A 230,686-nucleotide genomic window follows, 5' to 3' on the forward strand; every position below is an offset into this window, starting at 1 on the left:
CCCCTGCCCCTGCCCCTGCCCCTGCCCCCGCCCCTGTCCCGCCGCGGGACCGCCCCTCACGCCCCACGGCGCGAGGCCCCCTCCGCGGACCACTCCGCCTCGGGCGGCGCCACCAGCTTGTACCCCACCCCGAAGACCGTCACGAGGCGGCGCGGTGTGCGCGGATTGGCCTCGATCTTCTTGCGCAGATTCAGGACGTGCACGTCGACGGTGCGGGCGGATATGTACCCCGACGAGCCGTGGATGCGGTCCAGGAGCTGCGGCCGGGTGAACACCCGCTCCGGCTCCGCGGCCATCGCCGCGAGGAGTTCGAACTCGCCGGGCGTGCACTCCACCCGGCGCCCGTCCACCGTCACCTCGTGCCGCCGCTCGTCCACGAGGAGGCCACCGGCCCGCAGCACCCGGGCGTCCGGGTCCGGCGGCGGCTGCTGCGGCTGGTGGACGCCGCCGCTGGCCCGCCGCAGCAGGGTGCGTACGCGGGCCATGAGTTCCCGGGGGCTGTAGGGCTTGGTGAGGTAGTCGTCGGCGCCCAGGTCGAGCCCGAGGAGGAGGTCGTCCTCGGTGGAGCGGGCGGTGAGCATGAGGATGGGCAGCGTGCTCGTCCCGGGAGGGCACCCGGGGGCCCCGGCGGCCGGGAACTCCCCTGGCCGGGGGCCCGCGCGCAGCACGCGGGTCACCCCCAGGCCGTCGACCTCCGGCATCATCACGTCGAGGATCAGCAGGTCGGGCTCGTGCCGCCGCACCTGCTCCAGGGCGGCACGGCCGTCGTGGACGACGCCGACCGTGTGCCCCTCGCGCTCCAGATAGCGGCGGATGAGGTCGGCCTGTTTCTCGTCGTCCTCCGCGACCAGGACAAAAGCGCACATGCGCCCGAGCATAAGTGGACCGCCGTGGTCCACGGCCGCCGCGGAGACGCCCTGACAGGAATCACACAACTGGCCAGGTGCCGGTTCACGGCGTGCGTGGGGCGCGTGCGTGCCCTACGGCTTCCGGTCGTGCGGTACGACGACGATCTGTACGTCGTCCTCGTAGACGACGCGGCCCGGGTCGGCGGAGTGGACCGTGCGGCACGGGACGCCGTGGGCGGCCAGGATGTCGAGGTAGCCGGGGACGCGCTCCAGAAGATGGGTGGCGGAGGACTTGAACCAGGCCACCGCGCCCGGGTTCACTTCGGCGTCGTAGACGGTGGGGTCCACGTGCGAGGGCGTGGTGTACGCGGTGTCGTACCAGTCGTTGTTGGCGCGCCGGAACCGTTCCTGCTCCGGGGTGAGCCTGCCGTCCCGGGCGAGCTGGTTCACCAGGAAGAACACACCGGGGCGGAGCCCGCGTTCGTGCAGCTCGGGGGACTCGAACCGGATGTACGTCACAGGGGTCACCGGCGCATCCTCGCATCCGGGTCCCGCCAGTGGGGCGCGCGGGCCCGGTCGGCGAGGGCGTCGGCCTGCCGGTGGTGCGCGGCCGCGGCGGTGGGGCGGCCGAGGGCTTCCGCGAGCCGTCCCGCGTACCGGGCCACCGGCTCAAGGGTGAGCACCCCGCTGCCCGCGCCGCCCAACTCGCCGCATGCGGGCAGCAGTTCCTGGTAGAGGGCCTCCAGGTCGTCGGAGGTGGCCGCTGCGGACCGCAGGGCTGCGTGTGCGCGCAGACACAGTTGGGCTTCGAGCAACTGGTCCCCGGGCAGGGGCCCGCTCCCCACCTGGGCGCCGCCTCCTTCGGCCGCCGCGTCCCCGCTCTGCACCCGCAGGCACAGCAACGCCAGCTCCAGGAGCCCACCCTCGGCGCTCACACCTGCTCCGCCGGTCACACCGGGCATCCCTGTCGCGCCTGGTACCCCGGTCATGCCGGTCATGCCGGTCATGCCGGTCATGCCCGAGCCCCGCATCCGCCGTGCCGCCGCCCGGTACCCGGCCTCCGCCTCCGCCGCCCGCCCGGCGACGGCGGCACGCAGCGCCGCGTACCAGTCGGTGAACACGCCCACCAGGGGCAACGCGTGCCGTTCGGCGAGGCGGTCGGCGGTGGCGGCGGCCTTGTCGGCGCTGTCGAAGTCCGCGAGCGCCGCGTGCGCCTGGAGCAGCATCAGATGGCCGAGCACCTCGAAGGCGACGAGGCCGTGGCGGGCGGCGAGGGAGGTCAGTTCCTCGCCGATGCGGGCGCGTTCGGGGGCGAGGCCTGGGCGGTGGAAGGTGTGCAGGAAACGTCCGTTGAGGGCGAAGGCGAGCAGCGCGGCGCCCTCGCCCCGGCCCGCGTCGCCCTCGCCCTCTCCGCCGTCCGCCGAGAACCCACCGTCCGCGGGGAACCCGGCCTCCGCGGGGAACCCGCCGTCCGCCGAGAACCCGGCCTCCGCAGGGAGACCACCGTCCGCCGAGAACCCGGCCTCCCCCAAGGCCCGGGCGAGCACCTCGGCCTCCCGTGCCGCGGCGGCGCCGATGCCGGTGCGGGTGCCCCGGGTCTCCATGGCGACGGTGCTCAGCAACCGGCACCGGGTGGCGCGGCGCGCGCGGGTCCCGTCGTCCGGGAGTGCGTCCAGGGCGCGCAGCGCGGCGGTGACGATGCGGCGGGAGAGGGCCTCGTCGTCGTTGCGGGCCCAGATGCCGGGTACGTCGAAGGCGCCGATGACGCGGGCGGTCAGTTCGGGGTCGCCGGTGGCCTCGGCGGCGACGAGCGCGTCGGCGCGGTACCGGCGGGCCTCGGTGAGGCCGCCGGTGACGGCGAGGTTGCGGACGAGCCCCATGACGAGCCCCAGCCGCTCCCGGCCCTCGGGACACCCAGGGCTCCCGGGGCTCCCCGAACTCCCAGGGCTCCCCGGTCTCCCAGGGCTCCCTAGGCTCCCGGGCCTCCCTAGGCTCCCGGGGCCCCCGGGGCCCCCTAGGGTCCCCGGTCTCCCAGGGCTCCCCAGGCTCCCGGGCCTCCCGGCACTCCCCGGCCTCCCGGCACTCCCCGGGCCCCCGGCACTCCCCGGGCCCCCGGCACTCCCGGGGCTCCCGGGGCTCCCGGCAGGCACCCCTCCCGGCGGACCCGCCCGGTCGTACGCGTCCAGGGCCGCCCGCCAGAGCCGTGCCGCCCGGTGCGGTGCGAACGCGGCCTCGGCGCGCCGTGCCGCCCGGGCGGCGAAGTCGACCGCGCGGGCGGCGACTTCGCGGGTGCCCGCGGCGACGTAGTGGTGGGCGACGGCTTCGACGGCACCGGGCCGCAGCCGTTCGACGACCTCACCGGCGGCGGTGTGCAGTTGGGCGCGGCGGGGTCCTGTCAGGTCGCGGTACAGCGCCTCACGCACGAGCGCGTGCGCGAACTCGACCCGGCCGACACCCGTGTCCGCACCCGTACCCGCCCCCGCACCCATACCCGCGCCGACACCCATGCCCGCAGCGGCACGCACACCCGGGCCCGCTCCCGCTCCCGCCCCCGAGTCCGCTCCCGCCCCCGCACCCGGGCCCCAGTCCGCAGCGGCACCCACACCCGCACCCGGGGCCGCACCCGAGCCCGCCCCCAAACCCGAGCCCACACCCGCCCCCCCCTCCACAAGAAACCCAGCCCCCACCCCCGCGTCGACCCCCTCAAGCACGGCGTCCTCGTCCCCGACGAGGTGGTACAGGACCTCCAGGTCGACCTCGGGCCCGAGCACCGCGGCCTGCCGCAGCACGGCGCGGGCCCGTGGTGGCAGCGCCCCGGCCCGGCGCCGGACGACGTCCCGTACGCCGTCGGGTACGCGGTCGAGCGCGGCGGGGCCCTCGGTGGCGTACAGGCGGGCGATCTCGCGTACGAAGAAGGGGTTGCCGCCGCTGCGGCGGTGCACGGTGCGGACGGCGGCGGGCTCGATCGGGCGCCCGGCGACGGCCCGGACCAGGTCGCCCACCGCGTCCTCGGGCAGCGGCCCGACCCGTACGCGCAAGGGTTCGGCGCGTGCGAGACGCCCGAGCACCTCCCGTACCCCGGCACCGGCTTCGGTGTCCCGGTACGTCGCCACGACGAGCACGGCGCGCTCGACCGGTGACTCCGCGAGGGCGGCGAGCAGTTCCAGAGTCTCCGTGTCGGCCCAGTGCAGATCGTCGAGTACGAGGAGCAGTGGCCGTCCGCGGTCGGCGACGCGCACGATCTCCTCCCCCACCCACCGGTACCACCGGAACCGGCTCCCGCCCCCGCTCAGGCCGGTACGGTCCAGGCCCCCCACCAGGTCCAGTTCTCCCGACGCCTCCCCCCAAGGCCACCCGGCAGGCGCCCCGCCCTGCTCCGACGCCCGCCCCCACGCCGTGGTCCACCCCGCGTCGGCGAGCCGTTCCGCGAGGTCCCGCACGAGGGCCGTCTTGCCCGCCCCCGCGTCCCCGGCGACCAGCGCGAGGGCGAACCGCCGGTCCCGTACGGCGGCGCGGGCGGCGGCGTCCAGGTCGGCGGACTCCCGCTCACGACCGAGGAGTTCGCGTCCCCGGCCCACGGCGACGTCCCCGCGGGGTGACGCCTCCGCTCCGGCACCCCTTGCGGGAGCGGACGCGAAACCGGTGGCGGACACGAAACCGGGCACGGACGCGAAACCGGTGGCGGACACGAAACCGGGCACGGACGCGAAACCAGGCGCGGACGCGAAACCGGGCGCGGACGCAAAACCAGGCTCAGGCGCACCCCCGGACGCCAGAATCTCCCCCTCCGCCCGCCGCAACCCACCCCCCGGCTCCATCCCCAGCTCCCGTACCAGCCGTTCGCGGGCCCTGCGCAGTACGGCGAGGGCGTCACCCCGTCGCCCCGCGCGGTGCAGGGCGGTGGCGAGGAGGCCCCAGGCGTCCTCACGCGAGGGGTGCCGCTCGACGTGCGGCTCCAGGTCGAGGACGGCTTCCTCGGGGCGGTGGAGGGTGAGGGCCGCGGTGGCGCGGCGTTCCACGGCGAGCAGCCGCAGCCCGTCGAGGCGTGCGGCCTCGGCGCGGGCCCAGTCCTGCTCCGCCCACTCGGCGTAGGCGGGCCCCCGCCACAGCGCGAGCGCGCCGTCGAGCAGCACGAGGGCCGCGCCGGCGGCGGTACCGGCCGGGGCCCCGGCCCCACCGGAAAGGAGCCGCCCCGCCTCCCCCACCGCTCCCTCGAACCGCCACGCGTCCACCGCCGCATCCGCCGCGAGCAGCGCGTAGCCGGGCCCGGACGTCACCAGGAGCCGGGCGGGGGCGCGCCGGGGGCGGTCGGGTTCCAGGGCCTTGCGGAGGTCGCCGACGAAGGTGCGGATCGAGCCGATGGCGGTGGGCGGCGGGTCCGCCCAGAAGTCGTCGACGAGGCGGGCGACCGGAACGGTGCGGCGGCGGGCCAGCAGGAGCCGGGCGAGGACGGCCCGGTGCCGCGGGCCCTTCAGGTCGAGGGGCCGCCCCGCGGCGTCGCGCGCGGCGAGCGGCCCGAGCACCTCGAACGTCAGGGGTCCGGCACCCCGCGGGCCCTCGTCCACCTCCGGCACCCCCTCAACGTACCCCCGGCGGCAGCCGTACTGATCCGTTGCTGATTCGCGCCGCGCAGGCTGAGCCCATGACACCCCACGAACACCACGAACACCACAAACACCACAAACACCCCGAACATCGTGAACACCACAAACACCCCGAACCCCGTATCGAAGGCTTCTCCTACCGCCGCGTGACCGTCGGCGCCGCCGACGACGCGGGCGAAGGCGTCCAGCTCAACGCGGCTGTCGGAGGCGACCCGGAAGCCACCCCCGTGGTCCTCCTGCACGGCTTCCCGCAGACGCACCTCATGTGGCGGCACGTCGCCGTGGACCTCGCGGCCGACCATCATGTGATCTGCCCGGACCTGCGCGGTTACGGGGCGAGCGACAAGCCGGAGGAGGAGGCGGACGGGCTGACGTACGCCAAGCGGACGATGGCCGCGGACGTGGTGGCGCTGGCGCGGGCGCTCGGTCACGAGCGGTTCGCGCTCGCGGGGCACGACCGGGGCGCGCTCGTCGCGGTCCGGGCGGGCCTGGACCACCCGGACAATGTGACACACCTGATGTCACTGGACGTCCTGCCGACCCTGGACATGTGGGACGTCATGCGGGGCACGACCGCGGCGGTCGGCTTCCACCTGTTCCTGATGGCGCAGCCGCCGGGCCTGCCGGAGCGGATGATCTCCGCGGACCCGGACGCGTTCTTCGGCCACTTCCTGGACCTGTGGGCCACCGCCCCGGACGCGGTCCCGGCGGAGGTGCGGGCCGCGTATCTGCGGGCCTGCCGCGAGGCGGTGCCGTCGATCGTCGCGGACTACCGCGCGTCGGCGTTCGCGGACGTGGAGCACGACACGGCGGACCGCAGCGCGGGGAACATCCTGCGGATGCCGGTCACGGTCCTCCAGCAGGACTGGGGCGCCGCGCTCGGCTTCGACGCGGAGGCGCTGTGGCGCCGGTGGGCTCCGGACCTGACGCACCGGACGGTGCCGTACGGCCACTTCATGGCGGAGGAGGCGCCGAAGCAGGTCACGGCGGCCCTGCGGGAACTCCTCGCCCGCGGGCCCGGCGAGGCGCCCGCCTAATCTGGGCGGATGCCAACCATGCAGCTCAGTAACGGAGTCCAGCTCGCGTACGACGACCACACCGGGCCCGAGGAGAGCACCCCCGCCCCACCGGTCCCCCTGGTTCTCGTGCACGGCCACCCCTTCAACCGGTCGTCCTGGGACGCGCAGGTCGCCGAGTTCGCCGCCGAACGCCGCGTGATCACGTTCGATCTGCGCGGCTACGGCGAGTCGGCGGTACGGGACGCGCCGCCCGTCTCCGACTTCGGGGACTTCGCGCGGGACCTGGAGGCGCTCCTGGACCACCTGGGCGTGGCGCGGTGCGCGCTGGGCGGCATCTCGATGGGCGGCCAGATCGTCCTCGACGCGTACGCGCGCTTCCCGCACCGGATGGCGGGTCTGCTGCTCGCCGACACCTCGCCGGGGGCCGAGACACCGGAGGGCAAGGCGTTCCGCAACGAACTCGCGGACCGGCTCCTGGCCGAGGGCATGCGGGGGTACACCGACGAGGTGCTGCACAAGATGGTGGCTCCGTACAACGAGGAGGCCGCCGGGCGGGTGCGGCGGATGATGCTGGCGTCGTCGCCGCGGGGCGCGGCGGCGGCTCTGCGGGCGCGTGCCGAACGCCCGGACTACGAGGCAGGGTTGGCGGAGGTCGGGGTGCCGGTCCTGGTGGTTGTGGGCAGGGACGACACGTACACGCCGGTGGCGGGCGCGCGGGCGCTGCACGCGGCGCTGCCCGACGCGCGCCTCTGCGTCGTCGAGCGGGCGGCGCACCTGCCGAACCTGGAGCGGCCCGAGGAGTTCAACGCGGCGGTGCGCGACTGGCTCGCCGGGCTCAACTGAGGTGGCGGCCACCGCCGGGGGCGTGGGGCGGCTGGTACCGGCGGTGGCCGTGGGACGCGCCGACGCCGCGTGGTGCACCCGCACGCCGGCGCGAGCCTGCCCGTGCGGCACAGGGGCGTGCGGGAGACGGCCCCGGTTGACGAACCGCTGGGCACGGGTCGGAACTGCGCGGGTGCTGCGGTTCCGGCCCGCTCACGGGCCGAATCGGGCGGCCCGCAAGTTCGGTGCTGGGTGGGCGTCCGGGGTCTTGGGACCGAGCGCGGTGCCGCCGCTGCCTTCGGCCGCCGTGCGGGCGCGCGCGCTCTTCTTCGGAGGCTAGAGCGCGGCGGAGCGCGACGGAAGACGAGACGCGGCACCAGCGTCGCTGCGTCAAATCCGGTAGGGCGGTCCCGCGAGGTCACCGGCGGCCACTCCCAGGGGGCGCGGCGCCAAGAGGGGAGTTTTCTCCACTGCCCTCGGGACGTGCGGCTTTCGATAATGACGACATGAAGAGCACACGACAGGCTGACCCTGACCCGCCCGCTGGGGCAGTACCCGCGGGAGCCGCCGCCACGAGCGGCTTCGCCACCCTCCCGAGCGACCTCGCCACCCTCCCGAGCGACCTCGCCACCCTCCCGAGCGGCTTCGCCGCGTTCCGCCGCACCCTGGCCCTGTGGGGCCTCGCCCACCGCGCGTTCTGCCTGTCGCTGTGGTGCGTCATGGTGTCCTCGGTGCTGCGCGGCCCGCTCGGCGCGAGGCTCCTTCCGGGTACGGAACGCCGGGTGCGGGCCCTGGCGGACCGGCAGCGCGCGCTGGCCGCACGGTGGTCGGGCGTCGACATCCCCGCGGTGTACGCGGAGCTGCCCGCCGCGGGCACCGCCCGGGGCAAGGCCCTGCGCGCCCAGCTCCTCGACAAGGGCAACCAGGTGCACCGGGACTGGCGCTGGGTGCACGTGGACGGGTTCGCGGGCGGCGCCATCGCTGCGGGGCCCGCGCTGCTCGCCCTCACCGGCCTATGGGGTCTGTGGACGGCCGCCGTGGGCACGGAGCTCTCCGACCGGTGGGGCAGCCTGTGGTTCCTCTTCGTCCCGGTCGGCGACCCGGCCACCGCGGCCCTCGCGGGCGTGCTCGGCGCCCTGTGCCTGCCCCTGGCCCTCTTCTGGGCCCCGCGCCGCACCCTGCGGCTGCACGCCCGCTACCTCCGTCTCCTCCTCGCCCCCGCCGAATCCGAGCTTCTCGCGGCCCGCGTCGAGCACCTGAAAACGACCCGCTCCGACGCCGTCGACACCCAGATGTCGGAGATCCGCCGTATCGAGCGCGACCTCCACGACGGCGCGCAGGCCCGCCTGGTGGCGATGGGCATGACCCTGAACGCGGCGGAGCACCTGCTCGCCACCGACCCGGAGGCCGTCCGTGACCTCCTCGTCGAGGCCCGGCAGTCCTCCACCGCCGCCCTCAAGGAGCTACGCGACCTGGTCAAGGGCATCCACCCGCCGATCCTCGCGGACCGCGGACTCGTCGATGCCGTACGCTCCCTGGCGATGATCAGCCCGCTGCGCACCGAGGTCGTCGTCGACCTCCCGGACCGCCCCGAACCGCCCGTCGAGTCCGCCGTGTACTTCGCCGTCGCCGAGCTTCTCACCAACGCCACGAAGCACTCCGGCGCCGAGCGGTGCTGGATCGACCTGCGGTACGAGGCCGGTTCGCTGCGGGTGTCCGTCGCGGACGACGGGCAGGGCGGCGCCGACGTGTCCGCCGGGACCGGTCTGCGGGGCGTCGAGCGGCGCCTCGCCCACTTCGACGGCGTCCTCGCCGTGAGCAGCCCGCCGGGCGGCCCGACCCTGATGACCCTGGAGCTGCCGTGCGCGTTGTCCTCGCCGAAGACCACTTCCTCCTGAGGGACGGAGTCACGCGGCTCCTGGAAGCCTTCGGCCACGAGGTCCTGGCAGCAGTCGACACCGGCCCCCTCCTCCTCGAAGCCCTCCTCACCCTGCGCCCCGACGTCGCCGTGGTCGACGTCCGCCTGCCGCCCTCGTTCAGCGACGAGGGGCTGCGCGCCGCGGTCTCCGCCCGTACGCGGGTTCCTGGGCTGCCTGTGCTGCTCCTGTCCCAGTACGTGGAGCCTCTGTACGCCCACGAGTTGCTGGCCACCGGCTCCGAGGGCATCGGCTACGTCCTGAAGGAACGCGTGTCCGACGGGGCGGAGTTCATCGCCACCATTGAGCGCGTGGCGGGCGGCGGTACGGCGATGGACCCCGAGGTGGTGTCCAAGCTCGTCACCGGCAAGTCCCGCGACGAGCCCCTCGCCTCGCTCACTCCGCGTGAGCGCGAGGTCCTGGAGTGCCTGGCCCAGGGCGGTTCCAATGCGGGCATCGCGGAGGCCCTGTTCGTCACCGAGAAGGCGGTGGCCAAGCACGTCGGCAACATCTTCATGAAACTGGGGCTGCCGCCTTCGGAGTCCGCGAACCGGAGGGTGCTTGCTGTTCTGGCCTACCTGGACAGGTAGGCCAGGAATGCGTGCCAGGCGGGGGCGCCGAAAAGTACGGCGGGGCCGTGGGGGTTCTTGCTGTCCCGCACGGGGACGGTCACCTGGCGGTGGGCGGAGCCGACTTCGACGCACTGGCCACTGTCGTTGCCGCTGTAGCTGGATTTGCGCCACTCCGTGGAAGCCACGGCCTCAGCCCTGCCGACCCGTTGCTCACGATTGCTCTGCATGCTCGTAATCGTCCGCCACGGAACTGATCAACGCAAGCGAGTCGTGGTGCGACAACGCGTCACCCAAGGCATGGTCATAGAGCGCTTGGCAGGAACGCACGACGCCCGGATTCTCCAGCACCCTGCCGGTGTTCAGCCCTTCTACGTAGGCAACAGGCGGCAAGTCCCCGAACCACAGGAGCGTCACGAAGCCATCAACGAGCGCGTGCGGTCCCACAGCAAACGGGAGGACGTGGACGCGGATGCGGCCGCTGGCACCCAGCTCGACGATGTGACGCAGTTGCTCGCACATCACCTCTGGTCCCCCAACGGGCCGACGGAGCACCGCCTCGTCCAGCAGGAACCAGACCACGGGTGACTTGAAGTCATCGAAAACCTTGGCTCGCGCAAGTCGCGTGACGAGCAGCGCGTCACGCTCGTCCTCGCTCGCGGGAGGAAAACCTGATCGGAAGATCTCGTGCGCGTACGCCTTCGTCTGAAGCAGTCCTGGAACAAGCTTGGGAGCGTACGTACGGATGACCGTGGCGTGCCGCTCCAACTCCAGCGCCTCCGCGAAGCTCTCAGCGACGCGCCCCTCTCCCCGCAGGGGGAGGAACCGAACCAACACACCCCCCGCCTCCAGAACATCATCCAACCGCTGCGCATCCTCGACCGTAGGTCGCCGCCTGCCCGCCTCGATGTGGGCGATGTGCGTACGGGACATGATCGCCCGCGCACTCAGCTCCTCCTGGGTGAGCCCCGCCCCCTCCCGCCGCGAACGCAGTTCCTCCCCGTACCGAAGTCGGGACTCGGGATTGTCCTCAATGGCCACCGGCAAGCTCCTCACGTGCGAGAACAGTTGTCACCCCGCGCCTACTGGCGAGCGTAGCGACGCCGACCGCACAGTGTGACCGGAACGGCACACACAGCGAAAGGCGGCACCATGGAGACGGCTGGGCAGCAGTTCACGCGGGGTGCGTACGTGGGGCACGCGCGGACGGACATCTACGGACCGGGCAAGGTGCTGTCGGAGGACGGCGACCTCAGGAGGGTCCGCTTCACGCACTTCGTGGCGACGATCAAGGTGGAGGACCTGCGTCCGGCGACGCCGCTGGAGGAGAGCGAGATGAACACGTGGCTGTGCCGCAAGGCGGAACGGTACGGAAGCGACTGGCAACTGTCCTAGGTACGGCACGGCACCGTAGTTGAGAGGGCAATAACGGCCGAAATAGGGCCGTATCGGGATCACGTCACGCGTCCTAGGCTGAGCCGCGGCGCACCGCAGGTGCGTGCCCGACCCGACGTTCCGGGAGGTCGACCGTGGCGGCACTGTCTGAGGGCATCTACCTCATCAAGAACGAGGCGAGCGGACTGTACGCGGGGGTGCAGCCGGGAGGAGGGGCGAAGCAGGGGGCGAAGGTACTGCTGGAGGAGCTGCACGCCGAAGGGGCGGAGCGGCACCGGCAGTTCTGGCACGTGAAGCCGCACAGCGCGAGGGAGGGTGCGTGGACGCTGCAGAACGTCCACAGCACCCTGCGCATGGACATCATGGTGAACAGGGGCAGGGCGGGCGCGGCGGTGCAGCAGTGCCCGCCGGAGTCCCGGGAGGACCTGCTGCTCACGCAGTTGTGGCGGCCCGAGCACATACTTGAGGACCGCTTCGTGTGGGTGAACGTGAACAGCGGCAAGCATCTGGCGGTGCGGGGTGACCGCCTGGAGGCGAACGCCGAGCTGGAGCAGGCGGAGCCGAAGGTGGAGGACGACCGGGGCACGCAGGTGTGGGCACTGGAGCGGGCGGAGCCCCGGGGCGAGTCGAAGGCGTTCGACGCGCTTACGGCACGGGTGGTGTCGCCAGGCACCCTGGCGACGCCGGGGAACGTGATCACGTCGGCGCTCAAGAGCATCCTGGACGCGGGCGGCGGCGTCTTCGAGACGATGGCGAAGACGGTGCCCGACCCCAGGGCGCCATATCTGCGCTTCGACGGCTTCCGCGGGGACGAGTTCATCCGCTTCTCGCCGCGGCTCGGCATCGAGTCGGGCCCGAAGAAGATCAGCGAGCAGTTCCCGCAGTTGCCTACGGGGTTCTCCCGTAAGGAGGACGTCCTGAACGCCCGCAAGGGCAGCAGCAATACGCATGCCGCGGTGATCCACGACGGGTTGGTGGAGTTCTCGGAGCGCTCGGCGAGCCGGACGTCGCTCTCGCTGGTGACGGACGAGACGGAGCACCGGCCGATCAGGGCGGCGACCACGGCCGACACCAAGGGCGAGAAGATCGCGCTGTTCTACGACGAGGGCGCGAAGCTGCTCGATCCGCGGGGCAACTACGTCGGGGAGTTCCGCCTGGAGCACGCGCCCGCCGACTTCCTGACCGGCGTCGACACCGTCACCTCGGCGCCCTTCGACGACGACATGCACTTCTTCCTCGTGAAGGGCGACGAGTTCGTGATCGTCAGCGCGGGCAAGCTGGTCCAGGGCGCGACCAAGCTCACCGACGCCTATCCCTTCCTCGGCGGGGTGTGGATGTAGCGGCCGGGCACGGCGGGGTCAGCCCACCTGCCGCAGCCAGTCCACCAGGATCTCGTTGACCTCCTCGGCCCGCTCCTGCTGCACCCAGTGCCCACAGCCCTTGAGGATCTGGGAGGAGATTAGGCCGGGGAGGGTCACGGGGTAGGCGTCGAGGGCGCCGGCGAGCCACGTGAGGGACGGGTCGAGTGCGCCCGCCACGAACAGGGAGGGGCGGGTGAGGGGGGTGCCGTCCCAGGCGGCGAGGTCGGCCCAGTCGCGGTCCATGTTGCGGTACCTGGCGAGCGGGCCGCTCATGCCGCCGCGCTCGAACTCGGCGGCGTACACGTCCAGGTCCGCCTCCGACAGCCACTCCGGGAGGCGTCCGTCCCGGGGCGTGCGGTCGGACATCCGGCCGCCCCGGGGCACGAAGTGCAGGGCGGGCGCGTCCGGGGGGGACTTGCCCGCTTCCCCCGGCTTGTTGCCGTTCCGGCAAACCCGCGGACGCGACTGCGTGCCTGCTCGGCAGAGTCGTCTGCGGCTTGTCGCCCGCTGAGCGCGCAGTTCCCCGCGCCCCTAACGGGGCGCACACCCGCCGGGAGCTTTCAGGGGCGCGGGGAACGGCGCGACCAGCCACAACAAACCCGCAGACGCATCTGCGGGGCCGCTCAGCAGACGCGACTGCCGCTTGTCGTGCGCTGAGCGCGCAGTTCCCCGCGCCCCTGACGGGGCGCACACCTGCCGGGAGTTTTTAGGGGCGCGGGGAACTGCGCGACCAGCCACAACAAATCCGCAGACGCATCTGCGAGGCCACCCGGCAGACGCGACCGCCGCTCGTCGTGCGCTGAGCGCGCAGTTCCCCGCGCCCCTAACGGGACGCACACCTGCCGGGAGTTTTTAGGGGCGCGGGGAACTGCGCGACCAGCCACAGCAAAGCCGCAGACGCATCTGCGAAGCCGCCCGGCAGACGGGTGGGGCGCGCCCCGGGTAACTGCCGGGTCGCGCCCCACCACTTGACGGTCGACCGGCCCCGCCGGGGGTGGAGGCCGGTCGGACCGGGATCAGGTCTGCTGAGGCCGCGCCGGCGGCAGCAGGAGGGCGAACACCGCGCCGAGCAGCGGAAGGATCGCGAGCCAGGCCAGCGCACTGGTGATCTGCATGTGCTCGGAGAGCGTTCCGGCGGCAGCGGAGCCAATACCGCCGCCCACGAAGAACAGCAGGTTCAGGACCCCCATGGCCCCCCCGCGCTGAAGGGGTTCGAGGCGACTGGAGAGCACCGCGGTGGCCACGACCTGCGTGACCGCGAACGTCGCCATCCCCATCGACGTACCGATCAGCATGACGACGATGCCCCCCTCGACGAACCCCACGATCGCGAGGAACACCGCGGAGCTGAGAGCGACCCCCGCCAACAGGAAGCTGCCCCCCTTGGTGAACGTGAGCTTGCTCGCGAGGCGAGAGCACACCGCGCCGACAACCGCCCCGGGCAACAGCCAGGCCCCGATCTTGAACACGCCCCAGCCGTACTGCACGGCGAGGATCTGCGGCACCGCGTACATCGCGGCGAAAAGCCCCGCGTACCCCCCGAGCCCCACCACGGCGGCGATCAGGAACGTGCGGTCGGTCGCCAGGGGCTTGGGCACGAACCCGTCGGGCCGCCGGTTGATGTGGAGGAAGAGGCCCACCACGGACACCAGCAACAGCACCGCCAGGACGACCACCAGCGGCGTCGCGAGGTCGAGCGTAGAGGCCTGGATGAGCAGCAGCAGCGAGGTCGCACCCGTACCGAGGAGGGTGCCGCCGACGAGGTCGACGGCCCTGCCGAAGCCGGGCCTCGTGGCCGCGAGCTTCAGGCAGAAGGGCACCACGAGCAGGGACAGCGCGGGCAGCACGAGGGTGACCCGCCAGTGCCACCAGTCGGTCACCATGCCGCCCGCGAGGGTGGCGCTGGAGGAGAACAGGGCCATGGTCGCGCCGAAGATCGCGAGGATCTTGGGCCGGACGGCGGGCGCGGACGCGGACGCGAGGGTCAGGGCGCTGGACGTGATGGCGCCGGAACCCGCGGCCTGCACGAACCGCCCCGCGATCAGCAGCCCGAACTCGGACGCGACCAGGATCAGGACCGCCCCCAGGGCAAGGAGCGCCGAACCGGCGAGAACCGTGTTGCGCACCCCCCATTTCTCCGAGAGCCGCCCGAAGACCGCGGTGCCCACGCCGAGCGCGAGGGCGTGCGAGGTGAGGACCCAGGCGGCGACGGCCGGCCGGACCTCCATCGCCATGGCGACATCGGGCAGCGCCACACCCGCGGCGGTGACACCGAAGATCACCGGGCCGAACAGGGCGCCGAGGCGGAGCCCGATCAGCCCCGCACCCGGTGAGGCCCCCGGCTGCGCCCGCACCGCGTCGTCCGTCGTCATCGACACTGTCGTTCTCCCCATCCTCCGGACCCCGAGGGTCCACGTGGTCCTCTGGTCTGTGGCCCCGCCGGGCGTCAGACGCCCGTGCGCGGCGGGATGTTGTGGTTGAACCGGAAGAGGTTGTCCGGGTCGTACCGGGTCTTGATGTCGCGCAGCCGCGCGTACGTCCCGGCGCCGTAGCCCTCCTCGGCGAGGCCGCCCGTCTCCGCGCCCGCGAGGAAGTTGAGGTAGCGGCGGCCCGTGGTCCAGGACGCCATGCCGTCCACGACCTGCGCGGGGCGCGCGCCGGGACCGGGCAGGGCGAGCGTGGACAGACAGAACGCGGCGTCCCTGTGGTCGACGGCGCTCGGCACGGCGGGCGGTCGCGCCATGGCGCCGCCCAGGTGCCGCAGCTCGACCACGAGGTCCACGCAGCCGCTCTCGGGCCCGGCGAGGGCGAGCAGTTCGGCCACCGCGTCGTCGCCGAGCCCGCGCAGCATGACCGAGCGCTCGTGGTACGGGATCGGGAACGCCGGGTCGTTGTGGATGTCCGCGCAGCGCGTGTACGGCATCTCCGCGAGCGTGTCCACCATCGCGGGGGCGATCTCCCGCAGCGGTTTGACCAGGCGCTCCCCCTCGTCACCGGGTCCCAGGTGCACCACGCGTACGTGGGCGACGAGCTTGCCCCGCAGGAACGGGGGGATCGGCTCCATGTCCGGCATCCGCATCAGCGCCAGCGAGGACGACATCTCCTCCGGCACCGTCTCGACCCACGACCGCCAGTTGTGCAGCACGTCCGCACTCGCCTCGCCGGGGAAGAAGAGGCCGCCGCCGTAGATCCGCGTGACCGGTACGAGCCCGAACTCGATCGCGGTCACCACCCCGAAGTTGCCCTTGCCGCCGCGCAGCGCCCAGAACAGGTCCTCGTTCCGCTCCGCCGTCGCGATCCGCAACCTGGCGTCGGCGGTGACCACTTCGAGCGCGGTGACGTGGTCGGCGGCGAAGCCGTACTTGCGCGACATCAGGGCGAGGCCGCCACCGAGCGTGTAGCCGACCACACCCACGAGCGGCGACGAGCCGTTGAGGGGCGCGAGGCCGTGCGCGGCGGCCGTCTCGATCACGTGCTGCCACTGCGCCCCGGCCCCGGCACGGGCGATCCGGGCGCCGGGGTCGATGGACACATCGGTCATCCGGCGGGTGTTCAGGAGCAGTCCGGTGTCCTCGGCAGCGGCCGACGGACCGTGGCCGGTGGCCTGCACCGCCATCGGTATGACAGCCCCGGCCGCGAAGTCGACGACTTCCCGTACCTCAAGGGCGTCCCGCACGCCTACGGCGATCGCGGGCCGGTGCTCCACGATCCGGTTGAACCCCGCGACCTCGGCCGCGTAGCCCTCGTCGTCCGGTCCGAGTACCGGTCCGGTGACGCGCTCCACAAGGCGTCGTGCCACTGCGGATTCGTCCATGTATCAGCCCTCCAAGCCCACCCCAACTCGGGTCGCTGATCACACTCCCAGCGGGCACCGCCCCGACCTATCCCCCCTTTGAGGGGAGTCGGGATACCCCCTCTTTGCGGGGGGGGTACCCCGGGGGTTCTGCGGGAGGGGCGTCCCGGGGGCGTCTCGGCGCGGGGGGCCTCGGAGGCGGTCAGGAGGTCGGCCGCCCCGGCATGTCGCCCACCGTCCGCAGCATCCCGACCAAGTCCTTCAACTGCCGTTCCCCCAACAGCTCCTCCACCTGGATGAACAGCGCGCGGGCCTCCGCACCCGCCGTGGCGAGGCGCTCCCTGCCCGCCTCGGTGAGCGTGACGATGCGACGCCTGCGGTTGGCCGGATCGATCTCCTTGGTGACCAGGCCGAGGGCTTCGAGGCGGTCCAGGAGCGGGGTGAGCGTGGACCGGTCGATCGCGGTCAGCGCGCCGAGCGCGGACTGGTCGAGGCTGCCGTTGTCGTCCAGGACGAGCAGCACCGCGAACTGCGGATTGGTCAGATCCGGTATGCGCTGCTGCCACATGACCGTCCACGCCTGGGCGGCCCGGCGGAGCTGATGCGGTAGCGCCTCGTCCAGATGTGGTCGGCGGCGGGGGCTTGTGCTCGTCATGACGGCAGTGTATTCAGTACAAGGATATTCCGTACACGGAAGATTGGGGGCCCCGATGCGGCTGATCGTGGGGATGACCGGCGCCACCGGCGCGATCCTCGGCGTCCGACTGCTCACCGAGCTGCGCAGGCACCCCGACGTGGAGACGCACCTGGTGCTCACCCGCTGGGCCCGCGCCACGGTGGAGCTTGAGACGGGACTGAACGCGCGCCAGGTGACCGCGCTCGCGGACGTCGCCCACTCCCCCGGCGACCAGGGGGCGTCGATCTCCTCGGGCTCCTTCCGCGCCGACGGCATGGTGATCGTCCCGTGCAGCATGAAGACGCTCGCCGGTATCCGCACCGGGTACGCGGAGGGGCTCGTGGCCCGCGCGGCGGACGTCACGCTCAAGGAGCGGCGCCGCCTCGTCCTCGTACCGCGTGAGACGCCGCTCAGCGAGATCCACCTGGAGAACATGCTCGCCCTCGCGCGCATGGGCGCGGCGATCGTGCCGCCCATGCCCGCCTTCTACAACCACCCCGCCTCGGTGGACGACATCGTCGACCACATCGTGACCCGGGTCCTCGACCAGTTCGGGATCGAGGTCGCGGGGGCGCGCCGCTGGGAGGGCCTGCCCCGGGGCGCGGCCGCGACCCCGGTGCCCCCTGCCGCCCCCCTTGCCCCCGTAGCCCCGGGCATGGACCGAAGGAGCGTACGTTCATGACCTCTCCGACGATCATCGCTGAACCGCGCGGCCCCAGCGGCCCGTACAGCTACAAGGACCTGCGGAGCTACCTGCACGCCCTGGAGGCCCTGGGCGACCTCCGCCGTGTCCACCGGACCGTGAGCGCCGACCTGGAGGCGGCGGCCTTCACGCGCCTCTCCTACGAACGGCAGTCGCCCGCGCCGCTGTTCGAGAACGTGCGAGGGGTCGCGCCCGGCTTCCGGCTGCTCGGCGCGCCCGCGGGGCTGAGCGCGGCCCCGGGCAAGCCGCTGGCCCGGGTCGCCCTCTCCGTGGGCCTGCCCGCGGAGACCACCGCCGCGGAGCTCGTCGAGCATCTGGCGCGGGCCCGTGACGCCGTGCCCGTACCGCCGAGGACCGTCGGCCGCGCCGATGCCGCCTGCAAGCAGAACGTGCTGCTCGGCGACGACGCCACCCTGGACCGCTTCCCGGTGCCGCGGGTGCACGAGTTCGACGGCGGGCGCTACCCCAACACCTGGGGGATCATCGTCGCGAGGACCCCGGACGGCCGGTGGACCAACTGGTCGATCGCCCGGATCATGATGGTCGACGGCAAGCACATGACCGGCCTGGTGATACCGGCGCAGCACATCGGGATGATCTGGCAGGAGTGGGTCGAGCGCGGCGAGCCCATGCCGTACGCCCTGGTGCAGGGCGGCGACCCGGCGGTCCCGTTCGTCGGGGGCATCCCGCTGCCGCCGGGCACGGACGAGGCCGGGTACATCGGGGCGCTGTACGGGGAGCCCGTCGAGGTCGTGCCGTGCGAGACGGTCGACCTGGAGGTGCCCGCGAGCGCGGAGATCGTCATCGAGGGGCATCTGTCGATCGGCCGCGACGCCGAGGAGGGGCCGTTCGGCGAGTTCGCGGGCTATGCCTCCACGCGCACCTCGATGCAGCCGGTGTACTCCGTGGAGGCCATCACCCACCGGGACGACCCGATCTGGCCGATCGTGGCCGAGGGCCGCCCCGTGGACGAGTTCCACACCGTCACCGGGGTCGGGCAGGCCGCCGAGGTGCTCGCGGAACTGCGCGCCGCCGGGCTGCCCGTCACCACGGCCTGGTCACCGCTGCGCGCGGCGGCGCACTGGATGGTGGTCACCGTCCCGCAGGACTGGCGGGAGCGACTGCCCGGCGTCGACTCGGCCGAGTTCACGCACCGGATCGGCGAGGTGCTCTCGGAGTCCCACTCGGGGCGGGCCACGGCGGCCACCTTCGTCCTGGACGACGACATCGACCCGGCCGACGACACCGACCTGCTGTGGGCGCTCGCCACCCGCATCCACCCGCTGGAGAAGGCCGAGGCCTGGCCGGGCTTCGTCCATCCCCTGCTGAACTGCTACACCCCGCAGGAACGCGCCGCGCAGTACGGCCCCATCGTCTTCCACGACGGCCTCCAGCCCGTCCCGGACGGCAGCCGCCTTCCGCACTGCTCCTTCGCCCAGGCCTACCCGGAACACGTCCGGCGCCTGGTCCTCGACCACTGGGACGACTGACCGGGAGGAACGGGGGACAGGCCGGCGCGACGGGTTCGTCGCGCCGGCCCGCCCCGGGAAAGGCCTCGGAGACCTCGGCAACTTTGGCGGCCCTGGCAACCTTCAGGCCCCGGGGCTCTCCTCCTCGGAGTTCAGCCATAACAGCATCACCTGGCGGAGCGTGTCGCGCTCGATGCGCAACAGGTCGTTCTCCAGGCGCAGTTGCTCCACCGAGTCGGCCTTGACGGCCCCGGGCCGCGCCGGTTCGACCAGGGCGAGCCTGGCCGGACGGCCCCGCAGGCCGGACGGGCGGGCGGGGCGCCGCGGCGCCGGGACGTCACGGGACAGGGGGGTCGGCGAGGTGAGTTCACCGACCAGTATCGACTGGTGCAGGGCGTGCAGGTCCTGCGCGGGCTCTATGCCGAGGTCCTCGGAGAACCGCCGCCTGAGGTGGCGGAAGGTCTCCAGGGCGTCGGCCTGGCGGCCCGAGTGGCACAGCGCCAGCATCAACTGGGCGCAGGCGCGTTCCCGGAAGGGGTTCTCGGCGACGAAGCCCGTCAGGTCACCGATGATCTGCCGGTGCCTGCCCAGCTTCAGCGCCACTTCGAAGTACTCCTCACTCACCGTGAGGCGGTCCTCGTTGTGCTTCACGGCCAGCGAGTCGAGCGCCCTGCTGTCGAGGCCGGCCGCGACCGGGCCCCGCCACAGTTCCAGGGCCTCCTTGAGCAGCACCTCGGCGGCTTCCAGATGGTCGTCCCTGAGCATGACCCGCGCCCGTGCGACCAGCTTGTCGAACTTGAAGAGGTCGAGCGCGTCGTCGTCGAGCACCCGGATCCGGTAGCCGGAAGGCCGGGTCTCTATGACACTTTCGCGTTCGTGGGTCCGGAGCAGTCGGCGTAGCCCGGACACACAGATCCGCACCTGCCCGCGGGCGGACGCGGGCGGTTCGTCGTCCCAGATCGCGTCGACGAGACGGTCGAGACTGACGACTTGTTGCACTTGTAGGAGCAGCGTTGCCAGTAGTTTCTGCCTGCGGATCCCGCTGATCTCGATCCGCTCGTCGCCGTTCATGACGACGAGCGGACCCAGGATCCGAAAGGCATAGTCATTACGCATTTCTGATTAACCCCCGTTGAACCACTCAAGGAAAGGCGCAAGACGAGCACGTCGGTAATGCCGATACGGCTTCCCACCGGTCCTGAAGTCGCCGGGAAACCATATCGGCGTCACGGAACGGCTGCCGAGAGACAAACCGCCGTCGCCTTTTTACTGCGCTACGGGTTGTTCATGCGTAGCGGTAGTACTTCTGGTGATCCAGGAGGTCGGCGGGCGACATGGTGTACCAGGGGGCGAGCTTGGTGTGCAGTGACGGCACCTCCGGATGCTTGTCCACTGGCAGGTACTGCGGGACGTCCGGGTGCGTCTGCTGCCAGATCGTCCAGAGCTTGTCGATGAAACAGTGGTGCATGAAGAAGATGGGGTCGTTGGGGGAACCGATGTACAGCATGTGGCCGCCCACCCAGGTGTGTCCCGCGCCGTGCAGCTTGCCGAGTTCCGCCTCGTGCGGGAATTTCGCGTAGCCCTCCAAATGGTTGCGCAGGGACTGCGTCTCGCTGCCGTAGCCGGAGGTGTAGTTGTAGGGCGGGGTGTCGTAGGTGGTGAGCGCGAGGGTGTCCGCCATCTCCTTGGCCGTCGGCAGGTGGGGGTTGACGGTGCCCATGTCGCGTACGAGGTAGTCCCGGTCGTCCGCGGTGTAGTGGCCGTTGAACGCGGGGTGCTCGTCACCGACCGGGATCACGCTGATGTTGAGCTTCCAGCCGTTGCAGCGGGCGAAGGGCCCGGTCATGACCTGGCGGTCGCCGGGGCGCCCGTTGCCGCCCATGAAGTCGTCGCCCCACAGCGGCGAGTCCTGGCTCTGGTCCTTGGTCCAGTCCCAGTACGGCAGCGTGACGGTGGGATCGAAGCGCTGCATCGCCCGTTCCAGGAGCAGCAGGTACTGCCGGTGCCACGGGAAGAGGCCGGGGCTCATGTGGCCCCAGCGCTTGCCCTTGTCCTTGTCCAGGTAGTCGCCCGAGTTGATCCGGATGTGTAGCCCGACGAGTTCGTCGTAGATTCCGACTTCCTTGACCTTGCGCAGCGCGCGGACGAAGCGTCTTTTCTCGTTGGCGGACATGTCGAGATGGTTCTTCCGCACATGGACCATGGGGTCTCCCCTCCTGCGGTTCTCACGGATCTCTCGGTCTTGCGGGTTTTTCGGTCTCCCGGATCTCTCGGTGGGTGGCCTGTGGGCGTGCCGGGCCCGGTCAGGCGTGGTCAGGCGTGGTGGCTGCCGCCGCCCGGCAGCAGGTTCGCGCCGCGCAGCTCGTCGACCGCCTGCCGTCCCGTGGCCAGCGGGGTGGGTGCCATGCGGTAGTGGCACATCGCGCTCAGATAGGCGCCGTCACCCATCTTCATGAGGTGCAGTTGCTTGCCGTCTATGTGCACGGTGTCGTCGGCGTCGGACACGGTGATCGTGCGGCCTTTGTACGTCTCGGAGTACGGGCCCTGCCGCGCCGCGCCCGCCTGGGCGTCCGCGGTGTCGTCGGCGCCGTCCCGCGCGCCGATCCGGTCTCTGCCCGCCTCGATGATGCCGAAGGGGACCGCCGCGGCGGCAACTCCGCCGGCCATGCCCTTCACCACGTTGCGTCGGTTCACTGTCGTCCTCCTGTACTCATCGACCAAGGGGTCGCCGAAGGCTCCCGCTTAGCTTGCGAGCGGGGCGTATCGACGGGATATCGCGGGTACCGCCCGGCCCCGCGTGCGTGCCGCCCGGCTGGTGGAAAAGTGCCGAGATCATGACCGTCACTCCTGGTCGGAGCCCTGTGCGCGGTCGTGTGCGATCGGCTCGGAAAGTGCCGTTCACACCGAATTCACCGTTGTCGGCCCTGCTGCGGACGTGGCGGAATATTGTGGTTGAAGCGGAACAGGTTCTTCGGGTCGACCCTTGCCTTGACGTCGGCGAGCCGGTCGTAGGTGGCGGGCTCGTACCCGGTACGGGCCAGATGCGCGGTGTCGGGGCCGGCGAGGAAGTTGAGCAGGCGCCGGCCCGTGCCCCAGGGCGCCATGCCGTCGACCACCAGCGGCGGGCGGCCGTCCGGCAGCGACACCGTGGACAGGGCGAACGCCGCGTCCCGGTGGTCGACGGCGTTGGGCACCGCCGCGGGGCGGCCGAGCGCGCCGCCCAACTGCCGTAGCTCCACCATCAGATCGATGCAGTCGGCGCCGGGACCCGCGAGCGCGAGCAGCCCGTCGGCCACCGTCTCGTCGAGACCGCGGAGCATCAACGACCGTGCGTGGTAGGGCATCGGCTCGATCGGGTCGGTGTGGATCTCGCCGGACCGGGTGTACGGGATCACGGCGAGGGTGTCGACGACGAGCGGCGCCGCCGCGCGCAACGGCGCGACGAGCTCCTCCCCGGCCGCGGCGGAGCCCAGATGGGCGATCCGGATGTGCGCGGTGAGCCTGCCGCGCAGGAAGTCGGGGACCGCCTCGATGTCCGGCAGCCGCAACAGGGCGAAGGACGACGTCAGTTCGTCCGGCACCGACGCGGTCCACGCCCGCCAGGCGTGCAGCACGTCCGCGGCCGCGTCGCCCGGGAAGAAGAGGCCCCCTCCGTAGAGCCGCGCCACCGGCACGAGGTCGAACTCCAGGGCCGTCACCACGCCGAAGTTGCCGGTGCCGCCGCGCAGCGCCCAGAACAGGTCGGGGTCGCGGTCCGCGGTGGCCCGGTGCGCCTGGCCGTCGGCGGTGACGACCTCGACGGCGGTGACGAGGTCCGCCGCGTAGCCGTATCTGCGGGCCATGAGCCCCAGGCCGCCGCCGAGGGTGTACCCCGTCACGCCGGTGAGCGTCGACGATCCGCTGAGCGGGGCGAGGCCGTACTCCGCGGCCGCCTGGACGACCTCGTACCACTGGACGCCGCCCTCGGTCCGCGCCGACCGGGCGAGCGGGTCGATCGTCACGCCCCGCAGCCTGCGGGTGCTGATCAGGAGACCGCGGTCGGCGGCGTTGGACGGGCCGTGGCCGGTGGCCTGGACGGCGATCGGAAGTTGCCGGGCGGCGGCGTACGACACGGCCTCGCGTACGTCGGCGGCGTCGGCCACCACCGCGATCAGGTCCGGGTCGTGCTCGGTGATCAGGTTGAACCCGTCGAGTTCCAGAGCGAAGTCGTCCTGCCCGCGCCGCAGCCCCCGCCCTCCTCCGAGCCGCCCGGCCGGCTCGTCGGCGTACGCGCCCTCCGGCTCCTCCCCCGGTGACCCGGAGAAGCCCGCCACCACCGGGCGCACGGTGCCCTCGCTCCTCGCCATCGCCAGCCCTCCCAGGACCCGAACCTCTGTGCCGAGACGCTCCGGACTCTGCCAAGGGCGGGCCTACCGGCGACATCCCTCGTTTGAGGCATTAACCGGAGCCCCGGCGACCACCGGGGCTGCGCCCCGCCAGGGGCGCGGGGAACTGCGCGCTCAGCGCACGACAAGCCGCAGACGCGTCTGCCACGTCACCTCGCAGACGCGACTGCGCGTGCGTAGTGGCTGGCCGCGCAGTTCCCCGCGCCCCTAAAAAACACCCCCCGCAGGGTGCACGCCCCGCCAGGGGCGCGGGGAACTGCGCGCTCAGCGCACAACAAGCCGCAGACGCATCTGCCACGTCACCTCGCAGACGCGACTGCGGGTGCTTTTGGGCTGGCCGCGCAGTTCCCCGCGCCCCCAAAAAGCACCCCCCGGAGGGTGTGCGCCCCGCCAGGGGGGTCAGCCCCTGACAACGGCGTTGTCCCAGTCCTCCTCGGGCCCGAACAGCCGCCGCGGCTTCATCGCGTCAAGGCGCTGCGCCAGGAGACCGCGCGGCACGAGCGTCCCCTCGGGCACGACGCCCACCTCGCACCGCACCCCCAACTCCCCCGAGACCATCTCGGCGAGAAGCGCGGCAGCCCGCCCGCCACCCCCGGCACCGGGCACCTCGATCTGCACGACGAGCCGGTCGACCTCCGCCCTGGCCCGCCAGAACAGCACGCCGTACGCCGCCGGAAGGCGGTAGACGAGCTCCTCCACCTGGACCTGCCCGAGCCGCTTCGCGTCGACGGTGTACCCCTGGCCGAGCCGCCCGAGCACCCGTACCGTCGGCAGTTTCCAACCGCACGGGCAGTCCCCGTACCGCAACTCCACCAGGTCTTCCAGGTTGTAGCGAAGGAGCGGCATCGCCTCGCGGTACAGCGGGGTGATGACGAGCTGCCCGGTGCCCTCGGCGGTGATGTCCCCGCTCTGCGGGTCGTACACCTCCGGCAGCACCCGGTCCGCCCAGAAGTGCATCCGGCCGTGCACACAGTCGCTGGCCAGCGGCCCGACCTCGGTGCAGCCGTACTCCTCGATGACCGGGGCCTTGAGGATCTCCTCGATCCGGCGGCGGCGCGCCCCGCTGAGCGGCTCGCCCGCCACGTACAGCGCCCGCAGCGCGGGGAAGGGATCCACGCCGTGGCCCGCGGCCCGCGCGGCGGCGACCCAGAGCAGGCTCTCGCTCGGCGTCGACCAGGTCAGCGTCACCTCCAGGTCACGAAGGACCCGTACCACCCGCGGATAGGGGACCGCGAGCGAACGGCAGTCGCCGGGAACGACGGTCGCGCCGCTGCGCATGGCGGCCCAGTGGGCCATGTGCCCGGCGAGGACGAGCCCGTACGGGATGCGGACGAGCAGGGTGTCCGCAGGACCGATCCCCACGGTCTTGCGGACGAACCGGTCGGCGAGGTCCGTCCACTCCGCCTCCGTGAAGTAGGCGGGGGTCGGATTGCCCGTACTGCCACTGGACTCGTGGTAGGTGGCGAGGCGTTCCTTGGGCACCCCGAGCATCCCGAACGGATAACTGGCCCGCAGGTCGGCCTTGCTGGTGAGCCCGACGTCGGACAGGGTCCGCGCGCCGTCGAGGCGCGCCGCGTAGAAGGGGGAGTTCGCGGCCCCGCGGAGCATGGGCCCGACCCGCTCCTCCTGGAGCGCGCGCAGCCCGTCGAAGGTGGTCCAGTCGCCGAGGGCGGGCAGGGTGCTCCCGGTCCTCGGGGTGTGCGCGGGGGCGTGCGCGGCGCCGGTCCCGCTGCCGTTCGTTCCGGTGCTGACGGAGACGGTCACACCAGGGCCTCCGTCCGTGCGGCCGCGGCGACCGCGCCCGAGGTGATCAGCGAGACGACGGCGGCGATGTCCCCGTCCATCTGGCGGTCCTTGGCGGCGAAGGGCACCTTCTCCCGGACGAGGTCGTGCACAGCCCGGGTACGCGGGCTCATCTCCTCAAGACCGCGCAGCTCGACGGCCTGGCAGGCGGCGATGAGGTGGATGGCCGCGACCTCACGGGTCAGCTCGATAATGGTGCGGGCGTCCCGCGCCGCGATCGGGGCCATGCTGACCTTGTCCTGGTTGTGCGCCTCCGTCGAGCGCGAGAACGTGCTGACGGGCCCGGCGCTCTTCAGCGCCTCCGCGGTGAGCGCCGAGCACGCGATCTGCATGCCCTTGAACCCGTGCTGGAGCCCGGCCTCGGTGTCGTCGTCGGCGACCGGGGCGATCAGGTTCGGGGTGAGCCCGTTGTTGAACTTCTCGTCCACGAGCAGCGCGAGCTGCCGGTCGAGCAGGTCGGCGATGCCGGCGACGGCCGTCTTCAGGGCGTCCATGGCGGTGACGACATGGCCGCCGTAGAAGTTGCCGCCGCTGTACACCCGGCCCGTGGACGGGTCGAACAGCGGGTTGTCGCTGGAGGAGTTGATCTCCACCGTCAGCCACTTGCGGGTCCAGTCGAGCAGGTCCCGCAGGACGCCCGTGACATGCGGGGCGCAGCGCAGCGAGTAGCGGTCCTGGATGGAGCGGGTGAGCTTCTGGAAGTGGCGCCCGTCAAGCGGGTCGTTGAGGTCGACGACCTGGTCGTGGGTCATGGAAAGGGCGGACCCGTCGAGCAGGTCGTGGATGAACCCGGCGCTCGCGCGCTGCCCGTCGTGCGGCTTCTCGTCGTGGATGAACGGCGCGTAGTGGCCGCGGTTGCCGAGCATGCCCTCGCTGGCGAGAGCGGTGCAGATGTCGGCCACCGCGGCGAGCTCCGCGGCCTCCTCGGTGTTCAGGGAGGCGAGCGCGGCGCTGAACGACGTACCGTTGATCAGCGCGAGCCCGTCCTTGGACTCCAGTTGCACGGGTTCGAGCCCCAGCTCGGCGAGCACGTCCGCGGCGTCCCGCACCTCCCCGCGGTGGCGCACCTTGCCCTCGCCCGTCAGCGCGTACGCGAGATAGCACAGCGGTACGAGGTCCCCGCTGGCGCCGACCGAGCCGCGCTCGGGAATGGTCGGCAGGACGTCGTGCTGAAGGAAGTCCAGGAGCCGCTCCACGACCGGGGTGCTGACACCGGAGTTGCCCCGGGCGAGGCAGTTGGCGCGGATCAGCAGGGTGGCGCGCACGACCTCGTCGGAGGCCAGCGGCCCGGTCCCGTTCAGGTGGTAGCGGATCAGTTCGCTCTGCAGCCGTGCGGTCTTCTCCGGTGAGATCTGCCGGATGACGCTGTCGCCGAATCCCGTCGTCACGCCGTAGATGGGTTTGCCGGTCAGCAGGATCTCCAGCTTGAGGTTCCGGGACGCGTGCATCGCCTTCAACGCGTCCTCGGAGATCGAGAATTCGGACCCCGCGCGGGACGCAGTGGCCTTGACCTGGCCGATGGTCAGTTCATGGCCGTCAATGGTGGTGATCGTCACTGGTGGACACCTTTCTCGCCGGTTTCCCAAGAGTCTTGGGAGCCGGTGTTTCCCACCGATATCCCTGCCCGTCCGCGCCCGATATCCGTACGAGACAGCAAGAATGCGCGCCCCGCCGAGAGTTGGCCCCAGAAAAGGCACGGAGGGAGCGGAAACCCCATGATCTCCAACGGTGCGTTCGGCAGGCGACTCCGCCTGCGACGCCTCTACCGAAACGATTCCGAACGGCTGCTGATCGTGCCGCTCGACCATTCGGTGACCCAGGGCCCTGTCACCGGCGGCGCGGGCATCGACGCGCTGGTGGGGCGGCTCGCCACCAACAGGGTGGACGCGATCGTGCTGCACAAGGGCGCCCTGAGGCACATCGACCCGCAGTGGTTCGGCTCCACCTCACTCATCGTCCACCTGAGCGCGAGCACCGTGCTCGCCCCCGACCCCGACGCCAAGTACCTGGTCGGCGGCGTGGAGGAGAGCCTGCGCCTGGGCGCGGACGCGGTGAGCGTGCACGTCAATCTGGGCTCGGACGGCGAGCAGCGGCAGATCTCCGACCTGGCCGCCGTCGCCGACGCCTGCGACCGGTGGAACGTCCCGCTGCTCGCGATGATGTACCCCCGCGGCCCGAAGATCAGCAACCCGCGCGACCCGGCCCTCGTCCAGCACGCGGTGACGGTCGCCGCCGACCTCGGGGCCGACCTGGTGAAGACACCCTACGTCGGTTCCGTCGACCGGATGAAGGAGATCGTGGCCTGCGCGCCCGTGCCCGTCGTCACGGTCGGCGGCCCCCGCAACGACGACGAGGGCCAGGTACTCGCCCATGTCACGGAGGCCCTGAACTCGGGCGTGGCGGGCGTGGCGATGGGCCGGAACGTCTTCGAGGCGCCGGATCCGGGGGCGATGGCGGGGAAGCTGGCCGACCTCATTCACGGTGCCTGACCTCCTCGCCGTCTCACCCCTCTCCCCCGCGCCGCGCCGCGCGGCACTCACCCCAAGTGAACTTAGGAGCCCAACCCCATGAAGCTCAGTTGGCTGGACATCCGGGACCTCGGCGAGGCCAAGAACGCCATCGTCCAGGAGGCCCTGCACCACCGGCTCGACGGCATCGTCGCCGCGGATCCCGCCGACCTCGCGGGCCTGCCCCCGACGGTCAAGAAAGTGCTGTTCCCGCGCGGGCGTGCGCTGCCCGAGGACTTCGGCGAGGCGACCGTGGTCATCGTGGACCCGGCGTTCCACGCCGTGACCCCCGCCGAGCTGGCGCTCGCCCACCCCGAGGTGGAGTTCGGCCGGTTCGTGGAGATCATCGACGCGCCGACCCTGGAGGACGCCTGCCAGTCGGCCCGTACGGAGCGGTGGAGCCTGCTGCTCTTCCGCGACCCCACCAAGATCCCGCTGGAGATCGTGATCGCGGCGTCCACGGGTTCGCCGGGCAGCCTGATCACGGTGGCCGCGGACGTCGAGGAGGCCGACATCATCTTCGGTGTGCTCGAACTCGGCTCCGACGGCGTCATGATGGCGCCGCGCAAAGTCGGCGACGCGGCCGCCCTGAAGGCCGTGGTGGAGGCCGAGACCCCGGACCTGAGCCTGGTGGAACTGGAGGTCGTCTCCACCGAGCACGTCGGCATGGGCGAGCGCGCCTGCGTCGACACCTGCACCTACTTCCGCAAGGACGAGGGCATCCTGGTCGGTTCGCACTCCAAGGGCATGGTGCTGTGCGTCAGCGAGACGCACCCGCTGCCGTACATGCCGACCCGCCCGTTCCGCGTGAACGCGGGCGCCATTCACTCGTACACGATGTCCCAGAACGGCCGCACCAACTACCTCAGCGAGCTGAAGGCCGGCAGCAAGATCGTCGCCGTCGACACCGAGGGCCGCACCCGGCTCGTCACCGTCGGCCGCGTCAAGATCGAGACCCGCCCGCTGATCTCGGTGAACGCCGTCGCCCCCGACGGCCGGGAGGCCAACCTGATCCTCCAGGACGACTGGCACGTACGGGTACTCGGCCCGGGCGCCAAGGTCCTCAACAGCACCGAACTCAAGCCCGGCGACAAGGTGCTCGGACACCTCCCGACCGAGGACCGGCACGTCGGCTACCCGCTGACCGAGTTCTGCCTCGAGACGTAGTGGGTGAGGCCGGTGAGGCGGACGCGGGGAGGCGCGGCGTGAGTGGGGGAGGCGGGAGCGAGGGGGGCGTGAGTGAGGGGAGCGTGAGTGAGGGGGGCGTGAGTGGGGGAAGCCCGGCGGGCGGGCTCCTCTACGTCCCCGTGCGGCCGAACCCGGCCGGGGCGTTCGCCGTGCGGACGGCCCGGCCGGGCGCGGGGCAGCGGCGGGTCGGCCTCGCCTTCACCGCGGAGGGCCTGCTGTACGCGGCGCTCGGCGAGACCCAGCGCTGGACCAGGCTGTCCGCTCCGGCCCTGCGGGCACTCCTGCGCCCGCTGGGGATCGACGACGTCCGGCTCGATCCGGTGTACGTGGGTCCGCAGATGCCGACGGCGGATGTGCTCGACTACGCGCCCGTCCTTGCCGAAGCGGAACGCCAGACGCAGTGGCTGCCGGACGAAGTGTGGTGAGACAAGGGGGTGTTGGCGGGCGTCGGCGCGGGCGGCCGGGGTGACGGACCCGGCCGGGAATGACCGAATGGCGTACGGTGGACGCATCCGCAGGCGACCCCGGAACGGAGCTCCGGAGCATGTCCACTGTGATCGGTCGCGAGGAACTCATCTCACGTGTGGGCCGCGCCGAGTCCGCGCAGACCCTGTTCAGCACCCTGGCGGCGCAGTTGCGCACGGCGGTCCCGTACGACGCTGCGGTCTGGCGTGCGACGGACCCGGAGACGGGCATGATGACGTCGCCGATCGTCGCGGAGAACATCGACGACCGCAGTTGCGCCGTGTACTGGCAGTACGAACTGTTCGGCGAGAAGATCAACCTGTTCCGCGACCTCGTGCGGGCGCCGGTGCCGGTGGCCGGCCTGTGGGAGAGCACGGGCGGCGAGCTGAACCGCTCGACTCTCTACAAGGGCTTCCTGGCGCCGCGCGGGGTGCACGACGAGTTGCGTGCGGTGCTGCGCGTCGACGGGCGGCCGCACGGGTACGTGAGCTTGTTCCGGCTGGCGGGCAGGCCACCGTTCAGCGCGGTGGAGCGCCGTTTCATCGAGGGCCTCGCGACTCCGATCGCGCGCAGGCTCCGCTCGTACGCCAAACAGCGCCCCGATCGCGCCACCGAGGGCCTGTCCGGCACGGGCCTGCTCCTCTTCGGCACGGACGGCGCCCTGATCTCGGCGAACGACGAGGCGAGGCGGCACTTGGAGGAGATGCCCGAGGGTCCCACCGCGGTCACGGGCCTGGGCATCCGCATCCCCTTGTGGGTGCACAACACGGCGATGCGGGCGCGGGCGATAGCCGAGGAGCGCGAGCACGGCACGGCCCGCATCCGGATGCGCAGCCGCACCGGCCACTGGCTGATCTGCCACGCCTCCTGCCTGCGCGAGGGCGAGGGCAGACTCGGCGTCTCCGCGGTGGTCATCGAACGCGCCCCGGTCTCCGAGGTCACCCCTCTGATCGTCCAGGCGTACGAGCTCTCCGACCGCGAACTGGAAGTGACCCGGCGCGTGGCCCGCGGTCTGCCCACCGGCCGCATAGCGGAGGAACTCCACCTGTCCCCGCACACGGTCCGCGACCACATCAAGGCGATCTTCGCCAAGCTGAATGTGTCGAGCCGTGGGGAGTTGGTGGGCAAGCTGTTCACGGAGTACTACGAACCGGAGCAGCGGGTGTGAGCGGGCCGGGCCCTTGGGGCCCTACTGGCTGGGCCTCCCCCGCCTCCCGGCCCCGGTCGGATGAGTCCCCGTGACCCCCATGACCACCGAATAAAGACTGCTCTGCGCGGCGATGAAGAGCCGATTGCGCTTGCCGCCGCCCCAGGCGATATTGGCGACGGTCTCAGGGATGACGAGCCGCCCGATCAGGGTGCCGTCGGGGTCGTAACAGTGCACGCCGTCATCCATGGCGGCGACCCAGAGCCGCCCTTCGTCGTCGAACCGAAGATTGTCGAACCGGGCCCGCGGCCGGCCTGCGGCCTCGGCGAAAACCCGCCCGTCCGACAAGGACCCGTCCTCCCGCACATCGAATACCCGGATGACGCCGTCCCGGGTATCGGAAACGAACAACTGCCGTTCGTCGTCCGAGAAGACAAGACCGTTGGGCGCCCCGAGACTGTCGGCGACGACGCGAACGTCCCCACCGCCGCCCGCGCCCCCGGGATCAACCCGGTACACACAATTCCGCCCGATCTCACTCTCCGCCCGGTACCCCTCGTAGTCACTGGTGATACCGAAGTCAGGATCGGAGAACCACACGGACCCGTCGGACTTCACGGCGGCGTCGTTGGGGCTGTTGAGCCGCTTGCCCTGCCATCGATCGGCGAGCACGGTGATCGACCCGTCGTGTTCGGTCCTGGTGACCCGCCGATTTCCTTGCTCGCAACTCACCAACCGGCCTTGCCGGTCGAGGGTGTTGCCGTTGGAGTGCCCGGCGCCCGCCGGAAGACGCTGACGTCCCCGCTCTCCTCGTCCCACCGCAACATCCGGTCATTGGGAATGTCGCTCCACACCACCTGCCGCCACGCAGGCACATAGACGGGCCCTTCGGCCCACCGGCACCCGCTGTACAGCACCTCGACCCGATCGTCGCCGTTCATGCACCTCCCCGTACGGAACCGCTCGTCGAACGCCTCGTACAACCCACCAGGCTCACTGCTCACGCCACACCCACTCCTCACCAACCGGACCGAACAGGATTCTGCATATCGAGCACTTTGCAGGATGAACTATGCTCAGAACAAGAACACCCCGAACGGAGAGTCGTGGATCACATAGATCGCGCCCTACTGGCGCAGCTCCAGGAGGACGCCACGCAGTCCTACGCCGCACTGGGCCGGACCGTCGGCCTCTCGCCGGGCGCGGCCCACGAGCGCGTACGGAAGCTCCGCGAGAGCGGCGTGATCCGCCGCACCACGGCCGAGGTCGACCCCACGGCCATCGGCGGCGCCTTCCTCGCCTACGTGATGGTCGACTCCACGTCCTGGATGGGCGACTCCGCGAACGCCTTCGCCGCCATCCCCGAAGTCCTGGAGGCCCACATCATCGCGGGCGCCGCCTCACTCCTCCTGAAGGTCAGAACCCCGACGACCGAGCAACTCCAGGACGTCCTGCGCCGGATCTACGCCATCGACGGCGTGAGCGGCACCCAGGCGACGGTCTCCCTGGAAACCTTCTTCGAACGCCAGCTCTCCCCTACCACGGCGGAGCCGACTGCGGGGCGGCCGTGAGCTCTGGCCTCTGAACCCTGAGCACGTCGCCCGGACGCTTCCCGCCATGCCACCTGGCGGCTAACCCTGGATGCGGCTCGGCATGCAGCCTCAGGTGGCTACGTCAGACTGCGTCCCTGGAACTCAAAAGCCTATGGAGACTCAGGGGGACGCATGTGGGGGACCGTCATTGCCGTCCTTGGCACACTGGGCGGCGTGGCGCTGGCCGGCGCTACGCAGGTTCTTACCGAGCGCCGAGCACGCAGAGAACAGCAGCGCCAACTGATCGCCGATGCCGTTCAACAGTTGCTCGGCGCGGTGATGACGTACCGGGAGGCGCATTGGCTTCTGATCGCCGACATTCGGGAGGGCGAGCAGGACAACCGAGAGACACGCACCGCTCGCTATCGAGCCCGATCCGAGATCACCAGGGCCTTCGACAGACTCAGCCTCGTCACGGCCGATCCACAGCTTGTCCAAGCTGCTTCGGCAGCGCTCTGGGCAGCGGTCGAGCTGAGTCACATCGACGTCGGCCAGGCCGCTGAAGGCCGCTTCGCCGAGCACGTCGAAACCGCCCTGGCAGCCGGGCGGGAGCGCACACGGGAGGCCCATAACGCGCTACGGGCCGCCGCGACCGCCCATGTGCACCGCCGCCCCCCCCCGGCCGCCCCCCCCCCCCCCCCGCCAGGGGCCCCAAAAAACCCCCCGAAATTTGGGGGGCCCCCCCCCCCCCCCCCCCCCCCCGCCGACGCCTCCACCGAACGGAAAAACCCCAGGCCGGAACGGATCCGACCCGGGGTTCAAGTGAGCCGCCTTCTGGATTCGAACTCACGCATCGCTCACGCAGCCGGCGGCCCTGCTTCTCCGGCGACCTGGGTCGACGAAAGACTGCGTTTCACGCTTCCCCGGCAGGCCTCAACTGAAGTCCGAGGTAGCGCTACTCGAACGAGAGCAACACCTCTCGACCGTTTCCGCCAGCGTGACTAAACCGACAAGAAAGGCGTACGCAACCCCAAGGAGGAATCAGTCTCCATGAGCCTCTCGGACCCGAATGCCACAACCGACGACAGGTGCCTCGCTCCTCTCGCCTCGCAACCCGTCACCAGCACCGCCAAGGACACACCGCGCAGCGAAAAGTCGGATGCAGACGCCGCTCGCATAACCCTCCAACTGGAACAGAACCACGCCGAGGCCAATGCCGTCGGACTCTGCAGCCCCGAACTTGACGCCTTCCACAACCTGATGGTGGCTGGGCTACGGCCTCCACTTGGGCGAGTTGAGTCCGGCCGAGGCACGGAGCGCGCTGGAGGAGATGCGAGGCTTCGTCAACCGGTTGGAGCATGTGGTCAAGCATGCAGAGGACATCATGCAAGACGACTTCGAGGGCGACCCCGAGATCGCGCGTCTCGACCGCGAGGCGGACGACAATCGGTGGAAGGCAGTCCGGAGCTCACCGAAAAATGTCGCTTAGGGTGCCTAGACGTTCATCCTGCTGAAGGACAGGACGGTGTGGCTATCCATCTTGCCGATGACGTGTCCCTTCGGTAGTTCGCTGTCTGGGGCGCCAGCCGGATGGAAGTCATGTGCGATACAGCGGCGCGGGCGACACTCCATTCAGTGATGCGGGCGCCAGATTCTGTGCCAGGGCGACCGCGTCGGGGCCGTAGCCGGCGGCACCAAGTCGTGACGGTCGTTCGGGATCTGCATTGTCGCGTTCGGCGATCAGATAGGCAGTCCTCCGCTCACTCATAGCTCACAAAAGCCCCTCCACGGCACCTCAGCCGTGCGCTCCCACACGCCGCAGACATGAAAAAACCCCAGGTCACGGCGAGTGAGTCCTGGGGTTAATCCGAGCCGCCTTCGGGATTCGAACCCGAGACCTACGCATTACGAGGGCCTGCAAGATCACCCCGGCTACTACCGGGCGGTGACGCCGAATCCCATCTTACCAGGTCAGAGACGTGCAGCCCCGATCGGTATGATGCCTAATCCAGACGGTGCCGCCCCATCCGCTCACGCATCGCTCACGCAGGCTGGCCACTCTTGACCGCTTCGAGCCCGCCAAAGCCGCGCGTGGCAACCGTCAACCCAGCGGCGCAATCAAGGCAGCTCGCGCAGTTGGTGATCTACGGGGACAGTGGATGGCGGAAGGGTCGTGATGAGGAGTTCATCGGCATTGCGCTTGCCCGTCTTACCACTAGCGCTGTAGCGCGTCTTCACCAACCGTTTAGTCAAGGGCCACGAGCGTACGCCGAGCATCTCTCGGTCCACGCGGCTAGGTGCCATGCGAGTGTGCGCATAGAGCCAAGTGCTCTCGGTCAGCATTGGGTTGTTGTCGTAGCTGAGCAGCCAGCGGAACTGCGCCTTGGTACGCAGATATCCGGCGAGCTGCATGTGGAGCATGTGGTCATCCGACCCCGCCTTGCCAGCCCTGTTGCCACCGTATCCACCTCTAGGGTCGAAAGAGGTTCGGTACAAGTGCGAGGCTTTTTCGATGTAGGGCGGGTCGAGGTAAGCAACAACGCGAGACGGGATCAACTGCGGATAATAGCTGGGCACGTCATCGAGTGTCTGTTGCCAGTCCTTGTGCCAGACATCGACGATTCGGCCGACTTCGTAAAGGTGACCGACATATCGAAGTCGTTCCTCTATAGCTTCCGGATTCCACCGGCATCCGATGCCGTACGGGCTTGCTTGCTTGCGCCCGCCGATCGGGCCTGCCTTACCGTGAAGGATTCCAGAAAACGTTGTGCGGTTTAGGAATAGGCACTGTGTCGCGAGGTCCAGTCGGACCGTGGCAGGCTTTGCTTTGCGAGTGGGCACCCAGGAACGCCAATAGTCCCACCGATCGACAGCGGTTACTCCACCCGGCTTGACGTATCGGGTCCACTCGTCATGCATACGGTCGATCAGCGCCTCAGTATCGGCGGCCGCGGTCTGCCAGAAGGCAGTCACCAAGGGATCCACGTCAGCGAGCAGCACTCGGTCGACGAGCCCTTGGCCAACTAGTCGCAAGGACGCTGACGCTCCGCCGGCGAAAGGCTCGACCAGGAGGTTGATTTCCGGAACGGCCCTCGACCCCTTGGCGGCATCCAGGATTCGGGCGATCACCGGCGCGAGGGATGACTTTGCTCCTGGATAGCGCAGGGGTGACTGGTACCTGCTCATCATGAGCGCGTGGTCAACGATACCGAGGGGTGAAACGAGTGGGCGGGGGTTGTCGAGAATGTGCGTCGGGATTGCGGGCGCAGCAACATGTGCAGCGTGAGCATCACAGAGGGGGGCGGCCGGCGGCACAGCCACATTCTCGATCATGGGGTAAACCGTACCGGAGCCGCTTGTCCAGCAGACGAGTCGAGACCGAGACGTTTGGTGGCTACGAGGCGGAGCACATCGGTGCCCACGCCGATCGGGAACGCGGCCTTCCCGTGCGCGGCCGCCACTGGGATGATGCCGTCGATGTACATCGAGGAACCAGTCCGGTCGATCACGTCGAGGATTGCAGGCAACGTCGGGTAGGCCGCCGGGTCGGCTTGGCCGCCGTTGGCATCATACGGTGCACCCATCGGTGGTGGCACGGTCGGGACGACAACTCGCCCGTCAAGCGCGCGATACACGAACTTGCGGCCCCAGTATGTCTCCTTACCGTAGGCGCGGGCGTTGTTGGCGTTTACGACTCGCGCAATGATCTGTTCGTCGCATACCAACAGGTCACCCGGTTCGAGAATGTCGTGCCGGGCCAGTTGGCGCGCGTAGTCGACCAGAACTCCGGACTTCTCAATCCCACAGACGTATGGCGCGTTGCCCGGAGTAGCCCTGCCCATCGCTTGGAAGTATTCAAGGGCTCGCCCGCGCAGCTTTGCTGGTGTGCCGAACACGGCCAGCGGGCCATCGACGATGAACAGCGTCGTGGGAAGAGCCTTCTGGCGAGACTGCTCCCACAGCAGCGTCGCCAGCCCGACCAGCACCAACAGCTCGATCACCGACATGAGCCGCCCGAGAGCGGACTGGTTCGTCCCCTCCTCGCCAACCTCCTCATGTATACGGAGCACGTCGGTGGGGAAAAGGTGCACGCCGCACGCGTCGCAGTCGGCACCAGCGGGCGGCACAGGAATGTCCTTCTTGCAGTCCTGCGTCGGACAGTTAACCGGCACTGTAGCCGCTGGCGCACCGGGAGCGCCGTGGAGAAGGAAGAGCAGGTCCAGTAGCGGCTGGTCGAGGCGATTGACGTCGATCTTCTTCTGCCGAAATAGCTCATTGATGACCTCTCGCCACGAGGTCACGATGTCGGCGTCGGCACGCGTGTACGCGCCGGAGACAGGCAGATCAAGCGTCACGATGGCGGTGTTGACCGCACGCTCGATCTTGTACGGGTCGACAAACCGCTCGGCCCGCTGCGATTCCAAAACTCCGAGGTCCACGTACGCTGCGGCGGCCTGTGCAAACCCGTACAGGACCGATGGCAGGCCGTCACGAACCTGCTCAACGACGTGTGAACCATCGATCGCCAGCGCAGCAGTGAGTCGGTCTGGCACAGGCGGGGCCGCGAAGTCGCTCCGCGGACGGATTCGCTCGCGGATCGAATCCAGGTCCTGGATCGCCTCAGCCGGGACATGGAAGGTGCGTTGGTCCGCGATCGCCCGGATGGCAGCCGCCGAATGCCCCAGCCGCGAGGCGATCTCGTGAGCCCCGCCGACGGTCTCGTACGGCATCAGAGTGCCGTACCGTTCAGCGTCAACGGCGGGTCACCAGCCGCTGCTCGTGCTTCGTTGACGAGCGCGATGTCGTACCGATCGATCTGGACAGGAACAATGTACGGCGAGGACAGTGTCTTGAGCCGCACGTACCCACGATCCTCGGAGGCGATGATCGCATCCGAGAACGCCCCGAAGTCGTAGAACTTGGCCAGCTCCCGCACCTCTGTCGTGTTATTCAAATGGGCGACAACCCAGTTGGCAGTATTCGCCTTGACCTGATGCGCCACCCCCGAGACCTCTTGCGTGGCGTAGGTCATGCCGAGATTCAGCTTGCTCGCTTCCTTGGCGAGCTTGACCCAGACGTCAAGGTCATCCTTATAGCGATCCGACGAGAACAGGTTGTGAGCCTCCTCAAGCATCACCTGAATGTGCGGCGGTTCCTGCCCAGAGGTAAACACCTCGGTCTGCTTAGAAAGCAGTCGACGCGTAATCGACTCGCTCAGCGCCTTGGTCACAGCTTCGGCCCCGACATGCAAATCGACGATCACAATGCGCCCCCGGAGAAGCTCCTCGTAGATCTCGATCGCAGGGTCGTTCTGTGTCGCTGGGCTGTGAAACGAGCGCAGTGGGTTCAGATTTCGCCAGCCTCGGACGCTGCGGTTCCCGCTGCGAGTCGTGAAAATTGGCTCAACGCTCTTCCAGCGGACATCCTTGGCGAAGTTGCTCGCGTCGGCGTCTCCGGCGTCGCGCAGCTCCACAATCTTGTCGACGACATTCTCTACGTCTGCTGCAGCGACGGCCACGAAATTGGCACTGTTCCCGACTTGCACAAACGGGTTACGGCCGAGTTCGGCGACAATCTTCTGCTGAAAAGCGGCGCTGATATTGATTCGCGCGCGAAAATTTGTCGGCACTGCGAAGCCCGCACGCATCAGCGCGCCATAGAGAACAAGCCGGGCACGTTGGGCATGCGTGGTGGCGGAGCGATCTCCTGGAACATCCGCGTAGGACATACCCGCGAAGTCCTTGACGTAACCAGACTCATCGCCGCTAAGAGTGTCGGAAATCAACCCTTGGACTGCGTCAATCTGATTCTCAGAAAAGAAGTTGATGTTGAGAGGCTTAACGTGCGGCTGCGTGCCGTCCGCACCGAACTTGAAGATCCGGACATGGTCCGCACCGATCGCCGCAATCTCGGTATCATCCTGCACATTTGGGTTGGCGTACTCCCCCTGCGGGTCGAAAATCAGATGACCAATGGGGTGACCGCCAGCGGCGCGCTGTCGTTCGGAGACCACGAACGTGCGCGCGATGATGATCTTCGCGGTATTCGACTTGCCCATCCGAGTCATGCCGAGCAGGGCGGTCTTGTTGCCAATGAAGTCCCGGATGTTGACTTCGACTGCGGCGTCGGCCTGCTTGGCGGCTTTAGCTCGCCGCCGCGTAGCGGAGTACCGCACCGCGCCGATGCGTACGCGTTCCACCGGGCGTCCGGTCGGTTTGAGGTAGGACGCGATCGTCGCGAGGCCGTCACCGATAGGCTTCAGGACTCGGTACGTGGACGTGGCGTAGAAGTTGTCCACGTCGGCACCGAACTCCAGCACCTTCTGCCCATCCACGTCGTCTTCGTAGAAGGTGCCGAGGATCTTGCATCGCACACCAGTGAACGACACGCGGTTCTTGGTGAACGGGTCGAGCTCCGCATCGAGCACGGCGGATGGCGATGGGTCCTGGTTGTTAGACAGAGCCGTTCGCAGGGACTCCTCGCGCACTGCGTGCAGGTCGCGCTCAAGCGACAGCGGCGACGTGCCCTCCACGCGCAGAAGCAGCACCTCGTCATCGTCGACGTGTGGCTCGTTGACGTCCTGCGCGGTCGCGAGGAGGAACGAGAACTGCGGAATACCACCGGCGTCGAACTTCCAGCGATCGTGAGTCAGCACGACGGCCTGGCCGTAGTCGATCTGGTGAATCGCACCTATCCGGGTCGACCGACCATCGGCAAGCAGCTCAGACCGCAGCAAAGACCCGGCGCCAACGCCGGGAATGAATTCCGTCACTGTCCACCCGCTTCGAACGCACCCACCAGAAACCCCCGCTCATCTGACCGAGATCAATAATCCCGTAGCGCGCTGAGTGTCACAAGACGCACGCAGCGCTGCTGACTGATGGATCAGCCTAGTGCCAAGTGAGGTCGCCATGTGCCGAGTTGGTCCGAACCCTGGCAGACAGCAAGGCCGCCTTCGGGGTATTGCTCGCGTAGGCCGACCAGCAGCGGCGGGTCGGAGAGCAGACTCGTAGCTTCACTTGGCTGCCCATGCTCCTGGCCTAACTCGTGCAGCCTGGGCAGAGCACCTGCAATCACGCGAGCAGGCTAGCGCGTCCCACTGACACCTGGCGGCCTGATCGTTAGCAGGAACGTGCCAAGCCTGCGTCAGACCCTCCTGTCGTGGAGAAAACCCAGCGTGGCGAGCCCTTCGCTACGACAGAGGTGATCCGAGGCTCCCCGGACTTCGGTCTGGAGGAGCTGGTACACCGCGCCGTAAGTCTGGCCCCAGTGCATGGCCGCCCGCCACAGGTGCCGGCCGAGTCCGTGCCCGCGAGCCTCTGGGTGCACGGCGAAGTATTGCGGCATGAGCTGGTCAGCACCCGTGGGGTCGGGACAGATCTCCATGGGGCCGATGGCACCGACAACACGGTCCTCCACCACGGCCACGAGGATTGGGCCGCATCCCTTGGTCTTCATCTGACGGTCGAGGAAGGCGAAGCCGTCGGCCGCCATCGTCTGGGCGAAGGCGGTAAAGGTGCCGCGGATGGGGAGGGGCCAGTCTTCGAGCCGACGGACGGGGCCGGCGGAGGGGGGACAGTACCGCGCCGTAAAGTCCTTGAGCTGGATGCGGACGCCATGTGTATGGGTCGTCTCCGGGCCCAGTGGCCGGATAACACGAGCAGAGGCTGCTCCGTGAAGGGCCGCGAGCTTCGCTGCGAGTTCGGCGGCCTGGTACAGGACGTCGCTCCGGTGACCGTAGGCGAAGACCTTCACCGCTCGTCGGCCGCGCGTCAGCAGAGTCGGGATGAGTGTGTGGTCAGGGTGGTGGACCACGTCGCCAGGAAGGACGACCTCCTGCTTCTCGTTGCCCCAGCGACGGTCCTTGTCGTACGGCAGGAAGCGCCGGTCGGCGGCCACGAGGAGGGTGGCTTCGAAGAGGTCCGCCGTCAGGGCGTGCGGGTGGACGGGGCCGAGGGTGGGCACGACCGGTGCGGTGAGCACGGGGCGGAGCCAGTCCCAGCGGAAGAACATGCGGGCACCTTAGCGCTGTACGTGAGCGTGCTCCGGCCCGTCGGTGGGACGGGCCGGAGCACATCGGTCGGGCCGGAATTAGTGGGGGTTATCGTCGCCGGCGTCGCAGGAGCACTCGGCGCTCTCGACGACGTCGTCCAAGTCCGCGACGAGCGTCACGGCGGCCGAGGCCACCGGGGGCGCTGCGCGGCGCGCACTGGGTGGCGAGCCTGTCAGGATCTGCACCGGTACGGGTCCGGTCATGAGGTCACCTTCTCCTTGTCTCCGTGCTGGCAGTAGCTGTGCAGCGGCGCCTTCGCCTCCTGGTAATGCTTGGCCAGGGGACGGCAGACCCGGCAGGTACCGGACAGGGCGCAGCCCTCGCACCCTCCGGTGCGAAGCATCAGGTGGTCGGCGATCGTGCCGAGCCGTCGCAGTCCTTCGACGCCTTCGGCCATGAGGTCGATCTGGTCGTCGCGGCCGACCTTGCAGATCGAGACCCTGGCGTGCGGGTCGGCGTGGAAGAACGTGTGGCCGGCGTTGCATCCAGCGAACGGCTTGCGCTGGCGCAGGTGGTCTGCGGACTGGGCGAGGAGGGGTTCGCCACCGCCGTAGATCGTCGGGGTCATGTTGGTGTACGCGTGGTGTTCCACGCCCCACTCCTTGGCGAGCGCGGCCATCGCGTCTGCCTCGCTCGCGTTGTCCTCGGTGACGACGATGTTGATGCGCAGTGGCAGCCCTGCGGCGCGGGCGGCGTCCATGCCCCGCCGGAACGCCTTCCAGGCTCCGCGCCGCTGAGTGAGCGCGTCGAAGGACTCCTCGCTCGCGCCGTACATGCTGACGACGAGGCGGTACGGCGGGCACTCCCTGAAGAGCTGGAGCAGGTCGGGGCGGAACAGCAGGGAGCCGTTGGTGGAGATCGTGAGCATCATTCCGGCCAGCCAGGCGTACCGGTAGGCGTTCTGGAAGTGCGGGTCCATGGTCGGTTCACCGCCAGTGATCTGGAGCCAGATGACGCCGGCCTTGCGCATGATGTCCAGAAGCTTGACCTTGTTCTCCCAGGTGAGGCCGGAGAAGGGCCGTTCGCCGAGATAGCAGTGCTTGCAGGCGAAATTACATCCGAGGTTGATCTCCCAGGAGGCCCGACAGTATCCGTAAGCAGACGGCTCGCGGATCAGGACCGTGTCCGTCGTCGGGGCGCTGGCGACATCGAGGCCCCAGGCTTCGGCTGCCAGGTCGACCGTCCAGCCAGGCAGGGTCTGCGCACCGTCGGCGGCTCGCAGTTGCTCGTAGTGGGTGGCCGGGATGCGGGCTCCGGATCGCGCTCCGGGACGCAGCAGAAGGTGGCCGTCAAGGAAAGGGGCAGCGATGAGCTGGTGCATGGCGTGCCTTTCACGGTTCGAGTCGGCAGTGCAGGGAACAGTCCGGGCATGCGCGGCCCGAGATCGGGTCCGTGCCGCTGCCGCCGCAGGTCGAGCAGACATCAGCGCGCGGGCCTGGCGGCGGGAACTGGACGCGCCCGAACAGCAGTCGGTCGGCTGCGAGGGCGGAGTCCAGGTAGGCATCGAGGCGAAGAGCGTCTGCAGACTGTGGCAGCGGATCAAGACCGAGGAGGAGAATCGCCTCGCCGGTGCGGGTGACCAGTTCGGTCCAGGAACGGCGAGTGGGTAGCTGCAGTCGCCGGGAAGCCTCGGGAATATGCAGCAGCACGCGGTCGCCGACGAGCTGTAGGCGGCGCTCCGGATCCGGGATGACTTCACGGGCTCCGGTCAGGCCACCGAGACACACGGACAGTCGCCGCATTCGGTCCTCGGTCGGCACGACGGTGCCGCCGTCAGTCAGGGCCGGGGTGTGCGTGATCAGGATGTGCGCGATCTCGCGGCCGTCCGGTCCGGCGCCCTGCCAGGTCCAAGCGGCGAGCGACACCAGTAGGCGCAGATCAGGGCCGGGCGGGGTGAGAGCGACACTCATGTTGTCGTCCCACTCGGGGCTTTGAAGCACGACCAGACGATCTTCCCGAACGGGGTGCGGTCCTTCACGCCCCAGCCGTCGGCAAGTGCGGTCACCAGGAGCAGCCCGCGGCCGGCGGTGTCCGTGTCGCCGGGACGACGGGGGTGGGGGTGCTGGCGGCGGCTGTCGTGTACTTCCAGGCGTACGACCTCGTCATCGGCGTCGAGTCTGACGAGAAAGCCGCGGCCGGGATCAGTCCCGTGGAGCACGGCGTTGGTGGCGAGTTCGGAGACGCAGAGTCGGACGTCGTCGCCTCGGTCCAGCACACCCCAGATGGTCAGGGCCTCGGTGGTGAAGGCCCGCGCCTCGCTGACCGATTCGGGCAACTTCTGGATCGTCTTGGTCATCGCGATAGTCCTCACGACTCGGCGTCCACGACACGGGTGGTGCCGGAGCGTGTGCGGTGGACGGGGGCGCGTCGAGAGACGGTTGAGGGTTTGGGGCGCGGGCACCGGACCAGCAGCAGCCGGCCACCGGCCGATTCGATCTGTCGCCCGCGTTCGGCCGCTATGGCCTTCGGGCCCAGGTGGGACATGGCGGGGGCGACGACGCCGTAGACGTCCGGCAGCGCGAGCACGTCAAGGAGACCGGTGAATGCCGCCGAGGAGGACCCGGCAGCGACACGGTCGGTGAAGAGGCCGGACAGTTGCAGCTCGTGGCTGCGGCAGTACTCGGCCAGCGAGGCGACCAGCGCGTCCTGCCGTGCTCGGGGCACGCGTACCAGCCGCAGGAAACCGTAGACGACCGGGCCGCTGACCAGGCGATGTTCCGTGAGGGGTTCCATGCTCAGGACCGTCCAATGGCTCGACACGTGGTGACGCTTCGAGCATGTCGGCGGACCAACTCGCTGCAAATCACCGCCTGTTCCACTTCCGTTCCACTTCCGTCCCCCCGCGTCGTCGCGTCTGCTTCGATGGCTGGTGGAAGGGAGTGACGCGTGGCGACCGTGCACCACTGGACCGGGCTTGAGGCCAAGGCATTGCGGCTCGCCCTGCGGCTGAGCGTGCGGGCCTACGCCGAGCGTCTGGGCCTGGCGGTCGCGACCGTGTCCAAGTGGGAGAGCAAGCTCGCCGCCACCGAGCCGAGACCCGATACCCAGGCCATCCTCGACACCGCCCTCGGACGAGCGGACGCCGCAGTCCACCTGCGCTTCGAGACGCTCCTGTCGGAAATGGCCGGCAACGTCGCGACCATCGGCAGACGTGTCGCCTCGTCCGGCCCCAGAGCGTGGGAGTACGAGTCATGGGCCGATGACCTCGACCGGGTCGTGGTCTCCCTGTCCCGGCAGAACTTCGCCTTCGCCGACAGCCTTCTCACTCGGTGGCTGGGCCGGTTCAAGGCCCATGAACTGGACGAGAAGGGCCTGTACCTCTTTGCCCGCTCCACGGCCTTACTTGGTGACCTCAAACGCGACCAAGGCGTTGTCCTGGGCCCGCTCTCGGCCCAGCATTCCTACGCCGGTGCCCGGACGGTCTTCACCCAGCTCGACATCCCTCGCCGCGTCGCCCAGCTCGATCTGTCGCTCGCAGTCGTCACCGAGATGTCCGGCAAGCTGGAAGTCGCCGCCCGCAACTACGAGAGCCTCGCCGTCGACGACCGGCTCTCTCGCCGCGACCGGGCTCGCGCAAGGCTGTGGGTGGGGACGGCGCTGAGCAAAGACGGCGAGCACGACTACGCGACCCGCGTCATGCAGGCAGCGACCCGTGAGTTCGAAGACCTCACCGAGCCGGACGACTGGTCGGTGGCCCACCAGAAGCTCGCTCTGGCCCGCCGCGGCGCTGGCGATCTCTCTCAAGCCCTGCACTTCATCGACATCGCCCGAAGCAGTGGAACGACCGACTCACCAATGCAACGCGTACGTCTGGACACCGCTCATGGCCACATCCTGCTCTCCGATACGGCGACCCAGGATGATGGAATCCTCGTCCTCGACCAGGCCACCAAGGTGGCCGCGCAGTACGGACTCGTGCACCAACTGCGCAGCATCGAGGGCGTCAAGGCCATGAGCGAGGGGCTGACCGGGCCCCGGCAACGGTGACCAGGGAGAACGCGTGCGCAACGACCGTCAGGGCATCACCGAGAACCAGTGGCACCAGGCCAAGCTGATCTGGGACTACCACCAGATGCGGCACGAGCTGCGCCCCGTCGACGTGGCGATCGGACTGGGCAGCCACGACCTCGGCGTCGCGACCCGCTCCGCCGAGCTGTACCGCGCCGGGCTGTTCCAGACCCTGGTGTTCACCGGCGGCAACAGCCCCACCACCACCAAGGTCTTCCCTCGCGGGGAGGCAGTCCACTTCCGTCAGCACGCCATCGACCTCGGTGTCCCCGCCGACGCCATTCTGCTGGAGCCCCACGCGGCAAACACCGGACAGAACATCACGCTTTCCCGTGAGGTCCTCGCCGCCTCCGGCATCCATCCGACGACGGTGCTGCTGGTCTCCAAGCCATACATGGAACGACGATCGTTCGCGACCGCCCGCAAGCTGTGGCCCGACATCGAGTTTCTCTGCGCGTCGGAGCCGCTGGAGTTCGACGACTATCTGAAGAGCATCGGGGACGAGAAGCTCGTTCTGGACATGCTCGCCGGCGACCTCCAGCGGGTCATCGAGTATCCGAAGCTCGGATTCGCCATCGAGCAGGAAGTCCCCAAGGACGTACATGCAGCGTACGAATCTCTCATTCGCTCCGGCTTCACCAGCCGCCTCATCTCCTCGTGAGCAGCCTGCTCCCGGCGGGCTGTGCGCGATCCACCAGCCCAATCTGTTCCCGAGGCCGACGACGCTGGCCAAGCTGTTCAGGGCGGACTACTGGATCGTCCTGGACGATGTGCAGTTCGCCCGCCGCGACTACCAGCACCGAGCGCGCCTTGCCGGCATCGACGCACCAAGCCGCCAGCAATGGCTCACCATCCCCACCCATCTCCCGAGCGGACGATCCACCCTCATCCGAGACGCGCTGATCGACGACGCCGATCTCGCCCGCCGCAGGACCGCCGGAATGCTGCGGCAGAACTTCGGAGCCAGCCCACACTGGCCCTCTCGCCCAGGTCCTGGACCCGGTGTTGGATGCCTTCGCCACCGGGCGAACCGCAGTGATCGCGGAGACCTCCACCCGCGTGCTGATCGACCTGCTCGGCTGGCGTGGCCGGATCCTCAGTAGCAGCCTCCTGTCCGCCAGACCGGGCCGCTCCTCCGACTCGCCGACCTGGCCGCCGCGATGGAGGGACTGCCCCCTGCAACCGCTACCGCCGAGGGCGGCTCCCTCGCTCCGGAGCGGTAACTGTGCCGGGGGACGCTGCTGGGCCGATGCTGTACTGCTGGCTGCTGGTATCGACTGTGTCGAGCGGAGGCGGGTGGCTTCGGCTCGGCTGTTACGTACGGGGTTGCGGCCAACGTGCTGGATGCGCGTGATCAAGACCGGGGCCGGGCGGCGGGCCGTATCGAGTTCGCGTTGCTCGGCGGCCTCCGTGAGGAGCTGGTGCGGTTTATGGCCCCCGGCCTCCGCATCGGCGAGAACTTCGCAAGGCCGCGAAGAAGGAGAAGGCCAAGCGCCGGAAGCCCAAGAGGTAGGTCCCCGAGCGGCTCCGCGCACGCATTGCTCACGTAAGCACTTCCACGGCATCCCCGTCCTACGGCTCGGCATGCCCCGCGCATGAAAAAACCCCAGGTCACGGCGAGTGAGTCCTGGGGTTAATCCGAGCCGCCTTCGGGATTCGAACCCGAGACCTACGCATTACGAGTGCGTTGCTCTGGCCATCTGAGCTAAGGCGGCACGCCGTCCGCACCTATGGTGCGATCAGCAACGTCGCCAAGTCTACACAGTTTCCGAGAGTGCTCCGTACCAGCCCCCGGGTGGCCCCGGCGGCGGGTGGCATAGGGGGTGGGTGGGGGTGTGAGCTGGGGTTATTTGCAGCGCTTGTCGGTTTTGGGGGCGCGGCCCTTCAGGAGGTACGTGTTGATCGTCGCGTCGACGCAGTCGCTGCCGCGGCCGTAGGCGGTGTGGCCGTCGCCCTCGTAGGTCAGGAGGCGGCCCGAGGAGAGCTGGGACGCGAGGGCCTGGGCCCAGCGGTAGGGGGTGGCGGGGTCGCGGGTCGTGCCGGTGACGATGATCGGGGCGGCGCCCTTCGCCTCGATGCGCTGCGGCTTGCCGGTGGCCTTCACGGGCCAGTACGTGCAGTTCAGGGCCGACCACGCCAGGCCCTCGCCGAAGACCGGGGACGCCTTCTCGAAGTCGGGCAGCGACTTGCGCACGTCGTCGGGCGAGGAGAAGGACGGCGGCAGGTCGAGGCAGTTCACGGCGGCGTTGGCGAACATCAGGTTCGAGTACGTCCCGTCGCCGTCGCGCTCGTAGTAGCTGTCGGAGAGGGCGAGCAGGGCCGAGCCGTCCTTGGCCTTCATGGCGGAGGTGAGCGCGTCGCGCAGCTCCGGCCAGGCCGCCTCGTCGTACATGGCCGCGATCACACCCGTCGTGGCCAGCGCCTCGCCGAGCTTGCGGCCGCCGCCGCCCGGGCCGTCGCCCGCCGGGACCGGCGCGCGGTCCAGGGTCGCGAAGAACTTCTTCAGGCGCTTGCCCGCATCCGCCGCGCTCTTCGTCCCGAGCGGGCAGTCCCTCTCCCGTACGCAGTCCCGCGCGAACGACTGGAACGCCGTCTCGAAGCCCTCCGTCTGGTCGCGGTTCATCTCGCGCGAGGTGAGGGAGGGGTCCATGGCGCCGTCGAGGACAAGGCGGCCCACGCGGTCGGGGAACAGACCCGCGTACGTCGCCCCGAGGAACGTGCCGTACGACGCCCCGACATACGTCAGCTTCTCGTCGCCGAGCGCCGCCCGCAGAATGTCCATGTCCCGCGCGGTCTCCACCGTGGAAACGTGCCCGAGCACCTTCCCCGACCGCTGCGCGCAGCCCTTCGCGAACTTCTTGTACGAGGCGGCCAACTGATCCGTCTCGCGCCGGTCGTCCGGCGTGATGTCCGTCTGTGTGTACGTGTCCATCTGCCGATCGTTCATGCACGTGACCGGCTCGCTGCGGGCGACTCCGCGCGGGTCGATCGCCACCATGTCGTACCGGGCCCGGACCGCTTCGGGGTAGCCGAGCGCCGCGTACGCCTGGAGGTAGCCGATCGCCGAGCCGCCCGGGCCACCGGGGTTCACCAGGAGTGAGCCGAGCCTTTGGTTGCCTGCCTTCCTGTCGCGGGCACCTGCCTTCGGGGCGCCCCCGCCCTTCGCACCGGCCCCCACCGCGTCGCCGCCGCGCGGCTTTCCCGTCGCCCGCTTCCGCGACACCGCCAGCTTCACGTCGCCCGCGTCCGGCTTGTCGTAGTTCAGGGGCGCCTTCATCGTCGCGCACTGGAAGCCGGATACGCCGCACTCGCGCCACCGCAGCTTCTGGTCGTAGTACGACGTGAGTTCCTTCGGAGTGGATCGGGGCAGCTCCGCCATCGCGACGTCCGACGACGAACTCGCCGACGAGCAGCCGGAGATGAGCAGCCCCGCCGTCAGCAGGAACAGACAGCCCCGTCGAAGCCGTCGAGCGGGAGCGCAGGCTCTGAGGTGGGCTCGGGGGAAGGAGGTTTCCATCTCGCGAGACTAACTCTATGGAGTTGTCGGATCGCTTTGTGTACTCGTATGGGTGACTTGGTCAACCCCGTCAACCCCGTCAACCCCGCTGGCTCCATTGACCCCGTTGACTCCATTGACCCCGTTGACTCCATTGACCCCGTTGACTCCATTGACCCCGTTGACTTGGTCGACCCGGGCACCTGGGTTGCCCGGCTACGCTTCAGCCCGCGCGCAGCGCCACCGTCATCGCCTCCACCGCGAGCAGCGGCGCCACATTGCGGTCCAGTGCCGTGCGGCACGCACCGATCGCCTCTATGCGGCGCAGTGTGGACTCCGGTGACGTACCCCGCGCCAGGCGCTCCAGCATGTCCTGCACCTCCGTGTTCGCGAGCGGGACGCGGGAGCCCAACTGCAGGGCCAGGACGTCGCGGTAGACGCCGGTCAGGTCGATGAGGGCGAGGTCCAGGCTGTCGCGCTGCGTACGCGTTCTGCGGCGCTTCTGCTTGTCCTCCAGATCCTTCATCGCGCCCGCCGTGCCACGGGGCATCCGGCCGCCCTGGGCCGCGCCGAGGGCCGCCTTCAGGTCCTCGGTCTCCTTGACGTCCACGTCCTCGGCGGCCTGCTTGGACTCCTCCGCCGCCGTGTCGATCAGCTCCTGCGCCGCCTTCAGACAGCCGCCGATGTCCCCCACGCGCAGCGGCAACTTGAGCACGGCGGCTCTGCGCTCCCGCGCGCGCTCGTCGGTCGCGAGCCGGCGGGCGCGGCCGATGTGCCCCTGGGTGGCGCGGGCGGCGGCCGCGGCGGCGGGCGGCTCGATGCCGTCACGCCGGACGAGCATGTCGGCGACGGCGTCCACCGACGGGGTGCGCAGCGTCAGATGGCGGCAGCGCGAGCGGATCGTGGGCAGCACGTCCTCCAGCGAGGGCGCGCAGAGCAGCCAGACGGTGCGGGGAGCCGGCTCCTCCACCGCCTTCAGGAGTACGTTCCCCGCGCCTTCCGTGAGGCGGTCCGCGTCCTCCAGGACGATGACCTGCCAGCGGCCGACCGCCGGGGAGAGCTGGGCGCGGCGGACCAGCTCCCTGGTCTCCTTGACACCGATCGACAACAAGTCCGTACGGATGATCTCCACGTCCGCGTGGGTGCCGATCAGGCTCGTGTGGCAGCCGTCGCAGAAGCCGCAGCCGGGCTCGCCGCCGAGCGCACGGTCCGGGCTCACGCACTGCAGCGCCGCCGCGAAGGCACGGGCCGCGTCGGCACGGCCGGAGCCGGGCGGGCCCGTGAACAGCCAGGCGTGCGTCATCTTCGACGATTCGGGCAGCGGGCCCGCCGCCGCGACGGCGGTGACCAGGGCGTCGGCGTCTCGGGCGGCGGCGCCGAGCTGCGCGCTCACCTTCTCCTGGCCCACCAGGTCGTCCCACACCGGCATGGGTCACCGCCTTTGCCCTACCGACGCACGCCACCCCTCGGCGCACGTCCCGCTCTGTTCGCACTGTCGGAATTCATTGTGGGGCACCCCACTGACAACGCCGCCCACACCAGCCCTGAGCAGGCCTCATCGGCTGCGTCGACCTCAGGCGCCGCGACCCGCCGTGGCGTCCCGGCGATGCCGTGGCGTCCCAGCGATGCCGTGGCGTCTCAGCGACCCCGGCTCCGGCGGCCTCGTCCCCCGCCCTCATCCGGCTCGTCGGCCTCGGGCGAGCCAAGGAGTTCGTCCGCGAGGGACGGCAGGTCGTCGAGCGGGGTCTCCTCCGCCCAGTCGGGGCGCGGCCGCCGCGGCCTGCCCTCCTCGTCGACCTGCGGCAGTTCCCGCGTACGGTCGTCGGGTCCCGGCCGCTCGGGTCCCGGCCGCTCGGGTCCCGGCCGCTCGGGTCCCGGCCGCTCGTCGCGGAAGTAGCCCGGCGGCACCTTGTCCGCCACGTTCTCGGCGCGTTCTCCCGGAGCCTCACGCGGCGCATCACGCGGCGTGTCACTCGGCGCACGCGGCGCATCGTGCTCACCGGTTCGGCGGTCGGCGGGCTCGTGCCCCACGGCCCGCAGGACCGTCGTCTCGTCGGCGGCACCGGCCACCGTCGCCTGCGGCAGCTCCGCGGTCACGTCCGCCGCGCCGTCCTCGGTGACCTGCGGCAGCACGGCCGTCTCATCGGCGGCACCCGGAACCTGCGGCAGCACGGCCGTCTCGTCCGCGGCACCCGGAACCTGTGGCAGCTTCACCATCGGCGTATTCAGGGTCGTCTCGTTGTCGGGCGAGGTCGGCCCGCCCACGGCCTCAGCGACACCGCCCGATGCGGGTGCGTCGGAGACGGGTGCGTCGGAGACGGGCGCCTCAGAGGTGGTCCCGCCTGAGGCAGCGCCACCTGCGGCAGACGCACCCGAACCGAAGGTCCCCCCACCGGAGGTCCCCCCACCCCCTGAACCGGATGTCGCCACACTCGCAGCCCCCGCCGCAGCCGACTCCGCAAGCAGCCGAGCCTCCTCGGCACGCCGCAGCGCCTCCTCCGCCCTGCGCTGCTTCTCCAGGCGCCGGGCCTCGGCCTCGGCGCGCAGCCGGGCCTCCTCCTCGGCCGCGAGGCGGCGCCGCTCCTCCTCGGCGGCGCGGGCCTGCTCCTCGGCGAGGACCCGGGCGCGCTCCTCCTCGGCCTTGCGGCGCGCCTCCTCGGCGCGCAGCCGGGCCTCCTCGGCCTGGCGTTCGGCCTCGCGGCGCTGAGCCTCCTTCAGCTCGCGCCGCTTGCGCTCTTCCTCCTCCGCGCGGAGCTTGGCGAGCTGCTCCTGACGCTCGCGCTCCAGGCGCTCCTCCTCGGCCTTGCGCGCCGCCTCTTCCTCCGCCCGCCGGCGCGCTTCCTCCTCGGCCGCCTTACGTGCCTCCTCCTGGGCCTTCACCTCGGCTTCGGAGAGGGGCAGTACGACATCGAGACGGTGCCGGATGACCGTCGTGACGGCTTCCGGCTCCTGGGTGCCGTCGACGACGAGGTAGCGGCCGGGGTCGGCGGCGGCCAGAGTGAGGAAACCGGAGCGCACGCGCGCGTGGAACTCGGCGGGCTCGGACTCCAGGCGGTCGGGCGCCTCGGTGAAGCGCTCGCGGGCCGCTTCGGGGGCCACGTCGAGCAGGACGGTGAGGTGCGGGACCAGGCCGCCGGTGGCCCACCGGTTGATGCGGGCGACCTCGGTCGGCGACAGATCGCGGCCCGCGCCCTGGTAGGCGACGGACGAGTCGATGTACCGGTCGGAGACCACCACAGCGCCGCGCGCGAGGGCGGGCCGTACGACGGTGTCGACGTGCTCCGCGCGGTCGGCGGCGTAAAGGAGCGCCTCCGCGCGGTGCGAGAGACCGGCCGACGAGACGTCGAGCAGGATCGACCGCAGCCGCTTGCCGACGGGCGTGGCGCCCGGCTCGCGCGTGACGACGACTTCGTGGCCCTTGGCGCGGATCCACTCCGCGAGCGCCTCCGCCTGCGTGGACTTGCCCGCGCCGTCGCCACCCTCCAGGGCGATGAAGAAACCGGCGGTGGCGGGCGTCTGCACCGGGTCGTCGCCGCCGCGCAGGGCGTCGCGCAGGTCGTGCCGGAGCGGCACTCCCTGCCGGTCGTCGGCCTTGGCCAGGACCAGCGCGGCCACGGGCAGGAGCAGCGCGCCGACCAGCATCAGCGTGAAGGAGGCGCCGCCGTGGTCGAAGACGAACTTGCCGTTGACCATCCGGTGCGGCCCGATGACGGCGGCGAGCAGCGGCGCGACGAGCGCGGTGAGCGCCACGCACAGCCGTACGACCGCCTGGAGGTGCTCGGTGGTGCGGGCCCGCCGGTAGTCCTCGACCTCCTGGTCGAGCAGGGCGTGCCCGACGTTGGCGGCGACACCTGCGGCCACACCGGCGACGCCCAGTATCAGCAGGACCGTCGTGACGTCGGGCACGAGCCCGGCGGCGAGCAGCGCGACACCGGTGACGGTGATGGCGAGCGCGAGCAGCCGGCGGCGCGACAGCGACGTCAGGAGGGCGGGCGCCGTACGGATCCCGGCGAGGGTGCCACCGGTCAGCGCGAACACGAACAGGCCGTACGTGACGGGGCCGCCCTGGAGGTCCTTGGCGTGCAGCACGGCGACCGCGACGGCGGCGGCGATCGCCGCGGCGACGGCGGCGCAGGCGGCCACGAGCAGCGGGATGGCGCCGGTGCGGCCCTTGTCGGTACCGCTGCCGGTACGCGGCCTGCGCAGGCCCTCCAGGGGGCTGCGCGCGCGGGGGGTGTTCCTGCCGGGAAGCTCGATGGCGTACACGATCGACAGGGACGCGGCGAAGAGTCCGGCCGCGAGGAACGACGCGAGTCCGGCCTGGTGCTGTTCGAACCAGTCGATTCCGGAGCCGAGCAGGATCCCTACGAGGCTGACCGCGACGAGCACGACGGCGGCGAGCGGCAGCGCCATGAACCCGGTGCGCAGCGAGAGGCGCCGCAGCGCGTCCATGTGGTCGGGCAGTGGGCGGACCGTGGCGCCCTCAAGGGGCGGGGCGGGCAGCAGCGCGGGGGCCGCGCTCTCCCGGGCGACCGTCCAGAAGCGCTCGGCGACGCCGGTCACGAAGGAGGTGACGAGCAGCACGGCGAGTGCGTTGTCCGGCGTCCAGTCGATCCACAGGGGCGCGCAGATCAGCAGCGCGGCGCGCACACCGTCCGCGCCCACCATGGTCCAGCGGCGGTCCAGGGGGCCGTCGGGCGATGTGAGGGAGGTCAACGGGCCGAGGAGTACCGCTCCGAAGAGGAGGGTGGCGAGAACGCGCGCTCCGAAGACCGCGGTCACGGCGATGGCGACCCCGCGGTAGCCGTTGCCGAATCCGCCCTCGGCGATGGCCGCTTGCAGCGCGAGCATCACCAGGACGAGCAGCGCGAGGGCGTCACCGACGCTGCCCACGAGATGCGCGCTCCACAACTTCTTGAGCTGCGGTACGCGCAGCAGGGAGCGCACGGCACGCTCGCGGGAGTCTGCGAGCAAGGCGTTGTCGTGGCCCAGGGACGTGGCGGTTGGCTGCTCTGCACGCGTCATCCGTCCAGCCTATCTGGACGCTTCACCTCCGCCCGCCCGGATCCCCATGGCGCCGCCTGCATCCCGGCAGGCCCGCCCGGATCCCCATGGCGCCGCCTGCATCCCGGCAGGCCCTCCCGGATTCCCAGAGCGCCGCCTGCATCCCGGCAGGCCTACCCGGATCCCCATGGCGCCACCTGGACCCCTGCGGGCCCGCCCGGACATACGCCGCCGCGCCGGAACCCGTTCCCGGCCCGACGCGGCGGATCACACTCTCGGCCCCCGGCCGCAGCCGGAAACTCGATTCTCGGTTCTCAGTCCTCAGTCCTCAGCCGCTGCCTTAGAAGCCGCCGCCTTCTTGGCGGTGGTCTTCTTGGCGGTGGACTTCTTGGCCGCGGTCGAAGCCGTCGTCTTCTTGGCCGTCGTTTTCTTGGCCGCGGTCTTCGTGGCGGCCGTCTTCTTAGCCGGCGCCTTCTTGGCGGGCGCCTTCTTGGCGGTCTTCTTCGCGGGGGCCTTGGCCCGCTTCTCGGCGAGCAGCTCGAAGCCGCGCTCCGGAGTGATCTCCTCGACGCTGTCGCCGGACCGCAGCGTCGCGTTCGTCTCGCCGTCCGTCACGTACGGGCCGAAGCGGCCGTCCTTGACGACGACGGGCTTCGCGCTGACCGGGTCCTCGCCGAGCTCCTTCAGCGGCGGCTTCGCGGCGGCACGGCCGCGCTGCTTCGGCTTGGAGTAGATCTCCAGGGCCTCGTCGAGCGTGATGTTGAAGAGCTGCTCCTCGGTCTCCAGGGAGCGCGAGTCGGTGCCCTTCTTCAGATACGGGCCGTAGCGGCCGTTCTGCGCGGTGATCTCCACGCCTTCGGCGTCCGTGCCGACGACACGCGGCAGCGACATCAGCTTCAGGGCGTCCGCGAGGGTCACTGTGTCCAGGGACATGGACTTGAAGAGCGAGGCCGTGCGCGGCTTGATCGCGTTCTTGCCGGTCTTCGGGGTGCCCTCGGGCAGCACCTCGGTGACGTACGGGCCGTACCGCCCGTCCTTGGCGATGATCTCGCGGCCGGTCTCGGGGTCCGTGCCGAGCGCGAAGTCGCCGCTGGGCTTGGCGAGCAGTTCCTCCGCGTACTCGACGGTGAGCTCGTCCGGCGCCAGGTCGTCGGGGATGTCGGCGCGCTGGTGGCCGTCCATGTCGCGCTCGCCGCGCTCGATGTAGGGGCCGTAGCGCCCGACGCGGAGCACGATGCCGTCGTCCACGGGGAACGACGACACCTCGCGGGCGTCGATGGCGCCCAGGTCGGTGACGAGTTCCTTCAGGCCGCCCAGGTGGTCGCCGTCGCCGTTCCCGGCGTCGGCGGCGCCTCCGGAGGGCTCGCCCTCGCCGAAGTAGAACCGCCGCAGCCACGGCACGGCCTGCGCCTCGCCGCGCGCGATGCGGTCGAGGTCGTCCTCCATCCTGGCGGTGAAGTCGTAGTCGACGAGCCGCCCGAAGTGCTTCTCCAGGAGGTTGACCACGGCGAAGGAGAGGAAGGACGGTACGAGGGCCGTGCCCTTCTTGAAGACGTAGCCGCGGTCGAGGATGGTGCCGATGATCGACGCGTACGTCGACGGGCGGCCGATCTCCCGCTCTTCCAGCTCCTTGACCAGCGAGGCCTCGGTGTAGCGGGCCGGCGGCTTGGTCGCGTGGCCGTCGACCGACATCTCCTCGGCGGACAGCGCGTCGCCCTCGCCGACCTGCGGCAGCCTGCGCTCGCGGTCGTCGAGCTCCGCGTTCGGGTCGTCGGCGCCCTCTACGTAGGCCTTGAGGAAGCCGTGGAAGGTGATGGTCTTGCCGGAAGCGCTGAACTCGGCGTCACGGCCGTCGGCGGCCCGGCCGCCGATCTTGACCGTGACCGAGTTGCCGGTCGCGTCCTTCATCTGGGAGGCGACGGTCCGCTTCCAGATCAGCTCGTAGAGCCGGAACTGATCACCGGTCAGACCGGTCTCGGCGGGCGTACGGAAGCGGTCGCCGGAGGGCCGGATCGCTTCGTGCGCCTCCTGCGCGTTCTTGACCTTCCCGGCGTACGTACGGGGCTTCTCGGGCAGGTAGTCGCTGCCGTAGAGCTGGGTGACCTGCGCGCGGGCCGCGGCCACCGCCGTGTCCGACAGGGTCGTGGAGTCCGTACGCATATAGGTGATGAAGCCGTTCTCATACAGCTTCTGGGCCACCTGCATGGTCGCCTTCGCGCCGAAGCCCAGCTTGCGCGAGGCCTCCTGCTGCAGCGTCGTCGTACGGAAGGGCGCGTACGGCGAGCGGCGGTAGGGCTTGGACTCGACGGAACGTACGGAGAAGTCGGTGTTCTCCAGGGCGGCGGCGAGCGCGCGGGCGTTCGCCTCGTCCAGGTGCAGGGTGTTCTGGCTCTTGATCTGCCCGACGGAGTCGAAGTCGCGGCCCTGTGCGACGCGCTTGCCGTCGACCGTGGTGAGACGGGCGACGAGCTGCGAGGGGTCGCTGGAATCACCGGGGCGGCCGGTGCCGAAGGTGCCGGTGAGGTCCCAGTACTCGGCGGAGCGGAAGGCGATGCGCTCGCGCTCCCGCTCGACGACGAGCCGGGTCGCCACGGACTGCACCCGGCCCGCCGAGAGCCGCGGCATGACCTTCTTCCACAGCACCGGCGAGACTTCGTAGCCGTACAGGCGGTCCAGGATGCGGCGGGTCTCCTGGGCGTCGACCATGCGCTTGTTGAGCTCGCGCGGGTTGGCGACGGCACCCTGGATGGCGTCCTTGGTGATCTCGTGGAACACCATGCGCTTGACCGGGACCTTGGGCTTCAGGACCTCGAGGAGGTGCCACGCGATGGCTTCGCCCTCGCGGTCCTCATCGGTGGCGAGGAAGAGTTCGTCGGAATCCTTCAGGAGGTCCTTGAGCTTCTTGACCTGGGCCTTCTTGTCGGCGTTGACGACATAGATCGGCTGGAAGTCGTTCTCGACGTCCACGCCGAGGCGGCGGACCTCACCCGTGTACTTCTCGGGAACCTCCGCGGCGCCGTTGGGAAGGTCACGGATGTGCCCGACGCTCGCCTCGACTACGTATCCGGGGCCGAGATAGCCCTTGATCGTCTTCGCCTTGGCGGGCGACTCGACAATGACGAGTCGGCGGCCGCCAGGTGCGGTCTCGCTGGTCGGGGACAACTTCGCTCTTCTCTCCGGTCGACGCTCGGTGGCAGCGCTGCGGTGCTTCGGCAGTGCCGTAATCGACGCCCGGTGGGGCGCCGTGACTGCGCTTGCGGTTGCGCTGACGCTGCGGAGTGTGACGGTACATCCCGCCCCCGTGTCAAACGGGAAAAGCCCGCAACGGCCACTCGAACGGTAACCCGACTACCGCCATTCCTGCCGCACGGGCTGACCCCTGGGCCTTCAGCAGCGTAGGTGCGGGACTTTTTTTCCGTACCGCGTCAGTCCAGCGTGCCGCATATCGCGCCGCGCGCTCGTCCTCCATCGCCGGACGGGCTTTGACGTGCCCGGGACGGATTCTGACGTGCCAGGGGCGGGCTCTGACATGCTCGGGACGACCCTGGCGCGGTCCGCTGCACCTTTTGTACTGCTACACCTTTTGTACTGCCCGCTGGTCACTTCTCACAGTCGTGTGAAGCACCACACCGCGAGGGCGAGGGCACCGGATCCCGCCACGGTCGCGAGGGTCGCCGCCGCCGCGGAGTGCACACCGTGGGCGACGGGGGCGCGATGGGCGACCCGGGTGCCCGTCCAGAGCAGCAGCCCGGCTCCGAACAGCGCGAACACCGTTCCGGCGAAGATCGCTGGTCCGCTCTCCATGCCCTGGCCTCCCGTGCCGTCCGTACGCGGCCCCTGTCGGGCGCCCCGGCTGCGGAGGCTGGCACACCCGGACGGCGGAATCACGAAATCCGGGTGAACGGGGGGCGGCGAGGAAGACCCATATTGGCTGGTTTCCCTCCAGGAGCGGCCGATTTCTCCCCCCTGGGAGCCGATTCCTCCCCCCTGGGAGGGGAGGCTCTCCTGGCGAGGGAAGGCTCCGCCGACAAGGGAGGGCGCACCTGCGGGAGCGCGCTCGCCCGCCGACCCCGCCGACCCCGTCAGCCCCTCCGACCCTGTCAGCCCTGTCAGCCCCTCCGACCCCGTCAGCCCCTACCGCCCCACCGGCTCCAGGAATCCCTGCTCCACCAGGAGCCGGATCTGGGCCGGGGTGCGATCGCGCAGCAGGACCGGGTCCTCGCCCATGAGCTGGGCGATGGCGTCCAGGATCCGGCCGGCGCTCAGCGAGCCGTCGCACACGCCCGCGAAGCCCGCGCCCACGGTGTCCACCTGGGTGGCCCGCCGCATGCCGCGGTGCTGGCGCAGCACGACGTGCTCCGGGTCCTCGGCGCCCGGCAGGCCGACCTGCTCCTGCACCACTTCGGCGGCGAGCTTGAAGTGCGCGGCGAGCAGCGCGGCGTCGTCGTTCGCGCGAAGATAGTCCTGCCGCTCGAAGAACGCCTGCACCGTCTCGCCGAGCGGCTGCTCGACGGGGTGCGGCCACTCCTCGACGGTCACGGACGGCTCGGCGGCGCCGGTCTTGCGCAGGGTGATCCAGCCGAAGCCGACGCCCCGGGTCTTGCGGGCCTCGAACTCGTCGAGCCACGCGTCGTACCGCGCCGCGTACTCGGCCGGGTCGGTGCGGTGGTCCCCGGCGTCCCTGAGCCACAACTCGGCGTACTGCGTGACGTCCTGCACCTCGCGCTGCACGATCCACGCGTCACAGTCGCGCGGCACCCAGGAGCGGAGCCGCTCGGTCCACTCCTCTCCTTCCACGTGCTGCCAGTTGGCGAGGAACTGCGCGTACCCCCCTTCGTTCAGCCGTGCCCCCGCCTCCTGAACGATCGAGCGGCACAGATCGTCCCCGCCCATCCCGCCGTCCCGGTACGTCAGCCGGGCCCCGGGGGAGATGACGAACGGCGGGTTGGACACGATCAGGTCGTACGTGGCCTCCCCCACCGGCTCGTACAGGGAGCCCAGCCGCAGGTCCGCGTTCGGCACGCCGGACAGCGCGAGGGTGAGCCGGGTGCAGTGCAGGGCGCGGGGGTTGAGGTCGGTGGCGGTGACGCGGGTCGCGTGCCGGGAGGCGTGCAGCGCCTGGATACCGGATCCGGTGCCGATGTCGAGGGCGCTCGCTACGGGCGTACGTACCGTGATCCCGGAAAGCGTCGTGGACGCGCCGCCGACGCCAAGGACGACCCCCTCGTCCCGGCTGCCGATGCCACCGGCACCGCCGACCGCGCACCCGAGGTCGGACACGATGAACCAGTCCTCGCCCTCCGGCCCGCCGTAGGGCCGTACGTCGGTGGTCGCCCTGAGCCCGCCACCGCCACGGGTGCCATCGCCACCGCCGCGGGTGCCATCGCCGCGGGGGCCACCACCGGTACCTCCCGCACCGGCCGCCCCGGTGGCCCCATCGACCCCGTCCGCCACGAGCCAGCCGCTCTCCAGGAGGGCGTCGACCGGCAGAACGTCGGCCACGCGCGCGTGCGGGACGGTCTCCTGCAGCAGGAACAGCCGTACGAGCGACGCCAGCGCGCCGTCGCCCCGGGTGGCCCGGAGGGCGGGCACCGTCTCACTGCGGGCCAGCGCGGCGTAGGCGGGCGCCCCGAGCAGGTCGAGCAGCCCGTCGGCGGTGAAGTCGGCGGCGAGGAAGGCCTCCCGCAGCCGTGCGGTCACATCGGCGCGGTCGGGCGAGGGCAGGGGCGGGGGCATGCTGGCGTTACTCACCCCCCAATTGTGACCCCGGCACCCACGACGGCGCCCCCGGCGCCACAGGGCACCGGGGGCGGCTCCGCCTGACGGCGGCGTCAGCTCTTGGGTCCGGCTGCCGTGAAACGGCTGCCGGAGGGATTCAGCTCTTGGCCCCTGCTGACGGCGTGGAGCTCTTGCAGCTCTCCTGCTCGCGCATGGCCTTGCCGACGTCGCCCGCCTCCAGCTTCTTCTGCGCGGTGTTCTCGCTCTTGCTGAGCTTGCCCAGTTCCTCGGCGATCTTCGCGAGGTCGTCCGCGAAGGCCGACTGGTCCTTGGTGTCGAGCTTGTCGGTCTGCGACTTCAGGTCGGCGTACGACTTGGAGAGGCCGTCGAGCTCCTTCACGGCGTCGTTCAGCTTCTTCTCGCCGTCGTCGGTGGGCGGGGCGCCCGCCTTGTTGAGGGCGGCGCTGCGCTGGGCGTACGCACTGGAGATGTCCCCGAACGCCTTGGAGTCGGTCTTCTTGACCTCGTCCGGCGAACTGTTGTCGGCGGTCTGCCTCTTGATGGCCGCGTTGGCCTCGGCGATCTTCTTCGACTGCGGCCCCACGGCCGTGTCACAGACCTTCTTGGCCCAGTCGTCGAGCTTCTTGTCACCGTCGTCGTCACTGCTGCATCCCGACAGCGCCAGTACCAGTACCGCACCGCCGGACAGTGCGGCCGCGAGCTTCTTGTTCACCGGATTGGTCCCTTCCATGGCTCTCGGCCCCGGAACTTACACGCCAACTGGGGGACAACCGCATGCCAGGGGTGGGTTACCTCCACTATTGAAGCCATTTGCATCAAGGAGTGGAGGGCGAGAGAAGGCTCACGGAGGCAGCCGGGGCTTGGCGGGGGCAGCCGGGAGCTGAAGGGGGCAGGCGGGGCCTGACGGGGGCTCAGGGTAGCTTCACGAGGGCTTCACGGGCGAGGCCGGTCCGGGCGGGCGCCCGAACCGGCCTCCAGAGGCCGTAGCGGCCTCCACCCCTGTCCAAGATCTACGTCACGAAACCACCGCCGGATCGGCCGACTTGGCGACCGCCCCCGAGTTGCCCTCGTCACCGACGGCGATCCCGCGCCGCTTGGACACGTACACCGCGCCGACGATGACCGCGATGGACAGCACGGCGATCAGGACCCGCATGCCCACGCTCTTGTCCTCGCCGTAGCTGAACTTCACGACCGCGGGCGCGATGAGCAGCGCCACCAGGTTCATGACCTTCAGGAGCGGGTTGATGGCCGGGCCCGCGGTGTCCTTGAACGGGTCGCCGATCGTGTCGCCGATCACCGTCGCGGCATGGGCTTCGCTGCCCTTGCCGCCGTGGTGGCCGTCCTCGACGAGCTTCTTGGCGTTGTCCCACGCACCACCGGAGTTGGCGAGGAACACCGCCATCAGCGTGCCGGTGCCGATCGCGCCCGCCAGGAACGAGCCGAGCGCGCCGACGCCGAGCGAGAAGCCGACCGCGATCGGCGTGAGCACGGCGAGCAGACCCGGCGTGGTCAGCTCGCGCAACGCGTCCTTCGTACAGATGTCGACGACACGCCCGTACTCCGGCTTCTCCGTGTAGTCCATGATTCCGGGGCGCTCGCGGAACTGCCGCCGCACTTCGTAGACCACGGCTCCCGCCGACCGCGACACCGCGTTGATCGCGAGCCCCGAGAAGAGGAAGACGACCGCGGCGCCGAGGATCAGGCCCACCAGGTTGTTGGGCTGCGAGATGTCCATGACCAGGTTCATCGGTGCGCCGTCGCCGAGTTTCTGGCCGACGTCGTCCGCCGCCTCGGCGATCGCGTCGCGGTACGACCCGAAGAGCGCCGACGCCGCGAGCACAGCCGTGGCGATGGCGATGCCCTTGGTGATGGCCTTGGTGGTGTTGCCGACGGCGTCCAGGTCGGTGAGGACCTGCGCGCCCGCGCCCTGGACATCGCCGGACATCTCGGCGATGCCCTGGGCGTTGTCGGAGACCGGGCCGAAGGTGTCCATGGCGACGATGACACCCACGGTGGTGAGGAGCCCGGTGCCCGCGAGGGCGACCGCGAACAGCGCGAGCATGATCGACGTACCGCCGAGCAGGAACGCCCCGTACACGCCGAGTCCGATCAACAGCGCGGTGTAGACCGCCGATTCCAGACCGAGCGAGATGCCCGCGAGCACCACCGTGGCCGGTCCCGTCAGCGAGGTCTTGCCGATGTCCCTGACGGGACGCCGGTTGGTCTCGGTGAAGTAGCCGGTCAATTGCTGGATCAGGGCCGCCATGACGATGCCGATGGCGACGGCCACGACCGCGAGGACCCGCGGGTCACCGCCCTTGGCCTCGATCGCCGCGTCCGTGACGCCGTTCAGGTCGGCGTACGAGGACGGAAGGTAGATCAGCACGGCCGTGGCGACGAGCACGAGCGAGATCGCCGCGGAGATGAAGAAGCCACGGTTGATGGCCGTCATGCCGCTGCGGTCGGAGCGCCGGGGCGCGACTGCGAAGATCCCGATCATGGCGGTGATCACACCGATGGCCGGGACGATCAGCGGGAAGGCGAGACCGGCGTCGCCGAACGCCGCCTTGCCGAGGATCAGCGCCGCGACGAGCGTGACGGCGTACGACTCGAAGAGGTCGGCGGCCATCCCCGCGCAGTCGCCGACGTTGTCGCCCACGTTGTCGGCGATGGTCGCGGCATTACGCGGATCATCCTCCGGAATGCCCTGTTCGACCTTGCCGACCAGGTCGGCGCCGACGTCGGCGGCCTTGGTGAAGATGCCGCCTCCGACACGCATGAACATGGCGATCAAAGCGGCCCCGAGGCCGAAGCCCTCCAGGACCTTCGGCGCGTCGGCCGCGTACACGAGCACCACACAGGAGGCGCCGAGCAGACCGAGCCCCACCGTGAACATGCCGACGACGCCGCCCGTACGGAAAGCGATCTTCATGGCTTTGTGCGAGACCGCGGTGAGATCCTTTTCCGGCTCACCTTCCGCCGGTGTCGCTTCCCGCGCGGCGGCCGCCACGCGCACATTGCTGCGTACGGCGAGCCACATGCCGATATAGCCGGTGGTCGCCGAGAACAGCGCGCCGATCAAGAAGAAGATCGAGCGCCCTGCCCGTTGATTCCAGTCGTCCGCGGGCAGCAGCAGGAGCAGGAAGAACACCACGGTGGCGAATACGCCAAGGGTGCGCAACTGTCGTCCCAGATAGGCATTCGCGCCTTCCTGGATCGCCGCCGCGATCTTCTTCATGCTGTCGGTGCCCTCGTCGGCCGCGAGGACCTGGCGGACCAGGACCCAGGCGAGTACGAGTGCGGCGACCGCGACGGCCGCGATGACCATCACGATCAGCCGATTGCCGTCCGTCAGTACCGCGGCCGCGAGGGTTGAGGGGTGGTCAAGCTGATGAGGGGTAGAAAGCCCCGCCATTCGTCCTCCTTGACGCTTGGGCTGAGCTCAAGATGTGGACGGATTGTAGGGAGCCGGACCTGATCAAAACAGTGCGCCGCAAACGGAATTGGCTCGGGAGTGCGTGTCCGCAAATGATCGCGCCCAAACTTTGCCCCCGAAAGCGGTAACGCCCCAAAACCATTGACGCCACCTCTCACCCCGTCCCCGGCGTGATCAGAATTGCCCCCGGCATGAACCGCGCTGATACGACAAGATTAAAAAGCACCCTGCAGACCGTGCTGAACGGGGGCAAGTGCTCGGGCCCCGCTGAACGGGGGCGAGTGGGGGCCGCCCTTGGCACGGGGGGTGCGGTTCCGCCCCTGCGCGGCGGGGTATCTCAGGGGCCGGGGGCTCTCCCGGGGCCGGGGGCTCTCCCGGGGGGCCGGGGTCTCTCAGGGGCCGGGGTGTCTCCCGGGGCCGGGGTATCTCAGCCCGTCCGGCGTTTGAGGACGAGGCCGAAGGCCGACAGGGGGCAAGGGGCGAAGCCCCATGAGAAGAGCCCACCCAGGGGGCCTGGACGGGCAGGGAACCAGGCAGGGAACCAGGCAGGGAACCGCCCGCCCTGGCGGGCCCAAGGGCGGGCAGGGGTGCTCTAGGAAGCGCTGCGGCCTAGGACGCGGTGGGCCAAGTCATCCGAATGGACCCACCGTTCTCCCCGGCGGTCACTTCCACGTCGTCCACGAGCCCGCTGATGACCGCCAGACCCATCTCGTCCTCACCCTCGGCCTCGGGTTCCTCACCCCGGCCGGGTCCCGCCCCCGGAGCCCGCTCACCGGGCGCCGTACGCGGAGCCTCGTCACCGACCTCGATGGAGAACTGCTTCTCCTCCTCGACGAGGGCGACCCGCACCGGCGCGGGGACATCGGCGGCTTGATGCAGACCGACAGCTCGGGAGCAGGCCTCGCCGACGGCGAGCCTGACCTCGTCGAGGACGGCCTCGTCCACCCCAGCCCTGCGCGCCACCGCGGCCGCCACCAGGCGGGCGGTCCGGACGTGCTCGGGCAGCGCGCTGAAGCGGAGTTCAACGGTGGCCATGCATCCCCCTCGGACATACGCGCGTGCTGTCAGGGGGCCCGGCCGGAATCCGGCCCGGCCCCCTGCCGTACTGCTACTCCGGGCCACGGCCCGGGACCCCGGGACCAGGCCCGGGACCGTCCGGCCGCAGCCGGGCTCCGACTCAGTCGGTGGCCGCGACGGCTTCCTCGACCGAGGTGTGGATCGGGAACACCTTGGTCAGGCCGGTGATACGGAAGATCTTGAGAATGCGCTCCTGGTTGCACACCAGGCGCAGCGAGCCCTCATGGGCCCGCACCCGCTTCAGGCCACCGACCAGCACGCCGAGTCCGGTGGAGTCGAGGAAGTCCACGCGCTCCATGTCGACGACCAGATGGAAACTGCCGTCGTTCACCAACTCGACCAACTGCTCGCGCAGCTTGGGCGCGGTATATACATCGATTTCGCCACCGACCTCGACGACCGTACGATCGCCGACGGTACGGGTCGACAGAGACAGATCCACGGATCCTCCAGCACCTTGCTATCGAGCGGTCGCCCCTTGGGACACCTCGGCCCACGCCCCCGGGACGGATCGCCAGCCGCGATGGCATTCAATCACTTACCGGCAGGCGTGCACGACGCCTTCCGACCATTGTCCATCCCGCCAGTGACACACTCGGTGCCGATGGCCGACTTTTCCCCTGCCGGAGGGCCCCCTGTGGACACCCCGGCCCGCGTCTCCCCGCAGACGGTCCTTGACCGGCTGACCACGGGGCCGAGCCGGGCTGCACGCATCACTCATACGGAGCACCTGCCCCCACGTGCGGCTCGTTATGCGGTCTGGCCCGATCGCATCCGAACGGAAGTGGTCGCCGCCGTGCAGACGGCCGGAATCGAGCATCCGTGGGCCCACCAGGCACGCGCCGCCGAACACGCGCTGGACGGCGAGTCCGTCGTCGTCGCCACCGGCACCGCGTCGGGCAAGTCGCTCGCTTATCTCACCCCCGTCCTCTCGGCCCTGCTCGACGGCTCCGAGGCCGCCAACGGCCGTGGCGCCACCGCCCTGTACCTGGCCCCCACCAAGGCTCTGGCGGCAGACCAGCGCCGCGCCGTGCGCGCCCTCGCCGCACCGCTCGGGAAGGCCGTACGGCCCGCGGTGTACGACGGCGACACCCCCGTCGAGGAACGCGAGTGGGTGCGGCAGTACGCCAATTACGTCCTGACCAATCCGGACATGCTGCACCGCGGGATCCTCCCGTCCCACCCCCGCTGGTCCTCCTTCCTGCGCGCGCTGCGCTATGTCGTCATCGACGAGTGCCACACCTACCGCGGTGTCTTCGGCTCCCACGTCGCCCAAGTCCTCAGGCGCCTGCGCCGCTTGTGCGCCCGCTACGGCTCCGACCCCGTCTTCCTGCTCGCCTCCGCCACGGCCGCCGACCCGGCCGTCGCCGCCGAGCGCCTCACCGGGCTGCCCGTCACCGAGGTCGCCGACGACGCCTCACCGCGCGGCGAGGTCGTCTTCGCCCTCTGGGAACCCCCGCTCACCGAGCTGCACGGCGAGAAGGGCGCCCCGGTCCGCCGCACCGCCACCGCCGAGACCGCCGACCTGCTGACCGACCTCACCGTCCAGGGCGTACGCTCCGTCGCCTTCGTACGCTCCCGGCGCGGCGCCGAACTGATCTCCGTCATCGCCCAGGAACGCCTCGCCGAGGTCGACCGCTCCCTGGCCCGGCGTGTCGCCGCCTACCGGGGCGGATATCTCCCCGAGGAGCGCCGCGCCCTGGAACGCGCCCTGCACTCCGGCGAACTCCTCGGCCTCGCCGCCACCACCGCCCTCGAACTCGGCGTCGACGTGTCGGGCCTGGACGCCGTCCTCATCGCCGGCTACCCCGGCACCCGCGCCTCCCTCTGGCAGCAGGCAGGGCGCGCCGGGCGCTCCGGCCAGGGCGCGCTCGCGATTCTCGTCGCCCGGGACGACCCGCTCGACACCTATCTCGTCCACCACCCCGAGGCCCTCTTCGACCAGCCCGTCGAGTCGACCGTCCTCGACCCCGACAACCCGTACGTCCTGGCGCCCCACCTCTGCGCCGCCGCCGCGGAACTCCCCCTCACCGACGACGACGTGAAACTCTTCGGCCCTGCCACCACGGAACTGCTTCCGCAACTGGAGGCCGCGAAGCTGCTGCGGCGCCGCACGAAGGCCTGGCACTGGACCCGCCGCGAGCGGGCCGCCGACCTCACGGACATCCGCGGCGAGGGCGGACGCCCCGTACAGGTCGTCGAGGAGGGCACCGGCAGGCTCCTCGGCACCGTAGATGCCTCCGCCGCCCACACGACCGTCCACGAGGGCGCGGTCCACCTCCACCAGGGCCGGACGTACCTCGTACGCAAGCTGGACCTGGACGACTCCGCCGCCCTCGTCGAGGAGGCCGTCCCGCCCTACTCGACCACCGCCCGCGACACCACCGCCATCTCCGTCCTCGACACCGACATCGAAGTCCCGTGGGGCCCCGGCCGCCTCTGCTACGGCTCCGTCGAAGTCACCAACCAGGTCGTCTCCTTCCTTCGCCGCAAGCTCATCACCGGCGAGGTACTCGGCGAGACCAAGCTCGACCTGCCGCCCCGGACCCTGCGCACCCGCGCCGTGTGGTGGACGGTCACCGAGGACCAGCTCGACGCCGCCCGCGTCAACCCGGAGATCCTCGGTGGCGCCCTGCACGCCGCCGAACACGCCTCCATCGGCATGCTGCCCCTCTTCGCCACCTGCGATCGCTGGGACATCGGCGGCGTGTCGGTACCGCTCCACCCGGACACCCTGCTGCCGACGGTCTTCGTGTACGACGGCCATCCGGGCGGTGCCGGATTCGCCGAGCGCGCCTTCCACACCGCCCGCACCTGGCTCACCGCCACGCTCCAGGCGATCGCCTCCTGCGAGTGCGAGGCCGGCTGTCCCTCTTGCATCCAGTCCCCCAAGTGCGGCAACGGCAACGATCCCCTGCACAAGCGTGGCGCCGTACGCCTCCTCACCACCCTCCTCGCGGACGCCCCCGCCGACTGAGTGCCCGGCAGCTCCCCCTTCCGGACTGTCCTGCCCGGCCTAGCGGCCACTGCCCGGCCACAGCCCGGACGCCGCCCGTCCCTGGTACGCCGTCTCGCCCCGCCTGCCGGGGTCCGGCCCCTACGGCGCTCCGCGGTGCTCCCCGGCCTGCCGGGGGTCGTGCTGCCGCTCTCATGGGGCTTCGCCCCTTGCCCCCTGTCGGCCTTCGGCCTCGTCCTCGAACGCCGGACGGGCTGGAACGGACGGGCTCCAACCGGACGGGCTGAAAGTGGGCGGGCCTACCGCGAGCGGGGCGAAGACCGCACGGGTCGGAAACCTGGCGGGTCCGAAGCCGGACGGGCTGGAGACCGGACGGGTGGGGACCGGACGGTGTGGAGACCGGACGGGTGGGGACCGGACGGGGTGGAGACCGGACGGGGTGGATATTGGCCCCGCAGGGCCCGCCCGTGACCTCACCTCCACCTCGAACGGGCCGAACTCCGCCGCCGCTGTGACGTCCGACACCTCCCCCACCACCACGCACCGCACGACCCTTGTGTCCTGCGCCCGCGCGACCCTCTCCGCCCGTGTGCACGCGTCCGCCTGCCCGCCTGCCCAGTGGTCCGCCGCCGCCAGCGCCGCCAAGTCGGCCGCGCCTCCCGCCCGATGGCGGGCCACCGTCGCCTGCCCCATCGCCAGCACGGCCCCGGCGACCACGCACAACACCGCCATGCCCACCACGGCCCACACCGTCGCAGAACCCCGGTCCGCCGCCCGCACCCGGTTTCTGCCCGGGACAGCCACGCGCCCCCGGGCCACGCCCGCCCCCAAGCCCCCCGCTCGCCCCCTGCTCACACCCCCACCCCCACGGTCTCCTCCGCCATGGCCACCGCCTCCGCCCGCAGCCGCAGGGCGAGCCCCAGTGCCCTTGGGCCCGGCATGCGTGCCGTGACCTCCACCCGGACCAGGTCGCCCTCCCTGCGCACCGTCACGCTCGCGCCGCGCGGAGCCGCCTGCCGGGCCGCCGCGGCCGCTGTGCCCTGCGGGTCCTGGCGGGCCATCGCGCGGGCCCCGGCCCTGGCCGCGTCCACACACTGGATCTGCGCGGACGCGGCCAGGAGCACCCACACGAGCGCCATCGTGAAGAGCACCAGCGTCGGCAGCACCACCGCCGCCTCCGCCGTCACGTACCCGCCGTCACGCCGGGCGCGGCGCCCCTCAGAACTCGGCATCGAGGGCCCCCGCCACCACCGCCTGCAGGGCGCCCTTCACCGGTCCGCTCGTCACGACCTTGAAGAGCAGCCCGGCGAACGCGACGGTCGCGATGATCCCCATGGCGTACTCGGACGTCACCATCCCCGAATCCCCCGCGAGGCCATGCCGCCGTCGCGTCGTCCATGGCGCCCGCCCTGCCCCCGACGCCCGTACCGGTCGCTCCCAGCGCAACCACCGCGCCACCCGCGCCACATACCGCCGGGCCAGCTCCCGCGCATACCGCTGCTTCCACATGTCATCAACCCCCATGAGTTTTCCGCCGGTTGTCCACATCTGCTTCTTGGCCCGGTGGGGCCACACCAGGTGCTTCGGTGCTCCGGCCCTCCGGGTGCGCCAAGTACTCCGGAGGACCCGGCCGCCCCGCCTTGTCCTGCCGCCCGTACGACATTTCGCCCGCCAAAATGCCTCACTGCCCGCCCATCAGGCCCCCTGCCAGTCCGATCACCACCGGCACCACACCGACCGCGATGAACGCGGGCAGGAAACACAGCCCCACCGGCGCCGTCATCAGCACCGCGGCCCGGCGGGCCCTGGCGGTCGCGGCTCGCCCCTGTTCGGCTCTGCAGTCCGCCGCGAGCCGGGCCACGGGGGCAGCCGTGGGCGCCCCCGACTCGGCGGTTCGCTCGAGGAGTCGGGCCAGCGCTTCGGCTCCCGGGATCTCACCCACCTGGCGCCAGGCCTCCGCGGGAGTACCGCCGAGCCGCACCTGTGCCGCACCCGACGCGAGCCGTTCCCCCACCGGCCCCCCGAGGGACTCACCGACGGCCTGAGCCGCCGTGACGGGCCCCGCCCCCGCCGTCACGCAGGACGCCAGCAGATCTGCCGCGAGGGGAAGTTGACGCGCCGCCTGCGCCGTGTCGAAGTCCTCCTTCCGGTCGCCGCCCGTACGCAGCCGCCACACGCAGCACCCGGCGATCACCCCGATCCCGCACCCCGTCACTCCGCCGACGAGCGCCCATCCGGCACTCACCACCCCGGCGACCGCCAGCCATCTGCGCACCAGCTCCCGCCGCCCTGGGACCGCGCTCCCGCCGCGCGCATGCCACGGCCCTTTCCGGGACCCGGCGTGCCTCCACCGGAGCCCGGACCGCCACGGCCGCTCCGGTCGCCCGCGTCGTCGCCCGCGTCGTCGCCCGCCTCGCCCGCCTCGCCCGCCTCGCCGCCCAGCAGTACCCAGGAGCGCCGACGCCCGCCGCCCCACAGCCCGCTCCCGCCGAGCCGCCGCCACCGTCAGCCCCAGCCACACCACCGCCGCCACCGACCACACGACCACCCCCAGCCTGTGGACAACTTTTCCGCCCCCGGCCAGCCCGGCCAGCCCGGCCATCTCGAACGACCCGGGCCAGCCGCTCCAACCCAGTGAACCGATCGAAACGATCACCTCTTGCCTCATCGCCCCTCCGCCCTCCGCACGATCCGCAACGCCCACCACGCCCCTGCGCCTTCAAGCAGTCCGCCCACGAGCAGGCAGGTGAGTCCCGGTCCCGTGTGCAGCAGCACCAGCAGTGGTTCGGCCCCGAGGGCGGCGCCCATGAGCAGGCCGAGGGCGGGTAGGCCCGCGAGCATCAGCGCCGTCGAGCGGGCGCCCGCCAACTGGGCGCGCAGGTCGGCCTCCTGGTCCCGCTCCGCGCGCAGCGCCCCTTCGAGCCGTTCCAGGCCCGCCGCGAGCCCGGCGCCCCGGTCGACGGCGACCCGCCAACACGCCGCGAGTCCGACCAGGCCTTCGGCACCCGGCTCCCGGGCGGCCTCCCGCAAGGCGCCCGGCACGTCACCGCCGAACCGCGCCGCCGCGACTACGCCGTTCCGTGCGCCGCCGAGTCCCCGCTCGACCGCCACGCCGGTTTCCGCGGCCGCCTGAAGTGCCTGCGCGGGCTGCCGACCCGCCCGCACCTCGCCGGCGAGCACCCCGCACAAGGCGATCACCGCACCGGACCTCCGCTCCCGCTCACGGCGCGCCTGCCGTTGCCTGCGCACCCGGCCGGCGAGCGGCGTGCCGACCGCCGCCGCGACCAGGGGCAGCAACGACTCGCCGAGGAGACCGATCAGCCCTCCGCCCGGAAGGAGCCACACCTCATGGCCCAGCCGCCCGCGCACCCTGGCGCTCCGCCCGTGCCACCAGGGCACCTGCGCCGCGCCGCCCGCCGAGAGCACCGACCGTGCCCGCCGCGTCCCGCGCGCCGCCCGCATCCGCCCGCCAAGGAGCCATACCGATCCGCCCGCGCACAGGGCCGCCCCGCACGCCGCCGCCGCGCTCATGCCTCCTCCCTCGGCTCGCCCCACGTCTCGTGCTCCTGGCGGCCGGCACCGTCCCGGGCCAGGTCGCTTCGGCCACCGCAGCCGCCGCGCCGCGCGAGCAGTGCGCCGAGCCGTGGCCAACCGCGTTCGCGGACGAAGCCACGCGCACCCCAGCGCAGCGCGGGCACGGTCGTCACCAGGCCCGACGGGCCGCGCTCCAGGACCTGCACCTCCGCCAGGCGGCGTCGGCCCGCCGGGTCACGGGCGAGATGGAGGACCACGGACAGGGCGGCCGCCACTTGGCTGTGCAGCGCGGCGCGGTCGAGTCCGGCAGCCGTGCCCAGCGCCTCCAGACGGGCCGGTACGTCGGCGGCGGCGTTCGCGTGCACCGTGCCGCAACCGTCGTGGCCCGTGTTCAGAGCGGCCAGCAGATGTACCACCTCGGGGCCCCGCACCTCGCCCACCACGAGCCGGTCCGGGCGCATCCGCAGGGCCTGGCGCACCAGGTCGTCGAGGCCCACCGTGCCCACGCCTTCCTGGTTGGGCGGCCGGGCCTCCAGGCGCACCACGTGCGGGTGTTCGGGGCGCAGCTCGGCGGAGTCCTCGGCCAGGACGATGCGCTCCCGCTGCCCGACGAGGCCGAGCAGGGTGGACAGCAGCGTCGTCTTGCCGCTGCCCGTGCCGCCGCTGATGAGGTAGGAGAGGCGGGCGTCGAGCAGTCGGTGGAGCATCCGGTCGCCGCCGGGTGGCACCGTGCCCGCGGCGACCAGCTCGGCGAGCGTGAAGGCGCGGGGCCGCACGACCCGCAGGGACAGATACGCCGAGCCGACGGCGACCGGTGGCAGCACCGCGTGCAGGCGGGTGCCGTCCGGCAGACGGGCGTCGACCCAGGGCCGGGCGTCGTCGAGGCGCCGTCCCGCCACGGTCGCGAGCCGCTGGGCGAGGCGCCGGACCGCCGGGGCGTCCCGGAAGGCGACGTCGGTGAGCTCGAGGCCGCGGCCGCGGTCCACCCAGACGCGGTCCGGAGCGGACACCAGCACGTCGGTCACGGCCGGGTCTTCGAGCAGCGGCTCCAGGGGACCTGCACCCACCAACTCCGAACGCAACTGCTCGGCCGCGCCGAGGATTTCGGCGTCTCCCAGGACCCGCCCTTGTGCCCGCAGGGCCTCGGCGACCCGGGCCGGCGTCGGCTCGGTGCCGTTGGCCGCGAGCCACTGCCGTACGCCGTCCAGCATCCGGGCGCCCACCACCGTGCTCATACGCCCTCACCGACCCCGGTCGGCAGCCGCTCCCAGAAGGCCGTGCAGAAGCGGGCGAGCGGCCCGCGCGCCGCGCCTCCCGGGGGCCGTCCGCCGCTCTGCGCGGCCCGCAGACCGTGCTCCCAGGGCAGGACACCGGCGAGCGGGAGGCAGAGCAGTCGGGCCGTCTCGTCCGCGTCCAGCTTGTCGCCCGCGAACGGGTCGGGGCCCGGGGTGGCGACGACCCGCAGATCCCGCAGGACCATGCCCGCCGCCGACGCGACCCGGCGCGCCCCTGCCACCGCGCGCAGTTCCGCGGGCACCAGAAGCAGACCGAGGTCCAGTTGTGCCAAAGACTCGGCGACCACCTCGTCCACCCGGCGGGGCAGGTCGACGACCACCACCCCGCCGCGCCTGCGGGCGGCCGCCAGGACGGCCCGCACGGCCTCCGGCGCGATGGTCACGGTGTCGCCGCGGTCCCAACTGAGGACCCGCAGGTCGTGCAGCGCGGGCAGCGACTCCTCCAGGGCGCCGCCGCCGACCCGGCCCCGGGACCGCGCGAACGCGGGCCAGCGCAAGCCCTCGGTGGTCTCCCCGCCGAGCAGCACATCGAGTCCGCCGCCCAGCGGGTCGGCGTCGACCAGCATGGTGCGCCGCCCGGTCCGCGCCGCCGTGACGGCCAGGGCGCACGCCAGCGTGGAGGCCCCGGCGCCGCCGCGGCCGCCGATGACACCGATGGTCAGGGCGGGCCTCCCGGCGCCTTCGGCGACGTCGGCGATGCGGTCCACCAGCCACTGTTCACCGTCGGGAAGAACGAGCACGTCGTCCGCGCCGATCTCCACAGCGCGCCGCCACACCCCCGGATCGTCCTGGTCCCGCCCCACGAGCACGACCCCGCGCCGTCGGGCGGCGCCACGCACCCGGTCCGCCGCGTCGTCCCCGACGAGGACGAGCGGCGCGGATTCCCAGCCGCCCCTGCGCTCGGGCACGCCGTGGTGCACCTCCGGCCGTGCTCCCGCCGCTGCGCACAGCCGCAGCAGGTCGTCCAGCAGGTCCACGTCCTCCGTGACGATCAGCGGTCCGCCCGCCTGTTCCCCGGACGACGGCGGTGTGTCGCACGCAATGACTTCACTCACGATCTTCCGGCCCCCTCTCGCTGCAAGTCCCTTCGAATGCGCGGTTGTGCGCATCCGGATCTGCGTACGCGAAGACCGGCCAATGGAATCCGGCCATGAACTTCACGAACGGAATCCAGCGTGCGGCGATCCCGGAAATCGTGTGGATCTTGGTCAATAACTGTGGAGAACGGGCCGGTTGTGGATATCTCCTTCACCCACACCGGTGACGGCCCGAACGTCTTCCAGAGCGCAGCCTCACGAACACGCACAGTGACGAATCTTGGGCGCGCGACATCGGCGCCACCGAGGCGCGACAAGGGCGCAGACGATCAGAAAAGATCAGGAAAGGAGGGTGAAAACCCATCCGGACATGCGACGACCCCCGCCGGGGGGGAGAGCGGGGGTCGTCCCCTCGGTCCGACTCGGGGGGGGAGGAGCCAGACCGGGTTAGCACGGTCGCGAACGATCCGTGACTTCCATGGTGTACCCGAGAGCCTTCTCAGGCAAACCCACGCGCCTCAGCTTACGCCGAATGGTGGGCGCCTATGCTCGACCTCGTGGAAAACCACCCCCTGCCCCGCACAGCCGCCTTCTTCGACCTGGACAAGACGGTCATTGCGAAGTCGAGCACGCTCACCTTCAGCAAGTCGTTCTACCAAGGCGGCCTGATCAACCGCAGGGCGGTACTGCGAACCGCATATGCCCAGTTCGTGTTCCTGGCCGGCGGCGCCGACCACGACCAGATGGAGCGAATGCGCTCGTACCTGTCCTCGCTGTGCCGGGGGTGGAACGTCCAGCAGGTCAAGGAGATCGTCGCGGAGACACTGCACGACCTGATCGACCCCATCATCTACGACGAGGCCGCCTCGCTGATCGAGGAGCACCACACCGCGGGGCGCGACGTCGTCATCGTCTCCACATCGGGGGCCGAGGTGGTCGAGCCGATCGGCGAACTCCTGGGCGCCGACCGGGTGGTGGCCACCCGCATGGTCGTCGGCGACGACGGCTGCTTCACGGGCGAAGTGGAGTACTACGCATACGGGCCGACCAAGGCGGAGGCCGTCCGGGAGCTCGCCGAGTCGGAGGGGTACGACCTGGAGCGCTGCTTCGCCTACAGCGACTCGGCCACGGACGTTCCCATGCTCGAATCCGTGGGCCGTCCGCACGCCGTCAACCCCGACCGGGCGCTGCGCCGCGAGGCCCTCGCGCGCGAGTGGCCGATTCTCGACTTCCACCGCCCCGTGCGGCTCAAGCAGCGGCTGCCCGCACCGCCCCGCCCCGCACTGGTCGCGGCGGCCGCGGTCGGCGCCGCGGCGGCCACCGCGGGCATCGTGTGGTTCGCAAGCCGCCGCCGCGCCGCCATCGACTGAGGGGCTGACCAGGGCCGGAGCGTCCAGCAGCGAGGTCCGACGAGGCGTGCGCGAGCCTCCGTCCGGCCCGCCCTCGACCCGCCGTCCGATTCACCCTTGTTTGAACCTAAAAGTAAAGAAGTGCTGTCAGGGCTTCCACTTGCTCCAGGACAGGAGTACAAAGGAGTCAACGGCCCGCGAGACCAAGGAAATCCGAGAGGATCACCTTTATCCGCAATGATTGGCCCCACGGACCGAAGCATGGTCATCGAGCACCCACGCGACGTCGACCCGTCGATTACGGGCCAGCCGCACCAGGTGACGGGCAAAGTTCCCGACCTGATGGGCAACCATTCGAGGACGCTTGGTAACCCGGTGAACATGCCAGCGGCGGTACGAATTCTCGTACCGCCGCAACCCTGTCCGGGGTGATCGCCTCAGGCCGCCCCACGTTGCAGTGCCTCGCACACCGCGGTCGACTCCCTGGCTCCCAGCTCGACCGCCTTCCCGCAGTGCGTGATCCAGGCGGCCATGCCCTCCGGAGTCCCGGACACATATCCCTCAAGGGCGCCGACATAGGCCGCGCGCCCCAGCTCCGCGTGGCCCGCCTCGGCCGGACAGATGGACTTCGGGTCCAGGCCGCTGCCCACCAGGACGATGCGCTCGGCGGCACGCGCGACCAGACCGTTGCACGACCCGAAGGGCCGCAGGGCCGCCAGCTCGCCGTGCACCACGGCCGCCGTCACCAGGGCCGGCGCCGCACTGCCCGCGATCACCAGTTGCGCGAGCCCTTCGAGGCGCCCCGCCACCTCCTCGGCGTCCGGCAGGTCCAGCTCGATCAACGGCTCCCGCACCGGCTCACCGGCGAGCCGCGGACGGCCCGCGGCCTCGTCGGAGTCGGCCGCGGCGACCAGATGCAGCCGGGCGAGCACGCGCAGCGGTGACTGCCGCCAGATGGAGAGGAGCTGCCCCGCCTCCGCACTCAGCCGCAGCGCGGCGCCCATCACGCGCACATCGCCCTCGCCGCCGAAGTCACTGCGCCTGCGGACCTCCTCCAAGGCCCACTCGGCGCCGGACAGCGCCGCGGACCCGCGAGCACCGCGCAGCGCCGCCTCGGCGGTGACCTCGGTGCTGCGCCGCCGCATGACCCGGTGGCCGTAGACCCGGTCGACGGCCTTGCGCACGGAGTCCACGGAGTCGGCCACGCCGGGCAGCGCGCCGAGAGCAACCAACGGATCGGCATTCGTACTCATGAGTACGACCCTACGCACCACAGGAGCGCCCGCCACGAAGGAGTGGTCTTCTTCACGCGAACCGGGCCTCTACCAGCGAACGCGGGCCCTCGCGCAAGATCACATGGCTACGCTACATGAACATGAAGATCGCTTTCGTGGGGAAGGGCGGCAGCGGCAAGACCACGCTGTCCTCGCTCTTCATCCGACACCTCGCCGCCACCGGCGCACCCGTCGTCGCGGTGGACGCCGACATCAACCAGCACCTGGGCGCCGCCCTCGGCTTCGACGACGAGCAGTCCGCCCAACTGCCCGCCATGGGTGGCAGGCTGCCGTTGATCAAGGACTATCTGCGCGGGACCAACCCGCGCATCACCGGCGCCGACACGATGATCAAGACGACCCCGCCCGGCGCGGGCTCGCGGCTGCTGCGGATCCGCGAGGACAACCCGGTGTACGAAACGTGTGCGCGGGCGGTGGAACTCGACGGCGGCGCCGTGCGTTTGATGGTCACCGGGCCGTTCACCGAAGCCGACCTCGGTGTCGCCTGCTACCACTCCAAGACCGGAGCGGTCGAACTGCTCCTGAACCACCTGGTCGACGGCCGCGACGAGTACGCGGTGGTCGACATGACCGCGGGCTCGGACTCCTTCGCCTCCGGGATGTTCACCCGCTTCGACATGACGTTCCTCGTCGCCGAGCCGACCCGGAAGGGAGTCTCCGTCTATCGCCAGTACAAGGACTACGCACACGACTTCGGCGTCGACCTCAAGGTCGTCGGCAACAAGGTGCAGGGCCAGGACGACCTCGACTTCCTGCGCGAGCAGGTCGGCGACGACCTCCTGGTGACCATCGGGCACTCCGACTGGGTGCGCTCCATGGAGAAGGGCCGTCCGCCCCGGTTCGAACTCCTGGAGGAGGCCAACCGCCTCGCCCTGAACACACTCCACGAAGCGGCCGACGCCACGTACGAGCGCCGCGACTGGGAGCGCTACACCCGCCAGATGGTCCACTTCCACCTGAAGAACGCACAGAGCTGGGGCAACGAGCGGACCGGAGCCGACCTGGCCGCCCAGGTCGACCCCGACTTCGTCCTGCGCGAGCACGCACCGGCGACGGCCTGACCACCACGGGCGGCACCCGACCGGACCCGCTCAGCTCACCGCTTGGCCGGTGCTCAGCTCACCGCTTGGCCGGCTCCGCGCCCGGGACTCCCTTGGGTGCGGGGGCGGGCCGGGCGGACAGGTAGGCGCGCCAGCCCTCCTTGGGGGCCTTGCCGACGCCGAGCTTGGTCAGCCTGGCGAGGACCTGCGGGTCCTGTGCGTCCAGCCAGTCGGCGAGCTGCCGGAAGGAGACACAGCGCACTTCGCGCTTGGTGCAGACGCGCTCGATGGTCTCCTCGATGGCACGCATGTACGTGCCGCCGTTCCACGACTCGAAGTGGTTGCCGATGATGAGGGGAGCACGGTTGCCGTTGTAGGCGCGCTTGAAGCCCTTGATCAGACCGTCGCGCATCTGGTCGCCCCAGTACTCGTGCTTGTCCGGGTCGCCCTGTGAGGTCGAACCGGACTGGTTGACCATGAAGTTGTAGTCCATGGTGAGCGTCTCGAAGCCGCGCCCCGGGACCGGGACGAGCTGCATGGACAGGTCCCAGAGGCCGCGCTTCTTCTTGGGCCAGACCTGGTTGTTCACTCCGCTGGTGTCGTAGCGGAAGCCGAGTTCACGGGCCGCGCGCATGAAGTTGGTGCGTCCTTCGAGGCAGGGGGTGCGGGCACCGATGAGCTCCCTGTCGTAGTCGAAGGGAAGCGGCTTCGCGCCGCGTCGGCCCGTGTTGGTCTTCCATGCCTTCACAAAGGACTTGGCCTGGCGGATCTCGCTCTTCCAGTCCGCGACCGACCACTCGCCGACGCCGCGCCCCGCCCCGCAGAAGTGGCCGTTGAAGTGGGTGCCGATCTCGTTGCCCTCGAGCCAGGCGCCGCGGAGCTGCTCCACGGTGTCCTTGATTCCCCGGCGGTCGTTGAAGCCGATGTCCGAGGCGCCGGCCAGGTGCTGAGGCGGCTTGTAGAGCTTGCGCTTGTTTTCGGGGAGCAGGTACACGCCGCTGAGGAAGTACGTCATCGTCGTGTTGTTCCGCTTGGCGACCTTGCGGAAGTGGGAGAACAGCTTCTGACTGTCCTCACCGGCGCCGTCCCAGGAGAAGACCACGAACTGGGGTGGCTTCTGGCCCGGTCTCAGCCGCTCGGGACGGGGCAGCTTCGGCTGTTGCCCGGTGAACGCGGTCGAACCGTCCCCGATCAGCCGCACCGCGGTCTTGGGCGCCGGAGCGCCCGCAGGCTTCTTCGCGCCGTGTGCGCCTGACTCCGCGCCGGACTTGTCGTCCGCGCATCCGGCCAGCGCCGCCGCGCCGACCGCGAGCGCGACCAGACCCGCGCCCGCCCGCCGCGCCCGCGCGCCAGTACGGCCCTGGGCGGCTGAGGTCCTTGGGGTGGCGGCCATCTTCCGCCCACCTTCTTCCGTACAAGTCGGGACAGAACGTCAGCAACTTCGCACGGGGCCCTCAGGGATTTATACCGACAAGCCGATCAGTATTTTTATTCACTCGTTGGGGTGATCACCTGCCCCATTTGCGCCTAAAATCCATGTACGACCTTTACTCTGCATTACGATTCGTTTACTGAGAGTTGAGGCATCCCGCCGCTGCAACGCCGTGACCCACGGCCGCGACCCGCCCCCCGGCAACCACCGGAGGACCCCTTGTTCCGCGACCGCGCCGCCCCGGAGGAGACGGGAAACATGTCTGCCTGCGTCCCCACCAGCGCCACCGACCCGGCTCATGGCCCCGACGCCCAGCAGCCGCACGCGCCACCACCGCGCAGGAAGTTCCGCATCGCCGGCGCCGACGTCTCCGCGTCCCTGGCCGTCTTCCTGATCGCACTGCCGCTGTCCCTGGGCATCGCCCTCGCGACCGGCGCCCCGCTCCAGGCGGGCCTGGTCGCCGCCGCCGTCGGCGGCCTCGTCGCCGGTCGTCTCGGCGGGTCCCCGCTCCAGGTCAGCGGCCCCGCCGCGGGGCTCACGGTCGTCACGGCCGACCTCATCCAGCGATTCGGATGGCGGACCACCTGCGCCATCACCGTCCTCGCGGGCCTCGCCCAGATCGGCCTCGGCTGTCTGCGCGTGGCACGCTCGGCGCTCGCCGTGAGCCCGGCCGTCGTCCACGGAATGCTCGCAGGCATCGGCGTCACCATCGCCGTCGCCCAGTTGCACATCGTCCTCGGCGGGACACCACAGAGCTCAGTGATCGCCAACCTCGGCGCGCTCCCCGCCCAGTTGGCCGACCTGCATCCGGCGGCCGTGTCGATCAGCGCCCTGACCCTGGTGGTCCTGTTCCTGTGGCCCCGGATCCCCGGCCGCGTCGGCCGGATGGCACGCGTCGTCCCCGCACCGCTCGTCGCCGTCACCGCCGCCACCGGCCTCACCGGCCTGACCGCGCTCGCCGTGGAGAGGGTGGATCTGCCGTCCTGGCGCAGCCACGCGCTGGCCGGACTGCCCGAGGGCCCCGCTCTCGGACTGGTGGCGGCGGTGCTCGCCACGACGCTGGTGTGCAGCGTCCAGTCGCTGCTCGGCGCGGTCGCCATCGACAAGCTCACCGCCCAGCGCACCAGTGCGCAGGGCCGCCCCGGCTGTGCCGACCTGGACCGCGAGCTGCTCGGCCAGGGCGCGGCGAACATGGCGTCCGGAGCGCTCGGCGGGCTGCCGATCGCCGGGGTGGCGGTGCGCAGCGTGGCGAATGTCCGGGCCGGTGCCGTCAGCAGGAACTCCACGATGCTGCACGGCGTTTGGGTGGTAGTGGCCTCCCTGCTCCTCGTGCCCGTCCTGGAGCTGATCCCGCTCGCCGCGCTCGCCGCCCTCGTCATGGCCATCGGCATCCAGATGGTCAGCCTGAATCACATCCGTACGGTCAGCAGGCACCGCGAGTTCCTCGTCTACGCCGCCACCATCCTCGGCGTGGTCGTGTTCGGGGTCCTGGAGGGCGTGACCATCGGCATCGCCGTCGCCGTGTCCGTCGCCCTGCACCGCCTCGCCCGCACCCGCATCACCTGCGAGGAGGACTCCGAGGGCGTGCACCACGTACACGTACGCGGGCAGTTGACGTTCCTCGCGGTGCCCCGGCTCAGCCGCTGTCTGCACCACGTGCCGCCGCGGGCGCACGCCGTCGTGGAGCTCGACGGTTCCTTCATGGACCACGCGGCGTACGAGTCGCTGCACAGTTGGCTGGACGCACATGCCGCGCAGGGCGGCACCGCCGAGGTCACCGGCCGCGGTGGGCAGCGCATCGCCGAGCCCGCCGCGACGTCCCACTGCGGCTGCCGCCCCTGGACGCCCTGGCGCAACCACCAGTGCGACAGCGAGAGCGAAAGCCCCCGGGAGAGCCCGGGCCCCGAGCGCCCCGAACAGCATCAACTGGCCAAGGGCATCAGCGCGTTCCAGCGGCACACCGCGCCGCGGGTGCGCGGGGAACTGGCCCGGCTCGCGCGCGAGGGCCAGCGACCCGTGCAGCTCTTCCTCACCTGCGCCGACTCCCGTGTGGTTACGTCGATGATCACGTCGAGCGGTCCCGGCGACCTGTTCGTCGTGCGCAACGTCGGCAACCTCGTGCCGCTGCCCGGCGCCGAGAGCGGCGACGACTCGGTGGCGGCCGCGATCGAGTACGCGGTGGACCTGCTGCAGGTCAAGTCCATCACCGTATGCGGGCATTCGGGCTGCGGCGCGATGCAGGCCCTGCTCACCACGCCGCCGACCGGCGCGCAGACGCCCCTCAAGAGGTGGCTCCGGCACGGGTTGCCGAGCCTGGCACGGATGGCCGAGCAAGGTCTCGCGAACGCGAGCTCCACCACGGCCGCGAGCCCCATCAGGGCTGGGAGCCCCACCACGGCTGGAAACCCCACCACTGCCGGAGGCACCACCACCGCCGCAAGCCCCACGACGGCTGAGAGCCCCACCGCGTCCGCGAACCCCACCACTGCCGGAGGCACCACCACCGCCGCAAGCGCCACCACGGCCGGAGGCACCACCACCGCCGCAAGCCCCACCACGGCCGGAGGCACCACCACCGCCGCAAGCCCCACCACGGCCGGAGGCACCACCACCGCCGCGAGCCCCACCACGGCCGGAGGCACCACCACGGCCGCGAACCCCACCACGGCCGGAGGCCCCACCACGGCCGCGGCACCACCCACCGCGTCCGCCGAGCCTGCCACCTGCACCTCATCCAGCGAGCCCGGCTCCCACACGGCACCCGGCACGCCCGCCTCGTACGCGGCACCGGCACCGGCACCGGCACCGGCATCGCCATCGCCATCGCCATCGCCATCGCCATCGGCATCGGCATCGGCATCGGCATCCGCACCGTCCACCAAGCCCGCCCCCGTGCGTGGAACCACCCCCTCCCCAGGGCCGGAAGCCACCCCCGCCTTCGGCCTGGAGGGGGCACCCCCCGGCCCGGAGGCCACGCCCCCCAGGCCGGAGGCCACGCCCCCCAGGCCCTGGCCGCGCCTCGCGGGCAGGGCCCCCGCCGACGCCGTCGAACAGCTCTGCCTCACCAACGTCGTCCAGCAGCTCGAGCATCTGCGGGCGTACGAGGTCGTGGCGAAGCGGCTTGCCGAAGGGACGCTGGAGCTGCACGGGATGTACTTCGACGTGGGCGAGGCGCAGGCGTATCTGCTGACCGACGGCTCGGACGGCGGACGAGGGGGTGGGACGGCGCCCGCTGGGCAGGCACCTGACGAGGTGTTCAGCCAGGTCACCCCCGCCCGGCCGGTAGAGGTCTAAACCAATTTCCGGCAAGCCCTTGTCACCGGGGCCGGGTGTCTGATGAGCTGTGGCCTGGGACACAACGGACACCCTGGGAAAGGGAGATGTCGTGAGCAACGAAAGCCTGGCCAACCTGCTCAAGGAGGACCGCAGGTTCGCGCCACCGGCCGACCTGGCGGCGCACGCCAATGTCACGGCGGAGGCGTATGAACAGGCCAAGGCTGACAGGCTCGGCTTCTGGGCCACGCAGGCCCGTCGGCTGACCTGGGCCACCGAACCGACAGAGACGCTCGACTGGTCGAACCCGCCGTTCGCGAAGTGGTTCAAGGACGGCCGTCTCAACGTCGCGTACAACTGTGTGGACCGCCATGTCGAGGCGGGCCACGGCGACCGGGTGGCCATCCACTTCGAGGGCGAGCCGGGGGACAGCAGGGCCATCACCTACGCCGAGCTGAAGGACGAGGTCAGCCGCGCGGCCAACGCGCTCACCGACCTCGGCGTGAGCGCGGGCGACCGGGTCGCGGTCTATCTGCCGATGATCCCCGAGGCGGTCGTGGCCATGCTGGCGTGCGCGCGCATCGGCGCCGCGCACTCGGTGGTCTTCGGCGGCTTCTCCGCCGACGCCATCGCCACGCGCATCAAGGACGCCGACGCCAAGCTCGTCATCACCGCCGACGGGGGCTATCGCCGGGGCAAGCCGTCCGCGCTCAAGCCCGCGGTCGACGAGGCCCTGAGCCGCGAGGGCACGCAGGGCGTCGGCAAGGTCCTGGTCGTCCGGCGCACCGAGCAGGACGTGGCCTGGACCGAGGGCCGCGACCTGTGGTGGCACGACGTGGTCGGCAAGCAGTCCGCGGAGCACACGCCCGAGGCGTTCGAGGCCGAGCAGCCGCTGTTCGTCCTCTACACCTCCGGGACGACGGGCAAGCCGAAGGGCATCCTGCACACGTCCGGTGGCTATCTGACGCAGGCTTCGTACACCCACCACGCCGTCTTCGACCTCAAGCCGGAGACCGACGTCTACTGGTGCACGGCCGACATCGGCTGGGTGACAGGACACTCGTACATCACCTACGGACCGCTCTCGAACGGCGCGACCCAGGTGATCTACGAGGGCACCCCGGACACCCCGCACCAGGGCCGGTTCTGGGAGATCGTGCAGAAGTACGGGGTCACGATCCTGTACACGGCGCCCACGGCGATCCGTACGTTCATGAAGTGGGGCGACGACATCCCCGCCAAGTTCGACCTCAGCAGCCTGCGGGTGCTCGGGTCGGTGGGCGAGCCGATCAACCCCGAGGCGTGGGTCTGGTACCGCAAGCACATCGGCGGCGACACATGCCCGATCGTGGACACCTGGTGGCAGACCGAGACCGGCGCGATGATGATCTCGCCGCTGCCCGGTGTGACCGAGACCAAGCCGGGCTCCGCGCAGCGCGCGCTGCCCGGGATCGCGGCCACCGTCGTGGACGACGAGGCGCGCGAGGTGCCGGACGGCGGCGGCGGCTATCTGGTGCTCACCGAGCCGTGGCCGTCCATGCTGCGCACCATCTGGGGCGACGACCAGCGGTTCATCGACACGTACTGGTCGCGTTTCGAGGGCAAGTACTTCGCCGGGGACGGCGCGAAGAAGGACGACGACGGGGACATCTGGCTGCTCGGCCGGGTCGACGACGTCATGCTCGTCTCCGGGCACAACATCTCCACCACCGAGGTCGAATCGGCACTCGTGTCCCACCCGTCCGTCGCCGAGGCCGCGGTCGTCGGTGCCGCGGACGAGACCACCGGGCAGGCCATCGTCGCCTTCGTGATCCTGCGGGGGACGGCCGACGCGGACGACGTGGAGCTGATGGGCCAACTGCGCAACCATGTGGGGACGACGCTCGGGCCCATCGCCAAGCCCAAGCGGATCCTGCCCGTGGCCGAACTGCCGAAGACACGGTCCGGGAAGATCATGCGGCGGCTGCTGCGGGACGTCGCGGAGAACCGCCAGCTCGGTGACGTGACCACGCTGACGGACTCGTCCGTGATGGACCTGATCCAGTCCAAGCTCCCGGCCGCGCCCAGCGAGGACTAGCTCCCCGACGCGACCGGCGCCCAGCGGCACCCAGCGGCACCCAGCGGCACCCAGAAGAACCCGGCAGTACCCCGCAGCACCCAGGGGCACCCCGCGCACCCGCGCCGGGTGCCCCTTTTGTGTTTAGGGTGGCATTCGCCGGATACATTCCGACGCACGTTTAGGTACGCTAAGAATCAACGTCAACAACGCGACAAGAAACACCTAGGTGCGCCGGGAAGTCTGGTCGGCATGTGCTCTGCCCTGCCTACCCGACGGAGGTCGTCTCTCGTGGCCGCGCCCACCCCCACCACCCGCAAGTTCCTCGGCCGTCTCTCCCTGCCCGAGCGCAATTTCGTCGCCGAGGCGCTGCGTACCGAGACCGTGGGCGGCGTACTCCTCCTGCTGGCCGCGATCGCCGCGCTGATCTGGGCGAACACTCCGATCAAGGAGAGCTACGAGAGCGTCAGGGACTTCCACGTCGGGCCCGGCTCGCTCGGCCTCGACCTGTCCGTGCAGCACTGGGCCGCCGACGGGCTGCTCGCGGTGTTCTTCTTCGTCGCCGGCATCGAGCTCAAGCGCGAACTGGTCGCCGGTGACCTGCGCGACCCCAAGGCCGCTGCGCTGCCGGTGATCGCCGCGCTCTGCGGCATGGCCGCGCCCGCGCTCGTCTACACCCTGGTCAACACCGTCGGCGGCGGTTCCGCCGACGGCTGGGCGGTGCCGACGGCGACCGACATCGCCTTCGCCCTCGCGGTCCTCGCGGTCATCGGCACCTCGCTGCCGTCGTCGCTGCGCGCCTTCCTGCTGACGCTCGCCGTCGTCGACGACCTCTTCGCCATCCTGATCATCGCGATCTTCTTCACCAGCGACCTGAACTTCGCGGCACTCGGCGGCGCGGTCATCGGCCTCGCGGTCTTCTGGCTGCTGCTGCGCAAGGGCGTACGCGGCTGGTACGTGTACGTGCCGCTGGCCCTGGCCGTCTGGGGCCTGATGTACAACAGCGGCGTACACGCCACCATCGCCGGTGTGGCCATGGGCCTGATGCTGCGCTGCCACAAGGAGGAGGGCGAGCCGCACTCCCCCGGCGAGCACATCGAGCATCTGGTGCGCCCCCTCTCGGCGGGGCTCGCCGTGCCGCTGTTCGCGCTGTTCAGCGCCGGTGTCGCCGTCTCCGGCGGGGTGCTCGGGGACGTTTTCGCCAAGCCGGAGACGCTCGGCGTGGTCCTCGGCCTCGTCGTCGGCAAGGTCGTCGGCATCTTCGGCGGCACCTGGCTCGCCGCCCGCTTCACCCGGGCCGAGCTGAACGAGGATCTGGCCTGGCCCGACGTCTTCGCGGTCGCCTCGCTCGCCGGGATCGGGTTCACGGTGTCCCTGCTCATCGGGGAACTCGCCTTCAGCGACGACCCGGTGCTCACCGACGAAATCAAGGCCGCCGTGCTGATCGGGTCCCTGACAGCGGCCGTGCTGTCCGCGATCCTGCTGAAGGTACGCGACGTGAAGTACCGCAAGCTGTGGGAGGACGAGGAGCGCGACGACGACCTCAGCGGCATCCCCGACATCTACGAACAGGACGACCCGGCCTACCACCTGCGCATGGCGGACATCTACCAGAAGAAGGCGGACGAGCACCGGCGACGTGCGCGACAGGCGGCCGGATCGAGCGACGCGGGCGACGGTCCGGCATGATCTGACCAGGAACACGACCCGAAGCAGAGGAATGAGGAGCAAGCGATGAGCTCACCCGACGGTCCCGTCGGCACCGAACGCAGCCTCGGCCAGCTCGTCTCAGCGGCGAGCAAAGAGATGTCGGAGCTGGTGCACGACGAGATCGCGCTGGTCAAGGCCCAGCTCACGCAGGACGTCAAGCGCGGTGCGATCGGCAGCGCCGCGTTCATCGCGGCGACCGCCGTCCTCATCTTCTCGCTGCCGATGCTGAGCTTCGCCCTGGCGTACGGCATCCGCACCTGGAGCGGCTGGAACCTGGCGATCTGCTTCGTGCTGTCCTTCGCCGCGAACGTCCTGGTGGCCGGAGTCCTCGCACTGATCGGTGTGATCTTCGCCAAGAAGGCCGCCAGGGGCAAGGGCCCGCAGAAGGCCGCGGCCGCCGCCAAGGAGACCGCCGCCGTCCTCGCGCACGCCAAGCCGCACCCGCGCGCCGTCCCCCCGGCGGTGACCGTGGAGCTTGAGGCGGGTGAGCGGGGCAGCGCTGTGGCACGCTCGACTTCATGACGGAGCAAGCCACGCCCTCGGGCAAGACCACGGCAGTGTCCCCCTCGACCGCCCGCACCCCGTCGGCGTTCTCCCCGGGAACCTCCCCGGCCCCTTCGACGGTACGGATCGAGGGCCCATGGACGCACCGGGACGTCGCCGCCAACGGTGCGCGCTTCCACATCGCCGAGCTCGGCGATGGCCCGCTTGTGCTGCTCCTGCACGGCTTCCCGCAGTTCTGGTGGACATGGCGGCACCAGCTCGTGGCGCTCGCCGACGCGGGCTTCCGCGCGGTGGCGATGGACCTGCGGGGAGTGGGCGGCAGCGACCGGACTCCGCGTGGCTACGACCCGGCCAACCTCGCCCTGGACATCACCGGCGTCGTCCGCTCCCTGGGGGAGCCCGACGCCGCGCTCGTCGGCCACGACCTGGGCGGCTATCTCGCCTGGACGGCGGCCGTGATGCGGCCCAAGCTGGTGCGCCGCCTCGCCGTCTCCTCGATGCCGCATCCGCGGCGCTGGCGCTCGGCGATGCTGCGGGACCGCAAGCAGACGACGGCCGGGGCGTACGTGTGGGGCTTCCAGCGGCCGTGGCTGCCCGAGCGGCAGCTCGTCGCGGACGACGCCGCCCTGGTGGGCAGGCTCGTACGGGACTGGTCCGGACCGAGCCTGCCGGACGACGAGGCCGTGGAGACGTACCGCCGTGCCATGTGCATCCCCTCGACGGCGCACTGCGCGATCGAGCCGTACCGCTGGATGGTGCGGTCCCTGGCGCGGCCCGACGGCATCCAGTTCAATCGGCGCATGAAGCGTCCTGTGCGGGTGCCGACGCTGCATCTGCACGGCTCCCTCGACCCGGTGATGCGTACGCGCAGCGCGGCCGGATCCGGCGAGTACGTCGAAGCGCCCTACCGCTGGCGGCTGTTCGACGGGCTCGGGCACTTCCCGCACGAGGAGGACCCGGTGGCGTTCTCGTCCGAACTGGTCTCCTGGCTGAAGGACCCCGAGCCGGACCGGTAGAGCCGTTCTCACGGTTTTGCGTGCGAAGACCCGGGTAACCCGCGGGAAGACCCGGGTAACTTCGGGGCACCGCGGGGGAACTACTGTCCGACGAACGCCAATTGCCTGCCGCATAGGCCGATTGGGGCCCTTGGGCGCGGTTACCGACCTTGAGGCACGGGCACACGTCCGGGTATGGGCTGGACGCACGACTACAGTGACGTAGCACGCAAGCGCCGCACCGCCACCGTGGTGAACCACGACAGGAGCGGTCCGCGGGATCCGGGACACCCCGAGATGGCGGCTTCCGTTCAAGCCATCGGCATTCCGCGCATCCTGCGCCGCAGGGCCCGCTGGATGTCCGCCCGGCTGCGCCACACGCGCGACTGACCCGACGCCCGGCGTCCCGGGTCCTCCCCGGCAGACGTCGCGACGCCGCGCCGACCCATCGGACACGCCCTAGAGGGCGCACCCCTGGCTGTCGACCTCCTGGTTTGCGGTGCGGCCGCGCTCGATGTCCTCGCGCACCTCGTCCACCGTCAGCGCGTACCCGGTGTCCGGGTCGTCGAGGGACTTGGCGAACACCACGCCGTAGACCTTGCCCTGCGGAGTGAGCAGGGGGCCGCCTGAGTTGCCCTGACGGACCGTGGCGTACAGCGAGTACACATCGCGGCGGACCGTGCCCCGGTGGTAGATGTCCGGGCCCTTCGCCGTGATGCGGCCGCGTACGCGCGCGGAACGCACGTCGTAGGGGCCGTCCTCGGGGAAGCCCGCCACGATCGCGCTGTTGCCGCTCTCCGCGTCCGTGGAGGTGAACCGCAGTGCCGGGGCGCGCAGCGTGGGTACGTCGAGGACGGCGATGTCGCGCTTCCAGTCGTAGAGCACGACCTTGGCGTCGTACTTCTCGGCCTCGCCGCCTATCTGCACCTTGGGCTCGTCGACGCCGCCGACCACATGCGCGTTCGTCATCACGCGGCGCGGGGCGAACACGAAGCCGGTGCCTTCGAGGGCCTTGCCGCAACTGTGCGCGTCACCGCTGACCTTCACGATGGAGCGTTTGGCGGTGGCGGCGACCTTGCTGCCCACGAGCTTGGGGTCCGGCGGCTCGACGTCCTTGATGGGCTCGTTCGAGAACGGGCTGAAGACCTGCGGGAAGCCGTTGCGCGCGAGGACCGAGGAGAAGTCCGTGAACCAGGTGTCGGCCTGGCCAGGCAGGGCGCGGTCGACGCCGAGGAGCACCTTGGAGTTGCGGACCTCCTTGCCGAGCGTGGGCAGCGTCGTGCCCGCGAGGAGGGAGCCGATCAGCCAGGCGACGAGGAGCATGGCGACGACGTTGACCATCGCGCCGCCCGTGGCGTCCAGGGCTCTGGCGGGCTGCCAGGTGATGTGCCGACGCAGTTTGTTGCCCAGATGGGTGGTGAAGGCCTGGCCGACGGAGGCACAGACGATGACGACGACCACGGCGGCGACGGCCGCGCCGGTGCTGACCTCGGCGCCCTCGTCGGTGAAGGCGTCCCAGACCACCGGGAGGAGATACACCGCGATGAGGCCGCCGCCGAGGAAGCCGGTCACCGAGAGGATGCCGACGACGAAACCCTGGCGGTAGCCGACGATCGCGAACCACACGGCGGCGAGCAGCAGCAGGATGTCCAGCAGGTTCACGGAATTCAGTCCTCGCCTCGCATCATTGCCCGCCTCGCCTCGCCTCGCGATTGCCGTGGGGAGCGGGACGGCTCCCCCGCCCCGCGGGACGGGGGAGCCGTCCCGGGCCCCGGTCCCCGCAACCTTGTCATGAGCCCCAGTCGAGCGGGACCTGGCGGTCCCGGTCCCAGGGGCGTTCCCAGCCCGCGTAGTGCAGCAGCCTGTCAATGATTCCGGCCGTGAAACCCCAGACCAGGGCGGATTCGACGAGGAACGCCGCGCCTCTGTGACCGCTCGGGTGCACCGTCGTCGCGCGGTTGGCGGGGTCCGTGAGATCGGCCACGGGCACCGTGAAGACACGGGCCGTCTCGGCCGGGTCGACGACGCCGACGGGGCTCGGCGCACGCCACCAGCCGAGGACCGGCGTCACCACGAAGTCACTCACCGGGATGAACAGGCTCGGCAGCATCCCGAAGAGCTGGACGCCGTCCGGGTCGAGCCCGGTCTCCTCCTCGGCCTCGCGCAGCGCGGCCCGCAGCGGGCCCTCCACACGCGGGTCGCCGTCCTCCGGGTCGAGGGCACCGCCGGGGAACGACGGCTGGCCCGCGTGCGAGCGCAGCGAGCTCGCCCGCTCCATGAGGAGCAGTTCGGGCCCCCGTTCGCCCTCTCCGAAGAGGACGAGGACCGCGGACTGGCGGCCCGCGCCGTTCTCCGGCGGCAGGAAACGGCTGAGCTGGTGCGGCCGCACGGTCTCCACGGCGCGCACCACGGGGGTCAGCCAGTCGGGCAGCCCCTCGGCGGTGAGGAGGCCCTGGGCGGTGAGGGCGTGGTGGTCGTCGCGGCGGGTGTGGTCACGGGCGCGCTCACTCCCCGGCCCGGCCCCACCGGGCCCGCCGCCCTGGCCCTGCGGTCCGCCGTGATCGCCCTGCGGGACCGCGTGGCTGCCGTGGCCGCCCTGCGGGGACGCGTGGCCGCCGTGATCGCGCTGCGGGGCCGCGTGGCTGCCGTGGCCGTGCGGTGCGCCACCAAGGCTTTCCGGCGAGCCCCCGTGGCCGTGCGGTGCGCCACCGTCACCCTCCCGCGGGCCGCCCGGGCCTTCCGGTGCGCCACCGTCACCCTCCCGCGGGCCGCCGGGGCCTTCCGGTGCGCCACCGTGACCGTCCGGCGCGCCGCCGTCATTCCCCCGCGGGCCGCCGGGGCCGTCGCTCGTTTCCGTGTCGCTGTCGTCTGTGTGCATGCCGCTCGCTCGCGTCATCGGCACCCCCGTCCATCTCTCCACAACGCCCCTGGGACCGCGGATGGTTCCTCTGGTTCCTCGTCGCGGCGGGCGCCCGACCGCTGGCTCACCCGGCGGCGCCCAGCGGGGGCGCCGGCTTGCCGGGGTAGTCCGGCGGGGGCTTGAGCCGCTGGCCGGGCATGCCGCCCATCTCGTACTTCAGGAGCTTCTTGGCCTTCTCGGGGTCCGTCTCGCCCTCTCCGTACGACGGGCAGAGGGGGGCGATGGGGCAGGCGCCGCAGGCGGGCTTGCGGGAGTGGCAGATGCGGCGGCCGTGGAAGATCACGCGGTGCGAGAGCATCGTCCACTCACTCTTCGGGAAGAGCGCGCCGACCTCGGCCTCGACCTTGTCCGGGTCGGTCTGCTCGGTCCACTTCCAGCGGCGTACGAGACGGCCGAAGTGGGTGTCCACGGTGATGCCGGGGACGCCGAAGGCGTTGCCGAGGACGACGAAGGCGGTCTTGCGGCCCACGCCGGGCAGCTTGACCAGGTCCTCAAGACGGCCCGGGACCTCACCGCCGAACTCGTCGCGCAACGCGACCGAAAGTCCCATGATCGACTTCGTCTTGGCGCGGAAGAAGCCGGTCGGTCGGATCAGTTCCTCGACCTCCTCGGGGTTGGCGGCGGCCAGGTCCTCGGGGGTCGGATACGCGGCGAAGAGGGCGGGGGTGGTCTGGTTCACCCGCAGGTCCGTGGTCTGCGCCGAAAGGACCGTGGCGACCAGGAGCTGGAAGGGGTTCTCGAAGTCCAGCTCGGGATGGGCGTACGAATACACCTCGGCGAGCTCGCGGTTGATCCGCCGGGCCTGCCGCACGAGGGCCGTACGCGACTGCGGGGGTTTGGGCTTCTTGACGGGCGTGGCGGCGGCCTTCCCGGCGGCGGCGGCACCCTTCGCGGCGCCCTTCGCGGCGCCCTTCGCAGGACTCGCCTCGCCGCCCTTGCCCGCCGCCCCGGACGTCCTCTTCGGCACCGTCACGCCTCCGTCCCCGGAACCCTCTGACACGCCTCGTTTCGCCATGCCGCCAGCGTACGGTCCTCCACCGACACGGACGGCGGAGATACCCGCTCGTGACCACGTCGAAGCCCCTCCGCAAGCGCGCCCGGAAGCCCGCCACCGGCGCCGCGGACGGCTGGGCGGCGGAGCGTGCGCGGGCACACACCTCCGCTGCACGCCCCGCACACCGCCCGCTTTGTCCGGTTCCCTGGGGTAACGTCGACGTGTTCGCCCACAGCGGAATCCGCGTGCGCAACCATGGCCCCAGCCGCCGTAGCCTGTGCTCTCACGGGGCAGGGAGCAGGTGTCCGACGTACGCGCGGACGTCCGTATCCGTCGCCGGTCCCCCGGATCGGCCCCCAATTGGCCCCCTTCCGCATTGCCCCCGTCACAAGTGCGGCAGACTTGAGTGACTGATCACACTGTTTGAACCGTCCGGCAAACTGGGGGCACGGTCCCCTGATGCAGGTCGACAAGGAGAGAACTCGTGGACGACGTTCTGCGGCGCGCCCCGCTCTTCGCGGCGCTCGATGACGAGCAGGCCGCGGAGCTCCGCGCCTCCATGAGTGAGGTGACCCTCGCCCGCGGAGACGCGCTTTTCCATGAGGGCGACCCCGGAGACCGCCTGTACGTGGTCACCGAGGGCAAGGTGAAGCTCCACCGGACCTCCCCGGACGGCCGCGAGAACATGCTCGCGGTGCTCGGCCCCGGCGAGCTGATCGGCGAGCTCTCGCTCTTCGACCCGGGCCCGCGTACGGCCACGGCCTCCGCCCTCACCGAGGTCAAGCTGCTCGGCCTCGGCCACGGCGACCTCCAGCCCTGGCTCAACGCCCGCCCGGAGGTGGCCGCCGCCCTGCTGCGCGCCGTGGCCCGGCGCCTGCGCAAGACCAACGACCAGATGTCGGACCTCGTGTTCTCCGACGTCCCCGGCCGCGTGGCCCGCGCCCTGCTCGACCTGTCCCGCCGCTTCGGCGTGCAGTCCGAAGAGGGCATCCACGTGGTGCACGACCTCACCCAGGAGGAGCTGGCCCAGTTGGTCGGCGCCTCCCGCGAGACGGTCAACAAGGCACTGGCGGACTTCGCGGGCCGCGGGTGGCTGCGCCTGGAGGCGCGCGCGGTGATCCTGCTCGACGTGGAGCGCCTCGCCAAGCGCTCACGCTGACCTCGTAGGCCTGGCCTGTGGCGCGGAACCCCCTTCACGGCGGGCTCCGCGCCACAAGCCGTTCACGGCAGGAGTGCGTCAGATCAGGCCGTGCTCGCCCAGATAGTCCAACTGCGCCCGCACCGACAGTTCCGCGGCCGGCCACAGGGTCCTGTCCACGTCCGCGTACACGTGCGCCACGACCTCGCCCGACGTCACGTACCCGTTCTCGACCGCCGTCTCCACCTGCGCGAGGCGGTGCGCGCGGTGCGCCAGATAGAACTCCACGGCGCCCTGGGCGTCCTCCAGGACCGGACCGTGACCCGGCAGCACCGTGTGCACGCCGTCGTCGACCGTCAGGGAGCGCAGCCGCCGCAGCGAGTCCAGGTAGTCGCCGAGACGGCCGTCGGGGTGGGCGACCATCGTCGTGCCGCGGCCGAGGATCGTGTCGCCCGTCAGCACCGCGCGGTCGGCGGGCAGATGGAAGCAGAGGGAGTCCGAGGTGTGTCCGGGCGTGGGTACGACACGCAGCTCAAGGCCGCCCGTGGTGATCACGTCGCCCGCTCCCAGGCCCTCGTCGCCGAGGCGCAGCGCCGGGTCGAGGGCACGCACCTTGCTGCCCGTCAGCTCCGCGAACCTGGCGGCGCCCTCGGCGTGGTCGGGGTGGCCGTGGGTGAGCAGGGTGAGGCCGACCCGCCGCCCCGCCTCCGCCGCCGTGGCGACGACCCGCGCGAGGTGGCCCTCGTCGAGGGGGCCCGGGTCGACGACGACCGCGAGGTCGGAGTCCGGTTCCGCGAGGATCCAGGTGTTGGTGCCGTCGAGGGTCATCGCGGAGGGGTTGGGGGCGAGGACGTTGACGGCACGGTCGGTGGCGGGACCGCTGAGGACGCCGCCGCGCGGCTGGCCGGGGAGTGCGGCTGCTTCGGTCATACGGGGGTGACTCCCGTCGAGTGCGAGTGCGAGTGCGAGTGCGGAGGCTGGGGCTGGTGGCGAGGTGGGCGGTGGGGCGCGCGAGCCCGGGGGCGGGGCGCGCGAGCCCGGGGGCGGGGGCTCACGCGGTGTCGCCCGTCGGGATGTGTTTCGTGAACTCCTCGTGGCCGGGCCAGGACAGGACCAGTTCGCCGTCCGCGATCCGGGCCCGGGCGAGGACCGGGGCCAGGTCGCGGGCCGGGGCGGCGGCGAGGGCGGCCGTGGCCGTGGCGCAGCCGGAGAGCTGGCGGAGCGTGGCGATGGTCGGCGGCATCATCAGGAGTTCGCCGCGGTCGTAGCGCTCGGCGGCCTGCCGGGGGCTGATCCAGACGGTGCTCTCGGCTTCCGTGGAGGCGTTGCGGGTGCGCTGGCCCGCCGGGAGGGCCGCGACGAAGAAGAAGGTGTCGTAGCGGCGCGGCTCGAACTCCGGGGTGATCCAGCGGGCCCACGCGCCCAGGAGGTCGCTGCGCAGGACCAGGCCGCGGCGGTCGAGGAACTCGGCGAAGGAGAGGTCGCGGGCGACCAGGGCCGTGCGGTCCGCCTCCCAGTCGTCGCCGGTGGTGTCGGCGATGACGGTGTCCGGGGTCGGTCCCGCGAGCAGCACGCCCGCCTCTTCGTACGTCTCCCGTACGGCAGCGCACACGACGGCCTGGGCGGCGGCCTCGTCGAGGCCGAGGCGGGTCGCCCAGGCGGCGCGCGGCGGGCCCGCCCAGCGGACGTGGTGGTCGTCGTCACGGGGGTCCACGCCGCCGCCGGGGTAGGCGTACGCCCCTCCGGCGAAGGGCATCGACGTACGTCGGCGCAGCATGTGGACTTGTGGGCCGGGGGTTCCCGTGGTCCCGGAGGCTCCAGTGGTCCCGGGGGCTCCGGTGTCCCGGAGGAGCATGACCGTGGCCGCCCGGCGAGGCCTGGCGGGCGTCAGCTCGCCTGCCGCGAGGGCGCGGATGCGGTCGGGCCACTCCGGGGGGTACCACTGCCCATTTGCCATGGGCGGAGGCTATCCGGTGAGGTGCGGATGTTCGAGGGGCCTCTTGTGGTGTACGTCGGACGCGAGGTGACCCGGCACCGGGGCTGTGCCCACCCGTTCCGCCCCTGGCGGACCAGTTGCCCACAGGGGGAGCGGCCAGCCGCCCACGGGGAGACGGGACGGAACGACGGGCTGGAAGTTTGGGAAGGCTACTCGGGCAGCAGTTCCACCTGGATCTCGACCTCCACCGGGGCGTCCAGGGGAAGGACCGCCACGCCGACCGCGCTGCGGGCGTGCACGCCCTTGTCGCCGAGGACCTCGCCGAGGAGCTCGCTGGCGCCGTTGATGACGGTGGGCTGGGCCGTGAAGTCGGGGGCCGAGGCGACGAAGCCGACGACCTTCACCACGCGCGCGATGCGGTCGAGTTCCCCGGCGACGGACTTGACCGCGGCGAGCGCGTTCAGGGCGCACGTGCGGGCCAGGTCCTTGGCCTCCTCGGGGGTGACCTCCGCGCCGACCTTGCCGGTGACCGGCAGCTTGCCGTCCACCATGGGCAACTGCCCGGCCGTGTACACGTACACGCCGGTCTGGACGGCGGGCCGGTACGCCGCGAGCGGCGGGACGACCGCGGGCAGGGTCAGACCGAGCTCGGCGATGCGGGCCTCGACCACGCCGCTCACGCCTGCTTCTCCCGCTTCAGGTAGGCCACGAGCTGCTCGGGGTTGTTCGGCCCGGGGACGACCTGGACGAGCTCCCAGCCGTCCTCGCCCCAGGTGTCCAGGATCTGCTTCGTGGCATGGACGAGCAGCGGCACGGTTGCGTATTCCCACTTGGTCATACGGCGAGGGTAATGCCTGCCGGGCAGGGCCTCGCGCGGGGCTCGGAACCGGCCCCGTGGGGCATCCGCATGCGTAGCCCGCCGGGCGACTGGTTAGGCTCGAATACGTGAGCAGGCTCCAGGTCGTCAGCGGCAAGGGCGGTACCGGCAAGACCACGGTCGCCGCGGCCCTCGCGCTCGCCCTCGCGACTGAGGGAAAGCGCACCCTCCTCGTCGAGGTGGAGGGCAGACAGGGCATCGCGCAGCTCTTCGAGACGGAGGCGCTGCCCTACGAGGAGCGGAAGATCGCCGTCGCTCCGGGGGGCGGGGAGGTGTACGCCCTGGCCATCGACCCCGAACTGGCCCTGCTCGACTACCTCCAGATGTTCTACAAACTGGGCGGCGCGGGCCGCGCCCTGAAGAAGCTCGGTGCCGTCGACTTCGCGACCACGATCGCGCCGGGCCTGCGTGACGTCCTGCTGACCGGCAAGGCCTGCGAGGCGGTGCGCCGCAAGGACAAGCAGGGGCGCTTCGCGTACGACTGCGTGGTGATGGACGCCCCGCCGACCGGCCGCATCACCCGCTTCCTCAACGTGAACGACGAGGTGGCGGGGCTCGCCAGGATCGGGCCGATACACAACCAGGCGCAGGCGGTCATGCGGGTGCTCAAGTCTCCGGAGACGAGCGTGCACCTGGTGACCCTCCTGGAGGAGATGCCGGTCCAGGAGACGGTGGACGGCATCGCCGAGCTGCGCGCCGCGCAGTTGCCGGTGGGCCGCGTCATCGTGAACATGGTGCGGCCCACGCTGCTCGACGAGGCCGAGCTGGATCTGGGCCTCGGCAGGACGCCGCGTACGGCCATCGCGAAGACCCTGGCGGCCGCGGGCCTCGGCGGGGCACGTGGGGCCGCTGGGCGCCTCGTGGACCCTCTCCTCGCGCAGGCCGCGGAGTACGCCGAGCGGCACGCCCTGGAGGGCGCCCAGCGGGCCGTCCTGGCCGGGCACGGCCTGCCCCTGCACGAACTGCCGCTCCTCGCCGACGGGTTGGACCTGGCGGGTCTGTACGAGCTGGCGGCGGAACTGCGGACGCAGGGGATCGCATGACGCCCGCGGCCCCGACGGCGTACAGGCAGCGGGACGACGTACACGCGCGGAACGGCGTACAGGCGCGGAACAACGTACACGCGCGGAACGACGTACACGCCGAGGAACGGCGTACGCAACAACGAACGGCGTACACATCAGGAACCGTGGGAGCTGGGAACGCATGAGCCTCGATCCGGCACGTGACCCGCTCGACGTCGACGCGCTGCTCGACGATCCGAAGACCCGCATCGTGGTGTGCTGCGGTTCGGGTGGCGTCGGCAAGACGACCACGGCGGCCGCGCTCGGGCTGCGCGCCGCCGAGCGGGGCCGCACGGTGGTGGTCCTGACGATCGACCCGGCGCGCAGGCTGGCGCAGTCCATGGGCATCGACTCGCTGGACAACGTGCCGCGGCGGGTGAAGGACGTCCACGGCGGCGGGGAGCTGCACGCCATGATGCTCGACATGAAGCGCACCTTCGACGAGATCGTCGAGGCGCACGCGGACAAGGAGCGGGCCGGGGCCATCCTGTCCAACCCCTTCTACCAGTCGCTCTCCGCGGGCTTCGCGGGCACGCAGGAGTACATGGCGATGGAGAAGCTGGGGCAACTGCGCTCCCGCGACGAGTGGGACCTGATCGTGGTCGACACGCCGCCGTCGCGCAGCGCCCTCGACTTCCTGGACGCCCCGAAGCGGCTCGGCTCCTTCCTCGACGGCAAGCTGATCCGGCTCCTGATGGCCCCGGCGAAGATGGGCGGCCGGGCCGGGATGAAGTTCCTGAACGTCGGGATGTCGATGATGACGGGGGCCCTGGGCAAGCTGCTCGGGGGCCAGTTGCTGCGGGACGTGCAGACGTTCGTGGCCGCGATGGACACCATGTTCGGCGGCTTCCGCAAGCGCGCGGACGCGACGTACCGGCTGTTGCAGGCGCCGGGGACGGCGTTCCTCGTGGTGGCGTCGCCGGAGCGGGACGCGCTGCGGGAGGCGGCGTACTTCGTGGAGCGCCTCGCCGCGGACGACATGCCGCTGGCCGGCCTGGTGCTCAACCGGGTGCACGGCAGCGGGGCGGCGGAGCTTTCGGCGGAGCGTGCTCTTGCTGCGGCGGAAAATCTTGAGGCGTCGAGCGCCGGGGAAAATCTTGAGGCGTCCGGCATTGTGGATCAGGAGGGCGGGAATGTTGGTCTGGGTAACTCCTCAGAGTCCGAGGCTCCCGGCTCCCCCGAGGCTTCCGACTCCCCTGAGACTTCCGGCAGTTCACCTTCGACCGAGGAGACCGACTCCGGTACCGGCTCCGGCTCCGGCTCCGACCCAGGTGCGGGGTCCGGCTCCGCGTCCGTGGAGCAGTTGACGGCGGGGTTGCTGCGGCTGCACGCGGAGCGCATGCGGCTGCTGGCCCGTGAGCGGCACACGCGGGACCGGTTCACGGCGCTGCACCCCGAGGTGGCGGTGGCCGAGGTGGCCGCGCTGCCTGGCGACGTGCACGACCTCGACGGCCTGCGCGCCATCGGCGACCAGCTCGCGTCGACGCGCCCTTAGCCGTACTCATAGCGATACTCGTACTCGTACTCGTACCGGTACTCGCCCCGGCACTCGGCGGCGTTACGTGACGTGGGCTCAGCCAGGTTGCTCAGCCCACTGCGGCGTAGCTCTCGTAGGTCTCCTCGTCGTCCAGGTCGACGGGCAGCAAGCCCGTCCCACGCTCGTACTCGGAACGCGCTGTCTCGAGCAGCCTGCGCCACGAGGTGACGGTGGGGCGCCTGCGCAGCAGCGCACGCCGCTCCCGCTCTGTCATGCCACCCCACACGCCGAACTCGACGCGATTGTCCAGCGCGTCGGCCAGGCACTCGGTGCGCACCGGGCAACCGGTGCACACTGCCTTGGCCCTGTTCTGCGCTGCTCCTTGTACGAACAGTTCGTCCGGATCGGTAGTGCGGCAGGCGGCCTGCGCACTCCAGTCGGTTACCCAGCCCATACCGGCGCCGTCCTCTCCCGAATCGAGGCTCCCCCACGGCGGCAGCGGCATATTCACCGCCGCCAGTTGAGGACGTTACGGAAGGTGGGCACAGCGCAACACCCCCTTCGGGCCCAATCTTGAATGGCCCGAACGGACTATGCGTAAGCGGCAGATCACCCGACGGAGTGAGCGGGCGACATATGCGACTGACCCGGCAAATGCGGGCGTTTCAGTTGGGTCACAGTGGACGCGAGGAGCCGTACGAGACGGATCCGGACAAGAATTCCGAGGATCCGCTGTAAACCGGCCGAATTGGGGGGTGGCATGGGGCTTGTTGCGGGGCCGCACTGCTGTGACAGTTGAGTGCAGCTTAGGCCAAGGCATACACGCGTGTCCGGCGAATCAGAACGTAGGCTGCCCCCATGGCAAACAAGCGATCGGGCGGCGGCCTCTCACCCGCGCAGCAGGCCGCCAAGTTCCTGGGCGTGAGCGTGCTCGCGGGTGCGGTACTGGCCGGCATCGCGCTGCCCGCTGCGGGCGTCATCGGGCTCGCGGCCAAGGGCTCGGTCGAGGGCTTCGACGAGATTCCGGCCAATCTGAAGCGGCCGCCCCTCAGCCAGCGCACCACGATCATGGACTCGGCGGGCGGCGCACTGGCCACGGTGTACTCACGTGACCGTACGGTGGTTCCGCTGAACCGCATCTCTCCGTACATGCAGAAGGCGATCGTCGCGATCGAGGACTCGCGCTTCTACGAGCACGGCGCGGTGGACCTCAAGGGCATCCTGCGCGCCGTCAACCAGAACGCGCAGAGCGGCGGCGTCTCGCAGGGCGCCTCGACACTCACGCAGCAGTACGTGAAGAACGTCTTCGTGGAGGAGGCGGGCGACGACCCGGACAAGGTCGCGCAGGCCACGCAGCAGACGCTCGGCCGCAAGATCCGCGAGCTGAAGTACGCGATCCAGGTCGAGGAGGAGCTCGGCAAGAAGCGCATCCTGAAGAACTACCTGAACATCACGTACTTCGGTCAGCAGGCGTACGGAGTCGAGGCGGCGTCCCAGCGGTACTTCTCCAAGCACGCCGACGACCTGAAGCTCCAGGAGGCCGCCCTCCTCGCCGGCATCGTGCAGTCCCCGAGCCGGTACGACCCGGTGAACGACGAGTCGGAGGCCAAGCAGCGCCGCAACGTCGTCCTCCAGCGCATGGCCGAGACGCACGACATCTCGCAGCGCGAGGCCGACGAGGCCAAGAAGACCGGGCTCGGCCTGAAGGTGAGCCGCCCCAAGAACGGCTGCATCACGGCCGTGAAGGGCGCCGGTTTCTTCTGCAAGTACGTCGAGAAGGTCTTCCTCAACGACCCGGTCTTCGGCAGGACCAAGGAGGCCCGGGCCAAGCTGTGGAACCGCGGCGGCCTGAAGATCAGGACGACGCTCGACCCGCAGACCCAGTCCTCCGTGCAGGCCTCGATCAAGGATCACGTCTACCAGACGGACGACGTGGCCACCGCCGCCACCATCGTCGAGCCGGGCAGCGGCAAGATCCTCGGCATGGGCCAGTCACGACCGTTCGGTTACAACAAGAACGAGACGGAGATCAACCTCTCGGTCGACGACTCGATGGGCGGCGGCGCGGGCTACCAGCCCGGATCGACGTTCAAGCCGATCGTGGCCGCGGCGGCCCTGGAGCGCGGGATGTCACCGGGCAAGCGGTACGACTCCCCGTACGAGATGCCGTACCCCGAGCGGGTCGCCGCCTGTGACGGCAAGACCTGGCGGAACTTCGGCAACCAGAAGCTGACGAACGAGAACGAGGCCGAGGTCGGCCCGTACCGCATGCGGGAGGCGACCGCGAAGTCGGTCAACACCTACTTCGTGGAGATGATCGGCGACATCGGCATCTGTCCGGTGACGAAGATGGCCGCCAAGATGGGTGTCCAGCGCGCCAACGGCAAGCCGATGGACCAGGCGCCTTCGATCGCCCTCGGCACCCAGGAGGTGTCGCCGCTGACGATGGCGAGCGCGTACGCCACGTTCGCCGCGCGCGGCAAGTACTGCACGCCGATCGCCATCGAGTCGATCCGCACGCTCGGCGGCAAGGCCCTTCCGGTGCCGAAGTCCACGTGCACGCGGGCCATGTCGGAGCGGACCGCCGACACGATCAACACCCTCCTCAAGGGCGTGGTCGAGGACGGCACCGGCAGGCAGGCCGGCCTCGGCTCCCGCGACAGCGCGGGCAAGACGGGTACGACCGACTACCGCTACGCCGCCTGGTTCGCGGGCTACACCCCGAACATGTCCGGCGCGGTCTGGGTCGGCGACCCGGCCCACGAGCGCCGCATGGTCGGCATCAACATCGGCGGCCGCCCCTACGCGAAGGTCTTCGGCGGCGAGGTCCCGGGCCCGATCTGGCGCGACGCCATGAGCGGCGCGCTGGAGGGCAAGCCCGACCCCGAGTTCGACACCGTCCACATCCCTGGCGGCAAGGACCGGGACCGGGATCGGGACCATGAGGATGACGATGACGGCGGCGGCAGTGATGGCGGCGACGGGGGCGACGGGGGCGACGACGGCTAGCCCGGCGACGGCCGCGGCCGGTAGCCCGAGCTGCGGGACGGGGGCATCGGCGGTGGTCGCGGTCGGTCCGGTGGCTGGCGGGACTGAGGCCGACGGCTGACTCCGGTCCCGGTACGTGGATGGGGCGTCCCCTACTTGGCCGCAGGCCTGGGGGGCGCCCCATCCACGTACGTATGTAGGTACACGCACGTACATACGTGTACGCGTACGTATGCGTTCGTGTACGTGGACGTGGACGCGTACACGTACGCGTACACGGAACCGAACGCGCGCTGCGCGCTGCTCAGCCCTCTGCGAGCAGCTTCTTCACCACGGCGGCCACACGGCCGCCCTCCGCCCGGCCGGCCACCTTCGGGTTCACGATCTTCATGACCTGGCCCATGGCACGGGGGCCCTCGGCGCCCGCGCCCTTCGCCTCGGCGACGGCGGCGGCGACGATCTGCTCCAGCTCGTCGTCCCCGAGCTGCTGCGGCAGGTACGCGGCGAGCACCTCGCCCTCCGCCTTCTCGCGCTCGGCCTGCTCGGCGCGGCCACCCTGCGCGAAGGCCTCCGCGGCCTCGCGGCGCTTCTTCGCCTCGCGGGTGATCACCTTCTGCACCTCGTCGTCGGAGAGCTCGCGGGCGGAGGTGCCCGCGACCTCCTCCTTGGAGATGGCGGTGAGGGTCAGCCGGAGCGTCGAGGAGCGCAGCTCATCGCGCTTCCTGATCGCCGCGGTGAGGTCTTCCTTGAGCTTCGACTTGAGCGTGGTCATGCCGCAATTGTGGCAGGTGGGCGGGGCGGGGTGCCCGCTGTTTTCGCGGGGCGCGGGCACCGAGCGCCCCGGCCGGAGGCCGACGGCACCCCGGCGCTCCCGGTGTGGGGCATCTGACACGATGGTCGTATGCGCGCGCGATACGCAGTACCTCTGGGAATCACGGCGACGGCCGCGGCCGGTATCGCCTACTCGGTGGGCATCGAGTCCCGCCTCTTCCGGCTCAGGCGGGTGACGGTCCCCGTCCTTCCACCGGGGATGCGCCCACTGCGCGTGCTCCAGGTCTCCGACATCCACATGGTGTCCGGCCAGCGCAAGAAGCAGCGCTGGCTGCGTTCGCTGGCGGGCCTGCGCCCCGACTTCGTGATCAACACGGGTGACAACCTCTCGGACCCCGAGGGCGTCCCCGAGGTCCTGGACGCGCTGGGTCCGCTGATGCAGTTCCCCGGGGCGTACGTGTTCGGCTCCAACGACTACTACGGCCCGACGCTGCGCAACCCCGCGCGCTACCTGTTCGAGAAGGCGCAGGGCCGCCACGGCCTGAACGGCAACAAGCCCGTCGTGGGCGCCGTCCACAACCCGTGGGAGGACCTGCGGGAAGGCTTCGACGCGGCGGGCTGGGCCAACCTGACGAACACCCGTGGCGCCCTGAAGATCGACGGCTACGAGATCGCGCTGACCGGCCTCGACGACCCGCACATCAAGCGGGACCGGTACGCGGAGGTGGCGGGCGGTCCGGTCGCCGACGCGGACTTCTCCATGGGCATCGTGCACGCACCGTACCTGCGCAGCCTGGACGCCTTCACGGCGGACGGCTACCCGCTGATCCTGGCGGGCCACACCCACGGCGGCCAGCTCTGCATTCCCTTCTACGGCGCGCTGGTCACCAACTGCGATCTGGACACCGGCCGCGTCAAGGGCCTGTCGACGCACGAGTCCGGCGGCAACACCTCGTACCTCCACGTCTCCGCGGGCTGCGGCACCAGCCGCTACACCCCGATCCGCTTCGCCTGCCCCCCGGAGGCCACCCTCCTCACCCTCACGGAGCGCCCCGCCCACACCTGAGCCGCATCGCGCCCGAACCCCCGCGAAACCGGATTTCGTCTCAGCGCGCCGGTCCGCTAAAGTAATCGATGTCGCCGCGACCTGCGCAGCAGGGCCGTCGGAACAACGACATCGGGGTGTGGCGCAGCTTGGCAGCGCGCTTCGTTCGGGACGAAGAGGTCGTGGGTTCAAATCCCGCCACCCCGACAGCTGAAACAGCAGGTCAGGCCCGGTACTGAGAGATCAGTGCCGGGCCTGATTTGCGTTGGGGGGCCATTTTGGGAGTCGTTTGGGAGCCGAACTTCGGGGAGCGGCTCCCCGGTGGCTCCCAGCGAGTGGCGCTTCTTCTTCGAGCGTGCTGTGCGCCGCGTGTGCCCCGGGGAGAAGCGTCCCCACGGCTTGTGCCGAGGTGACCACAGACGGTACGACGATCGCCATGCACCCATGGTCTCCGTTGAATGACCGGCAGCTCGCACTCCTCGCTCGCATCGAGGACGGAACCGACCCCGTCACGTCGGACAGGCCCGAGCTCGCTGTTACCGCCCGGGCGCTCAAGGAACGGCGCCTGATCACTATGCCCAAGCAGAGTGGGAAGTGGCAGGCGGAGATCACTGACGCGGGACGCTTCTACTTGGAGCACGGATATCACCCGGACCGGCCGGAACCGGCTCCGCGCAAGCAACGGTCGGCGGGTTCCCACCAACCGACGCGTCCAGCCCCTCCACCGCAGAAGCAAGCCACGGCCCCGTCCATGAAGAAGCCGGCGCAGCAGCGCGCCGCTAAGCCCCCGAAGCCGTCGCCGGCGGAAGTCGGAGCGGCTTTGATCGCGGAAGTACAGCAAGCTGGGCGGTTCCTCAGGGTCCCGAACCCCAGCGACGAGGAGCGGGCCCGCTACCGCAGGGCGTTCGACGCGGCGCGGCAGTGTGCGCCCGACGGGTACCACCTGAAGTACAGCGGTCGGGCGAAGGGAGACTTCTTCCTCGGCCTCCTCCGGGTGTCCGGGGAGGACGACACCGAGTGGAACAGGATCCGCCTGGCACGCAGCCGTGTGATCACCGATGTCGAGGACGTGATCGCCGCAGTCACCGCGGACCACAGCGCCTTCGAGATCTCGGAGGAGGTCCTCCCCCGGGTGCTCTCGCTGCTCCGGCTCCTCACCGAGGAAGCCCTCGCACGCCACGGCGAGATCGCGGTGTCGAAGAAGCGCAGGCAGCCGAGGCCGCTGCTCACCGTCCACGGCAGGACGTACGAGGTCAGCTTCCGTGAACGGCAGAAGCCGGTCCGGTACGTCCCCAAGCAGCCGGGCCGTCGTACGTACGACTGGCAGCGTGTCACCCCAGCCCAGAAGTTCGAGCCATCCGGCGAATTGGAGCTGCTGGTCAGCCAGCAGTCGGGCTACAGCTACGGCTGGAAGAAGGAATGGGCTGACACAGCCAAGAAGCCGTTGGAGGAGCAGATCGGTTCAGTCTTCCGAGCGTTGAAGGCACGCGCGGAGGAACAGGAGCGGGCCCGACTGGAACGTGAGGCGGAGCAGCAGCGGCTACGAGAGGAGCGGGAGCGGCAGGAGGCCGAGCGCCGACGCTTGGAAGCGGAGCGGGAGGAGCGCGAGCGGCGGGAGTGGGAGGCCGCCGTCAGCGTGGCCTCGGTCAAGGCGGTTCGCGCGCTACGGGCCGAGCACTTCGGTACGGCCCTCGATCGGTGGCGTGCCGCAGGGGAGATCCGGACGTTCTGTGCCGCTCTGGACGAAGCCGCCGCCACGTCGGAAGACGCCCTCGAAGCCGAGAGGCTGCGAGAGTGGTCGGCTTGGGGAAAGGCGGAGGCCGACCGGCTCGACCCCACCCTGAGCGGCAAGGGACTGGCTTCTCTCAACTTCCACGCGGAGCCGACTGGAGATCAACTGCGGCGTTTTCTCGACGGCTGGCATCCGCACCGGCCGGAGAAAGAGACGAAGTCCGCTACACAACCAGCGCCGCCCAAGGCGGAGCCAGATCCATGGCGCGGGCTCATCGACGCATATCAGGATCAAGGCTGGAGATATGGACACCAAGGTCGCGCTCAATGGTGGAGGCGATGACGCCATGGCCACGGTCGCGTAGCGCCTTGACCGCCTTCTCGACCAGCTCTCCGAGCCGGATGACCTCGGCGCGTAGAGCCACCAACTCGTCGTAACGGTCGGCCTTGTCCTGGCCGCACCATGCCCGGACGGTTCGCAGGACGGCCGCCTCCGCGTCCAACTTGCGCTCGTCCCGTCTGCTGTAGGAGTACCAGGAGGGCTGGGCACGCTCCTGCTCGATGGCCTGCTGCTTGCGGTCCACCTCCGGAAGGATCTCGTCGGCGAGGCGGTCGGCGACCTGGCGGGCGACGCGCTCGGTGACCGGCCACCCGGCCAGGCACAGGCCATGGCGGCTCTCGTAGACCATGGCGTCGTTACGGAGTTCAGCTGCGTCCATGCCGATGAGCGGTGCCGTCTCGTCGAGGCGGCTCAGCTCCAGGACTCCGGCGTCGGCCACCGTTCGACGCAGGCGGACCCTGTTCTTCGGACGGACGAAGCCGAGGATCATGCGGGCGGCCTCGAAATCCGTGCTGCCCCGGACGTGACGAGAGGACTCCGCCAGCGCCAGCTCCGCCGCGTCGTCCGCGCGGAACGTATCAACATCCGCCCACGGTGCTACGAGAGAGCCGGAACTGACCCACTCCTGAAGGCCAGCGGCATCACCTTCCAGGAACCGCACGTGGATCCAGCCAGACCTGCCAGGGCCGCCCACTCGAACGACCTCCACCTGGCGAACCACGCTACCCAGATCCTTCGGCCTCGCGCGGTACGCCCAGTGCTCGCCAATCTCCATGTCACCATTTAGCCAACCCTGTTGGCCTCCCCACTGGGTATTCGCCCCAACTGCCAGAGCGAGCTGACCGCACAAGGTTGGCGCTGCTCCATCAAGGCATCCGCGCTCTACAGGCACGCGTGACTCCCGGCGGGCACACGGGAGTTAGCCGAGTACGCGCACTGGCGAGGCCGGGCTCATCGCCAGGCGGACGTCGAGCGCCGTATCCCCCTGCTGGGCCAGGCCGAGCATGAGGAGCTTGCGCGTGCCTGTAGTGATGTGGGCGCAGCGCGCCGAGATGCCGGCGTGGCAGTTGGCGTCGGTGCTGCTCCCGCCCATCAGGGCGATGCTCTTGGCCGAGTCCGGGCCACGAACACCCCTCATCGGCAGGCCAACCTAGACCTCGGCGATGACCGAGGTAACCGAACTGCCTGGTCATGCCGGTTGCGCGGCTTACCCCCAGGCATGTAGGGCGCGAAGGACAGAGACGTGCACGGGGCCGCGGTGTACGGCCGATGGCCGTAGCAGCAGGGTCGGGCCGATTTAAGCAGTCGCGAAAATCCGAGCTCGTGGCGGCATCACGCGACTCATTCAAGAGCCATAGCTCGCAAAGCCGCAGGTCAGGAGCCGTGAATGAGGACGGCGAACAGCACATGCCGGAGAGGCACCACAGCGGCTGCCGGCAAATTCGCGAGAACTCGAATCGACTCCCCGCGCGGTGCAGTCTCCTCCGTGTCCGGGGGCGCCACCGGACACGACCAACGAACTTGCGTGGCTAACTCCCCGCCGGTCCAAGGTCCCTTCACCCATTCACCGCGTGCTGCCGCACGCCCGAGAAACAAAGGTTTGCCATGCCCACCACAAACAGCCACCCGGATGACCCGCAGCCGGACGGAACGCCGCCGACCGAGCCGCACACGCCGGACGAGACCCCTGCGGAGTGCCCGCGCTCACAGGACGCCCTCGCCTGGGTCACCGTCGGGCTGTCCGCAGTCTGCTGCACCGCCGGCGTGGTCCTCTCCCTGACCGGCCACGAGGAAGTAGGTATCCCCCTCATCGGCGCCGCCGGAACCTTGGAGCGAGGGGTTAATACCCGGAAGTAAGGCAAGGTCGTGACGCGGGTCTCTGCTGCCGGACCCACCCCGTCCGGCGGCAGAGGCCCAACCGCGTCTAGGTAACGCCGTGGAGAGCCAGCCTGCGCGATTGCAGAAGCTCGTTGAGCACGCGCACCGGTGACGTGGGGTACATCGCCAGACGGGCGTCGAGCGCCGTCTCCCATTGCTCGGTCAGTCCGACCATGAGGCGCTTGCGCATGCCAGGGGTGACGTGGGCATAACGCGCCGAGACGGAGCCATCGATGTGGCCCATGCGCTCGTCCATCAGGACCTTTTCCGTGCCGAGGTCCTCCATCATGGTCCGATGGGTATGACGCAGGCCATGGGGCGTGAGGCCCTTGGCGATCGGGAGCCAGCAGGCGTCGGCCCGAGCGGTGGCGCCTCGTCCCCGGGCCGGGATGCCGGGCCACGGCGCGCCGAGGATCGGCACCGGGCGGGCCTCCTGGGGCGCCTTCTTCGGGTACCAGCCGGAGACCGCTGGGGTGAACAGCCAGGTCGCAAATCCGTTCCTGCGCCAGTGGGCCGCGTGCTCGGTGGTCGTGCCGCCACGCACGAATCCGAGGTCGGCGATCGCCTGCTCGACACGGACTCGGGTGTCCTCCCGTACACGGTCGGAGTGGTTGAGGACGTTGGACACTGTGCCGGTGGAGACTCCGGCACGGCGTGCGACGTCGACGAGCTTCGCGCCCTGGTGGCCACCGGTACGAGCCGCGCCCTGGCCTCGGAAGACGTACGTCCTGCCGTGGCAGGGGCAGGCCGTCGGCGTCGTTCGGGCGACGTGGTTGAAGACCAGGGCGGACAGCCAGTCCGGCGAGTCGATGGTGCGGTAGCTGTCGTCCTTGGGCGGGCAGCGCACCAGCTCGCCGGTGTCGAGCTCGTACAGCTGCCACTCGACGCGGAAGGCCGCAGGGCGGACGAACTCCGTTTCCAGACCGACGATTTCGCCCCAGCGTTTGCCGGTGTAGCCCTTGAGAACCGTGGCGACGAACTCGTCGTCGCGGCCGGAGAGCAGGGCCGCCCGCTCAGCGGTGAGCAGGATGCCGAGCGCATCGGTGACGACCTTCTCCGGGCCGCGGTCGCGGGAGCGGCCGGCACGCTTGCCGCGCCCGCGCCGTCGGGCGGCCGGGTTGGACGTGAGCAGGCCCTCGTCGATCGCGTCCTCGAAGATCAGGTGGAGCGTGGAGCGCCAGGTCTTGACGCTGGAGGCCGAGTACGCGGCCCGCTCCTTCTTCTCCCACAGCTCGACATCGGTGCGCAGGATGCCTGCGAGCGCCTTGTCCTCGAAGTCGGGGAGCAGGTGCTCCTCGATGTGGCGCTTGTAGTTCTGCATCGTCGAGGCGGCCAGGTCCTGGGCGGCGTACCAGCGGCTCGCGTACTCGCCGAAGGTCTCCTGGCCGAGTGCCGGGTCGCGCCAGTCTCCGCGCCGGTACTTGTTCTCCGCCTCACTCGCGGCACGCTGGGCCTCGCCCTTGGTGGCGAACTTGATCGCCTTGCCGTTGTCGTCGGCGACCGTGAGGTGCTTGCCGGGCGCGATCTTGTACCGGCCGCGCCAGTAGTTTCCGCGCTTCTCCGCGAAACCCACGTATTCCTCCCCTTCCCGTGTCGTCGGCTAGGCGGCTGTCCCGAACTGGCTCTGACGGGCTCGGCGTGGTGGCCGGGCGCGCAGGCGAGCCTTGGACGCGGCAGACGACGGAGAAGGCTGAGGTGAGGGGGACTTGGGCGCAGGAGGAGCTTCGGCTCGCTGCCGCGGAATTGCGGGGCGGGTCTCGTGCATGCGGATGATCTCCGCTAGGTGCTCGTCGGTGAAGCGGTAGGCACGACCGACCCTCGTGAAGGGGATGAGCCGTCGGCGGGCGCGGTCCTTGACCCACCAGGCCGAGCAGCCGAGTACGTCGGCGATCTCCTCGGGGACGTAGAGGCGCGGCAGCGAGGAGCCGCCGTCGGGTCGGAGCGGAGCAGGCGTGGGCGCGGCGGGTATTGCGGCTTGGGGCAAGAGTGAGGGGTCCTTACGTAGGCGGTGCTGGGGGGCATGAGTTGGAATGCCCGCGATCACAGCGCGGTGTCGCCCTCCAGGAGGGCGAAGGGCGGGACGTGGAGGGCCTGGGCCAGGGCAGCGAGGTCGTCGATGTCGCAGCGACGCTGGGCGCGTTCGATACGGGAGAGCGCCGTGTTCGACATCGGGTGGCCGAGGGCGGTCACACGGGCGGCGAGCTGGCGTTGGGAAAGTCCGCGCTCGGTACGGAGAATTTCGATGGTTCGGGCGGTCCGGATTCCTACTGGACCGATTTGAAGGGGTCGGGCTGCCATGGGTTTTTTGTAGCTCGCCTTCTCCGGTTTCGCTAACCGGGGATCGTCTGCTATAAAGCACCGCCGCGATTCCCAAACCGGCAACTCGGGCATTCAGGGGTCAGGGATGGAATGCCCAGCCTCGCTCTGACGTGCGGTGTTGTGTTGTAGCTTCCCCGGCAGCGGGCCGTCAACGGTTCGGCAATGTGATCCTTCTGGCTCGGTTAATCGTGCCGTCGATTTCGGCGACCGGGGATCGCGCCTTACTGTTTTGGCGGGGCGCCGCCCACCTCATTTCCAACGGCATTTCTGCCGTGAGAGATGGGGGTGGACTTATGCGGTGGGGTGTGGCTGTGTTGACGACACCCCCGCATACGCGGATGCCTGCGGCGCACGCCACGCCGTAGGTCACGAACCGCCCCTCTCTCCCACCCCCGACCAACGACGGTGAGCCCTGCCCAACCGCCCGGCCACCGAGTGAGGACACCCACCTGCCTTGGCACGGATACGCACCATCAAGCCGGAAGCCTTCACCTCTGAGTCGCTGGCCGAGGTCTCGATCTCCGCGGAACGGACCTTCTTCGGGCTCCTCACCCAGGCCGACGACCACGGCCGCTTCCGCGACCAAGCCGCCGTCATCGCCGGTGCCCTGTGGTCACTGCGCCCCGAACACGGCCCGCTGGCGGTCGAGGACGACCTCACCCAGCTCGCCGGGGCCGGCCTGATCTGCCGCTACGAAGGCGACGACGGCAAGAACTACCTGCACATCGTCACCTGGGCCAAGCACCAGAAGATCAATCGGCCCAGCGGCAGCCGCTGCCCCGCCTGCCCGCGCCACGAGGGCGGACGGCCCGCGCAGCCCTCCGGGAGCCATCACGCAGGACTCACGGAGCCTTCGGTGAGCTCTCCCGGAGTTCTCGCTGAGGAGTCGCGCACTCTGCGGGAGCCTTCGGTGAAGAGCGGCGAAACCGCAGCTCAGGAGGGTTTCAGTGAGGGATCACGGAACATTCCGGGAGGGCTCACTGAGGACTCAGTGAGCCCTCATGGTCCGGATCTAGGACCTAGGATCCTGGATCTAGGATCACCTCCGGTGGGGGGCGCGAGCGCCCCCGCACCCGAGACCGTTTCGGCCAAGGCGCTCATCGCCGAGTACGCCGCCGCATGCGCCAACCGACCGCCCAGCAGCTTCATGGGGCATCTCGGCAAGGAGACCGCCCGTCTGCTCGCCGAAGGCATCGACGCGGCGTACGTGCGCGCCGGGCTCGAGCGGCTGCGTGCCAAGGGCCTGCACCCCAACGTGCTGCCGAGCCTGGTCAACGAGGCCATGAACCCGCCCGCGCCGAGCGCCACGTCCGCAGGGCACCGGCCGTGGACCAACCCAGTCGACGCGCAGGCCGCGTACGGAGGTGAGCTGTGACCACGGTGACCTCCGCGATCTCTGCCCGCGAGCCACGCCAACTGGGCGGCGCCGTGGCCAAGCTGGAGGCGATCCTGGCCGCCCGCGACATTGACCCCGCTACCGCGGACGACGCGGCGCCGTCGCCGGAGCCGGTGACCGCGCTGGAGCTGGCCGCCGCCCGCATCCCGCGCCGCTACCGCGACGCACTGGCCGACCATGCCCACGTGTCGGCCTGGGTCGAGGAGATCGCGGCCGCGGGACGGCCGGGGCCAGGCGGCGCACCGGGCATCGCCTACGGCCCCTCGCTGCTGATCGCGGGCCCGACCGGCACCGGCAAGACCTACCAGGCGTACGGCGCCATCCGCTCGCTGCTCGGCGCCGGGGTCCGGCTGCGCTGGGAGGCCATCACCACCGCTGAGCTGCACGCCACCCTGCGCCCGCGCCAGGGCCACGACGGCGAACGCCGCTTCCAGGAACTGGCCCGCAGCCCGCTGCTGCTCCTCGACGACCTCGGCGCCGCCAAGGCATCAGAGTGGACCGAGGAGCTGACCTACCGGCTCATCGACCACCGGTACGTCCACGAGCTGCCTACCCTCATCACCACCAACCTCCCCATCGCCGACCTGCGCACCGCCGTCGGCGACCGCGTCGCCTCCCGCCTCGCCGAGATGACCCGCCGCGTCATCCTCGATGGCCCCGACCGCAGGCGCCGCACGGTCACCGGCCCGCGCGGGTATTAACAGGCCCTTGCGCCCCGGCGCCGCCTCGACCGTCTCGTCGACAGCAAGCTGGCCACCAAGGCCGACGGCGTTGCCGAAGAGGGACGAGCAGACCCGCTCCTACGCCACCGTCCGATGCCTCACCGCCGTCGGCTGAATCCCTACCGGTGCGCGCGGAGCGATCACGCGAGCGTCCACACCGTACATGCGCCCAGGCGTACACGCGCGGAGCCCTCTTCAGAACGGCCCGCGTGCACGCCCCTCACTCCCGCCCCACAGGCCCCACCTCTCCACCCTGGAGCCCACTGCCTTGCACTTTCCTGCCCCGAGCGCACCGACAGCTATACGCGGCAACCACAGCACCCATGCAGGCAGTGACCCTGCTACCGCCCGCTCCGGCCGCCGACGACAAGGCCCTCGCCAACATGACGATCCTGGCGATGCTCGCCGGGCGCCCGCCCCCACTGGGGAGCGTCGCGTGCACCGCAACGGACGCATCACCCTCGTCATCGGCCTGGTCGCCGTCGTCCTCATGGCCTTCCGCGTCTCATGGAACGCACTGTCCGACGTGGCCCGAGCCATAGGCGCAGACCCCACCGCAGCCCTGCTCTACCCGATCGTGATCGACGGGCTGATGGCCCTTGCACTGGTCGCCACGCTCGTGCTGACCGGTCCCGACCGGAAGTTCGCGCTGCGGGTCCTGGCGGCCTACACAATCGCCAGCCTCCTGCTGAACTACGTCCACGGCCTCGTCCCGGCCCTGCACACCACGTCGATCCAGTGGGGCCGACTGACCGACCGGGCCCCGGCGAACTGGGCCCTGGTGCTGCTGGCGACCTCGCTCCCAGTCGGCTCGATCTACTTCGGGTCGGACCTCGTGGCGAAGGTGCTGCACCACACCCCCGAGTCGGCCGACCCAGCCGAAACGGCCCCTGGCCGGTCGGCCAGCCAGCAAGCTGACGAGTCGGCTAGTGAGCAGACCGCACAGCCGACGTCTGACCAGGGTGAATCGGCCCCCGGCCAGCCGACCGAGTCGACCCCCGTGAAGGTCGCCGAAGCGCCCGCGACAGGGCCGACCGCAGCCGACGAGTCGGCCCCCGCCCCTGCTGCCCGGCCGCCCCGGTCGGCCGCCGTGGCGGAGTCGACCGGAGCCGCCTCGCGTCGAACGACCGGTCGGATCCCCGCCGCCAAGTCGACCGCCGACCGCACCCGGACCGACGCCGAAATCCTCGACGCGGCCCGACTCCTGACCTCCAACTGGAGCGACGACAGGCTGACCGCCGAGCGCCTGCGCGACGAACTACGGATCGGCCAGAAACGCGCCCGCGTCGTCCGCGACCAGCTGAAGGCCGAACGCACCGGCCAGGCCAAGTCCGCCGCGTACGACGACTTCGAACGCGAGCCTCTCGACGAACTCGACAAGGCCGCCGCCCAGCAGCAGGGCGAACCCAACGCGCCTGCCGACGCCGCCTGATTCCCCACGTTCACCTCACCCTCACGGCCCACCCCGAGCTCCTCGGGAGGCAGCGCGGGGCCCTCGACACCAGCACCCCACGGAGATCCACCTCATGCACGACCCGCACCACGAACCCGTCGCAGCTCAGCAGCAGACGATCACCACATCCGTTACACGCGCAGCAAGTTGTCGGGTAAGGAGTCCTTACCCGACCTCCGCCCCACAGGGGGCGGAGGCTTCCGGCGCCGAGGGGGCACCGGAGTCGGCCGGCCCGGGGGAGCCGACCGAGGGAGGGACAAGCGAGCCGTCGCCGAACGCGCCACAGCATCCTGCACCGCGTCGCCGTCTGCGTGACAAGCAGCTGCGCGAGCACCGCGTCCATCCCCGCTACAACGACGACGAGTACGCCCTAGTGAAGAACGCTGCCGCCTTGAGCCGTATGAAGCCCGGCGGCTACGTCGCCGAGTGCTCGCTGGCCGCCGCCCGCTCCGATGACCCCACCGCCGCGGTCGCCGACTACCGGACCATGGTCAAGGCGCTGATGGCCGCCAACGGGCAACTGGGCAAGATCGGCAACAACCTCAATCAGCTCACCTGGCACCTCAACAAGGACGGCGCCTGGCCCCAGCCCGACACCGTCCAGCGGCTCCTGGCACGCGTCGAGGCGTCGATCGCCGAAGTGGACGCAGCCGTCGCCCAGGTCACAGAGGGCCGGTGAGCCGGTGATACCCAAGATCATCCTCGGCAGGGGTCCGGAGGCTACCCGCCGCACGATCGGCTACCTCTTCGGCAAGGGCCGGGCCAATGAGCACACCGACCCACATCTGGTGGCGTCTTGGAACGGCTTCGCCCCTGACCCCGGCCGCAGCCCCCACCGCCACCCGAAGGAGGTGGAAAAGCAGCTTGTCGCCCAGCTCGACCAGCCCGTGCAGATGCTCGGCGACAAGGCGCCCAAGGACACCGTGTGGCACTGCCCCGTCCGTGCCGCACCCGAGGACCCCATCCTCACCGACGCCCAGTGGGCCGATATCGCCCGCCGCATCGTGGCCGCCGCCGGCATCGCCCCCGACGGGGACGAGGAAGCCTGCCGCTGGGTGGCCGTGCGCCACGCCGACGACCACATCCACATCGCCGCCACCCTCGTCCGCCAGGACGGCCGACGCCCCCAGCGCGACTACGACCAGCGCGCCGTCCAGCGTGAGGCTCGTCAGATCGAAATCGACTACGGGCTGCGGCGGTTGAAGCCGGGCGACGGCACCGCCGCCAAGCGCCCCACTAGCCAAGAGCACTTCAAGGCCAAGCGCCTGGGCCAGGACGCCACATCCCGTGAGATCTTGCGCCTGCGCGTACGCCGCGCGGTGGCCGCCGCCTCCAGCGAAGCTGAGTTCTTCGCGTTCCTTGAAGCGACCGGCGTGAACGTACGCCCGAAGACCGAGCCGTCCGGCGACGTGACCGGCTACAGCGTCGCTCTGCCCGGCGACGTCAATAAGCAGGACGAACCCATCTGGTACGCGGGCTCCACCCTCGCCGGCGACCTCTCCCTGCCCAAGATCCGCCAGCGCCTCACGCACACCAGCCCCGAGCCCGCCCCCATCCCGCTGGGCGATCCGTGGCACCAGGCCACGGCCGCCACCGAACGCATCCCCCACCACCTCACCCGTGGTGACGATCCCGCCGCCCAGGGCCAGCTCGTCGCACTCGGTGCCGCCTTGGATTTGCTGCCGCTCACCGCACCGGCCGGGGTGAGGGGCGAACTGGAACGGGCCGCCTCGGCGTTCGAGCGCGCCACCCGCTCCCGCATCGCCGCCGACGACGCCAGTGCCCGCGTCCTGCGACGCAGCGTCCAGGCGATCTGGCACAACCCCGCAGCCGTGGGCGACGGGTCCGGCCTGGCGATGCTGATCGACGCCGCGCTCACCGCGGTCGCCTTCGCCCGGCACTGGCACCGCACCCGCCAGCACGCCCAGCAGGAGGCGGCAGCCGAACAGGCCCTCCGCCACCTGCAGACCGCATACGCGCAGATCGCCACACCGGTGCTGGACAGCCTCGCCCGCCACGCACCCACCCTGCAGACCAAGCATCGCCTCGCCCAGTACGTCCACAAGGCGGTGCCTACCTACGCCGAGCGCATTCTTGACGACGCCGCCTGGGATGCCTTGGCCGCAGTACTGGCCGAGGCCGAGAAGGCAGGGCATAACGCGGCCACCGTCCTCGACCAGGCTGTCAGCCAACGCACCCTGGACGACGCCCGCAGCCCCGCCCGCACCCTGACCTGGCGCATCCAGCGCCTCGGCCAACGCCACGCCCCCGGCCCTCGCGCCCAGGCCACCGTGCAGCACCCCGTCCCCGGCACCAGCGCACCCGGCGTCAGGCCAGCTAACGGTGCCGCTCGTCGGCGCTGACCGGGCACAGAGGGCCAGGAGCCGCTGGCCCAACGCGGCGGCCGCGTCTACGGCCGAACCTGGATCAAGGCATGAGTACCGCTCGTACGCCAAGCCGCGCCGGACTGCTCCAGAGCGTCCAGCGCTTTCTGCTCCAGCCCCACGATGACGTCGGACTTGAGCGTGCGAAACGCCGCGACGGCCCCGGGGAAGTACGCCGTGCAGTCGGCGAACGGCGTCGTCGCGTCCCACAGGCGGTCGCCCACCAGCCGCCGGTAGTTGAGGTCGCCCTTCAGGATGGTCAGCGTGACGGCCGCGAACTCCTCTCGCAGGTCCTCCGGCATGTCCTCATACGGCAGCGGCGCGCAGAAGAACGGGTGGGCGCGGATCTCCAAGCGCCCGGTCGCCGTGGCGTCCCAGAGGCGCCCGCCGATCCCACCCGCCTCACCGGGCGCCTCAGCGAGGCGGCGCAGGCAGTCGACGACGTCGGCCGTCATCGCGTCGGAGACGTAGTACGGGTAGGGCTTTACGTGGAGCACGATCCGCTCGGCGTGCCGGTGCAGCAGGAGGTGGTCGATGAGGATCAGGTCCGGGGTCAGCTCCCGCCCCGCGTTGTCGGCCACCACGGCGACCGTTGCGCCGGCCCCGGCGGGCAGGAGCTGCCAGAGCACAGCGCTGTCATCGGCGACCAGGCCATCGGCAATGGCACCGGGCGCTGCGTCCCCCTCGGTAACGCGGAAGCCGAGATCCGCGCGGTTGCCCCAGAGCGAGGCGTGGAGCAGAGCTGTGGCTCGCTCGTCGGCCGGTGCGCCGGCGAGCGCGTCCAAGGCCCGAAGCTCCTCGTCCACCGCCGTGCCGCGCAGCTCGGCCCGCTTGAAGGGGGCGAAGGGATCGACCCCTTGCCACGGGCTCGTACCGAAGTATTCGGTGGCTCCGAGGAGCCTGCGGTAGAAGTAGCTCTCCGCCCACAGGAACGGGGCGTCGAACCACGATCGCCCGAAGTGCTTTCGTCCCCAGGCCGACCACTGTCCGTGGTCGGGCTCCGAGGGAGCGAGTGGTTCGATCACGCCGTTGGTGATCTCGTCCAGCAGGGCATCGAGAGCCTCGTGCTGGCGGGGACCGTATGGAAAGGCGTCCCGTACCTGCTGGATCAGTGCCGGATGCCGCTTGGCCAAGACGCCCCAGGCGAACGAGCCGGGCTCGTTGCTCAAGATGACCGGTGCGTGCGGTTCGGCGGCCAGACGGGCGGAGCCGCTGCCCACGCCGTCGTCCGAGCTGCGGGACGTCTTCTCTGCCATGGTGTCCAAGCCTTTCGCTTGTCGCTCACGAATCCTTGATCCTCAGGGCCACTACCCCCGCCGCACTGCCGACCAGCACCTCTCCCGTTACGGGTTCGAAGGCCGCGCAGTGCAGGGAAGCGTCCACCCTGATCTGAGCGATCTGGCTTTGCTCACTGAGCGACCACAGACGCACTGTCCCGTCCGCCGCGGCTGACACCAGGCGGTCTCGTCGCCAGTGAAGCCGAGCATAAGGATGCGGCCGGTGTGCCCGGCGAGGTGGGAGGTGAACCTGTCCGCGCCGAGTTGCCGCACCGCGATGTCACCGGTTCCCGCACCGACCGCGACACGATGCCCCCCTGGTCCGACGACTGTGGCGGCGCGGGCCCACCCGCTAGGGCTGGAGAACCAGCTCACAAACTCCCCGGTGAGGGCGTGCCACCCGCGTACGGAGCCGTCGCCTCCACAGGCAGCGACGAGGTCACCGCTGTTGTCGAAAGCGAGCGGGCGCAGTCGGCCCGCGTGAACGTCCTGGCTCCACAGCAGCGCCCCTGTAGAGAAGTCCCAAACCAGATGTGTCCGCCGCCCGTAATCGCGGCGATGCGGGATGTCGAGCGAGCCATCGCAAACGGTCGGAGGCGGCGGAGACACCAGGCTGGCGTACGGGCAGCCTCCGGTCAGCGCCACGTCCCCAGGCTGTGAGCTGAGTCGGTAGGTCCCAGTGCGTTGAGCCACTCAGGAACAGAGGGTGACCTCAGCGCTCGCTGTTGCCCGGTTCGGGCACGGTCGAGTGGGCAGGTCTTGTCCGGTCAGGGGAAGGCGTGGCCGCGCTGTCGTGGTCGCTGACGAGCCACGCACCCAAAAGGAGGCCCACGACGAGCAGGACCAGGTGACGGTTCTTCTTCCACCACGATGGCGGGCTGGGCTTGGTTATGACGTACTCCACGCCTGGGGGCTTCGGCACGGAAATCCTCCCTCTCTTGGAGAGCATCCCGGAGTAGGCGTGATGCTGCCTTGGTCCGGGAGCGTGTGGACGTGCGGACGTAGACGTTTACGCGAGTGGAGTTGCCGGTGAGGGCCCAATCCGTGGTGGCGGCTGGGCGTGCAAAGGACGGGCAGTTCCCGCTGCCGAGCGGGTCGCCTCGTATCGGCTTGGAGCCAAGTGTGAAATATGAAGCCGTCGAGCAGCTACTCGATTAGCGATGCCGCCGGCACGATGAGCCCTGCGAACCAGAGGTTCTCAGCCAAGCGGCTGCAGGCGTTTCGCGGTTTGAGCGAAAGGTGCTGTGCAGACGGCTGGAGATACCGCCACTCGCGCCAAGGCTGCCGAACGCAGACTCCGCGTGGCCCGCCCCACATCAGCACGGACCACGTCAAAGCCGTCCGGAGGGGGCCTACCAGCGAGCCGTCTGCATCCCTGGCCCTAATCGCGATCGCGGCTGGCGTTACGCGGGTGGTGCGGGTTGAGGAACCATTTGCGGGCCGAGGCAAGCCACCAGGCACCGCAGAAGGCAACGACGACCCCGACCGCGATCGGCGCGTAGTTGAAGGTGTCCGCGGTGACCGGGGAGCTCTGCGGCAGCATGAACAGCACCGTGATCACCATGACCCACACGACGGCGATCGTGCCGACCGTGGTGGACCAGGAGCCCAGGTGCCAGGGGCCACGCTCGAACCGGCTCCCCAGGCGCAGCCGCAGGAACGTGGGGATCACGTACGCGATGTAGAGGCCGATGGTCGCGATAGAGGTGACGGCCGCGTACGCGGTGCTGTTCCACAGGTAGGGCAGGCCGAGGACGAAGGCACCGCCGGTGGCGAGCCAGACGGCGTTGGTGGGGGTGCGTGTGCCGGGGTGGAGCTTGTGCCACGTCCGGGAGAAGGGCAGCGCGCCGTCGCGGGAGAAGGCGTAGATCATGCGGGAGTTGGCGGTCACTGAGGCCATCCCGCAGAAGAGTTGGGCGACGATGATGACGAGCAGCAGCCACTTGCCGGCCGCCGCGCCGAGGGCGTCCATGAGGATCTGGGCCGGGGGCACGCCGGTGCTCGATTCGAGGGCGCCGGTGTAGGAGTCGATGGCGTAGGTGAAGCCGAAGAGGAGGACGAATCCGGCCGCGAGGGAGACGAGGATCGAGCGGACGATTCCCTTGGGGCCGGCGGTGGCCGCGTCGATCGTTTCCTCGGTCATGTGGGCCGAGGCGTCGTAGCCGGTGAAGGTGTACTGCGCCATCAGCAGCCCGATGAGCACCACGTAGGCGCTGGAGGCGAAGCCGGTGTTGTTGACGAACTCACCGAAGACGAAGTGGGCCGACTGGTGGTGGTCGGGGATGAGGACCAGGGCGCCGCAAATCACCACGACGCCGAGGATGTGCCACCAGATGGAAACCTCGTTGAGGGCGGCGACAATGCGCACGCCGAAGGTGTTGAGGACGCCGTGCAGGACCAGGATGATCCCGAACAGCGTGATGGTGTGCCCTGGCGTGGCGGCGTATCCGAACTGGAGATCAAGCAGGGCGTTGAGGAAGTTGGCGGCGCCGAAGTCGATGCCCGCGGTGACGGCTATCTGGCCGAGGGTGTTGAACCATCCGGTGAACCACGCCCAGGCCGCCGCCGAGCGTCTCGGGGCCATGCGGTGCGCCCAGAAATACAGGCCGGCGCTGGTGGGGTATGAGGAGCAGACCTCGGCCATCGACAGCCCGACGAAGAGTGTCATGAGGCCGACGAACAGCCAGCCCCACATGATCACCGCCGGGCCGCCGGTGTTCATGCCGTAGCCGTACATGGTCATGCAGCCGGACAGGATCGAGATGATCGTGAAGCTGACGCCGAAGTTGGCGCGGCCGGACATCGAGCGGGACAGCGTCTGCTGGTAGCCGAGCTGCTTGAGGCGTTCCTCGTCGGAGACGCGGGAGACATCGAGAGGCACAGGGGTTCCGTCCTTCGTACATGAAAGGGGGATGGTTCGGGTGCTCAGCGGTGTCGGCGTCGCGGAGGGCTGTAGGCCCAGCCGCGGTGCCGCAGGAACAGTTCGCGGTGCTGGCCGCAGTACGACCACGGCACTTGCGTGGCGTACGGGCCGATCGCGTCGAAGACCTCTAGGGCCTCGTGGTGGCGGTTCGCGAACGACAGGGCGTGGGCGAGGTAGTTGGCGTCGTCGGCAAAGCAGGCGTGAGGCTGCGGTGCTCGGTAGCGCCACCAGCGCTCCAGCACCGGATCGATCTGCGGGCAGTCGACCCATGGGTGGATCGTCAGGCCGTATGACGTCTGGTCCTGCTCCTGGCGGGACCGGTGTGCTTCCGCCAGGGCGACCAGGGGCAAGGCCGCTATGGGCAAGCCTTGGGGAGCGATGGATGCCTGCTCCTCGGCCCACCAGGCCGCCTCACCTGGCTTTCCGTGATGGCGGGGAAGCAGGTACGTGATGACCTCGTGGTGCGCCTCGCGATTCCACGGGTCACGCTGCTTGATCTCCTCCCATACGTGGCAGAGCGTGTCCCGATCGGGAGCGTGGGTGCGAAGTAGCGCGAGCATGACAATCAAAGGGGCGACATCCTGCGGCCACACATCCAGAGCGGCACGGGAGGTGGCCCACGCTTCCTCCATGAGCGTCCGGCCCGCGTCCCGTCCGACGATCATGGCGCGCAGAGCCTGGACGTTCGCGAGAAGGGCGAGGGCGTGTGGTGAGCGCGGTTCGGCCTTCGCCCAGGTGTCCGCGAACCGGAGCCGTGCCCCCGCTTCGGCGAGGACCTGGAGGCGGAAGATCCGGCGATCCCAATCCTGGCCGGTAGAGGTTAGGAGATCGCGCGGGCCCTCCCAGCGGCCCATGGAGGCATCTTCGAGAACCCGCCGCAGCGCCTCGTCGCCCCTCGCCGGGTGCGTGTCGAGGAGTGGCCTGGGCCTCATCCCTTCCCGCCCTCGACCGCGATCCGCAGCCTGCATGGCCCCGGCGCCCGTCCCCACGCGACGCGACTCGATATCTCCATCAGGAGGGCTGCACTTCCCGTCCAAGGACTGCGTTGACAGCTCGCTGGTGGACGAGGCCCGTGCGTACGAGCTTGGCCTCCGGGGTGAAGCAGTCCACGATCGTCATGTGGTTGGCCGCAGGGCAGACCCCTCCGTCGACGACGACGGACACCGTGAGGCCCGAGGCCGCGAGGAAGGTGTGAATCTCATCCAGGGTGACGGCGGGACCGCAGTCATCCGGTCCGGCGTCGCCGGAGATGTTGGCCGTCGTCGCGGCTACAGGGACCTTGGCCCGTGCAGCCAGTTCGCCGAGGAACCCGGGCGCCATGGTGGTGAGCGCCGGCGAGCCGACACCGGCATGGCGTGCGGCGTCGTCGGGGTCCCGCCATGGCAGGAGGAGTGCGAGGTCGCCGGGCCAGAACTGTTGGGCGAGTCTCCGCGCCTCGGCTCCGAGTTGGAAGTGCTGTTCACAGACAGTCAGCGAAGGAGTGACGTAGGCGAGGGATTTACCGGTCGGGCGCCGCTTCCCTTCGAAGATGCTGCCGGCGGCATCCGCGTTGCTGGCGTCGGCGCAGATCATGTACCAGCGGTTGGTGGGAACGATGACGAGTTCTCCGGCCTCGATGGCGCGGGCAGCGGTATCGAGTTCGCCGGGGTAGACGATGCGCATGGTGCTACTCCTGGGAAGTAGGCGCGGGGATATCCGCGAGGGGCGGGTAGTCGAGCCAGGGGTCACGGAGAGCTTGGAGGCGGTGGCCTGCGTGATGCGGGTGGGAGACGCGGAAGTACGCCATCACCCTGGGGAACGGCATGAAGTTCTGGGCCACCGTGTGGGGAACGAGGTGGTGCATCAGCAGGACGTCTCCGGGGAGGCCGAGAAACGGGGTGCCTCGCTCGCGGTCGATCTCTGGCGGAACCTGTTCTGTCATTCCGAGTGGCCACTCCTCGGCGAACCAGCGGGCCATGGCGAGGTGCCCGCCGGGCAGGTAGTGCAGCGCTCCGCATCGCGGGTCGCTGACGTCGGAGAGGATCACGCCGACCAGCAGGGAGAACGTACGCAGCTCGCGCGGGTCCAGGTGAGGGCAGGAGACCCCGTCGACGTGCATGGCCTTTTCCGGTTGCATGCCTGGGAACTCGCTTTCGGGCACGCGTATCTGGATCTGCGCGGTCGTGACCGGTGCGGCGGCGCCGAGCAGGTCGCCGACGAGCTCGGCCGCGCCTGTCTCCGTGTACAAGGTGAGCAGTTCTGCGCTGTCCCCCAGTTCCGGGGCGAAGGTGCGCCGGGAGTACGCGGATATGTCGTCCGGAGTCATTTCCTTGCGGTACGACACGTCGATCAGGGATACGGCTCGCTTCACCTGGTCGGGGTCGGCCAAGCCGCGTCGTATGAGGACGCCGTCCCGTTTGAAGGTCGCCTTCTCCTCAGCTGTGAGACGCATGGGGCCCCCGTACGCCGGTCGGTTCGTGGGATGTGGGTGGGACGAGCCGGTCCAGCATGTCCACACACGCCTCCAGGGCGGCGGTGACGAGGGCCTGGCCGTGATCGGCGGTGGCCTGCCGCGGGTCGCCACCGATGACTCCGTGCGCGGAAATCGCGGGGTCGTCCGACGACCAGGGCCATGTGGTGCCCCGGCCGAATACGAGGCGCTGGATCTCCTCCCGTCGGGCGGGATCGTGAATGGGCTCACTCGGGAGGAGGTCCATCCGTACGTGGTCGGGTGCGAGGGCGAGCATCAGGGAGGTCTCCCGGACGCCGGCGTGCACCTCGGGGAACTCGCCGTCGTCCTGGAGCCGGCCGGCGGCGAGAGAGCCGGGATTGACCACGCAGGTTGCCGCATCGTGCGTGCGCTGGAGTTGGTGTACGAGGGCCTCAAGGACGCCCTTATTGCCTCCGTGGCCGTTGACGATGAGGACCGTACGCGCGGGGGTGGCCCTGATGTACTCCCCCACCAGCGTCTCGATCAGGGCGGTGTAGAGCGAGACGTTCAGGGTGATGGTGCCGGGTGACCAGGCGTGCTCCGGAGAGAGCCCATAGGGGACGGGGGGCACGACCCAGAGGTTGTGACGGTCCGCGACGTGCGTGGCCAGTCGCGAGGCGAAGCGCTCGGCGATGAGGCTGTCCGTGTTCAGCGGCAGGTGCGGGCCGTGCTGCTCAAGAGACCCGACCGGCAGGCAGAGGACCGACCGCTCACTCAGCTCGGACGTGAGACGCGGGGCTGTCAGCCTGCCGTAGGACCGCGCCTCGCCAGCAAGTGTCATTTCTTGCCCCGCCGTCCGAGGCGGATGAGGAATTCGTTCTCCTCGGGGAAGGTGTCGTTGTCGCTGAAGTCGGCCAGCCGGTGCTTCAGCGCGCCCTCGAACTCCTTCAGCCGGTCACCGAAGAGGTGAGGAGCGGCGAAGGACGTGGAGTAGAGGTAACCGAGGATGCTCTCCGCGGCCCAGGTGCGCTGAACGGGTACGCGGACTTCCTCGACCTCGTTGAAGGGCGACTCCTCCATGATCTCGCTGTAGGGGCGGTTGTGGTGCTGGAAGGTGCCGGACCCCGCCCGCCGCTGCTCTCCGAGGAAGCTCTTCACCACATCCCGGACGGCTTCCTTCCAGGGGCTCCCAGCAGCCCAGAAGCTGTTGTCCCCGAAAATGGCGACCACGCCGTCCGGAGCGACCTGCTCGTCCAGGAGAGTCAGGACGGCGGCTTGGTCGAGCCAGTGGAACGCACGACAGATGGTGACGAGTTCGGCATGCCAGCCAGCGGGTGGCGTGAAGTCCTCGGCCATGCTCTGGACGAGGGACAGGCTGGAGCCCTCGGGGAGCTTCGGCCGCAGCGCCGACTCGGCCGCGGCAAGCATGTCGGCGTCGTTGTCGACGGCGATGATGTCGCCGAAGCGGTCGAGGAGAGCCTCGGCCACGAGCCCGGTTCCCGTACCGACGTCCAGGAGCCGGCGGTGACCGTCGGGGCGTGCCGGTGCAGCGCGGTCGAGCACCGATGCCACATCGTCGGGGATGCCGGGGCGGAATTGGCGGTAGTACGTGGTGGTTCCGGCGAAGAGGCTCATGTGACGCTCCCTGCTGCGAGATGTTCGATGTACGTGGCGGCCGCCGTCAGGTCGGAGACGACGCGTACGCCGTGGTCAACGACCAAGTCTTCATCGGGGACTTGGCGCCCGCGGGATATCCAGACGGCTCTGAGGCCGGATTCGACGGCCCCCACGATGTCGCAGGCCCAGTCGTCGCCGACGTGGATCACGCGATCGGGGGCGACACCGAGCTGGTCGATGACGGTGTGGAAGGCACGGGGGTCCGGTTTGGTGTGTCCGATGCGGCAGGAGGGGAAGAAGTCGCTCACCCAGGGGGCGAGCAGGCCACGCAGTCCCTCGGTGTCGGCGTCGACGCACGTGACGTTGGACAGCGTGACCACAGTCGCAACGCCACTGATCCGGCGCAGAGCCTCCGTCGTGCCAGGGAAGAGACGGAACGGGGCCGGGGGAAGATCACGGGGGAATGACTCCGGTGGTACCTCCAATACCTCGCAGACCCCGGCTGCCACGGCGTCGGTGATCTCCGGCTGGGTGTGGAGGCTGGCCCGCATGACCGCCCGGGCCTGAGCGGCGGGCAGCGGGGAGGCTTCCGTCAGCCGCATCGTCAGGCCCGGACCGTCGGCGGTACCGAGGGTTCCGCCGACGTCGACCATGACCAGGAGTGAGGGATCGGTGGTCATTGGGGCCTCTCGGTGATCGCCGGCAGGGCGGAGACGATGGCCTCGACGCGCGCCTGTCTGATGGCGGTGGTCGTGGACTCGGACAGATAGGTCAGGACGTAGCGCAGCTCCGCCTCGTCCAGCGCCTCCAAAGCGCGCCCTTCCTTCGCGGCTGCCTGCTCAAGGTCCGGCGGCACGGTGCGGGGTCGTAGCCCATGCGGAAGGTGGAGCGCTCCGTCCCATTCCGTGCCCACGGCAGGGACGGCGGGGTGCTCCGCCGGGCGTAACACGGTGACGTCGTCCAGGGTGAGGATGCGTACGAAGATCCTTTCCCCTCCCGTCTCCAGGCTCCCCTTGAGGAAGGTGTCGTGGCCGTCGAGCCGCTCGGAGAGCACCAGGAACGGCCCATCAGGTCCCTGGACGACCGTGCCGTGGACAGCGACGTTCATCGATGTGCTGGGCATGCCGTGCTCCTCGGGGCCGTGCCGAGACCTGGGGTGGTCGGCAGACGGATGCGTCCGTGTTCCACATGAAGTGGGGTGTCGTAGAGGAGTTGCCGTCTCGGCTCCCACTGGAGGCGGTACTCCACGGCCGGTACGGCGTCGGGATGGGCGGCCGCGAGGTGGAGGCCGGGGACGAGCGAGCGCCCGTGCGGGTAGACGGGGACGGCCTGGGCGCGGGCCACGTCGAGGATCTGGAGTGCACGGGTGAGACCGCCGCAACCGACGACGTCGAGGATCAGAGCGCTGGGGTTGACGTACTGGATCAGCCCGGCCGGGTCCTCGTCGACGTGCGCGCGCTCACCGACTGCCAGCGGCACGTGCGTGGCCGCGAGGAGTGCATAGGTGTCCAGGTCGTGACGCGGCAGCGGGTCCTCCAGCCAGCGGAGGCTGCCGCCATCCACACTCTGGGCGAAGGCCATGGCCACAGCTGGAGTCCAGGTACCCACCGCGTCGACGGCAAGCGGGGCACCGATGGCCTGGGCACTCCGCTCTACAGCTCTCGCCATGCGTACGGCGGCGAGGTTGGGTGCGTCGGCCGATGCTCGACGCAGTCCCCACTTGGTGAAGGACCAGCCGCCCGACGCGACTCTGCCGAGTACGTCCAGGTCCTCGACGGCGGCCAGGTCCTGGGAAAGCCAGGAGGCGTAGGCCGATACGTCTGATCGTGGCGCATCGGTGCCCAGCAGGGCGGCGACGGGGCAGGAGGCGAGCCGGCCGTGTAGATCCCAGACGGCACAGTCGATCGCACCGACCGCCCACGACGCGCTCTCCGACGGGACTCGACGCGACGCCGTACGCAGCCGCTCCAGGAGCCGGACGTGGTCCAGGGCATCGGCGCCAGGCACGACGGATGCCAACACATCCCTCACATAGCTGCCGATCCGCTGACTGACCGGACCGTAGGTGCCGACAGTGCCAGCGCCCCAGATCATGAAGAAGATCGCGTCGTCACCCGGGGCCGTGTTCTCCCGCACTTCAGTGATCTCTAGGCGTTCGATGGTGGCCGGGTTCATCGGACCGCCTCGCGGGAGGCCAGCAGAAGGCCGGCGGATCGCTCCACGCCCGACCGATCCATGCGGAGGGCGTGGGCGAGGGAGCGCTGGGGCATGGGGCCGGGCGGCTCCTGCCAGCCGATGACGTCAGCGGGGCGACGGAGCCGTCCGGCCAGCAGCCCCCAGACAGCTGCGGAGTGGCCAAGGGTGAGGACGAGCACGGGAGCGTGGGTGCCGAGGTAGTGGTCGACCTCCCCGTCGTCGAGGCCGCGAGGCCAGCGTGACGAGTCGCCGAGGACGGTCAGGTCGAGCAGGTTCACCACCCGAACGCGGCACCCATACCGATCGCGGATGGCGTCCACGGCCTCCGTGGCGACGGCGGCCGGGATGTCTCCAGCCGTCACGACCGTAAGGTCAGGTTCACCGTCGTCGCTGAGGTGCGGCCAGATCGCTAAGCCATGCTCACGCTCCTCGTCGAGCGTGGCGACGGGGTGCCCGGTGCAGGCGTGTTTTCCGGCGATCACAAGGTTGACGCCATCGACGGAATCGAAGACCTCGTCCAGGACGGCCGCGGTGCGTACCGGGTCCGCCGGTGTCAGCACGCGCACCCGAGGATCGGCCAGGGCGAGGAGTGCACTGGCCAGAGACGGATCACCGTGGGTGTAGACGTTGTGCCACCCATAAGACGTGAGCAGAAGGTTGAGGCTGGGCAGGCCCATCGCGCCGGCCAAGCGCCGCTGCTTGATGTGACTCACCAAGCCGCTGGTGAGCAGCGGCGCGAACGCCTCGTACGAGACCATCACCCCTCGACGCCCACTGGCGGTCCATCCGGCGAGCCACTCCAGCAGCACCTCCTCCGCAAGGAGTTCGTGTGCCCAGCGCTCGCCGACCAGGCCCGGGAGCCGGTTGGACGAAAGCTCGTCCGGGCTTAGGACGCGGAAGTCTCCACGTGTGGCGTGCCCCTTTATGACCTCGGAGACCGCTTCACCGAACGTGTCCACCTGTCGGAGCACCGAGGCTCGCCCTGCCGCTCCCGGGCGCTCGGCTGGAGCGAAGGAGCACCAGCGAGCCGTGGCCACCGCCTCGGCTAGTTCCCTGCGGGGACGTCCGCTCGGATCGAAGAGATCTGCGGGCCGGTAGGAGACGAGCCAGTGAGCCAGCTCGGTGAGCTGCTCCTGATCGGTGCTCGGGCTGACCAGCGGTGTCTTGTGCAGGGCGGAGGTGCCCAGCAGGGGGCGGCCTCCGAGCGATGTGGGGCCACCCCATCCCTTCAAACAGCGCAGGATCAGCACCGTGTACCGTCCCGCGAGCGTCTCCTCCAGTGCCTCCCGTAACGCCACCTGGAAGACGCTGTGCTCCTGCGGAGAACCCGTCACGACATGGACCACCGAGCCCGTCCAGCCCAGGCCGCCGAAGTATGCGCGAAGCTCGTCGTCGTTCATCGCGCCGAGCAGCGACTGCTGTCCCATGCGGAATCCGTTGACGTGCACGATGGGCAGTACCGAGGCACCGGGAAGGACTCTCTGCCCTAGCCAGCTCGCTGCGGTCGTAGGGGTCTCACACTCGCCGTCCCCGATGATGGGCACGACGACCCTGTCCGATGCGTCGACGGCGACTCCCTGCGCGAACGGAAGACAGCCGCCGAGCCGCCCACCGAGGAAGCCGCCGGCGGGGAGAGAGGGCGAGACCTCGGACCCGAGGCCCTCCACGTCCGGGAACGCCTGCGCCAGCCGCCGCAGACCATCCGCATCCGGACCGAACCGCGACCGCACCTTCGCGAGCTCTCCCGTCACCCAGGACACGGCGAGCTGGACGACACCAGCGTGCCCCGCACCCAGGAGCGGCACCACATCCGCTCGCCGGTCCAGGTGCCCAGCAGCGAGCGCCACGTGGGACAACGCCCAGGCGGTGCCAGGCACGGTGCCCCAGTGCCCGGAGGGGCGTGCCTTCACATGCTCGGCGGCCAGCGGCTCCGTGAGCAGGACGTTGTCCCGCAGGTGCAGCTGACAGACCGAGGCGTAGACAGTCGCCCGCCACAGAGCATCGGCCAGAAGGGCGGTCTCGGTCACCGCGCACCGACCAGGGGCTCTTCAGCGAAGGTGAAGTACCACAGGGGCCGGTAGCACTCCCATGCGGCGGGCCGCAGCCCAGTGGGACCCATGATGTCCTCGATCACCACGCGGGCCTGCAAGTAGTGCTCCAGGTCCTGGGCTCCGGGGGTACGCAGGCCGGCCATGACTGAGTTGTGGGCCTGGTAGACCTGGAAGTTGGGGAACTCGGAGACGTATGGAGCCAGCGCACCGACGCCCGCATGCAGAGCCTCAAGTCCGTCCAACCCCACGATGTAGGTGAACGAGGTGCCGTGACCGGCTTCCAACGCGCGCCGGAGCACTCCCGGCATCTGCGATGCGACGAGTACGGCCTTGCTGGCCTTCAGCAGCAGATCCCGGCGAGTGAAGCACTCAGCGGTGAGCCGCAGAACGAAGGGTGTCACGTCCCGGGCGAGTTGATCAAAGGCGTACCTGGATCCCAGCACTGAGGTCAGGAAGCCGATTCGCGCTTTGACACCGTGTTCGTCGAGCACAGTCCGCAGAGTGCGAAGGTGATGCACCGCCGCCGCCTCACGTTCGAAGCAACCCGTTGAAACGGTCACCTCGCGCAGTTCCGTCAGGTCTCGGCGCGGGTGCTGCTCCCGCAGAGCGGAGAGGAGCTCCCGCAGGTCCCGCTCCTCCGAGAGCCGAGGGTCAGCGGCGGCTTCAAGGGTGTTCGGGCAGAAGGCGCACCCCACACAACGGCTGCGAGCGTTCGGGTTGAGGGTGAGAGCCGCGCCGCCATCGCGGAAGTATCCGCCGACCGCCTCGTCCGCATCGATGCGCTCAACGGTTCCGACTGGCGCGCCGCCCAGCGTGAGGTGCTCGCCCCTGAGCCGGAACGGAGAGTCCGTGACGTTCAAGGGGACTATGAGCTGCCAGGGCACCGATGGCGCGCTCAACAGTCGGACCTGGACGCGGGCCCGGTGGCGCGGCAGATCGGAGTCGATGCCGTGCAGATTGACCGCGATGAGCAGCGCGTCCTCGACGGGCACGCGGTACTTGGCTGCGAGCCGCTCCACCGCTCTGAGCGTGGAGGTCGTGCTGGTCTGTCCGCTGAGTAGTGCCGTCATGCGCGTGCTCCGTCCAGTCAGCCGGAGGGGGTGATGCGCCGGCGGCCCATGAAGGAGTCAGTCGCCGACGACACGCAGAGACTGTCGTGGAACCCGAGGACGCCGAACGCCGTCCTGGGACCTCTCGGGGACGTCCTGGGACGTTTTCAGTGGCTGCCCTCGGCCAGCGAGCGCAGATGACTCACCAGAGTGGCGACACCCCGCAGATCAGAGAGAACCACCGCTGCCCCGGCGGCCCGCAGCTCGTCGACGCTGTGGATGCCAGACGCCACGGCGACGACATGAGCCTCGGAGTCGAGGGCAGCCTGGACGTCGCGAGGGGTGTCACCGATGAGCACGACGGGCGTGTCGTGCGGAAGGCCATGGGTCTGTTGAATGTGCTCTCGGGCCACCTTGACGAGGGCGGCACGATCCTCTGAGTGTTCTCCGTACGCACCGCACTCCATGTCCAGGAGCACATCGAGCCCAAAGGCGCGCAGCTTCACACGGGCGTTGGCCGCGATGTTCCCTGTGAGCACCGAGGAGATCATGTCCGGTTCGGCGGCCACTGCCGCGAGTGCCTCCCGCACACCGGGAAGAGCAGAGCCGCGCGCCGAGAGCTCCGCTTCGCGCCTCGCGCCCGCGGCCTCCAGGGCGAGCGCGATCCGCTCCCAGTCCGGCGGTTCCAACCCGTGGTCCCGGAACATGTCGGCGAGGATCAAGCGGTCCGTCCGCCCTTCCGTACGGGCAGGACGGTCAGGCACGCGGCCGGCGACCGTCGCGAAAGCCGCCGCGTAGATTTCCTTGCTGACGCCCGAGTTTTCGATGAGCGTGTGGTCGATGTCCCAAAGCACGATGAGTGGCACACCACCAGCGTAGGCAGACGTGCAGCTCCCGCCTTTCCCCGGTGATGTCGGAAGATGCTCTTGCCGCAGGCAGTGCGGTCCGGTTGGCTTACCTGAGTGAATGAGCGACTTCGTTCCGCACTCGTGCAACGCAGCCTTACCGTGGATGAGGTGGCCGAAGCCTGCTCCGTCGACCCCAAGACGGCCAGCCGCTGGGTCAGCGGCCGGGTCCCCCACCGTCGACACCGCTGGGCCGTCGCCAACCTGTTACGGGTGGACGAGACGTACCTGTGGCCCGAGGCAGGCGAGAAGACGTCGCGCTTCGGTGCCGCGCAGTCCGAGATCGCGGACACGTACCCAAACCGCGCGAGCGTCCCCCGCGACGTCTGGATCTCCCTGCTGCTAGGGGCCATGAAGCAGATCGACGTCCTGGTCTTCTCCGGCACCTTCTTCGCACAGAGCAACCCTCACATCGCTCGCATGCTCCAGGAACGTGCCCAGGCCGGCGTGCGTGTGCGGCTGTGCTTCGGCGATCCAGCGGGAGAAGCAGTACGCGTCCGCGGCCACGAGGAAGGTATCGGCGACACCCTGGCCGCCAAGGTCAGGGCTTCGCTCACCTACTACCGCACTCTCGTCGGCCACCCGGGATGCGAGGTACGCCTGCACGACACGACGCTGTACAACTCGCTCTTCCGCTACGACGACCACCTTCTGGTCAACACCCACATCTGGGGCCAGCCGGCCAGCGCGAACCCGCTCTTCCAGCTCCGCCGCACCGCCAACGCAGAATGGTTCGACCGGTACGACGAGAGCTTCGAAGCGGTCTGGAAGACAGCGCGCCCCTGGGCGCCCGACAGTCAGGAGCACCACCGCAGTGGGCAGGACTGAGTACTACTACGACCCCAAGGCCCCCAAGGCCAACACCCTGATCCCCGCCAGCAACCTGCTCGTCGTGAACGACGACGGGGAGATCCTCCTGCAGCGACGCCGCGACACCGGCCAGTGGGCCCTGCCCGGAGGCGCCCAGGACATCGGCGAGAGCCCCGCCCAGTGCGCGGTACGCGAATGCGAGGAGGAGACCGGCATCGTCGCGGAGGTCACCGGCTTCCTCGGCGTCTACTCGAACCCGTCGCACATCGTGGCGTACACCGACGGCGAGATCCGCCAGCAGTTCGAGGTCGCGTACATCGGGCGTCCCGTCGGCGGTAAGCCGACAATCAACGAGGAGGCGGACGGCGTACGTTGGGTGCACCCGGACGACCTCGAAGCCCTCGACATCCACCCGAGCATGCACGAACAGATCGGCCACTATCTGGCTGGCGCGTACCCCTATCTCGGGTAACCGGTCAGAGCACGAGGCCCGCTTCATCCGCTGCGGCCTGGACTCTCCCGACACTGGCGTGGATCTCAGGCGCGGCCCGGCGGATGAACCGCCCGACGACGCTGTCCACGCCGTAGCGACCCAAGATCTCGCCCACCCGCTCCTCGGACGTCGTACGTTCGCCGTCCGGCGTCGTCGTCATGTCGCAGTACACCAGGGCGTCGACGAGCAACGGGTCGTCGAGCAAGGGGAACTCGTCCGCCAGCTCCGTCCGAAGTCCGCGCTCTTCGGCCTCCAGGAGGGCGAAGGAGTGGTTCGCCACCAGGCGGACAACTCGATCGCCGACGGCGTCGAGCGTCCGCAGGTGGCGCGCACCGTCGAGCGGGTGGAAGCCGGTATCGACTAGGGGCGGTGCATAGCCGATGTCGTGCAACACAGCCGCCGCCTCCAGGTCTTCAGCCCTGTCTCCTATGACGGGCGCCAGCCTTCTAGCGCAGGACGCCACCCCCTGCGTATGCGCCCACCGCCGCGGCAGGCTCTCACCCAACAGCGATTCCGCTAACTCGTACGCGTACCCGACCGTCGTCACGCCCGTGAGCATACGACTGCGAACAGCACGAGGGTGCGCGAGCAGCGACGAGGAGTGTGACGACCTCGCTGCACGCGAAGCCGTGAACAGGGCCCCTATGTGTGCCGAGCGCCTGCACCCAGATGCAGGCAGACCTGTGCTGTGTCCTCGTGCGATCACGTCGTATGCGTCATGCGTGCCTTTGAGGGAAGGAGCCAGGAGACACAGGGCTTGATCGGCTTGCTTCCCAAAGACACCAGGCCCAGCCCGGTGAACCGGGCTGACAGGCCGCAGGCCGCAGGCCGCCCACGAAACCTATGTCGAACGTGGCGCGGAGGTGAGGTAGTCACGATCCAACATCACCTTGACTGTGCGGTCGCCGACCTCATCCGTGATGTCGAGCCCGGCACCGAGGAGGACAAGACTTCACGAAACTTCCGCAGGCGCGTTCAGGAACCGGGCGGGGTGGACGAACCGTCGTCCCCCGTCCCCTCGTCTTCGGTAGCGAAGCGTGGAACTCCGTGGACTACCTCACCGCCCCGGTAGTATCGCGAGGCGCTCGCGTACTCGGTGGGGTTGTCCTCGTACATGACGACGTAGCCCCCAAGCGCTGTGATCTGCCAGCCGCCAGAAGCCGCAGCCGAGACACTCTTGAAGAGGTCGTCGGTCGATAGCTCTACATCTGCGATGACGAGCTTGGTGCTCTCCAAGTCTCCCGACTTCGCGTACCGGATGTTGTACGGAAGCGACGTCTTGAGTGACTTCAACAGGTCCAGCAGGTTTGTCTCGCCTGCCACGAGGCCGTCGACCGGTCGGTCGAGATCGATCGGGTACAGGGCGTCGAAGTGGGTGGGCTTGAGAGCGGTATGGTCCCGCTGCCGACCCGGGTCCCTATTGCCGAAGCCGTTGTTGTTCCACGGGATCTCGCCCAGATCCTTGTGGTGGTTGATGAGCAACTGCTCTGGCGCCAGGGCCGAGAAGTCCTCCGCCACATAGAGACAGGAGAAGGTCATGTCGTTCGGCGTGATCCCACGCCGACCTGAGATCTTCTTGAGGTGCTGTCGAAGTCGCATCGGCAGGGACTTCTCGGCCTTCCCCACGTAGACGAAATCGTCGTGCAGGTAGAGCTGGTAGACACCGGGTCGCTGCAACAGCTGGTCGATGCTCACGTTACTCAAGGGGGCCCTGGACAGCTTGGCCAGATCCGCCGCGAGCTGATCACCGAGCGCCTTCGTGATGCTGAGGGTGAAGCTCCGGTGGAATGTCGACTCCTCCGGGCCCCCTGCTGTCGCCGTCATGGCCCCCGTCGCTTCCTTCATAGGTTCTGCCGCTGGGGAGCGTACGACATCACACGATTCTCTTCGGCACACGGGTCACAATCGGCACTACTCCGCGGTATGGTTCTGACTGCACTGAACTGCTAGGAGTCGAAAATGCAACGGACGTCGGTAGAGCTCTTCGCGGGCGGGGGTGGGCTGGTCCAAGCCAGCACGAGCACCGGCTTCCGACACCTGCTGCTGAACGAGTTCGCGAAGAGGGCGTGCGAGACGCTTGAGAGCAATCAATTCGACGCGTTTCCCGCAGACGTCGATTCCGATGTGCTGGCGAAGTGGCTGGATCAGATCGATGAGCAGCGCGCGGAGGGCTTCGAAGCCGCAGACGCCGTTGAGCGGCCCCACTACCCTCCCCTGGTCACCGGCGACGTCCGAAAGTTGGACATGCGCTTCCTTAGGGAGCGCGATGTTGACCTTCTGGCTGGCGGGCCGCCATGCCAGCCGTTCAGCCTTGGCGGAGTCGCGAAGGGTGACGAGGACGAGCGGAACATGTTCCCGGAGATGTTCCGGGCGGTTCGTGAGATCCGTCCCAAGGCCGTCATCTGTGAGAACGTCCGAGGGCTCCTCCGCCCGTCCTTCAATCCCTACTTCGAGTACATCAAGCGCGAGCTCTCCCTGCCGTTCGTGAAGCGCCGAAAGGGTGCCACGTGGCAGAAGCACGACCAGGCATTGCGGGAACGGCTTGACGCGAAGGACACCGATCCGGCGGAGACCTACGAGGTCACGCAACACGCTGTGAACGCCGCCAACTACGGGGTACCGCAGATCCGCAACCGGGTGATCCTCCTCGCGTTCCGCGCTGATCTGGGCGTGGACCCGGATCTGGTCGAGCGCGCTGTCGCGCGCACCCACTCTCATGCGGCCCTAGCGCGGACGATCCTTGAAGGCTCCTACTGGGACCGCCACGAGCAGGCGGGTGCCAAGATTCCGCAGCGCGTCATCGATCTGGTGACCTCGCGCTACGCGAATACGCAGTTGTCGTTCGAGAGCGGGGATGAGGAGCTCCAGCCATGGCTCACCCTTCGAGACGCCATAATGGGCCTCCCTGAAATCGACACCAACATGTTGGACAAGACGACGGAACAGGGCGGATTCCCCGACCACATCGGGTGGCCCGGAGCAAGGATCTACGACGGGCACACCCCCAACGAACTTGACCGGCCGGCCAAGACCGTCAAGGCCGGGGTGCACGGTGTGCCCGGTGGCGAGTCGGTCATGCAGCTCGACAACCTGGTGCGCGACGAGAAGTCCGGCCAGTTGCGCCCAGAGCACCGGTACATGACCGTGCGCGAGACTGCCCGGGTCATGACATTCGGCGATGACTGGAGCATGGCGGGCCCGCGTGGTGAACGCATGAGGCAGCTGGGCAACGCGGTTCCCGTGAAGCTGGGCGAGGTGTTCACCAGCGCCGTCGCGAAAGCCCTCGACGACGCGGAACGGCGCTCGTGAACGACGCCGCCGGATCCCGGCAAGTGGGCTGGAGGGACAAGCTGCCACCCGAGAGGGCCTGGCGGGGACGGCAGGGACGGACCAGGAAGGCGATCGTCGCCGAGCAGGATCGTGCCGCGGGCGGTCGGGAAGGTCGCTATATCAAGCGTAAAGACGGCGACTACGCGCTGGCCTCGATCACGCTGAAGTTGTTGCCCAGGACTCGTCGGATCAGGGCCTATCTCCGCTGGTCGGAGAACGGTCGTTCGCCTGCCCTGTATGTCGGCGAAGTGGAGCACCTGACGCGCGCGGCAAACCTTGAACAGGCTTGGCAGATCGCGAAGGACCGGGAATTGGTTGGAGAGCGTCCTCCTCCTGAGGGGTCCTGGGCGTCGTCCCCTGCCACGCGGTCAACGATGCGCGGAAACCGAGGCCGCGACACGGCACCGGAACTTCGTATCCGATCACTGCTGCACCGCGAGGGTCTGCGCTACCGCGTATCAGCACGGCCGCTTCCCGGAGTACGGCGAACCGCTGACATCGTCTTCACGCGCGCCCGTGTCGCAGTCTTCGTGGACGGGTGTTTCTGGCACGGGTGCCCCGACCACTGCCGTCCAGCACGCACGAACAGTGACTTCTGGCGCGCCAAGATCGACGGAAACCGGGCCAGGGACGCCCAGACCGACCAGTTCTTGGCGGAGGCGGGATGGCGTGCCATAAGAATCTGGGAGCACGAAGATCCCGTACGAGCGGCGGCTCGGGTCGCCGCGGCCGTTCGCGGCTTTGCGGCACGGGATGATCAAAAGGTCCCGTGACTCAGAAGATCGTCGATGGCGTCGAAGGCTCGGCGTAGGACGATAGGTCCTACGCCATCGCTGAACGCGAGCAGGTTGTCCACCACGTCGACGCTGGCCTCGGTCAACAGCCCCAACGGCAGTTCGACGCGCTCATCGGGCTCTACGGATACCTCGGTGGGTTCACGGGTCACAGAAGGAGCCTCCCAAGGACCGCCGACGACTGCCAGTGACACTGCAGACGGTCTGGTGACGTTGCGGTTGCGACGGCTGGCGACTAGATCTCACAACGTGCCGTGAGCCCCTCAAGTGGCCGGAGCGTCAGGGAACTTACTGCCAATTGTCGGTGGCGCCCTCTACTCTCTTCATCACGCGTACGGCTCCACCCGAGCCGCGCGCCGAAGCGCTGCCCGCGGCAGGGCTTTCTTCGGCGTGCCCACGCGAGACGAGGACAGGAGTCCGTCCACCTATGAAGATCACTCCTTCCGCGCGCGTGCTGCGCATGCTTGGGGAGATCGAGTTCGACGAGTGGCAGTGCATCGCCGAGCTGATCGACAACGCTTTCGACGACTTCACGGAGATCCATCGGTCCGGAATCCCCTGGGCGGGTGGGTATCGCGTCAGCGTTGAGCTCCCCGACTCCGCGCAGGGCCAGCTCGTGATCACTGACACCGGTCGCGGCATGACGTATGACCGGCTTGAGCGGGCCGTGCGGGCCGGCTGGTCGGGCAACGACATGCACGACAAGCTCGGCCTCTTCGGCATGGGGTTCAACGTGTCGACGGCGCGTCTCGGCAAGCGCACGCGTGTCCTGACCACGCGCCAGGGCGACACCGAGTGGATCGGCGTGGAGATCGACCTCGACCGCATCGGAGACGACTTCGAGGCGGAGGACATCACGGAGCCGAAGGCCGATCCCAACGAGCACGGCACGCGTATCGTCATCAGCCGCCTGCATCCCACGCGCGCCCGGTGGCTGCAGAAGAACGGCTCGGCCCTGCGCAACATCCTGGGACAGGTCTACTCCTGGATGTTCCTGAACCGTCCGTTCGAGCTGTGGGTTGGCGGCTTCCAGGTGAAGCCTGTCCGGCACTGCCGTTGGGGAGACGACCGCTCGGTCCTTTACAACAACAAGGAGCGCATCCCCGCCTACATCGAGATCGACCAGAAGCTGGAGAACGGGCTCGCCTGTGGTGACTGCGGACAGTGGCAGCTCACTGATCGCGACGCCTGCGAAGACTGCGGGAGCGATCGGCTTACCGTTCGCGAGCGCCGGGTGCACGGGTGGCTCGGTATCCAGCGTTACATGCACAAGCACGATTACGGCATCGACTTCCTGCGCAACGGCCGCAAGATCCTCCGCTGGGACAAGCAGCTGTTCACCTGGCGCAACCCTGACGGAGCTGTGGGCAACGAGGAGCCGGAGTATCCGGTGGACCTCGCCCACCAGGGCGGCCGCATCATCGGGGAGATCCACCTCGACCACGTCCCGGTCACCTACCAGAAGGACGCCTTCGAGTACGGCGACCGCAGCTGGCGCTCAGCGGTCGAGATCGTGAGGGGGGTCGCGCCGCTGCTGCCCCAGCGCGCGGCGAACCTCGAGTACGAGGAGAACACCAGCCCGCTCGCACTCCTTTTCAAGGGGTACCGTCGTAACGACGCCGGTCTGCGGTATTTGGTCCCGGGAGATGGCCGCAAGCCCATCCACGACGACACCCGTCGGTGGGGGCATGAGTTCCACCGGGGCAACCCCGACTACCAGACCGATGAGCGCTGGTGGCAGGCGGTCGAGGACCACGAGGCGACCAAGAGCAGGGGCAAGAACGCGAAGGCGGCCGCCGCCACCCCAGGAAAGCCTGACGAGGCGGCCGTGATGGAGGCACTCGGTTTCGATGGCGGGGAAAGCGGCGGTACGGGCTTCTCCGCGACCGGTCCGGACACGACGAAGCCCAGTGTCCAGACACAGCCGCCGAAGGACGGCGAGTCCCCTCCCGCCGCACCGGCCCCGGAGAAGCACAAGGAGACGCGGCAGGAACGTGTCATGCGCTACACGGAGAACTCGACCACCTACCCGGCCCTGAGCCGCTCCTTCGGCCACCCTCGCGTTGGCTTCGTCGAGGTCGAGGCGCGTCGGCTCACGGTGCGCGGCTTGACCGACGACAACCTCCACCCCACTCCCGTCCTGTTGGACCAGCGCGGCGGCAACGCCCTCGTGGCGTTCCTCGACCTCGATCATCCGATCTTTCAGAGGTTCGGCGCGGACCCGGCGGATCTGCTGCTCGCGGAGATCGCCGTGCTGCTCAAGGTGCAGACGAGTTCGGAGTGGAGCCACTCGGAGCTCATCTCGGCGATCCGGGCGGAATCGCTGCCCGCCAGCGCTCTGGATGCCGAGATGATCAGCGCCGAGGCCAAGGAACTACTGGCCGAGGTCCGTCGCCGTATGGCGTCCGAGCTGGACCGCGTTGGCGAACCAGAGAAGGCGTTCCAGTTTCTCTCGCCCGATGAACTCACCCACACCGAGCACACCATGATCGCCAACGGCAAGGTCACCCGCACGACCGATCTCGGTGCGAGCGGCGAGTTTCTGCTGCACGTGCCCGCCCTCTTCCTGGTTCGCCTCGTCGAATCGCTGCCGTCGCTGTTCATGGACAACCGCGTCTTCCAGGGCGTCTACGAGGGTGTCGCCTCCGCGTCCGCGCGTCGACTCAGCCTCGCGCGCACGGTCGGCTACCTCTCCGATGTCGCGACACAGGCGTCCTATGCCGGGGCCAGCCTTCCGGACCAGCTGCTGCGGACGCGGCTGAGCATTCGTCTGCTGGCCGACGACCTCGCGGAGGACAAGTGAGCGCCGCCTTCCTGTCGGCGGGCGAGTTGTTGAGGGGAGGGCCCACAGGTCTCACGCATGCCGTCGAACGCGCTCTCTGGTACCTCGGCTTCAACGACGTGCGTGTCATCGACGGCGCCGGCGACCAGGGCGCGGATCTCTTGGCGGTACGCGGTCGGGAGCAGTGGGTTTTCCAGTGCAAGTGGAAGGCCGGAGGCAAGGTCGACCGAAGCGGTGTCGACGACCTTGAGCGCGCGCGTACGCGCTACCGCGCGGACAAAGCCATCCTTGTCACCAACACTGACATCAACGCGGCGGCGGAGGCCCGCCGCGTGGCGCTCAACGGAGTCGGCGTGCCGATCACCGTCTGGCACGGCGCGACCCTGCGGTCGATCGGGGACCGCATGCCCGAGACCATTCCCGCCAAGTACGCTCTGCGCCCGTACCAGGCCGAGGCGGCGGACGCGGTCGTTCGGGACCTCGACACCAACGGCACCGCGCTGCTTGTCCTCGCGACGGGCCTCGGAAAGACCGTGGTGGGCGGGGAGATCATCAGCCGTCACCTGAAGACCAATCCGAACGCCAGGATTCTCGTCGTCGCGCACATGAAGGACCTCGTCGCCCAGCTCGAGAAGGCGATGTGGCGGCACATCCCCAAGTACGTTCCCACGCGCCTGCTCACGGGAGAAAACCGACCCGAAAGCCTCGACGGAGTCGTGGTCGGAACGATCGATTCCGTGCTCAGCGCCGTACGCGTGGGGTACCGACCCGACCTAATCATGATCGACGAAACGCATCACGTGGCCGAGACCGGCAGGTTTGCAGAATTGCTCAACCTGTGTGGGAATGCGGAGCAGTTCGGTGTGACGGCGACGCCCTGGCGCGGTGACAAGTTCGACATCACCTCCCGCTTCGGATACCCGAGCTTCAAGATGGGCATCGCGGAGGGCATGGCCGCTGGCTTCCTCTCCGCTGTCGACTACCGGCTGTACGTCGACAACGTCGACTGGAACGCCGTCCGAGACGCCAGTGTGCACGGTCAGTCGATCAAGGACCTCAACAAGTCCCTGTTCCTGCCGCAGCGCGACGAGGAGATCATCGAGCACTTCCGTGAGGCGTGGCGGACCACGACGGAGCCGAGGGCCATCGTCTTCTGTCAGACCATCGAGCATGCCGAGCACATGGCCCGGTTGTTCGCCTCGTCCGACGCGGCGTGGGCCAACGCGTCGTTCCTGCACAGCGCACTCCCGCGGCAGCGACGCCAGATACTGCTGAACGAGTTCCGGCTCGGCCGGGTGCCGGTTATCACGTGTGTCGACGTCTTCAACGAGGGTGTCGACGTCCCGGATGTGAACCTCATCGCCTTTCTGCGGGTCACACACAGTCGGCGGATCTTCGTCCAGCAACTCGGGCGCGGACTCCGACTCAGCCCCGGCAAGGAGGCTCTGAGGGTCCTCGACTTCGTGACCGATATTCGCAGGGTGGCGGCGACTTTGGAGCTCCGGCGATCACTGGAGGCCCAAGAGAGCGAGCACCTGCGCGTACGAATGCCGCACGCCTCCCGTATCCAATTCAGCGACGAGACCGTCGGGTCGTTGATGGACCACTGGATCCAGGACGCGGCGGATCTTGAGACCAAGGCGGACGAAGTTCGCCTTCAGTTCCCTCTGACGACTGGAATCGAATGACCAAGTACGCGATCCCCTCGGACCTGGAAGAAGAAGTCGTGCGTCTCCTCTATAAGCGGGCCGCCGACTTGAACTGGACCTATCTCACGGACACCGAGCGCACCCGTCATTATCAAGCCTGGACCTCCGACCCCGAGGTGGGAGGACGGCTCCTCCCGTTCATCGGAAAGCCGGAGAACGTCCGGCCGTGGCTCAAGGACAGGCCCATGAAGGAGTACATTCGGGCGACCTACGGGGTGGGCAAGTGGGCTCCGCTCGTGGTCAAGCCGGCCACTCCGGTCAGCGCTCTCGTCGATAAGGCTCTCGGCAGTGGCTGGAATGTAGACCTTGAGACGCTCGACATCAAGCCGCTCTGTGTGACGATTCGCCACGAGGACGATGAGGACATGGAGCGACGCTTCGCATGGGCGCCCATGCGCGACTTCAAACACCTCGCATGGGCGGCCATCTCGGCGCAGGCCAGCGGCGACGCTCTGCCGTGGGTTATCTGCACGGTGGACTCGTTCGTCCGGAAGATCACCCCGGAGCAGAAGGCGACCAACGAGCGGATCGCGAAGCGGCTTGATCTGATCTACGCGCACGTGACCGATGGCTGAACGGGGCTCCGTCATGACGAGGGACGACGACTGGCTTCAAGCTGCCTTCGGCACGCTTTCTGCCCGGTCACGCCGCATGATCGAGGACCGTGCCGACGGGAAGACGCTCCGAAGCATCGGGCAGGAGCATGAGGTGAGTCGCGAAAAGGTCCGCCAGATGCTCGTGAAGGCGCAGGAGCATCTCTGCGCTGTCGCCGACGCCTTTGTGGATGACTGGCGTGATCGGCTGACTACCCTTACCGAGCGCTCGGCCGTGCCCCAGTCCGAGCTGGCCGCAGCGTTGGGCGTATGTGACCAGGTGGGCGTGCGGCCCCTTGTCGAAGCTGTAGGGGCCGAGCACCCGATGACGTGGGCTGGTCGGCTGCGCGGCTGGTGGACCCGCAGCCCCGGCGCTCTGGAAATGCTGCTTCGGCGAGGAATAGAGGAGGCACCGTTGCGTGGGGAGGACGTAGCGGTGACCTTCGCAACCGCCGGAGTACCGGACGAGGTTCCCTTGCTGGATCTGCTCGGACATCCGGACAGCCCTCTGGTGCCTGGCTTCGAAGGGACCTGGCTACGTCGTCGCGCCCGCGGCAGGGACGCGGCGTACCTCTTTCTTCTGGCGAATGGCGAACCCTGCAGCGCGGAGGAGTTGCTGGCACCGACTGGGATCAGGCGGAAGCCCGCCGTCGCTGAGGCGCTCAGGCGGGACGAGAGGTTCGTGCAGCTCCGTCTGGAGGGGAAGTGGGCGCTGGCCGAATGGCCTCACCTGAACGTCACTCCGTACCCGAACGCCGTAGAGGCTTTCGTCGCAGTGCTGACCGAACTGGGGCCCCTGCCCAAGGACGCTCTCTTCGTGAAGGTCGGAGAGCGCTACCCGGTGACCCTGTGGCGCCTGCACCAGTGCCTGTTGGACGACAGGGTGGGCATCACGGAAGACGGTCGCATCGAGCTGGTAGCGCGAGGTGCTACCCCGATCGAGGAAAGCGAGCCGACACGGCCGGCGAGGATGGCCGTCGATCCTGCGGGAAATGTGTTCGGGGTCCGGCTGACGGTGGACAAGGACGTCCTTCGGGGTAGCGGCGTCGTTGTCAGCAGCTGGCTCACATGGCAGCTCGGAATGCGACAGGCCCCCATGGTCAGAACCTTCTCCATCGCCGGTCAGCCCACACCGATCGTCCTCAAGCGAGCGACGAGCGCGGCCCAGATCTCCAGCCTACGGGTGTTGGTGCAGGAGCACGGAATGGTGCGCGGCTGCGAATTCGTCCTCTTCCTCCGCACGGACGACTCGACAGCGCGCATCGAGCACGCTTGCAGTCAACGTATCTGCCCTGCGGCTATCGGGCCTTCCGGGACTGAAGTGACACCGCTGGGCCAGCGTGCGTGAGCGGCGCGATGGCACGGACCGGGTTTGGCTGGCACTTTCTCGCTAACCGTACCGAGCTGGTCAGTTAAAGGAGGCACAGACAGCATCATTCGCCACCCGCCGTCACGATCATGCAGGCCCTCGTAATGCTTAGCTCTCAGCCGCCTCGAAGCCACTCATAGCCCATCGGCCCCAATGGGTTGCGCGTGTGCTGTCGCCGAACAACCTGAGGCAGTCGACAGGCTCACCCTGGGAGCCGTTTGGGAGCCGATCGCCTCTCCCACCCCCCTCGGGACCGCCCAAGACCACGGCAAGCACATGCGCTGACCAGGGCAGATGCTATTCACGCAGACAGAGTCGGCAACCGAACCTCATTCGGGACGAAGAGGTCGTGGGTTCAAATCCCGCCACCCCGACAGTTGAAACACCAGGTGAGGCACCTACCGTTATTGGTAGGTGCCTCACCTGTTTCGTATGCGTGTCTGTCTGCGTGGCTACCGCCCCGGAGCAGTCCAGGCCCCGGTACGCGACGTCAAGCCTTGGCGTCGGGTCAGGCGTTGGCGCCGGAGTGGGCGTTGGCGCCCGAGTGAGTATGGCGGCCCTCGGGGTTGGGGCCGTGCCAGTCGAGGCACATGAGGGTGGCGTCGTCTGCCATTCGGCCTTCGCAGGCGTCGGCGATGGCGGCGGTCAGGGTGCGGACGACTTCCCGGGGGTGCTCCTTGACGGTGTCGCGGATCAGGGCGTGCAGGTCGACGTGCTGGGCCTGGCGTTCCTGTATGCCGTCGGTGTAGAGGAAGAGGCGGTCGCCGGGGCGCAGGTCGACGTCCTCGACACGGTGGGGGGCGGGCGCGGGAACGCCGAAGGGCAGGTTCGGCTTCAGGGGTATCTCGTCGACGGCGCCCGCGCGCAGGCGCAGGGGTCTGGGGTGGCCGGCGTTGACGAGTTGCGCGCTGCTGCCGTCCAGGGAGATGCGCAGCAACTGGCCCGTGGCGTGGGTGCCACGGCCGTGGTCGATGAGGGCCTGGTGGGTCAGGCGGGCCTGCTCGGCCAGGTCGCGCCCGGTGCGGCGGGCGCCCCGGGAGGCGTTGACCAGGAGCGTGGCCATGAGGGCCGCGTCCACGTCGTGGCCCATGGCGTCGGTGATGGACAGGTGCAGGGTGTCGTGGTCGAGGGCGTAGTCGTACGTGTCGCCCGCGATGTCGTTGGCGGGCAGCAGCGCCGCGGCCAGGGTGAATTCGGCCGCCTCGCAGGAGGGCGCCGACGGGAGGAGCTGCCGCTGGATCTCCGCGGCCAGGCTCACCGGGATGGTGCGCTGGCCCCAGAAGTAGAGGTCGGTGAAGCGGCGGTCGGTGACCACGATGTACGCCAGGGCGTGCGCGGTCTCCGCCACCTGCTCCAGGACGTCCCGCGTGATGTGGGGGAGGTACAGCTCCAGGACCCCGATGGTGTCGCCCCGGTTGGTGACCGGCGCTATCACGTGGTGGCCGCGTGGACCGTCGGGGCGGTGGACCAGCCGCTGCGCGCGCAGGACCTCGTCGTAGTCACTGCCGGCAAGCGGGAGCTGTTCAGCGTGACCGTTTCGTGCCACTTCGCCCTCTTCGCTGACCCGCACCATCTGCCTGCCGACGATGTCGACGAACAGGAACGAGACGTACCGCGCGTCGAATCGGTCACGCAAGTTGCGCGCCACCACGTCGAGGGAGGCCCCCGGTGCGGCATTCTCCGCCGCAGCGAGTATCGCGGCCAGCTTGATCCGGTCCTGTGCCATGTGCGCCTCCCTCAGTCTCGCGATCTCCTTCCCGCAGTTCTCACTCTCATCACGCTGTGCTGGTCGTGCAGGCGTGGACGGCTCGTGAGCAGGCACGGACGGCTCACGGACGCGCTTTCCGTACGGAGGCGTGTTCTGGTTCCGTATTGGCGTGCCATACGCGGAGGCGGCATCGATGACGCGGCCGGGGCGCGCGGCCGGGGCGCCGGCAGTGGGCCTCGGGCGGGCCACGGCTCGGTCACGCACGCACTGAGCGGCATGCGGTCACCGTCCCCTCGGACGGTCACCGCATGCCGCTCTGGATGCCCTGCGCGTACCGCGTCGTACCGGCACCGGTCCCTCCCCTCGTGGGGACCGGTACCCATCGGCGCGGACGGCGTCGGCCCGCGTCGTGTCAGGACGCGGAGCGGAGCGAGTCAGGGTCAGGGTCTGAGGCCCTCGCCACCACTTCGTGCCTCCGGCGGAAACCAGCCAGGAAGTCGCAGCGCCATGAGTCGCCTCTCCGGGCGCCGAGCCGATGGCCTGCCCTGACGCCGCGTGGTGGGTTCGCTACTGCCGTGATCCTGCCAGTTCCCGGCTCCCGTGAGGAGCTTCCGGTGTCGTCCGGACGCCGTAGCCGCAGGTCAGCCGTATAAAGTGAGTTTTCCGGTCCGGATGTCCAGGTGCGGCGGAAGTAAGGGGTGGAGGCCTTGAGTTCCGACTCGGGGGCACGCACGGCCTTCGCGGAACGTCTCGCGCTGCTGTACCAGGAGGCCGGTAACCCGCCCCTCAAGCGCGTGGCCGAAGCGGTCGTGCAGTTGCAGCGCGTCGATGAGCGCGGGCGGCCCGTGCGGGTCTCCGCGCAGCGGATCAGCGACTGGCGGCGCGCCAAGAACGTGCCCGCCCAGTTCGCCGCGCTCGCCGCCGTGCTGCACGTCCTCATCCCCGAAGCCAGGCGCAAGCGGCCCGCCCCGGTGTCCACTGGTCTTTACGACCTCGCCCAGTGGCAGAAGCTGTGGGAGCGTGCCGTCTCCGATCAGGGCGGCGGTGACACCGCTGTCGCCGCCCCCAGCGTGTGCCCCTACCGCGGGCTCGCCTCCTACCGGCTCCAGGACGCCCAGTGGTTCTTCGGACGCGACCGGAGCACGGACGCCCTCGTCGCGCAGCTCCGTGCGGCGGAGAGGACGGGCGGTCTCGTCGTGCTCGTCGGCGCCTCGGGGGCGGGGAAGTCGTCCCTCCTCAGCGCCGGTCTCGTGCCCGCCCTGCGGAACGGCGCGCTTGGCACCCCCGGCGTCCCCAGCGCTCACAGCGCCCCCAGCGCTCCCGACACCCTCAACAATGAGGCCATTTCGGGCGGGGACGGTTCGGGTGCAGGCGGGGACGGTTCGGGCGGAGGCGGGGACGGTTCGGGCGCAGGCAGGGACGGTTCGGGGGCAGGCGGCCCCGGCCGTGCCGTACTACAGCTCGTGCCAGGAAGCACCCCCCTCGCCGAGCTGACCAGCCGGATACCCGAGCTCACCCCTCTCGCCCCATTCACCCCACTCACCCCGCACGCCGCCCCCGCCCCGGAGGCAGGACCCGGCGGGGCGGCCCCCGGCACCCCCGAGCACCTGCGCGCCGTACGCGAGTCCATCACCGCCTGGGCGGAGCGCGAGGCGTCGTCCCCCGACGCCAAGCCGGTCATCATCGTCGACCAGTTCGAGGAGGCGTTCACCCTCTGCTCCGACGAAGCCGACCGGCGCGCCTTCGTCCAGCTCCTGCACGCCGCGGCCACCACCACCGAATCCGGCGGCCACGCCCCCGCCCTCGTCGTCCTCGGGATACGCGCCGACTTCTACGAGGAGTGCCTCCGGTACCCCGAACTGGCCGACGCGCTCCAGCACCGGCACATGGTGCTCGGGCCGCTGACCACCACGGAACTGCGCAACGCGGTGACCGGTCCCGCCAAGGCCGTGGGGCTCGACCTCGAACCGGGCCTCGCGGAGCTGATCGTCAGGGAAGTGGGCACCGACGGGCCCCGGGGGGCGCACGACGCTGGGGTGCTGCCCCTGCTCTCGCACGCTCTGCTCGCCACCTGGCAGCGGCGGAAGGCGGGACGGCTCACCCTGGCGGGCTACCGGGCGGCGGGCGGGATCCAGGGGGCGGTCGCGGCCACCGCCGAGCGGGCCTGGTGCGGGCTCGACCCGGCGGCGCGCACGGCGGCGCGGGCGCTGCTACTGCGCCTGGTCAGGCTGGGCGAGGACACCCAGGCCACCCGCAGGCGGGGGGCCCGGCGCCAGTTGGCCGACGAGTCGACGGACCCCGACAAGACGGAGGAGTCGCTGGAAGCGCTGGTGCGCGCCCGGCTCGTCACGCTCGACGCGGACACCGTGGAGATCACGCACGAGGCGCTCCTGCACGCCTGGCCGCGGCTGCGCGGCTGGATCGACGAGGACCGCAACGACAACCTCCTGCGCCAGCGTCTGGAGGAGGACGGCAGGGCCTGGGAGGACTCCGGGCGCGACGCCGCTCTGCTCTACCGGGGTTCCCGTCTTGAACAGGCGCGCACCTGGGCGGAGTCCGCCGACGTCACCTTCCTGACCCGGGGCGCGGCGGAATTCCTCGCGGCGTCGGCCGGGCTTCGCAGGCGCATGCGCTGGATCAGCCGGGGCGCGGGGGCGGTCCTGGTGGCCTTGGCGATGGTGGCCGTGGTGTCGGCGGTCGTCGCGTCGCAGCAGCGCAACGACGCGGTGTCCGAGCGCAACGACGCGGTGTTCGCGCAGGTCGCCACCGAGGCCGACCGCGCCCAGGACTCCGACTCCTCGCTGTCCGCCCGGCTCGGCCTGGTGGCGCACCGGCTGCGGCCGCACGACGAGGGCACGAAGAACCGCCTGATCTCCATCGTGCACGCGCCGCTGGCCACGCCCCTGCTCGGCCACACCGGCGCCGTCTACCTCACCTCGTTCAGCCCGGACGGGCGGCTCCTCGCCACCGCGAGCTACGACCGGACCGTACGCCTGTGGGACGTGTCGGACCCGACCCGGCCCAAGCGCCTGGGCAAGCCCCTCACCGGCCACGGAAGCTGGGTGAGCACCGCGGTCTTCAGCCCGGACGGCAACACCCTCGCCAGCGCGTCGGACGACGGCACGATCAGGATGTGGGACGTACGCGACCCCCGGCACCCCCGCCCGCTCGGGAAGCCGGTGCCCGGCCGCGGCGGCACCATCTATCTGCTCGCCTTCAGCCCGGACGGGCGCACTCTCGCCTCCGCCCACGACGACCACGAGGTCCGGGTGTGGAACGTGGTGGACCCGGCAGGCCCGAAGCCGCTCGCGACGCTGAGCGGACACACCGCCGCCGCGCGCTCCCTGGCGTTCAGCCCCGACGGCCGGACGCTGGCCACGGGGGGCGACGACGGCACGATCAGGATGTGGCGGACGGACGGCTCAGGTCAGACCGGTCCACGTCAGGCCCGTGCACGCAAGCCCGGCGCACCCCAGCCCGCCCCGCGCCGCCCCATCCCCCTCGGCACAGTCCTCACCGGCCACACCGGCACAGTGCACTCCGTCGCGTTCAGCCCCGACGGCCGCACCCTCGCGAGCGGTGGCGTGGACCACACCATCCGGCTCTGGAACGTCGCGGAGCCGCGCCGCGCGAAGGCCCTCGGCGCGCCGCTCACCGGGCACACCGGACCCCTGTGGTCGGTGGCGTTCAACCCCGAGGGCGACATGCTCGCGGCCGGGAGCGCGGACAGCACCGCGAGCCTGTGGAACGTCAGCGACCCGGCGCACCCCTCCCAGGTCGGCGAGCCGCTCGCGGGCGGTCGCGGCGAGATGTACGCCATCGGCTTCAGCCCCGACGGGCGGACCCTCGCCACCGGGAACGGCGACAACAAGGTCCGCCTGTGGTCGCTCCCCGAAGGGGACATGATCGGCACCGACGGCGCCTTCCGGCCCGACGGCAAGGTGCTCGCCACGGCCGCGCGCGACCACCGGATCCGGCTGTGGAACGTGCAGCGCCCCAACCGCCCGGTGGCGCTCGGCACACCGTTCCGGCCGGGCGAAGGTGACGTGCGGACGCTGCTGTTCTCCCCCGACGGGCGCACGCTGGCGGTGCTGATCGGCAACCGGGCGGTGCAGCTCTGGAACGTCTCCGACCCGGCACGCCCCGTCGCCTACGGGCCGCCGGTGCAACTGCGGACGCGGTTCGCGGCGGCGCTCGCCTTCAGCCCGGACGGGCGCACCCTCGCGACTCCCTACGACGACCGCACCATTCAACTGTGGAACGTCCGGGACCCCGCCCGCCCCCGTCGGCTCGGCGCGCCCCTCACCGGTCACAAGGGGTACGTCAACTCCTTCGCGTTCGGCTCCGACGGGCGCACGCTGGCCAGTGGCAGCGCGGACGGCACCGTACGGCTGTGGAACGTGCAGGACCCGAGCCGGGCGGGCAGGCTCGGCAAGCCGCTCAGCGGTCACCTCGGTCCCATCAACACGCTCACGTACGGCCCCGACGGCCGCACCCTGGCCACGGGCAGCGACGACGGCACGGTCCGGCTCTGGGACCTGTCCGACCCTCTCGCTGCGGACCGTCTGGTCGCGTCCCTGAAGGGGCACACCGACGCGATCGTGTCGCTGACGTTCAGCGAGGACGGGCGCACCCTGGCGAGCGGCAGCAACGACAACACCGTCCGGCTCTGGGACGTCGCCCACCCCGCGAAGGCCTCCCCCATCGGCCAGTCGATGAGCCCCAACGCGAAGACCGGCAGTTTCCTGTCGTTCAATCCGCAAAGTCACATGCTCGGAGTGTCCAGCGGCAGCGATACCGTCCGGCTCTGGAACTTGAACACCGAAGCAGCGATCCGCCGCATTTGCTCGACGACCCGTGGCGTTCTGACACGAGCGGAATGGCGGGAATACCTGCCCCGTCTCTCGTACGCGCCGCCGTGCGCCGAATGACGTCCCCGCACCCCGCTCACGCTGCGTGATCCCGGTCACAACTCGCCAACTCCGGGAAGTTGACTCCCCTAGCGCGAGCAGGCTTGTTACGGTTAGGTACAGCCCGATCGCTGGTGCATCCCCCGTCGCCAGCGATCGGGTTCTTGTCTGCTCACGCCGTCCGGCTGTCAGCACCATTGCACTCCTTGCAATGAACCATTTCGCAGTGCATTTTTTCCGCCGCCGCACCCGGCCGCCCACCTGCCGAAAAAGACCGTTTCCACCTACATGGAACCTTCCGCGGGCGATATCCGCGACCCGCGTCGTAGGGTGAAAGCCGTCGAACGACCGGACGGGTGAGCACCGATGGCAGAGGCGTACGAGCGGACCGCGGACCGGCCCGGGGACAGGGCGCGTGCCGTCCGGTCGAACCTGCGCCACCAGTGGGAGAAGGACCGTGCCCGCGCCCCCCGCGAGGAGCGCGCGGAGACGGGGGCCACCGAGCGCGACACCGGCCTGGAGACGGACGACCTCGTCTTCCACGCCTCGTACCGCGAGACCAAGGCGGACAAGGACCTCGCCGCGGCCTTCGGCGTGGACGAGGGCACCGCGCTCCTGGAACGCTCCTACCGGACGCGGTACGCCGCCGAGACCGCGCCCCTGACCCTGGTCACCTCGTACCTCGTACGCGATGTCGTCGCCGCCAACCCCGACCTCCTGGACGACGCGAACGAGCCCTGGCCCGGCGGCACCCAGAACCAACTGCACACGCTCGGCATCGAGATCGACCGCTTCGAGGAGCACGTCACCGCCCGCCCGCCGACACCCGCGGAAGCGGCGGAGCTGGAACTCCCGCCCCGCACGCCGGTCCTCGTCCTGCGCAAGCTCGCGTACGACACCGCTGACCGCGTCGTCGAACTGTCCGACATCAAGCTGCCCGGCGACCGCATGGAGCTGGTGTTCACCACCCGCCTGGGCAGGTGGTGAGCGCGTGCGTGCCCCGCGCCGGCGGATCGTCGTCGTCACCGCCGTGCACGGCCCGTCCGCCCGCTTCCTGCCGGACGCGTACGCCTCGCTCCGCGAACAGGAACTCCCCGGGGGATGGGAGTGGCACTGGCTGATCCGGGAGGACGGCGAGGGCGACCAGGTCGCGCCCCTGGTGCCGGACGACGGGCGGGTGACCTTCCTCCAGGGGCGGGCGGGCGGCCCGGGCATGGCCCGCACCATGGCGCTCGCCCACGCCGACGGCGCGTACGTGAAGGTCCTCGACGCCGACGACCGGCTCACACCCGGCGCGCTCGCCCGCGACCTCGCGGCGCTCGAAGCCGACAGCGCCATCGGCTGGGCGACCTCGCGCGCCCTCGACCTGCTGCCCGACGGGACCACGGCGGGTTTCCCCGGCGACCCCGAGCACGGCCCGATCGAGCGCGGTGCCGTCCTCGACTCCTGGAAGGCGAACGGCTTCCGCGCCCCGGTCCACCCGGCGACGCTCTTCGTCCGCCGCGATCTCCTCGTGGGCCTCGGCGGCTGGATGGCGCTGCCCGCGTCGGAGGACACCGGACTGCTTCTCGCCCTCGGCTCGGTCGCCCGCGGTTGGTTCACGTCCGAGGCCGGGTTGCTCTACCGCAAGTGGGAAGGCCAGGTCACGGGCCAGTCGGCGCACACCGACACCGTGGAGCGGAACGCCAGGATGGCGGTGGTGGAGGCGCGGGCGCGGGCGCTGTCGCACTTCGGGTGGCGCTATCCGGCGCCCGCCGCCTCGGCCGGTGAGCCGGTGGCTCCAGTGGGCCGGTAGCTCCAGCGGGCCGGTGGCTCCAGTGGCACACCCGAGTACGCGGGCGACTCACCGGAGTACGTCGGCGTCCACGCGCGAGAAGATCAGGTCGCTCTCCTCGCGCACGGGCCCGCGCCACCGGACGGGCCCGCTCCCCCGATGCCGGACCGCTGCCGGATAGCTGCCCGGCGCGTAGTCGTTGACCAGGCGGTACGGGTGGAATCCGTGCGCGCGCAGCGTCGTCAGGAGTTCGTCGACCGAGTCGCCGAGCCGGGCCATCCGGTCGGGGGTGACCTCCACGGCGATCTCGGCGTCGGGGCGCAGTTGGCCGAGGATCGGGGCCAGGCCCCGCACGACGCTTCCCTCCGCGCCCTCGACGTCCACCTTGATCACCCTGGCGCGCGCGATCTCGTCCGGTTCCAGGAGCTCGGGCAGGGGCAGCGCCTCGGTCTCGAAGCGGGACGCCACCGGTCCTTCCCACGGGACGACGCTGTTGGCGCCCATGTTGTGGGCGCTGGCGAGGACGAAGGTGAGCTTCTTGCGGGTGTCGGAGACGGCGGCGTTCACCGCGCGGATGTTGTCGCAGCCGTTCAGGTCGCGGTGCTGGAGCACGCGCCGGTGGAATTCGGGCGAGGCCTCGATGGCGACCACCCGGCCATCGTCGCCCACCAGTCGGGCCCCGAGGACGCTCAGGTAACCGATGTTCGCGCCGACGTCCACGAACACGTCACCCGGGCGCAGGCGCCCCTGGAGCCAGCGCGTCATGTGCGGCTCCCAGACCCCGAACAGATAGATGTAGCGCTGGATGAGGTCCTGGGTGTCGACGGCGAACCGGGCCCCGAAGTGCGACTCGACCACCCGGCGGCGCGGGTGGTCCCGCAGCCAGGGGTTGAGTTGGCGGGTGACGAGCCCGGCCTTGCCGAAGGTGCCGGGAGCGTCACGCACGTACCGCCGTCCGAGAGTGGCAAGGCCCTCCCCGAGTTCCGCCACCGCGCTTCTCATCCGCACTCGCCTCTCCGCCCCGTTCCGCACGCGCCCGGACCCGGCGCCCGGCTTCAGCCGGTGGCCGCGGTCACGGCCGTCCGGTCCTTGTCGAACGGCAGGTCCAGCATACGAATCGCGTTTCCGCGCAGCAGCTTGTAGGCCACGTCCTCGGGCAGGTGCCCCACGTGGTCGGCCGCCACCTCCTTGGTGTGCGGCCAGGTGGAGTCGACGTGGGGGTAGTCGGTCTCGAAGGTCGCGTTGTCGACGCCCACGGTCTCGATCGCCTCGATGCCGTGCTTGTCGCGGAAGAAGCAGCAGAAGATCTGCCGGTAGTAGTACGTCGAAGGCGGCTCCGGGATCAGGTCCTTGACCCCGCCCCACGCGCGGTGCTCCTCCCAGACGTCGTCGGCGCGCTCCAGGGCGTACGGGATCCAGCCCATCTGCCCCTCGCTGTAGGCGAGTTTGAGCCGGGGGAACTTCACCAGGACACCGGAGAAGAGGAAGTCCATCATCGAGGCCATCGCGTTGTTGAACGACAGCGCGGCCTGCACGGCGGGGGGTGCGTCCGGTGACGCGGCCGGCATCTGCGATGACGAGCCGATGTGCATGTTCACGACGGTGCCCGTCTCCTCGCAGGCCGCGAAGAACGGGTCCCAGTGGCCGGTGTGGATCGAGGGCAGCCCGAGGTGGGTCGGGATCTCGCTGAAGGTGACGGCGCGGACGCCGCGGGCGGCGTTCCGCCGGATCTCCTCGACCGCCAGGGGCACGTCCCACAGCGGGATGAGGCACAGCGGGATCAGCCGCCCGCCGCTGTCCCCGCACCACTCCTCGACCATCCAGTCGTTGTACGCGCGCACACACGCGAGCCCCACTTCCTTGTCCTTGGCCTCGGCGAAGGTCTGTCCGCAGAAGCGCGGGAAGGTGGGGAAGCAGAGCGAGGCCTCGACGTGGTTCATGTCCATGTCCGCGAGCCGGGCCCCGGGGTCCCAGCAGCCGCGCCGCATCTGCTCGCGGGTGATGCCGTCGAGGGTCATCTCGTCCCGCGAGAAGCCGACGGCGGCGATGATGCGCTTGTACGGGAAGATCTCGTCCTCGTACCGCCACCAGTCCGTCACCTGCCCCTCGGGGTCGGTGGTGAAGCGGTATTTGCCGCCGATGTACGCGAGATCGCCGATCCCCGCGGTGAAGGGTTTGGGTCCCCGGTCGCGGTACTTGGACGGGAGCCACGTATCGAAGAGGTGCGCGGGCTCGATGACGTGGTCGTCGACGCTGATGACCTTGGGGATGTCCCTGGTGCCACTCTCCATGCCGCTTACACCGAACCCCTCACCACCGGCCGGCCGCACCGGCCCGCATCCGAAACTGAATCTGACGATCCATCAGATGGAGGTTATGGGCCTCCGGCCCCGACGGCAAGCGAGTGCGGCGGGGCGGGGCCCTTGCGGGATCGGCCGGCATCCGGTGAACTGACGCCTCGTCAGTTTTTCTCACCCAGGTTCCGTACCGGTCAGGAAGGGCTCACGATGCGGACGATCTGGCTCAGCGGGGCCGAGTGGTGCGCGGTTTTGCGGATCGGGCTCGGGCTGTGGTGGCTGGAGAGCTGGCGGCACAAGGACAAGAAGAGCTGGTTCGCGGGCGGCGGCATCGGGTGGGCGGCCGGGATCGCGGAGAAGCACCGGTGGCCCGTCGTGCGCGGGGGCTTCGACCGCGTGGTGAAGCCTCGACCGCGGTTGCTGGCCTACGTCGTCGCGTACGCGGAGCTGGCCATCGGCCTCGGCCTGATCGCGGGGTTCCTCACACCGATCGCCCTCGTGGGCGGGCTGCTGCTCAACCTGATCTACCTCGTCCTCATGATCCACGACTGGGCGGAGCAGGGGCAGAACCTCATGATGGCGCTGATCTCGGCGGTGGCCCTGTTCGGCATGAGCTGGCAGACGTGGTCGCTGGACGAGGCGATGGGGTTGTTCCTGTGAGGCGGTCCCGTAGCTCTGCCGGGCATCCCTGACGGGCATCTCTGACGAGCGCCCCTGACGAGCGCCCCTGATGGGCGTCCTTGCCGGACAAGGAGAGGGCACATGAGCCAACCCAAGGTCCCGGACGCGCAAGCGGTCGCCCTGCGGGCGGGCCACGCGGCCCGGGCCTGGAGCGCCGCGTGCCGTGCGGCGGCCGTCAGCCGGTACGTCGGGAGCGTGGGTGGGACGGCGGAGGAGGAGGCGGCGGAGGCGGCGGAGGCGGACAAGGAGGCCGCCGAGGAGGCCACCGAGGCCGCCCAGGTCGCCGAGGTCGCCGAGGTCGCCTGGAAGGCGGCTCATGCGGCGCGCGTGTCCGCCCAGGCCGTCGCGGTGCTCGCGGAGAGCACCCCCGCCCCCGCGGCGGACTCCCGCTGCGCACGGAACGCCGCGGCCTCGGCGGCGCAGGCCGCCGGTATGGGGCGCATCCACGACGGCGGGACCGAACTCGCCGCGGCGGCGTACGACGCGGCCCTCAAGGCCGCACAGGCCGCCGCGGCGGCCGCCAGGGCGGGCGACCTCGGCGAGAACGCGGCGCTGAACGCCGCCGCCGACGAGGCGGAGGCGGCGGCCGTGGCCGCGGCGGAGAGGGCGGGGTGGATGCGGCCCGGCGAGGACCGTACGCCGGTGGACACCGGCGTACGGAGCACGGAGTTGCTGCGCATGCTGCACCTGTGAGCACGACGCGGCCCACCGGACTCCCCGGACCCACGGGCGGGGTCCCGTGGGAGCCACGCCCCCCCCAAGGCTCCGGGAGCCTGGGGTCTTCCTCCAGAAGCCTTGCAACTGCCATGGCAATTCCTCCAGAGAGTTGTAGATGCCAGGCATAGACCCCTACCTTGACGCATATGCAGTCCTATACGATCGGGCAGGCCGCGCGGCTGTTGGGCGTCAGTCCGGATACCGCGCGCCGTTGGGCCGACGCCGGCCGTGTCGCCACCCACCGTGACGAGAGCGGGCGTCGCCTCATCGAGGGGCGGGACCTGGCCGCCTTCTCCGTCGAGGTCGCCCAGAGCGGCACCGGCGAGGAGGACGCCTCGTACACCTCTGCCCGCAACGCGTTCCCGGGCATCGTCACCGCCGTGAAGCTCGGTGACGTGGCCGCCCAGGTCGAGATCCAGGCGGGGCCCCACCGCCTCGTCTCACTGCTCACCCGGGAGGCCGTCGAGGAGCTCGGCCTGGAGGTCGGCATGCGGGCCACCGCCCGCGTGAAGTCGACCAGCGTGCACATCGACCGCGCCTGACCCGGCGGGGCCGTGCCCGAGCCCGAACCCGTACACCGGCTTCCCGCGTCCCAAGGAGTTCCGCCGTGCCGCAGACGTTCACCCGCCGCCACCTCGCCGCCGCCCTCGTCACCGTCGCCGTCCTCGTACCGCTCGCCGCCTGCGGCAGTGACGACGACAGCGACAGCGGCAGCAGCGGTAAGAAGGACGGCGGGAAGGCCACGCTGACCGTCCTCGCCGCCGCCTCCCTCACCGACGTCTTCAAGACCGCGGGCGCCGCGTACGAGAAGGAGCACCCCGGCACCAAGGTGAACTTCTCCTTCGAGGGGTCCCAGGAACTCGCCGCGAAGGTCCGCCAGGGCGCCCCCGCCGACGCCCTGGTCACCGCCGACACCAAGACCATGGACGGTCTGAGGGCCGACACCGGTACGCCGGTCGTGATCGCCAAGAACCGGCTCGTCATCGCCACCGGCAAGGGCAACCCGGAGAGCGTGAAGACCCTGAAGGACCTCGCCAGGAGCGGTCTGAAGGTCGTGCTCGCCGCTCCCGAGGTGCCCGTGGGCCGCTACAGCAAGCAGGTCCTCGACGCCCAGAAGGTCGACGTCGAGCCGGTCTCGCAGGAGCCCAACGTGCGCGCCGTGCTCAGCAAGGTCGAGCTGGGCGAGGCGGACGCGGGCATCGTCTACAAGACCGACGTCACCGCCGCCGACGGCAAGGCCGAGGGCGTCGACATCCCCGACGCGCAGAACGCCGTCGCCTCCTACCCGGCCGCCACCCTCAAGACGTCCGGGCACTCCGAAGCGGCCGCCGACTTCGTGAAGTGGCTGAGCGGCCCCGCGGCGCAGAAGATGCTGCGGGACGCGGGCTTCCAGAAGGCATAGCTCCCAGAAGGCATAGTTTCCGCGATGAGAAGCCTGCGCGCCCGGAGCCCCGGGAGAACCCGCACCCCCGTGGCCCTGGCCGTGCCCGCGCTGCTCGCGGTCGCGTTCCTCCTGATGCCGCTCGTCGGCATCCTGTCCCGCACCCACTGGGGCGACCTCGGCACCCATCTGTCGAGCCCCGGCGTCACCGAGGCCCTGAGGCTCTCGCTGTACGTGTCCTTCTGGGCGCTCGGCCTGTCCCTGGTCCTCGGTGTGCCGCTGGCCTGGGTCCTCGCCCGCGTCGACTTCCCCGGCAAGGTCCTCGTACGGTCCCTCGTCCTGCTGCCCATGGTGCTTCCGCCCACCGTCGGCGGTGTCGCGCTGCTGCTCGGGTTCGGGCGGCGCGGGCTGCTCGGGCCGTGGCTGGAGGACACCTTCGGGATCGTGCTTCCGTTCCACACCTCCGGCGCCGTCCTCGCCGCGTCCTTCGTGGCCATGCCGTTCCTGGTGATCAGCCTGGAGGGCGCACTCGCCGGGATGCGGCCCTCGTACGAGGAGACCGCCGCGTCCCTCGGAGCGTCACCGGTACGGGTGTTCTTCACCGTCACCCTGCCGATGGTCGCCCCCGGACTCGCCGCCGGAGCCGCCCTCACCTGGGCGCGGGCCCTCGGCGAGTTCGGGGCCACCATCACCTTCGCGGGCAATCTGCCGGGCACCACGCAGACGCTGCCGCTCCAGGTCTATCTGCTCCTCCAGGACCAGCCCGAGGCCGCGACCTCCGTGTCCCTGCTGCTCCTCGTCATCGCCATGGCCGTCCTCATCGCGCTGCGCGGGCGCTGGACCGGCGGCTCCACCGAGCGGGCGGGGCGCACGGCCCGCACCCGCGGCAGCCGACCGACAGGCCCGAGCCCGTCCCCCAACCCGGGCCTTGAACCGGCGGACACCTCCGCTGCCGCCGCTCCCGAGCCGGTCCCCTCCGGCGCCCCGCCCGAGCGCTGGCCACTGCACGCGGACGTCACCGGCTTCAACCAGCTCACCCTGGCCGCCGACCCCGGCACCACCATCGCCGTCGTCGGGCCCAACGGCGCGGGCAAGACCACCCTGCTGCGGGCCCTGCTCGGCCTCACCCCGCGCGCCCACGCCGCCCTGCGCCTCGGCGACACGGACGTCACGGCGCTGCCCCCGCACCGGCGCGGCGTCGCCTGGGTCCCGCAGGACGGCGCGCTCTTCCCGCACCTCAGCGCCCTGTCCAACACCGCTTACGGGCTGCGCGTGCAGGGCGTGCCGCGCGCCGAGGCCCGCCGTACCGCGCAGGCCTGGCTCGACCGGCTCGGCGTGGGCCACCTCGGACACCGCAGGCCCGACCGGCTCTCCGGCGGCCAGGCCCAACGCGTCGCCCTGGCCCGCGCGCTGGCCCCGAGCCCCCGGCTGCTGCTCCTCGACGAACCCCTCGCCGCCCTCGACCAGACCACCCGCGCCCATGTCCGCCACACCCTGCGCGGCCATCTGTCGGGCTTCGGCGGGGTCTGCCTGATCGTCACCCACGACCCGGTCGAGGCCGTCTCGCTGGCCGACCGCGTGCTCGTGCTCGAAGACGGCCGCACCCTCCAGGACGCACCGCCCGCCGAGGTCACCCGCCACCCCCGCTCCCCCTGGGTGGCCCGCATGCTGGGCCGCAACGCCCTGGCGGGCACCGCCGCCGCGGACGGCACCCTGCGCCTCACCGACGGCGGGCACCTGGTCGTCGCCGAACCGCTCGGCACGGGCACGCAGGCGCTCGCGATCATCGCCCCGGAAGCGGTGTCGCTGCACCGGACCCGCCCGGAGGGCAGCCCCCGCAACGTCTGGCCGGGCACGGTCCGCGAGATCACCGCGGTCGGCAGCCGGCTGCGTGTCCTGGTCGGCGTCGACGAGGCACCCGACCTCGTCGCGGAGATCACCCCGCAGGCCGCGGCCGAACTCGCCATCGCCGACGGCACCCCCGTCTACGTCGGCATCAAGGCCACCGAGGTCACGCTCGTCACCACCTGATCGCGCCGCACGCCAAGCCCCCGGGAAAACCCCTCTCACTTCAGGAAGTCCGAGCACACATGCGTCCCCGCCCTGCCCTCCCGCGGGCGCACCGTGACCCGGATGTCGTCGGTGTCCGCCGTGCCGGTGCTTTCCGCCATGGCGCGCGCCCGCGCGATGCTGCACACGAGCTGGCCCGTCAGGTTCCGGTCCCCCACGGACGAGTCGTCGAGTTCGAACTGCGGAACGCGGACCGTGACCGCGCCCCCGTCGTCGACGTCTGCCTCGTACCCCATCTCGTAGTCCTCGTCCCGCACCAGCGAGGTGAGTCCGGAGGCGCGTTCCGCCGCCGTCGGGCCCTGCCCGAGGAGTTTGATGACGCCCGCGGGGTCGGTGACCTTGGAGGCGGGCATGTCGGGACGGGAGACGGCCTCCAGACGGCCCGCCTGGGAGACGAAGTACAGGCGGAGCCCCTTCGTCAGACCGCTCGCCGCCGTACCGCCGTCCAGGACGCCGGTGGGGCGCACCCCGCAGCCCGACAGCAGCAGGGCGGCGGCGAGGGCCGCCGGGATCGTTCTGCGGGCCGCGTGCGGCGGTCTCATCGGGTCCCCTCACTGACGTGCCGCCACGGCAGCCGCAGCGTGAACACCGCGCCGCCGCCGGGCCTGTTGGCGGCCTCGATGGTGCCGCCGTGCAGACGGGCGTTCTCCAGGGCGATGGCGGTGCCCAGTCCGCTGCCCTCCGAGCGGGTGCGTGCGGTGTCCGCCTTGTAGAAGCGGTCGAAGACGTGGGCGAGGGTCTCGGGCGGCAGGCCGGGGCCGTGGTCGGCGACCTCCACGGTGATCCAGTCGCCCGCCGGGTCGGTGGCCAGGGTCAGGGTGACGGGTGCGGCGCCGTGGCGCAGCGCGTTGCCGACGAGGTTGGCGACGATCACGTCTACGCGGCGCCGGTCGACCATCGCCCGTACGCCGTCCGGGAGTTCGGTGCGTACGCGGCCGGTCAGGGCCCGCAGGGAGAGGGTGGCGCGGGCGGCTTCGGCGAGGTCGGTGGCGGTGAGGTTGAGCCGGGCCGCGCCCGAGTCGAAGCGGGACATCTCCATCAGGTCTTCGACGAGCCGGGCGAGCCTCGCCGTCTCGGCGCTGACCGTGCGGGCGGCGTGGGCGGCGTCCGGGGGCAGCGTGCCCGCGTCCTCGTCGAGGACGGTGGCGACCATCGTCATCGCGGTGAGCGGGGTGCGCAGCTCGTGCGAGACGTCGGCGACGAAGCGCTTCGCGCGGGCGTCCTGCTCGCGCAGCTCGGCGACGGAGGCCTGAAGGGCGTCCGCGGTCTCGTTGAAGTCCCGTGCCAGGTCCGCGAGTTCGTCCCGGCCGCGCACCCGGACCCGGGAGGTGAGGTCGCCGGCGGCGTGCCGCCTCGTCGCCCGCCCCAGTTCGCGTACGGGACGCAGCACCGTACCGGCGGCCAGGAGCGCGAGGACGGCGGCGAGGAGCACCACCGGCACGATGCCGTCGCGCACCGCGTCGAGCACCCCTGCGGTGTCCTCGCTCTCGGCGCGCAGCGAGGTGACGGCGTAGACGTCGAGACCGGAGGGCGCCGCGCCGTCGAAGGTGACGGGCGTGCCGACGACCAGGTAGGGCCTGCCGTGCCGCACCACCCGCTGGAAGCTCATACGGTTGCTGGTGCGTACCGCCTCGCGCAGGGCGGGGGTGATCCGCGACCGGTCGGCGGACGCGTCGGAGGACGCCGTGCGCGTGCGGTAGGTGGCGACGACGACCGTGTCCTCGCCGCCGAGCCCGTCCGCGACGAGGCCCGCGAAGCGCGTGAGGGCGACCTCGTCGGCGGGCACGTCGAAGTCCGCCGCGGCCTGCTCCACCCGGTTCCCGAAGTCGGTGCGCACCGCGTCCTGCTTGCGCTGGAGCACGGCGGTACGAGACTCACGGTAGGCGAGCGCGGTCGCGGTGACCGCGCTGACCAGGGCGACGAGCACGAAGGCGACGACGAGCCTGGTACGCAGGCCGCCGAGCCCGCGCAGGCGTCCTCGGGGCATCCTCACACCGGCCCGAAGCGGTACCCGAAGCCCCGTACCGTCTGGATGTAGCGCGGACGCGCCGGTACGTCCTCGATCTTGGCGCGGAGCCTGCCGACCGCCGCGTCCACGAGCCGGGAGTCACCGAGGAAGCCGTGCTCCCACACGGACCGCAGGAGCTGCTCGCGGCTGAACACATGGGCCGGGGACGCGGACAGTTCGAGCAGCAGCCGCAGTTCGGTGGGCGGCAGGGCGATCGGGACGCCGCGTTTGCCGACGGTGAGTCCCGCCCGGTCGATGACCAGGCCCGCGTGGTCCTCGCCGCGGGCCGACCGCACCGGTTCGGCCCGCCGCAGCGCCGCCCGGATCCTGGCTTCGAGGACGGGCGCGGTCACCGGCTTGACCACGTAGTCGTCGGCGCCCGCCTCCAGGCCCCGCACGATGTCGCTGTCGTCACCGCGCGCGGTCAGCATGATCACCGGCAGGGTCGATCCGGCGGCGCGCAGCCTGCGGCAGACCTCGAAGCCGTCGATGCCGGGCAGCATCAGGTCCAGCACGGCGAGTTCGACACCCGCGCCCGCGGGTCCTTCGAGCAGCGCGAGGGCGTGTTCTCCGGTGGCGGCCGTGTCGACGTCGTAGCCGTGCCTGCGCAGCACCAGTTCCATGCCGTCGCGCACGGACACATCGTCCTCGATCAGCAGCACATGGGCCATGCCGCCGATTATGCGTGAGGGTTTGCCCTGTTCAGAGGCGTGCGGGGAGATAGCGGGGCCGTCTCGCGGATTGTTACGCGCTCATCATGCGGCCATGGAACGGTCACCATGTGAGGGGCCGACGGTGGACGGCATGAGCAACCTGCGCATGAGCGACCACACCACCTCTCGCGGGGCCGCCTTCCGTGGCACCGCTCGGCTCCGGCTCGCCGCGGCCGTCGCCGCTCCCCTCCTCGCGTTCTCCGTCGCGTGCGGCGGCGGGGACGACTCCGGTTCCGGCGGGTCGGGCGGGTCCGGCAACGGCGACGAGGTCGCGTCCGTACCCGAGGAGCCGACCGCGAAGGGCAAGGGCGGCAAGAGCGGCACGGGCGGGAACGGCGAAGGCCCGTCGGATTCCGCCGCCGAGGGCAAGAGCGCCTTCTACGACGCGCAACTGACGTACGTGCGCTGCATGCGCACCAAGGCGGGAGTGAAGGACTTCCCCGATCCGCGCCTGAGCGGCTATCTGGACTGGCCGAAGATCGACGAGGTCGTCGACCCGAACGGCGGCGGCGAGGAGTACAAGGGCGGCAAGGACGCCGTCTGTTTCCCGGAGATGGAAAAGGCGATGAACCTGGCGCCGAAGCGCGACGCGCAGAAGGACTACGAGTCCATGCTCGCGCACGCCAAGTGCATGCGGGAGAAGGGCGTCTCCCGGTTCACCAACCCCACGATGTCCGGCGGCAAAGTCCTCCCCGGCGGCGACCCCAGCCCCGGCGACCCGGCGCTCGACCCGTCGTCGCCCGCCTACAAGCAGGCCCGCGAGGCGTGCCGGAGCAAGCTGCTCGAAGGCCTGGACGGGATGCAGTAGATGAGGCGCCGTACTGGTTTCCTCGTCGGCGGCGCCGCGGCGGCCGTCGTGGCGCTCGGCGCCGGCGCCCTGGCCTACGGCGGTGGCGGCGGGGGCGCGCGGGACGGCCGCGGCGAGCTGCCACCCGCGACCGCCACCATCGCGCGGACCGACCTCGTGCAGTCCAGGACGGTCGACGGGAAGCTCGACTTCGCGCGGCGGCGCCCGGTGAGGTCAGCGGTGCCGGGCACGGTGACGGTCGCGGCACGGGAGGGCACCACGGTCACCCGCGGCCAGGCCCTCTACGAACTCGACGACAAGCCCGTCACGCTGCTCTACGGCCCTGTGCCCGCCTTCCGCGAAATGAAGGTCGGCTCCCGCGGCAGCGACGTCCTGGAACTGGAGCGCAATCTCGTCGCGCTCGGCCTCGGCAGCGGTCTGTACGTCGACCCGCGCTTCGACCGGGCCACGGAGGCCGCCGTCAAGCTGTGGCAGAAGTCCCTCAACCGGACGCCCACCGGCAGGGTCGGCAAGGGACACGTCGTCTTCCAGCCCGCGCGGGTCACCGTCGTGCGCGCGGACGCGGCGCTCGCCGACCAGGTGGGCCCGGACACGGCCGTCCTCACGGTCGCCTCGACGCAGCCCGTCGTCCGTGCCGAACTCGACCAGGACGACGCCTCGCTGACCGCGAAGGGCACCAGGGTCGAGGTGACTCTGCCCGGCGGCACGACCGAGCGGGGCCGGGTCACGGGAACGGTGCGTCCCGAGGACACGGAAGGCCCGGAGGCCTCGGCGCGGGACGGCATCACGGTCGAGGTGACCCTGTCCCGCGGGAGTGCCGCGGTGTCCGGCGAGAACGCCGAGGCCACGGCGAGCGTGCGGTTCGTCAGCGAGAGCCGCGAGGGCGTACTCGCGGTGCCGGTGGAGGCGGTCGTCGCACTGCGCGGCACGGACGGCGGTTACGGCTTGCAGATCGTCGAGGACGGCAGGTCCCGGATGGTACGGGTGCGGACGGGGATGACGGCCGACGGCCGCATCGAGGTGAGCGGTCCGCGGATCCGGGCGGGGATGAAGGTCGGGGTGGCGAAGGAATGACGTTCCCCGCCCCTGCCCCGGCGCCCGGGACCACCGCTGCCTCCCCGGCTCCCGGAACGACCGCGCCCGCCCCCGTCGTCGAGCTGCGGGACGTCACCAAGTCGTACGCCGGAGACGTGCACGCCCTGCGCGGTGTGAGCCTCACCGTGCGCGCCGGTGAACTCCTCGCGATCGTCGGGCCCTCGGGGTCGGGAAAGTCGACGGTGCTCAACGTCATCGGCACGCTCGACGCGCCCACGGCGGGCACGGTCCGCGTGGCCGGGTACGACGTGGGCCGGATGTCGGACGCGCACCTGTCCGCGCTGCGCGCACGCCACATCGGCTTCGTGTTCCAGCACTTCCATCTGGCGGCGGGCCGCGACGCCCTCGACAACGTCGCGGACGGCCTCCTGTACGCGGGCGTCCCCCGCAAGGAGCGCAGGGCCCGCGCCCGCGCCGCCCTGGAGCGGGTCCGCCTCGGTCACCGCCTGCGCCACCGGCCCGCCGAGCTCTCCGGCGGCGAGAAGCAGCGCGTCGCCATCGCCCGCGCGCTGGTCGGCGAGCCGGACCTGCTCCTTGCCGACGAGCCGACCGGCGCCCTGGACACGGCGTCCGGCGAGGTCGTCATGGAGTTGCTCCGCGAGCTGAACGCGGCGGGCACCACGGTCTGCGTGATCACCCACGACACCGAGATCGCGGGTTCGCTGCCGCGCCGGGTGCGCTTCCGGGACGGCGGGATCGCGTCGGACTCCCGTACACCGTCGGACTCCCGTACACCGTCGGAGACCCGTGCGCAGTCCGAGTTCCGTACGCCGTCCGAGTTCCGTACGCAGTCGGAGACCCGTACACAGTCGGAGTCCCGTACGCAGGAGGGGAGTTCACCGTGAGCATGAGGAGTTCGCGCCTCAAATCCGCCCGGCTCTCGCCCCTCGACCTCCTCGGGCTCGGCGCGGTCGGACTGCGCGCCCGTCGGGCCCGGGTCGTCCTGTCCGCGCTCGGGATTGCCATCGGGATCGCCACGATGGTGGCCGTGGTGGGCCTGTCCCAGTCCAGCAAGTCGGACCTGATGGCCCGGCTCGACCGTCTCGGCACCAACCTCCTGACGGTGGAGGCGGGTGAGGACCCGCTGGGCGGGGGTCTGAAGCTGCCGAAGTCGGCGGTGGCGATGGTCGAGCGCATCGGCCCCGTGCGGCACGCGACGGCGACGGGCAACGTGGACGCGAAGGTCCGGCGCAGCGACGTGGTGCCGGAGGAGCGGACGGCGGGCGTCACCACCCAGGCGGCCCGCACCGACCTGCTGTCGGCCCTTGGCGCCCGGGTGGCCGAGGGGGCCTGGCTCGACAGGGGCAACGAGCGACTGCCGGTCACGGTCCTCGGCTCGGTCGCCGCGCGGCGGCTCGGCGTCACCGAGCCGGGCGAGAAGATCATGATGGACGACGAGTACGTCGTCGTGGTCGGCATCCTCGCGCCCGTGGAGCTGGTGCCCACCCTGGACCGGGTGGCGATGATCGGCTTCCCCGCGGCCCGGAAGTACTTCCGCTTCGACGGCCACCCCTCGATGGTCTTCGAGCGGTCCCCGGACGCCGCGGTCGAGGACGTGCGCGCCGTGCTCGCCCGTACGGTCAGCCCCGGCGCCGAGGGCTCCGTGAAGGTCTCCCGGCCGTCGGACGCGCTCGCGGCGAAGGCGGCGACCGACAAGGGCCTGACCACCCTGATGCTCGGGCTCGGCGCGGTGGCGCTCCTTGTCGGCGGTGTCGGCGTGGCCAACACCATGGTCATCTCCGTCCTGGAGCGCCGCCAGGAGATCGGCCTGCGCCGCGCGCTCGGGGCCACCAGGAACGCCGTCCGGCTGCAGTTCCTCACGGAGTCGCTGCTGTTGTCGGCACTCGGCGGCGCGGCGGGGGCCGCACTCGGCGCGGCCGCGACGTTCGGCTTCGCCCTCGCCCAGGGCTGGACCGCCGTGGTCCCGCCGTGGTCCGTGGCGGCCGGTTTCGCGGCGACGCTGCTCATCGGCGTCCTCGCGGGCCTCTACCCGGCGGTGCGGGCCTCGCGGCTGCACCCCACGGTGGCCCTGAACGCCACGTGACCGGGTTCGAGCGGCGGGGGACCGTACTGCGTACCCGCGGATGACGAAGGTGAAGGCGGAGCCTGGCATGATCGTCTTACGCGCGTAGTTCCGCGAGCGGTCCCATGGTGTCACCATGCGGAGTCCAGGTGCACCCGGCACGGCCCGGACGCGGTGTGCGGGGCGGTGCGACACGGGGCGCGGAGGGGGAGGCGTGGATGGCTGAGGTGTTCTTGCGACGGCTGACCCGGTGGCAGGCGGAGCAGCAGCGGGAGGCGATGGCGCACCTGTACGTGACGTGCCACGAGCCGGACGGCGGGAGCCGCGAGGCGTTCCTCGACCGGTTCGAACGGCACGTGCAGGAGTCGGACTTCGACATGGTGACCGCCAACTCCGGTGCTGTGCTCGTCGGTTGCCTGTACGGCTACAGACCCGAGCGGGGCGGCGCGCTCGCGGACGCCTTCCGTGACCTGCTGCCCGCCGACCTGGTCGTCCCCGCCGGGTCGGGGCGGTTGTTCGTCCTCACGGAGCTGATGGTGCTTCCGGAGTACCGCTGCCGGGGCGTCGCCACCCGTCTGCGGGACCTCCTGTTGTCCCGGCACACGGCCGACGTCGTCGCCGCCGCGGTGCCGCCCGGCACGAAGTCCGCGCACGAGGTGCTGCGGGCGTGGTCCTACACGAAGCTGGGCGAGTTCCCGGCGCCGCCGGGTGAGGCGTGGCTGCGCCCGCGCTCCGACTGAGGGGGCAGGTTATCCACAGGCCTGGAACCCCGTCGGCGGCTCGGCTCCGGTTCCAGGCACTATGGGGCCATGAGTGAGACGGGTAAGCAGCCACACGCGGGGCCGGAGCGGGCCGACGGATCGATGCCCGACTGGGAGAAGCGCTTCCGCGCCCCGCGTGTCTCCCTGCCGGACTGGGCGGAGGACGCCCCGGACCGTTCCCTGTTCGTGTCGAACGCCACGGGGACGTACGAGTTGTACGCGTGGGACCGCGCGACGGGCGAGCAGCGCCAGGTCACGGACCGGCCGAACGGCACGACGGACGGCGTCCTGTCGCCGGACGGCCGCTGGATCTGGTGGTTCAGCGACACCGACGGCGACGAGTTCGGTGTCTGGCTGCGCCAGCCCTTCGACGGCAGTGGCACGGACGGGCCCGCGGTCCCGGGGCTCGACCCTTCGTACCCCGCGGGCCTCGCCATCGGCCGCGACGGGCGCACGGTGGTGGTGGGCCGGTCCACCGACGAGGACGGCTCGACGATCCACGTCGTGCGCGCCGACGCGGCCCCCGGCGAGGCGCCCGCCGAGATCTACCGCCACCGCGAGTCCGCCGGCGTCGGCGACCTGTCGCACGACGGCACGCTGATCGCCGTCGAGCACACCGAGCACGGCGACGCGATGCACGCGTCGTTGCGCGTCCTGCGCACCGACGGCTCGACGGTCGCCGACCTCGACGACAGCAGGGGCGGCACCGTCGACCTGGGCCTGGAGGTGCTGGGCTTCGCCCCGGTGGACGGCGACACCCGACTCCTGGTGGGCCACCAGCGCCGCGGCCGCTGGGAGCCGATGGTGTGGGACGTGGCCACGGGCGAGGAGACCGACCTGGCGCTCGACCTGCCGGGCGACGTCTCCGCCGAGTGGTATCCGGACGGCTCCGCGCTGCTCGTCGCGCACGGCTTCGAGGCCCGCGGCGACCTGTGGCGTTACGACTTCGCCACCCGCGAGCTGACCCCCGTACCGACCCCGCGCGGCTCGGTCTCCGGCGCCACCGCCCGCCCCGACGGCACCGTGGAGTACATGTGGTCGTCGGCCGCCGAGCCGCCGGTCCTGCGCTCCACCTCCGGCAAGGTCGTCCTGGACCCGCCCGGCATGAAGGCGCCCCGCTCGGTGCCGGTCGAGGACGTGTGGGTGGAAGGACCCGGCGGCCGCATCCACGCCCTCGTGCAGAACCCCGCGGGGGCGGCCGGGCCGCTGCCCACCGTCTTCGAGGTGCACGGCGGCCCGACCTGGCACGACAGCGACGCCTTCGCGGCCGGTCCCGCCGCCTGGGTGGACCACGGGTACGCGGTGGTCCGGGTCAACTACCGCGGCTCCACCGGGTACGGCCGGGAGTGGACGGACGCCCTCAAGCACCGTGTCGGCCTCATCGAGCTGGAGGACATCGCCGCCGTGCGCGAGTGGGCCGTGTCCTGCGGCCTCGCCGACCCGGACCGCCTGATCCTCGCCGGCGGCTCCTGGGGCGGCTACCTCACGCTCCTCGGCCTCGGCACCCAGCCGGACGCCTGGGCCCTCGGCCTGTCCGCCGTGCCCGTCGCGGACTACGTGACGGCGTACCACGACGAGATGGAGGCCCTGAAGGCCCTCGACCGCACCTTGTTCGGGGGTACGCCCGAAGAGGTCCCCGAGCGCTTCGAGGCCTCGTCCCCGTTGACGTACGTGGACGCCGTGAAGGCCCCCGTCTACATCTCCGCCGGGGTGAACGATCCGCGCTGCCCGATCCGCCAGGTCGAGAACTACGTCGACCGGCTCGCGGCCCGGGACGCCGTGCACGAGGTGTACCGGTACGACGCGGGGCACGGGTCACTGGTCGTGGACGAGCGGATCAAGCAGGTGGGCCTGGAGCTGGACTTCGCCAGGCGGCACCTGGGGTAGACCTTAGGAGGGGCTGGAAACAGCCCCTCCGGCGTTCGAGGAGCGGGGTCTGGGGCGGAGCCCCGGTTTCGGGAAGGGGCGGGGTGGGGGGAGAGCCCGCCGCAGGCGCCCCGTACCGTGGAGGGGTGTACCGGTTCCTGCTGACCCCCCGCTGGTGGGGGATCAACCTCTTCGTCGCGCTGTCGATCCCCGTATGCCTGTTCATGGGCTCCTGGCAGCTCAGCCGCTTCGAGGACCGCGTACAGGACCACGAGGACGCCAAGCAGCACGCCACCACGGACACGGGCACGGCCCGCCCCCTGACCTCACTCCTTCCGGTGGACAAGAGGACGTCGGGCGAGACGGCGGCGGCCACCGGCCGGTGGGGCAGGCAACTCCTCGTACCGGACCGGGAGTTGGACGACAAGCGCGGGTTCTACGTGCTGACGCTCCTGGACACGGGCGACGGCAGGTCACTGCCGGTGGTCCGGGGCTGGCTGCCGGGCACCGCAGACGCGAAGAAGGCCCCGGCGGCCCCGCGGGGCCAGGTCGAGGTGACCGGCGCTTTGCAGGCGTCGGAGAGCCTCAGCTCCGACGGTGTGTCCAAGGCGGGCGGCCTGCCGCCGGGACAGGTCGGCATGATCAGCGCGGCGTCCCTGGTGAACCTGGTCCCGGACGACGTGTACGACGCGTGGATCACGCTCGACGAGGGCGACAGGAGCGGGGCGGGCCTGAAGCCCGTACCGGCGTCGGCGCCCGAGGACAGCGGCCTGGACATGAAGGCGTTCCAGAACCTGGGTTACACCGGTGAGTGGTTCGTCTTCGCCGGGTTCGTGCTCTTCATGTGGTTCCGGCTTTTCCGGCGGGAGCGGGAGTTCGCACGGGACGCGGCGCTCGGCCTGCTGCCGGACCCGGACGCCGATCCGGCCCCGGACACCGTCGAGGACCCTGACACCGCCGAGGACCCTGACACCGCCAAGGACCCCGATCCGACGGCGAAGGCTGCGCCCACCCAGGGCTGACGCACCCAGGGCACCCAGGGCTTCCGGTGCTGACGCACCCGCGGCCCGCGCGGGGCTACTGCGCCGCGAGCACCCCGGTCTTGTACACCGTCCCGGAACACGCGTTGCCGACCGTCGTGCTCACCGAGGGCGATCCCGGGTCCGCCGTGAGGGACACCGCGACGCTGCCGTCGACGGTGCCGTCGTCCGCGCGGACCAACTGGGGTGTCGCGCCGCCCGGGTCGCCGCTCTCGGAGCCGCCGGTGCCGCCGCCCGCGCCGCCGCCGTCACTGGGCGACGGGTTCGGCGAGGGGTCGCCGCCCTCGGACGGGCAGGTGGCCGAAGGCACCCAGGCGAACCGCACCTCGTAGGCCGCGCCGGCCTTGAGGACGAGCGAGCTCGACTCCTGTGCCGGGTCGGGCAGGCCGACCGCGGCGTCGCCCGCCGTGTGGTCGACGACGTTGACGTTGCCCGGCTCGGTGGCGCCCTGGGCCGCGGCGACGACGGTGCCCGCGCTGTTCACGGTGCAACTGTCGCCGGAGACGTTGGAGATGCGGAACGTGCCGTACACCTTGCCGTCGGCCTCGGCGGGCCCGGTGGTGCCGATGGCGCTGAGCTGGGCGGCGTCGCAGGCCGGTGAGGAGGCGGCGGCGGTGTCCTCGGAGCCCGGTTCGTGGCCGCCGGTGGCGCCGCCGGGCTTTTCACCCTTGTCCTTGCCGCCCTTCTCCTTGTCCTTCTTGCCCTTTTCGTCCTTCTTTTCCTTCTTGTCCTTGGGCTTGTCGCCCTTGGACTCCTTCTCGTGCTTGTCGCGGTCGGTGGTGCCGCCGGAGTCCTGCCGGCTCGGCTGGTTGCTGCCCGCGCCCACGATGGAGGGGCGGGCGTCGGAGTCGCCGCCGGAGTTGGTGACGTGCACCAGGGCGGGGACGGCCGTGCCGACGAGGAGCGCGGCCGCGGCCACGCCGACGAGGGCCTGGCGCTTGCGGGCGCGGCGAGCGGGGACCGCGTGCCGCAGCCTTTCCAGGGCGGCGTCGCCCGGCTCGATCCCGCCGACGGTGTCCTTGAGCAGGCGCCGCAGCGCCAGTTCGTCGTTGTCGAGGCCGTCGGGTTCGTCGCCGTCATCGGCGGCGCCGTCGCCGAACGGACCGCCTCCGAAGCGGCCTCCGCCGGAGCCGCCCCCACGGGACCCGCCGCCCGAGCCGCCCGAGCCGGAGCTGCCGGACCCGCCGGACCCCTTGGCCCCCTCGCCCGCCGGACCCTCCGCGGCGTCCTTCAGGCCCCCTTCAGAGCCCTTCAGACCCCCTTCGGGACCCTTCAGGCCGCTACCGCCCCGGGAGACGCTGCCCGCGTCGGAGCCACGCGCGTCGGAGCTACTCGCGCCCGAACCGTCCGCGTCCGAACCGTCCGCGTCCGAGCCCTCCGCGCGGGAGGCGCCCGCCTTCACAGCCAGGTCCAGGACCACACCGGCCCCGCCGGAGCCGCCGGACCGGCCGGGCCCACCGCTCCCGCTCCCGATCAAGCCCAGGACGCCCGTTCCGCGATCGCAGTCGCGGGCGGTACGTCGCTCTTCGTACACGTTCACGTTCACGTTCTGTCGTTCGCGCGTGGTGCCGCGCGCAGCGCCGTTCCTCGTGCGCCCCTTGTACGTCATGCCGGGGCCTCCATGGCTACCCGCAGGGCGGCGATGCCCCGCGAGCCGTACGCCTTGACCGAGCCGAGGGATATGCCGAGGGTCTCGGCGACCTGGGCCTCGGTCATGTCGGCGAAGTACCGCAGCACGAGGACCTCGCGCTGGCGGCGCTGCAGGCCGCGCATGGCCTTGATGAGCTCGTCGCGCTCAAGGATGTCGTACGCGCCCTCCTCGGCGCTCGCCATGTCCGGCATCGGCTTGGTGAGCAGCTTCAGGCCGAGGATGCGGCGGCGCAGCGCGGACCGGGAGAGGTTCACGACGGTCTGGCGCAGATAGGCGAGGGTCTTTTCGGGATCGCGCACCCGCTTGCGCGCGGAGTGCACGCGGATGAAGGCCTCCTGCACGACGTCCTCGCAGGACGCGGTGTCGTCGAGGAGCAGGGCGGCGAGGCCGAGCAGTGACCTGTAGTGCGCGCGGTAGGTCTCGGTGAGATGGTCGACGGTGGTGCCCGCGGTCACGCTCAACTCATCGCCCTCGCGCTGAGTCGGGATGCGGGCAGGCCGCGCCGCCGGCATGGGGGCGATCACCGGCATGCCGCCGGGAACGCGCCGCCGGGGCGGTCGCAGTGCCGCCGCGCCGCTCGCCGCTGTGAAGTCCAGTACCTCTGCCACGCCTGTTGGACACGCTTCCCCCCATCAGGGTTGTACGCGCCGGGTGTGGCGTATTGCATCGCGTGCCCGGTGCGAGGCGTGCACGCCGTGGTCGCGGCGTGCGTCGCGGCTGTGGGAATCGCTCGCGACGATGCATCAAATGCCCCCATGCGTACCAGCTCTTCCCCTATGCCCCATCTTCTTCGCGCAGCACTTCAGGCAGCCGCCCACTGGAGGGCGACGGCGAAGACGCGCGCTGTGCCGCCGCGGTTGCAGCGCACAGGAGCCGAATCTTCGAACGCGGAGACGTCCCAGTTCAAGCGGTCTGGACCATCAGGTTGGACACAGAACTTACACACTTCCCAGCGGGCCTTCCGCTCCGGGCACCGGAAGCACGGCGTCCGCTGACGGAAACCGTGGGTCCGCTCAGCGGTTCCGGACGCGGCCGCTCAGCGGTTCCGCACGCGTCCGCTCAGCGGTTCCCGAGCTCCCCCGCCACCAGCTCCGCGATCTGTGTGGTGTTGAGGGCGGCGCCCTTGCGCAAGTTGTCCCCGCACACGAAGAGTTCGAGGGCCGTCGGGTCGTCGAGGGCGCGGCGCAGCCGTCCGACCCAGGTGGGATCGGTGCCGGTGGCGTCGGCGGGCGTGGGGAACTCACCGGCGGCGGGGTCGTCGAAGAGCACGACGCCCGGCGCGGTCGCGAGGATCTCGCGGGCGTGGGCGACGGTCACCTCGTCCTCGAAGCGCGCGTGCACGGTCAGGGAGTGGGTGGTGACGACGGGCACCCGTACGCAGGTGACGGCGACCCGCAGATCGGGCAGGCCGAGGATCTTGCGGGACTCGTCGCGGACCTTCATCTCCTCCGAGGACCAGCCGTCCTCGCGGAGCGCGCCGACCCAGGGCACCACGTTCAGCGCGACGGGCTCGGGGAAGGGCCCGGTGTCGTCGCCCACGGCCCGGCGCACATCGCCGGGGCCGGTGCCTAGCTCGGAGCCCGCGACCAGGCGCAGTTGGCGCCGCAGGGTGTCGATGCCGTCGCGTCCGGCCCCGCTGACCGCCTGGTACGAGGAGACGATCAGTTCGCGCAGGCCGAACTCGGCGTGCAGGGCGCCGAGGGCCACGATCATCGACAGGGTCGTGCAGTTGGGGTTGGCGACGATGCCCCGCGGCCGCACCCGGGCGGCGTGCGGATTGACCTCGGGCACGACGAGCGGCACGTCCGGGTCCATCCGGAAGGCCGCGGAGTTGTCCACGACGACGACGCCGCGGGACGCGGCGATGGGCGCCCACTGCTCGGCGACGGCGACCGGGACGTCGAACATGGCGACGTCGACGCCGTCGAAGACGTCCTCGGTCAGCGCGAGGACCTCGACCTCGGCGCCGCGCACGGCCAGCTTGCGGCCGGCCGAACGCGGCGAGGCGACGAGTCGGATCTCGCCCCAGATGTCGGCGTGCTGCGACAGGATCTGGAGCATCACCGTGCCGACGGCCCCGGTCGCTCCGACGACCGCGAGCGTCGGCTTGCGGTTCATCGCCCGGTGCCTCCATAGACCACGGCCTCGTCCGAGTCGGAGTCGAGCCCGAAGGCGGTGTGCACGGCCCGGACGGACTCGTTCACGTCGTCGGCGCGGGTGACGACGGAGATGCGGATCTCCGAGGTCGAGATCAGCTCGATGTTCACGCCCGCGTCGCTGAGCGCCTCGAAGAACGTCGCCGTGACACCGGGGTTGGTCTTCATGCCCGCGCCGACGAGGGAGATCTTCGCGATCTGGTCGTCGTAGCGCAGGGAGTCGAAGCCGACGCCGGCCTTGGTCTTCTCCAGGGCCTCGATGGCCTTGGGACCCTCGGTCTTCGGCAGCGTGAAGGAGATGTCGGTGAGCCCCGTGGAGGCGGCGGAGACGTTCTGTACGACCATGTCGATGTTGACCTGGGCGTCGGCGATGGCGCGGAAGATCGACGCGGCCTCGCCCGGCTTGTCCGGGACGCCCACGACCGTGATCTTGGCCTCGGACGTATCGTGTGCGACACCGGAGATGATGGCCTGCTCCACCTTGCGGTCCCCTTGCGGTTCGTTGCTGACCCACGTGCCCTGCAGTCCGCTGAAGGACGAGCGCACATGGATCGGGATGTTGTAACGGCGGGCGTACTCCACACAGCGGTGGAGCAGCACCTTGGACCCGGAGCTGGCCAGCTCCAGCATGTCCTCGAACGAAATCCAGTCGATCTTCCGCGCCTTCTTCACGACGCGCGGGTCGGCGGTGAACACACCGTCGACGTCCGTGTAGATCTCGCAGACCTCCGCGTCGAGCGCGGCGGCGAGGGCCACGGCCGTGGTGTCGGAACCGCCACGGCCCAGCGTGGTGATGTTCTTGCCCTCCTGGCTGACGCCCTGGAACCCGGCGACGATGGCGATGTTGCCCTCGTCGATCGAGGTCCGGATGCGGCCGGGCGTGACATCGATGATGCGCGCTTTGTTGTGCACCGAGTCGGTGATGACACCGGCCTGGCTGCCGGTGAACGACTGGGCCGCGTGGCCCAGGTTCTTGATCGCCATGGCGAGGAGGGCCATGGAGATCCGCTCTCCGGCGGTCAGCAGCATGTCGAATTCGCGCCCGGCAGGGATCGGCGATACCTGCCCGGCGAGATCGATCAACTCATCCGTCGTGTCACCCATCGCCGACACCACGACGACCACTTGGTGGCCGTTCTTCTTGGCGTCGACGATCCGCTTGGCGACCCGCTTGATGCCCTCGGCATCGGCTACGGAGGAGCCTCCGTACTTCTGCACGACAAGGCCCACGTGCGCTCCTCGCTCGTTTGCGTCTCTTACCGCACTGCTGCGGTCGGCTCAGTCTAACGAGCGGCCGGGATCCACCCGGCGGGTATCACATCATGAGATGTCCCGCTCACTTGGTGATCGCCGGGCGGTCCGTACTCCGGCCGCTCCGCGAGGGCACATGCCCGCCGTGGAGCGGCCCACTCCGGAAAGTGGGGCGGGTCACAGCGCCCGGCCGGTGCGGTCTACTTCGCCTCGCCAAGGCCCAGCGGGCCCGCCAGCTCCTCCGCCATCACCTGGCCCGCGACCTCCGCGAGGGCGTCGTCGGAGAGGTCCTCGTCGGTGTCGAGGCCGTCCAGGTCCTCCAGGGGCTGGTTCAGGCGGACGTGGGCCACCAGGGACTGCAGCGCGCGCAGGGACGCGGACGCGGTGGCGCCCCAGTTGGAGAAGTAGGAGAACTGCCACCACCACAGGGCTTCGGAGGTGCGGCCCGCGCGGTAGTGGGCGAGGCCGTGCCGCAGGTCGGTGACGACGTCGGTGAGGTCGTCGGAGATGCGGGAGGCGACCGGCGCCTTGCGGGGTTCGTAGGGGTCGAAGACCTCGTTGTAGACGTCGACCGGGTCGAGGAGGGCGGCGAGGCGCTCGCGGAGCTCGTCCACGTCGCCCTCCGGGCCGAGGTCCGGCTCGTACCGCTCGTCCGGGACGATGTCCTCGTGCGCGCCGAGACGGCCGCCGGCGAGGAGCAACTGGGAGACCTCCAGGAGAAGGAAGGGGACGGCCGAGTCCGGCTCGTCTCCGCGCGCGACTTCCGTGACCGCCACGATGAAGCTCTCGATCTGGTCGGAGATCTGGACCGCGAAGTCGTCCGGGTCCGGCGCGGCGGAGTGCAGGAGCGTGCTCTGGTGTGCTTCGGCTGACTTAGACATCTAGGAGTCGTCTCCCCTCGAAAGCGCGGCCCAGGGTGACCTCGTCCGCGTATTCCAGATCTCCCCCGACAGGGAGCCCGCTGGCCAGGCGGGTGACTTTCAGGCCCATGGGCTTGATCATGCGTGCGAGGTACGTCGCCGTGGCCTCGCCCTCCAGGTTCGGGTCGGTGGCCAGGATCAGCTCCGTGACCGTGCCGTCGGCGAGCCTGGCGAGGAGTTCCCTTATGCGCAGATCGTCGGGTCCCACGCCTTCGATCGGGCTGATGGCCCCGCCAAGGACGTGGTACCGGCCGCGGAACTCACGGGTCCGCTCGATCGCCACCACGTCCTTGGGCTCCTCCACCACGCAGATGACAGCGGGGTCGCGGCGCGGGTCGCGGCAGATGTTGCACAGCTCTTCCTGCGCGACGTTCCCGCAGGTCGCGCAGAAGCGGACCTTGTCCTTGACCTCAAGGAGGGCATGGGCGAGACGGCGTACGTCGGTGGGCTCGGTCTGGAGGATGTGGAAGGCGATCCGCTGCGCGCTCTTGGGACCGACGCCGGGCAGCCTGCCCAGTTCGTCGATGAGGTCCTGGACCACGCCTTCGTACACGGAGTGCCTTCCTGTTTCCGGTCGCCGTACCCGACTTCCGGATCTTCATTCTTCGGGGCTCAGGGAGCTTTTGTACGTACCGTAGTTGGCCGTCGGCCGACTTAGAAGGGAACCGCAGTGGCCAGGGCCGCGGCGCCCTAGAACGGCAGGCCGGGGATGCCGCCGCCGCCAAGGCCCTGGGCGAGCGGGCCGAGCTTCTGCTGCTGCAGCGCCTGGGCGTTCTCGTTCGCCGCCTGCACGGCCGCGACCACCAGGTCCGCGAGGGTCTCGGTGTCCTCGGGGTCGACCGCCTTCGGGTCGATCACGAGGCCGCGCAGCTCGCCGGAGCCGGTGACCGTCGCCTTGACGAGGCCGCCGCCGGCCTGTCCGTCGATCTCCGTGCGCGCGAGCTCCTCCTGCGCGGCGGCGAGGTCCTGCTGCATCTTCTGGGCCTGCTGCAGCAACTGCTGCATATTGGGCTGGCCACCACCGGGGATCACGATCAGCTCCTGGTCGTCAGAGGGGTCGATAGGTCGGTTCGGATGGTCCGTATGGCGGGGTTTTCCCGTCTGTCACGAGCCTACGTGGTCAGGGGTGCACGCGCCCCAGCACTCCGGCCGCCACTCGTTCGGGTGAGATCTGCCGCGCGCCTATACCTGATCAAGCGCCCCTTCCAGGCGGAAAAGGCGCGAAAACTGCCGCATAGCCACCCATTGGGCGGTAGGACTGGTGCCGCGCAAGGGCACGATCCACTACGTTGCGTCACTTATGCATGCAGAAGCTGCGTGCGGAAGCCGAGGGAGTGCCGGGTGAGCCACCACCAGCCGGAGATGCAGCCTGAGGGGGTGCCTCAGGAAGGGAGCGGCGCCGGTGACCGCACGCCGCCCGGGTCGCCGCCCGGGGACCTGGCGGGGCGGGCGTTCCCCCTGGGCGACTGGGGCGAGCCCGCGGACCGGCTCGACGAGCTGTACCGCTGGGTGGAGCGCGGGGCCCTCGACACCGCCGCCTGGTACCTGCGCGACCGGGCCCGCAAGCGGCTTGGCGCCCGGCTGCTGCGGGGCGGGACCGCGCTCGGGGCCGTGGGGGCGGGGGTGCTTCCGCTGCTCGACCTCGCGGGCGGGGTCGCGGGCGCGGCTCCCTGGGGGTACGTGTCGCTGCTCGCCGGGGTGGCGTGCGCGGGGTGCGACCGGTTCTTCGGGCTCACCTCCGGGTGGATGCGGGACATGGCCACCGCGCAGGCCGTGCAGCGGCGGCTCCAGGTGTTGCAGTTCGACTGGGCGTCGGAGAGTGTGCGGGAGGTGCTCGGGCCCACGGACGGGACTGCCAGTGAGGCGGCCGAGCGGTGCCTCGGGGTGTTGCGGCGGTTCTCCGAGGACGTGACGGAGCTCGTCCGGGCCGAGACGGCCGACTGGATGGTGGAGTTCCGGGCGGGGCCCGCGCCCCTGGTGATGCAGGGTGCCGTGCCCGGTGGGGGTTCCGGGCACCCCCGGGAGGGGGGACCGGGCCCGGGGCGGTTTCCGTTGCCGCCGGGGGCCCGGCCGAACATGCCTCGGCAGCGGCCGCCTGAGCCTCGGTAGGCCTTGCGGGTGCGGGAGCGGCTGGGGCTAGCTATAGATGATCATGGAACCCTGGGCGAGGCTTCGTGTTGTGGCCGCGTGGAGGCCCAGCCAGACGTGGCGTTCGCGGGCGAAGGGGCTCGGGTCGTGGGGGGCCGGGGTCGCCGGTTCCTCCAGGGTGGTGGGGGCCTGGGGCGGGGCCGGGGGCAGCGGGGGGTTCGCCGGGTCTATGCCGATGGACGGGGCGACGTACTCCAGCTCCCGCAGGAGGGCCTGGGACGAGCCGAGCGGCCCGCCGCCGGCGAGGAGCTCGTCGTTGGAGAGCGGCGCGGGGAAGTCCACGGGCACGTACGCGCCCGCGTGGTCGTAGTGCCACACGAGGTGCGACTGCTGCGCGGTCGCGTCGAACATCTCCAGGAGCTGTTCGTAGTCGCCGCCGAGCGCGTCGACGGGCGTGACCTCAAGGCCGCAGATCTTCAGGAGATAGGCGCGGCGCAGGAAGTGCAGCGCGTCGTAGTCGAACCCCGCGACCGGGGCCACGTCGCCGGAGAGACCCGGCATGTAGGCGTACACGGGCACCGAGGGAAGTCCGGCCTCGCCGAGCGCCTTGTCGTACACGGCGAGTTCCTCGGCGAAGGGATTGTCGGCGCTGTGACACAGCACGTCGACGAGCGGGACCAGCCACAGGTCGCAGGCCAAGAAATGCTCCTAGGGTCGGCTCGGTGAAGGGCTTCGTACATGGCTTCGTACAAGGCTTCGTACAAGGCTTCGTACGCAGCTATCTGGCGTAGCTACCGTGCGTGTTGTTGCGGAAGCGTAGTGGCACCGGAACCCGCTCAGCCTCCCCCGTGCACGTCCCAGATCCACACCCCGTCTACCCACTTTGCGCGCTGTCCAAGGAGGTCGTCGACCGTCGTGCGCAACGCCGTGTCGGCGGGCTGCGGCGCGAGCACCAGGACGCCCGCGTTCCAGTACCGCAGGTCATCGCGGGCGGCACGGCGCCAGGCGTCGCTGAGCCGCACCGGGCGGCCGGAACTGCGGATGTCGCGCAGCAGGTCGGAGGTGTTGCGCGGCGACGCGCCGTAGATGCCGACGCGGTCCGGGCCCCAGGGCCCGTTGAAGTAGCCGCCGGGGAGCCGGAAGCCCAGGCCGGTGACGGCCTGCCAGTGCAGGGCCTCCGCGTTCGCGGGGTCGGGCAGCGGCACCGGTACGAGGGTCTCGCCCGCGGCCGTGTCGACGTACTCCTTCCAGGTGCCGTCCGCGATGAACGCGGGCACGTCGGCGCGGTCCACCGCCTTCAGGGGCAGCGGGACCAGGGGCAGCAGGGCGAGGGCGACGGCGGCGAGGCCCGCGTACCGCACGGGCGCGCCCCGCACCGGGCGGCCCTCGGTGCCCCGCGCCACGAGCCGCCCCACCGCCAGGGCGACGAGCATCCCGAGGGCGGGCGCGCACACCATCGCCACCCGTGACTCGATGACCGACTCGAACAGCGGCTTGTCGGAGAGCAGCGCCCAAGGACCCGAGAGGACCACGTCGGTCAGCGGAATGCGGAACTTCGGCCCGAGGGACAGAAAGGCCGCGGCGAGGGCGGTGAACGCGAGGGCCTTCACCACCGCCCGCCGCCACAGCCACCCGACGATCAGGAACGCCAGGACGACGAGCGGCCAGCCGTAGAAGGCGTTCTGCTCGGTGGGGTTCATGGACAGCGAGGCCGCGGTGTCCGCGTCGCCCGCCAGGGAGCGCTCGGAGAAGGAGAGCAGGGCGAGCGGGCTGTTGCCCGCATTGTCGCCGTGCAGCACGCTCTTGTAGCTCTGCGGCCCGAAGAACTGCCACCAGAGGGGAAAGGCGATCAGCGGCAGACAGACCGCGAGCGCGATACCGATCCCGCGTGCGAGGGGCCGCCACGCGGCGCGTGCGACATCGCGGCGCACCACCGCGTACGCCACCGTGAACAGCAGCATGCCCATCGCGGCGAGCAGCAGCGGCTCCTCGCCGAGGAAGATCTGGTAGGTCGCGAAGAGCCCGAGGACGACGCCGTCCCGCACGACGCGCCGCCCCTCGCAGAGCCGCAGCGCCCTGTCGATGATCAGCGGAATCATGAAGAGGACGATGAAGTTCGGGTGGGCGTGCGCGTGGCTGATCATCGGCGGCGCGAACGCGGCGAGGGCCGCGCCGAGGGTGGCGGCGCCCCGGTGCGTCACGAGTCTGCGGGCGATCAGCCAGTACCAGGCGAAGGCGGTCGCGGCGAGGCCGAGGGTCATCGCCACGTTCAGGCTGACGGCGGGGCCGAGGGCCCAGGTGAGGGGTGCGAGGGGGACGGACAGGCCGAGCATGACCGTGTTGGCCATGAGGTTCACGCCGTCGGGGGCGTTCTGCAGGTCCGTGAAGAGCGGGTTCTTCAGGTGGCCGATGTTGTGGGCGGTGACGTCGAAGAACCACTCCCACTGGTTCTGGTCCTGGAGGGAGTGCGGGAGGTAGCGGTGGTCCGGGGAGATCCAGCGGGCCGAGTACAGAACGGCGGCGAAGACCACGAAGAGGGCCAGGGCCAGGAGGTCGGCGCGGCGCAGGGCGCGGACGCGCAGGGCGGAGACCTCGGCGAGGACCCGGACGTAGTCGGTGGGCCTGACCTTGGAGCCCTCCTGGTGCGACCAGCGCACCGGCACCTCCGCGACGGGCCAGCCCTGTCGCCGGAAGTGGTGCAGGATCTCGACGTCGATGCCCCAGCCGCTGAGCCGGGACGCGGCGAACGCCGCTCGGGCACGGTCGCCGTCGAAGAGCTTGAAGCCGCACTGGGTGTCGCGGATTCCGGGGACGGCGACCGTGCGTATCAGGAAGTTGCCGCCGCGGCCGAGGAGCTCGCGCAGGCGGTGCTGGTGGACGTCTATGGTCGCGCCGGGCCGCGCGCGGGAGCCTACGGCCGCCGCGTTTCCGTCGGCGAGCGCCTTCTCCAGGGCGGGCAGCTCCTCGATGGGCGCGGCCAGGTCGGCGTCGGTGACCAGGACCCGGCGGCCGTAGGAGGCGAGGACGCCCCGGCGCAGGGCGTGCCCCTTGCCGCGGTTGCGGCCGCCGCGGATGAGCTGGACGCGCGGGTCGCGGGCGGCCGCCTCGGCGGCGATGTCGGCGGTGCGGTCGGTGGAGCCGTCGTCGACGACGATCAGCTCCCACCGCGGGGACTCCGCGGTGGGGCCGCCGGGGTGGTCGAGGTAGGCGCGGATCGCGTCCAGGGTGGGGGCGAGGCGGCCTTCCTCGTTGTACGCGGGGATGACGACGGACAGATCGACGCTCATGCGGAGGGTCCTGCGGGCCCTGCCGATCCCGCGGGCCCCGGGGGTCCCGCGGGCCTCACGGACCCTGCGGCGAGGGAGGCGACGAGGTCGAGCGAGTGGGCGTTGTACTCGTCGACGATGGTGTGCGCGTGCGCGGCGTCGCGCCGGGTCAGGGCGTCCACCAGGTCCGTGTGCCGCGACCAGAGACGGCCGCGCAGGTCACCGCCGCGTTCGCTCTCGCGGCGCAGGTGGGGGACCGCGCAGACCCAGGACTGCACGCGCAGGCGGTGCAGGAAGTCCGAGAGGTAGGCGTTGCCGAACAGGGCGCTCAGCTCGCGCCAGAAGCGCAGGTCGTAGCCGATCAGGACGGTGAGGTCACCGGCCGCGGCGGCGCGGGCCGCCTCCTCGCCGCGGCGGCGTACGGAGACGAAGGCGGCGGCGGGCACCGCGTGGTGGGCGGAGGTGGTGGTCACGTCCCGGAAGATGGCGTCCGCGATGAGGCCGCGGGCCTGGAGCATGCCGCGGTAGTCGTCGAGGGTGTGCTCGTGCACGCGGAAGCCGCGGTGCTGTACGGAGTCCAGGAGGCCCTGCGCGGACAGGTTCACCAGGGCCTCGCGGACCGGGGTGGCCGAGACGCCGTACTGGTCGGCTATCTCCTTCACCGTGAACTCCTGGCCCGGCACGAGGCGGCCCGCGAGGATCTCGTCGCGCAGGGCGTCGGCGATCTGCTGGCGCAGGGTGCTGCGGATGACGGCCGGGCCGTCGGGTCCGGGCATGGTGGTGGGCCTCCCCCAGGTCGCTTACGAGCACGTCAGACTACGCGGTCGGGGTTGCGGGCCCGAGTGACCGGGGTCACGGAACAGAGGCACCCGGGGGGCGAGTGCGGTCACGTGAAAGCGAGGGTCACCGCACCCGCCCCCCGGGTGCCTCTGTTCAGGCGATGTGCGCGTCGGCGGCGTCCAGGGCCGAGTCGAGGGCCGCAAGGCCAGCCTTCGCCTCGGGCTCCGAGATGTTGCACGGCGGCACCACATGCGTACGGTTCATGTTCACGAACGGCCACACCCCGTTCGCCTTCGCGGCAGCGGCAAACGCGGCCATCGGAGCGTTGGCATCGCCGCTCGCGTTGTAGGGGACGAGGGGCTCCCGGGTCTCCCGGTCCCGTACCAGCTCCAGGGCCCAGAACATGCCGAGCCCCCGCACCTCCCCCACGCTCGGGTGCCGCTCCGCGAGGTCCCGCAGCCCGGGCCCGATGACGTCCGCGCCGACGCGGGCGGCGTGCTCGACGACCCCTTCCTCCGCCATGACGTTGATCGTGGCGACGGCGGCAGCGCAGGCCAGCGGGTGCCCGGAGTAGGTGAGCCCGCCCGGGTAGGGCCGCTTGGCGAAGGTCTCCGCGATGGCGCCGGAGATCGCGACGCCGCCGAGCGGCACGTACCCGGAGTTCACGCCCTTGGCGAAGGTCAGCAGATCGGGCACGACCCCGTCGAAGTGGTCCACGGCGAACCAGGCACCGGTACGCCCGAAGCCCGCCATGACCTCGTCGAGGACGAAGACGATCCCGTACCGGTCGCACAGCTCGCGCACACCGGCGAGATAGCCGGGCGGCGGCGTCATGATCCCGGCGGTGCCGGGCACGGTCTCCAGGATGATCGCGGCGATCGTCGAGGGCCCCTCGAAGGCGATGGTGTCCTCCAGATGTTGGAGGGCCCGCTCGCACTCCTGGGCCTCGTTCTCGGAGTGGAACGGCGAGCGGTACAGGAACGGCGCCCAGAAGCGCACGACACCGGCCGAGCCGTTGTCGGAGGGCCAGCGGCGCGGGTCACCGGTGAGGTTGATCGCGGCGGCGGTGCCACCGTGGTACGAGCGGTAGGCGGAGAGCACCTTCGGGCGGCCCGTGTGCAACCGGGCCATGCGCGTCGCGTTCTCCACGGCCTCGGCGCCGCCGTTGGTGAAGAAGATCTTGTCCAGGTCGCCGGGGGTGCGCTCGGCGATCAGCCGGGCGGCCTCGCTCCTGGCCTCCACGGCGAAGGCGGGCGCGAACGTGGTCATCGTCGCGGCCTGCTCCTGGATCGCGGCGACGACCTTGGGGTGCTGGTAGCCGATGTTGGTGTAGACGAGTCCGCTGGTGAGGTCGAGGTACCGGTTGCCCTCGTAGTCCCAGAAGTACGAGCCTTCCGCGCCGGCGACGGCGAGCGGGGCGATGAGTTCCTGGGCGGACCAGGAGTGGAACACGTGGGCGCGGTCCGCCGCGGATACGACTGCGCCGAGCTGCGGGTCTGGCTGAGGGGTCATGCGGCCGAGGGTAGATGTCCACGCCCGCGCCGAGCCATGGGCGTCCTGTCTGCCCCCTCCCCGGGAACACGACATTCTGTCGCCCGGGGGGCGCCTGCTCGCTCCGCTCCCCCGGCACTCCGGCACCGTACGCCGGGGCTGTGCCCACCCCCTGTGGGCAACTGGTCCGCCAGGGGCGAGGGAGGGCACCTCCCTGCTCGAGCGGAGCCGAGAGCTTGGGGGAGGGTGGGCACAGCCCATGTTCCGGTGCGTGTGATGTGGGGGGTCAGTCGTCCGGGGCTTCCGGTTCGTCCCGGTCGTCCGGGGCGTCCGGGGCGTCCGGGACCACCTGGGCCCGAGGCCCCTCGGGGGTGCACCGGATCTCGTACGCGAGATCGTCCCGTACGTCGTCATCGTTGGCCTCCGCCTCCAGGCGGGCCACCGCACCGGGCCCCCGGCTCACATCGTCATCGACGTGGTACCCGTCGGCGGGACTCCAGGAGACGAGGTACACGGTGGAGTCCGCACGGCACTCCACAGTCGCGGTCCCCCCGGTGAACCGGACGGTGGCCCGCTCGGCCCGAGCACCCGTCGACGGCGTCGCAGCCGGGGCTGAGCCCGGGCCAGGGCCCGAAGCCGAAGCAGACGGCACCGGCCCCCCCGAAGTCTCCGTGAGCGCCCGCCGCACGGCCCCCTCGTCCAACGGCCTGCTGTGGGCGGTCCCGCCAGAATCCGCGCTGGCCAACTGCCAGGCACCCAACGCCCCCGCGGCCGTACCGACCGCCACCCAGGCCGCCGTCCCCGCCGCACTCCACCACTTTCCCACCCCGCCACCCTCTCCCACCGTTCCCTAACGTCCGGTTAAAGGCCCGGTTAAGGTCGCCCCACGGAGCCCGCTCCGGCGTGAATCGGCGGCCGATTCCCGGTGAACCCCTGGTTACCGTGTCCGCATGGCCCACCTGCTCGTCATCGAGGACGACCCCCAACTGCGCGGCGCGCTCGTCCGGGCCCTGCGCGACAGGGGCCACGCCGTGGCGACCGCGCCCACCGGCATGACGGGCCTGGACGCGGCCGTGACCCACCGCCCCGATCTGGTCGTCCTGGACCTCGGTCTTCCCGACGTGGACGGCGCGCAGGTCCTGCGGATGCTGCGGGCGGTCAGCGACGTACCCGTCATCGTGGCGACCGCGCGCGACGAGGAGCCGGAGATGGTGGCCGTCCTCAGTGACGGCGCCGACGACTACATCGTGAAGCCGTTCGGCGCCGCGCAGTTGGACGCGCGGGTGAAGGCGGTGCTGCGGCGCCTCGGCGCGGACGAGGGCGAGGAGCCGCTGCGGGTGGGCGGGCTCACCGTGCACCCGGGCGCCCGCGAGGTCGCCCTGGACGGCGTGCCCGTGGAACTCACGCCCCGCGAGTTCGACCTGCTCGCCCATCTCGCCCGCCGAGCGGGGCAGGTCGTCTCGCGCCGCGAACTCCTCGCGGAGGTCTGGCACCAGCCGCTCGGCGGTGCCGACAAGACGGTCGACGTCCACCTGTCGTGGCTGCGCAGAAAACTGGGCGAGACGGCGCAGGCACCGCGATATCTGCACACCGTACGCACGGTGGGCGTGAAACTCGCAGCACCCGGGGGTGCCGAAGCCGAGGCCCGCACCGCAGCCGAAAGCGGCTTCGGCGCCGGACCCGGGTCCGGCATCGAAGCCGAAGCCGGACAGGGGCCGGGACCGGGAGTCGAGGCCGGCCCCAGCGCCGCAGCCCGACCCGACGTCACGGCCGGTCCCGAAGCCGGACCAGACGCCGAGGCCGGACCAGACACCGAGGCCGGACCCGGACCCCAGGCCGGACCCGGCGTCGCAGCCGGACCCGGAGCCGGAGCCGGACCCAGAGCCGGAGCCGGACCCGGCGTCGCAGCCGGACCCGGGTCCGGCGTCGAAGCCGAAGCCGGACAGGGGCCGGGACCGGGAGTCGAGGCCGGTCCCAGCGTCGCAGCCCGACCCGACGTCACGGCCGGTCCCGATGCCGAAGCCGAAGCCGGACAGGGGCCGGGACCGGGAGTCGAGGCCGGTCCCAGCGTCGCAGCCCGACCCGACGTCACGGCCGGTCCCGATGCCGGGCCGGGCCCGGCGTCGCAGCAGGACCCGGAGCCGAAGTCGGACCCGGAGCCGGAGCCGGAGCCGGGGCCGGGGCCGGAGCCGGGGCCGGGGCCGGGGCCGGAGCCGCACCGCCGCCACCACCGCCCTCGTCCTCACCGCCCTGCTCGTCCCCCTCACCCTCCTGACCCGCAGCCACGCCGCCGACCGCGCGACCGCCGAGGCCACCGCACGCGCGCAGTGGGTGGCGCACGCGATCGGGCCCGCGCTCGCCTCCGCCCGGGAGCGGCCGACCGCCGAGCAGACCGTGGCGAGCGTCAACGGGAACGGGCTGCCCGTCACGTCCCTCGTGCTCGGTGACGGCCGCACGGTCGGGCCCGCGGGCGGCGGCCGTGGCGCCGTCGGCGACGCCGTCCGGCTCGCCCGTACCGGGCGGGCCTTCACCTACGAACCGTCGACCGGCGGACGCCAGGTCCTTGTCCCCGTGCACGGGGCCGCCGACGGCACCGCGGTCGTCCGCGTCACGCTCACCGAGCGGCAGTTGTACGCGGGCACGCTCACCTCGTGGCTCGTGCTCGCCGGGATCGGCATCGGCCTCGTACTCCTCGGGCTGCTGCTCGCCGACCAACTGGGGGCGCGGCTCGTGGGGGCCACGCGGTCGCTCGCCGGTACGGCGGAACGGCTCGCCGCGGGAGACATGACCGCCCGTGCCGCCGTCGAGGGCCCGCCCGAACTCCGCCTTGTCGCCTCCGAGTTGAACCGGCTTGCCGGGCGTATCGACGAGCTGCTCGGCGCCGAGCGGGAGACCGCCCGCGAGAACGCCGCCGATCTCGCGCATCGGCTGCGGACGCCCGTCGCCGCGCTGCGGCTCGACGCCGAGTCGCTGCGGGACGCCGGGGAGGCTCGGCGGATCGCCGGTGACGTGGCCGCCCTTGAGCGCAGTGTCGACGAGGTGATCCGGCGGGCCCGGCTGCCGCTGCGCGGGGCGGCCCGCTCGGACCTGGCGGAGGTCGCCCTGGAGCGGGGGGCGTTCTGGTTGCCGCTGGCGGAGGACCAGGGGCGGGCGCTTTCTGTGGACGTACCGGAACCGACCGGCCCCCCACGTCACGGGTGCCCGGAACCGGGGCTGCGCCCACCGGGCGGGACGGACAGTGGACGCCTACCGGGCGGGACGGTTCGCGGACGCCCACCGGGCGCGACGGAACGCGGACGCCCACCGGGCGGGACGGATCGCGGACGCCCACAGGGCGGGACGGATCGCGGACGCCCACAGGGCGGGGGCAAGGTCCCGGTGGCGGTGTCCGCGGACGACCTCGCCGCCGCCCTAGACGCCCTCATAGGCAACGTGCTCGACCACACCCCCCAGGGCACCGCCTTCCGCATCACCGTCAGCGTCCCCGACCCGGGGCACGCCCGCCTCACCGTCACGGACGAAGGACCGGGGTTAGCGGAGAGCGCCGCCGCGACCCGGGGCACCAGCGGGGCCGGGTCCACCGGCCTCGGCCTCGACATCGCGCGCCGTACGGCGCAGGACGCGGGCGGCACCTTCGGTGTCACCACCGGCCCCACCCGCGTCACGCTCACCTTCCCGCTCGCGCCGCTCGCGGAAACACCGTCCGCACCGCCCGGGCCCACCGGTTGACGCCGAGGTCGGGACGTACGGCCGCGAAGCCGCCGCAGTACTTGGTGAACTCGGCGGCGCGGAGCCCGTACCGGTGCAGGACCCGGTCGGCCTCCGTCAGCCGCCCCCGGGTCTTCGTCTCCACCAGGACGAGCCCGCTGTCGGCGACGGCGGAGCGCCCCGTCGCCACGTCCCGCACCACGAGCGCCGCGTCACACGTCACGCGCTGCCCGTCGGCGACGAACGTGGCGCGGCGGTAGTCGGTGACGAGGGACGGCGTGAGCCCGACCGGTGCCTCGATGCCGTACGACCCCCGCAGCACCCCCGTGAGGAAGCCACGCCGGGCATCGTCGAGGGCGTGGTCCTCGCCCGCCATCCGCTGCCGGTGCTTGACGGTCTCACCGCGCCCGGTCTTGAGCTTGATCTCGAACTGCCGCTCCCCGCTGTCCTGGTAGACCCGCTCCCGTACGCGGTAGCGCAGCCTGCGGCCCTGCCGGTGGTCGTGGTACGTGTGCAGGGCGGGGGTGTCGTAGTACGTGGAGTGGTAGCCGAAGGAGCGGCGACCGCCGATGCTCAGCGCGCGGAACGGGCCGCCCGCCCTGCGCGGGTCGGTGAGCAGCGCGGCGAAGTCCGCGAAGATCTCCACGGGGACCAGATAGCTGTGGTCGTAGCGGGCGAGGAGCTCCGCGCGGGCGTTCAGCTCGTCGAGGGAGACGGGATGGGCGGCGAGTGCGGCACGGCTCAGGGCACGTACGGCGGGTTTCACGCGGCGGCCTCCTTGGCGGCGTACGACGGGGTCGGGGCTTCCACTTCCATGAACTCCCCTTCGTACCGCGTTGGTTCCGGCTTGCGGAAGCGGACTTCCAGCACCATCAGGTCCCGTACGTAGTCGACCTCCTGCACGGTCCAGCCGAGGGGTTCGCCGAGCCGCCGGGCGAGTTCGGCGCGCAGCGCGTCCTCGTCGCGGTACACGGCGTCGAGGGTGACGAAGGCCCGGCGGTCGCGGGAGTAGAGGCGGGGGTGGTCACCGACGTACATCACCAGGAGCAGCACGCCGGAGAGCCCCGCGGCCATCCCGAGCGAAAGGCCGGGGAGCCCGCACAGCAGGCCGAGGACGAGGGTCGTGAAGTAGTACGCGACTTCCTGATGGCGTACGGAGTCGGAGCGCAGCCGAACGATCGACAACACCCCGAAGAGCCCGAACCCGAGCGCGAGCCCGCCCCCGCCCGACGCCTCCGACAGCGCCGCCACGACCGCGAACAGCGCGACGTTCAGGGCGAGATACGCGGGGACAAGATCGCGTCTGCGGTGCCGTGGATAGAACACGGCGAAGGTGAGGAGACAGACGGCGGCGAGGTCGAGCCCGAGGTGGGCGGCGAGAGTTGGCAGGTCCATGGCCTTGACGCTAGGGAGGCACGGGTTAAGCCCGCCTCCGGCGAGGGTTAAGCACCCGCCGACTCATTGACAGCACGCTGCCATAATGACAGCATGCTTACAGACACATAAACGCACCGCGCCGCCGAGTGGAGCCCTCATGAGCAGCAGCACCACCGAATCCGCCGCCACCACGACCACCACCCCCGCGGTTCACCTCGCCGTGTACGACGCCCTCGCCGACTGGGAGACGGGCTACGCCACCGCGTACCTGGCCCGCGCGGGCCACGAGATCCGTACCGTCGCGGCGACGCGCGAGCCCGTCACCACGGTCGGCGGCGTGCGCATCCAGCCGGACCTGACGCTCGACGAGCTGCGGCCCGAGGACAGCGCGCTGCTGATCCTGCCGGGCGGCGACCTGTGGGACACGGGCGACTCGCTCGCCCCCTTCGCCCGCGCGGCCCGCGCCTTCCTCGACGCGGGAGTGCCGGTGGCCGCGATCTGCGGCGCCACGGCCGGGCTCGCCCGCGAGGGCCTGCTCGACGACCGGGCGCACACCAGCGCGGTGTCGATGTACCTGGACGCGACGGGGTACGGGGGCGCGGACCGGTACGTCGAGTCGGACGCGGTCACCGACGGCGACCTGATCACGGCGGGGCCGACCGAGCCGGTCGCGTTCGCACGCGAAGTCCTCAAGCGGATGGGGGCGTTCGAGGGCGAGAAGTTGGATGCGTGGTACCGCCTCTTCCACGACTCGGACCCGACGGCGTACGAGACGCTCGCGTCATGAGCGACGCGCAGCCCGCGGCGTCCACCCGGGGCGACGCCGTCCAGGACCTGCTCACCCGCACCGCACTCACGGTCTTCCGTCTGAACGGCCAGTTCCTCTCCGCCTCGGAGGAACTGGCGGCGCCCGCCGGTCTGACGGCGGCGTGGTGGCAGGTGCTCGGCGCGGTCCTGCGCGAACCGCTGCCGGTCGCGGGGATCGCCCGCGCCATGGGCATCACCCGGCAGAGCGTGCAGCGCGTGGCGGACCTCCTGGTACGGCGCGGCCTGGCCGAGTACGCCCCGAACCCGGCACACCGCCGCGCCAAGCTGCTGCGCCCCACGGAGGCGGGCAGGGCGGCCGTGGCGGAGATCGAGCCGGGCCACGCGGACCTCGCGGCCCGACTGCGGGAGGCGCTCGGCGGCACGGAGGAGTTCGCCCGCACGGCACAGGCCCTGGAGCACCTCTCCGTGGCCCTGACGAAGCTGGCCCCGCCCGTCACGGAGCCGCCGCGCCCGTAGCGGAACCAGGACGGCCGGGCCGCTCCTCTCCGTTCCGGGCCGCCCGGAGGAGGGCGCCCTCGACGCAGTCCGCGAGGATGCCGAGGTGGCGGCGGGGGCAGGTCGCGAGGTGTTCGCGGTAGGCGGCGCGCCGGTCGTGTCCATGTGACGCGGCCTGGTCGGTGGCGGTCATGAGTCGGGCGCCTCCAGCACGTCGGCCGTGGCCAGTAGCGCGGCAAGGTGCGCGGGGTCGCAGAGCCGGCCGCGGCGCCGCGGTTGCACCGCCCAGTACGTCACCGGCGAGAATTGCTTGCCGATGCGCGGCACGGCCAGGTAGGTGCCGGTGCCGAGCCGGTCGGCGGCGCCCTGCCACTGGGCGTCCGGGGCGATGAGGACGTAGTACTGACCGCTGCCGGTGCGGCTGTCGCGGATGACGGGTCCGTGCAGCCAGTCGGCCAGGGCCGCACCGACGGCTTCCGGCCGCCCGCTGCCCACGGCGGAGTGGACGAGCCGCCCGGCGACGCGGAGGGCGTCGAACCGCCCGCCCAGCGGCAGCAGCGCGACACCGCAGTTCGCCCACTCGGCGAGGGCTTGCCGCGGGACGGGGTGGGCCCCGGCGAACCAGTCGGTGACGGCTTCCCGTTCGGGTGTCTGCTTGCACGCCGAGCTTCCCGGGCCTGGCTCGGGGACCATACTTTCGCTCATGTCGACTCCTCGCGGTCGGCCACGCCCCCAGGCCGTTCGCAGTGGCCGCCGGGGTTCGTTGCCCCTGAGGAAACCGGACTCGTCCGGTCCGACATCAGGACGGATCGCGGACACTTCCCGGCGGGGAACCGGACAGTTTCCTCAGCAGGCGGTGACGGTACGACTACCGTCAGGCGACTCGCGCAGCAGGAGGACACGATGACCAGGCGGCGGAACACCGAACTGGAGGCGCTCCTGGCGGAGTTCGGGTACACACATCAGGCGTTTGCCGATGAAGTCAACCGCTTGGCCGTCGAGACGTTCGGCGAGCCCGCGAACTGCACTGACCGACATGTGCGGCGTTGGATCGCGGGGCACGTCCGCTGCCCATGGCCACGGCACCTTCGGCTGCTGGAGCACATTCTCGGCCGCAGCGCTCACGACATGGGGTTCTCTCCGAGAACGGAGCAACCGGCTCATGTCCCACCCCAGGTGCGGAACAAGTCCACCACTCCCGACGCCGAAGCGCCGCCACCCATGGACGCCATGGACGCACAACTTCGCGTGCAGCGCCGTACATTCCTCGCCGGAGCTCTCGTTGCCGCTCTCGGAACCGACCAGGCACCGCGAACCGGCCGCCTCGGGATGTCCGACGTCGCCCGGGCCCGGAGCACTACCGCCCGTCTCGACGCACACTTCAATGGACTGGGTGGCGGCGCCATGGTCGATGTCGCGGCCAACTACCTGAGAGGGCTGCAGCGGGCATTGAACCACTGCACGAGCAGCGAACGCGTCGAGCGTGCCATGTCCGGGGTGGTCGCTGCCGTGGCGGCCTGCGCGGGTTGGTCGGCGCACGACTGCGGCGACTACGCCCTCGCCTCCCGCTTCCGGAACGAAGCGCTCCAAGCAGCGCTCCTGGCCCGTGACCGGACGGCCGTGACTCGCGCCTGGTCCGACCTCGCTGTCCAGGCCAAGCAAACCGGGAGACCGGCTGAGGCGGCACGCATCGCCAGGGCGGCCCTCGCCGAGCGACACGTACGTTCCGAGCCTTTGATCGCGTCGCTCCTGCATGCCCGGCTCGCGGACTACCTTGCTCGGACCGACGACGTGCGGGGCATGGCCCGACATCTGGTAGCGGCCGATCGTGCCCACGATCGCGCCGATACGACCGGTGTCCCGAGCTGGCTTGCGTTCCTCACTCCTGCGGAACTGTCCGGGTTGAGCGCCCTCGCCCATCAGAGCGCGGGACAGTATGTCCGCGCGGAACAGCAAGCTCTTCGAACCCTGGACCTTCTCGGGGGCGACTTCCCACGCAACCGGACCTTCTACACGATGCTGATCGCTGAGCTGCAGTTGGCTCAGGGCGAGCGTGATCGGGCCAGCGCCACCATCGCGACGGTCCGGACCGGAACCGTCACCAGCAGCCGTATCGGCGACCGTCTCGCCCGGGTCGCCACCGCAGCCCAAGGAGGGCGCACTTGACCGGGCACCCGGAACTGGACCTCCGGCACTACGGACACGCTCAAGCGGCCGAGATCCGTGACCTCCTCCTCGACGTCCACGACGAGGTGTACGCGGGCGTCGACGACCCCCTCGCCCCCAGGAACGTCTTCGCCAGGTTCGCCGACAGTTGGTCCGGCAAGGAGGGCTTCGCGTGCGTCGTCGGCTACGCCCGAGGTGAGCCTGTCGGCTATGCCTACGGCGCGCCGCTCGGCCCGGCGACGACCTGGTGGGGGAAGGTCGAACCCACCCCGGCCGATGGGTTCATGGCCGAGACGGGCACACGGACGTTCGCCTTGTCGGAGCTGATGGTCCGTTCGCCGTGGCGCGGCACGGGAGCGTCACGGCTGATCCATGACGAGTTGCTGCGCGGCCGCCCGGAGGAGCGGGTGACACTCCTCGTACACAAGGAACACCCGAAGGTCCGCGCCCTCTACGAGAGCTGGGGCTACGAGCCCGTGGGCGAGGCGCGGCCGTTCGCAGGCGCACCCGTGCTGTGCGCGATGGTGCTGACCCACTGATCCGAGCACACCGGCCACCGCCGCGCCCCACGGGTAACGCTCCCCGTAGGCGACCCCCTCCTGGCACACCCCTCAGGCGCAGTCAGTCCCGTTCACCCACGCCTGCGCGGCACCAAGGTTCTCCGCGGTCCCGGCGGGGGCGTAGGCGAAGCCGTCCCACACCTCCAGGGCCCTGGGCCGGTCGGGTCCGAGGTGACTGGCGCCGCCGTGCAGTGGGCGGTGGCGGCGGTACACGTCCATGGGGGCCCGGCGCCGCTTTTCGTACGCGGCGAACGGGTCGCCGGTGTCCGCGCGCGGGACGGCGCGCGGCGGTTGGTTCGGGGGGCCGGGTCGGCGGTGCTTGCCCATGGGCTCGATGGTCTCAGGCCGCGGTCGCGGTCGGGAGGGTGCCGGTGCCGAGCCGGTCGGCGTCGCCCTGCCACTTCAGAGCGCTGCTGCCCGGGTCCGGCCGGGGCCCCGCGGTCTTCGCCGTGTCGACTCCTCATGGTCGCCGACGCCCAGGAACTCCGCCAACGCACCCAGTCCGGCGGGGCGGTTGGGCAGCGTCCGCAGGTCGCGGACGATGGCCACGGCCAGGGTGTGGTGCCGCATCCATGTCGGTGCCGTGCGGCGGAGGGACTCCAGGGTTTTCACCGCCCCGGCGGCGTCGCCGAGGTCCGTGTGCGCCCGGGCCACGTCCAGGAGCAGCCATGTCCGCCATGACGGCGGGGTGTCCTTGCTCAGCCGTATGCCCTTGGCCAGTTCGAGGGCCTCCTCGGGGTGCCCGTACTGGACGGCCAGGCGGACGCGTTCGATGCGTACCGACGTCGGGCTGAAGACGCTGACCATGCGACTGTCACTGCCCGTGGGCAGTGCGGCCACGCGGGTGGCTTCCTTCTCCGCTCCCGCCATCAACTCGGCTGCCCGCTGGTACTCGTTGCCGCGCGCGGCCGACGTGGCGGCGGACATGGTCAGCGCGCCCCAGACCTTCAGGCCGTCCGCGGTGCCCGCGTGGCCGCCGGACGTGATGTCGTCAGCGGCGCGCAGGGCGACGTGCAGCGCGTCGTCCAGGCGCCCTTGCCGCTGGTACGTCCACGCTACGGAATTGACGACCATGGGGGCGAGGAGCGGGTCGCCGGACTTTTCGGCGGCGCCGATGGCCCGCTCCAGGGCGATCAGGGCCAGGTCCGTCCTGCCCATGCGGACCCCGACGTGGCCGGAGAGTTGCAGCACCTTGCCCAGCGCCGCGAACCCGGCGCCGCGGGTGTCGTAGTCCCCTGTGACGGTGGCGGAACGCGCGTCCGTGATGAGGTCCGGAAGCGACTTCAGGACCGTGTCGAACTCGGCCGCGTGATACTGCGACCACCCCTCCGCGATCTGTTCGCGCAGGCGGTCGAGGGAGAACCCCGGGCCGGGCGGCCGCGGGCCCGGAGCACCGAGCACGGGCATGATCGCGCGCCGCATCGCCACGAACCGCGGGCCGTCGGACTCGCCGTCGGCGGCAACCGCGGGCGGGTCCCCGAGCAGCGTGGTCAGCTCCACGCCCAGACCGTTCGCCAGCGCGTGCAGCGTGGGCAGCCGGGCCGAGTGCTTCCGCCGCTGCTCGAGCCGGCGGATCACATCGACCGAAATCCCTGAACGCTCCGCCAGTTCCTCCTGCGTCAGGGAGGCGAGGCGGCGCAGGCGCCGAAGATTCCGCGCCAGGTCTCCGTTTGCCACGCTGCCACGGTACGCCGCGCCGTACCGTGAGCGCGGCGGTGCAGAGAGAGGGCCCACACCCTCCGTTACGCAACCGTAGACGTAACCCCGGGCCACCCCCGCCACCACCGCACTATCCTCGGTCTGTTGCACAGCGGTGTACGGAGAGTCGCCGCACGCGGTGGCTTGACAACAGGGGGAGGGCGGCGCCCGTGGGTATGGAGAAACTGGGGCCGGGGGATCCGCAGCGGATCGGTGCTTATCGGCTGCTCGCGCGGCTCGGTGCGGGCGGTATGGGGCAGGTGTATCTGGCGCGTTCCGAACGCGGGCGGACGGTCGCGGTCAAGCTGGTGCGCGAGGAGCTCGCCGCGCAGGACGAGTTCCGCGGGCGGTTCCGGCAGGAGGTGCTGGCCGCGCGGCGCGTCGGCGGCGCGTGGACGGCGCCGGTGCTCGACGCGGACACCGACGCCGCGATCCCGTGGGTGGCCACGGGGTACGTCGCCGGGCCCACCCTCCAGTCCGTCGTCTCGCACGAGCACGGCCCGCTCCCGGAACGCTCCGTGAACATCCTCGCCGCCGGGCTCGCCAACGCCCTGAAGGACATCCACGCCGCCGGGCTCATCCACCGCGACCTGAAGCCGTCGAACGTCCTCGTCACCATCGACGGGCCCCGCGTCATCGACTTCGGCATCGCCCGCGCCCTGGAGACCGTCACGGACGGCGGCCTCACCCGTACCGGCGCCCTCGTCGGCTCGCCCGGCTTCATGGCGCCCGAGCAGGTGCGCGGCGACCGGGTCACGGAGGCCTGCGACGTCTTCTGCCTCGGCTCCGTCCTCGCGTACGCGGCCACGGGCGCGCTGCCCTTCGGGACCGCCAACAGCGGGGTCCACGCGCTGATGTTCCGCGTCGCGCAGGAGGAGCCCGATCTCGAAGCCCTGCCGGAGTCCCTGCGGGAGCTGGTCAGCGCCTGTCTGACCAAGGCGCCCGGCGACCGGCCCTCTCTCGACGAGATACGTGCAAGGACCGGGGCCGATGACACCCTCTTCGAGGGGAAGTCCCTGGAGCCTTGGCTCCCCGGCGCCCTGGTCGCGCAACTCGGGCGGCATGCCGTGCAGTTGCTGGAAGTCGAGGACCCCGAGGGAGACGCCCCGCCGGTCCCGGCCGCACCCCCGAGCCCGGGTCAGGCTCCGGGCCCCGCTTCGGCGACCCCGCCGCCGCCCGCCGTGGCACCGGCCGCCCCGGCCACCCCGGAGCCCCCGCCCGCGCAGCCCCCGGAGAGCAGCCCCGCGGCAGCCGAAGGCACCGAGGGCACCCCGGCGGCAGCCGCCCCGGCAGCGGGCGCCACCCCGCCCCCGCCCGGCACCCCGGGCCACGCCCCCGTCAACCACCTCCCCACCATGGTCAGCGGCCAACCCCCGGCCCCCACCCCCATATCCACCCCCGCACCGGGCCAGGCACCGGGCCACACCCCCGCACCTGGCCACACCCCCGCCTACGCCTACCCCCCGCAGCAGGCACCCGGGTACGGCTACCCCCAGCAGCAAGCACCCGGGTACGGCTACCCCCAGCAGCAAGCACCCGGGTACGGCTACCCCCAGTCTGGCTACGGCTCCACCCCGCCCTACGGCTCCACACCCCCGTACGGCCCGTCCCCGGGCGAACCCCGGCGCCGCAGCGCACGCTCCACCGCGCTGCTCGTCGCCGTCGCCCTGATAGTCGCCCTCGGCGCGGGCGGCACGGTCTACGCGACGATGAAGGACGACGACCCGAAGGCGAAGAGCGGTGGCAAGAGCGGGGGGAGCAGCGCGCCCACGACGCCCGGCACCCCGTCGGACCCCGGCCCCTCGCCGAGCGCGTCGCCGAGCCCCTCGCCGTCCACGTCCACCGCGTCGGACAGCGGCACCGTGCCGGACAAGTTCCTCGGCACCTGGAACGGCTCCATCAGCGGCGACGCCGGAGTGAGCACGCGCCGTCTGACGATCCAGCAGGGTGACGTGGGGGACACCGTCCTTTCGATGACGGCGGACGGGCCGCTGGCCGGCGGCGGCACCTACCACTGCGTGTTCCAGGGCACGTTGGAGTCCGCGGGCGAGGACCAACTGAGCATCAGCGGCACGACTGTCACCGTGGGACCGCCGAAGACGTGCGAGCCCGGCAAGCCCAGCGAGGTCACCGTCCTGCCGAGCGGCGAGCTGCGCCGCGCCAACAACGACGGCAGCGGCGAGCTGACGTACACCAAGGGGAACTGAGCGCCGCGGCGGGCCGGTTGAACGCGCGGCGAACGTCCGGGGGCGGAAGGGACAAGTCCCCGGCCGGGGCGTTCCGCGCGCCGGGACGGCTCCGTAGCGTGCGGGCGTGGACTGGTTGAACCCCGAGAACGTCGTCGCTGTCCTCACCGCCGCGCTCGGGGTGATCGCCACCGTCGGAGCGATCTGGTACGAGCGCCGGGTGCCGCGCCGCAAGCGCATCGGCTACCGCGTGCAGATGGACACCGCGATCGGCGACAACGTCCGTACCGGTGGCGCGAACGCGCGCCTCGGCCTCTTCGACGAGACGCCGGAGATGTCGGACGCGACGCTCGTGCTGCTGCGGGTGGAGAACGACGGCTCGCAGTTCGTCTCCGACGCCGACTACACCGGGCGCGCGCTGCACGGCCTCACGGCCGTGTTCGCGGGCCGTACCGTGCGCGGCCTCGCCGTGACCGCGCAGGCGGGCGCCGACCATCTGATGGAGCACTTCACTCCGGCGGCGGGGCTGCGGTACGAGGGCTCGACCGTGCACATACCGCGCGTACCGCTGGACCGCGGCCAGCACTACAAACTGCTCGTGCTGCTCACCGGCGGCGCCGTCGGCGGTGAGGTGCTCGTCTCCGGCGGCCTCCAGGCGGGCGCGGTGCAGCCGAACCGGTCCACGACGCCCGACGACAAGGCGCCGCTCTTCAGCAGGCCCGCGAAGATCCTGACGGCGCTGCTCACGGCGGGCGTCGTCACGCTCGCCTCGATGATCCTGGCGGACGGGGACGAGTCGACCCCGATCGAGTGCGCCACGGGCGAGCTGACCGTGGTCGGCTCCACGGCGTTCCGGCCGGTCGCCGAGGAGCTGAAGGAGAAGTACGAGGAGGACTGCCCCGGCGCGTCCATCACCGTCTCCGCGCACGGCAGCACGGCGGGCATCAGGGAGCTGGACGCGCAGGGCGCCCGGTTCGCGCGGGAGCACAAGAAGTCGCCCCCGTTGATCGCCCTGTCCGACGGCCCCAAGTCGGACGGCTATCCGCGTCTGGTCGAGCGCCGTGTCGCGATCTCGGCGTACGCGCTCGTCCTCAACGACCGCGTACCGCTGAGGAATCTGTCGCTCACGGATGTACGGCGGCTGTACCGCGGCGAGATCCGCAATTGGAAGCAGCTCGACGGGCCCGACCTGGACGTCGTCCTTGTCAGCCGCGGCTCGAGCTCGGGCACCCGCGACACCCTGCAACGGCGGCTGCTCGCGGGCGGCTTCGAGATCAGTGCCTCGTCCAAGGACTGTGTGCGCAAGGACGACCCGCGGGCCCCGGTGATCCGCTGCGAACTCGACTCCACCGAGCAGGTCCTCGACGCCGTCGGCCGCGTCCCGGGCGCCCTCGGCTACAGCGAGCTGCGCGCCGCCGCGGGCCTGAAGGGCCTGCACCGGCTGTCCCTCGACGGCCACGAGGCGTCCACGGACAACCTCGCCGACAGCGGATACCCGTATCGCGAGATCGAGTACGCCTACACCTACGGCGATCCGCCCGCGGACTCCCTGGCCTCCGAGTTCCTGGCGTACGCGCGCGGCAGCGGCCTGGACGTGATCCGCGTCCACGGCCATCTGCCGTGCTCGGCGTCGGAAGGCCTGAAGGCGTGCTCCGAGCTCCCGGGAGAACCGGGGGCCCGGAGCACGGACAGGACCGCTGGACGAACGAGTTGACCTCGTTCGGACGAACGAGTTGATCAGACGAACGAGTTGATCTCGATCGTCTCGTCCCGGCCGGGACCCACACCGATCGCGGAGATCGGCGCGCCCGACATCTCCTCCAGGGCCTTCACATAGCCCTGCGCGTTCTTCGGCAGGTCCTCGAAGGTCTTGGCCTTGGTGATGTCCTCGGACCAGCCGGGCAGCATCTCGTAGACCGGCTTGGCGTGGTGGAAGTCCGTCTGGCTGTACGGGAGTTCCGCGACGCGCTTGCCGTCGATCTCGTACGCCACACAGACCGGGATCTGCTCCCAGCCGGTGAGGACGTCGAGCTTGGTGAGGAAGAAGTCCGTCAGGCCGTTCACGCGGGTGGCGTAGCGGGCGATCGGGGCGTCGAACCAGCCGCAGCGGCGGTCGCGTCCGGTGGTGACACCGCGCTCGCCGCCGATGGTGCGCAGCGCCTCGCCGTCCTCGTCGAAGAGCTCCGTCGGGAACGGGCCCGCGCCGACGCGCGTGGTGTACGCCTTCAGGATGCCGATGACGCGGCTGATCTTCGTCGGGCCGACGCCGGTGCCGGTGCAGGCGCCGCCGGCGGTCGGGTTGGACGAGGTGACGAAGGGGTACGTGCCGTGGTCCACGTCCAGGAGCGTGCCCTGGCCGCCCTCGAACAGGACGACCTTGTCCTCGTCGAGCGCGTTGTTGAGGATCAGCGTGGTGTCGGCCACATAGCCCTTGATGTTCTCGCCGTGCTCCAGGAGATGCTCGACGATCTGCTCCGCCTCGATGGCGCGGCGGTTGAACACCTTCGTCAGGAGCTGGTTCTTCTGCTCCAGGGCCGCTTCGACCTTCTGCTTCAGGATCGACTCGTCGTAGAGGTCCTGGACGCGGATACCGGTGCGGTTGATCTTGTCGGCGTAGGTCGGGCCGATGCCGCGGCCCGTGGTGCCGATCTTCCGCTTGCCGAGGAAGCGCTCGCCCACCTTGTCGACCGTCACGTTGTACGGCGTGATGATGTGCGCGTTGCCGCTGATCAGAAGCTTCGACGTGTTGACGCCGCGCTCGTTCAGACCGCTCAGCTCGGAGAGCAGGACCGACGGGTCGACGACGACACCGTTGCCGATGACCGGGACACAGTCCGGGGAGAGGATCCCGGAAGGGAGGAGATGCAGCGCGTACTTCTGGTCGCCTACGACGACCGTGTGGCCGGCATTGTTGCCGCCCTGGTAACGCACCACATAGTCCACGGAGCCACCGAGCAGGTCGGTGGCCTTTCCCTTGCCTTCGTCACCCCACTGAGCACCGAGCAGCACGAGTGCGGGCACAGGCGTACACCCCTTCCGGGCGGGGCATGTCCAAGGTCGGGGGCCGCAGCCGGAGGCCGTCCGCCGCCGGTGTGGGTGAGCCTTGGTTGCCCCGGAATAGACGAAGCCCCTGGCGCAATAGCGCAAGGGGCTCTTGCACAAAGATGCTACCCGAGGACTAAAGAAAGGGCGCACGTGTCGGCTCGCGACCAGCTTCTGGTGGTCATCGACCCGGTCGCCCGGCGTACGGACGGGGAGTCCGTACGCATCGCCAAGGACGTGCTTGGCGCGGGCGCGGGCGTCAAGCTGTGCCTGCCCGAAGGACCCGAGGAATTCGCTAAAGCGCTGGTCAGACGGGGGGCGAGACGGCCCGTTGTGGTCGGGGACGACCGGGCGCTGCTGCGTGCGGTGAGCGTTCTGCACCGGGAGCGGGCACTCGGTTCCGCCGTTCTGTCCGTCGTTCCCGTCGCCCAGGCGGCCGCCGCCGTCCGGCTCGCGCGGGAGCTCGGCGTCCCCGCCGGGGCGGTCGCCGCGGCCCGGGCGGTCCTCGAAGGGGCGCCCCGGCGGCTCGATCTGCTCGTGGACGACCGGGACGGCGTCGTGCTCGGTGACGTACGCATCCCCTCGGTCGGCCCCGGCGGGGACGGCAGGGGCGCGGGGGATGGCTGGGACACGCAGGACGGCTGGGGTATGGGGGACGGCTGGGGTACGGGGGATGGCCAGGGCACGCGGGACGGCCGGGGCACGCGGGACGGCCGGGGCGCCGGGGCCGGAAGCGGGGGATTCGGTCTGGGCTTCGGGGACGAGGCGGACCGCGCGGGCCGCGGCGCGGCCGCCGGGGAGCGGCATCCGTGGCTGCGGACCTGTCAGTCCCTCGTCCGCACCCTGGGCGTGCGGCCCTCGCGGCTGGCGCCGGGCGGCCCCGCACGGCTGCGCGTGGAGGCGGACGGGGTGACGCTCGTCGATCTCGACCAGCCCGTCGAGGGGGTGTACGTGCGGCCGGGCGGCGGGGGCTTCGCCCGGGTCGAGGTCCTGCCGGCGTCCGTCGGCGCCCAGATCGCGCCGGTGCGGGCCCGTGCCCGCTCGGTCACCGTGTCCGGGCCCGACTTCCGCTACCGCGCGGACACGCTGGTCACGGGCCCCGTGCGGACCCGCACCTGGCAGGTCAGGGCGCAGGCGTGGCGGCTGACGCTGCCTCGCTGAGGGCACGGTCGGCGCCCTCGGCCGCGGTCAGTTCCCGGCGTCGAAGAGCTCGGCCCTGCGCGTGCGCCAGCGGGTCATCATCCCGGCCAGCTCCTCCTGGACGAACTCGAAGAAGGCGAGGGTCTCGACCAGGCGGTGGCCCGCGGGCGAGTCGGGGCCGAGGTGGTCGATGCCCTCGCGCAGGGCGGACTCCCAGCGCTGGAGGACGTTGTCCCGGTTCGTCAGCGCCTCGTACCACTGGTTGCTGTGCACCCGGAACAGATCGCGCCGCGAACCGGGCTCCCGCTCCCGGGTCACCATGAACTGCTGCGTCAAATAGCGCACCGCGCCGGACACCGCCGCGGGGCTCACATGCAGCCGCTCCCCCAGTTCCGCCGCCGTGAGCGCGCCGGAGTCGGAGGCGAGCAGGGCGGCGAAGACCCGGGCGGGCATCCGCGGCATCCCGGCCCAGACCAACTGCGCGGCGAAGTGCTCCGTGAAGCGGGAGACGGCCGCCAGGTCCTCCACCCGGCCGCCCTGCCCCACGCCCCGCTCCCGGCCCTTCTCGTCCCTGGTCATGCGTAGATCATCTCCCGTGCTCGCCGCGCCGCTCCCCACTTTATACGTTTCCTTAACTTCACAAATTTGCGAAGACAGCGTACTTTCAAAAAACATGACGAAGGCAATCACCGTCTCGGGGCTGCACAAGTCGTTCGGTCGCACCCACGCGCTCGACGGGCTCGACCTGGACGTCGACCGCGGCGAGGTGCACGGCTTCCTCGGACCCAACGGAGCGGGCAAGTCCACGGCCATCCGGGTCCTGCTCGGCCTGCTGCGCGCCGACTCGGGCGCCGCCCAGTTGCTCGGCAAGGACCCCTGGCACGACGCGGTGGAGCTGCACCGGCGCATCGCGTACGTACCCGGCGACGTCACCCTGTGGCGCAACCTGTCCGGCGGCGAGGTCATCGACCTGTACGGCAGACTGCGCGGCGGCCTGAACCCCTCGCGCCGCGACGGCCTCATCGAGCGGTTCGAGCTGGACCCGACCAAGAAGGGCCGCGCCTACTCCAAGGGCAACCGGCAGAAGGTCGCCCTCGTCGCCGCCTTCGCCTCCGACGCCGACCTGCTGATCCTCGACGAGCCGACGTCCGGCCTCGACCCGCTGATGGAGGAGGTCTTCCAGGACTGTGTGCAGCGGGCGCGCCGCGAGGGCCGTACGGTGCTGCTCTCCTCGCACATCCTCAGCGAGGTGGAGAGCCTCTGCGACCGCGTCAGCATCATCCGCCACGGCCGCACCGTCGAGTCCGGCTCCCTCGCCGATCTGCGCCACCTCACCCGCACCAGCGTCGGCGCCGAACTCGCGGCCGCCCCGAACGGCCTCGCGGACCTGCCCGGCGTGCACGGCCTCCAGGTCGACGAGATCAAGGGGACCGACGGTGCCCACTGCCACCGGGTGGCGCTCCAGGTCGACACCGAGAACCTCGACGCCGTCCTGCGCGCCCTCACCGCGTCCGGTGTGCGGTCCCTGACCAGCACACCGCCCACCCTTGAGGAACTGTTCCTACGGCACTACCAGCACGAGGACGCCGACTCCGCCCCGGCGGTGGCGCGATGACCGCGCCCACCGCCCTGACCGGCTCCGGGCCCCTGCTGCGCCTGGCCCTGCGCCGCGACCGTGCCCTGGTCCCGGTGTGGCTCGCCGTCATCGCGACGATGGTCCTTGCCATGCCGAACACCCTGCAGAAGCTGTACGGCACCCCCGCCGAACGCGCCGACCTGGTGGACTCCCTCGCCACCAACGCCTCCCTGCGCGCCGTCTACGGGCCGGTGTTCGACCAGTCCGTCGGCGGGCTCACGGCCTGGCGCGTGGGCACCTTCGCCGGGGTGCTCGCCGCCGTGATGAGCCTGGTCGTCGTCGTACGGCACACCCGTGAGGAGGAGGAGTCGGGACGCCAGGAGATGCTCTCGTCGGCCGCCGTGGGGCGCCGGGCACCGCTGACGTCGGCCCTGCTCACCGCGGCCGTCGCCAACGGCATGCTGGGGCTCCTGGTGGCCGCGGGGCTCGCGGGCCGCGGTGGCGCGGGCGCGGTCGCGCTCGGGCTCGCCATCGCCTGCGTGGGCATGGTGTTCGCCACGACGGCGGCGGTCGTCGCCCAGTTCACGGAGAGCGCCCGGCTCGCCAAGGGCCTGACCGGGGGGCTGCTCGGCGCCGCGTTCGTGCTGCGCGCGGCAGGGGACTCGGCGACGGCCGACGGCTCGTCGCCCCTGACCTGGCTCTCCCCCGTCGGCTGGCTGGAGAACACGCGCGCCTTCGGCGACGAGCGGTGGTGGGTACTGCTCCTGTTCGCCGGTGCCGTCGGCGCCCAGGCCGCGGGCGCCTACGCGCTCGCCGGGCGCCGCGACGTCGGCATGGGCTTCCTGCCGTCCCGGCCAGGACCGGCGCGCGGCGGCATCGGCACGGCGGGCGCCCTCGCGTGGCGGCTTCAGCGAGGCACCGTCATCGGCTGGAGCCTCGGCTTCCTCGCCGCGGGCCTGGCCTTCGGCGCCATGACGGAGGGCGCCGCCGACCTGGTCGGCGACAACGAGAACACCCGCGAGATCTTCACCCGCATGGGCGGCCAGGCCGCGCTCACCGACTCCTTCCTCACCGCGATCGTCGGCATGACCGGCATGGTCGGCGCGCTGTACATCGTCGGCTCCGTCCTGCGGCTGTACGGCGAGGAGACCTCACAGCGCGCCGAGCCGGTCCTCGCGGGCGCGGTGGGGCGGCTGCGCTGGGCGGCGGGACACCTCGTCGTCGCCTTCGCGGGCGCCGCGCTCATCATGCTGCTCGCCGCCTGCGGACTCGCCGCCGGGTACGGGCACGACGCCGGGCAGATCGTCGGCGCCTGCCTGGTCCAGCTCTCCGCGATCTGGCTGATCGGCTCCCTCGCGGTGCTGCTGTACGGCATCTCGCCCCGCCTCGCGCCCCTCGCCTGGGGAGCGGCGGGCCTGGCGCTGCTCATCGGCTGGATCGGGCCCGCCCTCGACGTACCGCAGGCGCTCATGAACCTCTCGCCGTTCTCGCATCTGCCCAAGCTGCCGGGGCACGACGTGACGTGGCAGCCGGTGCTGCTGCTCACGGCCCTCGCGGCGGTGTGCACGGCGGCCGGGCTCGCGGGGCTGCGGCGCCGGGACCTGGCGACGGGCTGAACCACCGTACACAGAAACGCCGTTCAGCGGGTTCAGCGGGTTCAGCAGGCTCAGCAGGCTCAGCAGGCTCAGCAGGCTCAGCAGGCGACGAGCAGCTCCTCCAGGCCCCGCATCACGAAGTTGGGCCGTCGGCGCGGTTCCGCGGCGAGCCGCAGCCGAGGCGCCAGGCGCAGCAACGCGCCGAGTGAGGCGGCGAGTTCGATGCGGGCCAGTGGCGCGCCGATGCAGTAGTGGATGCCCGCGCTGAAGGAGATGTGCGGGTTGTCGGCGCGGGCGAGGTCCAGGGCGTCGGGCTCGGTGAACACGGCCGGGTCCCGGTTGGCGGAGCCGAAGAGCAGCGCGACCTCGCTGCCGCGCGGGATCGGCGCGCCGCCGACCTCGATGTCGTCGAGCACCCACCGCTCGAAGAGCTGCAACGGCGTGTCGAAGCGCAGCAGTTCCTCCACGGCCGTGGGCAACAGCCCTTCCGGTTCGGCGCGCAGGGCGGCGAACTGTTCCGGGTGACCGAAGAGAGCGTTCGCTCCATTCGCCAGAGAGTTGACGGTGGCCTCGTGCCCCGCGTTCAGGAGCAGCACGCAGGTCGAGATCATCTCCTGCTCGCTCAGCCGGTCGCCCTCGTCGTGCGCGGCGACGAGGGCGCTGATCAGGTCCCCGCCGGGCGCCTTGCGGCGGCGCGCGATCAGCTCCCGCAGATACGCGGAGAACTCGACGGACGCGCGCACGGCCCGCGCCGCCGTGGCCTCGCCCGGATTCAGCTCGTACATCCCGCAGATGTCCGCCGACCAGGGCCGAAGGAGCGGCCGGTCCGCCTCGGGGACGCCCAGCATCTCGGCGATCACGGCGACGGGCAGCGGCTCGGCCACCCGGGCCACCAGGTCACCGCCGCCGTCCGCCACGAGCCCCCGCACCAACTCGTCCGCGAGCCGCGCCACATAGGGGCGCAGCCGCTCCACCGTGCGCGGTGTGAAGGCCTTCGACACCAGGCGGCGGACGCGGGTGTGCGCGGGGGCCTCCAGGTCGAGCATGCCGTTGTCGTTCAGGACGTGGAACGGCTCGTGCGCGGGTGGCGGCGCCTCGCGGCCGAACTCCTCGTGCCCGAAGCGGTGCAGATAGGTGCGGCCGAGGCGCCGGTCGCGCAGCAGGGCCGCGACGTCGGCGTGGTGCGGGACCAGATACTGGCCGGTCGGCTCGTAGTGGTGCACGCGACCCGCGGCACGCAGCGCGGCGAAGGCGGGGTAGGGGTCCGCCACGAACTCGGGCGACCAGGGGTCGAAGGGGGCGTCCAGGAAGGGGTCCATGAGGGGGTCCATGAGGGGACGTTAGCCCGGCGTCACCAGGCGGGCCTCGTACGCGAACACGGCCGCCTGGGTGCGGTCCCGCAGACCGAGCTTCACCAGGACCCGGCTGACGTGCGTCTTGATGGTGGACTCGGCGACGACGAGCCGCGAGGCGATCTCCGCGTTCGACAGGCCCTGCGCGATGAGGACGAGGACCTCCGTCTCGCGCTCGGTCAACTCCCCGTACTGCGCCTGGGCTCGCGCGGACGCCGTGAGCCGCGGATTGTCCGAGAGCTTCGAGAACTCCGTGATGAGGCGGCGGGTCACGGACGGCGCGAGCAGGGCCTCACCGGCCGCCACCACGCGTACTCCGTCGGCGAGTTGCCGCGCGGAGGCGTCCTTGAGCAGGAAGCCGGACGCGCCCGCGCGCAGCGCCTGGTACACGTACTCGTCCAGGTCGAACGTCGTCAGGACGAGCACCTTCGTCTCCACCAGGGCGTCCGCGACGATCTCCCGGGTCGCCTCGATGCCGTTCAGCTCGGGCATGCGGATGTCCATCAGGACGACGTCGGGGGTGAGCTCGCGCACCCGCCGCACGGCCTCGCGGCCGTTCACGGCCTCGCCGACGACCTCGATGCCCGGCATCGCGTTGAGCAGCACGGAGAAGCCTTCGCGGACCATCATCTGGTCGTCGGCGATCAGGACACGGATGGTGCGGCTCATGCGCGGTCGCCTCCGGCGGGCTTGTCCAGGGAGAGGATCGTCGTGGTGTCCCGCGTGTCCCGCGTGTCCCGCGTGTCCCGCGTGTCCCGCGTGTCCCGCGTGTCCCGCGTGTCCCGCGTGTCCCGTGTGTCCTGCGCGGGCCGGGTCGCGGGCACGCGCGCGGTCTCCGCGGTGCCGGCCCGCCCCGCGGTCTCCGTCGTGCCGATCGGCACCGGCAGGAACACGGTCACCTCGTACCCGCCGTCCGCGGTCGTCTCCGCCGTCATCTCGCCGTCCAGCATCGTGACCCGCTCCCGCATCCCCGTGATGCCGTGCCCTGCTCCCGGCGACGGCTGTACGAGGCCTGTCGCGGGCCCGTTCACGATCCGCAGCCCGAGGCCGCCGAGGACGTAGCCGATCTCCACCCGGGCCGTCGCGCCGGGCGCGTGCCGCAGGCTGTTGCTGAGCGCCTCCTGGATGATGCGGTACGCCGAGAGCTCCACGCCCTGCGGCAGCTCGCGCACCGCGCCGGTCACGGCCTTCTCCACGGTCAGACCGGTGTCGCGCACGTTGTCGAGCAGCCGGTCGATGTCGGCGAGCGTGGGCTGCGGGGCGTCCGGGGCCTCGTAGTCCTGCGCCCGTACGACACCGAGGACGCGGCGCAGCTCGGTCAGGGCGATCACCGCGTTCTCGCGGATCGTCGCGAAGGCCTGCTCCAGCTCCGGTGGCGGGTTCTGCACCCGGTACGGGGCGGCCTCCGCCTGGATGGCGACCACGGACATGTGGTGGGCGACGACGTCGTGCAGCTCACGGGCGATATTGGTGCGCTCTTCGAGGAGCGTGCGCTTGTCCCGCTCGACCGCGGTGACGGTGCGCTCCGCGACGACCTCGCGGCGGGTGTTGCGGTTGAGGGTGACCAGGGTGACCAGGGCGACGGCGATGCCGCTGAGCACGACGAGGGGGCCGCTGTTGGAGCCGTAGCCGGTGCCCGTGCCCTCCGCGAGGAACGAGTACAGGACCGTGAGTGCCCAGGTCCAGGCGGCCGTGCGGGGGCGGGTGCGGGCCGCCACCACCATCATCACCGCGGTGTGGCCGACGAAGGAGCCCGCCGACCACGGGTAGTCGCCGCTGCCTGCCAGGACCACCATGACCGGGGTCGTCCCCAGGGACAGCCACCACGCGAGCACCGGACGCACCAGGGTCAGGGCCACGGCGGCCGCGGGCACACCGGCGACCACGAGGTGGGCCAGCTCGCGGCTGCCGCCGTACCCGGCCGACGTTCCCGTGTACGCGACGGCCAGCGTCAGCAGCGCCATGCCCAGGACCACGGTGTGCGGCGACCAGACCGCGTACTTGCGCAGGCGTCCCGGTATCCACTGGAGCAGGGGGGTGTCCGGCTTGAGCGGGGGTAGCGGGCGGTAGGCGAAGGCGCCGTGGAAGAGGTCCCTGCGCAGGCCCTGGAGGGCGTTCTGCGCGAGGTCGAACTCCGGGCTGCGAGTTTTCTCGGTCACGTCCTAGACGGTACGGGCCGCTCCCCCCGGGTCGCGTCCCCACGGGGACGGGTCCTTGGGGGTCCGTCGCAGGTACTACTTGGGGGACTGGTCCCTCGCGGGGCGCCCCAGTCCCACCCCTTCACCGTAACCAGAGGCGCTGCGCCCCCTGGACCCCCGCTCCATCGGCGCTCCGCGCCTCGTCCTCAAACGCCGGACAGGCTGAAATCGCGCTCCGCGCTCGTCCTCAAACGCCGGACGGGCTGGGGAACCTTCGCCGCACCGACGACAATCTGAGCCCGTCCGGCGATTGAGGACAAGCGCGTCAGCGCGGGAAAGGGCGGGCGGGTGGGGGAAAAAGCCCGTCCGGCGATTGAGGACGAGCGCGCAGCGCGATGAACCCCCGTTCAGAACGCGAGCTGCGCGATCTCCTCCGCGACCACCGCGCACGCGTCCGCCGCCGGATCGATCAGCGGGAAGTGCCCGACACCCTCGAGCAACGTCACGCCGACGACCTCACCGGCCTTCGCCGCGGCGTCGGCGTACGCGTCGGCGACGGCGGGCGGCACGACGATGTCGGTGCGGCCCTGCACGACGGCGGTCGCGATCCCGGTGGGCAGCAGCGCCGCAGGATCCACGTGTGCGAGCCGCTCGGCGTACCGGGCCTCGACCGCGTCGGCGTCCGCGTCCACGCCGGAGGCCGAGACGCCGAGGAACTGCCGCACGGCCCCACCGCACACCCCCAACTCGTCCGCCACCCGCAGATCCGCGAGGGGCGCAAGCCCCACCACGCCCCGCAGCGGCGGCGGCCGCTCCAGGCGCCACGGCGAGCCGAGCGGCAGGACATGCCGGGCGGCGGCCCACAGCGCGAGCTGGCCGCCGGCCGAGTGTCCGGTGAGCACGATCCGGCCGGGGTCGGCGGCCGGCAGGTGCGCGCGGACAAGGGCGGGCAGCGCGTCGAGCGCGGCGGCCACGTCGTCGAGGGTGTCGGGCCAGCGCCCGGCCACGGGACCACCACCGCCCGGCGCCTCCACGGACGAACCCTGCGCAGGAACGATCCCGCCGGCGGCCCCCCGGCGGTACTCGACGTTGGCGACGGCGAAGCCCCGTCGGGCCAGGAAGTCCGCGAACGGCGTCACGTGCCACCGGTCGTACGGTGCCCGCCAGGCCCCGCCGTGCAGCAGCACGACAAGCGGCACGACAAGCGGCACGACAAGCGGCGCGACGAGCGGCGCGGGACGGTCCGCGGTGTCACGCGGGGCGTAGAAGTCGATGATCTGCTCCGCGTGCGCGCCGTACGCGGCGGTGGCGTCGGGCGGCACCGCGGGGTGCCCGAGCGCGGCTGCTTCCTCGGCGGCATCGCGGGCCGCTGCGGCGTCGTCCGGCATACGGCAACCCTCCCAAACTCGCCCGGCGGTGGCAGCCCGTCGGCCCCGGTGAGACAACTCGCCGGGGACCGACGGACGTTCGTACCTTGATCCAATTCTGCCGGACGGTACCAGGCTCCGCCCGCCCAGCGCGCCGACCGGCCCGTCAGCTCCCCGTCGACGCCTCCGCCAAGGTCCGGCCGAGGACCCGGGCCGCGCGCTCCGCGTCCGCGAACGTCAGATACAGCGGTGTGAACCCGAAGCGCAACAGGTCCGGCGGCCGGAAGTCACCGACCACGCCCTGCTGGACCAGCCGCTTCATCACGCCTTCGGCGTCCGGGCAGCGCAGCGCGACCTGGCTGCCCCGCTCGGCGTGCGCGACGGGCGTGATCGACTCGACGTGGCCCGCGGGCACGTACGCCTCGACGCACTCCAGGAAGAAGTCCGTCAGGGCGAGGGACTTGGCGCGCACCGCCGTCATCGACACCCCCTCCCAGACGTCGAGCGCCGCGTCGAGGGCGAGCAGCGACAGGATGTCGGGGGTGCCGACCCGGCCCCGGGTGATGTCGGCGGCGGGCTCGTACCCCGGCCGCATCCCGAACGGTTCGACGTGCGAGTTCCAGCCGGGCAGCGGCGTGTCGAAGCGGTCCTGGAGCCCCCGGCGCACGTACAGGAAGGCGGGCGAACCGGGGCCGCCGTTCAGGTACTTGTAGGTGCAGCCGACCGCCAGGTCCACGCCGTGCTCGTCCAGGCCGACGGGCAGCGCCCCTGCCGTGTGGCACAGGTCCCACACGACGAGCGCGCCCGCCGCGTGGACGGCCGCGGTCAGACCGGGCAGGTCGTGCAGCCTGCCCGCCCGGTAGTCGGCGTGGTTGAGCAGCACGACGGCGGTGCGCGGCCCGAGCAGGCCCGGTACGTCCGCGGGGTCGGCCGGGACGATGCGGCAGTTGGTGAGGCGGGCCGCGGACTCGGCGATGTAGCCGTCGGTGGGGAAGGTCGTGGCGTCGACGACGATCTCGTCGCGCGCCGCCGCTCCCGCGCCGCCCTCGTCCCGGATCATGCGTACCGCCGCCACTAGCGCCTTGAAGACGTTCACGCTGGTGGAGTCGGAGACGACGACCTGTCCGGGGGCGGCGCCGATCAACGGTGCGACGCGGTCGCCGATCCGCTCGGGCGCGGTCCACCAGCCGCTCTCCGCCCAGGACCGGATGCGCAGCGAACCCCACTGGCGGCTGATGACGTCGACGACGCGCGCCTCGACGTGCACGGGCAGCGCGCCCAGCGAGTTGCCGTCGAGATAGACGCCGTCGTCGAGGACGAACTCAGCTCGCTTGGCGGCGAGTTGATCCCCGGCGTCCAGCTCCTTGGCCTTCGCCTCCACATCCGCCCGCCCCGCGGGCCCCCTCGCCTCAGACATGGCTGCGCGCCGTCCACAACTCGGGGAACACGCTCTTCGTGGCCCGCTTCTCCAGCCAGGCGACGCCCGCGGAGCCGCCGGTGCCGGTCTTGGATCCCATGGCGCGGCGGGTGGCGACGAGGTGGTCGTTGCGCCAGCGCCACACCAGCTCGCCGACGTCGGTCAACGCCTCGCCGAGGCGCGCGAGTTCGGCGTCCTGATCCCCGCTGTACAGGGCCGTCCAGACCGCCTCGACCTCGGGCGAAGGCTCGTACTTGAGGGAGACGTCGCGCTCCAGGACGGCGGGCGGCACGGCGTGGCCGCGGCGCGCGAGGAGCCGCAGGACCTCGTCGTACAGACACGGCTCGTGGAGCGCCTTCTCCAGTTCGGCGTGGACGCGCGGGGCACCGCGGTGCGGCACCAGCATGGACGCGGACTTGTCGCCGAGCAGGAACTCCATGCGCCGGTACATCGCCGACTGGAAGCCGGAGCCCTCGCCGAGCGAGCCGCGGTAGGAGTTGAACTGTGCCGGGGTGAGCTGCCCGAGCGGCTTCCACGAGTGGTTCAGGGCCTCCAGCTCGCGCACCGACCGCTTCAGGGCGGCGACGGCCACCGGCACGTCGTCCTCGCGGAGCGCGCGCGCCGCGGTCTCCCACTCGTGCACGATGACCGTGAACCACAGCTCCATGACCTGGGTGGTGACCAGGAAGACCATCTCGCCCGGGTCGTTCGAGCGCAGATGCTGGAGGTGGGTGAGCACATCCGCCTGTACGTAGTCCTCGTACGGGGTGGTGCCTGCGAAGTCGAGGTTCGGGCTGTCCTGCGCCGCGTGCGCCTCATCAGACATCGCTGTCTCCTAGATGCGTACTCCGGGTAGCGGTCCGCCCCTGCCGGTACCGGCACGGGGGCCCCGGTCCCCACCCGCATCCTCCGCAACATCCCGGGAAACGGCAAGACCTGCCTGGTCACACAGGGTGTCCAAGCAGGTCGTACGCGGTCCCGTGCGGGGCCGCGGCCACGCCGCCGTCAGCCAAGGGCGTCGTCCCGGCGTTCAGCCGAGGGTGCCGTCCCGGCGTTCAGCCGAGGGTGCCGTCCCGGCGTTCAGCCGAGGGTGCCGTCCCGGCGTTTCAGCCGAGGGTGTCCGCGGCGGTCGCCGACGAGTCGCGCAGGAACGTCGAGCACCGCTCGTACTCCTCCTGCTCGCCGATGACGCCTGCGGCGCGGGCGAGGCCGTGCAGCGCGCGCAGGAAGCCGCGATTCGGCTCGTGCTCCCACGGCACCGGGCCGTGGCCCTTCCAGCCGCTGCGGCGCAGGGCGTCGAGGCCGCGGTGGTAGCCCGTGCGGGCGTACGCGTACGACTCGACGACGCGGCCCGCCTCGAACGCCTCGTCCGCGAGGCGGGCCCAGGCGAGGGACGACTTCGGGTACTGCGCCGCGACGTCGGCGGCCGGGGTGCCGGACGCGAGGAGGTCGCGGGGCTCGGGGTCGTCGGGGAGGTGGGTCGGGGGCGGGCCCCCGAGCAGATCTTGGTGAATGGCCATGGGACAAGTCTGCGGCATGGCTCGCGCGCGGGGCGCCCAGTCCCGCCTCTTGCCCGGACCGGGGCTCCGTCCCGCAAACGCCGGAGGGGCTGGAAATTCCAGCCCCTCCGGTGAACGTGCTCGGGAAACTCCCGGCTACTTGAGCTTCGTGCCGGTGGAGCGCAGGTTCGCGCAGGCCTCGGTGACGCGCGCCGCCATGCCCGCCTCGGCGGACTTGCCCCAGGTGCGGGGGTCGTACGTCTTCTTCGAGCCGACCTCGCCGTCGACCTTCAGGACGCCGTCGTAGTTCTTGAACATGTGGTCCGCGACGGGCCGCGTGAAGGCGTACTGGGTGTCGGTGTCGAGGTTCATCTTCACGACGCCGTTCTCCAGGGCGGTGGCGATCTCCTCGGCGGTGGAGCCGGAGCCGCCGTGGAAGACGAAGTCGAACGGCTGCGACCCGGCGGCCCTGCCGTACTTCGAGCCGACGCCCTCCTGGAGGTCCTTGAGCAGCTCGGGGCGGAGCACGACGTTGCCCGGCTTGTAGACGCCGTGCACGTTGCCGAAGGACGCGGCGAGCAGGTAGCGGCCCTTCTCGCCCAGGCCGAGGGCCTCGGCGGTGCGGATCGCGTCGTCGACGGTCGTGTACAGCTCGTCGTTGATCTCGTGCGTCACGCCGTCCTCCTCACCGCCCGTCGGGGTGATCTCGACCTCAAGGATGATCTTCGCGGCGGCGGCCTTGGCGAGCAGCTCCTGGCCGATGGCCAGGTTGTCGGCCAGGGTCTCGGCGGAGCCGTCCCACATGTGGGACTGGAAGAGCGGGTTCTGACCGGCCTTGACGCGCTCGGCGGAGATGTCGAGCAGCGGGCGGACATAGCCGTCGAGCTTGTCCTTGGGGCAGTGGTCGGTGTGCAGGGCGACGGTGATGCCGTACTTCTTGGCCACGATGTGCGCGAACTCGGCGAGGGCCACGGCGCCCGTCACCATGTCCTTGCTGTGCTGGCCGCCCAGGAACTCCGCGCCACCCGTGGAGATCTGGATGATGCCGTCGCTCTCCGCCTCCGCGAAGCCACGCAGCGCGGCGTGCAGGGTCTGCGAGGACGTCACGTTGATGGCCGGGTAGGCGAACTTGCCTGCCTTCGCCCGGTCGAGCATCTCGTTGTAGACCTCGGGGGTTGCGATGGGCATGTGTCCGCTCCTTGTGATGTGCGGGTGTGTGCTTGGCCCTGACCTAAGGGGGGCGACGTCATCGTCGCCCCCATCCTTCCAGACTCGGCGAGGTCCTCAGTCGACGAGACCGAGGTCGTCCTTCGAGTACGCGAAGAGGTACGGGACGCCCGCACCCTCGGTGATCTTCTCGCCCGCGCCGGTGGCCCGGTCGACGATCGTGGCGACGGCCACGACCTCGGCACCGGCCTCCCGCACCGCCTCCACGGCGGTCAGCGGCGAGCCGCCGGTGGTGGAGGTGTCCTCGACGACCAGGACGCGGCGGCCCTTGATGTCCGGGCCCTCGACGCGGCGCTGCATGCCGTGCGCCTTGGCGGCCTTGCGGACGACGAAGGCGTCCAGGCGCCTGCCGCGCGCTGCGGACGCGTGCAGCATCGCGCCCGCGACGGGGTCGGCGCCCATGGTCAGACCGCCCACGGCGTCGAAGTCCAGGCCCTCGGTGAGGTCGAGCAGGACCTGGCCGACCAGTGGGGCGGCCTCGCCGTCGAGAGTGATCCGGCGGAGGTCGATGTAGTAGTCGGCCTCCAGGCCGGAGGAGAGCGTCACCTTGCCGTGCACGACGGCCTTGTCCTTGATCTGCTGCAGCAGGTCGCCGCGTACGTCGTTCGTCATGGTGACGAGCTTAAAGGCGCCGCCAGCTCCAGGTGGTCACCGTCTCCAGGGGGTCCACGGGGGTGACCAGGCGGGGCAGGGTGTTCAGGCCGTCGGGCGGCCCTGTCTGCGGTTCCACGCACACCGCTTCGGCGGGCTCGTCGTAGATCACGACCCACTGCTCCCTGCTGGTCACCGTCAGCTCCAGGCTGCCCGGCCAGGTCAGGGTCACGTTCACCCCGTCGGGCATGCCGAAGCAGTCGTCCCAGGGGCCCGGGGTGGGGTCGATGCGGGTGCCGGTGGGCAGGTGGTCGTCGCCGCGCTGCTCCTGCCAGGCGGCGTCGAAGCCGAGGCGTACGCCGTCGCCCTCGCCGTCACCCCCGAGGTGGCGGTTGAACCACGGGTGCCAGCCCGCCTGCGCCGGGAACGAGTCCCCGTACGTCTCGATCGCGAGGCGCAGCGTGAGGGCGTCCTCGGTCAGCTCGACGACCTGCGTGACCCGGCCCGGGTAGGGCCACGGGTCCGTCAGGTCGTAGGTGAACACGGCTTCCGTGGCGCTCACCCTGGCCGTCTTCCAGGCGGCGTCGCGGGCGGTGCCGTGGATGGCGTGCGGTGGGGAGTTGACGGGGAGCTGGTGCGGGATGCCGCCGTTCCTGAACCTGCCCTCACGCGTGCGGCCGCACCACGGCACCATCGGGAAGCTGCCGTAGCGCTCCCCCTGCCGCAGCAGTTCGACTCCGTCGATCCGCATGCTCCCCAGGCGGCAGCCGTTGCCCGGCCGCACGGTCACGTCCGCGGAGCCCGCGGCCAGCCTGATCTCTTCGCTACTCACGAGGTCGACCTTACGGGCTCGGCCCCACCCACCCGCCCTTACTCCCTGCCGAATCAGCCGACACCCCAGCCCACACCCCAGCCCGTCCGGCGGCGAATCCAAGCCCGTCCGGCGATTGAGGACGAGCGCGCCAGCGCGACAGCCTGGACCTCAACACCCACGGCGCGAATCCAAGCCCGTCCGGCGGCGAATCCAAGCCCGTCCGGCGATTGAGGACGAGCGCGCCAGCGCGAAGGCCCGCAGCCCAGCAGCAGCGACTCAGCGGCGACGGCGCAGCACCCGGCCGACGACGATCGCCGAGGCCAACACAACAGCAGCCGCGGGCGCAGCCCAGCGCAGAGTGGCGGCCCCGCCGGACATCGACTCGGGCACGGGCACGGGCGCGTACCGCCCACGCGGCGGCGCGTGATCAACCTCCTCCGCGCTGCGCCCGATCATCGTCCGCCGGGCATGCGCGGCCTCAGCCGCAGGCACCTCACCTCCGTCGAGCGACTCCCCGAACCGATCGCCGGGCCCGCCGGTGAGCGGATCGAGGGACGGCGGCGGCACCTCCGCCGCGAAGATCCCGTGCACACCCTCCCCACCCCCGGTGGGCCCGGCGGGCGGCTCCGGGACATCGGCCGCACCGTCGGGGACGGCCGCCGCGGCGACCCCCTCCGCGAACTTCGCGAGCAACCGCCGCGCAGCGGATTCCACAGCCTGTGGAGAACTCTCCACGAGCTCGGCGATGCGGCCGTCGCCGGACGCCGTCCCGCTGAAGGTCATCGACGTACCCCCCTCCGCGGCGGCGGAGAGCCGCAGGGCCAGGGCGAACTTCGCCTTCCCGCTGCCACGCACCTCCGCGCCCTCACCCTCGAAGGAGTACGTGCCGTCGTCCCGCGCGGCGATACGGAGACCGCCCCGGTAGGTGATCGTGTGCCCGGCGACCCGCACCCGCAGCCGCCCGGTGCCGGGCGGCGAATCCGCGTCCGCGTCGCGATGCAGCCCCGGCACCGCGCCGGCGACCCGCTCGGGGTCGGCCAGCGCCTCGCGGAGCGGCTCTTCCGTGACCGGTACGAACACCTCATGCTCCATGACAGTCGAGCGTACCGACGCGCACGCCGGGATGTACTCCACTTGCACGTGCCAGCGATCCGCGGCACGTCAGTCGGCGTACCGCGGATGGACCAGCGTGGACGGCGCGAACCCCTGCCCGGAGGGGGGCCGCACCCGTTCGGCGGCGCGTACCCCGGTCCGCAGGACGGCCGCGTCCCGGGCGGCGGCGAGCCGCCCGGGGTCGCGCGCGGCGAGGACGAAGCCCCAGTCGTGCGGCCGGGCGGTGCCGTCGTCCGTCCGGTCGGGTCCCGCGGCGTGCGTGGAGTGCCGGCCCGTCAGGCGGTAGGGGGTGGTCGCGAGGCCCGCGGCGCGCAGGGTCGCGTCCACCGTCCAGTAGGTGTGGGGCCGGGTCACGACGGGCCCGGCGTGCACGGCGAACCGTCCGTCGTCGGCGAGGACGCGGGCGACGAGGCCGAAGAACTCCTGGGAGTAGAGCTTGGTGCTCGCGGTGATGCCGGGGTCGGGCAGGTCGGCGAGCACGACGTCGTAGGGGAGGCGGCGCTCGTGCGGGCCGCGCAGCCAGTGGAAGGCGTCGGCGTGGATGGCCCGCACCCGCGGGTCCCGGTAGACCCGGCCGTTGAGTTCGCTGAGCGCGGGGTCGCTGCGGGCCAGCTCCACCACGCCGGGGTCGACCTCGACGATGTCGACCCGGCGGACGCCGGAGTGCCGCAGCACCTCGCGGGCGGCGAGCCCGTCACCGCCGCCGAGGACGAGGACGCGGGCGTGCGGCCCGCCGCGCATGGCGGGCTGGACGAGCGCCCGGTGGTAGCGGCGCTCGTCGCGGCTGCTGACGCGCAGCCGCCCGTCGACGTAGAGGTTCAGGGACGCGCGGTCGGCGCCGGTGAGGACGACTTCCTGGACGCCGGTCTGCACGGCGACGCGGATGTCGGAGCCGTACACGGCGCGGCGCGCGGCCCGCTCGAAGTCGTCGACGAGCAGCGCGGCGGAGGCGAGGGCGGCGAGCACGGCGACGTTGGCGCCGAGCAGCGCACCGCGCCCGCGGCCGCTCAGGTCCCGCCCGAAGAGGCCGAAGACCAGCGCGCCGCCCACGAGGACGTTGACGGCGCCGGTGAGCAGTGCCCCGGTGAGCTGACCGAACCACGGCAGGAGCAGGAAGGGGAAGGCCAGCCCGCCCACCAGGGCGCCCACGTAGTCCGCGGCGAACAGGTCGGCCACCGCACCGCCCGCGTCCTGCCGCCGGATGCGCTGGATGAGCACCATGAGCAGCGGCACCTCGGCGCCGATGAGCACACCGATGGCGAGGGAGAACGCCACGAAGAGGTAGCGCGATCCGCTCGCCCACATCTCGCCGCGGTCCCCCGCCCAGGCGAAGGCCGCGTACAGGACGAGGGCGCTGCACCCGCCGACCAGCGCGAGCGCCGCCTCGACGAGGCCGAACCCGACGGCGGCCCGGCAGCGCAGGCGCTTGGCGAGCAGGGAGCCGACGCCCATCGCGAACACCATCACGGACAGGACGACGGAGGCCTGGGTGACGGAGTCACCGATCAAGTAGGCGGCGAGGGCGACGAGTTCGAGTTCGTACACGAGTCCGCAGGCGGCACAGATGAACACGCCCGCGAGGACGAGGAACCGGCCTGTCCGGGGCGTGACGGGCAGGCGCTCGGTGGACGGTTCGATCACGCTGCGAACGCTACGTCACCGAACGCTTACACCAAGTCCCCCACATGGGTGGAGGTGCCCCGGAAGACGTGTAGGCCGCCCATGCCTCCTCAGAGCACGGCGGGCATGCGTACACCCACCCGGGTCCGTGTCGCCACCAACTGCCCGTCCTGGGGGTACGCGTGCCATGTGCGCCACATCACCGAGCCCTCGTGGCGCTGGGCCAGCATGGCGGTGAAGGCGTGCGGGATGCCGGGGAAGACACCGGCGAGGCCGTGCGGATGCTCGGTCACCAGAGCCAGCAACTCCTGGGCCCGGCCGGCGAACTGACCCCGCGACAGGGTCTCGACGCACGCCGCGAACTCGTACTCCCACTCGCCCACCCGCTTGGAGACGCCGAGCGGCAGCGGGGTGCTGCTGCCCGGAATGCATGCCACCGTCTCGGAGCAGTTGCCCTGCTCCTCCTCCAGGAGCACCTGGTGTGACGCTCCCAGTAGCCTCAACTGCACCGCCGCACCCGTCAGTTCGAGATCGAGAGTGGCGAGCGCGGGCAGCGGCTCGCGGCCGAGCGCCCAGGCCAGGTCCCCGGCGCACGTGTCGGTATAGACAGTCTTCAGGGTCGTGAGCATGAGTCAGCTCCGCTAGCACGCAATGGAGGTGAGGGCCGGCGCACATGGTCGAACACCTGGTCCCGGGAAATCGGAATGCCGGCTCGCGCCCACGGGCAGGTCCCGGTCGTTGAGCTCAGAACGTCCGCGGGCGGGGTGACAGTTGAAATGGAATCATGAACTAAGACACTGCCACAGCGTTTTTACCCAACTTCGTAGGGTTTCCATCCCCTAGAGGGCCGAACAGTTCACCTGTTCACGTATCCAACGATCCATAAGCGCCCCCGCACGGTCACCAATAAACCCATATCGCCCGTGTCGTCCCCGCCACCCCCGCTGTACAGCCCTCTTTCCCCGCATCACGTCAACGACGCGCCCCTGGTCGGCGTCAACTCGTCGGCGTCAACTCGTCGGTGCCAACTTGTCGGCGTCAACGACCAAACGCCCACCGGGAGTTGTTCCCGGTGGGCGTTTCGCCCAGTGGACCAGCTGCCCCGTGTCAGCTGCCTCCGCCGCATCCACCCCCGCCGCCCCCGCCACCGCAGGAGGAGCCGCCGCCGCACGACGACGAGCTTCCGCACGACGACGAGCTCCCACAGGACGAACCGTGGTGCCCGCCGCCGTCGCCGGTGCTCACGTACCCCGCGCTGTTGCTGCCGCTGCTGCTCCCCGACGCCCACCAGCTCGTGCCGCCAGATCCGGCGGCGGCCCGGCGCCGGGCACGGCCGCCCGAACCCCTCGCGCTCCTGGCGGCTGTGACGCCGAACGCCACGCAGATCGCCAGCACGAATCCGATGAAGATGATGGCCAGTGCCATGCCCCCCACCACCCTTTCTGTTCCCCCGTGGTTCGTGCCAAGGAGATGCCCTCGGCCAACCACGGCCAAAGCAGAGTTGAGGAAGTCCAGAGGTTCGGCGCAGGATGACGCCCATGACGTCCTCCGATGGCACCTCCGGCACCTCCGGGACCCCCAGCACCCCCGGCACCTCTGATGTCTCGGGCACCCCCGGCACCGCGCACGGCCGCCCGCTGCTCAACCGCCGCCTCGCCGAGTTCGGGACGACGATCTTCGCCGAGATGTCCGCGCTCGCCCTGCGGACCGGGGCGATCAACCTGGGCCAGGGCTTCCCGGACACGGACGGCCCCGAGGAGGTACGGGAGGCGGCCGTGCGGGCGCTGCGCGACGGGCGCGGCAACCAGTACCCGCCGGGGCCCGGCGTGCCCGAGCTGCGCACGGCGGTCGCGGAGCACCAGCGGCGCCACTACGGCCTGTCCTACGACCCGGACCGGGAGGTCCTGGTCACCGCCGGCGCCACCGAGGCCATCGCGGCCGCGCTGCTCGCCCTGGTGGAGCCGGGCGACGAGGTGATCGCCCTGGAGCCGTACTACGACTCGTACGCCGCCGCGATCGCCCTCGCGGGCGGCACCCGGGTGCCCGTCACGCTGCGGCCCGGCACGGGCCCTGGTGGCGCCGAGGACCGGCGCTTCGTCCTCGACCTGGACGAGCTGCGCGACGCCGTCACCCCGCGCACCCGCCTGCTGCTCCTCAACACCCCGCACAACCCGACCGGCACCGTCCTCACCCGCGAGGAGCTGACCGCGATCGCGAAGCTGGCCGTGGAGCGGAACCTGCTCGTGGTCACCGACGAGGTCTATGAGCACCTGGTCTTCTCCGACGCCACGGCACCCGACGGCTCCGGCACGCCCGCGCATCTGCCGCTCGCCTCGTTCCCCGGCATGCGCGAGCGCACCGTCACCATCGGCTCGGCGGGCAAGACGTTCTCGTTCACCGGCTGGAAGGTGGGCTGGGTGACGTCCACGCCGGACCTGGTCACGGCGGTGCGCTCGGCGAAGCAGTATCTGACGTTCGTGGCGTCGGGGCCCTTCCAGTACGCGGTCGCGGAGGCGCTCGCGCTGCCCGACACGTACTTCACGGGCATCCGCGAGGACATGCGCGCCAAGCGTGACCTGCTCTCCGCCGGTCTGACGGCGGCGGGCTTCGACGTCTACCGGCCCGCGGGCACCTACTTCATCACCACCGACATCCGCTCCCTCGGCGAGAGCCGGTCGCACGGCGGCGACGGATTCGCCTTCTGCCGCGCCCTGCCGGAGCGCGCCGGAGTCGTCGCCATCCCGAACGCGGTCTTCTACGACCACCGTCAGGAGGGCGCCCCCTTCGTGCGGTTCGCGTTCTGCAAGCGCACGGAGGTGCTCGCGGACGCCGCGGAGCGGCTGAAGTCGCTGTAGGGGGACCGGTAGGCACCCACACGGACCCACCCGGGTCGCGGACTCCGCCGCCACCCCTCAGGGTTCGGGTGTGACCCACCCGAGCCCCACCGTCCCCGCCCCCCTCACAGAACCACCCCGCACCCGGTGCCGCACCTTCGTCCCCCGGGGCCCGACGGCCGTCCGCGCCCTGGGTGTCTTCGCCGCCGCCCGGATCGCGGGACTGCTCGCCGTGTCGGTCGGCGCGCACGCCACCGGGCAGAACACCTTCCGGCTGCTCGGCCGCTCCTGGGACTCGCGCTGGTACACCGCCATCGCCACGGACGGCTACGGCCGCACCCTCTACTTCGAGAACGCCGTGGTCCAGAGCGACCTGGCCTTCTTCCCGCTGTACCCGGGCCTGATCCGCGCGGTCACCACGATCGCCCCGCTCTCCTACGGCGCTGCGGGCCTCGTCGTGTCCTGGCTCGCCGCGGGGGCCGCCGCCCTCGGCATCCACACCCTCGCCGCCCGGCTTCACGACCACCGCACCGCCACCGTCCTGGTGCTCCTGTGGGGCCTGCTCCCGCACTCCGTGATCCTGTCCATGGCGTACACCGAGCCGGTACTCACCGCCCTCGCCGTCTGGGCCCTGTACGCGCTGGGCACCGGGCGCTGGCTGTGGGCGGGCTCCCTCGCCGCGCTCGCGGGCCTCGCCCGGCCGAACGGCTTCGCGGTGGCGGCCGCGGTGCTCGTGGCCGCCGGGTACGAGGTCTGGCGGCGGCGCGGGCGCGGAGTTCCCCACAGGCTGTGGACGGGCGCGCTGCTCGCCCCGCTCGGCTGGGCCGGGTACGTGCTGTGGGTCGGCGCCAGAAAGGGCGACCTGTTCGGCGGTTACTTCGCGGTGCAGCGCAACTGGGGCTCGCGCTTCGACTTCGGCGCGGGCTCGCTGACTTTCGTACGGCACCTGCTCAGGGACGGCGACAAGCTGGTCTTCTCCGTGACCCTGGTGATCGTCGCGGTGGCGGTGCTGCTGTACGCGCTCCTGGTGGCCGGGCGGGCGCCGCTGCCGCTGCTCGTCTACACCGGCGTGCTGCTCCTGATCACCGTGGGCGGTTCCGGCTTCTTCGAGTCCAAGCCGCGCTTCCTGCTGCCCGCGTTCCCGCTCCTGATCCCGGTGGCCCTCGCGGTGGTGCGGACCGCGAAAGCCCGGCCCTGGGCCGCCTACCTGGTGGTCGGCGCCCTGGCCGGGCTTTCGGTGGCCTACGGGACGTATCTGGTGACGTTCGCCCGCATGCCGTTGTGAGCAGGGCCCTCGGGCCCGTTCACCGAGCGGGACCCTCGGCCCCGTTCACCGAGCGGAGCCCCTGGGCCCCGTCCGTGCGAGCGCCTCTCAGGCCTCGTCGTCCCCGGGCTTCTCCTCGCCTTCGGCGTCGGCGGCCGGGTCCAGGCCGAGCTGCTCGACGAGCCAGCGGTCGAACTCGATCGCGGCCCGCACCCAACTGACCGTCGACGAGACGAAGTGCTCCAGGGAGACACCCGTGCCGATCAGCATCTGGGCCTCGCCGATGAGGCGGACCGTGCCGTCGTCGTGGGTGTGGCTGTAGACCTTGGGCCACAGCGTGCGCCGGTTCCAGTCGTCGATGAGCTCCAGGAGCTGGATCTTCTCCTCGATGCCGTGCGGCCGGTCGTAGAACGTCCGTACCGAGAAGACCTGCTGGTCGTCCTCGCCACGGAACATGAAGTAGGTGCGGAACTCCTCCCACGGCGCCGCGAGGTCACCCTCGTCGTCGACGACGTACTTGAGCTCCATCTGGTCCAGGAGCTGCTTGACCAGGTCCTGGTCAGGGACGACGGGGCCCGCCGGTCCTGCGCCCTGCTGCGGTTCGGGCTGTCCCCCGAAATTCGGAATCGAGGACGGGTCGATGGTCACCGTTATTTCCCTTCGTACTTCGTACGGATCGAGTCATCCTCTCCCATGCCGGGCGGGGGCCCGCAACCCCCGCCCCGGTAAGTGACCGGTTACGGCGCTGCGGGACCCACGAGGAGCCCGCCGTCGAACACGTCCACGCGCACCGTGTCGCCCTCCTTGACCTCGCCCGCCAGGATCTCCTTGGCGAGCCGGTCACCGATCGAGGTCTGGATGAGCCTGCGCAGCGGCCGTGCGCCGTACGCGGGGTCATTGCCCTCGTCGGCCAGCCAGGCGAGCGCCTCGGGGGTGATGTCGAGGGTGAGCCGCCGGTCCGCGAGCCGCTTGGCGAGCAGCCCGATCTGGAGCTGGGCGATGTGCGCGAGCTCGTCCTTGCTGAGCGCGGAGAACACCACCAGGTCGTCGAGGCGGTTCAGGAACTCGGGCTTGAAGGACGCCCGCACCACTTCCAGGACCTGCTGCTTCTTCTCCTCCTCGCTGGTGAGCGGCTCCACCAGATACTGGCTGCCGAGGTTGGAGGTGAGCACCAGGATGGTGTTGCGGAAGTCCACCGTGCGGCCCTGGCCGTCGGTGAGGCGGCCGTCGTCGAGGACCTGGAGCAGGATGTCGAAGACCTCCGGGTGGGCCTTCTCGACCTCGTCGAGCAGCACCACGGAGTACGGCCGCCTGCGCACGGCCTCGGTGAGCTGGCCGCCCTCCTCGTACCCGACGTAGCCGGGCGGGGCGCCCACGAGCCGGGCGACGCTGTGCTTCTCGCCGTACTCGCTCATGTCGATGCGGATCATGGCCCGCTCGTCGTCGAACAGGAAGTCCGCGAGCGCCTTGGCAAGCTCGGTCTTGCCGACGCCCGTCGGGCCGAGGAACAGGAAGGACCCGGTGGGCCTGTCGGGGTCGGCGATGCCCGCGCGGGTGCGCCGCACGGCGTCCGACACGGCCTGCACGGCCTCGCTCTGCCCGATGAGGCGCTTGCCGAGCTCGCCCTCCATCCGCAGCAGCTTCTGCGTCTCACCTTCGAGGAGGCGCCCTGCGGGGATGCCCGTCCAGGCGGCGACGACGTCGGCGATGTCGTCGGGGCCGACCTCCTCCTTGACCATGGTGTCGGCCTCCGCGGCCTCCTCCTCGGCCTCGGACGCCGCCTCCAGGTCGCGCTCCAGGGCGGGGATCTCCCCGTACAGAAGCTTGGAAGCCGTGTCGAAGTCGCCGTCGCGCTGGGCACGCTCGGCCTGGCCGCGCAGCTCGTCCAGCTTCTCCTTCAGCTCACCGACGCGGTTGAGGGAGGTCTTCTCCTTCTCCCAGCGCGCGGTGAGGCCGCGCAGCTCCTCCTCCTTGTCGGCGAGGTCGCGGCGCAGCTTCTCCAGGCGCTGCTTGCTCGCCGGGTCGGTCTCCTTGCTGAGCGCCAGCTCCTCCATCCGCAGCCGGTCGACGGCGCGCTGCAACTCGTCGATCTCGACGGGCGAGGAGTCGATCTCCATGCGCAGCCGGGACGCGGCCTCGTCCACCAGGTCGATGGCCTTGTCGGGCAGGAAGCGCGAGGTGATGTACCGGTCGGAGAGGGAGGCCGCGGCCACCAGGGCGCTGTCGGCGATCTGCACCTTGTGGTGGGCCTCGTAGCGGCCCTTGAGCCCGCGCAGGATCGCGATGGAGTCCTCCACGCTCGGCTCGGCCACCAGGACCTGCTGGAAGCGGCGCTCCAGGGCGGGGTCCTTCTCGATCCGCTCGCGGTACTCGTCGAGCGTGGTCGCGCCGACCATGCGCAGCTCGCCGCGGGCCAGCATGGGCTTGAGCATGTTCCCCGCGTCCATGGCGGAGTCGCCGCCCGCGCCCGCGCCCACCACCGTGTGCAGCTCGTCGATGAACGTGATGATCTGCCCGTCGCTCTCCTTGATCTCGGAGAGGACGGTCTTCAGGCGCTCCTCGAACTCACCGCGGTACTTCGCCCCGGCGACCATGGCGCCGAGGTCGAGCGACACGAGCCGCTTGTTCTTCAGCGACTCCGGTACGTCGCCCTTGACGATGCGCTGGGCGAGGCCCTCGACGACGGCGGTCTTGCCGACGCCGGGCTCGCCGATGAGCACCGGGTTGTTCTTGGTGCGCCGGGAGAGGACCTGTACGACCCGGCGGATCTCCTGGTCCCTGCCGATGACGGGGTCCAGGCGGCCTTCGCGGGCGGCGGCGGTGAAGTCGGTGCCGAACTTCTCCAGGGCCTTGTACTGACCCTCGGGGTCGGGGGTGGTCACGCGACGTCCTCCGCGGCTCGTCTCGAAGGCGTCGAGCAGCTTCTTCGCGCTCGCGCCGTTCTCGTTCAGTACGTCACCGGCGGCGCCGCCCTTCGCGGCGAGACCGATGAGCAGATGTTCGGTGGAGAGGTACTCGTCGCCCAGTTGCCTGGCGCGGTCCGCGGCGTCGGTGACGACGGCGAGCAGCTCGCGGTTGGGCTGCGGCGGCGAGACCGTCGACCCGCTGACGCTGGGCAGGGCGCCGAGGACGCGCTCGGTCCCGGCCCGCACGGCCGCCTGGTCGGCGTCGACCGAGGCGAGCAGGTCGGTGATGTTCTCGCTTGCTTGTCGTCCTTGACCCTCCAGGAGGGCCAGGAGCAGATGCGCTGGGGTGAGGTCCGGGTGACCCGCGGACACGGCCCGGCTGGTGGCCGCGTTGATCGCGTCCCGGCTCCTGTTGGTCAGCTCGGCGTCCACGTGCGCGCTCTCCTCCTGCTCGGTCGGTCGGGCGGGTACCCGTACTCATGCTGACTTAACCAACGTACACAAAGTTGAGTCTATTCCACTCAAGGCGGCGTTCATAAGTCCCCCCGGGCCCCGGTCTCCGTACGGTTCGGCGGCGGGTTAGGTTCCTGACCATGAGCCTCGACCTCGGCGACCTGCCCGCCCCGTACCTCAGCTTCTGGCGGGAGCGCCATGTGTGCACCCTCACCACACCGCGCCCGAACGGCACCCCGCACGTGGTCCCGGTGGGCGTGACCTACGACCCGGAGACCCGCACCGCGCGGGTGCTCGCGAACCGGTTCAGCAGGAAGGTGGCGCACGTCCTGGCGGCCACCGAGGGCACCGAGGACACCGGGGACACCGGGGACACCGGGGACGGTGCCGGCGGCGCCCGGGTCGCGGTCTGCCAGTTCGAGGGGCGGCGCTGGGCGACCCTGGAGGGGGCGGCCGTGATCGCGGCGGAGCCCGAGCGGGTCACGGAGGGCATGCGGCGGTACGAGGAGCGCTACGGGCGGGTGCCGTCACCGAACCCGGACCGGGTGGTCATCGAGATCCGCGTGGACCGGGCGCTGGGGAGCCGGGCGCTCGCGGGGACGACCCCGGACCCGGCGGCCCTCGGCCCGGCGGACCCGGGCCCGACGGCCCCCGTGCGCCGTTGAGGGGCACGGACCCGCACACACCACAGCGGCGCCACCGTGTTCAGGTCCACGGTGACGCCGCTGCTGGGGGAAGCACCTGCGCGATTTACAACGACGGGGGAATCGCGTCAGGCGCTGCGGGGGGTGGCTGCGAGGGGATCTGCGGTGGCGGTCTGCCGGTCGATGGCCTGCTGGTCGGCGTCCCGCTTGCGCTTGTCGATGACCTGGTGGTCACGCTGGTCGAGGTTGACGAAGACCATGCCGTAGCGCACGGCGCACCGGACCGGCTGCGGGGCACCGCGGGGGCGGCGCAGGCAGCGGTAGGCGCGGATGTCCTCGTCGTCGTCGCGCACGATGATGACGGGCTCTCCGACCAGGGTCACCATCAACGAGTCACCGGCGTGGGGGATGGCGGTGGCGAGGTCGATGAAGTGCCAGCCGGAGCGGTAGGCGGTGGCCATCTCCCGGCGGAAGGTACGGTCGTCAGGAGGAGTACTCATGCCTCAACACCTGCCGGCACCACACTCCAGGCGAGGTCGGGGGGCGCTGCCACGGTGGCAGTCGCGTCCGCTGGCGCGCTGCCCCAGGACAGATCAAGAGCGCTCACCGCTCCTACGACCAGCCCTGCGGAGAGGGCGGTGACAAGCACCGAGCGAAGCATGCTCTGAAACATGGTCGGCTTCGTCCTCACTTGGTAGTTTCCTCTCCCCCGGCACAACAAGACGATGTCTCAATCGAGCACGTCAAAGCCACAGGGTGGATGCATCATGTTCCTGCATGTTCAGGACCCTGGGGGGTGGAGATTTGCTTACAACCAACGCCAAACCGACACATCCTCACCCCGAGACGCCGCTTTGCGACGCCGGGGCGAGGTTGTACGCGAGCGCTCTGACCAATGGCCGGCTGCCGCGCTCCGAGGCCGAGAACACTCCCTGTCTGCTGGAGTCGGGGCTTTTGCACCCGGATCCCGATGATGTGGACTGGTTGCGTCCCGTTCCACCGTCCACAGCACTCGCACAACGTCTTCACCCCATCGAGCGCGAAATCCAGGATCGCCGCCGTCTCGCTGTGGAACTGACCAACGTCTTCGAGCCATTCATGGCCATCACGGCGCGCGCCGAACCCACCACCCACGCCATCACCGTCCTGGAGGGCGACGCGCACATCAACGCGGCGATCGAGCGGGCCACCGCCGAGTGCCGTCACGAAGTGCTTACCGCCCAGCCAGGAGGCGGTCGCAGCGAGAACTCGCTCAACGTGGCGCTGAAGCGCGGCCAGACCGTCCTGGACCGCGGCATCACGATGCGCACCCTCTACCAGCACACCGTCAGGCACAGCCAGGGAACGCTGGCCTACGCGGCCCGGATGTCGCAGGGAAACGTACAGATACGCACGCTCGAGGAGCTCATCGACCGCATCATGATCTTCGACCGCACGGTGGCGCTCATTCCGGCCCGCGCGGACCGCAGGGACGCCCTGGAAATCCGCCATCCCGGTCTGGTCGAGTACCTTGCGAAGGTCTTCGAGGAACAATGGCAGCGTGCGACCCCGCTCCTGGAGGAGGTGCCGTACCCTCCCGCCACCAATGGGATCACCGGCGTCCAGCGCTCCATCGCCCGCCTCCTCATCGAAGGCCACGTGGACGAGGCCATCGCCCGGCGTCTCGGCATGAACGTCCGCACCTGCCGCGCCCACATCGCCAAAATCGCCGCCGCCCTGGGCAGCGGCAGCCGCGCCCAGCTCGGCTACCTCATCGCCCAGTCCGGCATCCTTGAGCAGGACAAACCGAAATGACCACCGAACCCCGCCCTCACCCTCACGGACCCGACGAGTTGTGTGAGGCGGGTTCGGCCCTCTACGCCCGCGCCCTGCGCGAAGGCCGCGTCCGGCACCAGGAGGCGGGCGACGCCCCCTGCCTCATCGACTTCGGCCTGCTGCACCCCGACATCGAGGACATGGCGTGGCTGCGCCCGACCGCCCCGGCCGTGGCCCTGCCCCAGCTCCTTCGCTCCATCGAGGACCACATCGCGCGCCACCGCGAACGCGAGGAGCGGCTCACGGCGCTCTTCGAGCCGCTGATGGCCCTCGACGCCCGGCAGACATCGGGACCCGAACCACCGGAGATCACGGTCCTTGAGGGCTTCGAGCGGATCAACGCCGCGATCACGCAGGCCATGACCGACGCCCGGCACGAACTCCTCACCGTCCAGCCGGGCGGCGCCCGCTCCCCCGAGATACTCGCCGACGCGCTCCCCCGCGAGCAGGAGTTCCTCTCCCGCGGCTGTCGCATGCGCACCCTGTATCAGCACACCACCCGCCACTCGCTCCCCGCCCAGGCCCACTACGAACAACTGGACGGCGACGTAGAGGTCCGCACGCTCAACGAAGTAACCGAACGCATGGTCGTCCTGGACCACTCGGTGGCTTTCATCCCCGCGAGCAAGGACCGCACCGTGGCCCTCGAAGTACGCCAGCCGGCCATCGTCGACTACCTCATCACCACCTTCGAGCGACTCTGGCATCTGGCGACGCCGATGTTTCCGCACGCCGCCCAGCTTCCCGCCGAGAACGGCGTCACCACTCGTCAGCGAGCCATCGCCGAACTCCTCGTCGAAGGCCTCACCGACACCGAGATAGCCACCCGCCTCGGCATGAACGTACGAACGGCACGCGAACACATAGCGAAACTCGCCGCGATTCTCGGCAGCAACAGCCGCGCCCAACTCGGTTATCTGATTGGCCAGTCGGGGATTCTCGATCAGAATCACTAGCCTGGGGCGGGGGCTTCGGTAAGGTGCGGGGAGGAACGGCGACGTGAGGATGGAACACCGGTCGCACGACGCGGGGGAACTGTGCGAGGCGGGCCGACGGATCTATGTCCGCGCGCTGCGCGAGGGCCATCTGCACGCCGAGGAGGCCCGCGCCGCCCCCTGCCTTTCCGACCTGGGCCTTCTCCACCCGGACGGCCAGGACGACCGCTGTCTGCGGCCCACCGCGCCGGCCGTCGCGCTGCCCCGGCTCCTCGGCGCCATCGACTCGCGCATCACCGCCCAGCGCCGCCGCGAGTCCCGGCTCGCCGATGTCTTCGCCCCGCTGATGGACCTGGACCGGCGCTGGACGTCCGCCGGTGACAGCGCCGGGGCCGCCGTCATCCACGGGCGGCTGCGCATCAACGCGGCCATCGACCATGTGGCGTCGAAGGCGCAGGTGGAGGCCCTGGCCATCCAGCCGGGCGGCAGCCGCCCGGTCGATGACCTGCTGCAGGACCTGCCACGTACGCACGGCGTCCTCGCCCGCGGCGGCCGGCTGCGCACCCTGTACCAGCACACCACCCGCCACTCCCCGCCCGCGCTCACGCACTACCGGGACCTCGAAGGCGACGTGGAGGTCCGCACGCTCAGCGAACTGCCCGACCAACTGCTCGTGTTCGACCGGCGGGTGGCTTTCCTGCCGGTCAACAAGGTGCGGGACACGGCCGTCGAGATCCGGCAGCAAGCCGTCATCGACTATCTGGTGACGGTGTTCGACCTGCTGTGGCGCCTCGCCGTCCCGCTGTGGCCGACGCCCGCCCCGCAGCGCGCGTCGAACGGCGTCACACCCCGCCAGCGGGCGATAGCGGCCCTCCTCACGGACGGCCTGAGCGACACCGAGATAGCGGCCAGGCTCGGCATGAACGTACGCACGGCCCGTGTCCACATCGCGAAACTCTCGGCTTTCCTGAACAGCAGCAGCCGGGCCCAACTCGGATATCTCATCGGCAGGTCCGGAATCCTGGACCTGCCCGTCTGACGTGTCCCCGCCGCGGGCGGCGTCAGTGGTGGAGTGCCCGTTGCAGCGGAAGGCCCACGGCCCGCAGGGCCTCCCGCACCACGCACTCCGCGTCGAGGCCGCCCGAGCCGAGGTGCAGGACGGCGGACTGCTCCCACCGTACGGACGAGGGGCGGCCCATGCTGACCTGCCAGCGGGGCGCGAGCGGCGACGGGCGGTCGTCGAGGGCGATGTTCAGGACCCGGACGACCGACACCTTGGCGACGACCTGGAGGGGGAAGTCACCGGCGAGGAGCTGCCGGTCCACGACCCAGGTCACCGGATAGCCGCGGCCGTTGAGGTCGTCGGCCATGGCGTGCACGACGGGGGCGAAGCACGCGGGCGCGAGGTGGCCCCGTCCCGCCTCCGGGGGAAGCGTCTGCGCGGCGTCCCTGACGGTCATCATCACCTCGGCTTCCTCCTCCATGCCGTCACGCCCGTTCCTCTCCCGCCCCGACCTCGGGCAGGGGGTCGAAGAGCAGGACGACGTGGCGTGCCCCGCGCGCGCTCGCCGGTTCCGAGACGACCATCGTGATCTGCCCCGGGCCCTTCTTGGGGTGGAACAGCGGCCTGACGTCGCCGTCGGGGTGGATGTACACCTCGGTGTTCCGCTCGTAGATCGGGCCCGTGTGTTTGTCCCTCTGGACGTCCCTGTGCAACTGGGCGAGAGCGTCGTTCTCCGGGTGCTGGATGTGCGCGAGCCTGATCTGGTTGAGTATTCCAGGAGCCCAGCGGGTCTCCCAGTCGGTCAGAATGTAGTCCCGTGCCTCATCGGCGAGAGCCATCCAGCGCATCGTGTTCTCCGGCGGTGTGCCGCCCTCGAAGATGTCGGCGAAAGGCTGGTTGTACGCGACGAGGTCCCACTGGACGTTGCTGACGTACGCGATTTCGCGCTGGCCGTTGACGGCCCGCTGCCAGGCGCCCGCGGCGGGCATCGTGACACCGCCGCTCGGGTCCAGGGGGTGGGGCGGCCGCTGCCCGAGGGAGAGCAGATACACCTGCGTGAACTCGTCCTCGGTCATGCGCAGGAGCCGGGCGACCTGGCGCAGATAGTCGTCCCGCGGCGACATCTTTCCGCTCTCGAACCGGTGGTAGGTCCCCACCGCGCGGTTCATCAGGATGTCCATGTCGGGCTGGGCGAGTCCGGCGACCCGCGGACCAGGACGCCCCGACGGCTTGGGGGTCAGTCCTACTTCCGCGGGCATGATTCTGGAACGTAGTTCTTTGAGTATTCGCCGCAGCGCGTCCTCGTCCACCGCGGTTCCCCCTTCCCCGTCCGCATGACTGGCGTGCCGCGCCCACGGTGTCTGCACCATAAACCCAAACGAGTCATCGACCAACAGATCGTAATCGGCTGCCGGTTCGGAGGGCGCGGCGGCCCGGGGACGCGGCACTACGCGCGGGAGGGCACCCCCTGACGCGCGTGGGCCCAGCGGGCCGCGTGGCCCGCCAGCTCGGCCATGCCCAGGGCGTCTCCGGTGCCGCCGAGGTGGTGGTACTCGACGAACGTCAGCATGACGACGCGCTCCGGGGCACCCAGGGACGGATGGAAGCCTGCCGCGAGGATGTCGCAGGCGGCCTCGTACGCGCCGAGTCCCCTGCCGTGCCGCTCCTTGATCTCGCCTTCGAGGTCCCGGAGATAGCCGATGTAGGCGCGGACGCCGTCCTGTCCCATCAGCTCACCGTGCCCGGGGACGATCCACCGCGGGTCGAGCGCGAGCACGGTCTCGCAGGCCCGCACCACCTCGGCGAGCGGTCCCTCCCAGTGCGCGGGGTGGTCGCCGGAGAAGATGACGTCGCCCGCGGCCACCACGCCGTGCTGCGGCAGGTGCACGATCAGGTCGCCGGACGTGTGGGCCGGGCCCACCTCGATCAGGCGCACCTCGGTGTCGCCCACCAGGAAGTCGTGGCTGCCGCTGAAGGTCAGCGTGGGCGGTACGACGGTGATGCCGGTGTAGTCGTAGGCGCCGAAGCGATCGCGCGCGTACCAGCCGAGCGGCTCCCGCGGGTCGCTGGCGTGCACCAGGTACTGCATCTCCTGGGGCGAGATCTCACCGCAGCGGTGGCGTTCGAGGCTGGCATCGGTACTGATGATCTCCGCGCCGGGGAAGAACCCGTTGCCGAAGCAGTGGTCCCCGTTGGCGTGGGTGTTGACGACGGTACGGACCCGGGCCCCTTCGGGCAGCACACGGCCGGCCGCCGCGATGAGCGCCTTGGTCATGCGCGTGTCGTAGGGCGTGTCGATGAGCGCGGCTTCTGTTGCCGAGGTTCCGGAGTTTCCGGAGTTTCCGGAGGTGATGAGCAGGCAGTTGGCCAGGCCCCAGGAGCCCGCGGCACCGCGGGGCGCCCACAAGTACAGGCTGTCGTCGGCAAGGACGGCGAGGTCGACAGGAAGGTCCATGGACGTCATCTTCGTCGACGCCCGCGTACGCCCGACTGTGTTCAGTGCCACAGCACGGCGACGCTCCGCCTCACCGACCCCACACACATTTAACTTTGAATAATTGGGCGGGCATCGCAAGCGATAACCCCGCCATTGAAAAACCGTTGCCCCGTTGACAAGGATGACGACACGTGTGACGTCCGTCATTCGCGCCAACGCCCCAGACCGAGTAGGGGGAAGCCTGTGCAGGACGCAGCGGCGCAGGCGGTGGCGCCCTTCCCGGCCGCGACCGAGCGTGCCACCCGGCTCCGGATGGCGGCGCCCGCACGCGGCGGCGCCCCTTCCGACCGCCGGCATGTGCCGCACGAGCCGGAGGAGCTGTGCGAGGCGGGCCGGGCACTGTACGCGCGTGCCCTGCGCGAGTGCGGGCTGCACCGCGAGTCCGTCGCCGACGCGCCCTGCCTCCTCGACTCCGGGCTCCTGCACCCGCGGGCCGACGACCCTGCCTGGCTGCTCCCCACCCCGCCCCTGGTGGCCCTGCCCCGGCTCCTCGCGGGTATCGAGGCGCGGGTCGCCCGGCAGCGCGGGCGGGCGTCGCGGCTCGCCTCCGCCTTCGAACCCTTCCTCCAGCTCGCCCCCGCAGCCGTCCCCGACACCACGGCGTCCCTCGTCACCGTGCTCAAGGGGACGACCCGTATCAGGCGGGCCGTCCGGCAGGCCCTCGCGGACGCCTCGCACGAGGCGCTCGGCATCCACCCGGGCGACCCTGACCGACCGCAGATGCTGCCCCACAACGAGCCCTGGCGCATGGCCGACTTCGCCGAACGCGGGGGCCGCCTGCGTACGCTGTCCCGGCCGGAGTCCGCCTTCGACTCGCTGCCGGGGCGCGCGCACCCGGACCGGCCCGTCCTGTCCTGCGAGGTCCGCACCCTCGACGAACTCCCGCCCTGTCTGCTCGTCTTCGACCGCACCATCGCCTTCATCCCGGCCGTCGACGACGGCGGCATCGTCTTCGAACTGCGCTCACCGGCCCTGGTCGGCTATCTGGCCACGGCCTTCGACATCATGTGGCGCCTCGCCACACCCCTGTACCGCGACGACACACCGCGACCGCCGGTCCACGCGGTCAGCCAGGTCCAGCGCGTCATCGCCCGCATGCTCACCGAGGGCCACACCGACGCGGAGATCGCGCACCGCCTTGACATGAATGTACGCACCGTCCGGCTGCACGTCGCCAAGCTCGCGGGCCTGCTCGGCAGCAGCAGCCGCACCCAACTCGGCTTCCTCATCGGCCGCTCGGGCATCCTGGACCGACACGTCTAGCCGGACGGCGCGTGCCCGACCCCCCTGGAGGTGGCACGGCCATGCCCGTGGAGTGGAGACCGTACGAGAAGGAGCCCGCACGGACCGGATGGGACGCGGGGCCCGCGCGGGGTGCCCCAGAGCACGCTCGGGACACCCCCGAACAGGCGCGGGACGCCCAGGAGCACACCCGGGACGACGCAGAGCACGCTCGGGACGCCCCCGAACACGCGCGGGACGCCCAGGAGCACACCCGGGACGACGCAGAGCACACCCGGGACACCCCCGAACAGGCGCGGGACGACACAGAGCACGCCCGGGACGAGGCGAGTGGGCAAGGTGGTGCCCGGCACCGGCCGCACGGTCCCGGGCACCTGTGCGCGCCCGCCTCGGCCCTGTACGCCCGTGCCCTGCGCGCGGGCCGTGTGCACGGCCGGGAGGCCGAAGCGGTGCCGTGCCTCGTGGACTTCGGGCTTCTGCACCCGGACCCCGACGACCTCCAGTGGCTGCTGCCGAGCGAGCCCGCCGGGGCCCTGCTGCGGCTGCTGCGCGGGTTCGAGGAGGAGGTCGGCCGTGAACGCCGGCGTGAGGCGGAGCTGACGGCGGCGTTCACGCCCTTGCTCGGCCTCTCCACCGGTGCCGGCGTCCCGAGGCCCTACGCGGGGCCCGGTACGGCGCTCCACGGCGTCCCTGGCCCCCTCAGGGCCGCCCCCGCCCCCTGCCCCGAGAGGACCGCCGCCGCGCTCGACGAGGCCGCGTCCCGGTGTGCCCGGGAGGTCCTCACCATCCAGCCGGGCGGCTTCCGGCCCGTCTCGGACCTCGGCACCGCGCCGTCCCGGGAGCAGGCCCTGCTGTCGCGGGGCTGCCGGATGCGCACCCTCTACCAGCACACCACCCGGCACGCCCTGCCCGTGATCGCGCACTTCGAGCGGTTGGAGGGCGACGTGGAGGTGCGCACGCTGAGCGAAGTGCCCGAGCAACTGGTGGTGTTCGACCGCACGGTGGCCTTCGTGCCGGGCGCCCCGGACTTCTCCGAGGCCCTGGAGATCCGTACCCCGGCCGTCGTCGGCCACCTGGCCGCCCTCTTCGACCGGCTCTGGCGCCTCGCCACCCCGATGTACCCGCACCCGGCCGCCCCCCAGCCCACGAGGGACGGGGTGACCGCCCGGCAGCGGACCATCGCGGAGCTCCTCGTCGAGGGCCTCACGGACGCCGGCATCGCCGACCGGCTCGGCATGAACGTGCGCACCGTACGGGTCCACATCGCGAAGCTCGCCCGCACCCTGGGCAGCACAGGACGCACCCAACTCGGATACCTCATCGGCCGCTCGGGCATCCTGGGCCCCGGCTGCCCGAACTGAACCACCTGCATCCGGAGAACTGCATCACTTACGTCCGGAAATGGACCCATTTGCGCCCACCCCCGCCCGTTGCACCGCAACAAGATGACGGTGGCGGAGCGTGCGCGGGCGTTGCATCGTAGTGACAGCGGCAAGGAACGGCCAGTCCCGCAAGCGGAACTGGAACCGGCCCGGTCCCGGCCGCGAGGTGGCTCTGTAGTGGTCTCCCCCCGCAGAGCCGCGCTTCCCTAAGGGTCGCCCCGGTTCGGCTATTTCCCGTGGCCGGCCGGGGCGCTCACGGCCACGGGGGACGTGAGCGCCCCGGCTCACCGCGGGCGGCCCGCACAGCGCCGTACCGCGGCTGCCTCAGGCACTCGCGGGCGGCCCGCACAGCGCCGTACGCGACTGCCTCAGGCACGCGTCGCGTTCTCGCCCGCCCACTCGCTGAGCAGCCGCTCCCGCTCGTCCCTGCGGGGCGTGCCGCCCTCGTGCGCGCGGCCCCACGCGGCCATCGCGTCCAGCGTCGTCAGGAGCGTGGCGGCGCCCTCGGTGAGCCGGGAGAGCAGGGCGCGGGACAGGTCGTACTCCTTCTGGCTGTAACCGGAGGCCGCGGCGACGTACGCCGTCAGCTCGATCTCCTCATCGGGCATCCCCACGCACACCGTCATCGTCGGCGCCTCGTCGCCGCCGCCGAGGCCCACCGAGAGCGCCAGATCGACGACCACGCCCACCTGCCGCTTCAGGGACTTCACGGGAACGTCCTCGACGGTGAGGCTACGTACGTCGTCCCAGAGCCACAGGCCCGCCTGCTGGTGGCCGAGCCCCGTGACGCCCTCCGGTGTCAGACGCACCCCGGGAGCGAGGCCCGACGGCTTGGAGCCCACGTACACATCGCCCTCGGCGATCCAGAACAGCCCCACCATGGCCATGAATGTCCCCCGGTCCCTCGTCACGCAGCGTCTCGCTGCGCCCAACTATAAGGAGTTCGGGCGGGCCGCCTCCGTTCCCCCGAGGGGCCTCGGTTAGGGTGCCTTGCCCCCACGGCACGCCCCTCCCCCCACGTCTGTCTCCCGCTTCTCCCGTGCAACGGAAGGGAACTCCAGTCGTGTTCCAACAGCACCGACCCGCGCCCGCCCCCCGGCGCGACCGCAAAGCCTGGTTCGTCCCCGCGGCCGCCGCGGCAGCGGTTCTCGCCGCTGGGCTCACGGCCACCCTCGGCGCCCCGGCCACCGCTTCCGGCTCCTCCGGGGAGACCGGCGCAGCCGCCGCTGCCGCCCCCCTCAAGGCCCCGGCGAAGTTCACGGCCGAGTCCGGGCGGGACGCCAACTCCCTGTCCTGGGCGGCCTCCACGGGCGCGCGGAAGTACGAGGTGCACCGGGCCCCGGCCGCGGGCGGCGCGTACTCCCGTATCGGCACGGTGACGTCGACGAGGTTCACCGACGACAAGGCCGTGCCCGACGTGGCGTACAGGTACAAGGTGCGGGCCCTGGGAACGTCCTCGCAGGTATCGCCGTACTCGTCCGTCGCACGGGCCACCCGCGACACCCTCGCCCCCCTGCCGCCCCAGGACGTCACCGCGCGCAAGGGCGCGGGGCCCGGGGTGCCGCTGGTCTG

At 70.9% G+C, this 230,686-nt stretch carries 203 protein-coding genes, 2 tRNA genes and 2 pseudogenes (1 of these 207 cut by a window edge); 84 read left to right on the forward strand and 123 right to left on the reverse strand.

Going from position 1 to position 230,686, the window contains the following annotated elements:
* Nucleotides 1–56 precede the first annotated feature (56 nt).
* The 3 genes from IG78_RS0109455 to IG78_RS49090 all read right to left on the reverse strand — a co-directional run bounded on the left by IG78_RS0109455 (nt 57) and on the right by IG78_RS49090 (nt 5,422).
* Nucleotides 57–866, reverse strand: coding sequence for a response regulator transcription factor (locus IG78_RS0109455; RefSeq protein WP_037687279.1), 810 nt, complete (start codon nt 864–866; stop codon nt 57–59).
* 114 nt (nt 867–980) lie between these two features.
* The gene (locus tag IG78_RS0109460) at nt 981–1,376 is read right to left on the reverse strand and encodes a hypothetical protein (RefSeq protein WP_030561107.1); all 396 of its coding nucleotides are present in this window, start codon (nt 1,374–1,376) and stop codon (nt 981–983) included.
* Nucleotides 1,373–5,422, reverse strand: a complete 4,050-nt coding sequence (locus IG78_RS49090) for an ATP-binding protein (RefSeq protein WP_051852476.1) — start codon at nt 5,420–5,422, stop codon at nt 1,373–1,375. The genes IG78_RS0109460 and IG78_RS49090 overlap by 4 nt, the downstream gene beginning before the upstream one ends.
* A gap of 68 nt (nt 5,423–5,490) precedes the next feature.
* Between IG78_RS49090 and IG78_RS0109470 the strand changes: the two genes are divergently transcribed.
* The 4 genes from IG78_RS0109470 to IG78_RS0109485 all read left to right on the forward strand — a co-directional run bounded on the left by IG78_RS0109470 (nt 5,491) and on the right by IG78_RS0109485 (nt 9,799).
* Nucleotides 5,491–6,489 (forward strand): alpha/beta fold hydrolase, encoded by a 999-nt coding sequence (locus IG78_RS0109470; RefSeq protein ID WP_078965849.1) that lies wholly within the window; start codon nt 5,491–5,493, stop codon nt 6,487–6,489.
* A 9-nt stretch (nt 6,490–6,498) separates the two neighbouring features.
* On the forward strand, nt 6,499–7,314 hold the full coding sequence (locus tag IG78_RS0109475) for an alpha/beta fold hydrolase (protein ID WP_030561112.1): 816 nt from the start codon (nt 6,499–6,501) through the stop codon (nt 7,312–7,314).
* A gap of 485 nt (nt 7,315–7,799) precedes the next feature.
* On the forward strand, nt 7,800–9,191 hold the full coding sequence (locus IG78_RS0109480; protein WP_078965850.1) for a sensor histidine kinase: 1,392 nt from the start codon (nt 7,800–7,802) through the stop codon (nt 9,189–9,191).
* Nucleotides 9,155–9,799: a LuxR C-terminal-related transcriptional regulator gene (locus IG78_RS0109485; RefSeq protein WP_030561116.1), complete on the forward strand. Its 645-nt coding sequence runs from the start codon at nt 9,155–9,157 to the stop codon at nt 9,797–9,799. The genes IG78_RS0109480 and IG78_RS0109485 overlap by 37 nt, the downstream gene beginning before the upstream one ends.
* Here IG78_RS0109485 and IG78_RS0109490 read toward each other — a convergent pair.
* Both IG78_RS0109490 and IG78_RS0109495 read right to left on the reverse strand, forming a co-directional pair.
* Nucleotides 9,784–10,008: a DUF397 domain-containing protein gene (locus IG78_RS0109490; protein ID WP_051852477.1), complete on the reverse strand. Its 225-nt coding sequence runs from the start codon at nt 10,006–10,008 to the stop codon at nt 9,784–9,786. The genes IG78_RS0109485 and IG78_RS0109490 overlap by 16 nt on opposite strands.
* Nucleotides 9,992–10,819, reverse strand: coding sequence for a helix-turn-helix domain-containing protein (locus IG78_RS0109495; protein WP_030561120.1), 828 nt, complete (start codon nt 10,817–10,819; stop codon nt 9,992–9,994). The genes IG78_RS0109490 and IG78_RS0109495 overlap by 17 nt, the downstream gene beginning before the upstream one ends.
* Before the next feature lie 111 nt (nt 10,820–10,930).
* Here IG78_RS0109495 and IG78_RS0109500 point away from each other — a divergent pair, with 111 nt between their 5' ends.
* Nucleotides 10,931–11,173, forward strand: a complete 243-nt coding sequence (locus IG78_RS0109500) for a hypothetical protein (RefSeq protein ID WP_030561122.1) — start codon at nt 10,931–10,933, stop codon at nt 11,171–11,173.
* 134 nt (nt 11,174–11,307) lie between these two features.
* Entirely contained in the window at nt 11,308–12,513 is a 1,206-nt protein-coding gene (locus IG78_RS0109505) for an RICIN domain-containing protein (RefSeq protein WP_030561123.1), read from the forward strand.
* Between the two features lie 18 nt (nt 12,514–12,531).
* Here the strand turns inward: IG78_RS0109505 and IG78_RS0109510 are convergent, their stop codons facing one another.
* The 4 genes from IG78_RS0109510 to bagL form a co-directional block, all read right to left on the reverse strand.
* On the reverse strand, nt 12,532–12,918 hold the full coding sequence (locus IG78_RS0109510; protein ID WP_225882360.1) for an alpha/beta fold hydrolase: 387 nt from the start codon (nt 12,916–12,918) through the stop codon (nt 12,532–12,534).
* Between the two features lie 632 nt (nt 12,919–13,550).
* Nucleotides 13,551–14,906, reverse strand: coding sequence for a bagremycin/ferroverdin transporter BagJ/FevB (gene bagJ / locus IG78_RS0109515; protein ID WP_051852478.1), 1,356 nt, complete (start codon nt 14,904–14,906; stop codon nt 13,551–13,553).
* A 74-nt stretch (nt 14,907–14,980) separates the two neighbouring features.
* Nucleotides 14,981–16,348 (reverse strand): bagremycin/ferroverdin biosynthesis FAD-dependent oxygenase BagK/FevA1, encoded by a 1,368-nt coding sequence (gene bagK / locus IG78_RS0109520; RefSeq protein WP_051852479.1) that lies wholly within the window; start codon nt 16,346–16,348, stop codon nt 14,981–14,983.
* Nucleotides 16,349–16,529: 181 nt separating this feature from the next.
* Nucleotides 16,530–16,982, reverse strand: a complete 453-nt coding sequence (gene bagL / locus IG78_RS41855) for a MarR family transcriptional regulator BagL/FevM (RefSeq protein WP_030561131.1) — start codon at nt 16,980–16,982, stop codon at nt 16,530–16,532.
* Between the two features lie 55 nt (nt 16,983–17,037).
* Between bagL and bagM the strand changes: the two genes are divergently transcribed.
* Nucleotides 17,038–17,685 (forward strand): bagremycin/ferroverdin biosynthesis UbiX family decarboxylase BagM/FevK, encoded by a 648-nt coding sequence (gene bagM / locus IG78_RS0109530; RefSeq protein WP_051852481.1) that lies wholly within the window; start codon nt 17,038–17,040, stop codon nt 17,683–17,685.
* Nucleotides 17,682–19,196: a bagremycin/ferroverdin biosynthesis UbiD family decarboxylase BagN/FevL gene (gene bagN / locus IG78_RS0109535; protein WP_051852482.1), complete on the forward strand. Its 1,515-nt coding sequence runs from the start codon at nt 17,682–17,684 to the stop codon at nt 19,194–19,196. The genes bagM and bagN overlap by 4 nt, the downstream gene beginning before the upstream one ends.
* 102 nt (nt 19,197–19,298) lie before the next feature.
* On the opposite strand, the gene bagI is transcribed toward bagN, so the two are convergent.
* From bagI to bagA (IG78_RS0109565), 6 genes are all read right to left on the reverse strand, one after another.
* Nucleotides 19,299–20,291 (reverse strand): AfsR/SARP family transcriptional regulator BagI/FevR, encoded by a 993-nt coding sequence (gene bagI, locus IG78_RS41860; protein WP_078965851.1) that lies wholly within the window; start codon nt 20,289–20,291, stop codon nt 19,299–19,301.
* A gap of 169 nt (nt 20,292–20,460) precedes the next feature.
* Nucleotides 20,461–21,378 (reverse strand): bagremycin/ferroverdin biosynthesis o-aminophenol oxidase BagH/FevF, encoded by a 918-nt coding sequence (gene bagH / locus IG78_RS0109545; RefSeq protein ID WP_030561139.1) that lies wholly within the window; start codon nt 21,376–21,378, stop codon nt 20,461–20,463.
* A gap of 110 nt (nt 21,379–21,488) precedes the next feature.
* Nucleotides 21,489–21,869: a bagremycin/ferroverdin biosynthesis copper chaperon BagZ/FevE gene (gene bagZ, locus IG78_RS0109550; protein ID WP_225882361.1), complete on the reverse strand. Its 381-nt coding sequence runs from the start codon at nt 21,867–21,869 to the stop codon at nt 21,489–21,491.
* A 215-nt stretch (nt 21,870–22,084) separates the two neighbouring features.
* Nucleotides 22,085–23,521: a bagremycin/ferroverdin biosynthesis FAD-dependent oxygenase BagG/FevA2 gene (gene bagG, locus IG78_RS52140; protein ID WP_078965852.1), complete on the reverse strand. Its 1,437-nt coding sequence runs from the start codon at nt 23,519–23,521 to the stop codon at nt 22,085–22,087.
* A gap of 438 nt (nt 23,522–23,959) precedes the next feature.
* Entirely contained in the window at nt 23,960–25,324 is a 1,365-nt protein-coding gene (bagE, locus tag IG78_RS0109560; RefSeq protein WP_225882362.1) for a bagremycin/ferroverdin synthetase BagE/FevW, read from the reverse strand.
* A complete protein-coding gene (gene bagA / locus IG78_RS0109565; RefSeq protein ID WP_225882363.1) occupies nt 25,321–26,919 on the reverse strand; it encodes a bagremycin/ferroverdin biosynthesis tyrosine ammonia-lyase BagA/FevW in 1,599 nt (532 codons plus the stop codon). The genes bagE and bagA (IG78_RS0109565) overlap by 4 nt, the downstream gene beginning before the upstream one ends.
* A gap of 159 nt (nt 26,920–27,078) precedes the next feature.
* Here bagA (IG78_RS0109565) and bagB (IG78_RS0109570) point away from each other — a divergent pair, with 159 nt between their 5' ends.
* The 4 genes from bagB (IG78_RS0109570) to bagY all read left to right on the forward strand — a co-directional run bounded on the left by bagB (IG78_RS0109570) (nt 27,079) and on the right by bagY (nt 30,691).
* Nucleotides 27,079–27,852, forward strand: coding sequence for a bagremycin/ferroverdin biosynthesis DhnA-type aldolase BagB/FevI (bagB, locus tag IG78_RS0109570; protein WP_030561149.1), 774 nt, complete (start codon nt 27,079–27,081; stop codon nt 27,850–27,852).
* Nucleotides 27,853–27,930: 78 nt separating this feature from the next.
* Nucleotides 27,931–29,037, forward strand: a complete 1,107-nt coding sequence (gene bagC, locus IG78_RS0109575; RefSeq protein ID WP_030561151.1) for a bagremycin/ferroverdin biosynthesis 3,4-AHBA synthase BagC/FevH — start codon at nt 27,931–27,933, stop codon at nt 29,035–29,037.
* A gap of 98 nt (nt 29,038–29,135) precedes the next feature.
* Entirely contained in the window at nt 29,136–29,483 is a 348-nt protein-coding gene (locus IG78_RS0109580) for an SAV_915 family protein (protein WP_157855772.1), read from the forward strand.
* A 119-nt stretch (nt 29,484–29,602) separates the two neighbouring features.
* Complete coding sequence (bagY, locus tag IG78_RS0109585; protein WP_030561155.1) at nt 29,603–30,691, forward strand: LuxR family transcriptional regulator BagY/FevT; 1,089 nt, start codon at nt 29,603–29,605, stop codon at nt 30,689–30,691.
* A gap of 21 nt (nt 30,692–30,712) precedes the next feature.
* Here the strand turns inward: bagY and IG78_RS41865 are convergent.
* A pseudogene (locus tag IG78_RS41865) lies at nt 30,713–31,611 on the reverse strand (SMP-30/gluconolactonase/LRE family protein).
* 165 nt (nt 31,612–31,776) lie between these two features.
* Between IG78_RS41865 and IG78_RS0109595 the strand changes: the two are divergent.
* The 3 genes from IG78_RS0109595 to IG78_RS0109605 all read left to right on the forward strand — a co-directional run bounded on the left by IG78_RS0109595 (nt 31,777) and on the right by IG78_RS0109605 (nt 33,691).
* The gene (locus IG78_RS0109595) at nt 31,777–32,241 is read left to right on the forward strand and encodes an Lrp/AsnC family transcriptional regulator (protein ID WP_037687273.1); all 465 of its coding nucleotides are present in this window, start codon (nt 31,777–31,779) and stop codon (nt 32,239–32,241) included.
* Between the two features lie 300 nt (nt 32,242–32,541).
* Nucleotides 32,542–33,207 carry a hypothetical protein gene (locus tag IG78_RS53050; RefSeq protein ID WP_488356433.1) on the forward strand — a complete coding sequence of 222 codons (666 nt, stop codon included), beginning with the start codon at nt 32,542–32,544 and terminating at the stop codon, nt 33,205–33,207.
* Between the two features lie 280 nt (nt 33,208–33,487).
* On the forward strand, nt 33,488–33,691 hold the full coding sequence (locus tag IG78_RS0109605; protein WP_030561158.1) for a hypothetical protein: 204 nt from the start codon (nt 33,488–33,490) through the stop codon (nt 33,689–33,691).
* Nucleotides 33,692–34,320: 629 nt separating this feature from the next.
* Here the strand turns inward: IG78_RS0109605 and IG78_RS45455 are convergent.
* The 9 genes from IG78_RS45455 to IG78_RS0109650 all read right to left on the reverse strand — a co-directional run bounded on the left by IG78_RS45455 (nt 34,321) and on the right by IG78_RS0109650 (nt 42,988).
* Entirely contained in the window at nt 34,321–35,535 is a 1,215-nt protein-coding gene (locus tag IG78_RS45455; RefSeq protein ID WP_078965026.1) for a DNA adenine methylase, read from the reverse strand.
* Nucleotides 35,532–36,932, reverse strand: coding sequence for a hypothetical protein (locus tag IG78_RS0109615; RefSeq protein WP_030561161.1), 1,401 nt, complete (start codon nt 36,930–36,932; stop codon nt 35,532–35,534). The genes IG78_RS45455 and IG78_RS0109615 overlap by 4 nt, the downstream gene beginning before the upstream one ends.
* Nucleotides 36,932–38,974 (reverse strand): helicase HerA domain-containing protein, encoded by a 2,043-nt coding sequence (locus IG78_RS0109620; RefSeq protein WP_078965025.1) that lies wholly within the window; start codon nt 38,972–38,974, stop codon nt 36,932–36,934. Before IG78_RS0109620 ends, IG78_RS0109615 begins: the two co-directional genes overlap by 1 nt.
* Before the next feature lie 374 nt (nt 38,975–39,348).
* The gene (locus IG78_RS0109625; RefSeq protein WP_030561165.1) at nt 39,349–40,215 is read right to left on the reverse strand and encodes a GNAT family N-acetyltransferase; all 867 of its coding nucleotides are present in this window, start codon (nt 40,213–40,215) and stop codon (nt 39,349–39,351) included.
* Nucleotides 40,216–40,293: 78 nt separating this feature from the next.
* Nucleotides 40,294–40,458, reverse strand: a complete 165-nt coding sequence (locus IG78_RS50095) for a hypothetical protein (protein ID WP_169749684.1) — start codon at nt 40,456–40,458, stop codon at nt 40,294–40,296.
* Nucleotides 40,455–41,576 carry a radical SAM protein gene (locus IG78_RS0109635; protein ID WP_030561166.1) on the reverse strand — a complete coding sequence of 374 codons (1,122 nt, stop codon included), beginning with the start codon at nt 41,574–41,576 and terminating at the stop codon, nt 40,455–40,457. The genes IG78_RS50095 and IG78_RS0109635 overlap by 4 nt, the downstream gene beginning before the upstream one ends.
* Before the next feature lie 10 nt (nt 41,577–41,586).
* Nucleotides 41,587–42,195 (reverse strand): hypothetical protein, encoded by a 609-nt coding sequence (locus IG78_RS0109640; RefSeq protein ID WP_249926092.1) that lies wholly within the window; start codon nt 42,193–42,195, stop codon nt 41,587–41,589.
* A complete protein-coding gene (locus IG78_RS0109645; RefSeq protein ID WP_030561170.1) occupies nt 42,162–42,551 on the reverse strand; it encodes an ATP-binding protein in 390 nt (129 codons plus the stop codon). The genes IG78_RS0109640 and IG78_RS0109645 overlap by 34 nt, the downstream gene beginning before the upstream one ends.
* 11 nt (nt 42,552–42,562) lie before the next feature.
* Entirely contained in the window at nt 42,563–42,988 is a 426-nt protein-coding gene (locus IG78_RS0109650; RefSeq protein ID WP_030561172.1) for a hypothetical protein, read from the reverse strand.
* Between the two features lie 153 nt (nt 42,989–43,141).
* Between IG78_RS0109650 and IG78_RS0109655 the strand changes: the two genes are divergently transcribed.
* Genes IG78_RS0109655 through IG78_RS45460 form a run of 3 tightly spaced genes read left to right on the forward strand, consistent with a single transcriptional unit; the run spans nt 43,142 to nt 45,366 of the window.
* Nucleotides 43,142–44,242: a helix-turn-helix domain-containing protein gene (locus tag IG78_RS0109655; protein WP_030561174.1), complete on the forward strand. Its 1,101-nt coding sequence runs from the start codon at nt 43,142–43,144 to the stop codon at nt 44,240–44,242.
* A gap of 13 nt (nt 44,243–44,255) precedes the next feature.
* On the forward strand, nt 44,256–44,924 hold the full coding sequence (locus IG78_RS0109660; protein ID WP_030561177.1) for a YdcF family protein: 669 nt from the start codon (nt 44,256–44,258) through the stop codon (nt 44,922–44,924).
* On the forward strand, nt 44,866–45,366 hold the full coding sequence (locus IG78_RS45460; protein WP_318657860.1) for a WbqC family protein: 501 nt from the start codon (nt 44,866–44,868) through the stop codon (nt 45,364–45,366). Before IG78_RS0109660 ends, IG78_RS45460 begins: the two co-directional genes overlap by 59 nt.
* Before the next feature lie 538 nt (nt 45,367–45,904).
* Here the strand turns inward: IG78_RS45460 and IG78_RS0109665 are convergent.
* The 11 genes from IG78_RS0109665 to bldG all read right to left on the reverse strand — a co-directional run bounded on the left by IG78_RS0109665 (nt 45,905) and on the right by bldG (nt 63,460).
* Nucleotides 45,905–45,978: transfer RNA gene (locus IG78_RS0109665), tRNA-Thr, on the reverse strand.
* A gap of 131 nt (nt 45,979–46,109) precedes the next feature.
* On the reverse strand, nt 46,110–47,780 hold the full coding sequence (locus tag IG78_RS0109670) for an alpha/beta hydrolase (RefSeq protein ID WP_030561179.1): 1,671 nt from the start codon (nt 47,778–47,780) through the stop codon (nt 46,110–46,112).
* A gap of 202 nt (nt 47,781–47,982) precedes the next feature.
* Entirely contained in the window at nt 47,983–49,188 is a 1,206-nt protein-coding gene (locus IG78_RS0109675) for a DNA polymerase III subunit delta' (protein WP_030561181.1), read from the reverse strand.
* 209 nt (nt 49,189–49,397) lie between these two features.
* Nucleotides 49,398–52,784 (reverse strand): dTMP kinase, encoded by a 3,387-nt coding sequence (gene tmk / locus IG78_RS0109680; protein WP_030561183.1) that lies wholly within the window; start codon nt 52,782–52,784, stop codon nt 49,398–49,400.
* A gap of 300 nt (nt 52,785–53,084) precedes the next feature.
* On the reverse strand, nt 53,085–55,925 hold the full coding sequence (topA, locus tag IG78_RS0109685) for a type I DNA topoisomerase (protein ID WP_030561185.1): 2,841 nt from the start codon (nt 55,923–55,925) through the stop codon (nt 53,085–53,087).
* Between the two features lie 444 nt (nt 55,926–56,369).
* Nucleotides 56,370–56,567 carry a hypothetical protein gene (locus IG78_RS0109690; RefSeq protein WP_030561187.1) on the reverse strand — a complete coding sequence of 66 codons (198 nt, stop codon included), beginning with the start codon at nt 56,565–56,567 and terminating at the stop codon, nt 56,370–56,372.
* Between the two features lie 330 nt (nt 56,568–56,897).
* Nucleotides 56,898–58,514, reverse strand: coding sequence for a DUF7059 domain-containing protein (locus IG78_RS0109695; protein WP_063760721.1), 1,617 nt, complete (start codon nt 58,512–58,514; stop codon nt 56,898–56,900).
* 124 nt (nt 58,515–58,638) lie between these two features.
* Entirely contained in the window at nt 58,639–59,232 is a 594-nt protein-coding gene (locus IG78_RS0109700; RefSeq protein ID WP_030561191.1) for a hypothetical protein, read from the reverse strand.
* A 285-nt stretch (nt 59,233–59,517) separates the two neighbouring features.
* The gene (locus IG78_RS0109705) at nt 59,518–61,920 is read right to left on the reverse strand and encodes a sodium-translocating pyrophosphatase (RefSeq protein ID WP_030561193.1); all 2,403 of its coding nucleotides are present in this window, start codon (nt 61,918–61,920) and stop codon (nt 59,518–59,520) included.
* A gap of 630 nt (nt 61,921–62,550) precedes the next feature.
* Complete coding sequence (locus IG78_RS0109710; protein ID WP_030561195.1) at nt 62,551–62,976, reverse strand: ATP-binding protein; 426 nt, start codon at nt 62,974–62,976, stop codon at nt 62,551–62,553.
* A gap of 142 nt (nt 62,977–63,118) precedes the next feature.
* Complete coding sequence (gene bldG, locus IG78_RS0109715; protein WP_030359667.1) at nt 63,119–63,460, reverse strand: anti-sigma factor antagonist BldG; 342 nt, start codon at nt 63,458–63,460, stop codon at nt 63,119–63,121.
* A gap of 81 nt (nt 63,461–63,541) precedes the next feature.
* On the opposite strand from bldG, the gene IG78_RS0109720 reads away from it, so the two are divergent.
* Nucleotides 63,542–65,995 carry a DEAD/DEAH box helicase gene (locus tag IG78_RS0109720; RefSeq protein WP_078965023.1) on the forward strand — a complete coding sequence of 818 codons (2,454 nt, stop codon included), beginning with the start codon at nt 63,542–63,544 and terminating at the stop codon, nt 65,993–65,995.
* A gap of 171 nt (nt 65,996–66,166) precedes the next feature.
* On the opposite strand, the gene IG78_RS52620 is transcribed toward IG78_RS0109720, so the two are convergent.
* The 7 genes from IG78_RS52620 to ssd form a co-directional block, all read right to left on the reverse strand.
* Nucleotides 66,167–66,706 (reverse strand): Rv3654c family TadE-like protein, encoded by a 540-nt coding sequence (locus IG78_RS52620; RefSeq protein WP_107054861.1) that lies wholly within the window; start codon nt 66,704–66,706, stop codon nt 66,167–66,169.
* 119 nt (nt 66,707–66,825) lie between these two features.
* Nucleotides 66,826–67,206: a TadE family type IV pilus minor pilin gene (locus tag IG78_RS0109730; RefSeq protein WP_030561201.1), complete on the reverse strand. Its 381-nt coding sequence runs from the start codon at nt 67,204–67,206 to the stop codon at nt 66,826–66,828.
* The gene (locus tag IG78_RS49100) at nt 67,193–67,498 is read right to left on the reverse strand and encodes a DUF4244 domain-containing protein (RefSeq protein WP_404827689.1); all 306 of its coding nucleotides are present in this window, start codon (nt 67,496–67,498) and stop codon (nt 67,193–67,195) included. Before IG78_RS49100 ends, IG78_RS0109730 begins: the two co-directional genes overlap by 14 nt.
* Nucleotides 67,499–67,655: 157 nt before the next feature.
* Nucleotides 67,656–68,576, reverse strand: a complete 921-nt coding sequence (locus tag IG78_RS50520) for a type II secretion system F family protein (protein ID WP_078965036.1) — start codon at nt 68,574–68,576, stop codon at nt 67,656–67,658.
* A gap of 62 nt (nt 68,577–68,638) precedes the next feature.
* The gene (locus IG78_RS0109745; RefSeq protein ID WP_030561206.1) at nt 68,639–69,505 is read right to left on the reverse strand and encodes a type II secretion system F family protein; all 867 of its coding nucleotides are present in this window, start codon (nt 69,503–69,505) and stop codon (nt 68,639–68,641) included.
* Nucleotides 69,502–70,743: a TadA family conjugal transfer-associated ATPase gene (locus tag IG78_RS0109750; RefSeq protein WP_051852486.1), complete on the reverse strand. Its 1,242-nt coding sequence runs from the start codon at nt 70,741–70,743 to the stop codon at nt 69,502–69,504. Before IG78_RS0109750 ends, IG78_RS0109745 begins: the two co-directional genes overlap by 4 nt.
* Complete coding sequence (ssd, locus tag IG78_RS0109755) at nt 70,740–71,858, reverse strand: septum site-determining protein Ssd (RefSeq protein WP_030561210.1); 1,119 nt, start codon at nt 71,856–71,858, stop codon at nt 70,740–70,742. Before ssd ends, IG78_RS0109750 begins: the two co-directional genes overlap by 4 nt.
* A gap of 527 nt (nt 71,859–72,385) precedes the next feature.
* On the opposite strand from ssd, the gene IG78_RS0109760 reads away from it, so the two are divergent.
* Entirely contained in the window at nt 72,386–73,210 is an 825-nt protein-coding gene (locus IG78_RS0109760; RefSeq protein WP_030561212.1) for an HAD family hydrolase, read from the forward strand.
* 416 nt (nt 73,211–73,626) lie between these two features.
* Here the strand turns inward: IG78_RS0109760 and IG78_RS0109765 are convergent, their stop codons facing one another.
* Nucleotides 73,627–74,442 (reverse strand): Fic family protein, encoded by an 816-nt coding sequence (locus IG78_RS0109765; RefSeq protein ID WP_030561214.1) that lies wholly within the window; start codon nt 74,440–74,442, stop codon nt 73,627–73,629.
* 122 nt (nt 74,443–74,564) lie between these two features.
* Between IG78_RS0109765 and IG78_RS0109770 the strand changes: the two genes are divergently transcribed.
* Entirely contained in the window at nt 74,565–75,545 is a 981-nt protein-coding gene (locus IG78_RS0109770; RefSeq protein WP_030561216.1) for an ATP-binding protein, read from the forward strand.
* Nucleotides 75,546–75,603: 58 nt separating this feature from the next.
* On the opposite strand, the gene IG78_RS0109775 is transcribed toward IG78_RS0109770, so the two are convergent.
* Entirely contained in the window at nt 75,604–76,917 is a 1,314-nt protein-coding gene (locus tag IG78_RS0109775) for a polysaccharide deacetylase family protein (protein WP_030561218.1), read from the reverse strand.
* 297 nt (nt 76,918–77,214) lie between these two features.
* On the opposite strand from IG78_RS0109775, the gene IG78_RS0109780 reads away from it, so the two are divergent.
* From IG78_RS0109780 to IG78_RS0109805, 6 genes are all read left to right on the forward strand, one after another.
* The gene (locus tag IG78_RS0109780; RefSeq protein WP_225882040.1) at nt 77,215–80,250 is read left to right on the forward strand and encodes a bifunctional SulP family inorganic anion transporter/carbonic anhydrase; all 3,036 of its coding nucleotides are present in this window, start codon (nt 77,215–77,217) and stop codon (nt 80,248–80,250) included.
* A gap of 49 nt (nt 80,251–80,299) precedes the next feature.
* The gene (gene acs / locus IG78_RS0109785; RefSeq protein ID WP_078965021.1) at nt 80,300–82,306 is read left to right on the forward strand and encodes an acetate--CoA ligase; all 2,007 of its coding nucleotides are present in this window, start codon (nt 80,300–80,302) and stop codon (nt 82,304–82,306) included.
* Between the two features lie 231 nt (nt 82,307–82,537).
* Nucleotides 82,538–83,974 (forward strand): Na+/H+ antiporter NhaA, encoded by a 1,437-nt coding sequence (nhaA, locus tag IG78_RS0109790; protein ID WP_037685381.1) that lies wholly within the window; start codon nt 82,538–82,540, stop codon nt 83,972–83,974.
* A gap of 45 nt (nt 83,975–84,019) precedes the next feature.
* Entirely contained in the window at nt 84,020–84,517 is a 498-nt protein-coding gene (locus IG78_RS0109795) for a phage holin family protein (RefSeq protein WP_030561227.1), read from the forward strand.
* Nucleotides 84,514–85,515, forward strand: a complete 1,002-nt coding sequence (locus IG78_RS0109800) for an alpha/beta fold hydrolase (RefSeq protein ID WP_199813249.1) — start codon at nt 84,514–84,516, stop codon at nt 85,513–85,515. The genes IG78_RS0109795 and IG78_RS0109800 overlap by 4 nt, the downstream gene beginning before the upstream one ends.
* Before the next feature lie 174 nt (nt 85,516–85,689).
* Nucleotides 85,690–85,884 carry a hypothetical protein gene (locus tag IG78_RS0109805; protein ID WP_030561231.1) on the forward strand — a complete coding sequence of 65 codons (195 nt, stop codon included), beginning with the start codon at nt 85,690–85,692 and terminating at the stop codon, nt 85,882–85,884.
* A 69-nt stretch (nt 85,885–85,953) separates the two neighbouring features.
* Here the strand turns inward: IG78_RS0109805 and IG78_RS0109810 are convergent, their stop codons facing one another.
* The 3 genes from IG78_RS0109810 to nth form a co-directional block, all read right to left on the reverse strand.
* Complete coding sequence (locus IG78_RS0109810) at nt 85,954–87,156, reverse strand: MarP family serine protease (RefSeq protein ID WP_030561233.1); 1,203 nt, start codon at nt 87,154–87,156, stop codon at nt 85,954–85,956.
* Nucleotides 87,157–87,283: 127 nt separating this feature from the next.
* Complete coding sequence (locus IG78_RS0109815) at nt 87,284–87,925, reverse strand: NUDIX hydrolase (RefSeq protein WP_030561235.1); 642 nt, start codon at nt 87,923–87,925, stop codon at nt 87,284–87,286.
* 553 nt (nt 87,926–88,478) lie between these two features.
* Nucleotides 88,479–89,429, reverse strand: a complete 951-nt coding sequence (gene nth / locus IG78_RS0109820; protein ID WP_031128718.1) for an endonuclease III — start codon at nt 89,427–89,429, stop codon at nt 88,479–88,481.
* Between the two features lie 463 nt (nt 89,430–89,892).
* Here nth and IG78_RS0109825 point away from each other — a divergent pair, with 463 nt between their 5' ends.
* Nucleotides 89,893–90,567: a Crp/Fnr family transcriptional regulator gene (locus IG78_RS0109825; protein WP_016642758.1), complete on the forward strand. Its 675-nt coding sequence runs from the start codon at nt 89,893–89,895 to the stop codon at nt 90,565–90,567.
* 78 nt (nt 90,568–90,645) lie between these two features.
* On the opposite strand, the gene IG78_RS0109830 is transcribed toward IG78_RS0109825, so the two are convergent.
* The 4 genes from IG78_RS0109830 to sp36 all read right to left on the reverse strand — a co-directional run bounded on the left by IG78_RS0109830 (nt 90,646) and on the right by sp36 (nt 93,320).
* Nucleotides 90,646–91,476, reverse strand: coding sequence for an MBL fold metallo-hydrolase (locus IG78_RS0109830; protein ID WP_030561258.1), 831 nt, complete (start codon nt 91,474–91,476; stop codon nt 90,646–90,648).
* Nucleotides 91,477–91,597: 121 nt separating this feature from the next.
* Entirely contained in the window at nt 91,598–92,503 is a 906-nt protein-coding gene (locus IG78_RS0109835) for an NUDIX hydrolase (RefSeq protein WP_030561260.1), read from the reverse strand.
* Nucleotides 92,504–92,691: 188 nt separating this feature from the next.
* Nucleotides 92,692–93,162, reverse strand: coding sequence for a RidA family protein (locus IG78_RS0109840; protein ID WP_030561262.1), 471 nt, complete (start codon nt 93,160–93,162; stop codon nt 92,692–92,694).
* Complete coding sequence (gene sp36, locus IG78_RS47830) at nt 93,159–93,320, reverse strand: Sp36 family protein (protein WP_003975360.1); 162 nt, start codon at nt 93,318–93,320, stop codon at nt 93,159–93,161. The genes IG78_RS0109840 and sp36 overlap by 4 nt, the downstream gene beginning before the upstream one ends.
* Nucleotides 93,321–93,427: 107 nt before the next feature.
* On the opposite strand from sp36, the gene bagA (IG78_RS0109850) reads away from it, so the two are divergent.
* Together bagA (IG78_RS0109850) and bagB (IG78_RS0109855) are read left to right on the forward strand one after the other, a co-directional pair.
* On the forward strand, nt 93,428–94,402 hold the full coding sequence (gene bagA / locus IG78_RS0109850) for an ATPase BagA (protein WP_030561264.1): 975 nt from the start codon (nt 93,428–93,430) through the stop codon (nt 94,400–94,402).
* A gap of 163 nt (nt 94,403–94,565) precedes the next feature.
* Nucleotides 94,566–95,918: an ATPase BagB gene (gene bagB / locus IG78_RS0109855; protein ID WP_037685380.1), complete on the forward strand. Its 1,353-nt coding sequence runs from the start codon at nt 94,566–94,568 to the stop codon at nt 95,916–95,918.
* Between the two features lie 91 nt (nt 95,919–96,009).
* Here the strand turns inward: bagB (IG78_RS0109855) and IG78_RS0109860 are convergent, their stop codons facing one another.
* Nucleotides 96,010–96,354 carry a WhiB family transcriptional regulator gene (locus tag IG78_RS0109860; RefSeq protein ID WP_170316297.1) on the reverse strand — a complete coding sequence of 115 codons (345 nt, stop codon included), beginning with the start codon at nt 96,352–96,354 and terminating at the stop codon, nt 96,010–96,012.
* A gap of 404 nt (nt 96,355–96,758) precedes the next feature.
* Here IG78_RS0109860 and IG78_RS0109865 point away from each other — a divergent pair, with 404 nt between their 5' ends.
* Nucleotides 96,759–98,909 (forward strand): transglycosylase domain-containing protein, encoded by a 2,151-nt coding sequence (locus tag IG78_RS0109865; protein WP_030561268.1) that lies wholly within the window; start codon nt 96,759–96,761, stop codon nt 98,907–98,909.
* A gap of 283 nt (nt 98,910–99,192) precedes the next feature.
* Here the strand turns inward: IG78_RS0109865 and IG78_RS0109870 are convergent, their stop codons facing one another.
* Nucleotides 99,193–99,660 carry a GatB/YqeY domain-containing protein gene (locus IG78_RS0109870; RefSeq protein ID WP_030561270.1) on the reverse strand — a complete coding sequence of 156 codons (468 nt, stop codon included), beginning with the start codon at nt 99,658–99,660 and terminating at the stop codon, nt 99,193–99,195.
* A 129-nt stretch (nt 99,661–99,789) separates the two neighbouring features.
* Between IG78_RS0109870 and IG78_RS0109875 the strand changes: the two genes are divergently transcribed.
* The 3 genes from IG78_RS0109875 to IG78_RS0109885 all read left to right on the forward strand — a co-directional run bounded on the left by IG78_RS0109875 (nt 99,790) and on the right by IG78_RS0109885 (nt 102,778).
* On the forward strand, nt 99,790–100,725 hold the full coding sequence (locus tag IG78_RS0109875; protein ID WP_030561272.1) for a metallophosphoesterase: 936 nt from the start codon (nt 99,790–99,792) through the stop codon (nt 100,723–100,725).
* A 112-nt stretch (nt 100,726–100,837) separates the two neighbouring features.
* Nucleotides 100,838–100,911: transfer RNA gene (locus tag IG78_RS0109880), tRNA-Pro, on the forward strand.
* A gap of 544 nt (nt 100,912–101,455) precedes the next feature.
* On the forward strand, nt 101,456–102,778 hold the full coding sequence (locus tag IG78_RS0109885) for a hypothetical protein (protein ID WP_225882039.1): 1,323 nt from the start codon (nt 101,456–101,458) through the stop codon (nt 102,776–102,778).
* On the opposite strand, the gene IG78_RS0109890 is transcribed toward IG78_RS0109885, so the two are convergent.
* From IG78_RS0109890 to IG78_RS0109910, 5 genes are all read right to left on the reverse strand, one after another.
* Nucleotides 102,708–103,550, reverse strand: coding sequence for a hypothetical protein (locus IG78_RS0109890; RefSeq protein ID WP_030561276.1), 843 nt, complete (start codon nt 103,548–103,550; stop codon nt 102,708–102,710). The two genes, IG78_RS0109885 and IG78_RS0109890, sit on opposite strands and share 71 nt — an antisense overlap.
* Before the next feature lie 144 nt (nt 103,551–103,694).
* On the reverse strand, nt 103,695–103,913 hold the full coding sequence (locus tag IG78_RS0109895) for a hypothetical protein (RefSeq protein ID WP_030561278.1): 219 nt from the start codon (nt 103,911–103,913) through the stop codon (nt 103,695–103,697).
* 786 nt (nt 103,914–104,699) lie between these two features.
* The gene (locus IG78_RS0109905) at nt 104,700–106,226 is read right to left on the reverse strand and encodes a LacI family DNA-binding transcriptional regulator (protein ID WP_030561282.1); all 1,527 of its coding nucleotides are present in this window, start codon (nt 106,224–106,226) and stop codon (nt 104,700–104,702) included.
* A 27-nt stretch (nt 106,227–106,253) separates the two neighbouring features.
* Nucleotides 106,254–106,637: a DNA-binding protein gene (locus IG78_RS45490; RefSeq protein ID WP_404827688.1), complete on the reverse strand. Its 384-nt coding sequence runs from the start codon at nt 106,635–106,637 to the stop codon at nt 106,254–106,256.
* A gap of 56 nt (nt 106,638–106,693) precedes the next feature.
* Nucleotides 106,694–106,951: a helix-turn-helix domain-containing protein gene (locus IG78_RS0109910; protein WP_030561284.1), complete on the reverse strand. Its 258-nt coding sequence runs from the start codon at nt 106,949–106,951 to the stop codon at nt 106,694–106,696.
* 475 nt (nt 106,952–107,426) lie between these two features.
* Between IG78_RS0109910 and IG78_RS0109915 the strand changes: the two genes are divergently transcribed.
* From IG78_RS0109915 to IG78_RS0109935, 5 genes are all read left to right on the forward strand, one after another.
* Nucleotides 107,427–108,347, forward strand: coding sequence for a hypothetical protein (locus tag IG78_RS0109915; RefSeq protein ID WP_030561287.1), 921 nt, complete (start codon nt 107,427–107,429; stop codon nt 108,345–108,347).
* Between the two features lie 5 nt (nt 108,348–108,352).
* Nucleotides 108,353–109,069 (forward strand): ATP-binding protein, encoded by a 717-nt coding sequence (locus IG78_RS0109920; RefSeq protein ID WP_030561288.1) that lies wholly within the window; start codon nt 108,353–108,355, stop codon nt 109,067–109,069.
* Nucleotides 109,070–109,526: 457 nt separating this feature from the next.
* Entirely contained in the window at nt 109,527–110,522 is a 996-nt protein-coding gene (locus IG78_RS0109925; RefSeq protein WP_030561290.1) for a DUF2637 domain-containing protein, read from the forward strand.
* Between the two features lie 328 nt (nt 110,523–110,850).
* The gene (locus IG78_RS50525; protein ID WP_063760725.1) at nt 110,851–111,222 is read left to right on the forward strand and encodes a plasmid mobilization protein; all 372 of its coding nucleotides are present in this window, start codon (nt 110,851–110,853) and stop codon (nt 111,220–111,222) included.
* A 4-nt stretch (nt 111,223–111,226) separates the two neighbouring features.
* Nucleotides 111,227–112,906 (forward strand): relaxase family protein, encoded by a 1,680-nt coding sequence (locus IG78_RS0109935; RefSeq protein WP_030561294.1) that lies wholly within the window; start codon nt 111,227–111,229, stop codon nt 112,904–112,906.
* 47 nt (nt 112,907–112,953) lie between these two features.
* Here IG78_RS0109935 and IG78_RS0109940 read toward each other — a convergent pair whose 3' ends face one another.
* The 14 genes from IG78_RS0109940 to IG78_RS0110005 form a co-directional block, all read right to left on the reverse strand.
* Nucleotides 112,954–114,183 carry a damage-control phosphatase ARMT1 family protein gene (locus IG78_RS0109940; protein WP_030561296.1) on the reverse strand — a complete coding sequence of 410 codons (1,230 nt, stop codon included), beginning with the start codon at nt 114,181–114,183 and terminating at the stop codon, nt 112,954–112,956.
* Between the two features lie 733 nt (nt 114,184–114,916).
* Nucleotides 114,917–115,126, reverse strand: coding sequence for a hypothetical protein (locus IG78_RS45505; protein ID WP_225882038.1), 210 nt, complete (start codon nt 115,124–115,126; stop codon nt 114,917–114,919).
* Nucleotides 115,127–115,585: 459 nt separating this feature from the next.
* Nucleotides 115,586–117,085, reverse strand: coding sequence for an amino acid permease (locus IG78_RS0109950; protein WP_030561298.1), 1,500 nt, complete (start codon nt 117,083–117,085; stop codon nt 115,586–115,588).
* 44 nt (nt 117,086–117,129) lie between these two features.
* Nucleotides 117,130–118,059, reverse strand: a complete 930-nt coding sequence (locus tag IG78_RS0109955) for a hypothetical protein (RefSeq protein WP_225882037.1) — start codon at nt 118,057–118,059, stop codon at nt 117,130–117,132.
* A 79-nt stretch (nt 118,060–118,138) separates the two neighbouring features.
* Nucleotides 118,139–118,789 carry an L-threonylcarbamoyladenylate synthase gene (locus IG78_RS0109960; RefSeq protein WP_030561302.1) on the reverse strand — a complete coding sequence of 217 codons (651 nt, stop codon included), beginning with the start codon at nt 118,787–118,789 and terminating at the stop codon, nt 118,139–118,141.
* Nucleotides 118,790–118,793: 4 nt separating this feature from the next.
* Entirely contained in the window at nt 118,794–119,558 is a 765-nt protein-coding gene (locus IG78_RS0109965) for a phytanoyl-CoA dioxygenase family protein (RefSeq protein WP_030561304.1), read from the reverse strand.
* Nucleotides 119,542–120,378: a creatininase family protein gene (locus IG78_RS0109970; RefSeq protein WP_051852487.1), complete on the reverse strand. Its 837-nt coding sequence runs from the start codon at nt 120,376–120,378 to the stop codon at nt 119,542–119,544. Before IG78_RS0109970 ends, IG78_RS0109965 begins: the two co-directional genes overlap by 17 nt.
* The gene (locus IG78_RS0109975; RefSeq protein WP_030561308.1) at nt 120,375–121,172 is read right to left on the reverse strand and encodes a class I SAM-dependent methyltransferase; all 798 of its coding nucleotides are present in this window, start codon (nt 121,170–121,172) and stop codon (nt 120,375–120,377) included. The genes IG78_RS0109970 and IG78_RS0109975 overlap by 4 nt, the downstream gene beginning before the upstream one ends.
* A complete protein-coding gene (locus IG78_RS0109980; RefSeq protein WP_051852488.1) occupies nt 121,169–121,834 on the reverse strand; it encodes an HAD family hydrolase in 666 nt (221 codons plus the stop codon). The genes IG78_RS0109975 and IG78_RS0109980 overlap by 4 nt, the downstream gene beginning before the upstream one ends.
* Complete coding sequence (locus tag IG78_RS0109985; RefSeq protein ID WP_030561312.1) at nt 121,831–122,277, reverse strand: hypothetical protein; 447 nt, start codon at nt 122,275–122,277, stop codon at nt 121,831–121,833. The genes IG78_RS0109980 and IG78_RS0109985 overlap by 4 nt, the downstream gene beginning before the upstream one ends.
* Entirely contained in the window at nt 122,259–123,329 is a 1,071-nt protein-coding gene (locus tag IG78_RS0109990) for an enolase C-terminal domain-like protein (RefSeq protein ID WP_051852490.1), read from the reverse strand. Before IG78_RS0109990 ends, IG78_RS0109985 begins: the two co-directional genes overlap by 19 nt.
* Entirely contained in the window at nt 123,326–125,377 is a 2,052-nt protein-coding gene (locus tag IG78_RS0109995; protein WP_030561316.1) for a phosphoketolase family protein, read from the reverse strand. Before IG78_RS0109995 ends, IG78_RS0109990 begins: the two co-directional genes overlap by 4 nt.
* Nucleotides 125,374–126,393 (reverse strand): hypothetical protein, encoded by a 1,020-nt coding sequence (locus tag IG78_RS0110000; RefSeq protein ID WP_249926093.1) that lies wholly within the window; start codon nt 126,391–126,393, stop codon nt 125,374–125,376. Before IG78_RS0110000 ends, IG78_RS0109995 begins: the two co-directional genes overlap by 4 nt.
* A gap of 224 nt (nt 126,394–126,617) precedes the next feature.
* Complete coding sequence (locus tag IG78_RS0110005; protein ID WP_030561320.1) at nt 126,618–127,316, reverse strand: HAD family hydrolase; 699 nt, start codon at nt 127,314–127,316, stop codon at nt 126,618–126,620.
* A 96-nt stretch (nt 127,317–127,412) separates the two neighbouring features.
* Here IG78_RS0110005 and IG78_RS0110010 point away from each other — a divergent pair, with 96 nt between their 5' ends.
* Both IG78_RS0110010 and IG78_RS0110015 read left to right on the forward strand, forming a co-directional pair.
* On the forward strand, nt 127,413–128,183 hold the full coding sequence (locus tag IG78_RS0110010) for a DUF5919 domain-containing protein (RefSeq protein ID WP_030561323.1): 771 nt from the start codon (nt 127,413–127,415) through the stop codon (nt 128,181–128,183).
* The gene (locus tag IG78_RS0110015) at nt 128,170–128,637 is read left to right on the forward strand and encodes an NUDIX hydrolase (RefSeq protein WP_030561325.1); all 468 of its coding nucleotides are present in this window, start codon (nt 128,170–128,172) and stop codon (nt 128,635–128,637) included. Before IG78_RS0110010 ends, IG78_RS0110015 begins: the two co-directional genes overlap by 14 nt.
* A gap of 4 nt (nt 128,638–128,641) precedes the next feature.
* Here the strand turns inward: IG78_RS0110015 and IG78_RS0110020 are convergent, their stop codons facing one another.
* Nucleotides 128,642–129,205 (reverse strand): HD domain-containing protein, encoded by a 564-nt coding sequence (locus IG78_RS0110020; RefSeq protein ID WP_404827687.1) that lies wholly within the window; start codon nt 129,203–129,205, stop codon nt 128,642–128,644.
* 428 nt (nt 129,206–129,633) lie between these two features.
* Nucleotides 129,634–130,482, reverse strand: a complete 849-nt coding sequence (locus IG78_RS0110025; RefSeq protein ID WP_051852492.1) for a GIY-YIG nuclease family protein — start codon at nt 130,480–130,482, stop codon at nt 129,634–129,636.
* Nucleotides 130,483–130,617: 135 nt separating this feature from the next.
* Here IG78_RS0110025 and IG78_RS0110030 point away from each other — a divergent pair, with 135 nt between their 5' ends.
* Nucleotides 130,618–131,967: a DNA cytosine methyltransferase gene (locus IG78_RS0110030; protein WP_030561330.1), complete on the forward strand. Its 1,350-nt coding sequence runs from the start codon at nt 130,618–130,620 to the stop codon at nt 131,965–131,967.
* Nucleotides 131,964–132,761 carry a very short patch repair endonuclease gene (locus IG78_RS50105; RefSeq protein WP_078965017.1) on the forward strand — a complete coding sequence of 266 codons (798 nt, stop codon included), beginning with the start codon at nt 131,964–131,966 and terminating at the stop codon, nt 132,759–132,761. The genes IG78_RS0110030 and IG78_RS50105 overlap by 4 nt, the downstream gene beginning before the upstream one ends.
* Here IG78_RS50105 and IG78_RS0110035 read toward each other — a convergent pair.
* Nucleotides 132,746–132,934, reverse strand: coding sequence for a hypothetical protein (locus tag IG78_RS0110035; protein ID WP_030561332.1), 189 nt, complete (start codon nt 132,932–132,934; stop codon nt 132,746–132,748). The two genes, IG78_RS50105 and IG78_RS0110035, sit on opposite strands and share 16 nt — an antisense overlap.
* A 275-nt stretch (nt 132,935–133,209) precedes the next feature.
* On the opposite strand from IG78_RS0110035, the gene IG78_RS0110040 reads away from it, so the two are divergent.
* From IG78_RS0110040 to IG78_RS0110055, 4 genes are read left to right on the forward strand one after another with little or no spacing between them, the layout of a single operon-like run.
* Nucleotides 133,210–135,585 carry an ATP-binding protein gene (locus IG78_RS0110040; protein ID WP_030561334.1) on the forward strand — a complete coding sequence of 792 codons (2,376 nt, stop codon included), beginning with the start codon at nt 133,210–133,212 and terminating at the stop codon, nt 135,583–135,585.
* Nucleotides 135,582–137,252: a DEAD/DEAH box helicase family protein gene (locus IG78_RS0110045; protein WP_030561336.1), complete on the forward strand. Its 1,671-nt coding sequence runs from the start codon at nt 135,582–135,584 to the stop codon at nt 137,250–137,252. Before IG78_RS0110040 ends, IG78_RS0110045 begins: the two co-directional genes overlap by 4 nt.
* The gene (locus tag IG78_RS0110050; protein WP_030561338.1) at nt 137,249–137,848 is read left to right on the forward strand and encodes a hypothetical protein; all 600 of its coding nucleotides are present in this window, start codon (nt 137,249–137,251) and stop codon (nt 137,846–137,848) included. The genes IG78_RS0110045 and IG78_RS0110050 overlap by 4 nt, the downstream gene beginning before the upstream one ends.
* A 13-nt stretch (nt 137,849–137,861) precedes the next feature.
* Nucleotides 137,862–139,214: a sigma factor-like helix-turn-helix DNA-binding protein gene (locus IG78_RS0110055; protein ID WP_051852493.1), complete on the forward strand. Its 1,353-nt coding sequence runs from the start codon at nt 137,862–137,864 to the stop codon at nt 139,212–139,214.
* A gap of 529 nt (nt 139,215–139,743) precedes the next feature.
* Here the strand turns inward: IG78_RS0110055 and IG78_RS0110060 are convergent.
* Nucleotides 139,744–140,961, reverse strand: coding sequence for a PP2C family protein-serine/threonine phosphatase (locus IG78_RS0110060; protein ID WP_030561340.1), 1,218 nt, complete (start codon nt 140,959–140,961; stop codon nt 139,744–139,746).
* Nucleotides 140,962–141,641: 680 nt separating this feature from the next.
* On the opposite strand from IG78_RS0110060, the gene IG78_RS0110065 reads away from it, so the two are divergent.
* From IG78_RS0110065 to IG78_RS0110075, 3 genes are all read left to right on the forward strand, one after another.
* Nucleotides 141,642–145,874 carry an nSTAND1 domain-containing NTPase gene (locus IG78_RS0110065; RefSeq protein WP_030561342.1) on the forward strand — a complete coding sequence of 1,411 codons (4,233 nt, stop codon included), beginning with the start codon at nt 141,642–141,644 and terminating at the stop codon, nt 145,872–145,874.
* 345 nt (nt 145,875–146,219) lie between these two features.
* Nucleotides 146,220–146,840: a UTRA domain-containing protein gene (locus tag IG78_RS0110070; protein ID WP_030561344.1), complete on the forward strand. Its 621-nt coding sequence runs from the start codon at nt 146,220–146,222 to the stop codon at nt 146,838–146,840.
* A 4-nt stretch (nt 146,841–146,844) separates the two neighbouring features.
* Nucleotides 146,845–147,648 carry a glycosyltransferase family 2 protein gene (locus tag IG78_RS0110075; protein WP_051852494.1) on the forward strand — a complete coding sequence of 268 codons (804 nt, stop codon included), beginning with the start codon at nt 146,845–146,847 and terminating at the stop codon, nt 147,646–147,648.
* Between the two features lie 48 nt (nt 147,649–147,696).
* Here IG78_RS0110075 and IG78_RS0110080 read toward each other — a convergent pair whose 3' ends face one another.
* Nucleotides 147,697–148,629, reverse strand: a complete 933-nt coding sequence (locus IG78_RS0110080; protein ID WP_107054853.1) for an FkbM family methyltransferase — start codon at nt 148,627–148,629, stop codon at nt 147,697–147,699.
* A gap of 53 nt (nt 148,630–148,682) precedes the next feature.
* Entirely contained in the window at nt 148,683–149,918 is a 1,236-nt protein-coding gene (locus IG78_RS0110085) for an amidohydrolase family protein (RefSeq protein WP_030561349.1), read from the reverse strand.
* A 216-nt stretch (nt 149,919–150,134) separates the two neighbouring features.
* Here IG78_RS0110085 and IG78_RS0110090 point away from each other — a divergent pair, with 216 nt between their 5' ends.
* From IG78_RS0110090 to IG78_RS0110110, 5 genes are all read left to right on the forward strand, one after another.
* Nucleotides 150,135–150,584 (forward strand): DoxX family membrane protein, encoded by a 450-nt coding sequence (locus IG78_RS0110090; RefSeq protein WP_030561351.1) that lies wholly within the window; start codon nt 150,135–150,137, stop codon nt 150,582–150,584.
* A 102-nt stretch (nt 150,585–150,686) separates the two neighbouring features.
* Entirely contained in the window at nt 150,687–151,298 is a 612-nt protein-coding gene (locus IG78_RS43940) for a hypothetical protein (protein WP_051852495.1), read from the forward strand.
* A gap of 170 nt (nt 151,299–151,468) precedes the next feature.
* The gene (locus tag IG78_RS0110100; RefSeq protein ID WP_030561354.1) at nt 151,469–151,864 is read left to right on the forward strand and encodes a TOBE domain-containing protein; all 396 of its coding nucleotides are present in this window, start codon (nt 151,469–151,471) and stop codon (nt 151,862–151,864) included.
* A 65-nt stretch (nt 151,865–151,929) separates the two neighbouring features.
* On the forward strand, nt 151,930–152,724 hold the full coding sequence (gene modA, locus IG78_RS0110105; protein ID WP_030561356.1) for a molybdate ABC transporter substrate-binding protein: 795 nt from the start codon (nt 151,930–151,932) through the stop codon (nt 152,722–152,724).
* Between the two features lie 24 nt (nt 152,725–152,748).
* A complete protein-coding gene (locus IG78_RS0110110; RefSeq protein ID WP_030561358.1) occupies nt 152,749–154,734 on the forward strand; it encodes an ABC transporter permease in 1,986 nt (661 codons plus the stop codon).
* 35 nt (nt 154,735–154,769) lie between these two features.
* On the opposite strand, the gene IG78_RS0110115 is transcribed toward IG78_RS0110110, so the two are convergent.
* The 3 genes from IG78_RS0110115 to IG78_RS0110125 are packed head-to-tail and all read right to left on the reverse strand — an operon-like array spanning nt 154,770 to nt 157,452.
* A complete protein-coding gene (locus tag IG78_RS0110115) occupies nt 154,770–155,315 on the reverse strand; it encodes a GerMN domain-containing protein (RefSeq protein WP_030561361.1) in 546 nt (181 codons plus the stop codon).
* Nucleotides 155,312–156,760, reverse strand: a complete 1,449-nt coding sequence (locus IG78_RS0110120; protein ID WP_030561363.1) for a sensor histidine kinase — start codon at nt 156,758–156,760, stop codon at nt 155,312–155,314. Before IG78_RS0110120 ends, IG78_RS0110115 begins: the two co-directional genes overlap by 4 nt.
* 2 nt (nt 156,761–156,762) lie before the next feature.
* Nucleotides 156,763–157,452, reverse strand: a complete 690-nt coding sequence (locus IG78_RS0110125; RefSeq protein WP_030561365.1) for a response regulator transcription factor — start codon at nt 157,450–157,452, stop codon at nt 156,763–156,765.
* Nucleotides 157,453–157,546: 94 nt separating this feature from the next.
* On the opposite strand from IG78_RS0110125, the gene IG78_RS0110130 reads away from it, so the two are divergent.
* The 7 genes from IG78_RS0110130 (at nt 157,547) to IG78_RS0110160 (ending at nt 165,069) form a co-directional block, all read left to right on the forward strand.
* The gene (locus IG78_RS0110130) at nt 157,547–158,302 is read left to right on the forward strand and encodes a hypothetical protein (protein ID WP_318657859.1); all 756 of its coding nucleotides are present in this window, start codon (nt 157,547–157,549) and stop codon (nt 158,300–158,302) included.
* Nucleotides 158,303–159,376, forward strand: a complete 1,074-nt coding sequence (locus IG78_RS0110135; protein ID WP_030561369.1) for an efflux RND transporter periplasmic adaptor subunit — start codon at nt 158,303–158,305, stop codon at nt 159,374–159,376. It begins immediately after the preceding gene.
* Nucleotides 159,373–160,242 (forward strand): ABC transporter ATP-binding protein, encoded by an 870-nt coding sequence (locus tag IG78_RS0110140; RefSeq protein WP_078965016.1) that lies wholly within the window; start codon nt 159,373–159,375, stop codon nt 160,240–160,242. The genes IG78_RS0110135 and IG78_RS0110140 overlap by 4 nt, the downstream gene beginning before the upstream one ends.
* A gap of 2 nt (nt 160,243–160,244) precedes the next feature.
* Nucleotides 160,245–161,441: an ABC transporter permease gene (locus IG78_RS0110145; protein ID WP_030561373.1), complete on the forward strand. Its 1,197-nt coding sequence runs from the start codon at nt 160,245–160,247 to the stop codon at nt 161,439–161,441.
* A gap of 197 nt (nt 161,442–161,638) precedes the next feature.
* The gene (locus IG78_RS0110150) at nt 161,639–162,160 is read left to right on the forward strand and encodes a hypothetical protein (RefSeq protein ID WP_051852496.1); all 522 of its coding nucleotides are present in this window, start codon (nt 161,639–161,641) and stop codon (nt 162,158–162,160) included.
* A 69-nt stretch (nt 162,161–162,229) separates the two neighbouring features.
* The gene (locus IG78_RS0110155) at nt 162,230–164,068 is read left to right on the forward strand and encodes a S9 family peptidase (protein WP_030561377.1); all 1,839 of its coding nucleotides are present in this window, start codon (nt 162,230–162,232) and stop codon (nt 164,066–164,068) included.
* 125 nt (nt 164,069–164,193) lie between these two features.
* On the forward strand, nt 164,194–165,069 hold the full coding sequence (locus IG78_RS0110160; RefSeq protein WP_031128693.1) for an SURF1 family protein: 876 nt from the start codon (nt 164,194–164,196) through the stop codon (nt 165,067–165,069).
* 55 nt (nt 165,070–165,124) lie between these two features.
* On the opposite strand, the gene IG78_RS0110165 is transcribed toward IG78_RS0110160, so the two are convergent.
* From IG78_RS0110165 to IG78_RS0110195, 7 genes are all read right to left on the reverse strand, one after another.
* Nucleotides 165,125–166,696: a hypothetical protein gene (locus IG78_RS0110165; protein ID WP_078965015.1), complete on the reverse strand. Its 1,572-nt coding sequence runs from the start codon at nt 166,694–166,696 to the stop codon at nt 165,125–165,127.
* Entirely contained in the window at nt 166,693–167,346 is a 654-nt protein-coding gene (locus IG78_RS0110170; protein ID WP_078965014.1) for a SigE family RNA polymerase sigma factor, read from the reverse strand. The genes IG78_RS0110165 and IG78_RS0110170 overlap by 4 nt, the downstream gene beginning before the upstream one ends.
* Before the next feature lie 451 nt (nt 167,347–167,797).
* Nucleotides 167,798–168,856, reverse strand: a complete 1,059-nt coding sequence (locus IG78_RS0110175) for an aspartate-semialdehyde dehydrogenase (protein WP_030561385.1) — start codon at nt 168,854–168,856, stop codon at nt 167,798–167,800.
* Nucleotides 168,853–170,124 carry an aspartate kinase gene (locus tag IG78_RS0110180; RefSeq protein ID WP_030561387.1) on the reverse strand — a complete coding sequence of 424 codons (1,272 nt, stop codon included), beginning with the start codon at nt 170,122–170,124 and terminating at the stop codon, nt 168,853–168,855. Before IG78_RS0110180 ends, IG78_RS0110175 begins: the two co-directional genes overlap by 4 nt.
* 221 nt (nt 170,125–170,345) lie before the next feature.
* On the reverse strand, nt 170,346–171,026 hold the full coding sequence (locus tag IG78_RS0110185) for a DUF5063 domain-containing protein (protein WP_051852497.1): 681 nt from the start codon (nt 171,024–171,026) through the stop codon (nt 170,346–170,348).
* The gene (gene recR, locus IG78_RS0110190) at nt 171,019–171,618 is read right to left on the reverse strand and encodes a recombination mediator RecR (protein ID WP_030561391.1); all 600 of its coding nucleotides are present in this window, start codon (nt 171,616–171,618) and stop codon (nt 171,019–171,021) included. The genes IG78_RS0110185 and recR overlap by 8 nt, the downstream gene beginning before the upstream one ends.
* A gap of 137 nt (nt 171,619–171,755) precedes the next feature.
* The gene (locus IG78_RS0110195) at nt 171,756–172,097 is read right to left on the reverse strand and encodes a YbaB/EbfC family nucleoid-associated protein (protein WP_078965013.1); all 342 of its coding nucleotides are present in this window, start codon (nt 172,095–172,097) and stop codon (nt 171,756–171,758) included.
* A 330-nt stretch (nt 172,098–172,427) separates the two neighbouring features.
* Here IG78_RS0110195 and IG78_RS0110200 point away from each other — a divergent pair, with 330 nt between their 5' ends.
* Nucleotides 172,428–173,174, forward strand: a complete 747-nt coding sequence (locus IG78_RS0110200) for an SLATT domain-containing protein (protein ID WP_030561393.1) — start codon at nt 172,428–172,430, stop codon at nt 173,172–173,174.
* 27 nt (nt 173,175–173,201) lie between these two features.
* Here the strand turns inward: IG78_RS0110200 and IG78_RS0110205 are convergent, their stop codons facing one another.
* From IG78_RS0110205 to IG78_RS49105, 5 genes are all read right to left on the reverse strand, one after another.
* Nucleotides 173,202–173,852 carry a hypothetical protein gene (locus IG78_RS0110205; RefSeq protein WP_030561394.1) on the reverse strand — a complete coding sequence of 217 codons (651 nt, stop codon included), beginning with the start codon at nt 173,850–173,852 and terminating at the stop codon, nt 173,202–173,204.
* A gap of 137 nt (nt 173,853–173,989) precedes the next feature.
* Entirely contained in the window at nt 173,990–176,440 is a 2,451-nt protein-coding gene (locus tag IG78_RS0110210; RefSeq protein ID WP_030561396.1) for a dolichyl-phosphate beta-glucosyltransferase, read from the reverse strand.
* Nucleotides 176,437–177,195: a GntR family transcriptional regulator gene (locus IG78_RS0110215; protein ID WP_030561399.1), complete on the reverse strand. Its 759-nt coding sequence runs from the start codon at nt 177,193–177,195 to the stop codon at nt 176,437–176,439. Before IG78_RS0110215 ends, IG78_RS0110210 begins: the two co-directional genes overlap by 4 nt.
* Nucleotides 177,196–177,352: 157 nt before the next feature.
* A complete protein-coding gene (locus IG78_RS0110220; protein WP_030561401.1) occupies nt 177,353–178,711 on the reverse strand; it encodes an aspartate aminotransferase family protein in 1,359 nt (452 codons plus the stop codon).
* 265 nt (nt 178,712–178,976) lie between these two features.
* Nucleotides 178,977–179,228: a hypothetical protein gene (locus IG78_RS49105; RefSeq protein WP_051852498.1), complete on the reverse strand. Its 252-nt coding sequence runs from the start codon at nt 179,226–179,228 to the stop codon at nt 178,977–178,979.
* 16 nt (nt 179,229–179,244) lie between these two features.
* Between IG78_RS49105 and IG78_RS50530 the strand changes: the two genes are divergently transcribed.
* The 3 genes and pseudogenes from IG78_RS50530 (at nt 179,245) to IG78_RS50535 (ending at nt 182,419) form a co-directional block, all read left to right on the forward strand.
* Complete coding sequence (locus IG78_RS50530; RefSeq protein WP_211267704.1) at nt 179,245–179,544, forward strand: hypothetical protein; 300 nt, start codon at nt 179,245–179,247, stop codon at nt 179,542–179,544.
* 96 nt (nt 179,545–179,640) lie between these two features.
* Nucleotides 179,641–180,324: pseudogene (locus IG78_RS0110230) on the forward strand (response regulator transcription factor); the annotation flags it as partial.
* A 697-nt stretch (nt 180,325–181,021) separates the two neighbouring features.
* Complete coding sequence (locus IG78_RS50535) at nt 181,022–182,419, forward strand: sensor histidine kinase (RefSeq protein ID WP_051852499.1); 1,398 nt, start codon at nt 181,022–181,024, stop codon at nt 182,417–182,419.
* Here the strand turns inward: IG78_RS50535 and IG78_RS0110240 are convergent.
* Both IG78_RS0110240 and IG78_RS0110245 read right to left on the reverse strand, forming a co-directional pair.
* On the reverse strand, nt 182,358–183,164 hold the full coding sequence (locus tag IG78_RS0110240; RefSeq protein ID WP_030561405.1) for a VTC domain-containing protein: 807 nt from the start codon (nt 183,162–183,164) through the stop codon (nt 182,358–182,360). The genes IG78_RS50535 and IG78_RS0110240 overlap by 62 nt on opposite strands.
* Nucleotides 183,161–183,793 carry a DUF4956 domain-containing protein gene (locus IG78_RS0110245; protein WP_051852500.1) on the reverse strand — a complete coding sequence of 211 codons (633 nt, stop codon included), beginning with the start codon at nt 183,791–183,793 and terminating at the stop codon, nt 183,161–183,163. The genes IG78_RS0110240 and IG78_RS0110245 overlap by 4 nt, the downstream gene beginning before the upstream one ends.
* Nucleotides 183,794–183,932: 139 nt before the next feature.
* Here IG78_RS0110245 and IG78_RS0110250 point away from each other — a divergent pair, with 139 nt between their 5' ends.
* Together IG78_RS0110250 and IG78_RS0110255 are read left to right on the forward strand one after the other, a co-directional pair.
* Nucleotides 183,933–184,562, forward strand: coding sequence for a DJ-1/PfpI family protein (locus IG78_RS0110250; protein WP_030561409.1), 630 nt, complete (start codon nt 183,933–183,935; stop codon nt 184,560–184,562).
* Nucleotides 184,559–185,059, forward strand: coding sequence for a MarR family winged helix-turn-helix transcriptional regulator (locus IG78_RS0110255; protein WP_051852501.1), 501 nt, complete (start codon nt 184,559–184,561; stop codon nt 185,057–185,059). Before IG78_RS0110250 ends, IG78_RS0110255 begins: the two co-directional genes overlap by 4 nt.
* Here the strand turns inward: IG78_RS0110255 and IG78_RS0110260 are convergent.
* Both IG78_RS0110260 and IG78_RS0110265 read right to left on the reverse strand, forming a co-directional pair.
* Nucleotides 185,037–185,231, reverse strand: coding sequence for a hypothetical protein (locus tag IG78_RS0110260; protein WP_030561412.1), 195 nt, complete (start codon nt 185,229–185,231; stop codon nt 185,037–185,039). The two genes, IG78_RS0110255 and IG78_RS0110260, sit on opposite strands and share 23 nt — an antisense overlap.
* Complete coding sequence (locus IG78_RS0110265) at nt 185,228–185,743, reverse strand: hypothetical protein (protein ID WP_225882036.1); 516 nt, start codon at nt 185,741–185,743, stop codon at nt 185,228–185,230. The genes IG78_RS0110260 and IG78_RS0110265 overlap by 4 nt, the downstream gene beginning before the upstream one ends.
* Before the next feature lie 198 nt (nt 185,744–185,941).
* On the opposite strand from IG78_RS0110265, the gene IG78_RS0110270 reads away from it, so the two are divergent.
* Nucleotides 185,942–187,204 carry an NsdA family TPR-like regulatory protein gene (locus IG78_RS0110270; protein WP_051852503.1) on the forward strand — a complete coding sequence of 421 codons (1,263 nt, stop codon included), beginning with the start codon at nt 185,942–185,944 and terminating at the stop codon, nt 187,202–187,204.
* Entirely contained in the window at nt 187,201–187,743 is a 543-nt protein-coding gene (locus IG78_RS0110275; protein WP_037685379.1) for a GNAT family N-acetyltransferase, read from the forward strand. The genes IG78_RS0110270 and IG78_RS0110275 overlap by 4 nt, the downstream gene beginning before the upstream one ends.
* A 72-nt stretch (nt 187,744–187,815) precedes the next feature.
* On the opposite strand, the gene IG78_RS0110280 is transcribed toward IG78_RS0110275, so the two are convergent.
* Nucleotides 187,816–188,091 carry a DUF6087 family protein gene (locus IG78_RS0110280; RefSeq protein ID WP_030561420.1) on the reverse strand — a complete coding sequence of 92 codons (276 nt, stop codon included), beginning with the start codon at nt 188,089–188,091 and terminating at the stop codon, nt 187,816–187,818.
* A gap of 75 nt (nt 188,092–188,166) precedes the next feature.
* Nucleotides 188,167–189,441 (reverse strand): helix-turn-helix domain-containing protein, encoded by a 1,275-nt coding sequence (locus IG78_RS0110285; protein ID WP_078965009.1) that lies wholly within the window; start codon nt 189,439–189,441, stop codon nt 188,167–188,169.
* A gap of 197 nt (nt 189,442–189,638) precedes the next feature.
* On the opposite strand from IG78_RS0110285, the gene IG78_RS0110290 reads away from it, so the two are divergent.
* Together IG78_RS0110290 and IG78_RS0110295 are read left to right on the forward strand one after the other, a co-directional pair.
* Nucleotides 189,639–191,669, forward strand: a complete 2,031-nt coding sequence (locus tag IG78_RS0110290; protein WP_030561424.1) for a serine/threonine-protein kinase — start codon at nt 189,639–189,641, stop codon at nt 191,667–191,669.
* Nucleotides 191,670–191,775: 106 nt separating this feature from the next.
* Complete coding sequence (locus IG78_RS0110295; RefSeq protein WP_051852504.1) at nt 191,776–193,362, forward strand: PstS family phosphate ABC transporter substrate-binding protein; 1,587 nt, start codon at nt 191,776–191,778, stop codon at nt 193,360–193,362.
* Nucleotides 193,363–193,385: 23 nt separating this feature from the next.
* Here IG78_RS0110295 and IG78_RS0110300 read toward each other — a convergent pair whose 3' ends face one another.
* Nucleotides 193,386–194,669 carry an adenylosuccinate synthase gene (locus IG78_RS0110300; protein ID WP_030561427.1) on the reverse strand — a complete coding sequence of 428 codons (1,284 nt, stop codon included), beginning with the start codon at nt 194,667–194,669 and terminating at the stop codon, nt 193,386–193,388.
* Between the two features lie 174 nt (nt 194,670–194,843).
* Between IG78_RS0110300 and IG78_RS0110305 the strand changes: the two genes are divergently transcribed.
* The gene (locus tag IG78_RS0110305) at nt 194,844–195,851 is read left to right on the forward strand and encodes a hypothetical protein (RefSeq protein WP_030561429.1); all 1,008 of its coding nucleotides are present in this window, start codon (nt 194,844–194,846) and stop codon (nt 195,849–195,851) included.
* A 27-nt stretch (nt 195,852–195,878) separates the two neighbouring features.
* Here IG78_RS0110305 and IG78_RS0110310 read toward each other — a convergent pair whose 3' ends face one another.
* Nucleotides 195,879–196,409: a GbsR/MarR family transcriptional regulator gene (locus IG78_RS0110310; protein WP_078965008.1), complete on the reverse strand. Its 531-nt coding sequence runs from the start codon at nt 196,407–196,409 to the stop codon at nt 195,879–195,881.
* 94 nt (nt 196,410–196,503) lie between these two features.
* Between IG78_RS0110310 and IG78_RS0110315 the strand changes: the two genes are divergently transcribed.
* Nucleotides 196,504–197,445, forward strand: coding sequence for an ABC transporter ATP-binding protein (locus IG78_RS0110315; RefSeq protein ID WP_030561433.1), 942 nt, complete (start codon nt 196,504–196,506; stop codon nt 197,443–197,445).
* Nucleotides 197,442–199,022, forward strand: a complete 1,581-nt coding sequence (locus tag IG78_RS0110320; protein WP_030561435.1) for an ABC transporter permease — start codon at nt 197,442–197,444, stop codon at nt 199,020–199,022. Before IG78_RS0110315 ends, IG78_RS0110320 begins: the two co-directional genes overlap by 4 nt.
* Before the next feature lie 77 nt (nt 199,023–199,099).
* Here IG78_RS0110320 and IG78_RS0110325 read toward each other — a convergent pair whose 3' ends face one another.
* From IG78_RS0110325 to IG78_RS45520, 14 genes are all read right to left on the reverse strand, one after another.
* Entirely contained in the window at nt 199,100–200,332 is a 1,233-nt protein-coding gene (locus IG78_RS0110325) for a cytochrome P450 (RefSeq protein ID WP_225882035.1), read from the reverse strand.
* Nucleotides 200,333–200,341: 9 nt separating this feature from the next.
* Nucleotides 200,342–201,022, reverse strand: a complete 681-nt coding sequence (locus IG78_RS0110330; protein WP_030561439.1) for a response regulator — start codon at nt 201,020–201,022, stop codon at nt 200,342–200,344.
* Nucleotides 201,019–202,512 (reverse strand): sensor histidine kinase, encoded by a 1,494-nt coding sequence (locus IG78_RS0110335; protein WP_078968706.1) that lies wholly within the window; start codon nt 202,510–202,512, stop codon nt 201,019–201,021. Before IG78_RS0110335 ends, IG78_RS0110330 begins: the two co-directional genes overlap by 4 nt.
* A 386-nt stretch (nt 202,513–202,898) precedes the next feature.
* The gene (locus IG78_RS0110340) at nt 202,899–203,879 is read right to left on the reverse strand and encodes an alpha/beta hydrolase (RefSeq protein ID WP_030561443.1); all 981 of its coding nucleotides are present in this window, start codon (nt 203,877–203,879) and stop codon (nt 202,899–202,901) included.
* A gap of 145 nt (nt 203,880–204,024) precedes the next feature.
* On the reverse strand, nt 204,025–205,275 hold the full coding sequence (kynU, locus tag IG78_RS0110345; protein ID WP_030561445.1) for a kynureninase: 1,251 nt from the start codon (nt 205,273–205,275) through the stop codon (nt 204,025–204,027).
* A complete protein-coding gene (locus IG78_RS0110350; protein WP_030561446.1) occupies nt 205,268–206,101 on the reverse strand; it encodes a tryptophan 2,3-dioxygenase family protein in 834 nt (277 codons plus the stop codon). The genes kynU and IG78_RS0110350 overlap by 8 nt, the downstream gene beginning before the upstream one ends.
* Before the next feature lie 280 nt (nt 206,102–206,381).
* Nucleotides 206,382–206,795 carry a DUF3151 domain-containing protein gene (locus tag IG78_RS0110355; RefSeq protein ID WP_030561448.1) on the reverse strand — a complete coding sequence of 138 codons (414 nt, stop codon included), beginning with the start codon at nt 206,793–206,795 and terminating at the stop codon, nt 206,382–206,384.
* 135 nt (nt 206,796–206,930) lie between these two features.
* Nucleotides 206,931–207,962 carry a class II fructose-bisphosphate aldolase gene (gene fbaA / locus IG78_RS0110360; protein WP_030561450.1) on the reverse strand — a complete coding sequence of 344 codons (1,032 nt, stop codon included), beginning with the start codon at nt 207,960–207,962 and terminating at the stop codon, nt 206,931–206,933.
* 96 nt (nt 207,963–208,058) lie between these two features.
* Entirely contained in the window at nt 208,059–208,613 is a 555-nt protein-coding gene (gene pyrE / locus IG78_RS0110365) for an orotate phosphoribosyltransferase (RefSeq protein ID WP_030561452.1), read from the reverse strand.
* A gap of 10 nt (nt 208,614–208,623) precedes the next feature.
* Complete coding sequence (locus IG78_RS0110370) at nt 208,624–209,424, reverse strand: aldose epimerase family protein (RefSeq protein WP_030561454.1); 801 nt, start codon at nt 209,422–209,424, stop codon at nt 208,624–208,626.
* Between the two features lie 258 nt (nt 209,425–209,682).
* On the reverse strand, nt 209,683–210,498 hold the full coding sequence (locus IG78_RS0110380) for an SRPBCC family protein (RefSeq protein ID WP_030561459.1): 816 nt from the start codon (nt 210,496–210,498) through the stop codon (nt 209,683–209,685).
* A gap of 69 nt (nt 210,499–210,567) precedes the next feature.
* On the reverse strand, nt 210,568–212,160 hold the full coding sequence (locus tag IG78_RS0110385) for a polyamine aminopropyltransferase (protein ID WP_030561461.1): 1,593 nt from the start codon (nt 212,158–212,160) through the stop codon (nt 210,568–210,570).
* Nucleotides 212,161–212,249: 89 nt separating this feature from the next.
* Nucleotides 212,250–212,768, reverse strand: a complete 519-nt coding sequence (locus IG78_RS0110390; protein WP_030561463.1) for a DUF2617 family protein — start codon at nt 212,766–212,768, stop codon at nt 212,250–212,252.
* 478 nt (nt 212,769–213,246) lie between these two features.
* Nucleotides 213,247–213,564, reverse strand: coding sequence for a hypothetical protein (locus IG78_RS45520; RefSeq protein ID WP_199813248.1), 318 nt, complete (start codon nt 213,562–213,564; stop codon nt 213,247–213,249).
* A gap of 113 nt (nt 213,565–213,677) precedes the next feature.
* On the opposite strand from IG78_RS45520, the gene IG78_RS0110395 reads away from it, so the two are divergent.
* Both IG78_RS0110395 and IG78_RS0110400 read left to right on the forward strand, forming a co-directional pair.
* A complete protein-coding gene (locus tag IG78_RS0110395; protein ID WP_404827686.1) occupies nt 213,678–214,994 on the forward strand; it encodes a pyridoxal phosphate-dependent aminotransferase in 1,317 nt (438 codons plus the stop codon).
* 70 nt (nt 214,995–215,064) lie between these two features.
* A complete protein-coding gene (locus IG78_RS0110400; protein ID WP_031128681.1) occupies nt 215,065–216,258 on the forward strand; it encodes a membrane protein in 1,194 nt (397 codons plus the stop codon).
* An 87-nt stretch (nt 216,259–216,345) separates the two neighbouring features.
* Here IG78_RS0110400 and IG78_RS0110405 read toward each other — a convergent pair whose 3' ends face one another.
* Both IG78_RS0110405 and clpB read right to left on the reverse strand, forming a co-directional pair.
* Nucleotides 216,346–216,885: a type III secretion system chaperone family protein gene (locus IG78_RS0110405; protein ID WP_030561469.1), complete on the reverse strand. Its 540-nt coding sequence runs from the start codon at nt 216,883–216,885 to the stop codon at nt 216,346–216,348.
* A gap of 89 nt (nt 216,886–216,974) precedes the next feature.
* Entirely contained in the window at nt 216,975–219,575 is a 2,601-nt protein-coding gene (gene clpB, locus IG78_RS0110410; RefSeq protein ID WP_030561470.1) for an ATP-dependent chaperone ClpB, read from the reverse strand.
* A gap of 161 nt (nt 219,576–219,736) precedes the next feature.
* Here clpB and IG78_RS0110415 point away from each other — a divergent pair, with 161 nt between their 5' ends.
* Nucleotides 219,737–220,261 (forward strand): pyridoxamine 5'-phosphate oxidase family protein, encoded by a 525-nt coding sequence (locus IG78_RS0110415; RefSeq protein ID WP_051852505.1) that lies wholly within the window; start codon nt 219,737–219,739, stop codon nt 220,259–220,261.
* A 107-nt stretch (nt 220,262–220,368) separates the two neighbouring features.
* Here IG78_RS0110415 and IG78_RS0110420 read toward each other — a convergent pair whose 3' ends face one another.
* The gene (locus IG78_RS0110420) at nt 220,369–220,740 is read right to left on the reverse strand and encodes a Rieske (2Fe-2S) protein (protein WP_030561475.1); all 372 of its coding nucleotides are present in this window, start codon (nt 220,738–220,740) and stop codon (nt 220,369–220,371) included.
* Between the two features lie 277 nt (nt 220,741–221,017).
* On the opposite strand from IG78_RS0110420, the gene IG78_RS0110425 reads away from it, so the two are divergent.
* From IG78_RS0110425 to IG78_RS0110435, 3 genes are read left to right on the forward strand one after another with little or no spacing between them, the layout of a single operon-like run.
* A complete protein-coding gene (locus tag IG78_RS0110425) occupies nt 221,018–222,034 on the forward strand; it encodes a helix-turn-helix transcriptional regulator (protein WP_199813247.1) in 1,017 nt (338 codons plus the stop codon).
* On the forward strand, nt 222,031–223,011 hold the full coding sequence (locus IG78_RS0110430) for a helix-turn-helix transcriptional regulator (protein ID WP_030561479.1): 981 nt from the start codon (nt 222,031–222,033) through the stop codon (nt 223,009–223,011). The genes IG78_RS0110425 and IG78_RS0110430 overlap by 4 nt, the downstream gene beginning before the upstream one ends.
* Nucleotides 223,012–223,060: 49 nt before the next feature.
* Nucleotides 223,061–224,029: a helix-turn-helix transcriptional regulator gene (locus tag IG78_RS0110435; protein ID WP_030561481.1), complete on the forward strand. Its 969-nt coding sequence runs from the start codon at nt 223,061–223,063 to the stop codon at nt 224,027–224,029.
* A gap of 22 nt (nt 224,030–224,051) precedes the next feature.
* On the opposite strand, the gene IG78_RS0110440 is transcribed toward IG78_RS0110435, so the two are convergent.
* The 3 genes from IG78_RS0110440 to IG78_RS0110450 all read right to left on the reverse strand — a co-directional run bounded on the left by IG78_RS0110440 (nt 224,052) and on the right by IG78_RS0110450 (nt 226,448).
* Nucleotides 224,052–224,474: a hypothetical protein gene (locus IG78_RS0110440; protein ID WP_030561483.1), complete on the reverse strand. Its 423-nt coding sequence runs from the start codon at nt 224,472–224,474 to the stop codon at nt 224,052–224,054.
* A 4-nt stretch (nt 224,475–224,478) separates the two neighbouring features.
* Nucleotides 224,479–225,252 (reverse strand): MmyB family transcriptional regulator, encoded by a 774-nt coding sequence (locus IG78_RS41880; RefSeq protein WP_157855774.1) that lies wholly within the window; start codon nt 225,250–225,252, stop codon nt 224,479–224,481.
* A gap of 188 nt (nt 225,253–225,440) precedes the next feature.
* Nucleotides 225,441–226,448, reverse strand: a complete 1,008-nt coding sequence (locus IG78_RS0110450) for an MBL fold metallo-hydrolase (RefSeq protein WP_030561487.1) — start codon at nt 226,446–226,448, stop codon at nt 225,441–225,443.
* A 225-nt stretch (nt 226,449–226,673) separates the two neighbouring features.
* Here IG78_RS0110450 and IG78_RS0110455 point away from each other — a divergent pair, with 225 nt between their 5' ends.
* On the forward strand, nt 226,674–227,753 hold the full coding sequence (locus tag IG78_RS0110455; protein ID WP_051852508.1) for a helix-turn-helix transcriptional regulator: 1,080 nt from the start codon (nt 226,674–226,676) through the stop codon (nt 227,751–227,753).
* Nucleotides 227,754–227,800: 47 nt separating this feature from the next.
* Nucleotides 227,801–229,093, forward strand: coding sequence for a helix-turn-helix transcriptional regulator (locus IG78_RS0110460; protein WP_318657858.1), 1,293 nt, complete (start codon nt 227,801–227,803; stop codon nt 229,091–229,093).
* Between the two features lie 389 nt (nt 229,094–229,482).
* Here the strand turns inward: IG78_RS0110460 and IG78_RS0110465 are convergent, their stop codons facing one another.
* Nucleotides 229,483–229,995, reverse strand: a complete 513-nt coding sequence (locus tag IG78_RS0110465) for a hypothetical protein (protein WP_249926098.1) — start codon at nt 229,993–229,995, stop codon at nt 229,483–229,485.
* Nucleotides 229,996–230,177: 182 nt separating this feature from the next.
* Between IG78_RS0110465 and IG78_RS0110470 the strand changes: the two genes are divergently transcribed.
* Nucleotides 230,178–230,686: the 5' portion of a fibronectin type III domain-containing protein gene (locus IG78_RS0110470; protein ID WP_030561495.1), read on the forward strand. It continues 211 nt past the right edge of the window; the window shows 509 of its 720 coding nt (coding positions 1–509); it begins with the start codon at nt 230,178–230,180; its stop codon lies off the right edge, out of view.

Origin of the sequence: Streptomyces aureocirculatus (assembly GCF_000720475.1) — a bacterium.
Lineage (GTDB): Bacteria > Actinomycetota > Actinomycetes > Streptomycetales > Streptomycetaceae > Streptomyces > Streptomyces aureocirculatus.

Coding starts and splice junctions, on each gene's coding strand:
- IG78_RS0109455 (WP_037687279.1), bottom strand. CDS start 866: ATGTGCGCTTTTGTCCTGGTCGCGGAGGACGACGAGAAACAGGCCGAC.
- IG78_RS0109470 (WP_078965849.1), top strand. CDS start 5,491: ATGACACCCCACGAACACCACGAACACCACAAACACCACAAACACCCC.
- IG78_RS0109475 (WP_030561112.1), top strand. CDS start 6,499: ATGCCAACCATGCAGCTCAGTAACGGAGTCCAGCTCGCGTACGACGAC.
- IG78_RS0109480 (WP_078965850.1), top strand. CDS start 7,800: ATGAAGAGCACACGACAGGCTGACCCTGACCCGCCCGCTGGGGCAGTA.
- IG78_RS0109490 (WP_051852477.1), bottom strand. CDS start 10,008: ATGCAGAGCAATCGTGAGCAACGGGTCGGCAGGGCTGAGGCCGTGGCT.
- IG78_RS0109500 (WP_030561122.1), top strand. CDS start 10,931: ATGGAGACGGCTGGGCAGCAGTTCACGCGGGGTGCGTACGTGGGGCAC.
- bagJ (WP_051852478.1), bottom strand. CDS start 14,906: ATGACGACGGACGACGCGGTGCGGGCGCAGCCGGGGGCCTCACCGGGT.
- bagK (WP_051852479.1), bottom strand. CDS start 16,348: ATGGACGAATCCGCAGTGGCACGACGCCTTGTGGAGCGCGTCACCGGA.
- bagL (WP_030561131.1), bottom strand. CDS start 16,982: ATGACGAGCACAAGCCCCCGCCGCCGACCACATCTGGACGAGGCGCTA.
- bagM (WP_051852481.1), top strand. CDS start 17,038: ATGCGGCTGATCGTGGGGATGACCGGCGCCACCGGCGCGATCCTCGGC.
- bagN (WP_051852482.1), top strand. CDS start 17,682: ATGACCTCTCCGACGATCATCGCTGAACCGCGCGGCCCCAGCGGCCCG.
- bagI (WP_078965851.1), bottom strand. CDS start 20,291: ATGCGTAATGACTATGCCTTTCGGATCCTGGGTCCGCTCGTCGTCATG.
- bagH (WP_030561139.1), bottom strand. CDS start 21,378: ATGGTCCATGTGCGGAAGAACCATCTCGACATGTCCGCCAACGAGAAA.
- bagG (WP_078965852.1), bottom strand. CDS start 23,521: ATGGCGAGGAGCGAGGGCACCGTGCGCCCGGTGGTGGCGGGCTTCTCC.
- bagB (WP_030561149.1), top strand. CDS start 27,079: ATGATCTCCAACGGTGCGTTCGGCAGGCGACTCCGCCTGCGACGCCTC.
- bagC (WP_030561151.1), top strand. CDS start 27,931: ATGAAGCTCAGTTGGCTGGACATCCGGGACCTCGGCGAGGCCAAGAAC.
- bagY (WP_030561155.1), top strand. CDS start 29,603: ATGTCCACTGTGATCGGTCGCGAGGAACTCATCTCACGTGTGGGCCGC.
- IG78_RS53050 (WP_488356433.1), top strand. CDS start 32,542: ATGACGTACCGGGAGGCGCATTGGCTTCTGATCGCCGACATTCGGGAG.
- IG78_RS45455 (WP_078965026.1), bottom strand. CDS start 35,535: ATGATCGAGAATGTGGCTGTGCCGCCGGCCGCCCCCCTCTGTGATGCT.
- IG78_RS0109615 (WP_030561161.1), bottom strand. CDS start 36,932: ATGCCGTACGAGACCGTCGGCGGGGCTCACGAGATCGCCTCGCGGCTG.
- IG78_RS0109625 (WP_030561165.1), bottom strand. CDS start 40,215: ATGTTCTTCCGCTGGGACTGGCTCCGCCCCGTGCTCACCGCACCGGTC.
- IG78_RS50095 (WP_169749684.1), bottom strand. CDS start 40,458: ATGACCGGACCCGTACCGGTGCAGATCCTGACAGGCTCGCCACCCAGT.
- IG78_RS0109635 (WP_030561166.1), bottom strand. CDS start 41,576: ATGCACCAGCTCATCGCTGCCCCTTTCCTTGACGGCCACCTTCTGCTG.
- IG78_RS0109645 (WP_030561170.1), bottom strand. CDS start 42,551: ATGACCAAGACGATCCAGAAGTTGCCCGAATCGGTCAGCGAGGCGCGG.
- IG78_RS0109650 (WP_030561172.1), bottom strand. CDS start 42,988: ATGGAACCCCTCACGGAACATCGCCTGGTCAGCGGCCCGGTCGTCTAC.
- IG78_RS45460 (WP_318657860.1), top strand. CDS start 44,866: ATGCAGCGTACGAATCTCTCATTCGCTCCGGCTTCACCAGCCGCCTCA.
- IG78_RS0109670 (WP_030561179.1), bottom strand. CDS start 47,780: ATGGAAACCTCCTTCCCCCGAGCCCACCTCAGAGCCTGCGCTCCCGCT.
- IG78_RS0109675 (WP_030561181.1), bottom strand. CDS start 49,188: ATGCCGGTGTGGGACGACCTGGTGGGCCAGGAGAAGGTGAGCGCGCAG.
- tmk (WP_030561183.1), bottom strand. CDS start 52,784: ATGACGCGTGCAGAGCAGCCAACCGCCACGTCCCTGGGCCACGACAAC.
- IG78_RS0109690 (WP_030561187.1), bottom strand. CDS start 56,567: ATGGAGAGCGGACCAGCGATCTTCGCCGGAACGGTGTTCGCGCTGTTC.
- IG78_RS0109700 (WP_030561191.1), bottom strand. CDS start 59,232: ATGGAAGGGACCAATCCGGTGAACAAGAAGCTCGCGGCCGCACTGTCC.
- IG78_RS0109705 (WP_030561193.1), bottom strand. CDS start 61,920: ATGGCGGGGCTTTCTACCCCTCATCAGCTTGACCACCCCTCAACCCTC.
- IG78_RS0109710 (WP_030561195.1), bottom strand. CDS start 62,976: ATGGCCACCGTTGAACTCCGCTTCAGCGCGCTGCCCGAGCACGTCCGG.
- IG78_RS0109720 (WP_078965023.1), top strand. CDS start 63,542: ATGGCATTCAATCACTTACCGGCAGGCGTGCACGACGCCTTCCGACCA.
- IG78_RS52620 (WP_107054861.1), bottom strand. CDS start 66,706: ATGGCGGTGTTGTGCGTGGTCGCCGGGGCCGTGCTGGCGATGGGGCAG.
- IG78_RS0109730 (WP_030561201.1), bottom strand. CDS start 67,206: ATGCCGAGTTCTGAGGGGCGCCGCGCCCGGCGTGACGGCGGGTACGTG.
- IG78_RS49100 (WP_404827689.1), bottom strand. CDS start 67,498: ATGGGGGTTGATGACATGTGGAAGCAGCGGTATGCGCGGGAGCTGGCC.
- IG78_RS50520 (WP_078965036.1), bottom strand. CDS start 68,576: ATGGCCGGGCTGGCCGGGCTGGCCGGGGGCGGAAAAGTTGTCCACAGG.
- IG78_RS0109745 (WP_030561206.1), bottom strand. CDS start 69,505: ATGAGCGCGGCGGCGGCGTGCGGGGCGGCCCTGTGCGCGGGCGGATCG.
- IG78_RS0109750 (WP_051852486.1), bottom strand. CDS start 70,743: ATGAGCACGGTGGTGGGCGCCCGGATGCTGGACGGCGTACGGCAGTGG.
- IG78_RS0109760 (WP_030561212.1), top strand. CDS start 72,386: ATGCTCGACCTCGTGGAAAACCACCCCCTGCCCCGCACAGCCGCCTTC.
- IG78_RS0109765 (WP_030561214.1), bottom strand. CDS start 74,442: ATGAGTACGAATGCCGATCCGTTGGTTGCTCTCGGCGCGCTGCCCGGC.
- IG78_RS0109770 (WP_030561216.1), top strand. CDS start 74,565: ATGAAGATCGCTTTCGTGGGGAAGGGCGGCAGCGGCAAGACCACGCTG.
- IG78_RS0109775 (WP_030561218.1), bottom strand. CDS start 76,917: ATGGCCGCCACCCCAAGGACCTCAGCCGCCCAGGGCCGTACTGGCGCG.
- IG78_RS0109780 (WP_225882040.1), top strand. CDS start 77,215: ATGTCTGCCTGCGTCCCCACCAGCGCCACCGACCCGGCTCATGGCCCC.
- nhaA (WP_037685381.1), top strand. CDS start 82,538: ATGTGCTCTGCCCTGCCTACCCGACGGAGGTCGTCTCTCGTGGCCGCG.
- IG78_RS0109795 (WP_030561227.1), top strand. CDS start 84,020: ATGAGCTCACCCGACGGTCCCGTCGGCACCGAACGCAGCCTCGGCCAG.
- IG78_RS0109800 (WP_199813249.1), top strand. CDS start 84,514: ATGACGGAGCAAGCCACGCCCTCGGGCAAGACCACGGCAGTGTCCCCC.
- IG78_RS0109805 (WP_030561231.1), top strand. CDS start 85,690: ATGGGCTGGACGCACGACTACAGTGACGTAGCACGCAAGCGCCGCACC.
- nth (WP_031128718.1), bottom strand. CDS start 89,429: ATGGCGAAACGAGGCGTGTCAGAGGGTTCCGGGGACGGAGGCGTGACG.
- IG78_RS0109830 (WP_030561258.1), bottom strand. CDS start 91,476: ATGACCGAAGCAGCCGCACTCCCCGGCCAGCCGCGCGGCGGCGTCCTC.
- IG78_RS0109835 (WP_030561260.1), bottom strand. CDS start 92,503: ATGGCAAATGGGCAGTGGTACCCCCCGGAGTGGCCCGACCGCATCCGC.
- sp36 (WP_003975360.1), bottom strand. CDS start 93,320: ATGACCAAGTGGGAATACGCAACCGTGCCGCTGCTCGTCCATGCCACG.
- bagB (WP_037685380.1), top strand. CDS start 94,566: ATGAGCCTCGATCCGGCACGTGACCCGCTCGACGTCGACGCGCTGCTC.
- IG78_RS0109860 (WP_170316297.1), bottom strand. CDS start 96,354: ATGGGCTGGGTAACCGACTGGAGTGCGCAGGCCGCCTGCCGCACTACC.
- IG78_RS0109865 (WP_030561268.1), top strand. CDS start 96,759: ATGGCAAACAAGCGATCGGGCGGCGGCCTCTCACCCGCGCAGCAGGCC.
- IG78_RS0109870 (WP_030561270.1), bottom strand. CDS start 99,660: ATGACCACGCTCAAGTCGAAGCTCAAGGAAGACCTCACCGCGGCGATC.
- IG78_RS0109875 (WP_030561272.1), top strand. CDS start 99,790: ATGCGCGCGCGATACGCAGTACCTCTGGGAATCACGGCGACGGCCGCG.
- IG78_RS0109885 (WP_225882039.1), top strand. CDS start 101,456: ATGAAGAAGCCGGCGCAGCAGCGCGCCGCTAAGCCCCCGAAGCCGTCG.
- IG78_RS0109890 (WP_030561276.1), bottom strand. CDS start 103,550: ATGGAGATTGGCGAGCACTGGGCGTACCGCGCGAGGCCGAAGGATCTG.
- IG78_RS0109895 (WP_030561278.1), bottom strand. CDS start 103,913: ATGAGGGGTGTTCGTGGCCCGGACTCGGCCAAGAGCATCGCCCTGATG.
- IG78_RS0109910 (WP_030561284.1), bottom strand. CDS start 106,951: ATGGCAGCCCGACCCCTTCAAATCGGTCCAGTAGGAATCCGGACCGCC.
- IG78_RS0109940 (WP_030561296.1), bottom strand. CDS start 114,183: ATGGCAGAGAAGACGTCCCGCAGCTCGGACGACGGCGTGGGCAGCGGC.
- IG78_RS0109955 (WP_225882037.1), bottom strand. CDS start 118,059: ATGAGGCCCAGGCCACTCCTCGACACGCACCCGGCGAGGGGCGACGAG.
- IG78_RS0109960 (WP_030561302.1), bottom strand. CDS start 118,789: ATGCGCATCGTCTACCCCGGCGAACTCGATACCGCTGCCCGCGCCATC.
- IG78_RS0109965 (WP_030561304.1), bottom strand. CDS start 119,558: ATGCGTCTCACAGCTGAGGAGAAGGCGACCTTCAAACGGGACGGCGTC.
- IG78_RS0109970 (WP_051852487.1), bottom strand. CDS start 120,378: ATGACACTTGCTGGCGAGGCGCGGTCCTACGGCAGGCTGACAGCCCCG.
- IG78_RS0109975 (WP_030561308.1), bottom strand. CDS start 121,172: ATGAGCCTCTTCGCCGGAACCACCACGTACTACCGCCAATTCCGCCCC.
- IG78_RS0109980 (WP_051852488.1), bottom strand. CDS start 121,834: ATGACCACCGATCCCTCACTCCTGGTCATGGTCGACGTCGGCGGAACC.
- IG78_RS0109985 (WP_030561312.1), bottom strand. CDS start 122,277: ATGCCCAGCACATCGATGAACGTCGCTGTCCACGGCACGGTCGTCCAG.
- IG78_RS0109990 (WP_051852490.1), bottom strand. CDS start 123,329: ATGAACCCGGCCACCATCGAACGCCTAGAGATCACTGAAGTGCGGGAG.
- IG78_RS0110025 (WP_051852492.1), bottom strand. CDS start 130,482: ATGACGGCGACAGCAGGGGGCCCGGAGGAGTCGACATTCCACCGGAGC.
- IG78_RS0110030 (WP_030561330.1), top strand. CDS start 130,618: ATGCAACGGACGTCGGTAGAGCTCTTCGCGGGCGGGGGTGGGCTGGTC.
- IG78_RS0110040 (WP_030561334.1), top strand. CDS start 133,210: ATGAAGATCACTCCTTCCGCGCGCGTGCTGCGCATGCTTGGGGAGATC.
- IG78_RS0110050 (WP_030561338.1), top strand. CDS start 137,249: ATGACCAAGTACGCGATCCCCTCGGACCTGGAAGAAGAAGTCGTGCGT.
- IG78_RS0110055 (WP_051852493.1), top strand. CDS start 137,862: ATGACGAGGGACGACGACTGGCTTCAAGCTGCCTTCGGCACGCTTTCT.
- IG78_RS0110060 (WP_030561340.1), bottom strand. CDS start 140,961: ATGGCACAGGACCGGATCAAGCTGGCCGCGATACTCGCTGCGGCGGAG.
- IG78_RS0110070 (WP_030561344.1), top strand. CDS start 146,220: ATGGCAGAGGCGTACGAGCGGACCGCGGACCGGCCCGGGGACAGGGCG.
- IG78_RS0110080 (WP_107054853.1), bottom strand. CDS start 148,629: ATGAGAAGCGCGGTGGCGGAACTCGGGGAGGGCCTTGCCACTCTCGGA.
- IG78_RS0110085 (WP_030561349.1), bottom strand. CDS start 149,918: ATGGAGAGTGGCACCAGGGACATCCCCAAGGTCATCAGCGTCGACGAC.
- IG78_RS0110090 (WP_030561351.1), top strand. CDS start 150,135: ATGCGGACGATCTGGCTCAGCGGGGCCGAGTGGTGCGCGGTTTTGCGG.
- IG78_RS43940 (WP_051852495.1), top strand. CDS start 150,687: ATGAGCCAACCCAAGGTCCCGGACGCGCAAGCGGTCGCCCTGCGGGCG.
- IG78_RS0110100 (WP_030561354.1), top strand. CDS start 151,469: ATGCAGTCCTATACGATCGGGCAGGCCGCGCGGCTGTTGGGCGTCAGT.
- IG78_RS0110110 (WP_030561358.1), top strand. CDS start 152,749: ATGAGAAGCCTGCGCGCCCGGAGCCCCGGGAGAACCCGCACCCCCGTG.
- IG78_RS0110115 (WP_030561361.1), bottom strand. CDS start 155,315: ATGAGACCGCCGCACGCGGCCCGCAGAACGATCCCGGCGGCCCTCGCC.
- IG78_RS0110120 (WP_030561363.1), bottom strand. CDS start 156,760: ATGCCCCGAGGACGCCTGCGCGGGCTCGGCGGCCTGCGTACCAGGCTC.
- IG78_RS0110125 (WP_030561365.1), bottom strand. CDS start 157,452: ATGGCCCATGTGCTGCTGATCGAGGACGATGTGTCCGTGCGCGACGGC.
- IG78_RS0110130 (WP_318657859.1), top strand. CDS start 157,547: ATGGAACGGTCACCATGTGAGGGGCCGACGGTGGACGGCATGAGCAAC.
- IG78_RS0110135 (WP_030561369.1), top strand. CDS start 158,303: ATGAGGCGCCGTACTGGTTTCCTCGTCGGCGGCGCCGCGGCGGCCGTC.
- IG78_RS0110140 (WP_078965016.1), top strand. CDS start 159,373: ATGACGTTCCCCGCCCCTGCCCCGGCGCCCGGGACCACCGCTGCCTCC.
- IG78_RS0110145 (WP_030561373.1), top strand. CDS start 160,245: ATGAGGAGTTCGCGCCTCAAATCCGCCCGGCTCTCGCCCCTCGACCTC.
- IG78_RS0110150 (WP_051852496.1), top strand. CDS start 161,639: ATGGCTGAGGTGTTCTTGCGACGGCTGACCCGGTGGCAGGCGGAGCAG.
- IG78_RS0110155 (WP_030561377.1), top strand. CDS start 162,230: ATGAGTGAGACGGGTAAGCAGCCACACGCGGGGCCGGAGCGGGCCGAC.
- IG78_RS0110165 (WP_078965015.1), bottom strand. CDS start 166,696: ATGACGTACAAGGGGCGCACGAGGAACGGCGCTGCGCGCGGCACCACG.
- IG78_RS0110175 (WP_030561385.1), bottom strand. CDS start 168,856: ATGAACCGCAAGCCGACGCTCGCGGTCGTCGGAGCGACCGGGGCCGTC.
- IG78_RS0110185 (WP_051852497.1), bottom strand. CDS start 171,026: ATGTCTAAGTCAGCCGAAGCACACCAGAGCACGCTCCTGCACTCCGCC.
- IG78_RS0110200 (WP_030561393.1), top strand. CDS start 172,428: ATGCAGCCTGAGGGGGTGCCTCAGGAAGGGAGCGGCGCCGGTGACCGC.
- IG78_RS0110210 (WP_030561396.1), bottom strand. CDS start 176,440: ATGAGCGTCGATCTGTCCGTCGTCATCCCCGCGTACAACGAGGAAGGC.
- IG78_RS0110215 (WP_030561399.1), bottom strand. CDS start 177,195: ATGCCCGGACCCGACGGCCCGGCCGTCATCCGCAGCACCCTGCGCCAG.
- IG78_RS0110220 (WP_030561401.1), bottom strand. CDS start 178,711: ATGACCCCTCAGCCAGACCCGCAGCTCGGCGCAGTCGTATCCGCGGCG.
- IG78_RS0110245 (WP_051852500.1), bottom strand. CDS start 183,793: ATGGACCTGCCAACTCTCGCCGCCCACCTCGGGCTCGACCTCGCCGCC.
- IG78_RS0110250 (WP_030561409.1), top strand. CDS start 183,933: ATGAGCAGCAGCACCACCGAATCCGCCGCCACCACGACCACCACCCCC.
- IG78_RS0110255 (WP_051852501.1), top strand. CDS start 184,559: ATGAGCGACGCGCAGCCCGCGGCGTCCACCCGGGGCGACGCCGTCCAG.
- IG78_RS0110260 (WP_030561412.1), bottom strand. CDS start 185,231: ATGACCGCCACCGACCAGGCCGCGTCACATGGACACGACCGGCGCGCC.
- IG78_RS0110265 (WP_225882036.1), bottom strand. CDS start 185,743: ATGAGCGAAAGTATGGTCCCCGAGCCAGGCCCGGGAAGCTCGGCGTGC.
- IG78_RS0110270 (WP_051852503.1), top strand. CDS start 185,942: ATGACCAGGCGGCGGAACACCGAACTGGAGGCGCTCCTGGCGGAGTTC.
- IG78_RS0110280 (WP_030561420.1), bottom strand. CDS start 188,091: ATGGGCAAGCACCGCCGACCCGGCCCCCCGAACCAACCGCCGCGCGCC.
- IG78_RS0110290 (WP_030561424.1), top strand. CDS start 189,639: ATGGAGAAACTGGGGCCGGGGGATCCGCAGCGGATCGGTGCTTATCGG.
- IG78_RS0110310 (WP_078965008.1), bottom strand. CDS start 196,409: ATGACCAGGGACGAGAAGGGCCGGGAGCGGGGCGTGGGGCAGGGCGGC.
- IG78_RS0110315 (WP_030561433.1), top strand. CDS start 196,504: ATGACGAAGGCAATCACCGTCTCGGGGCTGCACAAGTCGTTCGGTCGC.
- IG78_RS0110320 (WP_030561435.1), top strand. CDS start 197,442: ATGACCGCGCCCACCGCCCTGACCGGCTCCGGGCCCCTGCTGCGCCTG.
- IG78_RS0110325 (WP_225882035.1), bottom strand. CDS start 200,332: ATGGACCCCCTCATGGACCCCTTCCTGGACGCCCCCTTCGACCCCTGG.
- IG78_RS0110330 (WP_030561439.1), bottom strand. CDS start 201,022: ATGAGCCGCACCATCCGTGTCCTGATCGCCGACGACCAGATGATGGTC.
- IG78_RS0110340 (WP_030561443.1), bottom strand. CDS start 203,879: ATGCCGGACGACGCCGCAGCGGCCCGCGATGCCGCCGAGGAAGCAGCC.
- kynU (WP_030561445.1), bottom strand. CDS start 205,275: ATGTCTGAGGCGAGGGGGCCCGCGGGGCGGGCGGATGTGGAGGCGAAG.
- IG78_RS0110350 (WP_030561446.1), bottom strand. CDS start 206,101: ATGTCTGATGAGGCGCACGCGGCGCAGGACAGCCCGAACCTCGACTTC.
- IG78_RS0110355 (WP_030561448.1), bottom strand. CDS start 206,795: ATGGCCATTCACCAAGATCTGCTCGGGGGCCCGCCCCCGACCCACCTC.
- fbaA (WP_030561450.1), bottom strand. CDS start 207,962: ATGCCCATCGCAACCCCCGAGGTCTACAACGAGATGCTCGACCGGGCG.
- pyrE (WP_030561452.1), bottom strand. CDS start 208,613: ATGACGAACGACGTACGCGGCGACCTGCTGCAGCAGATCAAGGACAAG.
- IG78_RS0110380 (WP_030561459.1), bottom strand. CDS start 210,498: ATGGAGCATGAGGTGTTCGTACCGGTCACGGAAGAGCCGCTCCGCGAG.
- IG78_RS0110390 (WP_030561463.1), bottom strand. CDS start 212,768: ATGCTCACGACCCTGAAGACTGTCTATACCGACACGTGCGCCGGGGAC.
- IG78_RS45520 (WP_199813248.1), bottom strand. CDS start 213,564: ATGGCACTGGCCATCATCTTCATCGGATTCGTGCTGGCGATCTGCGTG.
- IG78_RS0110395 (WP_404827686.1), top strand. CDS start 213,678: ATGACGTCCTCCGATGGCACCTCCGGCACCTCCGGGACCCCCAGCACC.
- IG78_RS0110415 (WP_051852505.1), top strand. CDS start 219,737: ATGAGCCTCGACCTCGGCGACCTGCCCGCCCCGTACCTCAGCTTCTGG.
- IG78_RS0110420 (WP_030561475.1), bottom strand. CDS start 220,740: ATGAGTACTCCTCCTGACGACCGTACCTTCCGCCGGGAGATGGCCACC.
- IG78_RS0110425 (WP_199813247.1), top strand. CDS start 221,018: ATGTTCAGGACCCTGGGGGGTGGAGATTTGCTTACAACCAACGCCAAA.
- IG78_RS0110430 (WP_030561479.1), top strand. CDS start 222,031: ATGACCACCGAACCCCGCCCTCACCCTCACGGACCCGACGAGTTGTGT.
- IG78_RS0110435 (WP_030561481.1), top strand. CDS start 223,061: ATGGAACACCGGTCGCACGACGCGGGGGAACTGTGCGAGGCGGGCCGA.
- IG78_RS0110440 (WP_030561483.1), bottom strand. CDS start 224,474: ATGGAGGAGGAAGCCGAGGTGATGATGACCGTCAGGGACGCCGCGCAG.
- IG78_RS41880 (WP_157855774.1), bottom strand. CDS start 225,252: ATGCCCGCGGAAGTAGGACTGACCCCCAAGCCGTCGGGGCGTCCTGGT.
- IG78_RS0110450 (WP_030561487.1), bottom strand. CDS start 226,448: ATGGACCTTCCTGTCGACCTCGCCGTCCTTGCCGACGACAGCCTGTAC.
- IG78_RS0110465 (WP_249926098.1), bottom strand. CDS start 229,995: ATGGTGGGGCTGTTCTGGATCGCCGAGGGCGATGTGTACGTGGGCTCC.